Origin of the sequence: Saccharothrix syringae, assembly GCF_009498035.1 — a bacterium.
GTDB lineage: Bacteria > Actinomycetota > Actinomycetes > Mycobacteriales > Pseudonocardiaceae > Actinosynnema > Actinosynnema syringae.
In genome coordinates, this window is sequence record NZ_CP034550.1 from 6358387 (window position 1) to 6589072 (window position 230686).

The following is a 230686-nucleotide window of genomic DNA, read 5'->3' on the forward strand; positions in this document are numbered from 1 at the left end:
CCTTTCATGTGCCGAAAATCGAGCGCACAGGATTCATGGACCCGATTCCCGCGTCTACCGAGGCAAGCGGGTCGGTACCACGTGTTGATAGGCCAACTGGTGAGGTCGACTACCGGTTTTGGTCGCGCCGTTCGAGGGTGCCGTGGGCGGTGATGGCAACGAGTCGCCCGCCGATCCGGTAGCGGCGGCCAACCCGTTGCACGACGCCGCTGCCCTCCAGGACCTGCACGAGACGGTGGACCGTGCTCAACGGCAGATCGCTGCGTTGGCTAATCCGGGCCAGCGTCGACGGCGCCGGTTGCAGAGCAACGGCTTCGAGCACGCGCAGGCAGCGCTCCAGGTAGGAATCACGGTCCGATGCCGCCGGCCGCACCCGGTCACGCTTGTCATCGGTCATCGACTTGCTCCGATGCCAGGTCAGCCTCAGTGCTCTGGGTCGAGGATGCGCCGTAGGTTGCGTCGGTGCTTGGCCAGCACTTGTGAAAAGCTGAAGGTTCCGGTGCGGGCGTAGCACGCCGCCGCGCAGATCCCTGCCGCCGGGCAGGTGACGTAGGGCGTGCCGTCGTCGAACCTGCTGGCCAGCGCCGGGATGGAGAAGGTGAAGATCCCGTGCGGCCGGAGGTAGGCGTTCTGGGTGATCATGCGCTCAGGCTTGGACCTGGCTCTGGTTCGGTCGGTTGCCACGACGTCCTCCTCATGTGGTCATGGGGGGCGTGGTTGAACTCGACCTCGATCACGCCGGCATCGAGCGTGTCGAGCCGCGCCGTCGGAGCGACGCGACGCAGAAGGGCCAGGGCCGCGGTGTTGGCGACGGTCACCTGCGCGCGCAGAGGAAACGGCCCTGCGGTGTCGGCCAGCAGCCGAGTTAGGAGTGCGGTGGCAATCCCTCGGCGTTGCCAGGTGTCCTCGACCAGGACCGCCAGCTCGCTGCCGTTGTCTTCGTGCACGGCCGTGGCCACGCCGACGAGCTGGTGCTCCCGCCACCCGGCCACGGTGGTGTGTCGGTGCCGCTCGAGCAGCGTGCGGAGGTAGAGGCGGGCGGCGTCCGGTGAACCCCCGCCGCACCGTTCCAGCACGGTGCGGTCGGAGCACCGCTCCAGCATCGCCTCGACGCTGCGGTCGACCGCGAGCAGAGGTGCCACGACAAGGTGTTCCACGCGCATCGTGCTCAGCTCCGCTGCGGCGTCCGGCGACTGGCCGCGACCGCGCCATCCACAGGACGACCTGCTCGTTTCGGCGTGTCGCCCACAGCATCGATCGGCGCGCCCGTGCGGCCTGCAGTACCGGGATGCGCAGCGTGTGGGTGTGCAGGCATCGCGTCGAGGTTGGTGGCCACCGTGCTCACCATCCTGTCCGCGCGGCGAAGACCGGCACGGTCTGCGGTCCGGACCGCGGCGGGCGGGCCAGTAGTGCTCGCCAGTACACGGTCTCCTCGGTGAGCACGGCGGGCCTGCCTCCGCTGACCAGCGTCGCCCGCACCCGCAGCGCGGGCTGCTCGGGTTCGGGCTCGGTGTCCAGCACCGTGACGAAGTGGCAGGCACGCACGGCGTCCCCCGCGAGAACCCCGACCGGGGTGGCACCGTGGTGCAGGATCGCGCGTTGTGCCGCACTCAGCCCCAGCCTGCGCAGGTGGACCAGCGAGGTGACTGCGGCCAACGGTTCGTTGTCGTGGCCGAGGGCCGGGATCATGAACCCATCGCGACGCACGACCTCCTGTCCGACGGGCAGGTCGAGCAGCAGTGCCTCATCAGGGTTGAGGGCGTGCACCTGGTCGGGGATCCGCTGCGTACGCCGCAGGCCGTATCCGACCCACCAGGACAGTGTGTCGGTGAAGCGGCCTGCGACCCGCAGGGCACGGGCGAGGAGGTCGGTGCGGGCAAGCAACTCGTCTGTGACGATCGCGGCCTTGGCCGCGGTGGGTCCGGTGTTGGCGTGCGTGTCGGTGTCGGCGCGGGACACGGTGGGACTCCTGCCTGGGGATCGGTGTTGGTGGTAGGGGCATGGCCCGCCCTCCTGGGAAGTGAGGGCGGGCCATGCGCTCAGGGGCGGTCACCCTGTGACCGGGTGCCGGGCGACGACGATCGCCGGTGCCGGTGCCGGTGCCGGCACGACGACCACGCTTGTCGTGGTCGATCCGCTCGGCGGGCTGCTCGGTGCCGGACTGTCCGGCGCTGTCGTCGACGGTGGGGACGTTGACGGGATGCTCGTCGGGCGGGGCGTCGTGGTGGTCGGCGTGGTCGTGGTCGGCTTGGGTGTGGTGGTCGTGGGTTGCGGAGGGAGGGTTGTCGTCGGTTTCGTTGTCGTGGTGGTGGTCGGTGGGATGCTCACGCCCGCCGCTTCGGCGGATGCGCCGGTGGTCAGCAGGGTGGCGGTGCCGGCGATGAGCGCACCGGTGGTCATGCCGGCCAAGGCGAGACGGACGGACTTCGTGGTGGACATCGTTTCTCCTTGTCGGTGTGGAACTTCGGGAACTATGGCCCGGCCCGGCGAACGGCTAGCGGATCATCACGGGTGTGCCTGCGGGCACCGGACTTCCGCTGTAGGCGGTGGTCAGGGTGTGTAGCGCGTCAGCAGGGACCCGGATGCAGCCATCGGAGTCGGCCGTGCCGAAGACGGTCGGGTCGGGCCAGCCGTGGATGCCGACGGTGCCCGGCCCTCCCCCGTACGTGGTGTAGGTCTCGGAGTGCGCACCTACGGCCAACAGCACCGGGGTGTAGGTAGCGGTGGGGTTGTGGACTGCGGCGATCACGAACGTGCGACCTGTGGGGGTGACCGAGTTGCTGCCACCGATTCCGACCGTCCACCGACCGATCTCGTGGCTGTGTCGGTGCAACGTCATCGTGAAGGCATCCCGGTCAACGGTGATCACATAGGGCGTCGTGGCGAGCGTGATCTCCGTTCCCAGGTGCAGCCAGGCCACGCTGTTGTTGGGCCGTGACGGCAGGGCGACCTGAATCCAGCCCGGTCGTCGCTCCAGCACCGGCAGCCAGGTGTCGACGCGGGTGCGCGCCGGTTCGATGCCCAGTGGCTGCGTGCTGGGCACCGTGACGACGGGTTCGCCGCCCGGTGACTCGTACCCTGCGATGGTGCGTGTGGGGTGCGCCACCGTGCCGTCCGGCACCCGCTCGGGAGCCGAATCGAGTGGTGCGCCTATGACTTCGGTGAACGTATCGGCTTGCGGTAGCTCGGCGAGTTGCTCTTCGGATACCGATCGGGGCTGCGGTGAAGCCACATCGCCGACCGGCTCGTCGACGGCCCGCACGGTGTACCGGCCGGCCGAAGGGCCGGGGACGGATTCGCCGTGTCCCCGGTCCTCGGCGACGGTGAGAGTGAACGTGGCCACGGTCAGGACGGACAGCGCGAGCCCGCCGAGAACGATTCCCCGGATGCGGCATGTGGCCGCGTTCCCGGGTTCGCTCGTCCTGTCGTGACGCACGCTAATCACCTCCTCGGTGATAAGTCGACGGTTGGATGGGAGGGAGTGGAGGTGGTGCGCCGGACGCCCCCGACGACGGCGGTGCACGCACGTCCTGTCGCTTCTAAGCGAACGAGACCAAGGCGGTGCATCAGCAGTTCTGGATGCACCAGGCGTTGGTGATCATTCCCGCGCCCTGGAGCTGCCAGTGGGTGGAGAGGTTGGTGACGTAGCGGCCCACCCAGATGTCGCGCGTGCTCCAGCCGTACCAGAAGCTCACCCTGATCTTGATGCTCGACGCCCAGCCACAGTGGTTGTACTTGGCGTAGTAGTGGTCGCTCGGGTCGGTGAAAAAGCCGCACGACGCCGCGGCGGACACATCCTGCGGGCTCACCCCGCCAGCCTGCGGACCGGACTGGATCTGCGAACTCGCGTTGGTGCTGTTCTGGATCTGCGAACCGGGTGCCGAGTAGGGCGCCTGGAAGACGCCACCGGGTCGGGTCTGGATCTGGGACTGCGAGCCGACCTCACCGGTGGGTCCGTAGGGGCCGCCCATGGCGATCTGCGCCGAGGCGCTTCCGGTGGTGACGGCCATCGTCAGCCCGAACGCCAGGCCGACGATGCCGAGCAGGCGCGTGATGAACGTACGTGTCATCGGTTTCCTTTGCTTTCGATGGGGATGGTGTGCCGCGCCGCTCGCCGCGCCCCCAGGGGGGGATGTGGGCCCTGGGCGGCGGCGCGGCACACCCCGCCGGTCGGGAGTGACCGGCAGTCCTGTGCTCACCTGCCAGCCGGCGGTGAGACTCCGACCCGCGTGACGAGCCGGTGGTCTGTGGTTGTCGCCGGGCGGGGCGCGTGGTGCGCAGACCGGCACCCGGCGGAGGTGAAGTTGTTGCCGTGAAACAGGTTTAGCGTTGGCTTGAGGTCAGGCTGTGTGCCCAGAAGGGGCGTACCGGGCCGCAGGAGGTGGCGCCCATGGGCGGGATGTGGCCGGTGGCCTCGATGTCCTGCCTTACAGGGCGGGTACCGGCGCGTGCCTGGCGCTCGCCGTCATCGGCGGCTGTGCCCGTGAGTTGGAAACGCTGCCCGCTGGGCAGCTCCAGCACCACGCACCCGGGCTGACGACCGGCCCACTCGACACGTCCGGCCACGGTGACCACCGATCCGCGAGCCTGCGGCGGCGGGACCACCACCGAGGTCGTCACCCGGGCCTCGGAGTGCTCTGGCCGCACGGACCCTGGCAGGACATTGTCCTGCGCCTGTCGGGTCGCACAGGCGACCGCGACCACCAGGCCGCTCGACACTCCCAGCACGGCACAGGTGCGCCGAGGACGCCTCATCGCAGGTCGCCTTCGTCGACCGGAGCGTGCACGTCCCAGAACATCGACTCCGACAGCGGGACCGTCGGCTCCCGGGACCGCCACAGCGACGCCGAGTGGATGGTTCCCGCGGCCGTGATGAGGCTGTTCGGTTGTCCCATCCGCGGTGCCAGGTCGTCGAGGACGGCGTGGGCGGTCTCGGGCGCGAAGTCCCGGCCGAGCAGCCAGATCCTCGTCGGCAGTCCGGCTCCGCGCAGGACGGCGTAGATCTCGCGGGTGGTGGGCAGGTAGCCCAGGACCCACTGGCCGCACCGATCCGGTTGCAGGGCGGCGGACAGGTCGTCGTCGTCGCCGTCGCGACGCCAGGCCCAGCCCCACTCCTCGACGCCGTCCAGGGCGAACACGCCCAGTCCGGTGGTCGTGGCCCGCCGCGGGTCGAGGGCGAGGAACGTGGTCTCGTCGTCGAAGGTGACCACCTGGGCGGGAACGTCCGGCGAGCGGCGCCACCCCTCGGCCGCCGCCCGCAGTGCGCCGGCTGGCGGGTCGAGACCGATCACGAACTCGCGGAGATCCTCGATCAGGGCCCGCGCGTGTTCCAGGTCCCGCACGGCCTGGGTGTGGTCGGCCACCGCCTGCTCCAGCAGGCCGCCATCAGGCTGCGGTGCGGACCGTGTCGTGGTGATGCGTTGCTGCGCGGAGTCGAGGCGTTGCACCGCCTCGGCCGACTCCTGTCGCAGCGCCGCCTCCAGCAGCAGCAGGTCGTCGGCGGCGTCCGCAGTCAGGGTTTGCCGCGTCCCGTCTCCGATCAGGCGGTCGGTGAGCGCCTGCGGCACCGGGTCGGACCGGTGCCCGAGTAGCACCAGCAGCTGCCCTTCCACGGTGTGCCGCCACCGCGCTCGACGTGTCTCCACTGGTTTTCCCCCTGTCATCCACCCACCGGCAGGCAGCGTTCGACCGCATTGCCCATCCCCTTCGTGCGACAGCCGTCCCCCTGGCAGTCCACGAGCGATCCATCTACCGGGCACATGCAGGTCACCCCGCGGAGGCGTCCCGTGACGAGAACGCATCACACAGATGACGTCAGCACCCTTCGGATTCACCGGCAACAACGAGCACCGCTGCCGACAAAACGATGACACAGACCCACGCGTCACGTCACGAGAAAAACGCAAAACAAGCAAAAAACGCCTTCTACCTGTGGTTACAGCTCACCACTGACAGGTCGACACCTTTCTTTTAATGAAACTTTTCACGACACGGAAGCATGGATTTCACCGAGCGGAAGCATGGTCGCGCCCGACTCCGCAGCCGGGTTTCGACCAGTGGAATAATTCCCAATCTGCTTGGTGTCGGTTATCGTGTCGAGCGCACGACCGGCGTCCCCCTCGCTTGTCGACGTTTCATACGATGAAATCCGAAGGGGACGGCTATGTGTACTACGGCTCCCGAACCGAGTTGTTGGTCCGCTCGATGCGCGGTCGACCCGCATCCGGCGGTCGTCGGGTGGGGCTCGACCGTGCGAGGGCACGCATGACTGCGGCCGATCGGGTTCTCGTCGCGCGCAGCGCCCGGTTGGTTCGTCTGGTCGCGGGAACCGTGCTCATGGGAGCGGGCATCGCGCTGTTGGTACGCGCGCGGCTGGGCCTGCTGCCGCTGGACGTGCTCCACGCCGCGATCAGCCGGCACACCGGGTGGACGATGGGCGGCGCGTTCATCGCCGTCCAGGCTGTCCTGCTATTGACCTACCTGCCGCTGCGGATACGTCCCGGCGTGGGAACGATCGTGGCCGCGACGGTGCCCGCGGTCGTGTGCGATACGACGTTGGCGTTGCTGCCCGAACCTGTCCTGGCATGGCGGTTGGTGCTGCTGCCGGTCGGCGGCGTGGTGTTCGCGCTGGGCATCGCCCTGTACCTCGGTGCCGAGATGGGCGCACTGCCGCGTGACGGCCTGATGCTGGAGCTGCACCGTCGCCGCCCGTGGCTGCGCCCGGCGGTGATCCGCGTCGTCGCCGACACCGGCTGCCTGCTCGCGGGGTGGCTCGCCCTGGGGCCGGTCGCGGCCGTCGTCGACGGGACGGTGGGCCTGGGATCGCTGCTACTGGCCGGCGCGCTCGGACCAACCATCGCAGTTCTGCTGCGCCGGACCAGCCGGTTCAGCACGACACCCGCGCCCGCCGACGCCGGCAGGCCGCTTCGCGATCCCTCCTCGCCTGCCTCCCAGCGGGAGCTGCTCACCGGGTCCGCCCGGCCCACAGGTCCGGACACCACCGACCGGAACCGGCCGCGGCCACACCCGATGCCAATGCCCGGCGTGCCGGGCGCGGATCCCACCGACCACCTCAAGCGCTGACCGTCTGTCGCGCTTTTCCCAACCAGTAAGGACATCCATGTTGCGCGGCTTCTTCCGGGCCGCCCTGCCGCTGTGCGCTGTGGCGCTCGCGGCGGTGGCGTGCACCGGGTCACCATCCGATCAGTCGACCACCACCTCGACGCCGAAGCCGCCCCCGTCCGGACAGGCGGGGATCGCGTCCTCCATTCCGGAGGACCTGCGGCCCGCGGCGTACGCTCGCTACCGCGACATCGACGCCTTGCGGCCTGCACGACCCCGCGGCGGCCGAGCAGGCGTCCGGGGAGGGCAGCAAGGGCGACGAGCTGATGCCTTCCGACGATGGCCTCGACACCTGCGCCCTCAGGCTCCACAAGAGCGAGTTCGACTCCAGCTGGACGTTGTACCTGCGGGTGGCGCAGGAGTACGACACCGTGTTGCGCCGCGAAGCGGCATCCGAGCAGATCGGCGGCCTCGACGTCTACGTCAAGGAGCAAGGCCCTCCACTGTCCTCCTGCGAAGTGGCCCGTCCTCTGGATGACGCCTACGCGATCGTTCTCGACGTCAACCCCGACGACCGCGACGCCCCGGTGCGGCCGGTCTGCGACATGGCCCGCGACTACGTCACCCAGCTCGCCCCACTGTGGCGCGACCCGCCGCGACACGGCCCCGGCCGCGCCGAACCCGCGCTGCCGCTGGCCACCCGCGATCCGTGTCAGGCCGCCGCCGCGGTGGTCGAGGACTTCGGCGAAGGGGCAGAGGTCGATCGCCCGCACCGTCGCCGACAAGATCACCTCGGCTGCGCCGTGACCGAACCACCCGCCCACATCCACACGCTGTCCGGGGACGTCACCGTCGACACGATCGACGTCCCCATCGACACAGCCGACACACCGGGAAACACCACGGGGCCCCTGCCGCGGTCAGCCGCCACGCCAGGGCGGATGACTGCCGTCGCCCGCCACCCGATCGTTCGGCTGACTGGCGCCGTCGTCGCCTTGTCGGTCCCGGTCGTGCTGCTGCGCCACCAGGACCTCCCCTCCTCGTCGTCGACCGAGCACACCGTGGTCACCGCGACGGCGACGGCACTGGTCGACACGGCCCCCACCACCTCCACACCTGCCACGAGCACCGCCGCACCGGACCCGGCCACGATCCCTCCACAGCCGCTCAACCCGGATGAACTCGATCGGCTGCCGCTTGCCGTGGTCGGCCAGGACCTCCCGCACTCCCCCGCCGATCCCAACCCCGCCGGCGACCCCGGCACCGACGTACTGCACCCGACCGCCGACACCGCGGTGTACGACGCACCCGGTGGGCAGCCCTTCGCGCGCCTACCGGTCCGGCAGGTGTTCACCCGGACCTGGGTGCCGATCATCGAACGCCATCCCGGCTGGGTGCGTGTGCTACTGCCCACCCGCCCACTCGACGGTGGCATCGCCCCCACCGGCTGGATCCACCTCAACGACACGCTGCGCCTATCCCGGACCGGCCACCGAATCGACATCGACCACGCCTCGGGCAGCGTGACAGTGTCCGCCCAGCTCGGCCGCATCGCGATCGGCGGCACACCACCGACCGCCCACACACCCGCGGGGAGTCAAGCACGCACGTTCGTCGCGGTCACGGCCCGCACCACGGGAACCGGCTGGCTCGCCCGTATCTGGCTTCCCTTGGTCATCACCGGCGACCGCATCTGCACCAGCCTGCTCGGCGCCACCAGCGTGCCCGGCCTGCCGCCGAACTCACCGCTGGGCCAGCTCGACAGCCAGCACTGCATCACCACCCCCGGGGAGCTACGCCACGCCCTGGCCGAGGTCCCTGCGGGCACGATCGTCCTGCAACGCTGACACGCCCTCACAGGCACCGCGGCACTCAGCGGGCGCGCACGACCTCCGCCCGAGCCCGCCATGCCCGACCTTGGGTGGCCCGCACCGCTGGTGCGGGCCACCCAAGCGACGAGCTGCACCGGCACAATTTTCCAAGACGACGGCAAACACCCCGAAACCAACCGCCGGGATGACAGGCCACAGCACCGCAGCCCACACTGCGAGCAGAACATCGGTGACAGCGACAAGCGTGAAGACAACGGTCAACGTCTGCAACCGCGCCGATACGCCGTACGGCAGGAGGTCCTCGTCGTCCATGCATCGGCTACTGATCTTTGCGTTTCGGGGTGATGGTGGGTCTTGCCTGCGGGTGTATGCCGGTGGCATGCGCTATCCCGATGGTGGTGGTCTGACCGCGAAGCAGCGGGCCCGGCGTGAGCAGGTCCGGTTCGAGGCCGCCGAGCTGTTCGCCCAGGACATCGGCCCGCCGCAGGTCGCGAGGCTGTTACGGGTCTCGCGCAAGTCCGCCTATGCCTGGCACGCCCGCTGGCGGGCCGGCGGGGTGGAGGCGCTGTGCTCGAAAGGGCTGTGCGGGCGGCGGTCGCGGATGCGGCCGCAGTGGCGGGACTGGCCGGCCGCCGAGCTGGACAAGGGCCCGGCGGCGCACGGCTGGGACGAGGAGCGGGGCTGGACCCTGGCCCGGGTCGCGCTGGTGATCGCCCGACGCTTCCACGTCCGGTTCAGCCCCGCCCAGACCTGGCGCATCCTGCGACAGATGGGCTTCACCCCGCAGCTTCCCGCGCACCGGTCGGCCGAACGCGACGAGCACCGGGTGGCCACCTGGACACGCACGACCTGGCCTGAAGTGGGAAAAGAGTGAAAGCCCGGGACGCGTGGTTGTGTTTCGCCGACGAGTCCGGGCAGCTGCTGCGGCCACCGCGGGCGCGCACCTGGGCCCGGCGTGGCCGGACGCCGGTGTTGCGGGTGCGCACCGCGGGCAAGGCGCGCCTGTCCCTGGCCGGTCCGGTCTGCCGCAAACCCGGCCACCGCATCCGCCTGATCTACCGGATGATGGTCCACCGCGGCCGCACGGGCGAGAAGAAGGGCTTCCGCGAAGCGGACTTCGCCGCCCTGCTCGACGCCGCCCACCGGCAACTCGGCGGGAACATCGTGCTGGTGTGGGACAGCCACGTGCACCACGTCGACGCGGCCATGCGCGCACTGATCGACAAGCGGACCTGGTTGACGGTGTTCCGGTTACCGTCCTACGCCCCCGAGTTGAACCCGGCCGAGGGCGTGTGGGCGCACCTCAAACGCAGCCTGGCCAACCTCGCCCCGTTCACCATCGACGGCCTGGCCGCAGCGGTCCGCACCCGTCTCAAACGCCTGCAATACCGGCCCGACCTGCTCAACGGGTTCATCGCACAAACCGGACTCATCACCACCCCACCATGACCTCACCCCGAAACGAAAAGATCAGTCTCTCCCGCTATAACGCACGTCGCGACGACCTACCCGGCCTTGGGTGAAGTCCCTCTCCTGGGCTACGCGTCTGTCCCGTCAGCGAGCGGATGCGGTTCACCCGTCAATGCCGACAGCGCCTCGGCCACCTCGTTGACCGACGCGCGTACGTACGTGGCGGTCACCCCGTACCTGTTCGTCGAGGCCGTCGCGTGGCCCGCGTACGCCCGCGCCACCGCATAGCCGAAGCTGCGCTCCACCCAGGTCAACGTGGTGTGCCGCAACCAGTGCATGGTGATGCCCTGCGTCCGAACCGACTCGATGTGCTCGCCGAGACGCGACCACAGGTGGTCGTACCGCCGGTCGGTCAACGGCTGTCCATCCACGTAGCGAAACACGGCGCTCCCCGGATCACGGGCACCGCGTGTGTACGCGTGCCGCTGCAAGTGCGACATCAACGTCGGCGACACCGGTTGCCAACGATGGACGTTGCCCTTCTCCCGCAACTGCACAAGACACTGCACCGGATCAAGATCCCGAAGCCGCAGCGCCAACGCACCGCCACGCCGCGCCGCTGTCTCAATGTGGAACCGCAGCAGCAACGCATCAAGTTTGGGATCGTTTCCGGTCAACGACGCGACCTCCACGATCTCCTCGACGAGACCGGCGTCCAAGGCCCGACGGTTCGACTTCACGCGCTTGGGCTTTCTCACGTGCTCGGTGGGCACCCTCCATGGGTCGATGAGCCGGTTGCCGACCGCATGCCGGTACAGGCACCGCAACGCCTCGAACGCATGCTCGGCGGCGCTGTGCCCTCCTCGACCGGAACGCCGCTGAACCACCGTGGCCTTCGCGTGTTCGATCAGCCAATTGACGTCGGTGGGCTCGATTTCGTCGATCCTGCGGTCCGCCCACACCGCCAACATCTTGTTCCAGTAGGTCGAATAAAGTTTGCGCGTCCCCTCCGGCACCGCACCGGCAACCCTGGGAATAAATGCCGCGAAGGTGGGAAGCGGTGACCGGACACCGTCTCGCCCGATAAGCTGTTCCGGCGACACACCCAATTTTCCGAGAAGCATCAACGCCATTGCGACGTCGTCACCCACGGCTCGACCCGCCCGCCTGGATGCCGAGCGTGCGCTTGAGTTGTCCTTCGTGGAACTCGCGTACCATCTCTTCGACATTGACAGGCGGGTGCACGATGAGCATGTTGTGCTCCGGTATGCCCACCAGAAATGCCAGGCTTCCGTTCGACAAGTCGCAATAGTGTAGCAGGCTTGCGGGCAGTCGGATCCGAAATTGACTGTCGATTGCCAGACGACCGTCCGGCACCGGCTTCAGAACCACATAGTTCGCCCCGACCGAACTGCCCAGACCCGTATCGGCGGACCAGTCCAACGATCTGAGCACATGGCGCCCCGCGATGCGCCCGCGATCGTCGACCAGGCATGCACCGAAGCTGATCGCAGCACTGTTGATGCGTGAATATAGGTCACCCAGGTCGACCTTGCGCATCTGGCGGCGCTGTCGCCCAGGCAGTACCGTCGGGTAGTTGAGTGCGTCGACAACGGCATCATCGATACCGGAGAAACCGGTACCAGGCGAGATGAGAGACCGAGTCGCAGTCCTTGGGTCGCCGCCCACGATGCCCCCCGAAGAAAGATCGACGCCAGGTGCGCCGCCGAGGGTAGCCCGACCAGATTGCGGCTCGCCAAGTTTTCACCTGCCGAAAACCGGCCCCCATGCGGCACACCCCCTCGGTTTCACGGCCGATCGACGGTGTATCGCGCACAATTTTTCACTGACCGGAAGATCAAGCCCAAACCCGAACCTGACCATGCGACATAAATCACACTGCCATAAGGTTCCGGTCAGATCGGAGATTTCATCAGGCGAGAAAGGTGAAACTGCCGACAGCGGTGGTCGCGCGACCACCCACCCTCCCGATCGGCATTGATTATCGCAGACGCACACTGTTTCCTGTCGAGTCGCGAACCAATCAGGTCGGGCGCGCCAGGGCGAGCGCTCGTGAGCACAGTCCGATATCCGGCATTGTGATCGACCGGAGTCCTTCTGCAGATGGAATTCGGGTCGAACCGATGGCTCGATGGCGGTGTGGGTCTGCGGCACCACCAACGTCACGAAGTCCAGGGCGCAGGAACGCGGTCACGACAGCTCAAAGGACGCGATCGAGCCCCGTCGAATGCCATGCCACACATGCGCAGCCACTCAGACCGCTCTTCCTGCCCGGTGACACGGAGAAGCCCGATCAACCTGTCCGGGCTGTGCCGGCGCAGGCGTGCACTTCGTCCCACAGCGACTCCCGTTCGCCGTGCTCGACCGGCAAACTGAGCTTGACCCGTTTTGACGGACATCTGAGATCAGGGGACGCGTGTCCCCGGAGGGATGTCCCATCATGGAGCCCATGGGCAGGAAGAAGCGGCGGCCCCGGCGGTCGTTCACCCCGGAGTTCAAGGCCGAGATCGTGGAGCTGTGCTCGCGGGGTGACCGCTCGGTGGGTCAGGTCGCGAAGGACTTCGACCTGACCGAGACCGCAGTGCGGCAGTGGGTCGTGCAGGCCGAACGCGACGCCGGCACCCGGAGCGACGGGTTGACCACCGACGAGCGGGAGGAGCTCGCGAGGCTGCGGCGGGAGAACCGCCGTCTGACCGAGGACGTGGAGATCCTCAAGCGCGCCACGGCTTTCTTCGCCAAGGAGATCCGGTGAACGTCTATCCGTTCATCGAGGCGGAGCGAGCGGGCGGCGGCAACGTCCATCGGGCGTGCACGCTGCTGAAGGTCTCCCGGTCCGCCTACTACGCCCACCGCACCGCCGCGCCCACCGCCCGCGCACGACAGGACGCCGACCTGGCCGCTCGGGTCGTCGCGATCCACGACGAGTCCAAGGGCACCTACAGCGCGCCCAGGGTGCACGCGAGTTGCGGACCCAGGGGCACCGGCATTCCTGCAAACGCGTCGCCCGGCTCCTACGGCAGGCCGGACGTGCGGGACGTGCACCGAGGCGGTGGCGCACCACCACCGTCCCCGACCCCGCCGCGACCGTCCCGACGGACCTGATCCGACGTGATTTCTCCTGCGCCGCAAAGGATGTCGACACCCGGTGGTGCGGCGACATCACCTACGTCCACACCTGGGAAGGATGGCTCTACCTGGCCACCGTCATCGACATCGCCTCACGCCGCGTGGTCGGCTGGGCCACCGCCGACCACCTGCGCACCGACCTCGTCGCCCGGGCCCTGGACAACGCCGTCCGACAGCGGCGCCCCGAACCCGGAGTGATCTTCCACGCCGACAGGGGCTGCCAATACACCTCCGCCCGGCTCGCCACCCTCGCCGACGACCTGGGCGTCCGATTGTCGATCGGCTGCAAAGGCCAATGCTGGGACAACGCCGTCGCCGAATCGTTCTTCGCCACCATCAAAACCGAACTGCTCGACCGACAGCCCTGGCCCACCAGAACCATGGCCCACAAGGCGATCTTCGAATACATCGAGGGCTGGTTCAACACCCGCCGCCTGCACTCCAGCCTCGGCTACCTCAGCCCCGCCGCCTACGAAGCAACCCGACACCACCCGGCAGACCAGGTAGCCTGACCACACTCATCGACCCTGTCCGTCAAAACGGGTCAACCCCAAACCGCCAACGCCGCGGCTCCGGGCACCACTCGCATCACCTGATCGAGTTGACTCGATCAGGCCCACGACACACGCGCGGCACGGCATACTCCACGCCCGTGCCCGATGACGTGGTGGAGACCAAGGCCCTGCGCGAATTACGCGCCAACATGGAGTACGCACGCGGACTGGTCCGGGGCGGACAGCACCTCGAACGGCTGCGGGTCGGGGCGTTCGACGTCGCCGACCTGTACCGGTCCGCCTGGGTCCAGGCGGTCTCGGCGCTGGACCACTGGGTGCACAGCGAGTTGTACGACCGCGCGGTGGCGCTCGCGCTCCAGGTCTCCGAGCAGCGGCCCGCCCGGTTCCTGCGCATCGAGGTGCCGATGGGCCTGCTGGAGGACGTGCTGCACCACTCCGGCTCGCTGGAGGAGAGGTTCCGGGACCATCTGAAGGCCCGCTTCGGCTACACGTCGTACCAGAACCCGGAGAAGATCAAGGAAGCGTTCGCGCACGTCAGCGACGCGCAGCTGTGGGACGGCGTGGCCAGGCACCTCAGCCAGGACGGCGTGGCGTGGTCGCACCAGTCGGTGCGGGAACGGGTCAGCCTGATCATGAACCGGCGCAACCTCATCGCCCACGCCGCCGACCTCGACCCCGCGACCGGCAAGCGCACGCCGATCCAGGCCCACGAAGCCACCGAGACCATCGACTGGCTGGAGCGGGTGGCGGTCGCGATCTCGCACGTCATCGGCCCGCCGCCGGCCCTCCCCTCCCAGGCCAAGCACACGTGGACCAGGCAGGAGATCGACAACGCCGTCAAGGCGATCGCCGATCCCGACACCCGCGCCGCGGGCCTGCGCCTGCTCGCCCACGCTGACGAGCACGGCGCACAGCTCAAGGGAGGGAGCGGCGCCGCCCCCTCCGCAGGCGTCTACTACCCGGTCGGCGGCAAGCGGCGGTCGTTGGTGTCGCTGTACGTCTCGCCCGGGAACCCGGCGCTCACCGTCAACCTCAGGTCCATCTGGGACCAGGACGAGGCACTGGCCCTCGGCGTCCTCGCCGAGCTGCGCGACCACCCCGGCCTGGCCGCGCTCCTCCCGGCCGACGACGAGGAGCTGGTCCGCAAGTACCCGTCGTTCGACCTCGCGACGCTCGGCGCCACGCCGGACGCGCTCGGCACCCTGCTGCGCGCACTGGAGCTGGCGACACAAGGCCCTGTGACGTGACCTCCGGCGGCTGATCGGGCCGCGGAGCGCTTCGCGGTCGTCCCGAACCCGGGGGTCCACGCCGTTCGGCGCGGACCCACCCGGGCAGTGGGCCTGTCTGGAGTTGTGATCACGATGTGGGTCGGAGGCTGCGCATCCGGATCACGGCCCCGCGTAGGTGCAGGCCGGCGAGGTAGCTCTCCGGCTTCTTGTCGTAGCGGATGGCGAGCCCTCGCCATGCCTTGATCTCGTTGACGCACCGTTCGACCGTGTTATGTCCTGTGTAGAGCACGGTGTCGTGGAAATGGGGCCGTCCGCCCCGGCGGCCCTTCTTCCTCCGGTTGGCGACCTGTCGGCCTTCACCGGGATGACCCCCTTGATGCCACATCGACGCAGGTGGGCGCGACTGGCGCAACTGGAGTAGGCCTTGTCCCCGGCCACCGCGTCGGGCCGGGTGCGCGCACGGCCGACCGGCCCGCAGCCACTCATCCCGTCCAGAACCGGAACGAACCGGGGACTGTCCGCAGCCTGTCCCTCGGTCAGCACGAAGACCAACGGGCAGGAGCACGGGTCGCAGGCGAGGTGGACCTTGCCGGTCAGGCCGCCGCGCGAGCGTCCCAGCAGCGGTGCGGTCAAACGCGCCCGGCCTCGTCGCCGGACCCGTCGCCGACGTTCCCGCTCGAACCCGTCGGCCTGCGAACCCAGCGGACCGTGTCCGCGGACCTTGGCAAAATCAGCCTGAGGCAGCATCAACCAACCAGTTCAACGCGGTACCAGCGAAACCTGGCAAGAGTAAGCCCTATCACGACCCTCACAGCGCCCTACGCGACACCATGCGACAATGAGCAACAATGTGCTAACCGTCTGTAGCGCAACCCGATCAAAAGCGGGGTTCTCTCCTGCAGGCCACGAGCCCGAAGGTGCCGCACCGAGTGTGACGCCCTCACCTATCTTGACTCCGATCAGGTTCCAGTCCCCTCATTGCGGCGGGCCGCTCGCTGCAGTAGACGCAGCAGCAGGTCGGCGGTCTGCACTACCTCGGCCGCCTCGACCGCATCATCGAAGTGCACCGTGCGGTGGCTGGAAGGGTTCTTGAAAGCTCCGATCGCTCCGGCGAACAGCTCCATGATCGCCACCTGCTCACCCTTGTGGGCGTCAACGTCCGCTAGAGGTCCCGCGTCGGGCCTGAACGCCTGGCGCATCAAGTCCACACCGATGACGGAGTTCTCCAAACCTGCCAGCCGGCGCACCTCGACCTCGACTGTCTTCATCGCGGCGAAACACGCGGTCTCGTAGTCGCCCAGGTTGAAGATGGGGCGCACCCGCTCCTCCAGGATCGGATGCAGAGAGCCCGCCAGGCGGTCACCGGCCCACAACCGGGTCAGGGCAGCGGCATCAGCCTTGGCCTCGTGCCCGGCGCGAGTCAGCCGCTGCCACGCAGAAGTCGTGTTGCGGGCACTCGGCCCGATCAGCCCATGCGCCTCCAACCACGCCCAAGCATCCGAGAGCCAGCCCAGCAACTCGGTCACGTCCGGCTCCTGGTTGTGCTCGAACGCCTGCTCCGCACCCCGCAGGGTGTTGTTCGCGTTCACGTCGCCGGCGCCCAGGCTCGCCAGCAATCGCAGAGCAAGCTCGGGGGTGGCCAGCCGCCTGATCTCGTCAGCCGGCACAGGGCCGGACATACGCATCGTCATGCCCAACGCTAACCTCGCGCCCCGACGTGACCTGGTAGGCCGGGCCGTCTGTATCGCGTTGCGAACCTGACCACAGTGCGCCCGTGGTCAGGTCGGGGCGGCCGGGCCGGCCACTGCGAGCTGCCGAGTTCGGACCTCGCTCGTGTTGCCGGGGTCGGCAGCCTGCCCCAGGTCGGCGGGTCCGGGGTCGCGCACCACACCGATTCCGGCGACGCGCGGTCACCCAGGGCGGTGGAGTGCGGCCATCGAGCACGTCTTGGACGTAGTCGGGTAGCCGATGTCGCAGTCCGCAGAGGATGTGGGCCATGTAGGGCAGGCGGAAGTGGCCGCGGTCGGCGGGCAGGCGAGGGAAGACCGCGTCGTTGACCGGGGGCATCATCTCCGCCGCCGCAGCCGAGAACTTCCCCATGCGGGCGGCGTGGACGTGCTCGAGCATGGCCTTGGCGACTCGGCGTGCCCTGACCTGTGGACGCCACAGGAACTCGACGACGTCCCGGTCCGTCTTCGCGAGCGAGCGCATCCTCGTCTGAGGTCCCTCCGGATCCGCGATGTCCTCCAGTGGTTGTGCGTAGTGGAAGGCCTCGGCCGCGAGGGTGTCGCGGGCCTTAGTGATCAGTTCAAAATGAGCTGGCGTGTCGCCTTTACCTGTGGCGTCGGGCGTTCCAAGATCGCGGCGTGCGTGAGGAGGTCTTGACCGACGAGCTGTGGGCTCGACCGGAACCGCTGATCCCGGTGCGTCCGAGGCGCTTCCGTCACCCGGGTCGCAGGCGTGCCGACGACCGGGCGGCGTTGGAGGGCATCCTGTACGTGGTGCGTACCGGGATCGGGTGGAACCGGCTGCCCACCGCCCTGTTCGGTGCCTCGGGTGCGACGTGTTGGCGTCGGTTGGCCGAGTGGCACGAGGCCGGGGTGTGGCAGCAGCTGCACGAACGTCTGCTCGCCGAGCTGCGCGCTGCCGGGCTGTTGGACCTGTCCGCCATGCTGGTCGACTCCACCCACCTGCGCGCCCTCAAAGGGGGGACCACACGGGGCCGAGTCCGGTCGACCGGAGCAAGCCCGGCTCCAAGCACCACCTGATCACCGACGCCACCGGTGTCCCGCTCGCCGTCACCCTGACCGGCGGCAACCGCAACGACGTCACCCAGCTGATCCCGTTGATCGACGCCGTCCCGCCGATCCGGGGCGTGGTCGGCAAGCCCAGGCGGCGCCCGCGTCGGGTCTACGCCGACCGCGGTTACGACCACGACAAGTACCGCCGCCTGGTCCGCGCCCGCGGCATCACCCCGGTCATCGCCCGACGCGGCGTCGCACACGGTTCCGGCCTGGGCAAGGTCCGCTGGCCGGTGGAACGCACCTTCGCCTGGATCAAGGGCTTCCGTCGACTCCGAGTCCGGACCGAACGACGAGCCGATGTCCACCAGGCCATCCTCAGCCTGGCCTGCTCGATCATCTGCCTACGGAAACTCATTCTGAACTGATCACTAAGCTACCCCGGTAGCTCGGAGGTGCTCCGGCGCGGCGGGTAACGGTGGACGGCCCCACCGGGATACCGACCTTGAGACGAACCCGATCACCCGAGCGAATGGCGGCGGCAGTGGCTGTCGAAGTGCCCGACGAGTCCCGGCGGCTGGTCGACCGGCGGATGGCGCTGGCGCGCGAGTGGGACGAGCTGGTCGGCCGGGTCCGGGACATCCCCGGGTTCGCGGACTTCCTGCGCCCGCCCCGGCCGGCGGGCCTGCTGCCGGCCACGCGCGGCGGGCCGGTGGTGGCGGTCAACGTCAGCGTGACGCGGTGCGACGCGCTGGTGGTGCGCGCCGACGGGGTGTCCGATGTGCCGTTGCCCGACCTGACGGCGGCCGACGTCGAGCACCGGGTGCGGGGTTACCTCGCTGTGTCGGTCGGGGTGGAGGACGCGGCGCGGGCGTTGGCGTCGGCACGCCGCGAGGTCGAGCGGGGCGAGGGCGGCCGGGCCGCCGTGGTCCGCTACGACGCCGCCAAACGCGGGTACCTGGCGGCGCGCGAGGCGATGGAACTCGGCCTGCTGAAGGTCGCCGCCTGGCTGTGGGACGTCGTCGCCGGGCCGGTGCTGGCGGAACTGGGGTTCACCGAGGTCGCGGACGTTCCACCACGGCTGTGGTGGTGCCCGACCGGGCTGCTCAGCCTGCTGCCGCTGCACGCGGCGGGCCACCACGTCGAGGGCCGGGCGGTGCTGGACCGGGTCGTCTCGTCCTACACGCCGACGTTGCGCGCCCTGCTGGACGCGAATCGGCCCGTCGGCGACGTGGACCGGCGGATGCTGGTCGTGGCGCTGCCCGAACGCGAGGGCCAACCGCCGCTGCCCGCCGTGAACCGGGAACGCGACCTGCTCACCCGGCTGTTCGCCGACCGCACCCTGCTGGAGGGCGCGGACGCCACCTGGGACGCGGTGCGCGCCGCCCTGCCCGGCCATGGCTGGGTGCACTTCAGCTGCCATGGCGGCCAGGACCTGGCCCGGCCGTCCAGCGGCGGCCTGCTGCTGCACGACCGGGTGCTCACCGTCGGCGACATCGGCGCGGCCCGCTACCAGGGCGAGTTCGTGTTCCTGTCGGCGTGCAAGACCGCCATGGGCGGCTTCCGGCTCGCCGACGAGGCGATCACGTTGACCGCCGCCCTGCACTACACCGGCTACCGCCACGTCGTCGGCACCCTGTGGTCGGTGTACGACACCACAGCCGCCACCGTCGCCGAGTCCGTCTACACCGAACTGACCGCGAGCGGCCGGTTCGAGCCCGAGAGGTCCGCGCGCGCGTTGCACGACGCGGTGCGCGCGGTGCGCGCCGCAGGCGGGCCGCCGAGCGCGTGGATGCCGTTCACCCACACCGGCCCGTGAGGAGTCAGATGACCGAGCCGATCCCCTACGAGGAGATCACCGAGCAGTCCTACGCCGAGACCGCTGCGGCGTCGTTCACGGTGACCGAGGTGTCCTCGGCGATCCTGCTGCTGCGCGGCGCGTGCCCGAGGTGCGGCGCGGCGCTGGAGGTGCCGTTGGTCGGCGGCGTGTTCAACGGGATGCGCGGCGTGTCCCCGGAGGCGGCCGACACGGACGGGCACGTGGAGCCGATGGCGTGCACGTGCGAGCACGACCATCCGAACCGCCCGGAGGGCATGACGGGCTGTGGCGCGTACTGGAACCTCCGGATCGGCGTGGCCGCGGAATGACGCCCCGGCTTTCCGCTGGCCCGCCCGCGACCCGTTCCGACCTGATGCTGGCGCAGGAGCGGCACCGGCTGCTGCGCAGCGAGCTGACCAGGGTGCGGGGCGCCGCCACCGCGTGGCGCAACGCGCTGGCCGGGCTGCTGGTGGCGTTGATCGGGTTCGGCCTGGTCAAGGGCCGTTCCGACATCGGCCAACTGGACAAGGCGTGGGCGATCGCGGTCGGCGCGCTGCTGCTGGTGTCCTTGCTGGTCGGCGTGGCGGGCGCGTTGTCGCTGGTGCGCGCGGCCAACGGCAGCCCGTCCGTGGTGCCGATGAAAGACGTCGTTTCCCGGCTGGTGGACGACCACAAGGAGGCGCAGGCCGCCGCGAAAGCGCTGCGACGCGGCATCGGCGCGACCCTCGGCTGCGTGTTCCTGCTGGTCGCCGCCGTCGGCCTGACCTGGTACGGCCCGCCCGCCAAACCGCCGGTGCTCCAGGTGAACACGTCGTCGGCGGGCACCGTGTGCGGGCCGGTCGTGCGGGTCGACAAGGGCACGCTGGTGCTCAAGACCGAGGCAGGTGAGGTGGTGCTGGCGCTCGCCGAGGCGACGTCGGTGCAGCCGGTCGCCGCCTGCCCGGTGAAGTAGTGGACCTCCTCGCCGCCGTGCGCGCCCGCGTCACCGCCTACCAGGAGGCCGGCGACCGGTCGCTGCTCGACGACGCGGCGGAGGCCGAGGCCAAGGCGCTGTGGAACGAGCGGCTGGAACCCGGCGGCGCGCTGCCGCTGGAGGTCCTGCACGCCGTCGCGTGGCTGTACTGGTGCCGGTACCTGGCCGCCGAACGCGAAACCGACGTGCTGCTGGCGGTCGACCTGTTCCGCACCCTCGGCCAGGCGCGGCCGGACCTGGTGCCCGAGCCGGTCGCCCGGCACCTGGCCGGCGAACGCGACCCGGCGGAGGCGGTGCGGCGGGCAATCGGCCTGCTCTCCCGGCGCGACCAGGCCGACCGCACCCTGCTGGACCACGCGATCGGCCTGCTCACCGCGTCCGCCGACCGGCTCGCCGACCCGACGCAGCGGTCCGACGCCTACAACGCGCTCGGCGTCGGCCTGAACACCCGATTCGAGCGGTTCGGCAACCCGGCGGACCTGGACCGCGCGATCGACGCGGCCCGCGTCTCGGCACGCCTGGCGCTGGAGGTCGACCACCCGCACACCGCGTCCACGCTGTCCAACCTCGGGGTCCCGCTGCGGATGCGGTTCGCGCGGGCGGGCGACGTGGCGGACCTGGACGAAGCGGTCCGCCACGGCAGGGACGCGATCGAACGGGCGCGCGACCCGTCGGACGCCACCCAGTCCCGTTCGATGCTGGCGCTGAGCCTGCGGGCGCGCGGCGACCACGGGCGTTCGGAGCGGGACCTGACCGAGGCGGTCGAGCTGGTCCGGTCGGTGCTGGCCGGCACGGCGGTGGACGACCCGGCGCTGTCGCTGCGGGTGGCGAACCTGACGTCGCTGCTGGCTTCCCGGTTCGGTCTGACCCGCGATGTCGGCGACCTGGACCTGGCGGTGACGGTCGCCGAGGAGGTGGCGGCGGGCATGCCCGCAGAGAACCCGAACCTGCAGCTGGTCACCGAGGCGCTGGGCGTCGCGCACCTGACCAGGTTCGAGGCGGCGGGTGGCAGGGAGAACCTGGACGCGGCGGTCCGGGCGTCCCGCGAGGCCGTGGTGGGAACCGGGCGCGGCACCCCGGCCCGTGCGACGGCGCTGTCCCGGCTCGGGCGGGTGCTGGGGACTCGTTACCAGTTGCACGGCGAGCCGACGGACCTGGACGACGCGGTGGCGGCGTTGCGGGAAGCGGTGGAAGGCACACCGGGCGAAGCCCCCGACCGCCCGAACCACCTGTCCGACCTGGGTCTGGCGCTGCGACACCGGCACGCCCTGCGCGGCGCGGAACGCGACCTGCACGAGGCGATCCGTGCGGGCCGGGAGTCGGTGGAGCGGGAGTCCGGGCACCACTCCGCCCGCGCGGCGCACCTGTCGAACCTGGCGGGCTCACTCGGCGCGGCCTACGCGGCGTTCGGCGACGAAGCGCACGCCGACGAGGCGATCGACGCCATCCGCCGAGCGGTCGAAGCCACCCCGCCCGATCACCCGGACCTCGCGGGCAGGCTGCACAACCTGGATTTCTCGCTGTACCGGCGCGCGGCTGCGCCGCCGTTCGCCGCAGGACTTGGACGAGGCCGTCAGTGCGGGGGAACAGAGCATCGCCGCAGCCCGCCCGGACGCGTCCGAACTGCCCGAGCTGCGCTTGGGGCACGCGCTGACCCTGCGCGAACGCCACGAGCGCGACGGGTTGGCCGCCGACGCGGAGGCCGTGATCGACACCTGTCGGGACGTGGCGGCGACGGGCCGTACCCTGGGCAACCGCCTCGACGCCGGCGTGACGTGGGCCCGCACCGCCGGCGAGATCGGCAGGTGGGTGGACGCTGTGGAGGGCTACCGGCAGGCGATCGCGGAACTGCCGTCCGTGGCATGGATCGGCTTGCGCCGGGCGGACCGGGAGCGGATCGTCGTGGACCGGGGCCAGGGCTTGGCCCGCGAAGCGGCTGCGGCGGCCGTGTTGGCGGGCGACCCGGAGGCGGCGCTGGAAAGCCTGGAACACGGCCGGGCGATCCTCTGGTCGCAACTGGTGCACCCGGACGACGACCTCGCGCGCCTGACCGCCACCGACCCCGCCCTGGCCGCCGACGTCGACCGCCTGCGCGCCGAGATCGCTGTCTTCGACCAGGGCAACGACATACCGCTGGGGTAACCCCTCCGCCGCAATCACACCGGAGCCGCGATTCGCCGAGCCGGACACCGGCCCGCGCGACGAACGGAACCACCCGCCGAATCCGCCGCCTCTCGGCCGGCGGCGGCTCGGGCAGGAGGCGGGATCTGTGTCGCTCGGGCGAAGGCGGCCGGTGGCGGTGCGTTTCGGGCCGGTGCCGGACTGGTGCGCAGGGCTGGTCAGTCGAAGGCGGCTGCGACCTCGGCCAGGCGGGTGGCGAGTTCGGGGCTTGCCGCATGCAGGTCGTCGGTAGCGGTGTGGTGGGCGAGGTGTTGGGTCCAGAGGACGGAGCGGCCCTGTTCGAGGAGGCTCAGGGCATGGCTCGGGTCCCCTGCGTCGAGTGCGGCCGATGCCGCTTCACCCACCAGACCCGGGTGGGTCCCCAGCATCGTTTCGCGGTCCGCCCGGTCCAAGCCGCGCCACGCGAGACGGTCCAGCAGGGCGATCGCAGTGGCGTAGCAGATCAGCGCCTCCTCCCGGTCGTCCAGCCGGTCCCGTGCCCAGCGGGCGGCGCGGATCGCGGACAGCAGGCGAGTGCGGACCGGGGCCGCGGTGACCGAGATCGACTTCTGCCACGCCATCAGCGCCTTCACCCGGTCGGCCCGCCGACCGTTCCGCTCGGCGACCTGTTCCAGGGCGTTGGCCAGCACCTGCAGCCGCCAACCCAGCCACGGGTGGCCGGCCGGGGTCGCCCGCACCGACTCCACCGCCAGCGCCACGGCGGCACGGGGGTCCTCCGTGCGGCGAATGGTGGCGTGGGCGACGTTCGCGGCCACGGCCGCCCAGTGGTCGTTCGCGCGGTCGGTGGTGGCCAGCGCCTCCCGTTCCAGCTCGTGGGCGCGTTCCGGGTCGGAGCCGAGCACCCTCAGCGCCAGGCCGGTATTCATCGCCAACTGCGGTCGCGCGGGGTGGCCCGGCGGGGTCTCGTCCAGGGCCGCGAGGCCGCGTGAGCACGCCTCCTCCACGTCACCCCTGGTCAGCAGCAGCTCGACCAGGTTCGCGGTCAACGTGCGCCGCCACGGCGAGTCCGCGACGCTGCCCTCGACGGCCGCGCGGACCATCATGATCGCCTCGTCCAGGTCGGCGGGCCTGCCGAACGCCTCGTAACGCTCGCGCAGCGCCCCGGCGAGGGTGTTGCGGGCGGCGTCCAGGTCCTCGGCGGGGGTCGCGTCCAGTACCCGGCGGCCCAGGTCGATCGCCTCGTCCAGCAACGCGGGCGTGCCTCGGTTGCGGTACAGGTCCACCAGGGTCGAGGCGAGGCGGCCCGTGACGCGGGCGGCGGTGCGCTCGTCCACGTCACCGGCCAGGGAGGTGCGCAGCAGGCGCACCGCCTCGTCCAGGTCCGCGACGTCGCCGGTCAGGGCGTACCGGTCGGTGAGCGCGACGGCCAGGTTGCCCCGGTTGTGGACGTCGTCGGGTCCTTCCGACGCCGACGCGATCGCAGTGTGCAGGTCGGCAGGGTCGCGCAGCCGCCTGAACCGGGTATGCAGGGCGACCGCCAGCGAACCCTGCACCACCGCCCGCAACGGCCCTTCGGGCACCCAGGCCCGTTCCCGGCGCAGCATGTCCACGGCGAGGTGCGCGAGGTCCGGGTCGTCGCGGCGGACGGCCTCGGACGCCACCTCCATCGCCCGGTCCAACGTCCGCCGGATATCGCCGCGGTCCTCGGCCAGCAGCCGGCGTACCCGCGGCGGCGCGTGCTCGCCGAGCTTGTCCCAGAACAACAACGCGGTATTGAGGTCCGCGGTGTCCGCGTCGAGCGGCAGCAGCAGGTAGCGCCGCCAGTGCAGGACCGCCAGCGCCACCACGGCCTCCGGCGGCACGTCCTGCGTCCCGCCGCCGACGGCGGCCCACAGATCGTGCCCGAGCCCCTGGACCTCGTCGCCCAGGGCCGCCTCGTCGTCGCCGGCGAGTTCCACGATCCGCTCGACCAACCGCCGCACATCGTCCACCCGCCGATCCAAGCACGCCGGCGGGTCAGACGACGGCTTCCAGCCCGTTCCCGCCGTACCGGCCGGGGTGCGGCCGAACTCCCGCCGGAACGCCATGATGAACCCGTTGGCGCTGGCGAAGCCCACCCGGGACGCCACCACCGACACGGCAGCCCGCAGGACAGCAGCCACGCCGCCACGCGCATCCGGGCGGTGTCGTGCCGGCGGGCGAAGCTCAGCCCGGTCTCGGTACGGAACGCTCGGCGGATCGTCGCCTCGCTCACGAACAGCTCCACCGCCCAGTCGCCGAACATCCGGATTTGAGGCGAGTCGTTGGCCGGGAGGCCGTCGTGTCACGCGGCGCGGACGGTGTGCTGTCGGTGTGACTGACGGCATAGGGAAGGAGCTGCCCGGCGATCTGGATGCGCTCACGGTTGGGCCGGTCGCGGGGCGGGTGGACCAGCAAGCTGCACCTGGCCTGCGACCAGTGCCGTAGCCCGTTGTCGCTGCTGGTCACCGCCGGCCAGCGCGGCGACAGTCCACAGTTCACCCCGGTGATCGAGCAGATCCGGGTGCCGCACGTCGGTGGTGGTCGGCGCGGACCAGGCCCGACCGGGCCGCTGCGGACACGGCCCGCTGTGGTGGAGTTGATCCGGCTGGTCGTCGGGGGTCGTCATGACCGAGCCGGGCGTGGGTTTGTGGTTGCGTCGTCACGGGTTCACCCCGCAGCGCCCGGCCCGACGCGTCCACGAACGGCAACCCGCAGCAATGCGCCTGCTGACGCGGCTGCTGGCTCACCCCAGCCTCGTCTCCAGGCTAGGGCCAGCCTGCCGGTGCCGTTGGGATCCCACCTCCCGGTGCGATTCCAATGGTGCCTACGAACTCGGTTCGGCGGGCGACAGTCGCGCCATGCCGACACGATGACCACCCGCAGTGCCAGTGACGCCGGACCGCTCACTCACGCGACCGATCCACGGCGACAGGGCTGTGCGGCAGCCGGGTCCACTCGGCGAACGCGTCGTCATCTGCCTCCGCCTTGCCCAACCTAGGCAATCGCCAGGCCGGTCGTGCGGTACAGGTCGCGGAAGAACGTCTCGACGACGGTACCTGCCCGCTCCTCGTCGGCGAGTTCGGCGGCGCCGAACCGATAAACCTCGTAACCGCTGAGCTTGAGCTCGCGGTCCCCGCGCACGGTCCTGGCGTAGATGCCAGGGTCCGCTCGCCCGTCTTCGGCGGCGTAGTGGTGCTTGCCGTCGACCTCCAACACAATCCGCTGCCTCTGCGGCAGCAAGAGCAGGAAGTCCATGCGGAACCTCAACAGCGCGTCCTTCCCGCGCACCTCCGCAGTGTGCGGATCCCAGTGCAACCACACCTCGGGCACCAAAGCCGGAAGCTCCTGCACCCTGGAGCTGTGCACGCGGTAGTACTGCTGGAACAGGTAGCGCTGCGGGGGCGAGGTCGCCGGCAGACACGCCAGCAGTCGGTTGTACAGACTCCGCTTGGCCTCCTCGTCGCTGTCCAGACCGCGCGTCTCCCGCCACCACGTTTGGAGGTCCCGCCACCTCAAACCTTCACCTCCGATGGGACGGTCGTAGATCAGGACGCCGTCGGGATTGCCGACGATCTCGACGTCGTTGTCGACTGCATCGCGGAACCGCAGGTCAGGCTTCTTGCCGACCGAAGCGAAGATCAGGTTCTTCGGGCGGCCACGGTGAGAGCGAATCGCAACCAGGTTGAACACCGGATAGCCGTCGCGTTCGCCGGTCTCCCGAAGTTCGACCCCGGCCGTCCGCAGGTGCGGGTTGACCGCCTCGACGAAGGCCCGTTGCGCGGGCTCGTCGCAGCTGAGGTCACCGGAGGCCAGCCGCTCCAGGAAGGCCCCGAACCGGGCGTCGGGTGCGGTGAACGCACCGAGCTGCTCGAACAGCTGCTCGGTCGTCCAGTCCCCGGGGTTGCGGTAGACGTGCCGGTCGATACGCCCGCGCAGGCTCCGCTGACCGTCGCCGAAGACCGCGCCAAGCGGGTCGTCGTCGAGCACCCACAGCTCGTCCAGGACCCGCGTGAAGCGAACGGCGTCGTGAACAAGGTCGGGCAGGTGCAGGTCACGGGCCAACTCTCGCCGAACCCGCGCAGGGATGGGCGACCACGCGCTCAGCGCCCACAGAGCGTTCTCGACGTTGTTGCGCTGCTCGGCAGGCAGCGAACCGGCAGCCAACAGCCTCCGGGCCACACCCGCGAGAGCCGAGTCCGGCAGGGCCGCGAAGCTAGCCAAGGCCCGATGGTACTTCGTTCCCTCTTCCTCCGGCGGAGGCGTCGGCAGGCCGAGGGCCTCACAGGCAGTGGCCAACCGCGCGTGCGTGGCCGACTCGCTCAGGTGCCGCGGCAGAAAGTCGAGAGCATCACGCAGGGCTTCCAGGTTCGACGTGCCAGCCATCGCCCGATTCTGCCAAACACCGCCCGCGCCGCCCCGGCTCACCGACCAGGCGGCGATCACCCGGCGCGGGCACTGCTCGTGGCCGGGCAGGAGCAGTGCCCGTGAGTTTGGACCACCAGCGCGTTGATCCGGCCGGGGTTGGCCGAGAGCGCTTTGGCAGCAACTGCATGCGAGCTGACAGACAGGAGTGGCTGTGCGCGATGTCCAAGGTTATTGAAACGAAAGTGTGCGGTTGCCTTCCTCTCGACAGCGAACCCGCTGGTCGGCGGCTTGATGTACCGGAAAGCGAAAACTTTCGACGCAATATGAGCAGAGCGTGTACGAGTGTCCGGCGGCGTGCGCCCAGCGCTGAACCATTGGTTGCTCATCCATGCACTAGTGGCGCTGCATCCTTCGGGCGCACAAACATCACGCGGTGTCGAGCCCTGGTGATCGCGACTCGGATCACGCGTCTCTGACGGATAATCCTGCTCGCGGGCCACGAAGTATCGAGAAGTTTAGCGTTGTGCAACTCGTCGACGATCACGACGCCATCGAACTCTTTGCCCTTTGATTTGTGCAGGTTCATGAGCGTTACAGGATGGGGTTCGACGGCGGGCCCGGTCACGAGTTCTTCTGCCAGGATGCTTCGCACGACGTCGGCGGCTCCTGGGTATGCGCCTTCGCCGTTCCACGCGTCGCGTAGCCCCCACGCCAGGGAGTCCGAGGCATGCAGCAGTCGGAGCAGCCTTGCTTTACCGAAGATCTCCGCGAGTTGTGGTGAACCTTGGAGTCTGGCCCGTGCGAGCTGCCAGTCGGTGACAGGGTTCCCCGTCAGCTGGATCTCTTCGTCGTATGCCTGGATCATCGCCTTGGCGGTCTTACTCGCTGGCCTGCGGCCCGTGGTGAGCGCTTCGATAGCGCGGACGGTCGTGGCGATCGCCTGTCGTGCACTCTGTGTCTCTTTATCTGCGGTCTTGATCCGATAGAAGTCTGCGATGGCGTGTAGTGTCGCTGTGACGGCTTCGGTACGTGGAAGCGCTGGCCATTCGAGGATGCTCGCCACAACGTAGCCCGCCGCAGCGGCGAGCCCAGGATCCCACACGAGTTCGTGGTCGATCGCCGGAAGCGTCTTGCCAGCCAGGACGCGATCTGTGGATATCGCCTCCGAGATACGGGCGACGAACAAACCGGAGGTACCGAGCACTGCGATGGTAGGTCGATGTCCGAGCTGCGCTGTCAGCTTGTCGTGAAGGAAGTGGATCGCCCAATGTGCAACGTGCTCAGGCTTGTAGCCCGGACGGTACGAAAGGTAGTCGATCGCGTCCGGCACTTCGGCCGGCTGGTTGCGTAGCACTGCGTCGGCGTAGGCGAGAATTCCGTTTCCCTTGCTGCGGTGGTTGTCTACCCCCAGGCTGAACCGCGTCGGCGAGAGTACGTCGACGGCCTGTTGTAGGCGTGCGTCGTCGACCCCCTTGACGAATCCCTCGTAGATGCGCTGGTCCGGGTCGGCTAGGCAGATGATCGCGGATTGCTCCGCCAGGGCTTTGATGGCTCTCCATTGGTCGATGTTAGTGTCCTGGAACTCATCGACGATGATCAGGGGATACCGGTCGCTGTAGAGGTGACGCAAGGCCGTGCTTCGTTCAAACAGGGTGGCTGCTGTGGCGGCGAGTTGGTCGAATACATAGACGCCTTGCTGTGCAAGCACCAGCACTTCGACAGACCAGTCACCGTCGTGGTCGGCCTTGCGTCGTCGTTCCTCGTCGGGAGGCAGAAACGCCGAGGGCCGGCCGGTGAGCAGCGATCCGTGCGCCCGAACGAAGTCCAGGAAGAATGCGTGAAAGGTGCGAACCTCCAGATGATCCCGAACTGAGTAGGCGATGTGTTCGGTGACGCGGTCGGCGATTTGGCGAACGGCCGCACGGGAGAACGACAGGAAGAGCACGTGCTGCTCCGGCTGTAGAGCCTCCAGCACCTGGGCCGCTTTGAGTAGGGCGATGGTCGTCTTACCGCTTCCGGGACCACCCTCGATCAACAGGTGACCGTCGTTGTCGAGGATGCCACGACGAGTGGCGTCGATGTCCATCATGTCGCGCTGTCGCCCGCTTCCGGAGATCGGTCCATTGTGGACTCTCCCATGTCAGACTCGTCGCGGGCAGGCTCAGCAGCCTGGTCCGCCTCAGCGGAAGCAGTGGACAGAACGGTGTGGATGTCCATCAAGAACTTGACCGGTGTCGCGGGCAATTCGTCACGCCCGCACTCGGCGATGAGCAGCGGGCAGTACGACTCCGCACCTTTCTTGGCCTTGAGCACACGTCGTGCCAGGTCGACGGCCGCGTCATCGGCTGCTGGTTCGGCCAGGACTCCGCACTGTTGTGGATAATCGCTGCGGGTACGGACGTTGGTCAGGAACCGACGCAGGACGTCAGGAGAGACCTCGCTGACGAGAAGGTCCTCGATTCCGGCATGGTCTATGACGAGGTGGATGGCGAACGACTGGGCGCAGGCGGCCTGTTGAGGTGTCAGCGGAGCATTGGGGGTGTCATGTGTCCCGAAAACCGTCTTGCCCATCGCCGTGAAGATCGGCCCGTACAAGGGAACCCGGGAATCGCCCCCGGCGTCGAACAGGCACAGCCCTGCCACATCCGGGTGCTGGTAGTCGGTGTCGGGGTCGGCATCCAGAGCGTCCGCGACCGCCAGGTAGGTTGCCACCTCCGTGCCGCCTTCGACAACGAGCACCGCTCGCGCCAAGACAGCCTCCGCGAACTGGCGCCGCTGCTCCCGGTACTTCCTCGGCTTGACGTCATTACCGAGATCGATAGTGCTGCTTGTGAGTAGACCGTCAGCGCGCGTGAGTACAACGATCTTGTTCGGGTCGAACCTCTCGATGACGTAAGGCGAGTGGGACGTCACGATTGTCTGGCCCATCGTCGTGGTGACGAAGTCGACCAAACGTCGCTGAGTGTGCGGCGGCAACGCGATCTCGGGTTCCTCCATCGCAAAAATGACCGAGCCCGGTCCACGTAGGTCGGCGATGTAGGTCAGCAGTGCGAAGACCAGTACGTTGAGCGCACCGGTTGACAGTCGGTTGAACGGGACCGGATAGGTGCCTGGCTGGGTTGCGATGAACATGCGCAGCACTTCGCGCAGATGCTCGCGAGTCAAGTCGGAGGGGCGTACACCTATCGCGTCGCGCTCGTCGGGCACCGCGAGGAACTTCCTGACCCGACTGAGAAGCTGGTCCCTGATCTCGGTGAACCCCGTCGTGGTATCGGCCAGATCGATGTCACCGAGGGTGTCGAGCGCATTCGTCCACAGCGACCCCGCCTGGTCGGACTCCAATCTGACGATGGTGTCTATCAGGGAACCGCGGCCGAAGCTCAGAGCGCGGTTTCCGGTGCGGTTGGGCCGCAGGTACAGAAACCCGCAATACCTCTTGTCGTCTCTCCGGAACACCGCCAAACCGCCACCGAGTTCCCGTTCGTCGTAGGTGCCCTCGACCCGCTGCGGATGCGCGAAGAACGTGTTGCCCTCGAAGTCGTCCTCTGCTTCGTTGAACCGACCGATAAAGACCACGGGTAGACACCACTCGCCGTCGACGAGCTCGGCCACGTCGTCGGCGACCGGCGGCGCGAAGTCATCGTTCGCCGCAGACCAAGGCCGAAGGTTCGACCTGAACCGGCGCCGCGCTTCCTGGGAAAGTTCGGTCAGCACGACCTCGACACGCACCTCGGGAAACGGCTCTGCCCCCTCGGCCGCAGCGCCTGCCCGGTAGCGCGCCTGGTGGAAGTCGTACTCGTCGATCACAGGGCGGCGGTGCAGTCGCTCCATCCCCAGCACGAGATCGAGCGCTTCGCACACGGTCGATTTCCCGACAGCGTTGCCTCCCACGAGCAGACTGTGGGAGTCGAGTAGCACGGTTCCGGACGCAACGCCGCGGAAGTTCTGTATCGATACTCGTCGAACCTTCACCGCTCCACCCAACCCGCCTCGTGTGCCAATCGAGTCGCGCACCAGCGACCGAAGAGTCGTCGGTCCTTTATCGGCAGCAACGGAAGGACGTTTCCCCGAAGGAGGGACTTTACTCCGATCGGGTGAACCGCTTGCGTGGGTGACGTCCCCATGCAGTGTCGTGGCTGTTGTGATCGCGGCCATCAGCCGGGCTGACGGGCCAACGTCCCTGAGCCTGGCGCCCATTGCATCGACATGATCGGCAGATGGTCAGACTCTGCGGACCTGAAGGTGCATCCCAGGCCGTGGGGCGGCCAAGGCCGTAGAGCACCCCGGAGACGATACGGTGCCGCCATGCGATGCCTGCTGGCCACCACCCTCGACGCCCCCCGCGAACGGCTCCGACAGGTTATGGACCGACTCAATATCGACCTCGTCGAGGCCGAGCGTCTAGAAATCGACTGGCTCACCCATCCTCCGAGACTGGCGGTGGACTTCATTTGCGCGGTGCTACGCAAGAGCAATGACCAGGATGCCGAAGCGGCGATTTTTGTTGATATCGGCGTCGCACTTGGCCGCCAAATTCCAGTCTTTCTCATAGTGGAGCCACGACGTGAAGTTCCGCTTGTTGTGGCGGGCCTCACGCGGGTTGAAGCCGACTTGGACAACGAGGAGGCGCTCTCACTCCATTTGGGTCAATTCATTCGCGCATTACATCGAGGTAGGACCGACAGCTCCACAGAGGTGCGGCGACGCCGCGTGCTGTCGCAGTCGGAGGCCGAAATCGCACACGCTCGTCTACGTGAGCTTCAGTCCATCGATGAGCGCAACATAGGGTCGAAGGTGGAGCGATTCGTCCGCCTCGTTACCGATCTTTTGGATACAGGCGACGTTGAAGTGTCGGCGGTACGGATGTTCGAGGACCGCGGATACGACATGGCCCTGTGGTCGAACGATGTGAGCCCCACCCTGGGCGGACCTATACCGATTCAACTGAAATTGTGGAGTCAAGACCGCCCAAATGCCGTACGCAAAGCAGCCGAGGTGTTCGCCCGACAACTGAGCGAGCGACCGTTCCCGTTCGGGATCTTGATCTATGACGCGCCGGGCGAAAACACTTCTACAGGGCCGCGACAGCCTTCTCCCGCGCGAATCGTCACAATTTCCGCCCATCAACTCATCGACAAACTGACCGAGCAGTCATTGACTGAAGTGCTCACCTCTATGCGCAACGCTGTCATGCATGGAGCCTCCTACGGTGGGTGACTTCAACGAGACGGTGAGGGAATATCTGGGTCGGGCTGGCGATCTCAGCAACACAACCCATGTTCGAGGACGCGCATACGAGGACGCTCTCGCGTATGTCTTCAAATCCATCCCAGGGTGCGACATACAACGTAACAGCTTGAACCAGTTCTTATCCGAAGAGATCGACCTGTCGGTCATGAACTTTCAGGACTTGGACGGCCTGCGGGCACTTCCGGAGATATTTCTTGTGGAGTGCAAGAACTGGAGTGAACCCGTGGATTCCGCCACGGTGACCACGTTCGCCAGCAAAATCCGCCATCGTGGCTGCACACTGGGCGTCCTGGTCGCAGCGAACGGTGTTACCGGAGACCCGCACCAACGAACGGCCGCCTACCAATCCGCCGCACTCGCCTTGGCGGAGAAGACGAGAATACTGCTCCTGACCACAGACGATCTACACGGGCTCACATGCGCCAGGGATGTCGTAGTGCTTCTTCATCGCCGTCTACTCGATCTAGTCGCCGCCGGGACTTTCACTCTTGCCTGAGACGCGAATGCCAAGTTGCACACGATTATGATCTTCCCATCGGCTATTGCGTCGCAGTTTAGAGCGGACGACATCGCTGCTGCGCCAGACGGTACGCCATGATTACTGATCTTCAATTCGTGTTGTCGCCGGGTGCTGACAGGTCTTGATCGTTGCGGTATGCCGGTGGGATGCGGTACGCGCAGGGTGGCGGGCTGACCGACGAACGGCGGGAGTTCCGGGAACGACTGCGCCTGCAGGCGGCCGAGCGGTTCGCCGACGGCGAGGCCAATGCGGTGATCGCCAAGGATTTGCGGGTCACTGTGCGATCGGTGCAGCGCTGGCGACGGTCCTGGGTCGCAGGCGGTTCCCGGGCGCTGGCCTCGGCCGGCCCGGCGTCGTCGCCCCGTCTGGATGAGGCGAAGTTCGCGCAATTGGAGCGGGAGCTGCACAAGGGGCCGATGGCGCACGGCTGGCCGGATCAGATCTGGACGCTGTCACGGCTCAAAACCGTGATCGGGCGCCGGTTCCACCTGGCCTACACCGTGCAGGGGGTTCACCTGCTGCTACGGCGGCACGGCTGGACGCGTCAGGTGCCGGTGCGGCGGGCGGTGGAACGCGACGACCAGGCGGTTGCGGGGTGGGTGAAGGACACGTGGCCGCAGGTGGAAGCACCGCGGCGGCGCTCGACGCCTGGGTCGTCTTCGAGGACGAGGCCGGGATGTCGATGACGCCGCCGACCTCCCGCACCTGGGCGCCCCGCGGTCGCACACCGGTGATCCGGGTGCGCGCCGGGGCACGGCGCCGGATGTCGGTCGCGGCGCTGGCCTGCTACAAGCCGGGCGAGCGATCGCGGCTAATCTACCGGCCCCGACTGGACGGAGTCGGTGGGCGCCGCAGCTTCGCCTGGACCGACTACCGCGACCTGCTCGTGGCCGCCCATCACCAGCTCGGCGGGCCGATCGTGCTGGTCTGGGACAACCTTCCCACCCACCGCTCCGAGGACATGCTGTCCTTCATCGACAGCACGGACTGGTTGACCGCCTACCGCCTTCCCTCCTACGCACCGGACCTCAATCCGGTCGAGGGCATCTGGTCGGTACTGCGACGCCGCTGGTTGTCCAACGTCGCGTTCACCACCGTCGACCATCTCGTCCGGACGGTCCGGCAGGGCCTACGCAAGATCCAGTACCGCAACGACCTCATTGACGGCTGCCTCATCGGCACCGGACTCCGACTCCACCCCACCTGACCTCATTCGACACCACGAATTGAAGATCAGTAAGCGGCGTACGCATGAGGTCACCCGGATGCCGCAGCCTCCGACGACACACCTGATGGGCGTGGAACGGCCTTCACCGAAGCTCACCCTGCGACCCAGTAGGGTCACCGCCCGAGCAGTGCGGTGAGGAGCCTGATGAGGGACGGTATCGACTGGGTCGAGGTCGGCAGCGGCGGGCGGTTCGAGAAGATCGTCAGCGTACTGCTGAGCACGCTTCACCCCGACTCCGAACGCATCGACGGCTCAGGCGGTGACGGTGGCCGCGACCACCAGCTGCGCAGCGGCCACCGGTTGGAGCTATGGCAGTCCAAGTACTTCCTGCGGCGCCTGTCTGAGTCCCCCACCCGCAAGAGGCAGATCATCGACAGCCTGGTGACAGCCGCGGCCCTCCAACCGGACTCGTGGACGCTGGTCACACCGATGGTGCCGACCGACGACGAACGCGACTGGTTCGACGGCCTGGCCGACGACTACCCCTTCCCTCTGACGTGGCGGGGCGGCGACTGGTTGGATGCGCGCCTCGTCGAACACCCGGCCATCGTCCGGCACTTTATGAGCGCCAACGACGAGTACGTAGCGCTCATGCGCGAACTTCGAGAAGAGCAGGACGCCCTCGTCGACGGGATGCCCGCGGCGCTGCCTCGGATCGAACGACTCGCCGCGAAGATCAACGACTCGAACCCGTTCTACAAGGTCGATTTCACCGTGCGGGACGGCCGCGTCGTCGACACCCGCCTGCGCCCCGCCTATCGAGGCGCGGAGAAGGACAGCCCGGTGACCATCCGGTTCACCGTGCTGTCCGGGCTGGCGGACGCCGACTTCATCGACCGCCTGAACACCGCACTGGAATACGGCGAGCACGCCGAACTGCCCGACAGCCACGTGCGCGACGTCGTGATCACCGCACCACCGGGCTTCGGCGCCGCATACGACCAGGCCCACGTCACCATCGGACCCGCCCCGCAGGAACCCATCGACCTCACCATGAGACTGGCGATCCGACACCCCGACGGACGACAACTCGCCGCACTGCCCACCCGGTTGACCGCGCGCCGCGCGGGCATCCGCGGCGTGACACTGCACGGCAGCGACCTCACCGGCGTCATCACTGCCCGCCTCCGGGTAGACCCCCACCAAGGCCAGTTCTCCCTGGAAATCAGCTCCGACTGGTCACGACCACAACTGCCCGGCGCCGCCCTCCCGATCCTCCGCTTCCTCCAACATGCCACACCGCCCAACACCATGCTGCTGTCCCTCGGCGACATCGCGACCACACAGCCGACCCAGATCCCCCCGGCGATGGCCGTGTCACCAGGGACCGTGGAAGCGGTCCAAGACCTCGAACGCCTCCAGACCGCCGCAGGCGAACCGTTTCCCGTTCCACGCGAACTGACCCCCGAAGAAGACCGGGAACTCCGCCTCGCCGTCCAACTCCTCGACGGCCACCCCGTCAAAATCCGCCCCAACCCCATAACATTCGACACGACGGATCCCGAACGCTTCATCGACGAAGTCCGGCGTGGAACCAATCCCAGACTGTCGATCACGCCCCCGAATCCCTACGTCGTCCGCATAGCCGGCCACGAAGTGACGCTCGGCGGCTACACGGTGCATATCAATCGACCCCAGATCGTCCGATCGTCCCAGGAACGCGCCGACAGAACCGTTCAGCTTGTTGTCGCGCCCGCCGAGGGGCATGACATGGAGATCGAATTGAACGACATTTCAACCGGTCACTGAATCACGCAGTTCACACCTCCAGTCGACACTGGCAGTGACCATTCCGACGCAGATCATTTCACTGGACGAAAGCTTGAGTGGGGAATTCCCCACTCTTGCACCGAAGGCTCGAAGCGCTGCTAAGCTGGTCTTATGTCGGACACATAATTTGCCCCGCGAGATATTTCCAGGTCAGCTGGGAGTCTCGTGGGGCATTGTGTTCCCGACCTCGCTCCAAGCCTACCTGGTGGTCGCCGCTCGTGGGGTGTCTGCCGGTGCGCGGGGTGTCTGCCGGTGCGCGGGCAGGAGCAGCGGGTGGCGTCCGGCTCGCCCCACGACCTGCCGACCGCGGTCACGGCCGTGCCGGCCCGGCGGCGGGTACTCGGCTCCTCCGGCTCGGGATGCGTCCCGCGAACGGGTGGTGCGGAGGGCGACGTGAAACCCGGTCTGTCGGTGCCGACGCTGGGGTACTGCCGGGCGGATCGGTCGCCGGAGAGGCTGGTGCGGGGAGCGGGTTGTATGAGCCAGTGCATCGACCTGGTCTGCGGGCGCGTCGGGCTGATCCGCCTCCGAGGCCAGCGCGCAGCTCACGGTCAGTAGGAGTTGTTCGCCTGCTTTTCCACCATGTTCGGTCCGGGGCCTGCCATGGATGGGCTGGGGTGCCAGGTGCCTGCGTGGTGTGCGCGCTCGCCCGGTGGTGCTGCGGTCGAGCAGAGCGACCCCGGCGGTGTCGCAGCGGAAGACGAGTCCGAGTTCGTCGACCAGACGTGCGGTCTGGTCCAGGTCTGGGTTGTCGGCGATGCCCGCGGCGGTGAGGTGTGCGGCGATGCGGGCGAGCAGCTGGTCCTCGCGCAGGTAGAGGTTGCCCGGCGCGCCCTCCGGTCGGGTACGGGCGCTGGTGTGACCGTGACGGCAACGGTACGCGGCCCGGCCGTGGGAACGGTGCGAGTCCATCTTCCGCCCACACACCCCACACTGAAGTCGGCCCGCCAACAGGTAAACGCGCTCGCCGTCGTCGGCGTCGGCATGGCGGGTGCTGTTCCTGGTGGCCTGGATGGTCTGGGCGGTGACGAAGTCCTGCTCGGACATCAGCGGAACGTGGGCGATGCGGGTCGAGATCGCCCAGGTGTGCTGTTCGTTGCGCACGCTGGTCCGGCGTCCGCTCGGTGAGCGGGTGGCGCGGTCGGCGCTGGTGCGGTTCCACACCTGGTGGCCGGTGTAGCGCGGATTGCCCAGGATCTCCACCACCGTACGCAGCGACCAACCCTGATCGATCCAACCCCGGCCGCGTTCCGCCTCGGCGCTCGACGGGCTGGGCACGGACTGCTCGTTGAGGTGGCGGGCGATGCCCGCAGCGCTGTGCCCGGCCAGACGCAAGGAGAAGATCAGCTTCACCACGGGTGCCGTGGCCGGGTCAGGTACGAGCCGCTGCCGGCGCACGCCGCGCCGTGCCAACGCCCGGTTCGGGTGCGGGCCCGCGTCGACCAGGCGATAGCCGTAAGGCGGCCTGCCCCCGAGGTAGCGGCCCTGCTCGACGGTCTGCATCCGCATCGCGGTGACGACCCGGTGGCGGGAGCGAATCACCTCCGTCTGCGAGCGCATCGCAAGCAGCGACAGCAACGCCTCGTGCGCGGGGTTGTCGAAGTCCACCGGTCCTTCGGCTTCCGGCAGCCACAGCTGCACCCCGAACTGCTCCAGCACCGCCCGCAGCTCCCGTACCTGGGCTCCGTCGAGGAAGGCGCGCTCGTATTCGCCGACCACCACCGCGTCGACCCGGTCGGCGTTGGCCGCGATGTAGCGCAGCATCGCCGCAGCGCGAGGCCGCAAGTGCCAGGGGACCTGGCGGGAGCACCCGACCTCGAAGTACTCCTCCGTGATCGCGCCGTGCCCTCCGGTCAGCCTACGGGACACATCCAGCTGCCACGCCCGCGACGTGCGCGGGTCCTGGTGCTCACAGGTGGAAGCGCGCCCGTAGAAGAGAAACCGAAGGCTTCCGACTGGAGCGGAATCCAAGGCCGGGATACCAGGCGGGACGGTGACGGCGATCCACTCGGCGAGCGTGGTGGGGCGAGATGGGGCGGACACCGTCATGGAGTGATCCTCGATGTCGGAATGGGCAGACGCCGAGGTGACGAGGTGCCCTCACCGCGATGACAAAGAACCCCGAAGATACGCCCGGTTGGAGTAGTCGAAGCCGCCTGGTTCGTCGTACAACGGCTGCGGCATCCGCATGTCCGAACGTGCTCGGCGACCGGGAGGAGCTGGACAAGTCGCTGCTCGGCAACGTGGACTCGAACCGCTGCCCGCGGCCTTGACGTCTGCTTCGACATCTGGCCACCGATCCGTCTCGACGCCGCCGAACCGGCTCCACGTGGTGTTCCACTCACTGGAACCCCTGCCGTCATCACCGCAGTCGCGGGCGCATCCTCGGTCGAGTCCCGGAGCGGAAGTGAGGAGATGGAGCCCCGAACCCGATACCGCATCCTCGACCACGCCGCCGGACTGTTCGCCAGGCACGGGTTCAGGCGGACATCGCTTGGAGTCGTCGCCGGTGCCGCCGGGATCTCCACCCCTGGTCTCCTGCACCACTTCGGCAGCAAGGAGATGCTCTACCGCGCAGCGGTGGACGAAAGCCGAGAGCAGGGCAACGCGCTTCTCGGCCGGGTGATGCGGGCGCCCGCCGGATCCGCACGTGCCCGGCGGGCGGTGGAGTTGACGATCGACTTCCTGCTGGCCCGACCGGGTCTGGCGCATCTGGCGCTCACCTCGGCCGACACCGGGCAGGGGATTCGGGAACCGGGCTGCGTGCCTGCATTGGTGTACGAACTGTTCGACGTCGCCCCACACCGCGGCGACACCGAGCGCTCGGTCCGGGTCATCGGCACGGTCAGCGTGTTGACGGCGCTCTGCCTGTCCGCCCGCACGCGGGACGACGGGAGCGACTGGCGTGAGTCCGTCATCGCAGCCGGGCTCGACACGCTCGGTTGGACTGACGGCAGCTTCCGCGAGCACTCGGCACGTCCATTCAGCCTTCGCCGGTAGACGTGCACGGCACGAGGTGGACCGCTTTGGCGCCAGTAGGCCGCGAATGTTCTACTAGCGCGCGCTAGCTACTATGGAGGAACGATGACGACACCCGCGTCGACGGCGCACGACACGACCGTGGACCTGCTCGTGGTGGGGTCCGGCACGGGCTTGGCAGCCGCCTTGGGTGGCCGGGAGGCCGGGCTCAGCGTCCTCGTGGTCGAGAAGACCTCCCACGTCGGCGGGTCGACGGCGCGTTCGGGCGGCGCGTTCTGGATTCCCGGTAACTCCGCGCTGCGGGCGGCGGGTTCGGGCGACAGCGTGGAGAGCGCGGCCGAGTACCTGTTCGACCTGGTGGGCGACTCCGTCCCGCAGGAGCGGTGGCGTGCCTTCCTGGAGCACGGTCCCGCCGCCGTGGAGATGTTGCTGCGCACGACGCCGATGCGGTTCTCCTGGGCCGAGGGCTACTCGGACTACCACCCGGAGCGGCCGGGCGGGAGCGCGGCCGGGCGCAGTTGCGAGTGTCGTCCTTTCGACGCCTCGGTGCTCAAGTCGGAACGCCGGCGGTTGCGGCCGGGTGTGCTCTCCGCTCCGGTGCCGATGCCGGTCACCGGAGCGGACTACCGGTGGATGAACCTCGTGGCCCGCGTGCCCCGCCGGGCGGTGCCACGCATCGCGCGCCGCGTCGTGCAGGGTCTGGGCGGTCTCCTGCTGCGCAGGGAGTACCTGGCGGGCGGTCAGGCGTTGGCCGCCGGGCTGTTCGCGGGCGTGCTGCGCGCGGGCGTGCCGGTCTGGACGGAAACCGCCCTGGTGCGCCTGACCACCGTCGGTGACCGGGTCACCGGTGCGGTGCTGCGGCAGGGCGGCCGGGAGGTCACCGTGACCGCGCGGCGTGGTGTCGTGCTCGCCGCGGGCGGTTTCGACCACCGCGCGGACTGGCGGCACCACCACCAGTCGCCGGCGCTGGAGGCGGGGTGGAGCCTGGGCGCCGTGGGCAACACCGGTGACGCCATCAGCGCCGCGCAGGAGGTCGGGGCTGGTACGGCGCTGATGGACCAGGCGTGGTGGTTCCCCGCGGTCGCACCGCTGCCCGGCGGGTCGCCGCAGGTGCTGCTGGCCGAGCGGTCGCTGCCCGGCTCGTTCATGGTGGACTCGACCGGCCGCCGGTTCGTCAACGAGGCCACCGACTACATGTCGTTCGGACAACGGGTGCTCGCCCGCGAGAAGGCCGGCGACCCGGTGGGTGCGATGTGGCTGGTGTTCGACCAGCGCTACCGCAACAGCTACGTGTTCGCGGGCACCGTGTTCCCCCGCATGCCGCTCCCCCGCGCCTGGTACGACGCGGGCATCGCGCACCGCGCCACCACGCCGAGCGACTTGGCGCGTGCCGCCGGGCTGCCTCCCGAGCAGTTCGCGGCGACGTTCAGGCGGTTCTCCGAGCTTGCCGGATCCGGTGTCGACCACGACTTCGGGCGTGGGCGCAGCGCCTACGACCGCTACTACGGCGACCCCACGGTGACGCCCAACCCGAACCTGCGGCCGCTGGACCTGGGACCGCTGCACGGGGTGCGCGTCGTGCTCTCCGACCTGGGCACGTGCGGCGGCATCACGGCGGACGGCTCGGCGCGCGCCCTGCGGCAGGACGGCACCCCGATCGACGGGCTGTACGCCATCGGCAACGCCGCCGCCAACGCGTTCGGCGCCACCTACCCCGGCGCCGGGGCCACCATCGGCCAAGGGCTGGTGTTCGGCCACCTCGCCGCCCGGCACGCCGCCTCGCTCCCCTCGCGGTGACCCGCCGCGAGACCTCCCCGGAAGGAACACCCATGCAGCGATTCGACGGACGCACCGCGCTCGTCACCGGCGGCGCGTCCGGCATCGGCCAGGCCACCGCCCTGCGCCTGCTCGCCGAGGGCGCGACGGTCGTCGCGGCCGACGTCTCCGCCGACGGCCTGGAGAAGACCGCGGCGCAGGCGGCCGAGGCGGGCGCGGGCGGGCGGCTGACGACCGCGGTGCTGGACATCGCCGACGAGCGGGCCGTGCAGGAGGTCGTCACCGGGGCCGTGGCGGCCCTGGGCGGCTTGGACGTGCTGGTCAACGCCACCGGGATGCTGCGCGGCGCACACACCCACGACTGCTCGCTGGAGCTGTGGAACCGGGTCATCGCGGTCAACCTGACCGGTACGTTCCTGGTGACCCGCGCCGCGCTGCCCGCCCTGCTCGCCACCGGCCGGGGCGTGGTGGTGAACTTCAGCTCCACCTCCGCCTCGTTCGCCCACCCGTTCATGGCCGCCTACTCGGCCAGCAAGGGCGGCATCGAGTCGTTCACCCACAGCATCGCCCAGGAGTACTCCAAGCAGGGACTGCGCGCGGTGTCCGTGGCGCCGGGCAGCATCAGCAGCGGCATCACCAACGGCATCGGCGACCTCGTGCCCGCCGACATCGACTGGTCGCTGCTGGGCAAGCTCACCCCGGCGCTGGGGCAGGGCTTCGCCGGGCCGGAGGCGGTGGCCGGTGTGGTGGCGATGCTGGCCTCGGACGACGGGGCGTTCATCACCGGCACCGAGATCCGCATCGACGGCGGCACCCACCAGTGACAGGTTCCTCCCCGCGCCCGCCGGCTAGGCTGGTCGGGCGCGGGGAGGAGGACGGGGTGGGTGAGACGGCGGACCGGGTCGTGCCGATCGATGTCGGCGAGGCCCGGTTGGAGTCGGCGACGGTGGACCTGGTCAACCTGATCGCCTTCGCCGCGCACGGCCGCGCCTTCGCCCGCCGTTTCCGCGACGCGACCGGCGTGGACCTGCCCGCCGCCGAGCTGCGCACCCTGCTGGTCCTGGCTCAGGGCGACGCGCGCAGCGGTGGTGACCTGGCGGTGGCGTTGGCGATCGACCTGGGGCAGACCAGCAGGCAGGTGTCGGCGCTGCAGCGGGCGGGGTTGGTCGAGCGCTCCGCGGACCCGGCCGACCGGCGGCGCAGCCTGGTGGCGCTGTCCGAGCGCGGCGCGGAGGTGGACCGGCGGTGGCGGGCGGCGTGGTTGCGGGACTACCTGCGCCCGGTGGCGCGGTGGCCGGAGGCCGACGTCGCGGATCTGACCCGGTGGCTGCGGCTGGTGGACGCGGCGTTGCGCCGGGGGTTGGGGGCGGGCGCACCGGGTGGTCGGCGGGCCGCCGGGGTGGATGCCGCGCCGCCGCACCTGCGCTCCTACGCCGAGGTCGTCGTGGACTTGGTGGAGCTGGTGGGCACCTCTCACGGGTTCGACGACCTGCTGCGGGAACTGCGGGCGCCGATCCGGCAGGCCGCCTACTTCGCACTGCGCCTGATCGACGTCCACGGCCCGCTGCCCATCACCGAGGTGGGGCAGCGGGCCGGGGTGGACCAGTCGCAGGCGAGCAAGCAGGTGCGCGTGCTGGAGGAGCACGAGCTGGTGGAGCGGGCCGCGGACGGTTTCGACCGGCGCAGCACGCTGGTCAGGGCGTCACGGCGCGGCCGGACCCTGGTGCGGCGGGTCCGCGACTTCCAGCTGGCCGGACTGCGCGGCCTGCTGAGCGGCGCTCCCCGCGGCGACCGGGACCGGTGGGCGGAGCTGGTCGTCGACCTGGTGGCCGAGCTGGGTCGGTGACGGCTCGTCCAGTGCCCGCCCTTCGGCGTCGAGGTGCGGCAGGACGCGGTCCAGCCACCCGGGCAGCCACCAGGCGCGGCGGCCGAGCAGGGTCAGCAGCGCGGGCACGACGATCATGCGCACGACGAACGCGTCGGCGACGACACCGGCGGTCAGCGCCAGGCCGATGGACCCGATCAGCGACGACGGGCTCAGGGCGAACCCGGCGAACACCGCGGTCATGATGGTCGCGGCGGACACGACCACCACGGCGGTGCGCCCGAATCCGTCCATCACCGCCTCGACCGGGTCCAGGCCGCGCACGTGCGCCTCGTGCATGCGGGAGACCAGGAACACCTGGTAGTCCATGGCCAGGCCGAACAGGATGCCAACGATGAGCACGGGCAGCAGGCTCAGCATCGGGTTGCCCTGTGGTGCGGAGAAGACCGGGCCGAGCCAACCCCACTGGAACACCGCGACGGTGACGCCCACGCCCGCGCCGAGCGAGAGCAGGAAGCCGACCGTGGCGATCAGCGGCACGAGCAGGGAGCGGAAGACGACGACCAGCAGCAACAGGGACAGGCCGACGATGACGACCAGGTAGGTGACCAGAGCGGCGGACAGCCGCTCGTCGGTGTCGATGCCGATCGCGGTCTGGCCGGTGACCAGCAGGTCCACTCCGGGCACGTCGTCGGCACGGTCGCGGATGTCGTGCACGAGCCGCTCGGTGCGCTCGTCGACCGGACCGGTGGTGGGCACGACCTGGAGCAGGGCGGTGTCACCGGTGGCGTTGACGCCGGCAGGGGCAACGGAGGCGACGCCGCCGAGGGCGGTGAGCCGGGAGGTCACCTCGTCCAGGCGGGCTTGCACACCGTCGCCTTGCGCGAGCACGATCAGCGGTCCCTGGTAGCCGGCACCGAACGCGTCGGCGATTTGTTCGTAGGCGGCGCGCTGGGTGCTGTCGGGGTCCTCGCCGCCGGGGGTGGTCAGCGAGGTGGCCAGCGACAGCACCGGCACGGCCAGCACGAGCAGGCCCGCCACGGCGCCCGCGAGTACCGTGACCGGCCGGCGGACGACCAGCTTGATCCAGCGGTCCAGGAAACCGATCCGATCGGCGCGGACCGGCGTGCCACCGGCGCGCTCACGACGCGGCAGGGCTCTGCGCCCCATCAGCTTGAGCGCGGCGGGTAGCAGCGTGAGCGACATCAGCACGGCGACCGCCACCCCGACCGCGGCGGCCAGGCCCATCTCGGTGATGAAGCCGATGCCGACCACCGCCAACCCGGCCAGGGCGATGACCACCGTGCCGCCGGCGAACACGACCGCGGACCCGGCGGTGCCGGTGGCACGTCCGATCGCGTCCTCCAACGGGCGGCCCTCGCGCAGCTCGGCCCGGAAGCGGGCCAGGACGAACAGGCAGTAGTCGATGCCCACGGCCAGGCCGAGCATCACCGCCAGGGTCGGGGTCATGCTGCCGATGGGCGAGAACGCGGAGAACGCCAACACGCCGAGCACGCCCACCGCGACGCCGATCAGGGCACCGAGCATGTTGGCCCCGGCGGCGGCCAGCGAGCCGTAGGTCAGCAGCAGCACGGCGAAGGCCAGGACCGCGCCGACGACCTCGGTGGGTCCGAACACCTCGGGCATCGGGTCGCCGATCGAGCCGCCCACCTCCGCGCCCAGGCCGCGGTCGCGGGCCTGCTCGGCCACGGCGACGACGGCGTCGTGGACCGCGTCGCGGTTGTCCTCGGTGATTTCGCGCAGCGACAGGGTGGCGATCGCGGTGGTGCCGTCCGAGGAGACCGCCGGGCGGGCCGGGTCGAACGGGTCGGAGACCTCGGCGACGTGCCCGGTGGCCGCGGCGCGGACGAGCACGTCGGCGACGGTGGTCCGCTGCGCCTCGTCCAGGGGTGTGCCGTCCTCGGTGAACAGCACGAGTTGCAGGGTGCCGGTGCCCGGTTCCCCCGACGGGGACGGGAATTCGCGTTCGACGACTTCCAGTGCGGTGCTCGACTCGGTGTCGTCGATCTCGAACCCGCCGTCCGCGAAGCGCATGCCGCCGATCGCGGCGGCGGCCAGGCCCGCGGCGAGCAGCAGCCAGGCGGTGATGACCAGCAGTGGGCGTCGGGCGCTGCCCACGCCCAGCCGGTAGAGCAGTCGTGCCATGCGGTGATCTCTCCTGCGGTGTCCCGGTAAGGGGCGCGACGCGATGCGCCGCCGACCGTCCCCACCGGGGCACCAGCCTTCCGGCGGGATGCCGTCGCGTCGTCGTCCGCGCACGGCATCCCTGCTGCCGCGCCCGCAGTAGGTCGACGGCGCGTACTGCGCCCGCGGTACGGCTCAGGGAGCGTCGAGCAGCCCCGAGGCGTGCACGGTGACGACCAGGGCGGCCCGGTCCCGCACGCCGAGCTTGGTCATGGAGCGGTTGACGTGGGTCTTGGCCGTGAGCGGCGAGATGACCAGGCGGGCGGCGATCTGGTCGTTGCTCAGGCCACGTGCCACGAGCAGCACGACCTCGCGTTCGCGGTCGGTTAGCGGGTCCAGCGACGATCGCGTTGGCGGTGGGGGCGCGACCGCACGGGTGGCGTGGGCGGCCAAGGTGGTCATGGCGCGCGCGGACAGCAGCGTCTCCCCGCGGGCGACCACGCGCACGGCGTCGATCAGGGCTTCGGGGGGCGAGTCCTTGCCGAGGTAGCCGCGCGCCCCGGCGGCGACGGCGGACAGCACGTGCTCGTCGGTCTCGAAGGTGGTCAGCACCAGCACGGCGACATCGCGCGACGCGCCGGGGTCGGCGGTCAGCCTGCGGGTGGCCGCCACACCGTCCACGCGCGGCATGCGCAGGTCCATGAGGACGACGTCGATCCCGCCCTCGCGGACCCGGCGCACCGCGCCGTCGCCGTCGGCGGCCTCGCCGACCACGGTGATGCCGGGTTCGGACTCCAGCACGCCGCGCAGGCCGGCCCGGATGAGGGCCTGGTCGTCCACCACGAGGACACGCACGTCGCCGGTCACCGCACGTCCTCCCCGTCGGGGTCGGGGCAGCCGGATTCGAGCGGCAGGGTCGCGCGGACCCGGAACACCGCGCCGTCCCGCCCCGCCTCCAGGCACCCGCCGACGGCGTCCACGCGTTCCCGCATCCCCACCAGGCCGTGGCCGCCGGTCCGCGACGGCGCGGCGTCGGCCACCGGGTTGACGACCTCGACCACCACGGTGCCGGGTGCCCGGCGCACGGCCAGTTCGACGCGGCCGGTGCCGTGGCGGGCGGCGTTGGTCAGCGCCTCCTGCGCCACGCGGTAGCCGGTCACCGACACCAGGTCCGGCACCTGCCCCCCGTCGAGCCGCGCGTCGACTTCGACACCGCCCCGGCGGACGGCGTCGACCAGGTTCCCGACCCGCTCCAGACCAGGGGCGGGGGTGTCGGCGTCCACGTCGTCGGCGCGCAGCAGGCGCAGGATGCCGGCCATCTCCCGCAGCACCGCGCGGGCCGCGTTCTCGGTCTCCACCAGGGCGTCCTCCGAGCGGGCGGGGTCGGTGCGCAGGGTGCGGCGGGCCAGTCCGGCGTGGACGGTGATGACCGCGACGTGATGCCCCACCACGTCGTGCAGCTCGCGGGCGATGCGCAGCCGTTCCTCCACGACACGCCGCCGCGCCACCGCCTCCCGCATCTGCTCCGCCCGCCGCGCCCGGTCCTCCACGGCCAGCACGTAGTCGCGACGCGACCGCACGGCGTGACCGACGCCCACCGCCCCCGCGGTCCAGGCGATCATCGCCGCCACGTCGGCCTCCACCGCGATCCCGGGGCCGTTGAGCAGCGGCGGGAGGCAGAACACCAGTGCGGTGACGACGGCCGTGACCGCCCATCCCCGCCGCCTGGCGGTCGACACCAGGTGCAGCAGGGCGAGCTGGCTCAACGCGCCCAGCGACACCCACGCCGGGTCGGCTTGGCCGACCAGCACGACGCCGGCCGTCGTGGCCGCCCACGCCGCCGGCGGGTGCCGGTGCCGCAGCAGCACCGCCGCGCAGCCCGCGACGACGCAGGCGGCCGAGGGCCACGGGCCGCCGGAGGCGGTGATCCGCACCAGGGCGAGCCCCGTCACCAGGACGGCGACCAGGGTGACCAGGGTGTCGACCCGACCGGAACGGCTCACGCCACCAGCTTCTTCAGCGGTACACCGGCGTCGGCCGCCGCGTCGCGGGACACCGTCCTGCCCTGTGCGAGCGCCTTGCGCACGACCATGAAGTCGGCGGGTGCGTTGACGCACTCGGCGGCGGTGAGGCGGTCGCCGCGGTAGCGCAGCGCGGTGAACCGGCCGGGCCGATCGCCGGGGCGGAGGACCACCTCGTCGTCGAGGTGCGCCAGACCGGCGATCTGGATCTTCAGGTCGCCCTGGTCCGACCAGAACCACGGCACGCCGGTGTAGGGGCGCGGGTCGCCCACCAGGGTGGTGGCGGCGGCCTTGGCCTGTTCCACGGCGTTGTCCACGCTCTCCAGCCGCAACCGCCGGTCGGAGCCGGGTGTGGGGTCGGGCAGGTCGGCGCAGTCGCCCACGGCGAGGGTGTGGCCGTCGGAGGCGCGGGAGAAGGCGTCGACGACCACGCCGCCGTCACAGCGCAGCCCGGCGGCGCGCGCCAGGTCGTCGCGCGGGTGGGCACCGACGCCGACCAGCACGAGACCGGCGGGCAGGCTCGTGCCGTCCTCCAGCTCCACGGCGGTCACCGAGCCCCGATCACCGCGGAAGCGCAGCGGGCGCGCCCCGGTGAGCACCCGCACCCCGGCGGCCTGGTGCGCGGCCCGCACCAGCTCGGCCGTCAGCGGGCTGACCACGCGGCCCATCAGCGACGGACCGGCCTCCACCACGGTCACCCGCACGCCCGCCGCAGCCGCGGTGGCGGCGACCTCCAGCCCGATGAACCCGCCGCCGACCACCACCAGGTCGGCCACGTCGAGGCGGCGGGCCAGCACCTCGGCGTCGGCGAGATCACGCAGCACCACGACCCCGTCGAGGTCGGCACCCTCCACTTCCAGGCGGCGTGGTTCGGCGCCGGTGGCCAGCACCAGGCGGTCGAACTCCCAGGACCGCCCGGAGGCGGCCACAGCCGTGCCCGCTCCCGTCCCGGCCAGCTCCAGCCGCGTGACGCGTTCGTCGAGGACGAGGTCCACGCGTTGCTCGCGGTAGAAGGCGGGACTGCGCAGCGCCAACGACCCGACGGTCGCCTCGCCGCGCAGCACCGCCTTGGACAGCGGCGGCCGGGTGTAGGGGGCGTGGGGTTCCTGCCCGACCAGGGTGACCGGGCCGGCCCAGCCGAGTTCGCGGGCGCTGCTCACCAGCTGCGCGCCGGCCTGGCCCGCGCCCACGACGAGCAGGTGCCCGGTGCTCACAGCTGGGTCTCCGGGATGGTGACGCGGACCTCCTGCCCGGCGGCCAGGACGAGCCGGCAGGACAGTCGGGAGTTGTCCTCGCGGTCGGTGGCGGCGACGTCGAGCATGTCGTCCTCGTCCTCGCCGACCGGTGCGAAGTCGTCGGCATGGCGCTCGTCGAGGAAGACGTGGCAGGTCGCGCAGGACAGCGACCCACCGCACTGCCCCAGGATGCCGGGGACGCCGTTGCGGACCGCGGTCTGCATGACCGAGTCGCCGACCTCGGCCTCCACGACCCGTTCGGTGCCGTCGGGCTGGGTGTAGAACACCTTGGGCACGGTCGTGTCCTCCTTCGTCACCAGGTGACCGGCAGGCTGGTCATGGGCTGGGTGAGCACGTCGCGGCTGAACACCGGTTCGCCCGCCAGCCGCAGCTCGGGGATGCGCTTGAACAGCTCGGCCAGGCCGACCTGGAGCTCCATGCGGGCCAGGGGCGCGCCGAGGCAGTGGTGCAGGCCGTGGCTGAGCGTCAGGTGGGGGTTGTCGGGGCGGGCGATGTCGAACCGCGCGGGGTCGGTCACCGCGGCGGGGTCGTGGCCGGCGGCGCTCGGGTCGATGCTGACGGCGTCGCCCTTGGCGATGAGCTGTCCGTCGACGACGACGTCCTCGGTGGCGACGAACGGCACCAGGCCGCCGCCACCGCCGGCGGGACGGCCGGTGGCGAACCCGCCGTGCCGCAGCACCTCCTCGGCGGTGGTCGCCGCGAGGCCGTCCGGGTCGGCCGTGAACCGGGCGCGCTGCTCGTCGTCGCTCAGCAGCGCCAGCACACCGGTGGACAGGAAGGTGGCGGTGTTGTCGAAACCGCCGACGATGAGGATGAACGCGATCGGCAGGATTTCGGCGTCGGTGAGCGTCTCGTCCCGGTCGCGGGCGTGGGCCAGGGCGCTGAGCAGGTCGTCGCGCGGTTCCTCGCGGCGCTCGGCGATGAGGTCGGTCATGTAGGCGGCCAGCTCGGCCATGTCGGCCGCCACCTCGGCCTCGGACTTGCCCGCCACCGCCAGGGTGGACGAGCTCCACCTCTCGAACTTCTCCCGGTCCGACGACGGGACGCCGAGCAGGTTGCTGAGCATCTCGATCGGCAGCGACAGCGAGTACTCGGGCACCAGGTCCCGCACGCCGCCGCGGTCGATCATGCCGTCGATCAGCTCGTTGGCGAAGGCCACGGCGGAGTCGCGCATCTCGCGCACCCGCTTGGGCGAGATGGCCTTCTGCACCAGCTTGCGCAGCTTGGTGTGCTGGGGCGGGTCCTCGAACTGGAGCGTGCCGCGCAGGAAGTCGGGGAAGGGCACGAAGAACGGCACGACGCGCTCGCCGGTGCGGAACGGCTCGCGCACGAACCGGCGGTCGCTCAGGATCTCGCGGGCGGCGGCGTTGCGGTGCACCAGCCACACGTCGCCGCCGTACGGCATGGTCATCTTCGTCATCGGCCGGTCGGCGATGATGCGGCCGAGGTGCTTGACGGCCTCGGTCGGGGGCACCGGTGCGAAGGGGTACTCGGTGCCGGGGGTGGTGGTCATCGGCGTGTCTCCGGGCTCGGCTCAGGCGGTGGGCGGCTGGGGGACGGCGACCAGCTCGGGCCGCGCCTCGGGGGTGAGGTGCATGACCTCGTCGAACCGCTCGGCGACGGTCTCGACGGTCAGGGCGGGGTCGTGGATGCCGGTGGTGGTAACCACGACGGCGCGGTTGACCGTGCCGCCGGCGGCGTTGAACAGCTCGCCGGTCACCGTGCAGGAGGGGTGCACCAGGTAGGCCGCCAGCGGGGCGACATGCTCGGGCAGCAGCTGCGTGCGCAGGTACTCCATGACCTCCGGCGCCAGCGACTCCGCCGAGCTCTCGGCCATCCGGGTGCCCGCGCCGGGCGCGACGGCGTTGACCAGGATGCCGTGCTCGGCGCCCTCGAGGGCGAGGTTGCGGGTCAGGCCGAACACCGCCCCCTTGGAGCTGCCGTAGTGGGTCATCAGCGGGTTGCCGAGCATGGCGGCGGAGACGGTGTTGACCACGCGGCCGCTGCCGGAGGCGATCAGGTGCGGCCAGGCCGCCTTGCAGACGTTGAGCGAGCCGAAGAAGTGCACGTCGAGGTGGCGCTGGTACTCCCGCGTGTCGACCTCGTCGAAGCGGGCGGTGCGCACGATGCCGGCGTTGTTGATCACCGCGTCGAGGCGGCCGAACTCGGTGACCGCGGTGTCGACGACCTCGGCGGCGCCGCTCTCGGTGGAGATGTCGGCGCGACAGGCGACGGCCCGGCCGCCGGCGGCGCGGATCTCGGCCACGACGTCGCCCGCCGGGTCGTCGCCGTCCACGCCACCGCCGTCGACCCGCGCCCCGAGGTCGGCGACGACGACGGACGCGCCGCGGGAGGCCAGCAGCAGGGCGTGGGCGCGGCCGATGCCGCGCCCGGCCCCGGTCACGACCACGGCGCGGTCGGTGAAGGAAAGGGTGTCCACGGGTGTTCCCCTCTGCTCGGCGCGCTCGCCGCCGCACCTGGGCACGACTCCAACGCTACCGAATACATGAGTTTGGTCAAGTAATGTGACGCAGGTCGGTCAGGGACGGTTGGCGCCGCCGCCGACCGCGACGTCGGCGGCCCAGACCGAGCCGCGGCGCTGCCGGCGGGACTCCTCCCAGTCCAGGACGTCCAGGCCGGCGCAGATGTAGAGGGTGCGGCGGTCCTCGCCGCCGAGCACGCAGGCGGGAGGTAGCGCCACCTGCGGGTCGAAGCGCACGACGTCGGTGACGGCCCCGCCTTCGACGATGCGGGCCACGGCGGGCACCGAGGGCATGCCCGTCCACACGCCGCCCTCCTCGTCCAGGCAGATGCCGTCCGGCAACGAGGAGGTGGTGGCGAACACCCGCCGACCGCTCAACCGGCCGTCGGCGTCGCGGTCGAGCACGGTGATGCGGTTGGCGAACGCCTCGGCGGTCACCACGCGGGTGCCGTCGGAGCTGACGGCGATGCCGTTGGCGCCGCCGAAACCGCCCAGCTCGGTCAGCGCCCGGGCGGTGCCGTCCGGTTCGACCACGAGCAGCGCCGAGTCGCGCGGTTCCTCGCCCGCGAACAGCTCGAAGCCCAACTGGGTGACGTAGGCGCGGCCGTCGGCGTCGACGACCATGTCGTTGACCGGCCCGGTGGCCAGTTCGCGCAGGTCGGCGTGCACGGTGACCCGCTCGCCGTCGAAGGCCAGGACCAGGCGCTCGTGCATCGAGGTGACGATCAGTCGGCCGTCGGGCAGCCAGCCGAAGCCGCCCGGGATCACCTCGGTGCCGTTGACCGAGGCGCGGCCGGACAGGTCGAGGGCGGTCTCCGGCGCTCCGGCGGCGTCGAGGCGGACCAGCCGGTGGGCGTACATGTCGCTGAACCACAGCGCACCGTCGTGCCAGCGCGGGCACTCCGCCCAGGTGTAGCCGCGCGACAGCTCACGCGGGACGACTTCGCGCGCGTCGGTCAGGGGATCGGCGTCGGACACGGTTTCTCCAAAGATGAGTTTGGTCAAGTTTTGCGCTCAGAAGGGGAGCGGGTAGGCGAACTTGGCCCGCAGCAGCGCGCCGGTCTCGGCGACCGCGAGCCGGCCGCGCGCCAGGTAGTCGGCTTGGAGCACGAAGCCGTGCGGGACGCCGGGGTAGCGGGTGAGCGTGGTCTGCACGCGCGCCTCGCGCAGGCGCGCGGCGTAGCGCTCGCCCCAGTCGCGGATCGGGTCGCACTCCCCCGTCACCACGATCGCCGGGGGCAGGCCGGACAGGTCGGCGGCGTAGGCCGGGATGCGGTAGGGGCTGTCGGGCGCGCCCTGCCCGGAGTCGGCCAACTCGTTGAGGTAGAGCACGTCGTCGCGGCTCAGGATCGGGGCGTCGGCGTAGCGGGTGATCGACGTGGCGGCCAGGTCGCGGTCCACGCCGGGATAGATCAGCACCTGGCAGGCGATGGCAGGTCCGCCGCGGTCGCGGGCCGCCAGTGCGACGGCCGCAGCCAGGGTGCCGCCCGCGCTGTCGCCGACCACCGCCAGTCGCGCCGGGTCCACGCCCAGGTCGTCGGCGTTCTCGGCGACCCACGCGGTGGCGGTCCAGGCATCGTCGAACTGCGCGGGCGGCGGGGCCTCCGGTGCCAGGCGGTACTCGACCGCCACGACCACCGCGCCGCTGTGGTGGGCCAGGTTGCGGGCCACCGGTTCGAAGGAGTGGTTGGAGCCCATGCACATGCCGCCGCCGTGAAAGTACACGATCACCGGCGCGCCGTTTTCGGTGGTGGGGCGGTGCACGCGCAGCGGGATGTCCCCGTGCGTCCCGGGGACCAGGTGTTCCTCGGTGACGGCCATGGCGGGCAAGTTCGGCGGGTGGGGCGCGGCTTCCAGGGACGCGCGGACGGCCTCGATGCCCCGCTCGCGCATGGGTGGGGCATCGGCCACGGCCGCGGCGATGGCCGCGGCGTCGGGATCCAGCGGGAACGCGGTCACGACCTCGCCCCTCACTCGGCCGGGACGGTGAACTCGCCCTGGAGCAGGACCGGGGCACGGCGGTGGGCCAGGGTGTCGGCACGGGCGGCCATGGCGTCGACGACGAAGGGCTGCGAGGTCAGGTAGAACTCGCCGGCCGCCGCCTGGTCGAAGAACACGCGGGCGGCGTCGAGCGGGTCCATCGCCTGCGCCTTCACCTTGAGCATGGCCTCGCGGTGCTCCTCGGCCGCGGCGATGTCGCCGTCCTCGACCGCGCCCGCGGACTCGAAGATGTCGGAGGCGACCGCGCCGGGCAGCACCGCCTGGACGTGGACGTGACCGGCGTGCCCAGCCAGCTCGACCTCCTGGTGCAGGCACTCGGTGAGCGCGAGCACGGCGTGCTTGCTCATGATGTAGGGAGCTTGCAGGGGTGCGGCGCTGACACCGCCGATCGAGGACAGGTTCCACACCCACGAACGCCCCGCCTCGGCGAGCATGCGCGGCAGGAACGCGCGGATGCCGTGGAAGACGCCGTTGACGTTGATCGAGACCAGGCGCTCCCAGTTGGCGACCGGGGTGTCCCACAGGTAGCCGAACTGCTCGACACCGGCGTTGTTGACCAGGAGCCGGACCGGGCCGACCTCGGTCACGGTGCGTTCGGCGAGCCGTTCGAGCGCCCCGGGGTCGCGCACGTCGCAGGCGACGTCGACCGCGCGGGCACCGGCCGCTTCCAGTTCGGCGCGCAGGGCCGCGATGGCGGCGGTGTCGACGTCGGCGAGCACGACGGTCATGCCCAGCTCCAGCGCGGCGTGGCGGGCCAAGCCCGCACCGATGCCGGCGCCCGCGCCGGTGATGACGGCGACACCGCCGCCGAACAGGGCTTTCGCGTCGCTCATCGGGTGTTCTCCTCGCGTTCGGCGACGATCTCGCGGATCGCGCGGACGACGGGCGCGAACGTCGTCTCCGGATCGGTGATCGCCGGGGTGTCCATGTTGTTGTGGCAGATCGCCACGGCGATGCGGTCGCGCAGGTCGGCCCAGGCGATCGACCCACCCGCACCGGGGCTGTAGACGATCTCGCGGTGCCCACCCACCAGCGGGTCGGACGCCCCCGGCTCGCCGCCGAGCCAGTAGCCGGCCGCGCCGAACCACACCGGGATGGTCAGCACCCGGTCCGGGTCGTGCGCGCCTTGCCGCGGTCGGGTCAGGGACGCGGCCCGTTCACGGGACAGCAGCCGCACGCCGTCGAGTTCGCCGCCTTCCGCCAGCAGGGCGAAGATCCGGGCCGCGGAGGGCGCGGTGGCGATGGCCCCGGCACCGGGGTCGACGGCCTGCCGCACGACGCGCTGGTTGTGCACGTCCGATCCGGGGAACACGGCGGGCGGGCTGATGTTGTGCTCGTCGACGATGGCGAAGGTGTTGCCGCCGTAGAGGGTGGCGACCCGGGGCAGGTCCGCGTCGGGCACGCCGAGGTGGAAGTCGGTGACGCCGAGCGGTGCGCAGATCTCCTCGCGGACGAACGCGTCGAACGGCCGACGGGCGGGGTCGGTGCGGCGCACGACCTCGCCGAGGATCCACCCCCACACCAGCACGTGGTAGGCATTGGCCGTGCCGGGTTCGAACAGCGGGGTGAACGCGGCGATGCGCTCGACCATCCAGTCCCAGTCGGCCATCAGCTCCGGCGTGACCCCGTCGGGCATCTGCGGGATGCCCGCCCGGTGCGACAGCGCCTGTTCGACCGTGGTGGCGCCCTTGCCGTTGACGGCGAACTCCGGCCAGTAGCGGGCGATCGGCGCGTCCAGGTCGAGCAGGCCGCGCTCGGCCTGGAGGTGCACGGCGAGTGCGGTGACGCCCTTGGTCACCGAGAACACCGGGAACAGCGTGCGGTGGTCGGCGGGGATACCGCGCTCGGCGTCGGCGAGCCCGGCGACGGCGTCGACGATCAGCTCGCCGCGGTGGTAGGCGGCGACGGCGATGCCGGTCTCCCCCAGCTCCAGCGCGCGGTCGAGCGCGGCGTGAACGCGTGGGTCGTGCGGGACGGTCATGGGTCTCCTCGTGCGGCGGCGAACGGCGGAGTCGGGCCCGGGGTCGCACGAGACTAGGGAGCCGGCGTCCGTGCGGGTCTTCGGTGTTCCGGTGAGTGGACGGGTCAGGAGGTCACCTGACGACGGGCGAGCAGCCAGCGGCCGTCGGCGCCGCGCCGCAGTTCGTCGGTGTAGGAGCCGACGGCGAGGATGCTCGACGGCGTGCCGCCGGACAGGAGCTGGAAGTAGGAGTGCGCCGCGGCGCGGTCGCCGTCCACGTGGACCTCGTGGTTGGTGATGACGTGCCGGTTGCGGGAGGCAGGACCGGCGTACCCCAGCTCGCGCATCGACTCCAGCCCTTTCAGCACGTCCTCGCGGCCCTGCCAGGTCGCCTCGGGCATCCACCACTCCACGTCCTCGGTGCAGAGCGCGCCGATCTCGGGGACGGTGCTCTCGTCGGCCATCCGGCCGAACTGGTTGAGGAGGGTGACGATGAGCGTCACGTCGTCGGCGGTGCCCTTGCCGTCGGTGCTCAACAGTTCTTCTCCTTACTCTTGTGTCGGGGTGGCGATGGTGACCCCGCGCACGCGGCCCCCGCGGTGCTCCTCCCGGTGAGCGGGACATCGGGCTCACGTGCCACCGCCGTGCGGCAGCCTCCGGGGCGTGACGACATCTGCTGACGACGGCCACCTCGACCTGTCGGTGTCCGTGCGGGACGGCATCGCGCTGCTGGAGATGCGCCGCCCACCCGCCAACCACTTCGACGAACGGCTCGTCGGCGGGATCGTCGATGCGGCTCTCGCCCTCGACGACGACCCCGCCTGCCGGGTGATCGTGCTGGCCTCGCAGGGCAAGCACTTCTGCGCGGGCGCGGACTTCGGCGACGGCGGGGGCTTCGACCGGGACCGGGTGGCGGTGTCCGAACGCCTGTACCGCCGGGCCGCTCGACTGTTCGACGTGCGCACGCCGATCATCGCCGCGGTGCAGGGCGCGGCGGTGGGCGGCGGGCTGGGCCTGGCGTGCGCGGCGGACTTCCGGGTCGCCGAGGCGTCGTCGCGGTTCGTGGCCAACTTCGCGCTGCTGGGCTTCCACCAGGGCTTCGGCCTGAGCGTGACGCTGCCGGACCTGGTGGGCCGCCGGGCCGCGGCCGACCTGCTGCTGACCGGTCGGCGGGTGGGTGGTGAGGAGGCCCTCCGCATCGGACTGGCCGACCGGCTCGCCGAACCCGGCCGGGTGCGTGAGACCGCGCTGGCGTGGGCTCGGGAGATCGCGGCGGCGGCGCCGCTGGCGGTGCGGTCGATCCGGGCGACGCTGCGGGCTGACCTGCCCGACCGAGTCCGTCAGGCGCTGGAGCACGAACTGGTCGAGCAGGCCCGGCTGTGGCGGACCGCCGACTGCGCCGAGGGCATCGCGGCGAGCCTGGAGCGGCGTGCACCGGTGTTCCGCGGCGAGTGAGAACGGGGCGTCGCCGGTGCCCGGCGACGCCCCGGGGCATGTCATGCCCGCACGGTGGGCGTGAACGCGTAGTCCCGCGGCTCGGGGGCGCGCAGCATGGTCCAGTAGTCGACCAGTCGCCACGGGCAGGTCACCCACGCGCGCCCGTTCTTGTTGCGGTAGTAGCCGTTGGCGGTGCCGCCGTGCTGCCACACGGTCTTGTCCAGCGACTCGTCCACGCGGCGGTTGTAGTCGTCGGTGGCCTCGGGGGTCGGCTCCATCGCGGCGAGGTCGTTCTCCACCAGGTACTGCAGGCTCTCCACGACGTAGTGGACGTGCTCTTCGCTGGTGATGTTGTGCCCGCCGCCGTGGTTGGGCGCGGCGTTGGGGCCGGCGGTGACGAAGAGGTTGGGGAAGCCGGGGACGGTGATGCCGAGGTAGGCGCGCGGGTCCTGGTCGGCCCACGCCTCGGACAGCTTCAGCCCGTCGCGGCCGACGACGTCGAGGAAGCCCAGGTACTCCAGCTTGAAGCCGGTGGCCCAGATGATGACGTCGGCCTCGATGAACTCGCCCTCGGTGGTGATCACCCCGTCGGGGCGGATCTCGCGGAACGCGGCGCGGTGCACGGTGACGTGGTCGCGCTTGACCGCCTCGAAGAAGCCGGGGTCCTTGACGATGCGCTTGGCGAACGGCGGGAAGTCCGGGGTCAGCTTCTCCTTGAGGGCCGGGCGGTCGGCGAAGGAGCGCTCCAGGTGGTCCAGGCAGACCTGCATGACCGCGTCGTTGGCCGGGGACGCCGAGACGTGGGTGGCATACCAGTCCTCGTCGATGCGGGCGATCGGCCAGCCCTTGTCGGCGGCCCACCAGTAGGACTTGAGCCGGAACCACTGGTGGTAGTAGGGGATGTTCTCCAGGGCCCACCGCGCGCCCTCGGGGACGTCGGCGGCGACAGCGCGCTCGGGGATGACCCAGTGGGGCTGACGGGCGACGACGTGGAGCGCCTCGACCTGGTCGACCGCGGCGGCCACGACCTGCACGGAGGTGCAGCCGGCACCGAGAACGACGACCTTCTTGCCGGTCAGGTCGACCTCGGACCGCCACTGCGCGGTGTGCATGGTCTGTCCTCGAAAGGTCTCCGCCCCCGGGACGTCGGGGATCGAGGCGGCGTTGAGCACACCGGTGGCGGTGACCACGGCGTTGGCGCGGTGGGTGCGCGTCACGCCGTCCGCCCCGCGCACGGTGAGCGTCCACGCCCGGTCGGCCTCGTCCCAGGTGCAGCCGAGCACTTCGGTGGAGAAGGAGATGTTGCGGTGCAGGTCGTACTTGCGGGCCACGCCGCGCAGGTACTCCAGGTACTCGGGCCCGGTCGGGTAGTACTTCGACCAGGTCGGGTTCAGCTCGAACGAGTACGAGTAGAAGTGGCTGGGGGTGTCGACCGCCGCGCCGGGGTAGGTGTTGCGCGACCAGGTGCCACCGAGGTCGTCGCTCTTCTCGAACACGTGGTAGCGGAAACCGGCCTCGCCGAGTTTGATCGCGGCGTTGAGGCCGATCATGCCGGAGCCGATGACGGCGACGGTGAAGTCCTCCGGCGGGCGGCGGGTGGTGGGCACCACGCGGCGGGCGGGTTCGAACCCGCCCTGCTCGCGCAGGTGGGCCACGTACTCGGCGTCCACCGTGTCGTTGGCGCAGACCCCGGCGAGCCGGCGGAACAGCTCGTCGTCGGGGACGCCCAGGCGCGGCACGAGCGAGGTGCCCAGCAGGCGGCGGGCGCGGTCGCGGACCTCGGCGGCGATCTCCTCCGGGTACTGGCCCAACCACGCCGCGCCGGCGGCGGCGCGGTGCCCGGCGAGCTCGGCTTCGAACTCGTCGACGAGCGCGGTGTCCCCGGTCAGGTGCACCAGGGCGGCGAGCAGGGCTCCCGGCTCGGCGGCGTCGACGGCGGCGGCCAGGGCGTCCGGGTCGACGCCGGTCACGGGCGAGACGACGTAGGTGGGCTGGTCGTGGGTGATCACGGTCATCGGGACACCGGTTCCTCGTGGTGGATCGAAGCGACGGGTGCGCGGTTCAACCGCGGGCGACGGCGGTCAGCGCGTCGGCGAGCGGCAGGGCCGCGTGGACGGGGCGGGTGGGCCGCCCGCGCAGGCGGGTCACGCCGAAGGCGGCGTACCAGATGTCGGTGGCGGCCCGGCGCACGGCGGCGACGGCCCGGTCGACGGGGACGGCGGTCGCGGGTCCGCACAGCGACAGGGCCGCGGACAGCCCGTCCTCGGACGGGCCGATGGCGGCGGCGACCGCCGTGACGCCGGCGGAGCAGCCTTCGGCGTCCACGGCGACGCCGTCGCGGTCGCGGACCCGGTCGATCTCGCGTCGCAGGTCGGCTTCGGTGCGGACCCCGCCGGGCGTGGCGGGCGGGGGGTAGGATAGGGCGGGCCAGTCGGCGTCGTCGAGCTGGGCGAGCAGGGCGCGGCCCGCGGCCGAGTGCACGGCGGGTTGCCGGGCTCCCAGCCGCCAGCCCTCGCCCTTCTCCGGCCAGCCGCCGATGCGCTCCAGGTGCAGCACGTCGCCCGACTGCAGGGCGCTGAGGTGGACGGTCAACCCGGTCGAGCGGTGCAGGGCGTGCATGTGGGGCAGGGCGGCCTGGTGCACGCCGTCGCGGCGCACGACCTGGGACCCCAGCTCGAACATGCGGATGCCCAACGCGTATTCGAAGCCCCGGCGCTCGATCCAACCGAGGTCGACCAGGCGACCCAGGATGCGGTGCGCCGACGAGCGGGGCAGTCCCGCGCGCCGGGAGACCTCGGCCAGGGTGAACCGGTGGCCGCCGTCGAAGACCTGGAGCAGGGAGGCCACCCGGTCGATCATCGCGGTGGGCGCGTCGTTGCTCCGGGCCGTCGTCATCGGCACCTCCCGGCGACATCGCCTTCTTGCACAATCTGCCGATATGGCAGAAACTGACAGGTGTGAGCCTAGCCGCACCTGGTCATCGTGTAAACAAATCGTGTCCAATTTCCGCATACGATCCTGCATCCATTAATGTTTTCGCAGGTACAGGGCTTGTGAAGAGGTGCCGTCGTGGCCAAGGGTGAGCGCCCGACGCTGACCGAGCGGCGTGCCGAGGAGCTGCGCACCGCGATCGCCCGCACCGCGATGGAGATCTTCGTGGCCGACGGCGACACCTCGGCGAAGGTCGAGCGCATCGCCGAGGCCGCCGGCGTCTCCCCGCGCACCTTCCACCGCCACTTCCCCGTCAAGGAGGACGTGGTGCGCCCGCTGTTCCGCGCCACCTCCGAGGCCGTCGCGGACGCCCTGCGGGACGTCCCCGACACCACCGACCCGGTCGAGGCACTCGTCGCGGCCTGGACCGCCGCCATGCCCGGCGGCCGGATCAGCGAGTTCGACCGGCGCTTCCTCACCCTGATGGTGACCACCCCGGAGTACCGACTGCGCTGGCAGGAGGCCGACGAGGAGCTGTGCGAGGTGATCGCCGGGTACCTCGACCGGCGCCTGCCGGCGGGCGGGCACCCGCTGCACCGCACGCTGCCCGCCTACCTGGTCGTGCACGCCACCCGGCACGTCTTCGAGCACTGGATCACGTCCGGCTCCGACGAGGACCTAGACGCGCTGCTGCGCGACGCGCTGCGGATGGTGCTGGCGGGCGCGGCCGTGCGGTGAACCCTCAGCCGAGCGCCCCGCACTCGCGCAGCGCCGCGAGGTCCTCGGCCCGGTAGCCATGGGCGGCCAGGACGCGTTCGGTGTCCGTCCCCCGGGCGGCGGGGGCGCGGGGTGGCACCGAGGCCGAGCGGCCGAGCTTGATCGGCACGCCGATCCCCCGGTAATCGCCGTCGGAGACCACCATCCCCCGGTGCCGCACCTGCGGCGCGGCCAGCGCGGCGGCGACGTCGTTGACCGGGCTCGCGGGAACCCCTCGCGCTCGCAGCGCCTCGGCCAGCTCGCCGGCGTCCCGGGCGCGGAACAGCGGTTCGAGCAGGGCCAGCAGCTCGGCACGGTGCCCGACCCGGTCCCGGTTGCGCAGGAACCGCGCGTCACCGGCCAGGTCGGGCCGACCCAGCACGTCAGTGAGCGCGGCGAAGTGGGCGTCGCTGGCCGCCGCCACGAACAGGCTGCCGCCGCGGGCGGTGTGGAACACCTGGTAGGGCGCGACGGTCGGGTGCGCGGCCCCGGTGCGCACCGGCACGGCCCCGGACGCGAGGTGGGCGGCGGAGTGCGGGTGCATCAGCGACACCACGGCGTCGACCAGCGTGATGTCCACCAGCTGTCCGCGGCCGCTGACCGCCCGCTCGGTCAGGGCCAGCAGGACGCCGGCGAACGCCTGGTGCGCGGCGGTGATGTCCACGATCGGCACGCCGACGCGCAGCGGGTCGCCGTCCGGTTCGCCGTTGACGCTCATCAGCCCGCCGTGGGCCTGGAGCACCGCGTCGTAGCCCGGTTCCCCGCCCAGCGGGCCGTCCACTCCGTAGCCGGTGATGCGGCAGTACACCAGGCGCGGGAACCGCGCGGCCAGCCGCGACTCGTAGCCCAGGCCCCAGCGGTCCATGGTCCCGGCCTTGAAGTTCTCCACGACCACGTCCGCGCCGGCGATGAGGTCGAGCACCACCTCACGGGCCCGCTCGACCTTGAGGTCGAGCACGATGTTGGCCTTGTTGCGGTTGAGCCCCTGGTAGTAGGCGCTGGTGGTCTGCTCCTCGTCCACGAACGGCGGTCCCCAGCGGCGGGTCTCGTCACCCGCCGGGGGTTCGACCTTGACCACCTCGGCACCGTGGTCGGCGAGCATCTGCGTGCACAGCGGCCCGGCCAGCACCCGGCTCAGGTCCAGCACCTTCAGGCCGCGCAGCGCTCCCCCGCTCATCGAGCGCCCCCGCTGACCGTCGACCACCACGAGCCTTGCCCCGCCACGGCGGCGGCCAGCCGGTCCTGCCAGTGGGCCTCGTTGCCGAACTCCTCTCGCCACGACCACAGCCGCGTGGTCGCCGCACCGAGGTGGTGCTCGGCGGAGTAGCCGAGCGCACCGTGCAGTTGGTGGCCGATCGTGGCGACGACGTGCGCTCCGGCCGACGTGGTGGCCTTGGCGGCGGCCACGGCGACCTCGGCCCGGTCGTGCGCCTCGACCGCGAGCAGTGCGGCGTCGGCGCTGATCCGCATGGCGGTGACCTCCGCCGCGAGCGCGGCCAGGTGCTGCTGCACGGCCTGGAAGCGGGCCAGTGGGCGGCCGAACTGCTCGCGTTCGGCGACGTACCGCCGGGCGGACACCAACACCGCGCGTGCCGCGCCCGCCAGCTGCACCGACCGCGCCAGCGCCCCTCTCAGCCGCAGCTCGTCGGCGTCGATCCCGACCGGTGCGGAGGCGACGGCCTCGACGTCGTCGAGCACCGCGGTGTCACGCGGTTCCCCGGCGAGGTTCTCCGCCTGCTCGACCTCGCCGACCGGCAGCACGGCCACGAACAGGTCGTCACCGTCCCGGGCGAGGGTGACGACGTGGTCGGCGTGCCGCGCCCACGGCACGGCCGCCCGACCCGACAGCCGCAGCCTACCGCCGCGCCGGTGCGCCCCGACCTCGTCGACCGCGGCCACGACCAGACCACCGGGCACGTCCAGACCGGCGCGGGCCAGCAGCCACCCGGCCAGGAACGCCGACTCGGCGACCGGCGCCCCGGCGGTGTGGAAGGCGACGAGGTCGACCACGACCGCGAGGTCGCGCAGTCCCCCGCCGCTGCCGCCGAGCTCCTCGGGCACGCCCAGCAGGTGGAAGCCGGTGTCGGCCAGGTCCCTCCACAGCGCGGCGTCGAAACCACCCGTCGCGCGTCCCTGGAGGATCGCGCCCACGGCGGCGCGGATCTCCTCGTGCAGCTCGTCGTTCACCGGACCCCCAGACCGCGGGCCACGACGGACCGCAGGATCTCGTTCGTGCCGCCGCGCAGGGTGAACGCCGGGGTGTGCGGGACCGCCTCGGCGAGCAGCCCCGCGAGTCCGTCCGCACCCGGTCGGGGTTCGACGCCCGCCACCCGTCGCACGGTCTCCACGATGTCACCCTCGAAGCGCGAACCGAGGTCCTTGACCAGGGCCGCGGCCACCTCGGGGGATCGGCCCGCCGCCAGCGCCGCGGCCACGGCCAGCGAGAGCTGCCGCAGCGTCCAGGCGCGGGCGGTAAGCCTTCCGACCTCGCGCGCGGCCACCGGGTCGCTCCCGCGCAGCCCCGACGCCCACGCCTGGAGCAGCGGTGCGGTGCTGAGGAACCGCTCGGGCCCGGAGCGCTCGTGAGCCAGCTCCGCGACGACCTGCCGCCAGCCCGCGCCCCGCTCGCCCAGCAGCGCGCCGGCCGGGACGACGGCGTGGTCCAGGACGACCTCGTTGAAGTGGTGCTCGCCGTCGATCGTCGTGATCGGCCGGACGTGCACCGCGGGGTGCGGCAGGTCGACCACGAACTGCGACAGGCCGGCGTGCCGGTCACCGGGTGCGCCATCGGTGCGGGCGAGCAGCACGATCGCGTGGGCGAAGTGCGCGCCGGTGGTCCACAGCTTGGTGCCGGTGATCTCCCAGCCGCCGTCCACCTCACGGGCGCGGGTGCGCACGGCGGCCAGGTCGGAACCCGCGTCCGGCTCGCTCATGCCGATGGCGAAGAAGCACTCGCCGCGGGCGATGCCCGGCAGGTAGCGCCGCCGCTGCTCCTCGGTGCCGTTGCGCAGGATCGAGGGGGCCATCTGGCGGTCGGCGATCCAGTGCGCGGCGACCGGCGCACCCGCCACCAGCAGTTCCTCGACCACCGCGAAGCGCTCCAGCGGGGAGCGGTCGTGGCCGTCGTAGCGGGCGGGCAGGGTCATGCCCAGCCAGCCGCGCGCGCCGAGCCGCCTGCTGAAGGTCGGGTCGGCGGCGGACATCCAGGCGTCGCTGCGCGGCCGGAACGCCCCGGCGGCGCGCTGGTCGTCGAGGAACTGCCGCACCTCGTCCCGGAGTCGGAGCTCCGCGTCGCCGGGGCGGTGGGCGGCGAGGTCGATCGTGGCTGTCACCCGGACTCCTCTCTCGGGGTCCAGGCCAGACTAGAAAATTGGATCCAATCCTGTATCCGTCGTTCCGCTGAGTGGACGCCTCATCCGGCCGACGGCCGGGGAACCGCGCCCGCCCCGAACATCAACGACAGCTGCGCCTCCGAGCCGGCGCGGTGGGTGTCCATCAACTCGACCAGGCGTTCCAGGTCGCCCGAGCCCAATGCGGCCAGCATGTCCCGGTGCTCGGCGAGGATGCGTGCCCGCGCGGCCTCGTCGTAGAGGTACACCGCGTGGTAGGGCAACGCCCACGTCCAGATGCGGTTGATCTCGGCGACCACCAGGTTCAGCCCGCTCAGCCCGAAGATCGCCTGGTGGAAGGCGCTGTTGGCCTCCCGCATCCGGGGCAGGTCCAGATCGGCGGCGGCCCGTTCGACGTCCTCGGCGAACGACCGGATCCGGTCCAGCTGCCCGGTACCCGGCCGCGGCAGGCTGCGGATCACCTCGGTCTCCAGCAGCCGCCGCATCAGGTACACCTGGTCGAACTCCGGGCGGCTCAACCGCGCCACGGCGAAGCCCACGTTGTGCTCGTGCGCCACCAGCCCGTCGGCGACCAGCTGCCGCAGGCCCTCGCGCACCGGCAGCCGGCTCACCCCGAGCACGGCGGCCATCTGCTCCTGCCGGATCTGCTGACCCGGCAGCAGGTCACCCGAGACGATCATCCGCTTGATGCCGTCGACCACGCGCGACACGGCCTGGTCCGCGGCGTCGGCGCTCCTCTTGGCGGGCATGGGCACTCCTCACGATCCGCACCACCGTACGGTGCGCGGCCGGGTGGGCGGTGACGGCGCACCGGTCCCGCCCACCCGCCGGTCAGGACGTGACGCTGCCGCCGTTGAGGTCGAGGATCTGCCCCGTCAGCCAGGACGCCTCCTGCGAGGCCAGGTAGACCACGGCCGCGCCGACGTCCTCGGGCGTACCCAGTCGCCGGGTGGGGATCTTCTGCGCGAACACCTCGGTGGCCGCCCCGGCGGCGTTGGTCTGCAACCCCAGGGCCAGCGTGTTGACCGTGACACCGGAGGGCGCCAGCTCCTGCGACAGGTGCCGCATGAAGCCCTCCACCCCGCTCTTGCCCGCTCCGTAGAGCGACAGGCCCTGGTCGGAGCCCGTGCGGGCGGCCCCGGAGGAGATCTGCACGATGCGCCCCCACCCGGCCTCGCACATGTCGTCCACGACCGCCGAGACGCAGTTCATCGCGCCGAACAGGTTGATCTCGATCGGCGCGCGCCACCGGCTCGGGTCGAGGGTGCGGAAGTGCCCCTGCCCGAAGTCGGCGGCGATGCCAGCGTTGTGCACCATGATGTTGACGGAACGCCCCAGCCCTTCGCGAGCGCGCGCCACGGCTTCCTTGACCGCCTCGCGGTCGGTGACGTCGAACGGCACCGCCACCGCCACGCCACCGGCCGCCACGATCTCCTCCGCGACCGCCTCGGCCCGCTCGGTGACCAGGTCGTTGACCGCCACCCCCGCGCCCCGTGCCGCCAGGGCGCGGACGATACCCGCGCCCGCGTTCTGACCGGCTCCGGTGACCAGGGCCGCGTGACCCGACAGATCGAACATCGTCGTCCTCTTCCCGTGCGTCGTGGTCGTCGCGACAGCCCTCACGAGCCCTGCACCAGCTCCAGCGCGTGACCCTCCGGATCGGTCACCACGGCCACCCGCATCCCGGTCCCGGGCAGCGTCCTGGGCTCGACGCGCACGGAACCACCGGCCGCCACGGCGGCGCGCACGACCTCGGCGACGTCGGCGACGCCGAAGCCGAGCACGACCTCGCCCGCCGGTGGAACGGCCCGGTCGGGGTAGTGCACCAGCAGCACGGTCGGTCCCGCACCGGCCCCGGCGAGCACGAGCTGCTCGTAGCGGCCCTCGCCCTCACCGCCGGACAGCCGGTGCACGGCCGCCAAGGCGAGGACGAAGCGGTAGAACCCGGCCTGCGCGTCGAGGTCGCCCACGACGACCTTGACGAACGTCAACCGCCCACCGTCGTTCATGGACCCCTCCGGGTAGTGGTGTGTCGCGACGAGTGCAGTAGAGCCGCCGGGTCTCCGGTCCGGTGGCCGGTGTTCCACTGAGCGGGAGTCCGGGTCATCCCGATACCCGGTCGTGCGACGCGTGGGCGGGTTCGAGCTGGGCGAGGAAGGGGTTGCGGTCGGCCTGGCGCGGGTAGCCGGCGACGTCCTTGACGCACTCGGGGCACCAGTGGCCCGCGGTGAGGACCAGGCGGGGACTGCCGGTGAACTCGTGGTCGAACGCGCACCGCCACGACAGCGGGGTGGCGACGTCGCCCTTCGGCACATCGGCGGAGAGTAGCTCTCCCCCGCGGAACGCGGCGGCGTCGCGGTAGTCCGACGCCGTCCACCGGGTGGGGTCCTTGTCCTCGTCGTAGCCGTGGTCCAAGCGGGACGGCGTGCGGTCCGGCTCGACGGGCCGGAAGCTGTCCCAGCCACCGATGGCCTCGAACTCCGCGCGGGAGCCGTAGTAGGCCGCGATCGCCTCCTCGTCCCGGTCGCGGACGTAGGCCATCGTGCCGCGCTGCTTGCGGGTGAGCGGCTTCATGACGAGGTTCTTCACCACCCACGCCGGTACCCGACCCGCCCTCTTCAACGAGGGGTTGGCGCGCAGCGCCCGGTCCAGGGCGGCGTCGAAGCTGTCGCCGCGGAACGGGACCAGCTCCTCCAACCGGTCGGAGTCGGTGTACCACTGGCCGTGGAAGTTGCGGGTGGCGAACCAGTTCCGGTCGTACCAGCGCCTCGGGTCGCCGACACCGAGCGCGCCGGCGATGCACTCCTGGAGCTGCCAGTTGGTCAGCCGCCACGCCTCGCCGCCGCCGATGTTGTAGATCCCGCCCCAGAACTCCTCGGGCACGCCAGGCTCGCAGATGTTGGCCAGCAGGCGGGCGGCGTCCTCGGCCGAGACCCATTCCATGACGCCGCCGAGCGTGGCGTGCGTCATGATCGGGTCGCGGATCTGGAGCATGCCGGGGTGGAAGATGCCGGTCTGGCGCAGCCACGCCCAGCGGGGCAGGCCGGAGTCGACCAATTCCTTCTCGGCGATGACCTTGGTCTGCCCGTACTCGTCGTAGCGGGAGACGCGCAGCGGGTCGCCGACGCGCCCCCAGTGGTGGGGCGGGTTGCGGTCACCGGTCTGCGCGACCGAGCCGATACCGACGACCGCGGTGCGGGCGGGGTCGGGTTGGGCGCGCACGGCACGGACGATGTTGCGGATGCTGCCCACGTTGACCCGGTGGGCCAGTTCGGGGTGGTCGTCGGCGAAGGGCGAGACCACCGCGCCGACGTGCAGCACGAAGTCCGCGCCGCGCACGGAGCGCTCGACCGCGTCGTAGTCGGTCAGGTCGCCGTGGACGACCTGGAGGTTCTGCATGTCCGCGTAGCGGCGGACCACCTCGGCGTCGCGCCCGCCGGGCAGGACCAGGGCCACGACCTCGACGCGGTCGGCGCGTTCGCGGAACTCGTCGAGGACCGCACGGCCCCAGTTGCCCGTGGCACCGGTGAGGAAGACGCGGGTTCGCCTGTTTCGCACGTACGGCCTCACTTCGCCGGGACGGGGGTGGTGCTGAGCGGCATGAGCTGCTCCAGCGTGTCCGGCGCGATGGCGCCGTTGGTGAAGGCGAGGAACTGCCGCATGGGCATGGACTCGACCATCTTGAGCCCGTCGGGGTTCTCGGCGGCCTGCCGCGCGTGCTCCTCGGTCATGCCCGTCCTCATGCGCTCGGTGAGCACGGGCCCGACGGCGGGGTGGGAGAACCAGTCGCCGACGGTCGAGTCCAGGGTGAGCTCCCGGACGACGGGGTCACCGGTCAGGGTGATGGTGGCTTGCGCCGACACCTCGTAGGCGTTGTGGCAGATCTGCACGGCGTACAGGCCTGCCGGTACCACCCATTCCCCGCGTTCGACGTCCCAGTATGCGAAGGCGCGCCGGTCCAGAACGAGCTCGACGGTACGGGTCTCACCGGGTCCGAGCGCCACCTTGGTGAAGGCGCGCAGTTCCCTCAACGGCCGGCGGACGGGACCGGTGTCGGTGGAGACGTAGAGCTGCACGACGTGCTTGCCCGCGCGGTCACCGGTGTTGGCGACCGTCACCCGCACCACAGCCCTGTCGTCGCCGGTCGCCTCGACCTCCAGTCCGGTCGTGGCGAAGCTGGTGTAGGACAGGCCGTGACCGAACGGGTAGCGGACGGGGACGCCGGCGGTGGCGTAGTAGCGGTAGCCGACCAGGACGCCTTCGCCGTAGCGCACGTGCCCCTGCTCGCCGGGGAAGTTCAGCCAGCTGGGGTTGTCCTCCAGCCGCAGCGGGATGGTCTCGGCCAGGTGGCCGGAGGGGTTGACGACCCCGAACAGGACGTCGGCGAGGGCGCCGCCGCCGGCCTGGCCGAGCAGGAAGCCCTCGACCACGGCATCGACGTCGTCGTGCCAGCCCTCCAGCGAGACGACACCGCCGTGGGACAGCACGACGACGGTGCGCGGTGCGACAGCGGCGACCTCGCGGATGACGGCCACCTGGTCGTCGGGCAGCAGGAGGGTGTCGCGGTCGAAGCCCTCCGACTCCTGGCGGTCGCCCAGCCCTGCGAAGACCACGGCGACGTCGGCGTCGCGGGCGGTCCGCACCGCCCCGGCGCGCAGGTCGTCCGCGTCACCCTCGTCGTCGACGGTGAAGCCCTCGGCGTGGGTGACGGTGACGTCCCGCTTCCCCGCCAGGGTTCGGATCTCCTCCAGTGGCAGATCGGTGCGGGTGGTGTTGATGTGCGAGCTGCCGCCGCCCTGGAACCTCGGTGCGGTGGCGAAGGCGCCGATGACGGCCAGGCGGGTACCGGGTCGGACCGGCAGCACCTCCCCGTCGTTCTTCAACAGCACGACCGACTCGGCTGCCAGCTCCCGCGCGAGGGCGTGATGACCCTCGACGTCGAGGTTTCCGGTCGGCTCGTACGGGAGCGCGGTGAGGGCCACGACGCGCCGCACCGACTGGTCCACCAGTGCCTCGTCCAGCCGTCCCGCGCGGACCGCTTCGACGACCTGCGCGTCGGTGGCGCCGCCGCTGCCGGGCATCTCCAGGTCCATGCCCGCGAGGACACCGGCGACGCGGTCGCTGACCGCGCCCCAGTCCGACACCACGGCGCCGCGGAAGCCCCAGTCCTCGCGCAGCACGTCGGTGAGCAGCCACCGGTTGTGCGAGGCGTACACGCCGTTGACCTTGTTGTAGGAGCACATCACCGTGGCCGGGTCGGCGTCGCGGACCACCCGTTCGAAGGCGGGCAGGTAGATCTCGCGCAGCGTGCGCTCGTCCACGTCGGCGCTGACCCGCATCCGCTCGGTCTCCTGGTTGTTCGCCGCGAAGTGCTTCACCGACGCGCCGGGCCCTTCGGCCTGGAGGGCGTTGACGTGGGCCGCGCCGAGCACACCCGACAGCAGCGGGTCCTCGGAGTAGTACTCGAAGTTGCGCCCGCACAGCGGGGAGCGCTTGATGTTCACGCCGGGGCCGAGCACGACCGCGACGCCGAACGCGCGGGCTTCCCGGCCGACGGCGGCGCCGAGGCGGGCGGCCACGTCCGGGTCCCAGCTGGAGCCCACGGCGACGGCGGGCGGGAAGCACGTGGCGGGCCGGCTGCCGTGGATGCCCAGGTGGTCCTGGCCCGCTTCCTGGCAGCGGATGCCGTGCGGGCCGTCGGTCAGCACGATCGACGGGACGCCGGCGTCGTCGATCGGCTTGGTGGTCCAGAAGTCGCGGCCCGACAGCAGGGCCGCTTTCTGCTCCAGCGACAGGGTGGTGGGGTCGATGGTCACGCGGTGGCTCCTTCGGTGGCGGTGGCGAGGGCCTTGGCCAGGTCGTCACGGAGGTCGTCGGAGGCGCCGGGGATGTAGTCGAGCATCGCGCGCACCGTCATGCCGGCGGCTTCCGGGGCGTTGCCGTCGAGCGGGACGCCGGGGAAGTGGACGGCGAACGCCTCGGTGAACAGCCGCCAGGCGACGGGGTTGTCGGCGACCTCGCGCAGCGTCGAGTCCAGGCCGAGGTCGGTCTTGTCGTCGACCGCGACCGCGTACTGCCAGTGGTGCTCGCCCGGGCCGACCTCCTCGGTGACGCGGTCGGGGTGCAGGGGCGGTTCGACCAGGGCGGTCGTGCCCTCGGGCACCTGGACGGCGAGGGTGACCGCGCCGTCGGCGATCTCCCAGGAGACGCGGACCTCGCCGTGGACGGTGTCGTGGCGCAGGGTCGCGGAGGTCAGGCCGCCGCCCGGTCGCGGGGCGACGCGCATCCGCCGGTAGCCGGGTTCGACGGCCGACAGCCCACCGACGACGCGGTGCACCCAGTCCACGACCGCGCCGAGGGCGTAGTGGTTCAGCGAGGTCATGCCGGAGGGGTTGAGCGTGCCGTCGGGACGGATGGAGTCCCACCGCTCCCAGATGGTGGTCGCCCCCTTGGTGACCGGGTAGAGGAACGACGGGCACTGCTGCTCCAGCAGCAGGAGGTAGGCCGCGTCGAGGTGACCCGTGGTCGAGAGCGCGTCGGTGATCAGCGGTGTTCCGGCGAAGCCGGTGGAGATGCGGTAGCCGCCCTGGGCGACCAGTGCGGCGAGCCGGTCGCCCGCTCGGCGCTTCTGCGCCTCGTCGAGGATGTCGAAGCTGATGGCGAGCGCGTAGGCGGTCGCGGACTCGTTGGTGACCCTGCCGTTCGGCGAGACGTGCTCGGCGAGGAAGGCCGCCCGGACGCGGTCGGCGAGCGCGGCGAACTCCGCGGCATCGTCCTCGCGGCCGAGGACGCGGGCCGTCTCCGCCATCCGGTGCGTGGTCCGGCACAGGTAGGCGCTCGCGACCAGGTGCGGGTCGGTCTTGCCGCCGGCGGGGTTGTCGGCCGGGGCGTCCGGGTCCAGCCAGTCGCCGAACTGGAACCCGCTGCTCCACAGGCCGTCGTCGTCGAGGAGTCCGGCGACCTGCCGGGTGAACGCGGCCATCGAGTCGTAGGCGTCGACGAGTATCGACTCCTGGCCGTACTCCCGGTACAGCGTCCAGGGCAGGTTGACCGCGACGTCGCTCCACAGGGCGGTGGGCGAGGACGGGTACGGCAGGATGTCGGGCACGACCCAGGGCACGAAGCCCTTCTCCGCCTGCTCGGCGGCCAGGTCGCGCAGCCACGAACCCAACACGCCGCGCACGTCGTAGAGGAACGCGGCGGTCGGGGCGAAGGCGTTGATGTCGCCGGTCCAGCCCAGCCGCTCGTCGCGCTGCGGGCAGTCGGTGGGCACGCCGACGAAGTTGTCCCGCATCGACCACACCGCGTTGGCGTGCAGACGGTTGAGCAGCGGGTCGGAGGTCTCCAGCCAGCCGGTGCGGCGCATGTCGGAGTGGACGACGACAGCCCGCAGCGAGTCCGGGGCGAGCGCACCGGGCCAGCCGTCGACTTCGACGTAGCGGAAGCCGTGGAAGGTGAAGCGCGGTTGCCAGCTCTCCGGGCCGCCACCACGCAGCGTGCACCGGTCGGTGGCCCGGGCGGTGCGCAGGGTCTTCACGTCGATCTCGCCGTCGGTCATCACCTCGGCATGACGCAGGGTGATCGCGCTACCGGCCTCGCCGGTGACGGTGAACCGGACCCAGCCGGAGACGACCTGACCGAAGTCGACCACCGTCCGGCCGGCCGGGGTGGTGACGACTTCGACCGGGGCCAGTTCCTCGACGCGGCGGATCGGCTCCGCGACCGGCTCGGTGAGCGACTCCAGCGGCCAGTCGAACGCCTCGACCGCCTCCCATCCGGAGTCGTCGAACCCCGGGCGGTCCCAGCCGTCGGGTTCGAGCCGCGCGTCGAACTCCTCGCCGTCGTAGATGCCGTTGGCCCGCACGCCTCCGGTGCCCGCGCGGAAGCCGGTGCCGGTGGTCACCGTCTCGGTGCGGTCGTCGTGCTCCAGCACGAGTTCGAGGTGCAACGCCGGCCGGTCGGCGTAGTGGTTGCGCTTGCCCTCCCAGCCCAGGCGGCCCAGTGCCCAGCCCTGCCCGACGATCGCACCGACCGCGTTGCGCCCGACGACGAGGGCGTCGGTCACGTCGTGGGAGGACACGACGAGCCGGTGCCGGTAGGAGGTCCATCCCGGTGCCAGGACCTCGTCGCCGACGACCGCGCCGTTGAGGTGCGGTTCGACGATGCCCAGGCCGGTCACGCGCAGGGTCGCCCGGGCAGGCCTCTCGGCGAGGTCGAACTCCCGCCGGAAGTACGCCGCCGGTTCGCCTTCGGCGCCGCGGGCGGAGACGGGGGTGATGAAGGCCCCGGTGGTGGGTCGGGTCACGGTGGGACTCCCGGTGGTGCGGTTCAGCGGACGGAACGGATGCGCAGGACGACGAGGCCGCCCAGGACCGTGCAGATCCCGGCGACGACGTAGAGCAGCAGGTAGTTCTGCTCGCCCGCGGCCGAGGCGCCGACGGCGAGGATGAGCGGCGCGAGCAGCGGCGCGACCGCCTGCGGGATGGACGTGGCGAAGGAGATGATCGACATGAAGCGCATGGCCTCGGTGCCGCGCCGCGGGAGCACGTCCAGCAGCAGCGCCTGGTCCACGGCGGAGAAGGTGCCGATGCCGACGGAGGCCAGCAGCGAGCCGACGGCCAGCAGCACGATGCCGTCGGCGAAGGCCATCGTGACGGCCCCCGCGGCGAACACGACCCCGGCGCCCAGCACGAACGCCCGACGACGGCGCAGCCGGTCGGACAGGAAACCCCCACCGATCGCGCCGACGGTGGTCGCCAGGATGCCGAACAGCGAGAGACCGGCGATGACGGGGGCGACCTCCTCCACGCCCACCCCCAGGCGCGAGGCGAAGAAGAACGCGGTGAACGTGGTGTTGAAGGTCAGGCCGAAGTAGAACAGGAAGCGCCCCAGCCAGTTCCAGGCGAAGTCGGTGTGCTCGCGGGGGTCGAAGACCACCTTGGCGAGCAGGCCGCGGGGCGTGAGCCGCTCGCCGCGCGGCACGTGGCGGTTGTCGGGCTCGTGGACGAACACGATGAACGGGACCGTGAGCAGCACGCCGACGGCGCCCGGCACGAGGAACAGCAGCAGGTTGTCACCGGACAGGGCGCCGGAGACCCCGACGCCCAGCACCGGGGCGACCTGGGTGGCGAACCCGGTCAGGCCGGCGACCCTGCCGCGTTGCTCCTCCGGGAGCCGGTCGGCCATCGAGGTCTGCAGGCTGCCGAGGACCAGGCCCCACCCGAGTTGGGCCAGCACCCAGCCGAGCGCGAGCACCACCACGCTGGGCGCGAGGGCCATGACGACGAGGGAGCCGACGCCGATGACCAGGCCGCCGATCATGAAGGGCCGTCGCCGGCCGATCCTGGTCCTGGTGCGGTCGCTCCAGACGCCGACGAAGACGCCGGTCAGCATGGAGGCGGCGGAGCCGGCGCCGGTGACGTAACCGAGGTACTCCTGGTGACCTGGCGCGAGTTGGTCCACGCGGATCGCCAGCGAGATCGCGATCGGCGTGATGAAGGCGACGAAGACGCCGAACTGGCCGAGCACCTGCAACCAGATGTAGCGGGAGCCGACCTTCGCGAGGGGTTCGGCGTCGTCACCCGGCCGCGGGCTGTCCGGCGTCCCGGCGGAGGTCGGTGGGACCGTGGGCAGCGGGGGTGCCGGTGGGGGCGCTGTGTCGCTCATCATGACTCCGTCGTCAGGAACTAGCGCGTGCTAGCAGGTGTGCGCGACGCTACAGTTGGCAACTAGCGCGCGCAAGTAACGGTTGTGGGCACGAGCCGCACCCCGACGGAGGATGATGGTGGCGATGATCGACTCCCGGACACCCGCGAAACGCGTCACCGCCGCCGACGTCGCGCGCTCGCTCGGCCTCTCTCGGGCGACGGTCGGCTTCGTGCTCAACAACACCCCCGGCCAGACGATCTCCGCGCAGACCCGGGAACGGGTGCTCGCCGAGGCCGCCCGCCTGGGGTACCGACCGCACACCGCCGCGCGGGCGCTGGCCAGCGGGCGCAACCGCATCGTGCTGGTCGTGCTGCCCGACTGGCCGCTGGACTTCAGCGTCCGCCGCAACCTGGAGGAGGCGTCGCTCGCGCTGGACGAGGCGGGCTACAGCCTCATCACCTACACCCCGCACCCCACCGGGCAGTCGCGGCCGCTGTGGGAGGTCCTGGAACCCGACGTGGTGCTGTCCTTCACCGGCAGCTTCACCGACGCCCAGGTCGCGTCGATCCGCGCCGCGGGGGTGCGCGCCATGCTCCCCGACCCGGACGCACCGACCGTGGCCCCCTACCCGGAGGAGGGCCCGCTCCTGCAGGTGGGTCACCTCCACGCCCTGGGCCACCGCCGGATCGCCTACGCGGGGTCCTCGGATCCGCGCATCGCCGACCTCGTGGAACTGCGTCGTTCCCGGGCCCGGGAGGCGGCGACGCGGCTGGGCCTGGACCTGGCACCGGGCCACGACCTCCACCCCGGTGACGACGCCGAGGACGCCGTCGCCGGGTGGCGCGCGGCGGGCGTGACAGCCGTGGCCGCCTACAACGACGACGTCGCCGCTACCCTGGTCGGCACGGCGACGCGGATGGGCCTGCTCGTGCCCCGGGACCTGTCGGTCGTCGGCCACGACGACGCGCCGATCGCGTCCATCGTCGAACCCCGGTTGTCGACCGTCCGACTCGACACCGCGGGCCTCGGTCGCTACCTGGCGCGGCTGGCCCTCACCGCGGCCGAGGGTCGGGAACCACCGCAGCAGCCGACGGCCGCCGGCCCCCTGCTCGTGCAGCGGGCCTCCACGGCCGCACCCGGAGCCTGACCGGTCACCGGGCACGCGGGAGGTTCGCCCGGCGTCGAGCCACCGTTCAGGCCCGGCGCCGCAGCAGTGCCCACAGCCCGCGCAGGGTGTGACCGTTCGCGCTGTCGACGAGGAACCGCGCCAGCCGCGGTGTCATCACACCGTCGCTCATCCGGACCATCGCGCGCATCGGCAGGTCCGCGGCGGAGTACATGAGCATCTTGAACCGGACGTCGTCGTAGTCGACCTTGCCGCCGAACCGCTTCGCGACGGTCCGCTCGACGGCGAAGTGCACGACGCGGCAGGCGAGGCTGGAGTCCTTCATCTCCAGGATCGAGCTGTCGAGGTCGAAGGTGCCCTTCCGCGGCGCGTCGAGGACCGGGTACGGGGCGTGGACGGTCAGGAAGTCCTCCGGCGTCGGGGTGCCGGTGAGCGTGTAGTACCAGTCGGCGACCCGCGAGCGTCGGGGCTGCGTGCCCTCGACCTGCACCTCCGCGCGCAGTCGGATGTCCCGGGAGCTCGCCCCGACGCGGATCTCGTACGTACCCGCTTCGACGACCCGGTCGCCCACCTCCGGGTCGTGGATCGCGAAGGCACGCCGGTCGAGGGTCAGCGTGGCGCCGCGGGACTCCCCCGCGGTCAGCGCGAGCTTGGTGAAAGCCTTGAGTTCCTGGACGGGGCGGTAGGCACCGCCGGTGCGGGGCGCGACGTAGAGCTGCGCCACTTCCGCCCCGTCGCACCCGCCGGTGTTGGTGACGGTGAAGGTCACTTCGACGTCATCCCCGCGGCGGACCACGCGCAGGTCGGAGTAGGCGAAGGTCGTGTAGGACAGCCCATGCCCGAACGGGTGGCGCACGGGCTTGTCGGCGGAGTCGAAGTAGCGGTACCCGCAGTACATGCTCTCCAGGTACGGCGTCTGGTGCGGGTCGACACCGAAGTAGCCGGAGCTGACCACGTCGTCGTAGACGAGCGGGTAGGTCTCGGCGAGCTTGCCCGAGGGGTTGGCCGCACCGAAGAGCAGGTCGGCGGCCGCCGCACCACCGGCCTGGCCGGCGAGCTGCACGTGCAGGACGGCCGAGGCGCAGTCCTGCCAGGGCATTTCCACCGCGCTGCCGCCGACGACGACCAGGACCACGCGCTCGGCCAGGTGGGCGATCGACTCCAGCAGCGCGACCTGGTTGGCGGGGATGCGCATGTGCTCCCGGTCGAAGCCCTCGCTCTCGGAGATCTCGGTGAGCCCGACGCACACGACCACCGCCTCCGCCTGCTCGGCCAGCCGCACCGCCTCGTCCAGCAGGGCGGCGTCCGGTTCGTCGACCAGGCGATAACCCGGCGCGCAGTCGACGGCGGCGTACTCCCCCACCCCGTCACGCAGGCTCACCACCCGGGTCGGGTTGACGCGCGAAGAACCCGTGCCCTGGTACCGCGGTTCCCCGGCCAACGCGCCCAGGAGCGCCACCCGCCCGCCGGGCTGCAACGGCAACGCACCGCCGTCGTTCTTGAGCAGCATCGCGCTCTCCACCGCCGCCCGGCGGGCCAACTCGTGGTGCCGGTCGTGGAGATCGGCGGGCACCTCGACGTCCCGCCCGGTCGTGCGCGCGACCAAAGCGAGCAGGCGCTCGACGGACTCGTCGACGACACGCTCGTCCAGCAAGCCCGCCGTCACGGCCCGTCGCACCTCGGCGTCGGTCACGCCGCCGTTGCCGGGCATCTCCAGGTCCGTCCCGGCCAGGTAGGCGGCCGGGCGGTCGTTCATCGCGCCCCAATCGGTGACCACGGCACCCCGGAACCCCCACCGCTCCCGCAGGATCCCGGTGAGCAGCCGGCGGTTGTCACTGCAATAGACGCCCTCGACGCGGTTGTAGGCGCACATGACCGTCGTCGGATCGCCCTCCTCGACCGCGATCTCGAACGCCGGGAGGTAGTACTCGTGCAGCGCCCGCTCGTCGACCCGCACGTCCGTGGACATGCGCTTGAGCTCCTGGTTGTTCAGGGCGAAGTGCTTGAGCGAGGTGCCCGTGCCCGTGGACTGCACACCCCGGATCCAGGCCGCGGCGAGCTTGCCCGACAGGAGCGGGTCTTCGCTGAAGTACTCGAAGTTGCGGCCGCACAACGGGTTGCGCTTCATGTTCACACCCGGACCGAGAACGACGTGCACGCCCTGGTCCACCGCCTCCAGCCCGATCGCCCGCCCCACCTCGGCGACCAGTCCGACGTCCCAAGAGGAGGCGAGCGCACTGGCCGTCGGGAAGCAGGTGGCCGCCGTGCCGTCCGCCAGGCCGAGGTGGTCACCCGACTCCCCCTGCGCGCGCAGCCCGTGCGGCCCGTCGGTGAGGGTGAGCGACGGGATGCCCGCCGCGGGGAACGCCCGCGTCGTCCAGAAGGACGCTCCCGATCCGAGGGCGACCTTGTCCTCCAGGAGGAGGCGCGTGCAGGGGACGCCTTCGGCGATTCCTGGCATGGGGATCCCGTCATCTCATTGCACAGCCGAACCTAGCGCGCGCTAGTAGCCGTGACCGTAACCTTCCGGCACACCGACGCGCAACCACCTGCCCTCGTGGACAACAGCCACGGACGCTCAGCAGCCAGCGCAGGCATCCGACCGAAGCGCTCCCTTCGCCTTCCACAGAGTTGACCGAACCGGACCAAGGAGTTACGTTCCCGCCCTGTTGAAACGTTTCACAACCAGCGGGAGAAGGTCATGGCCACCTTCGGGGACATAGCGGATGACTTGACGAGGCAGGCGATCGAGCTGCCCTCGTGGGCGTTCGGCAACTCGGGCACGCGGTTCAAGGTGTTCGCGCAGCCCGGGGTGCCGCGGACGGTGGCGGAGAAGCTGGCCGACGCGGCGAAGGTGCACGAGCTGACCGGGCTGGCCCCGTCGGTGGCGCTGCACATCCCCTGGGACCGGGTGGACGACTTCGACCGGCTGCGCGCGCACGCCGAAGACCTGGGTGTGCGGCTGGGCACGATCAACACCAACACGTTCCAGGACGACGACTACAAGTTCGGCAGCCTGACGCACGTCGACGAGCGGGTGCGCGCCAAGGCGATCGCGCACATGCACGAGTGCGTGGACATCATGGACGTGACCGGAAGCCGGGACCTGAAGGTGTGGCTGCCGGACGGCACCAACTACCCCGGCCAGGGCGACCTGCGGGACCGGCAGGACCGCCTGGCCGACTCGCTGGCGCAGGTCTACGCCCGGCTGGGCGACCACCAGCGGCTGGTGCTGGAGTACAAGTTCTTCGAGCCGGCGTTCTACGCCACCGACGTGCCGGACTGGGGCACGGCGTACGCGCACTGCGTGGCTTTGGGCGAGCGGGCGGTGGTGTGCCTGGACACCGGGCACCACGCGCCGGGCACCAACATCGAGTTCATCGTGGTGCAGCTGCTGCGGCTGGGGCGGTTGGGCGCGTTCGACTTCAACTCGCGCTTCTACGCCGACGACGACCTGATCGTGGGCGCGGCGGACCCGTTCCAGCTCTTCCGCATCCTGTTCGAGGTGGTGCGCGGCGGCGGGTACGACGAGGGCAGCGGGGTGGCGTTCATGCTCGACCAGTGCCACAACGTGGAGGACAAGATCCCCGGTCAGGTCCGGTCGGTGCTCAACGTGCAGGAGATGACCGCGCGGGCGCTGCTGGTGGACCGCGACGCGCTGGCCGAGGCCGAGCGCGCGGGTGACGTGCTGGGCGCGAACGAGGTGTTCATGGACGCCTTCTACACCGACGTGCGGGCCGACCTGGCCGAGTGGCGGGCGGGTCGCGGCCTGCCCGCGAACCCGATGAAGGCATACCGAGACAGCGGTTACGGACAGCGCATCGTCGCCGACCGAGTCGGCGGAGACCAAGCGGGATGGGGAGCCTGAACGTGAACGAGACCGTGAAGCAGTTGCTGGGCCGGTCGAACCGGTTGGGCGCCGACCCGGCCAACACCAACTACGCGGGCGGCAACACCTCCGCCAAGGGCGTGGGCGTCGACCCGGTCACCGGGCAGGACGTCGGGTTGATGTGGGTGAAGGGTTCCGGTGGGGACCTGGGCACGCTCACCGAGACCGGGTTGGCGGTGCTGCGGCTGGACCGGGTACGGGCGCTGGTGGACGTCTACCCCGGCGTGGACCGCGAGGACGAGATGGTCGCCGCGTTCGACCACTGCCTGCACGGCCGGGGCGGCGCGGCGCCGTCCATCGACACCGCAATGCACGCCTTGGTGGACGCCGCGCACGTGGACCACCTGCACCCCGACAGCGGCATCGCCATCGCCACCGCCGCCGACGGCGAGGAGCTGACCGAAGAGATCTTCGGTGAGCGAGTGGTGTGGGTGCCGTGGAGACGGCCGGGTTTCCAACTCGGTCTGGACATCGCCGCGATCAAGGCGGCCAACCCGCAGGCCGTCGGCACGATCCTCGGCGGTCACGGCATCACCGCCTGGGGTGACACGAGCGACGAAGCGGAGGCCAACTCCCGCTGGATCATCACCACCGCGCAGTCCTACCTGGACACCCATGGCAAGTCCAAGCCGTTCGGCGAGGCCGTCGCGGGGTTCGACGCGCTGCCCCCGACGCAGCGCCGGGCGAAGGCCGCCGCCCTGGCGCCACACCTGCGGGCGATCGCCTCGCACGACAAGCCGGTGGTCGGGCACTTCACCGACTCGGAGATGGTGCTGGACTTCCTGGCGTCGGAGAAACTGGGGCCGCTGGCGCAACTGGGCACCTCCTGCCCGGATCACTTCCTGCGCACCAAGGTCAAGCCGCTCGTGCTGGACCTGCCCGCGTCCGCGTCGGTGGAGGATTGCCTCACCCGGTTGCGTGAGCTGCACCAGGCATACCGAGAGGACTACCGGGCCTACTACGAGCGGCACGCCACCCCGGACTCACCGCCGATGCGCGGCGCGGACCCGGCGATCGTGCTGGTCCCCGGCGTCGGCATGTTCTCCTACGGCAAGGACAAGCAGACCGCGCGCGTGGCCGGCGAGTTCTACGTCAACGCCATCAACGTGATGCGCGGCGCCGAGTCCGTGTCCCGCTACTCCCCCATCTCCGAAGCCGAAAAGTTCCGCATCGAGTACTGGGCATTGGAGGAGGCCAAGCTCCAGCGCATGCCCAAGCCGCGTTCCCACGCCGGACGGATCGCGCTGGTGACCGGGGCCGCAAGCGGCATCGGCAAGGCCATCGCCACCCGGCTGGCCGCCGAGGGCGCCTGCGTGGTCATCGCCGACCTCGACGCCGACAAAGCGCAGGCCACCGCGGCTGAGCTGGGCTCGACGGACGTCGCAGTCGGCGTGCGCGCCGATGTGACCGATGCCGAGCAGGTCCGCGCGGCCGTCGACGCGACGGTGCTGGCGTTCGGCGGGCTCGACCTGGTGGTCAACAACGCGGGCCTGTCGATCTCCAAGCCGCTGCTGGAGACCACCGAGGCCGACTGGGACCTCCAGCACGACGTGATGGCGCGGGGCTCGTTCCTCGTCTCGCAAGCCGCCGCACGCGCCATGATCGCGCAAGGGCTGGGCGGCGACATCGTCTACATCTCCTCGAAGAACTCCGTCTTCGCCGGGCCCAACAACATCGCCTACAGCGCGGCCAAGGCCGACCAGGCCCACCAGGTCCGGCTGCTCGCGGCCGAACTGGGCGAGCACGGCATCCGGGTCAACGGCGTCAACCCCGACGGCGTGGTCCGCGGCTCCGGCATCTTCGCCGGCGGCTGGGGCGCCAAGCGCGCCGCCGTCTACGGCGTGCCGGAAGAGGAACTGGGCGCATTCTACGCCCAACGCACCCTGCTCAAGCGCGAAGTGCTGCCCGAGCACGTCGCCAACGCCGTCACGGCCCTCACCTCCGACGAGTTCAGCCACACCACCGGCCTGCACGTCCCCGTCGACGCCGGCGTGTCGGCCGCCTTCCTGCGATGAGGGTCTTCGGCGCCGTCGACATCGGCGCATCCGGCGGGCGCGTCGTCGCGGGCCTGATCGACGGCGACCGCGTCGAACTGGACGTCGTCCACCGGTTCCGCAACGGCGCAACCGAACGCGACGGTCACCTGCGGTGGAACCTGACCGGCCTGTACGAGCAGGTCCTGACCGGCCTGCGAGCGCTGGCCAGGGCCTACCCGCAGGTGGAGTCCATCGGCATCGACACCTGGGCCGTGGACTACGGTCTGCTCGACACCGACGGCCGCCTGCTCGCCGAACCGGTCTCCTACCGCGACGGACGTACCACCGAGGCAGTCGAACGCGTGCACCGACGCGTGCCGCACGACGTGCTGTACGGGATCAACGGCCTGCAATTCCTGCCGTTCAACACGGTGTACCAGTTGGAAGCCGAGAAACACGGCCCGCTGTGGGAACGGGCGGCGCACGTCGTGCTGCTGCCCGACCTGATCGCCTACCAGCTCACCGGGCAACTCCGCACCGAGGCCACCAACGCCTCCACCACCGGACTGCTGGACCTGCGGACCGGCACGTGGTCGACACACCTGCTCGACCGGCTGGACATCACGCCGACGCTGCTGCCGCCCGTGCAGCAGCCCGGTGAGGTGCGCGGGGCGCTGCGCCCTTCGATCGTCCGCGACACCGGCCTGCCCGCGACGACCACGGTCACCACCGTCGGCTCCCATGACACCGCCTCCGCCGTGGTCGCCCTGCCCGCGGCTTCCCACCGGTTCGCCTACGTCTCCAGCGGCACCTGGTCGCTGGTGGGCGTGGAACTGTCCGCGCCGGTGCTCACCGAAGCGGCAAGGCAGGCGAACTTCACCAACGAGGGCGGTGTCGACGGCCGCACCCGGTTCTTGCGCAACGTCGGCGGCCTGTGGCTGCTCCAGGAGTGCCTGCGGACGTGGGGCGCACGGCTCGATCCGCTGCTGGCCGAAGCGGAGACGCTACCCGCCGGCGGACCGGTGGTGGATGTGGACGACGTGGCGTTCATCCCACCCGGCGACATGCCGGACCGAATCACGGCTGCCGTCACGGCGATGGGACAGGACCCGCCACGCACGCGTGCCGCGACAGTGCGGTGCGTGCTCGACTCCCTGGCCACCGCCTACGCGCGCACCGCCACCCAGGCCGGCGAATTGGCCGAGGTGGACGTGGACGTGATCCACATCGTCGGCGGCGGCTCCCGCAACGACCTGCTGTGCCAGCTCACCGCCGACCTGTCCGGACGACAGGTGACCGCCGGTCCGGTCGAGGCCACCGCCTTGGGCAACGTCCTGATCCAGGCACGAGCACACGGCGCAGTGCCCTCGTCCCTGGAGGAGATCCGGGCCCGGCTCGCCTCGACCCAACCGATCCGCCGGTTCACCCCCTCCCCCGCATGACGGTGACCGTTCGCGAGGTGGCCGCCGCGGCCGGCGTGTCGGTCGGCACCGTGTCCAACGTGCTCAACCGACCGGAGGCGGTCAGCACGGGCGTGCGCACCAGGGTCCGTGAAGCCATGGCCACCCTCGGCTTCGTTCCCAACAGCACCGCACGACAACTGCGGGTGGGACGCAGCCAGATGGTGGCCTACATCGTGGCCGACACCGCCAACCCGTTCTACACCGACGTCGCCAAGGGCATCGAGGAGGAGATCGGCACCCACGACCTGCCTCTCTTCCTGTGCGACAGCAACGGCGACCCCTCCCGTGAGCAGACCTACCTGACCCTGCTCGAACAGCAACGCGTACGGGGCGTGCTGATCACACCGACCAACCCGAGGGCGCCCCTCCTGGAAGAACTCCCCCGACACGGCATCCCCGTGGTCGTCGTGGACCACACCACCGACCCCCGAATGCACTGCTCGGTCGCGGTCGACGACGTCCGCGGCGGCCAACTCGCCGTCGCTCACCTGCTCGACGCCGGACACGAACGCATTGCCTTCATCGGCGGCCCACCGTCGACCAGCCAGGTCCGCGCACGCCGACAAGGCGCGCTGAACGCACTGCACGCGGCGAACATCCCGGCAAGCCACCTGATCGAAATCGAGACGACCGCGCACACCGCCACGGAGGGCCGCGGTGCGGCGGAACGCCTCACCGGGATACCGCCAACCGCCCGACCCACGGCCGCCTTCTGCGCCAACGACCTGCTCGCACTCGGCGTTCTGCAGCACTGCGTCAGCACCGGAGTCCGCGTCCCCGACGACCTAGTGCTGCATCTCGGAACGTTGACCCGGTAATCGGTCCGGTGGGCTTACGGTCCAGGCTGGTCCTCCCATGTCGAGCGGGAGGTGGTCGTGGGTCGTCGTCCGGAGGTGTTCGTCCGGTCGTTGTCGATGGAGGAGGGCCGGAAGTTGGCCCGGATCGGCAGGACGGCCAAGGATCCGGTGCGGTTGCGTCGGGCGATCGTGGTCCTGATGTCCGCCCAGGGGCAGGCGGTGCCGGACATCACGTCGTTGATGCAGGTCAGCGCCGATTACGTGCGTGATGTGATCCACGCGTTCAACGAGCGGGGGTTCGCGGCGCTGGACCCAAAATGGAGCGGGGGACGCCCGAGGGTGATCGGTGAGGCGATCCGTGAGCGGATCTGCCTGATCGCCCGGACGTCCCCCGCATCCCGGGGCATCACGGCGTTCTCGACCTGGTCGCTGTCCAAGCTGCGCGACCATCTGCTCGACCGCGGCACCGTCGCGGCGATCAGCCGGGAGACCCTGCGCCGCATCCTGCACGCCGGCGGCGTGTCCTGGCAGAGCACCTCCACCTGGAAGGCCTCCACCGACCCGGACTTCCTGGTGAAGATGCACCGAATCCTGGACCTCTACGACCACCCTCCCGATAACGGCCGGGTGATCTGCATCGACGAGTTCGGACCGCTGAACCTGATGCCGCGCAAGGGCAAGGCATGGCGGCCGACCGGGGCGCCGCGCCGATTACGCGCCACCTACAACCGCCACCACGGCGTGATGCACATGCTCGCCGCCCTGGACCTGACCACCGGGAAGATCCACTACCGCATCCGCCGCCGCAAGCGGCACGGCGAGCTTCTGGAGCTGCTCAGAAGCCTGCGGACACGGTGGCCGGGCCAACGCCTCCACCTGGTCATGGACAACTTCTCGCCCCACCGTCACCCCGACGTCCACGCCTGGGCCACCGACAACGACGTCGAGTTGGTGTTCCTGCCCACCTACTCCAGCTGGTTGAACTGGATCGAGGCCGAGTTCACCGCCCTGCGCTACTTCACCCTCAACGGCACCGACCACCACAGCCACGCCGAGCAGAACGCCGCGATCGCGGCCTACATCCGCTGGCGCAACGCCCGAGCCCGACCCAAGACCGGCTTCGCCACCGACTCACCCATCCGCACCTGGACCCATTACCCGACCAAGGCTGCGTGACGCAGCACTAGCGATCGTCGGCTACGACGACATCAACTTCGCCGCCGCGGCCGCCGTGCCCCTGTCATCAGTGCGACAGCCACGGCGAAGGCTGGGCCGCACCGCCGCCGGCCTGCTGATGAACGAACTCGAAAACCCCGACCACCAGCACCGGCAAGTGATGTTCACACCGGAACTCGTAGCACGACTCTCCAGCCGACCACCGAAGACCGGTTGAGGGGCACGATCCACCGGAACCAACACCACGGCCAACCCGTCCGCAAGGGGCGTGACCCGGCAGACCTCCAGCACGCCGAAAGGGCCACCCCGTCATGTCCTCAGGCCAGCGGTTCCATAAGAGCTACGACGTGCCGTTTCGCACATCCACTCCGCCAAACCCGCACACGACCACGAGGCCCGCGCATCCCGCAAGTAGTCAGGCAGCCCGCCAGGTGCCACGCGGTGCCCTTCAGGTGAGACCACCAGCGCGTCCACCTCCTCCACGACGTGCTCCTCACGCCGGTACAACGACCTGGCCCCGTCAACCGGACGCGGTCGGGCACTGCTGTAGCCGTGACGACACCGGTAGCCGGGACGTCCGTGCACCCAGTGCGCGTCCATCCGCCGCCCACACACCCCGCACACCACCAGACCCGACAACAGGTACCGACGTTCACCGCCGTCGCCACTGGGGCGTCGGGCGCGCACGTTCTGGACCGCGGTGAAGTCGCGCATGCTCACCAGCGGCCTGTGCACGACCTCCAGGGAGATCGCCCAGTCCTGCGGCAGGTTCGGCACCTGCCCCGACCGACCGGTGCGCAGATCGACCTCGTCACGGTCGTTGGCGACCCTGTTCCAGACCTGGCGGCCGGTGTAGCGCGGGTTCTCCAGGATCGTCTGCACCGACTGCACACTCCACCCCACGCCGAGCGATGCCGGTCGCGCTCCCGATCCGCCGCAGACGGGCACGGCACACCACGCTCGTTCAACTCCCGGGCAATCCCGGCCACCGACACCCCGCTCAACCGGCGCGCGAACATCCACCTCACGTGCCCGCGCTCCGCGGATCCGGTGCCAGCTTCCGCGCCCGCCGCCCCCACCGCGCATCAGCCCGCCGCGGATGCGGCCCGCCGTCGACCAGCATGTACCCGTACGGCGGACGCCCACCCAGATACCGACCCAGCTCGGCCTGCGCCTTCATCGCCGCCAACGCCCGGTTACGGGCCCGGATCACCTCCCGCTCCGACTGCGCACCCAGAAACGTCATCAACCGACGATGGTCGCCGTCATCCAGGTCCACCCGGCCGCCGACCTCCGGCAACCACACCTGCACCCCGGCCGCACGCAGCAACGGCACCAACTCGTCGAACTGACGACCGCAAAACGCCCGCTCGTACTCCCCCACCACGATCGCGTCGAACCCACGGTCCAGATCGGCCAACGCCTCCAGCAACCGGGCCGCCTCCGGGCGGTTGGACCACCGACGCCGCCGCGAGGCGCCCTCGTCGAAGAACTCCACCTCGATCGTGCCGTGCCCGGCGACCAACCGCTCGCATACCTCCCGCTGCCACGTCCGCGAGGAGTACCGGTCCTGGTACTCCGAGGTCGACATCCGCCCGTAGAACGCGAACCGCAACCCCAGGTGCACATGCGGGTCCTGCGAACGCCTCCGCTCGCCCTTGCACTGTTTGGCCCGCAACCAGTCATCGAGCAGGTCCTGGTCGGCTGTAGATGTGATCACTGTGGTCGCCTCCATCGCGGAGCACTGGGACGTTCTGCGTGACCACTTCACCTCGTCGAACTGACGCACAACAGGCGCAATACCGCCCGAACGGAGCAGTACCAACCTCCGGAAGGCCGCACGTCTGCATACCAGTCTGGCCGTTCTCCTCGTCGACATCACATGCGCGGCGACCCGGGCTATTAGGACACCATCGCGATCCGGCACGCCACAACCGGCCAGGCCGCCCCGCCCCGGCCCGCCCCGGCCAATAAGATCTGCAACCGAGGCATTGACCAGGTCCGCTGAATCGGCGAACAAGTCATTGTCGACCCAAAGGAACTCGAAGGCCCTTGCAGCCGTTGACTACCGTGTGTGCCTGACCGAAAGAACCGAACTGATCACCATTATCTGCATCATCACCACCCTGAGGCACTACCGACGCCGCCGATAATCAGTTCCGAATAACGCTCTACTGCTCGTGGATGATCAGCGTGCCGCAACGGCGGTGCCTGTCGCTTAGACCACTGATTGCATCGACGAAGAGAGTGAGCGCTTGGTCGATCGGCTGGTTTTCCGTAAGGATTGCCCATAGTCTTTTCAGCGCGCCATAGGTGATCCGGTCGGCATCGTCGGGCATGGCGAGTCGGAGCGCGTTCATGAAAATGGTGACGCGGCGAGAGGACTGCCCGTCGCGGGCGAGCGCGGCCATCGTCAGGATTGTCACCACTTCGTGCCGATATTCGGGGACGACGGCGTCCCTTGTTCCACAGATCGCCCAATACGACCAGGACAGGAGATCCTCCTCTGGGGCGTTGCGGAACGCGCTCAGGAAGAGTTCGAGTGCAGCCGCTCGGTCGCCCCAGGTAGAGCCGCGTCCCAGGATGATCGAGACCGCGCCTGCCCTCCAGTCCTGTTCGGTCGCGATTTCTCGCAGAACGGTGTGGTCAGTGGGCAGGTCGACGACGTGTTCGCGAATCAGTTGGCGGACGGCTTGGTCCAGTTTTTCGGCGTCGATCCGTTGACGCTCGTGGGCGATTATCAGCAGGGCGTGGGTGCTGAAGGTCTTGATCCCCAGAGAGTGGGCCACCCTCCTCAGGCCGGTGTCGTCAGCCCACAATGGGAGATTGTTGTGTTTGGCCGCGTCGAGGGTCAACGCCCAAACCGGTTGGCGGCCTTCCTGGGCGGGTGGAAGTTCGGTCAGCTCCGGGTGGATGACTCGACGCAGACTGCGGGAGGTGGTCAGCATGGCTTCGATCTGTCGCCTGTGCCGTGCCGTGATCTCGGGGTCGTCCTCGTAGGCGACCACCCTGTTCAGGGTGGTGTCATAGCCGAGCGTCCCGGACGTCGGGAGGCTGAACATGTCTTCGGCATCGGCCAGGTCGTGCACAGCGACGTTGGTGATCTGTGGTTTGGCAACCAGGGCGAGCAGTGTCGGCGCGACGTCGGGCAGCAGGGTGAGCGTATAGAGCGCGCTGGCATCGACCAGGCACCGGCCGTCGATGGCCGAGCGCGCCTGCTCCAGCTCCACCTCCTGGTCCGCCGGATTCGGGAAGACCATGCGGTGATAGCCCAATGGTCGATAAAGGAAGATCGCCGCGTAAGGCTTGCCCACTGCCTGATCGAGCATGCCGAGCGGATAGACCTCGTCACGGACCAGCTTCCGGCGTTCCTGGAACACGGCGTCGTTTCGGCGCAGCATCGGCTCCAACGAGGTCAAGGGGTGCACGTCGCCGTCGACTTGGACTGAACGCATGGCGATGTGCCCGCTACCCGGATGACGGGCGTTCCACGCCTCTCCAGCAGCGATCACCTGCTCGTTGAGGCCATCGGGTAGTTCCGTGCGGTCACTTCGCGTCGCGACGGACCGGATCGCCGCCTCGCACACGTCCGCGTCCTCAGCGAATTCCTGGATCATCGCCAGTGCGGTCCAGGCGACCTCCTCCGACGGTGCGTAACGACGGGCAAGATCCACCAGCAACATCGCCTGGAGCGGGCTCGTGGGCGCTGGCGTCGCAGCCGGCCGTTTGAGACTGCGCCAAGCCTCCTCTCGATCACCGTCGCGGTACTGCGCCCAGGCGAGTCCCCACCTGGCGTTCTGATCATCCGGATCGCTCTCCAGCAAGCTCCGGTACGTCACTGCGGCGCCGACCCAGTCCCAACGGCGGCACTGAATGTCGGCGAGCCTGTGCACGACCGCACGTCGGCCTGCCCACGCTGGGTCGAATTGGGTCAGCGCCCGCCTGGCGATCGGCTCGGCGTCGTCCCACATCCCGGCGTCCTGGTAGCAGTCCAGAGCCAGCAGCAGCAAACGCGGGTATCGCCACCGGTCGGCGGCTTCGAGAAGGATCTCCACCGCCCCTGCCGGATCGTCGTGACGACGCAGTTCCGCTCGCTGGACGGAGGCGAGAGGACTGCGCGTCTCGAACATGCGGAGGCGCTCGTCCGCGTCGGGGCCTGCGATGGACTGGATCGTGGCGATGGTCCTGATCTCGTCGACGGATTCAGGGTGCCGGTTGGCCAGGTCGTCGAGCACGTGGCTGTCGGTGTCGCCCTCCATCGCGAGCCCCCGCGCGGCGAACAGTTTTTCCTCGTCGGATGTCGCTGCGGCCAGCGCCTTGCGCCATGCCTCGGCGACGGTGGAGCCCTCGCCGAGCAGGCTCGGCGAGGCGCTGAGGATCTCCGCCTCGATCCGGCGCCGAAGGTAGCCGTCTTCCGAGGGCATCATTTCGCGCGCTTGGTCTACCCGTCCCAGCAGAGCCGCACCCATCGCCGCGATGGGCAGGACCCTCGGGTCGGCTGCCTCGGCTGCGGTTGCTTGTCCTTCGGGTGCAGCCTGCGTCAAGCCCCAGACCTGATCGGAATCCTCGGCGATCAACGCCGCTTCCGCCGCGGCGCGCACAGCCTCGGCACTGTCGCCCCTCCAGGCACGACGGAGATCACGAGCACGGACGCCCAACTCGATCGCCCGCATGGCATCGGCGAGCCGACTATCCCCGCCGCCGTTGACGGCCCTCGTCCGCAGCAAGTACGACAGCTGGATGAGGAGGAACGCATTGCGGGTGCCGGTCGCATCCTGCTCCAGGACCGCAATGGCGTCATCCAGCCTACCCATACGCATCAGGGCGACGGTTTTGAAATGCGTGCTGGTCTCCTGTTCCTGCAGCGCTGTGGGCTTCCAGTCGTCCAGGTCCCGCAGCATCTGCTCCCATTGTTCATCCTCACTGGAACGCATGGCCTTGACCAGCGGATAGGACGGATCGACGCGTTCGGCTTCTCTCAGCACCTCGTCGACCTGCTGGGAGCGCTCGTGCCCGCTGGGGTCATGTGCCTGGGCTATGCGGACCAACCAGTACGCCCGCGGCGTGGCACCCATGCGTATGGCGACGCGGAATTGATCGATCGCCGCCGCCCTCTGCCGATAGGTCAGAAGCAGTTCCGCGACGACGAGCCGCCCCACAGCGGACAGGTCCGCCAATGCCTCGGGAGGCCCAGCGGCCCACTCCCGCGCCAAAATATGAGGATCAGTCATGTCTTCAGTGAACGAAGCGACCACCCGCCAAATGCGGAGCCGTTCCCGGCCGTCCGTACGCATTAGCAACCCGTGAACGTAGGGCGGAAGCCGCGCGACACGCTCGTCGTCCTCCAGCCGGTGCGGATCTACGGCATCCGCTCCTCGATTCAATTCGTGCGCAGGCCGGGCCGCTCCAGCGGACGCCGTAACCATCATCACGACGGCAACCGCCACGCCCAACGCGAGCGAGGACCACCACGGATGCTGTCGAATCAAATCCAGAGGGCCGGGCCATTTCGAAGTGCCGCTGGCTTCGTTGATCGCCAGACCGAGAACGCCCGTGATGAGTGCACCCACACCCGTGCCGACGACCATGACCACTCGACGCGATCTGGACATCCCGCCACCACCTCACATACCGCAACCGCGTCGTCACCGCCGTCACACAGCTGTCCATCTCGACCGAGGGACATCGGACCACCGTAGAGGGCCGGCACCCATAGCTGATCCCGCCTCGCCGAGTGGCAACTTCATCGCCCACCACCAAGGCGAAGACGCGGCCGAGCCCAACCCAGTCGGGAACTATCGGATCGGCGCACAAGTACCGCTGGTCGGACACAGTCGAGGTCGGCTGCTCGACGGTCACCGGTACCCGCCACCGACCAGAGGTCGCTCAGCTCGTAGGTCATCGACACCGACCCCGCCAGACCGAAACACCACGAGGACCGCGGCAGGAGTGGACAGTAGAGCCCAAAGACACCTGGTGCACCCACGATGGCTTGATAACCATGAGTCCGAGGTCCGTCACCGGCCCTTCGATGGCAGTGCCGTCCAGCAGACGGCCCGATTGGAGACCGTTCGTTGCATGCAGACCGCTTCTTGCATCAACGCGGGGACGGCCCGGCCGGCTTGCGCGACGCCAAATCTGCGCCGTCATACTCGTTCTTGTCGGAGGGTGCCGGCAAGCTACCGAGGATGACGAGTCCGAAGCCTCGCGCCGACCGCGCCGGCGAACCCGGAACCCTGTATCCGGCGATGCTCGCTGCGCTCTCGACCGCCGGCAACGGCCAGTGGATCGCGCCGGGTCGTCCCGTACCAGTCGTGCTTAAGCCCCAGCCTGGCGCCTACAAGAAGAACAACCAGATCGCCCACATCCCCGGTGGCAAGTCGGGCACCGCCCGCTGTCGGCCGGACATGGTGGCATCCGAGCGCGACTGATGAGAGAACACATGTCATCGGAGTTGAAGCAAGTCGCGTCGATGTTGGAGTCGTCTGAGAGTCGGCCGTGTGGACTATGCGGCCAGTTCCGAAAGCCGACCAAGACTCACGTGCCTCCCCGAGTCGCCGGAAATACCTCCGCAGTGCGGAGGGCACCCGATGTTGTCGACTTCGACCGGACCCGCCGCCCAGGACGATGGAAAGACGGTGGCATGCATGTGCGCGGTCTATGCGGTGACTGCAACAGCATGGCCGGCGGCCGGTACGACAGGGCATATGCCGACTTCGCCCAGAACGTCGCGCGCATGACATCGCCTTTTGCTAGACGTATACAGATTTTCCGGAACGAGCCACCAGCGGTCTTCTTCGCCCCTCGCCTGGTTGCAATGAGCGTCCTTTACGGGATGTTCGGAATCTATCCAAGACTGCGGATCATATTCCCAAGTTTGGCCGAGGATCTTGCACAGAACGCGGAGTTCATCCGCTGGCCCGACAAAGTCGAGTTGAAGCTGGGTCTCACAACGCCCCAAGTCGGTAAACGCGGACTGCTCACCAGCGGCGTGACAATGATGAAGGTACTAGACGAACGTCTCGTCTACTTCCCGTTCGCCGACATCGTTTTTCCACCTCTAATATGGACGCTTACGCCGACCGACACCCCACCGGAACTGGGAATGGACATCACCCGAAATCTGACGAACGCCTCCAGCTGGGTTCGATACTCGCAGGACCGGGTGAACGTCGATCTGCGATCCATCACGAAAAATTTACCCTTCTTCGCCCATCCTTTCCTGGGGACAGATCGTGACTCCTGGCCGGAAATGCACGGCGAATCAGTCATAGTCCATGGAATGATCCCTTGAAAGTGAGGATCCGAGGCGAGGCTAGGCTGCTCGAACTGTCGGCCGGGTGAGCAGGGATGACACCGAGGACGAGGATGGAGCGTGATGGTGGTCGACCGTGTCGAACCCGGGATGGATCGCCATGTCCTGCCTGTCGGAGAGCGAGGTCACCGCGATGGCGACCGCGGCTCCGAAGTGGTACTGGACAGGGAGGGGTTCCTGGAGATTCCCTCCGGGCCTGGTTCCTGGTTCCACGACGGTCCGGTTCCCATCTCGGTGGCCGACTTGGTCGGCTCGTCCGGCAGTTTCGTGTTGTTGGCCTCGGGCGGGGTCGGGAAGACCACGGTCCTGGACGCCCTCCGGCTCCAAGAGGACGGCGCCATCGCCGTGGATCTGAGCCTGTTCGACAAGAGCGGTATGCACCACGCGCTCGCCGCAGCGGTCGAGCGGAGTGGACCGGTCTACCTGGACGGTCTTGACGTCGTCGCTGGCGACGTGCGTGAGGTCTTCAGGATCATCGAGCACCACATGACCCGGCCGGAGGCACACCGGGTGCGGTGGCGTCTGGCCTGTCGTCCGGCGGTCTGGGACGCCTCGCTCGCCGATGCTCTTGCCCGGTCGCTGCCGGACTTCCGGGAGTTGCGGTTGCTGCCGCTGACCAGGCACGCGGCGGCGTCGCTGGCGTCCCGGGTCGGGGTTTCCGAGGATTTCCTCGGAGCGGTGGCACGGGCGCGGCTGGGGTTGCTCGCGGCGTCGGCGATGCGCTTGGAAGCTGCCGCGAAGCAGTGGCGCGAGACCGGCAAGTTGCCCGAGAGCCACGTGCAGGCCGTTCAGTACGAGGTTGAGCAACTGCTCACCGAGGCCAACCCTGGTGTTGCACAGACGCTGGCTGTGGATCGACGATTGAGGATCGCGATGCGACTGGCCGCGATGTCGATCTTCGGGAGGATCCACCGGTTCGCCCGCCACCTGCTGCCCGAGTCGCCGGGACGTCGATACCTCGGCAGCCTTCCCTCGGACCCGGAACCCGACGAACCGGGTACGCCGATCAGTCAGGCCGAGCTGGAGGAGGTGATCGGTACCGCGTTGTTCGAGTGGGCGCCGGACCACGCGGTGATGTTCCGACACCAGCAATACGCGGAGTACCTCGCCGCACAGTATGTCGCCACCCGACGGACCAGTCGACGCCAACTGCGGCAGCTCCTCGGCGCCCGGTCGGATGGCCGCGTACCGGGCTTCCTGACGGGAGTGCTTGCGTGGCTGGCGACCTTCGCTCCGGACCTGGTCGACGATCTCATTGCGGCCAACGCCCTGGCTTTGGTGCGAACCGGCGTGGAAATTCCCTCCGACGACGTCCGTGCCGCAGTGGCCGCCGTGCTCCTGGCCCAGGCCGCGGAGAGCGATATCGATCATGATTGGGCTCTGGACCTCGGTGTAGTGGCCCATCCAGGTCTGTCGGGTCAGCTGCGCGGCTATCTCGAAGCGGGCTTGCGGCACGACGTGCAGGTGTGGTGGGTCGGCCGGCTGGCCGAAGACGGCAAGTGCAGCGATCTGGCCGAGGCGTTGCTGGCGGTGGCGCTGGACAAGCGATGGGCACCGCGGGCCCGCAGGCCCATCGTGCTCGCGATCGCCTCATTCGGTATGGACCCGGTGACCCACCGGTTGGCGCCACTGCTGCGGCTGGAGCCGGCAGACGACCCAGACGACGACCTTCTGGCCGGTGGCATCGACGCGTTGTACCCGCGGCTGATGGTCACCGAGGACCTGCTCGACGTGCTGCGTCCTCGGCGCAACAGCGACCTGGTCGGCTCCTACCTGGTACTGCTGGGCCGCCTCGCGGACCGAATCAATCCACACGACCTGCCTACCGTGCTCGACTGGGCGACGCGTCAGGTTCCGGCCGGTGAGTACGCCTACGGCCAGCTGATCCCGCGCCTGGTGCAGGCGGCGTGGCCTCATGTCGAGTCGACTGCGACGATATCCCGGTTGGCGTGCCTTCTCGCGGCCGTCATCAGCGATGGTCGGTGGACGCCGTGGAACCGGCACGAACAGCCGCCATGGCGCGACGGCCCCACCGAACAACGCCGACAGCTGGCAGCGCTGGTCGCCGAGCACCTCGACATGACCTACACCGACAAGCTGTACACCCTGGGCTTGCTCGGCAACGGCGATCTCACCTGGCTCATCACGGCCATGCCAGCGGTATCGCCCAAAGCCCAGAAGGTGCTGGCCTACTGCGTTCCCGAACTGCTCGACTCACCGGACGCACGTACCGCCGATCTCATCCTGTCCCTTCCCACCGACCACCCCGCCTACGAGTCGACGCGGCACCTGCGCGGTCACATCGACCTGGAGTCGCCAGGAGCGCGACGCTTCCGCAAGTCGCAACAGCTGCAAGCGGACATCGACCGTCACCGAGACCAACTACGCGACGATCAACGCCGCCGACTCGTCGAAGCCATCGACACGGCCGTCACCGATCTCAACGCATGGTGGAGGATCGTCGACCTGCTGGCCGCCAACGACGACTCCCATCGCGGCGCGGACGTCCGAGCCGACCTGACCGAACGTCCCGGCTGGGCACTGCTGGAACGGCGACAACAACAAGCGATCCTCGAACTGGGGACCCAGTACGTCCGCACCCGACAGGCACGCCTTCCTGCCGGTCACGGCGTCGAGCGCATCACCCTGCCCGAAGTGATGCCCGATTGGGCCGCCGTCTACCTACTCGCCACCCTCGCCCAGCACCAACCGGGCGCCCTGCAATCGCTGGAAGGTCAGGTGTGGCACTCCTGGGCACCGGCCATCATCGCGGCATGGGGCAGCGGCGATAACGAGGACCGCGCACTGCGCGCCCAGTTGATCGAATCCGCACCGCACAACGCCCGGACCGCCCTGGCGGAGGCGGCTCTGGAGCGGCTCGACGCCTACCAAGCACAGCAGCGTTCCTTCACCCGTCGCGACACCTACGAACACTTGCTCCCCGAACTGGCAGCCGACATCACCCGCCGTCTCGTGTCCGGCCACTATGACGGCAAACTCGCAGCAGACCTGCTCGCTCTACTCATCAACCACTCCCCTGATCTCGCCCGGACGTTGTGCCGCCAACTGCGCTCGCACCACAATCCCGCGATCGCCCGCCTGGCCCGCCGGGGACAGGCCACCCTGGACCCCGACAACGTGGTCGACGAACTGACCACCAGCGACACCAGCTCTGATCAACTCCCTGACCTGCTGCGTCCTCTCGACATCACCGCGCTGGACGACACCCGCCTTCACCACCTGGCGCGGCTCCTACTCGACAGGTACCCCTACGGCCACGATCCCGACTTCCTGTCAGAGCACTATTCACCCGACAGCGTCTACAGCGTCCGAGACCGCGTACTCGTTCAACTGTCTTCGCGAGGCCGCGAGGACGTGCTGGCCTCCCTCCGTCGCGACCGTCCCGACCCGGACCGTGGAGTGTTGTCCGCGCACCTGCGCAGAGCCCGCGACCACGCACCCGGCCTCACCTACACACCGATCGACCCGCGAGAACTCCTCAAGCTGCTGGGGCGAGCCGACGCACGACTGGTACGCACCGCAGACGACCTCCTTGACGTCCTGCTGGAGAACCTGCACGAACTACAGCACCAGATCTCCCACGGAGCTTTCAGGGACCTGTGGAACCTCGGCAAGGACCCTTCTCCCAAGGCCGAGGACGACATCTCCGACTGGATTCAACGCAACCTCGCTCCTCGGCTCACCACCACCCTCATCGAACGCGAACCGCAAGCGCACAGGGTCAAAGCGCGCGGCACCGGAACCAGAATGGATCTCACGGTCGCCACTACGACCACGACCCAGCCGAGCAGCACAGCGCGGATCATCATCGAGGCCAAGCTCGTAAATCACGGGGAACTGCTCACTGCCCTGCCTCAGCAATTGGTCCTGCGCTACCTCATCCCGACCGGAACACGACATGGCGTCTACCTCGTCTACTGGGTCGATCCCGTCTGGCACCCGGCGGGCTGGACAGGTCGAGTTCAACACGACGCAGCCGCCCTGCGGCAGACCCTGAGCGAACAGGCCGCAGAGGTCGCCAGCGACCTCGTAGTGCATCCCTTCATCCTCGACATCACCCCGCCGTATCCGCGGGCACCACGATGACGACTCCGTGTACCAGCTCACGCCTACCCGCCGACTAGAGAGGATCCCCCGTCCCGCACGAAGGCGGTGGTCCTCCACCTCGCATCAAATCGAGTCAAACGAGAGACAGGCGATTGGTGTTGCCGAGTTCGAGAAGCATCACCGGAGGTCCGGATGCAACAGTCCAACGGTAACGAACCGGGCCTGAACGTCGGAGAGGATCAAGCTCCCACGATGTCCGGCGTCGCGTCCGTGATCAACAGCATGAGCGGCACCGCCCATAACGTCATACAGGCCGGATCGATCACGATTGCCAACAGCAAGATTTCCCCGAGTGATGAGGCAGCACTCCTCTCGGCAGCCGTGGCAGCGCACAAGCGACGCAACGAGTCGCTCAGACCGTCGGTGATGGTCGAGGATCCGACAGGGTCGCTACTGGTCGGAAAGCTGACCGCCCCGGATTCGAGGCAAGTCCTGGTTCTCCACGGACAAGCGGGATCCGGCAAGAGCACCGTCGTGGCAGACGCCCTGGACATGCTCGTGGACCTCGGATGGGGCGCCACGGTGATCAGAATGGACGCAGTCCACCATTCCTCCACTTCCGCAGCTCGTCTCGGCAGCACGATCGAGCTGCCGCGATCACCAGTGCCGGCCATGGTCGACCTGGCCGGAGACCGCCCGCAGGTGCTCGTGATCGAGCAGTTGGACGCAGTCAGCATGTACAGCGGTCGTATGCCCGACAGCTACGACGCCGTGATGGAACTGCTCGAGCAAGCCGCGGGGCATCCGCAACTGAAAGTGGTACTGGCCGTCAGGACCGTCGATCTGCGCTCCGACCCGCGGATGAGCTCCCTTTTGCTCGACGAGCAACGAGTCGACCAGCTCCAGGTCGACCGGCTCGGTACCGAGGCGCTGGACACCGCGCTAGCCGCCATGGGAGTGAGAGCAGGCAGCCTTCAGCCGGTCACCTTCGAGCTGCTTCGGGTACCACTGCACTTCAGGGTGTTCTGTCAGCTGTCTCCTGCGTCACGACAGCTGACCTACCGGACTCTGCCCGACCTGTACAAGCAGTTCACCGAGGAGACCCGGCTACGCGTCGAGCACGACCTGGGGCGATTGGACTGGCAGGCCATCACGACGTCACTCGTGACGTACCTGAGCACCCACGAGTCGTTGCAGGCACCGGCCGAAGCGCTGGACGCCTACCAACGACGCGAAGTGGCCGCTTTGGTCTCCGAGGGACTGCTCGTGCAAGACCACACCGGGATCGGTTTCTTCCACGAGACCTACTTCGACTTCCTCTTCGCCCGGTCGTTCGTCACCGAAGGCAGGGACCTGCACGACTTCCTGGTCGACTCGGGCCAGCACCTGTTCCGACGCGCCCAAGCACGCCAAGTGCTGGAGCACCTGGCCGGCACCAACCGGCCCGCCTTCCGCGCTGCCGTCACGCGCCTACTGAGCAGCTCCACCATCAGAACGCACCTGCTAGACGTATGCGTCAGCGTACTGAGCGCCCTCGACGCCACCGGAGAGGACTGGCTGTCGCTCGAACCGCTGGCCTTGGGAGACAGCCGCCGCAGCTCCAGGCTGATCAGCCTGCTGTCACTGGGCAACTGGTTCGACGCCGCTGATCAGGCCGACCGCTGGCCATACCTGATGACCCATGCCGCCGCAGTCCACCAACTGGTCACCGCGGCTCGTGAGCGGCCCGAGCGGGTCGCCGAGCTGGTCCGGCCGCACATCGGCACCACCGAGGAGTGGAACAACCGGCTGCGCATGATCACGCAATGGTCGCTCAACCCCGGCTTGGTCGACCTGACCGTCCAACTCATCGACACCGGCGTGCTCGACGACGTCCGCAGTCCGATCGGTGTCAACGGAGACTTCTGGCTGCTCCTGGTCCCCCTTCGAACCGCCGCACCCGAGGGTGCGGCCCGCATCATCGGCGCCTACCTGCGACGCACCCTGGCCCGCGCTCGCACCGAAGGCGGCTCGGACCCGTTCGGTACCAGGCACCTCCGCGACTACTCGACCTCCGGCGGCAGCAGCACAATCGCCACCATCGCCGCCAACGCTCCAGACGAGTACCTCGCCGCCGTGCTCCCGTTCGTTGTCGAGGTGCTCACCAGCACCGAGGTATCCCGACACGAAGGACTGTCGATCAGCCTCCGCTGGAGCCACCGCTACGTCAGCGACATGCCAGACATCGAATCGGCCCTGTTCACCGGTCTCGACACGGCGCTGTCGACCATCGCATCCACACGACCATCCGCAGTCCAGGACCTAATTCGGTCACTGGCCCACAGCCGGTGGGAGGCCCTCCGGTTCCTCACCTGCCGCGCCTACACCACAGCGGCCGCACACCTGGCCGACGAAGCCGTCGACTGGCTGGTCTCCGACACCGCCAACCTCCGCCTGGGATGGGCCGACAGTCCCCACTGGGCCACACACCAGCTCATCCAGGCCGCAACCGCCCACTGCAGCGAAGAACGCGTGACCGCGCTGTGCACCAAACTGATGGACTACTACCCCGGCTGGGAGACCACAGCCCCAGGACGTGGAGCCCGAGGCCGCAGCCAACACGAACTACTCACCGCCATCCCCAGCGAACGCCTGCCCGAGATCAGCCGAAAGCGCCTGGGAGAGCTACAGCGCAAGTTCCCCGACAGCCACCCCAGCCCGCCCGAGCAGCTCGAACTCCAGGTAGTCGGTTCACCGGTTCCCGAGCAAGCGGCCGGTCACATGACCGATGACCAGTGGCGTCGCGCCATCGTCAAGTACGACCACAGCCCTGGCATCGACGACCCACTGGAGTTCATCGGGGGCGCCGACGAACTGGCCGATCTACTCGGCCGTCAGGCCCGGCAAGAGCCCGAGCGTTTCACCCAGCTCGCACTGAGCTTCACCGCCACCACAGCCGCCGTCTACATCGTCAACGTCATCCAGGCCGTCACGGGACGAATCCCGATCGCGATGCTGTCCCGCCTATGCCTGCACGCCCATCGCACGGCGGCCCCCGACGCGGGTCTGGCCATCTGCCGCGCCGTGGCTGCCGCAGCCCGGGAAGCCGATGACACGATGGTCGGGCTGCTGGAGCACTACGCGCACGACCCGGACCCCGAGCAGGATCCTACGCTGACACTTGACGAACGTGACGATGAGCTACGCCGCACAGGGATGAACTCCACCCGCGGTGTCGCGGCCGAAGCGATCGCCCGTGTGATCGCCGCCCAACCGGACCGCGTACCACGCCTACTGCCCACGATCTCCGATCTGGTCACCGATCCAACCATGGCAGTGCGCTCCCAAGCCGCGATCGCAACCACAGCGCTACTGGAACACCACCCAGAGCAAGCTCTCACGCTCGCCGAAGCACTGTTCAACGACTCCGGGATCGAACTGTTCGCCGCAGCACCGGTCAGCGCCCTGCTCAACCACGCCACCCTCAGCGACCCCGAACGCTTCGCGCCGCACCTCGAACGCTCCCTCAACGGACCTACCATCGTCGCCCGCTACGCAGGACAAATTTGGGCCAACGCCGTCATCCACAACCGACGTCCCCAGTCGATCATCAGCGACATCGCCACTCTGGCGCCCGAGGCGCGACGTGGCGCCGCCGACACCCTCGCCAGAAACCCGCAGGCACAGCCAGACATCCTCTGCCCGCTGTTCAACGACAACGACCCCGCCGTCCGCACAGCCGCCACCCACACCATCAGCAAGCTCCACCAGGTGGACACCGTGACAGCACACAAGATCACCGAAGCGTTCACGAACAGCCCTGGTTTCGACGACCACTTCGAGACGCTGTTCCACGCGCTCCAGGACAACCTCCACCTGATGCCCGAAGCGATCATCACCGCCAGTGAACAAGCCGTCCGCATCGCCGGCACCAAACTCGGAGACATCAGCACACGCCACGCCGCAGCCAGCCGCGACATCGTCACCACAGTCGTCCGCCTCTACAGGCAAGGAAACCAAGACGTTCGCCGCCGTTGCCTCGACATCATCGACTCACTATGCGAGGCCAACGCGTTCGGAATTGCCGAGTTGCTCGATGCCAATCGCACTGCGACGTAAGGAAAGTATCTGAAGGTGGGCTCTGGCCCACCTGGACAGTCGGCAGAAGTTGTTGCTATGCTTGACTTATGTCGGACACATAATTTGCCCCGCGAGGTATTTCCAGGTCACCTGGAAGGCTCGCGGGGCTTTGTGTTTCCCGACGCTGCTTCGACCCTACCTGATGGTCGCTGCTCATAGGGTGTCTGCCGGTGCGAGGGCAGGAGCAGTGGGCGGCGGCTGGCTGGTCGTCCCACGACCTGTCGACCGCGGTCACGGCCGTGTTCGCCCGGCGGCGGGTACCCCGCTCCCCCGGCTCGGAATACGTCCCGCGAGCGGGTGGTGCGGAGGGTGACGTGGAACCCGGTCTTCCGGTGCCGACGCTGGGGCACTGCGGGGCGGATCGGTCGCCGGAGAGGCTGGCGCGTGGGGCGAATTCTGTCAGCCGGTGCATCGACCCGGCCCGCAGGCGGCGCGTCGGGCTGATCCGCCGCCGAGGCCGTCGCACGACTCAAGGCCAGCAGGAGTTGTTCACCTGCCTCTCCACGATCTCCGGTCCCGGTCCCGGTCCCGCCATGGAGAGGCTGCGGTGCCAGGCGCCTGTGTGGTGTGCGTGCTCGCCCGGTGGTGCCGCGGCCGAGCAGAGCGAACCCCTGCGGCGTCGCAGCGCAAGACGAGTCCGAGCTCGTCGACCAGCCGTGCGGTGTGCTCCGGGTCTGGGTTGTCGGCGAGGCCCACAGCGGTGAGGTGTGCGGCGATGCGGCCGAGCAGGTGGTCCTCGCGCAGGTAGAGGTTGCCCGGCGCGCCTTCCGGTCGAGTACGGGCGCTGGTGTGACCGTGACGGCACCGGTACGCGGCACGACCGTGGGAACGATACGAGTCCATCTTCCGCCCGCACACCCCGCACTGCAGCCTGCCCGCCAACAGGTAAACGCGCTCGCCGCCGTCGGCGTCGGCCTGGCGGGTGCTGTTCCTGGTGGCCTGGATGGTCTGGGCGGTGACGAAGTCCTGCTCGGACACCAACGGCGTGTGGGCGATGCGGGCCGAGATCGCCCAGGCGTGCTGCTCGTTGCGGACACTGGCACGTCGCCCGCTCGACGAGCGGGTGGCACGGTCGGCGCTCGTGCGGTTCCACACCTGACGACCGGTGTAGCGCGGATTGCCGAGAATCTCCACCACCGTACGCAGCGACCAACCCTGATCGATCCAACCCCGGCCGCGTTCCGCCTCGGCGCTCGACGGGCTGGGCACGGACTGCTCGTTGAGGTGGCGGGCGATGCCCGCAGCGCTGTGCCCGGCCAGACGCAAGGAGAAGATCAGCTTCACCACGGGTGCCGTGACCGGGTTGGGCACGAGCCGCTGCTGGCGCACCCCGCGCCGCGCCAAGGCCCGGTTCGGATGCGGCCCGGCGTCCACGAGACGGTAGCCGTAGGGCGGCCTGCCACCGAGGTAACGTCCCTGCTCGACGGTCTGCATCCGCATCGCGGTGACGACCCGGTGCCGGGAACGCAGCACCTCGGTGAGCGAGCGCTTCGCGAGCAGCGACAGCAGCGCTTCGTGCGCGGAATTGTCGAAGTCCACCGGCCCCTCGGCCTCCGGCAGCCACAGCTGCACCCCGAACTCCTCCAGCACCGCCCGCAGCTCCCGCACCTGGGCGCCATCGAGGAAGGCGCGCTCGTACTCCCCCACCACCACCGCGTCGACCCGGTCCGCGTTCGCCGCGATGTAGCGCAGCATCGCCGCAGCCCGAGGCCGCAGATGCCACGGCACCTGGCGAGAACACCCGACCTCGAAGTACTCCCCCACGATCGCGCCGTGCCCACCGGTGAGTCTGCGGGAGACATCCAACTGCCACGCCCGCGAGCTACGCGAATCCTGGTGCTCACGGGTCGAAGCGCGACCGTAGAACAGGAAGCGCAGACTTCCGACCGGCGCGGTGTCCAGGGCCGAGATGCCTGGTGGGATGGTCGCGGCGATCCACTCGGCGAGCGTGCTCGGGCGTGGCAGGGCGGACACCGTCATGCTTGGTCCTCGACGTCGGAACGGGGATGGACGCCGGGGTTACGAGGTGCCCTCGCCGCCATGACAGCGAACTACGGAGATACGCCCGATCGGAGCAGTCCGAGCCGCCTGGATCGTCGGTGAACCCGCGACATCCGGTCACTGACGTCGAAGTCCGCCGCGACCTGGGTGACACGGCGGTCGGACGCGACCAGGGCGAGGACCTTGCTTCGGAACTCGGGTAGATACCTCTCCGGCATCGTGGGCCGTCCTCCGGGCTACTGAGACGCGTGATCCTCCAGTGCCCGAGTCCGTACAACCAGGTGAAGACCAGTTCGTTGATCTGAGAGCCCGTTGCCGGGTGTCAGCAGCAGGCGTCACTGCCTGTCAGCACCAGTGTCGTCGAGGTCGTCAAGTTGGCGTTGCACGCGCTCGGTGTCGACTTCGCGGCCTTGTTCCCGGTACAGCTCCAGCGCCTCCCGCCACACCTCGCGGGCCTGCTCGTGGTGGCCGAGCGCGGCGTGGGGGTGGCCCATGCGGTCGAGGGTGTCCGCGACCTGGGAGGCGTTGCCGAGGGTGCGGAACAGGGTGAGGGCCTGGCGGTAGTGGTCGAGGGCTTGACGGTGGTCGTCGGCGCGGTGGGCGATGTAGCCGAGGCTGTCCAGGGTGTTCGCCTCGCCGTTGAGGTTCTGGCGGTTCCGGTGCAGGGCAAGGGCGGCGTGGCAGTGGTCGCGAGCGGTGTCCAACTCGCCCAGCCGCGCGGCGTACCAGCCCACCGCGTTGAGCGCGTCGGCTTCCCACATCGGATCGTCGAGGGTGCGGTGGAGGTCGAGGGAGTGTCGGGCGTGGTCCATGGCCTGCCGGTCATCCCCCCGCTGTGCCCAGGCGAGTGCGAGTGCCCGGTGGGTGTGGGCCTGTTCGGCGGTGTCGTGGTGGCTCATGGCCAGGTCGAGGGCCCGCTGCAGGTGTCCGGTGGCCTGCTCGTGCAGGCCCAGCCGGGAGCAGGCGCGGCCGAGGCGCCGGTGGGTGTGGATGCGGGTGGCGGGGTCGGGCAGGTGCGCTGCGGCGTCGAGGGCGGCCTGCCACGCGGCGAGCGCGTCGCGCAGGTGCCCCCGCCAGTAGTGGAAGGTGTCCAGATTCCAGGCGAGGTGCCAGACGGCGTGGTGGCGGCCGAGCGTGGCGGCGGTGCGCTGGGTGGCCAGCAGGGTGGCGTGCTCGACCTCCAGCCAGGCGCGCGCGGCCGGCGTGCTCGTGGTGTTCGTGCGCTTCGCCCTCCGGCCCAGCGGCGCCGACCTGCTGCCGGACAACGAGTTGCACAGGTCCTTCTTCGAGGCCGGCGACACCTTCCACGAGGGGTCGGCCGGCACCGAGGTCGACCTGCCGGTCGCCGACGGGGACGTGGTCGTGCTCGAGCGCCGCGCCAGTGCGTTCGCCGGCACCGACCTCGACCTGGTGCTGCGCGCCCGCGACGTCGGCGCCATCGCGGGCGCCGGGGTCGCGACCAGCGCGATGGTGGCCGCCACGTGCTACGACGCGGCCGATCGCGGCTACCGGGTGACCGTGCTGCGCGACGGTTGCGCCGACGGCGACCCGGCGGTGCACGACTTCTTCGTCGACACCGTCTTCCCCGGCCGGGGGTTCGAGGTCGTGCCCTGCGCCGACTGGCCCCGGGTGCGCTGATCCGGGTGCCGGTCGGCGCGGCCGGACACCCCGCTACGCGCGCAGCGGTTGCACGTCGTCTACCCCCACGGCTAACTTGTTGTTCGCCGATCTTGTCCGCTCCACCGCCCGGCCCGCGTGCCACGGCCGCGGGAACCGGCCTGGTGGGCGGTGCTGCCGGTGGACTGCCCGACGGCACCGCGGATGCCGGCGACCTCGTTGATCGGAGGGTCGGTCCATGGACCGGGTGCGCGCCGCCACCGACTGGATCGCCCGGGTGCTGCCCGGGTTGCTGGAGCGGCACGAGGTTCCCGGTGCCCAGGTGGCGGTGCTGGCCGACGGCCACGTCGCGGGTGCGGCGGCCGGCGTGCTGAACGTCGCCACGGGAGTGCCGGTCACCGACGACGCGGTGTTCCAGATCGGCTCGATCACCAAGGTGTGGACGGCGACCCTGGTGCAGCAGCTCGTCAACGACGGCCTGCTCGACCTGGACCGGCCCGTGCGCGACCACCTGGCCGACTTCCGGCTCGCCGACCGGTCTGCTGCCGAGACCGTGACCGCCCGGCAGTTGCTCAGCCACACCGCGGGTTTCGAGGGCGACCTGTTCACCGACACGGGCACCGGTGACGACGCCATCGGGAAGTACGTGGCCGGTCTCGCCGACGCGCGTCAGGTGTTCCCGCCCGGCGAGCGGTTCTCGTACTGCAACAGCGGTTACGTGGTGCTCGGTCGCCTGGTGGAGGTGTTGCGGGGCAAGCCGTTCAACGCGGTGCTGCGCGAACGCCTGGTCGACCCGCTCGGACTGGCCGACGTCGCGACGTCACTCGACGAGGCGATCCTGCGACGCCCCGCCGTGGGGCACGTCCGTTCCGCCTCCGACGCGGTCAGGCCGGTCCGGGTGTGGTCGATGGCGCCTTCCACCGCTCCGGCGGGCGCGGTGCTCGCCATGAGCGCGCGTGACCTGCTCGGCTTCGTGCGGATGCATTTGGAGCACACCGATTTCGACGCGATGCGGGAACCCCAGGTCGAGGTCCCCGACCTGGGGATGATCAGCGGCCACTGGGCGCTGGGGTGGGCGCTGCCCGACTACCGGGGGCCGCTCGTGCTCGGGCACACCGGCAGGACGGCCGGGCAGCGCGCGTTCCTGCGCGTGGTGCCCGGCGTGGGCGTGGCGGTGGCGATGCTGACCAACGGCGGGAACGTGTACCCGGTGTTCGCCGAGGTGTTCGGTCACCTGCTCGGGGAACTGGGCGGGGTGGTCCAACCCGGGTTGCCCGTTCCACCGGCGGCTCCGCGGCCCGTCGACGCGGACCGGGTCGCCGGGACGTACCGGTCGCCCGTGGCCGACAACGTGGTGCACGTCGACGCGGACGGACGCACGTGGCTGCGGATCCTGCCCCACGCGGCTCCCGCCGAACCGGACGCCTTCACCGCGAACGCGCACGAACTGGTCGCGTTGGACCCGGACAGGCTGATCATGGTGGCGCAGGACGATGGAGCGCACCCGGTGATAGGTCTGGTCGACGACGTCGGCGACGGCCGCGTCCGCTACCTGCACACCAGCCGCGCGATCCCCCGGGTGCCCGGGTGAGCGCACTGCCCGGCGGCGCGTCACAGGCAGGTGCCGGTCACCTCGTGCGGAGCTCGGCCTCCAGTTCGGCGAGGTCCCGGTTGACCGCGACCATGGTCCGGACCGTGGTGAAGCCCAGCTGCTCGTTGACCCGGATCATGTGCTCGTTGCCGGCGCCGGTGGTCGTGTAGATCCGGTCCAGGTCGGGGCGGTCGGCCAGCAGCCAGTGGATGAGGTGCGCCTTGATGCACCGACCGAGCCCGTGGCCCCGGTGCGGCGCCGACACCGCGGTGTCGCGCTGGAAGCCCCAGAACGGGCGGTGGGGGTGCAGTTCGAGTTCGGTCAGCCCGGCGACCTCACCGGTGCTCTCGTGCACGGCGACGACCGCCCGCAGCTCGATGTTGTTCCGCCGCAGCTCGGCCTCGCGCGCCCGGACCCGCTCGGCCGTCCACTCCGGCTCCTCGTAGCCCAGACCTCCCAGCGGTGCGTCGTGCATGGCATTGCGAGCGGCCGCGAAGGAGGTGACGAGGTCCTCGGGCACGACGCCCGCCCAGCGCCGCAGCCGGTAACCGGCGGGAACGTCGTCCTGCCACAGCGCGCTGTCGGCTCCGGGGATCACCAGCGCTTGCATGAGCACGGTGTGCACGGATCGGAAGTTCAGCGACCGCGCCCACCGCTCACCGTCGCTGCCCTTGGTGATCTGCCAGGTCTCGACCAGGGTGCGGCCACGGGCGCGCAGCTCCGGGACGACGGCCTTCAGGACCGCGGTGCCGATCCCCCGCCGGCGGACCCGCGGGTGGACGATGACCTCCGTCAGGCCGATGTGGCCGCTCTCCTCCTCCAGGAAGTAGACGATCGCGAGCCCCACGACCTCACCGCCCAGGCGCGCGACCCAGTAGACCACCGGCCCGAAGCCGACGAACGGGTTCTCCAAGCGGCCCAGGACGTCCTCGTACGTCAGCCGGGGCTCGTCGGGGCGGTCGATCTCCTGCCTCGCCAGCATCACCCGGTAGTACCCGCGAAGATCGCCCTCGGTGGCGCACGCGGGATCGAACCGCTCGACTTCGAGACCTGCTGTCACGGGCGATTCCTCTCCTCGGACGCGGCGCCGGGCTGACCGGCCCGCCGCTCGGACGTCACGGACGCGGCGCTGATGACCAGCACCGCGATCATGACCATGCCGAAGCTCGGCAAGCTCATGAAGAACATGATGCCCAGGTGGAGGCCGCCCCCGAGCACCAGGGCGACCAGCCGGTGCCTCCGCCGCCCCAGGGTCAACAGCGCCAGCGCCACCTGGACGCCGACCACCGACCACGACAGGAGGGCGACGGACCAGTAGGAGCCCAGCACCGGCGAGAGCAGGTCGCGGACCGGCACGGGGAACCCGTACTGGGGGTGGTGCGCCACGGTGGACAGCGCGGTGCCGTGCCGCCACTGGGGATCCATCAGCTTGGCGGTCACCGCGCCGAGGTAGATCAGGCAGAGCTGCGCGCGCAGACCGAGGTGGGCGGCGAACGCGCTGCCCCGCCACGACGGCGCGAGCGGGCGGAGCACCGGCTGCCAGTGCGACACCCGGTCGTCGCCCAGGCACACGGGGACGAGCAGCATCGTGGCGACCTGCGCGATGGTGTCCCCGCCGTTGGCCATCTCCATCGCGGCCGCGAGGCTGAACGCGACGTACCAGTGCGGGACGCAGGTCCACCGCGGGCTGAACCCGACCAGGACGAGCACCAGCACCACGACCGCGAGGGTCCGGCCGACCGGCAGACCGGATTCGGTCGGTCCCACCAGGCACCACAGCGAGGCCGCGCGCACACCTGTGCACCGCATGCCGTCCGGCAGCTCCGCGGTGCGGATGAACAGCTCCGAATCCGAGCTGAGGAGAACCGTGAGCAGGCTCGCGGCGGCCAACAGGCTGCGGCCGACCGCGAGAGGCGTCCCCCGCGGCTCGGCCCGGTCGATCGCGCGGGCCAGTCGTCCCGCCAATCCGCTCACGTCCGGCACCGGAGGTCCGCGAACGCGATGCGGAAAACCTCCCTGGGCCGAGCCGGGACCTGGCGGGCGACCAACGGGGACGGGCGTTCCACCGTGATGGCGACCTGCCCGCACAACACCGGGTTCTCAGCCCGGTTCTCCGCCCGGTACGGCTCCGCGCCGTTCCACAACCCGCCGCAATCGGCGGCCTCCGATTCGTCGCACGGCAACCAGAACCGGTCCGGTATCCGGCGCGCGATGGCGCGCAATTCCGCCGATTCGGCGTACCCGGCCCGGCTGAGCCCCCAGGACCACTCGTCCCACCGCCGGCGTTCCGTCAACCCACCCAGCCGCGGGCTACCGGGGACGACCCGGTAGCCCACGAGCAGGTCCCTGTCGAGATCCACGAAGAACGTCCAGCGCTGCGGCCAGACTTCGAGGTAGCCGGTGAGCCGATCACGCAGCCCGGCCACGTCCAGCGCGGCGAGCCACGTGATCACGAGGCTGGTTACCAACACCGTCGCCGTCAACGCGAACCCGTGCAACGCACGCGCGGCGCCCTCCTCGGAATGGCCCGTTCGCCCCACTGAAGACACCTTCGCGGCTCAGGTACCCTGGCTGCACACTTCCTGACCGGTGCCCTCGTTCACCACGCTGTTCTCCGCGTACGGCCGGTCCCCCACTTCAGCGGACGAACCACCCGCCGTCACCACCACGACGAACAGGGCCGCGGACAGCGCGAACCCGAACGAAAACGCCTTCTTCATAACAAATTCCCCCGTCAGCGAAGTCGTCGACATAGCCCTTCGGGTCCGGCCGCGTCGGCGGACCCGACCTCCGCGACTATGGCATCATGAGCTACCTGGCCGCTAACGAGTTGCTACTCGCCGTGCACGCCGGTCTCGGTCGATCGAGTCGGACCAGGGGGTCATCGCTTTGGAGTTCCGGATCCTGGGACCTCTGGAAGTCCGCTTCGACGGACAACCCGTTCGCATCGGCGGCGCGCGGCAACAGCGGCTCCTCGCGCTGCTGCTGCTGGCCGCCAACCGGGTGGTCCTGGTCGAGCGCCTGGTCGACGAGCTGTGGAGCAGTCCTCCCCGGTCGGCGCGCCAGCAGATCCACAACGCCATCGCGAGCCTCCGGCGCACGCTGGCCGAACACAGCGCGGACGTGCACATCCGGTGGACCGAGGCCGGCTACCTGCTCGACGTCCCGGAATCGTCGATCGACGTCAACCAGTTCCTGGGGCTCCTCGACGAGGCCAGGCAAGCGGAGACCCGCGGGCGGTTGACCGAGGCGGTGGCCGCGCTGCGCGGCGCGCTCGACATGTGGCGGGGAGACGTGCTGGCCGGGCTCGGCGGCACGGTGGTCGAGAACGCGGTCGCCGGGCTGCACGAGCAACGGCTCGGCGCCGTCGAGACCCTGATGTCCCTGCGCCTGCGCACCGGTGAGACCGGTTCGGTGGTCAGCGAGCTGCGGCAGCTCGTCAACGAGCACCCGCTGCGCGACTCCCTGCGCATCAGCCTGATGCAGGCCCTCTACCGCAGCGGGCGACAGGCCGACGCGCTGGCCGTGTACGACGACGGCAGGAGGATGCTGGCCGACGACCTCGGCCTCGACCCGAGCCCGGAACTCCAGCGGGTGCACGCCGACGTGCTGCGCGGCACGCTGGAGTCCGCGCCCGCGCCGACCGAACCCGGAGCGGACCCGTCCGAGGTGCAGGGTGTCCGGTCCTACCTGCCCCACGACATCAGCGACTTCTCCGGCCGGTCGGCGGAACTCCTGCAGCTGCGCGCCGCCACGCGGGCCACGTCGCCGACCGCGATCACGATCTCCGCGGTCGACGGCATGGGCGGGGTCGGCAAGACGACGCTGGCGGTCCACCTGGCGCACCGGGTCGCGGGTGACTGGGCCTGACCCGTTTTGACGGACATCTGAGATCAGGGGACGCGTGTCCCCGGAAGGATGTTCCATCATGGAGTCCATGGGCAGGAAGAAGCGGCGGCCTCGGCCTTGCCGGACCGCCCGGGGACCGGCGGGGTGCCGGAGCACCGACTCCCCGCCCTGCCCGAGGGCCCGGCGCGCGGAGCGGGGAGAACCACCGGCTGGAGGACCGGGAGGACAGCGGGTGTGCCCCCGCTCTGCCCTCCCGGTCATCCCCGGACGCGCGGCGGAGTGGTTCGTTGGGATCGCGTTCACAGCAGGAACGGGCGAGGGGGACCCATGCACGCTCAAGGGCGCGACACCGGCGGCGCGGAGGCCCGGCAGCACCGCGAGCCGTCACCGGGCGGGCACGACGTCCCGCCTCCGCCGGACCGGGTCCTCGCCCCCGGCGCACCGGTCACCCCCGGCCACCTGCTGGCCCTGCAGCGGGCCGTGGGCAACGACGCCGTGATGCACGCCGTCCAGCGGTCCCACGCCGTTCAGCGGTCGGACACCGGACAGCCGCGGGAGACGGGTGCCGGGGTGGGTGACGTGCTCAAGTCCTCCGGCAGTCCGCTCGCCCCGCACGTGCGCGAGGACATGGAGTCCCGGCTCGGCGCCGACTTCTCCGACGTCCGGGTGCACACCGGCGCGGACGCCCGGCGCTCGGTCCGGGACCTCGGCGCCCACGCCTACACCTCCGGCAACCACGTGGTCCTGGGCGCGGGCGGCGGCGACCGGCACACCCTGGCGCACGAGCTGGTCCACGTCGTCCAGCAGCGCCAGGGCCCGGTGGCGGGCACCGACACCGGCACGGGCGTGAGCGTGAGCGACCCCGGCGACCGCTTCGAGCGGGAGGCTGAGGCCACCGCCCACCGGGTCCTGGCGGGCGCCCCGGCGCACCTGCACGACCACCCGCACCCCCACTCCCCCGCCGCCGGCGAAACCCCCGTGCAGCGCAGGGTCACGACGCAGATCGTGGCGGACGAACCGGCCGAGGGGGCGGAGGTCAAGGTCGACAGTCTCATCACGATCGGCCGTCCCGACTCCCCGCACAGCCAGACCGAGGGGGACCACACCACCGCCTACGTCGTGCTGACCCAGGCCGTGCGCCGGGTGGTCACCGGCCTGACCGCCGCGAAGGCCGCGGAAGCCGTGTGGGCGCTCTACCAGGAGGCCAAGACGCTGCCCGGCGAGAACTTGCGCGGGAACCTCACCCCCGACGGGAAGCACGCCAGGCTCCTCGACGAGGCGGCGGACCGACTGGAGAAGCTGCACGCGCTGCCCGAGGGGAAGCGGTGGGACATGCCCAGGCTGCAAGAACTGATCAGCGCGTACCTCGACTACCGCGGGACGCTGCCCCTGTCCACCCTGAACATCAAGGCGACCGGGAAGGGGCACGGGAAGGGCACCGGTGAGTCCTCGCGCGTCGATCCCCTGAGGCGCTACGAGGCAGGCGACCGGAGCATCTCCGCCGACACCATCAAGAAGGCCGTGTGCGCCCTGCTGGACGACAAGGCCCTCCTGACCTACGCGGTCAACCTCGAAGCACCGAGCCACAAGGTGGCACCCGGCACGAAGGGCGACGAGCCGATCGAGGACCGGCTCAAGCTCGTGATCAAGCAGCACGTCATCTCCGTCAGGCAGGCATTCCCCGCCGCCTTCGAGAAGGCGTGGCCCGGGCCGGCGGAGGCGGAGGCGGAGGCGGAGGCGGAGTTGTTGGGAGAGCTCAAGAAGATCCTGAGGGAGACGAAGGACGAAGCGGTCGAGTACTACCTCAAACGCCTCGGGGCAGTGCGGCAGAAGAGCAGTGACCGGATCCTGGCCGGGCGGTACGAGGAGATCTTGCGCCTCTACGGCGTGGAACCCCCCGAGGAAGAGGAGGTGAAGCGCGGCAGGGGCCAGCGCCTGAAGCACAAGGTGAAGGACAAGGGCAAGGACGCGTTCACCAGCATCGCGAGCAGCCCCGCGAAGATCGGGAGGTCCTTGGGCTCGCTCTTCGACAAGCAGTCGAAGGAGGCTGACCAGAGGTTGGAGGAGGAGGCCGACCAGAGGCTGGAGGAGGAGATCGACCAGGAACCCGAACCCGAGCAGACCGCGCGGATGGCGACGCAAGTGGTGCTCGACGACAAGGGGACGATCACCGAGGTGTGGTCGGCGGGACGCCCCAGGTCACCGTTCTCCGGGACCATGGGCGCCCACACGACCGCCTGGATCGCGCACCTGGACTTCACCCGGGCCCGCCTGGTCGGCAAGGACGTCCCCGCCGCGATCGGAGAGCTCTCCGGGCTGGTCCAGCACGTGCGGGACATGGCGGAGCGGCTGAAGGGCTTCAAGAAGGACGACGCCGCCGAAGGCGGCGACACCGACGAGATCACCGCGCGACTGGCGGGCACGCACATCTCCGGACCGGCCGGCCAAGAGGGCCCCGAGGTGTCCGAGGTCGATCCCACGGCCATCGAGGCCAACATGAACAGGCTGGTGGCGGCGGCGGAGAACGCCGCGGGCAAGTCGTCCGACCTCCAGGTGCCGCTGCTGCAACGAGCCGTGGGAGCGATCCTCGAACGGCTCAACGTCGTGCCGGGCGCGACGCTGGCGAAGGCGAGCACCGCGGGCAAGGGCGAGGGGACCTACCGCGGGATGCTGCGCACGGGGAAGCGGGGCCGCAAGGAGGAGCCCATGAAGCGGAAGGACTACCAGACCGCGATCTTCGGCCTGCTGGACATCGGGGACGGCGTGACCGACGAAGAGCAGACGGCCCTGATGAGGAACCACCTGACCATCATCGACGGGGCGTACCCCGGCGCACTCGGACAAGCCGGCCTCTCGGCGGACAAACCGGCGGAAGCGCTCAAGCTGTGGCACAAGCTGGGCAAGGAAGCCGACAACCCCTTCTTCCGAGCTTGACTCCGTCGGGAATCGGGACTGCAGATCGCTCCTCTGCCAAGGGGCGGTAGGCCGGGTGCTGGTGGCGTCGGTGCGCAGGGCGCGGTAGACGACGTCGGAGAGGTGTCTTCTGAGCACGCGGAAGGCTTCGAGTCCGCCGCCACCGCATCCTCCCGCCCTGACAGGTGCCCGGCGTCACCACCGACTACGGGCCAGAGCCGATGGTTGAATAGTCCCGTGGCATTGACACCGCCGGACTTCGACCGGCTACTCGTCCCCGGCACCAGGGTTGGCGCCGCGTCCGGATCGGGGACCGTCGCCGAACCGCTGCGCACCGAGCTGTCGCTGCCCTCGGGCGAGGTGGTCGCTTCGGAATGGCGCTGGGAGCCGATCGGGTTCACCGAAATCGCACCGCCCGGCCGCTACCCGGTGCTGCTCCACCCGCTGGTCCTCGACGGCGGCGAGACGCGGGCTCCGATTCCGCTGGCGGTGCGGCTGGTCATCCGCGACCGGCCGGTGGCGTCCTGGACCATGGCGCTGCTGCCCGGCCAGGACCCCGCCGAGTTGAGCGAGGAGGGCTTCTACGGTTTTCCGGTGGACGGCGGCGAAGGCAGCTTGATCGACGCGCAGTACCTCCGCGAGCTGCACGAGACCGGCACGTACCACGAATTTGTCGACACCGCCAAGATCGACCTCGGCTTCGGTGAGCTGCTGGAGCCGTCCGAGGACGAGGACGGTCGCCAGACGGTGGGGTTCACCATCGGCTGCGACGGCGTCTACCCGACCTGGATCGGCCACACCGCGGACGGTGACCTCGCCTGTTACGTGATCGATCTGCTGGAACTCGACGAGCGGACCTGAGGAGCCCGGCGCGGTCGCGACTCGGCACCGCACCGGCTCCGGGTCCCCGGAATCCGGTGCCGGTCGACCGGTCACCGGCCGACCCCCCGGCCGCCGCCCTCGGCGACGTCGGCAGCGCGTCCGAGCGGCTGACCGGTTCCGTGGAGCACTTCGCCGACGAACCCACCACAAGGCCGTGGGACAACCGTGCGCTGCCGTTCCGCGACCCTGACGGCAAGCTCGTCGACTTCTTCACCCCGGTCACCCCAGCCGCCGCCGTCGAGGAGTTCACCCGCTCACGCCGGCACGGCAGCCCACGACAGGCGGCGGCGCCGCGCAACGCCGTGCGCGGGGTACCGGGGTCGGGGGTCGCGCCGCTGCGGCGGGTGGTCGCCGCCGTCGGGCGCGGGTCGAGGGAGCACCCGCTGATCAGGGCGGTGCTCGACGAGCTGCGGACGGCGCGTCAGGGCGGCGGGATCGACACCCGCAGCTTCGCGGCGATCCGCGTCAACGCCTGGCGGTCCTCCGCCGTCAGCGGGTCCAGCGCGTACTGCCGGACCGCACGCAGGTGCACCGGCGCGGCCGCCTCCACCACCCCGAACCCCGAGTCGGTCAGCGACGCGATCGTGTACCGGCCGTTGTCCGGGTCCGGGTGGCGCACCACCCAGCCGCGTTGCTCGAAGCGCTTGACCACGTTCGAGAGGCGCGACAGCGAGCCGTTCGCCAGGACGGCGAGCTCGCTCATGCGGATGCTGCGATCGGGGGCCTCCGAGATGTGGCTGAGCACCAGGTAGTCGAAGAGGCTCAGGCCCGACTTCCGCAGGGGTGCCTCCAGCCGGCCCGGCATCAGCAGCAGCAACGAGACCAGGCCGGTCCAGGCTTCCTTCTCCTCCGCGTTCAGCCACTCCACGTCGCGCAGCTTACTTCACGCTTGAAGTGGTGTACGGTTGACTTCAAGCATGAAGTCAGGGGAGGCGCAGATGAGCAAGCCGGAGTTCTTCGCGACACCCGGATACGGCGAGACGCAGTCGGAGAACATGCACTACAGCCAGGCCGTGCGGATCGGCGACCGGGTCGAGACGTCGGGGCAGGGTGGCTGGGACGACGGGTTCGAGTTCCCCGAGACGCTGGAGGAGGAAATCGTCCGGGCCTTCGACAACGTCGAGCGGACGCTCCGGGCCGCGGGCAGCAGCTGGGCCGACGTCGTGCACGTCAACTCGTACCACGTGCTCGGCGACGACTCGTTCGACGACCACAACCGGGTCATGGTCGAGCAGTTCCGCAAGCGCATGGGCGAGCGCAAGCCCATCTGGACCGAGAGCGGGGTCACCGCCCTCGGTCACCCGAAGATGCGCGTCGAGATCCGCGTGACCGCCGTCGACCAAGGGATTGCAGATGATTAGTAGCCGTTTCCGATCTGCTGGGGTTGGGTGAGTCGACGGCTGGTGATGCGGATCATGGACCAGCGGACCATCGCCTCGTGGTGGTGGGGCAGGCGTTCGTAGTCACGCACGCGGCGGCGGTGTCCGGTGATCCGGGCAAGGCTTCGTTCGACCACCCACCTCCTGGGCGGCACGGTGAAGTACGGCACCTGCGGGCGTTGAACGATCTGCACCACCAGGCCGAGTCTTGCGGGCCCGGTCGAGCAGGGGCCCGGTGTAGCCGCCGTCGGCCCACGCCGGCGCGGCCCGTTTCCCGGCGGTGTCGCGCAGACGTCGTAACGGGCTGCGGGCGGCGACTCGGTCCCGCGTCGAGGCCGGGGTCACCGGCACCGCCACCGGCGGGCCCGGGGTGTCGACCACGATGTGGCGCTTGCGGCCCGCGAGCTTCTTCCCGCCGTCCCAGCCGCGGGTGGCACGGCCGACGGTGGCCGCGGCGCGCACCGACCCTCTCCCAGGCGGCGAAACGCTTGTAGAGGCGTCGGCCAGGGCGGGAAGTCCGCCGGCAGGGCCCGCCACTTGATGCCGTTGTCGACCACGTACGGGATCGCGTCCACGATCAGGCGGCGGCAGTGCTTCTCCCACCGCCCACCCCGACACCGGGCCGTCCGCACGGTGGGCTGGTGGGAGGCGGCCAGGCGGCAGCAGAGGCCACCCGCGGTGGACCCGCCCGCGGGCATCGGGCACGACAACAACGGAACTCCTGGCAGAACGGCGCTTCGACAACGTCCGATCTACCAGGAGTTCCCTCGTCTGCGCACCAAAGAGCCGTCACCTGCCCAAGCTCGGAAACGGCCACTGAGGAGGCTGGGGCGCAGCAATGCGCCCCGGCTACCCGACGGACACCCCCGGGAACGCACGGCCGGCGGTCCTCCCGCGACCGGGATCAGGCGTCGTACTCGTAGAGGTAGACGTTCGCGCCGGCGCCCGGCTCGGTCCAGCTGAAGTACTCCCGGTCACCCTTGGGGCCCACGGGCTCGCTGTACTTCCAGTTGCCGCTCTGGTGGAAGTGCACCTTGACCTTCTCGCCGGAGCAGGACAGCTCCCAGAACGCCCGCGCGCCGGAGGTGCGGTGCTCGCGGCCCGGACCGCACGGCGCCATGGGGGCCGCCGGCCACCGTGCCGCCGGTCACCGCCAGGGCGGCCAGCGTGCCGCCCAGGGCCGCCCGACGCCACCGCGTGTACTCGAATCGATCGCTCATGGTCTTCTCCGCCTTCTCACCCGACTCGGGTGTTCTCCGTGGTGCCGAGCAGGTACCTGCCCGGCGCGGACGTGCGCGTGGACGCCCAGGACTCGCGCGTGACCGAGCGGAAGAGGACGTCCCAGTAGCGGTCGGCCAGGAACACGAACGCGGTGGGCCTCGCCTCGGCGACGAGGAATCCGCGGTCGACCGCCGAGGCGAACCGCGGCAGGTTGAACTCCGGCGTTTCCAGGTAGAGCTTGCGGAACGGCCAGCCGCCGAAGAGGTAGTCGAAGAAGAGCGCCAGCCCGGCCAGGAACGAGTTGTCCATCGACCCGTCCAGGGTCAGGCGCGCGCCCGCCACCCGGCAGTGCCCGTTGCGCTGGTCCGCCTGGTAGGCGGACAGGAGTCCGATCGGTGTCGCGTCGCCGGCCTTCTCCACCACGAACATCACCAGCAGCCCGTTCCAGAGCTGGTCGATGAAGTCGTGCGGACTGGGGTGACCGCCGCGCAACCGCCAGCGGAAGGCCGGCAGTTCGTCCGTCTCGGCGGCCCGCAACCAATCCAGGTCGTCCACGCCGAGCGCGCGGAGGCGTACGCGACCGTTGCCCAACACCGGTGTCCCGGTGGATTCCACTGCGCCGTTCCCGGTCATCGCCCTCTCCTCCTCGGCTCTGCACAGAACGTAAGGAGGCGGCCCACAACCGGCCCGCACCACGACCACAGCGGTTGTCCCCGATACCGTTCCCGGTGTAATTCACCGACCTTTTCCCGGCGATGTCCCATTCAGCCCCGCGATGCGCGCGGTCGGAGTCCGACGGCTGGTCCGAGTGGACTGGGTGGCCCCTCGTTTTGCGGCTTGATCCACGACAATGCCCAGTACAGTGGGATTCCGCGCGTTTCCCGCCGGTGCGGCGCTCCTGCCGCCTTCTCGCAATGCCGGCCGGACGCGGAGACGTTCCGAGCGCGGGCGGCACCCCACCTGCCGAAGGTGGGCAACGTCGACCAGAAGGAATTCACCAATGGGTGGGTCATCCGGAGTAAGACGGCTCGCGGAGCCGGTGGAACGGTTGTTCGGCGGAATCATCGGTTCCGTGTGCGCGGTGCGGACCTCCGCGCCGCACGTGGTGCTGACCTACGACGACGGCCCCGAGCCGGGCAGTACCGAGGCGGTGTTGGAGGCGCTCCGCGCTTTCCGGGCGACCGCCACCTTCTTCGTGCTGATGACCCGTGTCCGGCGTTTCCCCGGGCTGCTCGCGGAGGTGGTGGCGGAAGGGCACGAGGTAGGGCTGCACGGGCTGGACCACCGCCGGCTCACCGGTTTCCCGGCGGACGAGGTCGAGCGGCGCACCCGGAGCGGCCGGGCCGAGCTGGAGGACGTGATCGGCCGCGCCGTCACCTGGTTCCGCCCGCCGTACGGCACGCAGTCACCGCGCACCTGGCGCGCGGTGACCCGGGACGGGTTGGTGCCCGTGCTGTGGGGACCGACGCTGCGCGATTGGCAGGACGTGTCGCAGGACGAGCGGGTGGCCGGTGCGCTGCGCGGCAGCCGGGGCGGGGCGATCGTGCTCGGCCACGACGGCTTCGCCGGCCCGGAGGACGGCGTGGACGACGGTCCCGCGCCGTTGGTGGACCGGGGCGACCTGACCCGGCGGCTGCTGCGGGCCTGCGGTGAACGCGGCCTGGTGGGCCGTTCCCTGGGGGACGCGTTGGTCGTGGGAGAGCAGTCGCGGCGCGCCTGGTTCCGCCGCTGACCGCGCGCGACCCGGCCGGTGGTCGCACCCGGCCGGTGATCGCGCCCGTACCCGTCCGGCGCGGTTCCCCTTCGGCGCGGGACCCTGTGACCGGCACCCGTTCGGCCCGGTCAGCCCGGTGCCCACCGGGCGTGCTCGGTGAACGCCCGGAGCCGGTGCGCCAGGTCGGCCGGCTCCCCCTGGGCGGACACGCGCTCGCAGTACCGCAGCAGGGGGAGCAACCGGTCGGCCACCCTGGCGGAGGCGAGCCCGTCCGCGCTGTCGAGGGCCAGGTGGGCGACGCGGATCGCGGTGCCGTGGTCGCGGTCGAGGAGGTGGTTCAGCGCCAGGGCGATCAGGCTGAAGACCTTGCTGCGGCGCATCTTCGGCGGGTAGGCGCCCAGGGCAGGGATCGCCGACCGGGTGTGCCCGAGGTCGCGGCTGCACGCCAGTTCGGTGTGGACGATCCCGGTCATCGCGTGCAGGTCGGTGGCGTCGAAGAACGCCGCCCACGGCGGCGCCGGGATGTCGGTCACCCGGCGAACTCCTCACCGACGCGGTGGAGTCGGCCGACCTGATGTGCGAGCAGATCGACCACCTGTCGCAGATCATGCGAAGACCAAACGTCCAGCTGGGTGTGGTGCCGTGGTCGGTGGACGCGAACATGGTCGCCCCGCACGGGTTCCAGGTCTACGACGAGCGCGTGGTGACGCTGACCGTGCTGACGGGCAACGCGACCATCGCCGACCCGCACGACGTGCGGGACGTCGACCGCCGCGACACGTCCATCGACGCCCTGGTCGATGGCGCCGCCCACGGCGACCAGGCCGCGATCCACGCCCTGATGACCAGAATCCGGCCCCACGTCGTGCGGTACTGCCGGCTACGCGGCCTGGACAGGACACCGATCGGCACCGACGACGTGACACAGGAAGTGTGCCTGGCAGTCCCCAAGGCACTACCGACCTTCCGCGAGCAGGGCCGAACGTTCCTGGCATTCGTCTACGGCATCACCTCCCACAAGGTGACCGACGCACGCCGGGCGATGGCACGCAATGGGGCCGAACCGGTGCCGGAACTCCCCGACCACCCGAGCACCGAACGCGGACCGGAAGAACAGGCACTGGCAGAGGATGCACACACCCGCCTCATGTCCCTCCCGCACCACCTGCCCGACCGGCAGCGGAAAATCCTGGTGCTACGCGTCGGCGCGGGCCTGTCTGCGGAGGAAACCGCGCACCTGCTCGACTCGACCCCCAATGCGGTACGCGTTGCTCAACACCGGGCGTTGAAGCGACTACGCGGGTTGTTCAGGGACGGCTAGTGGGCGACCGTTAGTTCGTCGGGGGTTGGCGCCAGGCGGTGATGTCGTTGAGGTAGAGCCCGCAGGCGCAGTCGAGTGCTTCCTGTGGTGTGCCGGAGGGGTGTCCGCTGGGCAGGATCGAGTTCTCGTAGTCGTCGTGGCTGGCGCGGTAGATGGCGAAGCCCCAGGTGGTGGCTGATCCGTGGTAGCGCAATCGCAGCAGCGGCAGGATGGTGCCGTCGGGGAGTTCGCCGGTGACGTAGGCGAAAGCTCCGTGGTGGCGTACCTTCACGGTGGCCAGTTGCGGCCAGCGTTCCCGGGTGCGGGCCAGCAGGCGTTGGCGCAGCGAGACTTTGGTCGACTCGGGCGGGGAGGCCATGGCCACGATCCTGCCCCCGAGCATCGCCGGGTGCTGCGGGCGCGGATCGTGTTGGCGGCTGCCGACGGGTGGTCCAACGCCGACATCGCCCGCGAACTGCGGATCGTCGAGGACATGGTGTGCAAGTGGCGCAGGCGGTTCCGCCATGAAGGGATGCCGGGGTTGGCCGACCGGTCGCGCAGCGGGCGGCCTCGGGTCTTCCCCGCCGCGGTCGTGGCGGAGGTCAAGGCACTGGCCTGCGAGCTGCCCACGCAGGGCGACGTGCCGTTGGCGCGGTGGAGCTGCCCGGAGTTGGCCCGCGAGGCGGTCGCCCGTGGCGTCTGCGAGCGGGTGTCGGCATCCACAGTGCGCCGCTGGTTGGCCGCCGACGCGATCAAGCCGTGGCAGCACCGGTCGTGGATCGTTCCGCGCGACCCGCACTTCGCGGTCAAGGCGTCCCGGGTGCTCGACCTGTACGCCCGCGTCTGGGAAGGCGAACCGTTGGGAGAGAACGACTTCGTGCTCAGCGCCGACGAGAAACCCGGCGCGCCGCCTACGACGTCCATCATGCCCGTGTGATGGACCGTTGCGAGCCCACCACGGGCATCGTCCCGTTCTCCCGTCTGGTCGACCAGGTCATGACCACCGAGACCTATGCCAGTGCCCGCCACGTGTTCTGGATCGTGGACAACGGGGCGTCGCACCGCAACTGGGCCGCCGCTGTCCGGATGAACGACGCCTTCCCCAACGCCCACATGGTCCACTTACCGGTACACGCCTCGTGGTTGAACCAGGTGGAGATCTACTTCTCCGCCGTGCAGCGCAAAGCGGTCACCCCGGACGACTTCGGCGACCTCGACGAAGTCTCCGAACGGCTGCTGTCCTCCAGGAGCACTACAACGCCACTGCCCAGCCCTTCGACTGGACCTTCACCCGTCACGACCTCAACCTGCTGCTCACGCGGATCGGCCGTCATGATCGTCATGCACCACAACCACTGACAGCATGATCACCCCCGACGAACTAACGGTCGCGACCACCAGTAGGGCTGGTCGGCGGCGATGCGGTCGATGGGCAGCGGGGGTGGCCGTCGAAGATGACGTTGGGCCTCGCGGGTGCAGCGGCAGACGGCGGTCGTGCGGACGACCCATCCGGTGTCGATGGACCTGTTGGCGCGCAGGGGTGTGGCGAAGCCGGTCCGAGGTCGGGGACATGGCCGAAAGACTCTAGTGGTCCGGGTCACAGTCGAGGTATTCATGGGGCGCGCAGGGGGAGGTGCCGCCATGTTGGAAGTCGAATTAGACGTTTTCTCGGGTATGCCCAATCCTCGGTGGGTGCTTTCGGAGGGCGAGGAGCGCGAGCTGCTCGACCGGGTCACCGCCGATCCCGGTCAGCTCTCGCCGGTCGCCACCGAGGACGAGCAGTTCAGCCTCGGCTACCGCGGCCTGCTCGTCCGACAGGTCAAGCCGGACGCGGGGGCGTGGAGCACGACCAGGCTGGCAGGGGGCCGGTCGCTGCCCGGGGAGTTCCGGGTGGGCAGCAAGCCCGCGGACGAGCCGATCGCGCAGTGGCTGCTGGGCACGTCGGAGCAGCGCGAGACCGCGGTGACCGACGAGCTCCGCGAGGTGGCCGCGCAGGGCGTCGTGCTGCTGGAGTCGTCCTGGACGGCGGCGGACCCGCGCCAGGTTCCGCTGCCGACCGACGAGCACGAGCCCCGACTGGAAGGGGAGGGGCCGCACGGTCCGGCGGGCGAGGGGGGTGACATCTCGGCCGCGGGAGCGACGTGGTGGTCGTGCGGGTCGAACTACTTCAGCGCCAACGCCGACCTGTTCAACGACCCCGCCTACGTCACCAGGAACAACTGCTACTGCTTCGCCAGCAACCACCTGGCGAACTCGCGCTACGCGCTGCCCGGGCGCCGCGGGGGCCGCCCGGCGACGTCGATCACCTGCGGCGGCGTGACCGACGGGCTGCGCGCCGACGGGTGGCAGGATGGCTGCCAGACCAACACGCTGACCATCGTGCTGGTGATCTGGCCGGGCGTGGACTACCACTTCTACCGGCTGGTCACCGGCGATCCTTACTGGTGGTGGGGGCACAAGCCCGGTGGCACACCGGCGAAGTACACCGACGACTGCGGCCACAGCATCTACCAGTACCAGGGCAGCGGGTACGCGCCGAACAACTGCTGCCGCGGCAACTACACCGATTTCTGCGGGTACTTCTACCAGAACAACAACACGGCGTTGGTCGCCTAGCGATGGCCCGGCTCCTCCTGGTGCTCGTGCTCGTGCTCGCGGGCTGCGGATCGGCGCCACCCGCACCTGAGGTGGCGCCGGGCACGACGCCGGGAGGAGGTCGCGTGGTGGAAGTGGAGCTGGACGTCTTCTCCGGCAAGCCGAACCCGACCTGGTCACTGTCGCCCGCCGACGCGGACGCCTTCGCGGCCAAGGTGGCCGCGTTGCCCGCCGCTTCGCCGACGGCGCTGGCCAACCCCCTGGGCTACCGGGGCTTCCTGGTGCACGTCCGCGGGGAGGAGCGGAAGTCCGAGGTGGCCGTGCAGGAAGGCTCGGTGCAGTCAACTGCGGGCGGCACGACGACCTACCTCGGTGATCCGGGCCGGGCGCTGGAGCGCTGGTTGCTGGACACCGGCCGGCCGTCCCTGCCGCCGGAGCTGGTCGAGGCGGTGGAACGATCCCTGCGCTGACCACGCCACGAGCCGGACGGGGGTGCAGGCCGGTGCACGGGCCGAGGCTGCGACGCTGATGGCGGCCACGGCGTGACAGTGTTCCCGCTGTCCCCCGCCGGACACGGGTGCACCCGGCACGCCCACCCGCCCAATCCCCGACGACTGGCCGCTCTGGCCGGCACCGCACCAGAGCAGTGGAGCCTGCTCCTGGTCTTCGGTAATCGAGCCGGCAATCACAGCCCCCCGATCGCCGATCACCGATCACGTCCAGGGCGCCTTGACGGGCAGGTCAAGCCTGAGGCGGATGCGCGGTTGTCGGATCGGATCGCGATCGGGTTGTTGACCTGGTCGTTTCCGCCGGAGTTGGTGGATCGGGTGATCGCGGAGACCGGTCGGGAGGGGCAGCGTGACCGGTTGCTGCCGCCGCGGGTGGTGGCGGTGGCCGAGTGCGGCACGCATGCGATCGTCACGGCCGCCCCTGGGGCCGATCGCCAAGGCCGAGGCCACCCTGGCCCGGGAGTTGTTCCCCGGCCTGGGCGGGGGTGAGCTGCTGATCGCCGATCGGGGGTTTACGGGGCTGCCGTTGTGGTGGGCCGCGTCGGCGACCGGGGCGGACCTGTTGTGGCGGGTGCGGTCCAACATCGTGTTGCCGGTGAAGCAAGATCTGCCGGACGGGTCGTACCTGTCGGAGATCGTGGCCACCGGGGACCGTTACCGGCGGGCCGATCCGGTGACGGTGCGGGTGGTCGAGTACACGCTGGGAGATCGAGACCGCGCCGGACGAACTCAAGACCCACCAACGCGGTCCCGGACAGGTGCTGCGGTCCCGCTCGCCCGACGGCGTCGAGCAGGAGGTCTGGGCACACCTGCTGGTACACCACGCGATCCGGTCGCTGATGCACACCACCGCCACCGACGCCGGCCTGGCCCCCGACCGGCTCTCGTTCACCCGCACCCTGCGCCTGGCCCGCCGCCAGACCACCGCGCAGGCCGCATTTTCCCCCTGAGCGATTAACGGATGCGCTGCTCGACGGAGGCCGCGAGATCCTGGCCCGCCTCCTGCCCGGACGGCGACGACGCAGCAACCCCCGCGTGGTCAAACGCAGGATGTCCAACTACAAACTCAAACACACCGAGCACCCGACCCGGCCACAACCCACCCACGACCCTGCCGAGACACTTCGGATCGCACCGCACCACCGCCTCCACCAACGAGCAGCACAACCACTCTGAGTCACCGGCATTGCCCCTAACCCACAAATGGCGGCTCAAAGGAGTCGTCCTCAGGATATTTGAATTCCCTGTACCTCTCGTCCACCAGGGCCAACGAAGCACGTACCGCGCCTATGGCTTTGAAAAAGCCTCGGTGTGCATAGGGTAAATTATCTTCGTAACAAAGTAGATCCCAATCGGTTTCCCGCAGCGCGTCATCCAGCATGGCGATCGACTTGTAGCCAACCGCTGACAACTCCTCCACCAGTTCCGATAGATCCTCCTCGGAGACCTCACTCCAACGATCCGGGTAGCGCCTTTTCAGGTAGGATTTCAGCTCATCCGAAGATATTTTCAACGCATCCCCCACGGAAACATCCATCGATACTTCGCCGCGACTCCGGATCGTGCCCACAATGCGACAGTCGACCTCCGGTCTCATGGGCTGCCACTCCCCGAGGTGATCGGTGCATCCCGCACGCCCATCATCCCGGCCGCGGCAACCAGGCCATACCGCCTGATTGGCGAAGGCTGGGGTCTTGGACCGCTACAGAGGAGTCTGTCCAGTTGTCGACCCTGGCCCGTGGTCGGTGGTAACGCGAAGTAACCGGCCGTGATCATGATCTTGTGATGGATGTGGATTCTCTTGTGGGGACGGTGTTTGCCGGGTTGTCGGCACTGGTCGTCCAGGACGTGGCGGACCGTGGCGGCATGGTGGTGGCCACGGCCCACACTCGGGGTGGCCGTGCCGCGTCCGGCTCTGGCGCACTTTCGGCGGTAACGGTGAGTAGCCGGTCGCGCCTGGGCCTTGCGGTGGAGATCGATCCCCATGGTGGGAATGTGCTTTCGGGCTATCGACGCCTTCGTCATCGCAGCGCCAGCGGCACGGCCACAACCCGGATGCGGACCGCGACCACTGTCCTCCTCCATGCACCCGACGACCGGAACCGACAGTCCGAAATACCGTCCCCGCAAGCGGATCGACATCCATAACAGGATCACGAACCGACTGGCTACCCACCGTCACCACCGGAAGTGCGCCAGAGCCCCGTGTCCGGTGTGCGGGACCGCGACGGCGAAGGTGCACGGGTACCACCCGCGGCAGACCTTCCGGGAACAGGTTCCCGGACTGCTGGAACGCCACCAGCGCCGCACGGTGCGGCTCGTCCGGCGCTGTTCGCGGGGAGTGGATCGCCCCCTGGCGTCGGTGAACGTGGTGGTGCATCGCGTGTCTCAAGCAGAAGGCTCGCCTGTGCCGCGAACAGGTGGTCGGGCAGGGCGATCCAGGCGGTCGTGGAGACTTCCTTCACCTGCACCTCTACTGGTCGGTAGATGGCGGGATCGACCGCTTCGGAGTGGCGGGCTACCTCGCCGAAGATCCGCTTGGACGCGATCAGGGCCACGACGCCGGGCGAGTTGTTGAGCGCGGCTTTCAGGGGAGCGGCGTCCAAGAGGCGGAAAGTAGTGTCGATCGAGGTGGCGGTGGCACCGTGCGCGTCGAAGAGCACTTCATGCGCGTTGACGACCGGCACCACGTCGACGAGCGCCGCCTTGGAGAAGTCCGACGGGACCAGGATGAAGATGCCATACCCCGGTCCTCCACGTGACACTCTCCCCACCGCACTCCTGCTGCGTCGAACGCTTCCCGTACCGCGCGGTACAGGGCATCACGGACCACCTGCTGATGAGGCAGAGTCCTCTGGGGATTGCCAAACTTCTCCACGTCCACCGGGACGATGGTGCGGTGGACTGCCCTTCCCGGATCCTGCACCTTGCTCCTACCTGCCGTTCTAGTGCAGTTCTAGCCCGGATCTTTCACGTGGTTGGTGTCCTGGGTCGCGGCCGTGGCCGGTACCTGTCGGGTGTCCTCCTTCCGGTGTTCGGGGTGGTCGAGGTGGCCCGTTGTCGGTTGGGTGCCGCCGGGTTCGGTGGCCGGTCAGGATCAGTTCCCAGCGGCGGGCTTCGTGGCCGGTCAGGGCGAGCATCTGGGTCCAAGCGGTGAGGTCCAACGCCAAAGCGACGATCGCGACCCAGACCCGGTTGTGGGCGAAGCCGTGCAGGGGCAGGTTGGTCAGTCCGGTGGCCTTCGCGGCGCGGATGCGGTCCTCCGCGCGGGCCCGACGGCGGTGCCGCAACTCCAGATCCGCCAGCTGTCCGCGACCGGTGTTGGTGGCGAACGCGGTCAACCGCAGGCCGTCGGCGTCGGTGAACCGCAGCTGCGCGCCGGGATGCGGGCGCTCCTTGCGGACGATGACCCGCGTGCCCTTCGGCCATCCGGACAGGTCCAGCACGCCGGTGGCCTCGGCGACCCACACCCCCTCGCGCGGGGTGCCCTCGTCGTCGTAGGCCGGTGTCCACACGGCCTTCGGGATTAGGGCGAGGCGTCGCACCGCGTCATCGGGCAGGGTGAACCCGAGCGAGTAGCCCAGTCTTCTGGCTTGTAACCAGTTCACGAACTCGTGGGTGCCGCCGGCGGCGTCGGCGCGGACGAGCACCTTGTGTCCGACCCTGCCGCCTTTGGCGGTGAACGGCAACTGCCGCAACGCCTCCCGCGCGACGGTGATGTGGTCCGCCGCGGTGTTCGAGCCCGCGTTGCCCGGCCGCAACATGATCGACAACGGTTCACCGGTGCCCGCGGCGCCGTGGTCGACGAATGAGCACAACGGATGGAAACCGACGCCACGCTTGAACGTCGGCGCCGCGTTCTGCTTCTCCGAGTGCGCGTCGAGCAGAGTGGCGTCCAGATCGACGATCAACGGATCGCCCGCGTCGATGTCGTGGTCCGGGGCCTTGTCGCAGTCGCGGGCCAGAGTGTCGACCAACCGGGACACCGTCGGGTCCGAGGCCACCGACCCGAACAGGCCCGGCTCGGCCCGTAGCATCACGATGTCGGCCAGGCAGTCACCGCCCAGCGCGAGCGCGATCGCCAGATCGCACACGATCTTCCCGGGGTCGTGGATCGCCGTTGGACGCCGTCACCGACTCAACGCCGCCGACAACGCCCGTCCAGACCGGTCCTGCGCACGGCCTCGACCGGCAACGTCGCACCCGCCTGCGACACGATCCCCGTCCCGGAGGTGTCGACGGTCAACGACGGATGGAACCCGGCAGACTTACCCACCAGAAAGGTGCTCCTGAACTCGTAGCGCGAGGGGTGTGCGCGTCGTTCGCGGGCGTCCGGATTCCCCGCTTGGGCCGCAGCGCCACCACGTACGGCAGCCCCGCGCGTGACAGGTCGGCGCGGAAGTCGTCCTGGTCGCCGTGGGCGGCATCGGCGACCACCGCGCGGAAGGCCACCCCCGCCGCACGGGCGTCGCGGGCCAGCTCGGCGCCGATCCGCAGCTTGGTCCGGAACCCCGGATCGTTCTTCCCCTTCGGGAAATAGGCGGCCGGGGTGTAGGGCACCGCGTGCAGCGGGTAGTACAGGTTCTCGTCGGCCCACAGGGTGGTCACCGTGACGATCCCGCGATCGATCTTCCCGTAGCGCCCCAGGTACCGACTGCCCACGTGCGCGGTCGCACGGCCGTCCTCGCGATCCCCGGAGTCGTCGATCACCAGCGCACCACCGGCATGCGGCGCGGTGGCCGGGTCGGCCAGCAACAACTCCAGGCGCCGGTCGTTGATCCGCTCGTGGTCCCAGGTGGACTCCGACAGGAAGAACTGCAACCGCTGCACCGCCGGATACCGCGCCCCCACCACCGGCTCCGCCCCGGCCAGCGAAGTCAGCGTCTTGCTCCGATCTCGCGGGTCCAACAGACCCGTCAAGTACTCCCGAAAGCCGCGGCGTTGAGCCAGCGTGCCGAACAGATCGTCGAAACGGGCCGCGTAACCCTCCAGCGGACACGGAGCCGGCGGACACGGACGACGTGCGGTCATGACGCACCTCGCACAGGCGCGAAAGCCTTACCTCCACGGCCTACCGCATCCACGCTCCGCCGTCAACGAACTACCGGTAGCGGACCGGCGGAAACCGGGCACGCTCCATCGGATCAGCCGACTCGGTGTCGGCATCGACATCGCAGGGATGGTGACCACGGTGCTCGCCACCAACCGGATCCGTGTCATCCCGCCGACCGTCGCACGGGCGGTCACCCGCCAGTACCGTGTCGCGGGTGACCGATTCCGCGTTGTTATCCCCGGTGTGGGCGGGAAGTGGCGACGGCCTTTCCGATGAAGCTTGGCTCGCCGCGATGCTCGAAGTGGAGGTGGCGCTGGCCCGCGCGCAGGCCGCACTGGGCGTGGTGCCCGAACGGGCAGCCGAAGTGATCGCGGACGTGGCCGGGTCGGCCCGACTGGACGTGGCGGACATCGCGGTGCGCTCCCGCGAGGCGGCCAACCCGGTGGTGGTGCTGGTGCAGCGGCTGACCGCCGCTGTCGCCGAGGTCGACCCGGCCGCCGCTGAGCACGTTCACCGGGGCGGCACCAGCCAGGACGTGCTGGACTCGGCGGCGGTGCTGCTGGCCTCGCGAACGTTGCGGGGGATCGACGGCGACCTGGTGAGGTCGGCTGACGCCTTGGCCCGGCTCGCCGACCGGCACCGGCACACCGTGCTGGCCGGCCGCACGATGGCCCAGCACGCGGTGCCGATCACGTTCGGGCTCAAGGCCGCCGGGTGGCTCGCGGGCGTGCTGGACGCCTCCGACCGGGTTCGGCGCACCACCGCCGACCTGCCTGTGCAGTTGGGCGGTGCGGCGGGCACGTTGGCCTCCTACGAGGCGTACGCCGGCCGGCCCGGCCACGGCGTGCGGCTGGCCCGCGAGTTCGCCACCCGCCTCGGCCTGCGGGAACCGGACCTGCCGTGGCACGCACGGCGCACCCCGCTGCTGGACCTGGGCTGGGCACTGACCGCCGTCACCGGGGCGCTGGGCAAGATCGCGCTGGACGTGCAGGGCATGTCCCGCACCGAGGTCGGCGAGTTGGCCGAGCCCTCGGCGGAGGGCCGGGGCGCGTCCTCGGCGATGCCGCAGAAGCGCAACCCCGTGCTGGCCACGCTGCTGGTGTCGGCCGCCCGCACGGTGCCCGCGCAGGCGCTGGTGCTGGGCCAAGCGCTGCTCGCGGAGGACGAACGCGCGCCCGGCGCGTGGCACTCGGAGTGGCAACCGCTGCGCGAGGCGCTGCGCACGGCGGCCGGTGCGGCGGCCACCGCGGTGACCTTGCTGGAGGGGCTGGAGGTGTTCCCCGGCCGGATGCGCGCCAACCTGGACCTGTCGGGCGGCGCGATCGTTGCCGAGCGGCTGAACGTGGTGCTCGCGCCGCAACTGGGCAAAGCCGGAGCGAAAGCGCTGTTGGGCCGGTTGGCCAGGGAGGCGGCGGCGGGCGAGCGGCCGTTCGCGGACCTGCTTCGGGAGGTGCCGGAACTCGACGCGGACCGAGTACACGATCTGCTGAACCCTGAGCGCTACCTCGGAGCGGCCGCCGACCTGATCGACCGGGTCCTGGCCCGGCACCGCGACCACGGCTGACCCACCCCCGCGCGTTCCGCCACCAAAAGCGGATGCACAGCGCAAACGCCACGGTACTGGAAACACGTCCGGACCTCCACCATCCGGAAGCGCACAGTAGGCGGTTGATTACCGAACGGCTTGACATCCCTTTTCGGTCGACTACCATCCGATTTGAAGGTTCATTCGGGTTCCAGTCTGTTCACGAAAGCGCTGGGTGGTCATGCTCGCTTGGCTGGGGAGCGTCGCACATCGGCGCGCTCGCCTGATTCTGATAGTCGCCGGAATATTCCTGGTAGCCACCGGAATTCTAGCCGTGGGCGCCTTGAACAACGTGCGTCTGGGCGGTTATCTCGACGACAACTCGGAGTCCACTGCCGCGTCGAAGCTGATCAACTCGGAATTCGGCGGCCGCTACAACCTGATCCTCCTGGTGACCTCGGAATCCGGTGACGTGGATCGGCCGGAGGTGGCCGCCGAGGGGGCGCGCCTGAGCCGGGACCTGGCGGGCGAGAACTCGCTGACCAACGTGACGTCGTACTGGGCGACCGGAATCCCGGCGCTCAAGACCGCCGACGGGAAGTCCGCGATCATCGCCGCCCACGTGGAGGGCGACGAGGACGCACAGCTCAGGCACGCCGAGGACCTGCACCAGAAGTACACGTCGTGGGGAGGGCCGTTCCGTGTCGAGTTCGGTGGTCAGGCGGCGGTCAACCGGGACGTGTTCGACGAGCTGATGACCAGCCTGGTCATCGCCGAGGCGATCGCCATCCCGGTCACCCTGCTGCTGCTGATCCTGGCGTTCGGCAGCGTGATCGCGGCGTTGCTGCCACTGGTCATCGGTGTGCTCGCGATCGTCGGCACGATGGCCGAGATCGCCGTGCTGGGCAACGTCACCGACGTGTCGATCTTCGCCACCAACCTGACCACCGGCCTGGGCCTGGGGTTGGGCATCGACTACGCGTTGTTCCTGGTGGCCAGGTTCCGGGAACAACTGGCCGCCGGCGACGACGTGGAGACCGCCGTGGCCACCACGACCCGCACGGCCGGCCGCACCATCCTGTTCTCCGCCATCACGGTCGCCGCCGCGCTGGCCACCATGGCGGTGTTCCCGCTGTACTTCCTGCAATCCCTGGCCTACGCGGGTGTGGGCGTGGTCGCCATCGCGGCCGTGGCCAGTCTGGTAGTCGTCCCGGCGTTGCTGTCCGTGCTGGGGCACAGGGTGAACGCGCTGAAGCTGCCCTGGTCCAAAAACAACCGGGGCTCCGACGCGCCGTTCTGGGGCAGGCTCGCCAGCAGGGTCGGCAAGCGACCTGTGCTGGCGGCGGTGCCGGCCGTGCTGGTGCTGCTGCTGATGGCCTCCCCGGCGCTGCACGCGGCGTTCGGCACGGTCGACGACCGGGTGCTGCACCACGACGTGGAGAGTCGCAGCGTCAACGACAGGCTGCGCCAGGACTTCGGGGCGTTCCCGGCCGCGCCGATCGAGGTGGTCCTACAAGGCGAGGTCGACCAGGCGGCGGTCGCGGACTACGCGCGGGAAGTGTCGTTGCTGCCCGACGTGACCAGTGTGCAGACCAGCGCGGGCATCTTCTCCCGGGGCGCCGTGGTGCTCCAGTTGCCCACGGACGCGATCCGCGGCAAGCCGCACGCGCAGTGGCTCAGCGTCGCCACCGGCGAGCGACCCAAGTCCGAGCCGGCCGTGGACCTGATGAAGCAGTTGCGCGGCCGGGCGGGTCCGAGCGGCACGACCGTGCTCGTGGGTGGCTCCGAGGCGGAGATGATCGACACCCAGCAGGCCATCGTGGACAAGCTCCCGTGGGCGTTCGCGATCATCGTCGTGATCACGTTCCTGGTGCTGTTCCTGTTCACCGGCGGCGTGCTGCAACCGGTGCGGGCCCTGGTGCTCAACGGGTTGAGCCTCGCCGCGACGTTCGGGATCATGGTCTGGGGCTTCCAGGACGGGCACCTGTCCGGTCTGCTGGGCTTCACGCCGCAGCCCACCGACACCGCGATGACGGTGTTCGTGTTCTGCGTCGTATTCGGCCTCTCCATGGACTACGAGGTCTTCCTGATCAGCCGGATCAAGGAGCTGCACGACCTGGGGCACTCCCCGGTGGAGGCGGTCAGCCTGGGGTTGGCCCGCACCGGCCGGATCGTGTCGACCGCCGCCGGCCTGCTGGCCGTGGTGTTCTTCGCCTTCCTGGCCAGCTCCATCAGCTTCCTCCAGCTGTTCGCCCTCGGCGCGGGCGCGGCGATCCTGATCGACGCGATCATCGTGCGCGGTGTGCTGGTGCCCGCCGCGATCGCGCTGCTCGGCCGGGCCGCCTGGTGGTCGCCGCCGCTGCTGCGCCGCGCCTACACCCGGGTGAAGCTCGCCGACTGACCGGCCGGGCCCGCACAGGTCGTGCCCGGGTCCGGCCGCACCCACCGACTCGAAGGGAGACGAGCGCCCCGTGTTCGACAACGACGACCTTGTCCGCATCCTGTTCGGCTCTGCGGCGTTCCAGATGCTCAACGCCGGGTGCCGGCTCGGTCTGTTCCCGCTGCTGTCGGCCGAACCCGGCAGCACCGCCGAGGAGGTCGGCGCGGGCCTGGGCCTCAACCCCCGGCCGACCCAGACCCTGCTGCTGGGCACCACCGCGCTGGGCCTGACCACGCACGAGGGCGGCGGCTACCGCAACGCCGAGCTGATCGAGCAGCGGCTGCGCGACGGGACCTGGGAGATCATCGAGGACCTGGTGGCCTTCGAGGCGGGCATCGTGGTGCCCGCCGACCCGGACTTCACCGAGTCGCTGCGCCAGGACACCAACGTCGGACTGCGCCGGCTGGCCGGCGAGGGCACCGACCTCTACCACCGGCTGACCCACCACCCCGAGCTCAGCGACCTGTTCTACCGCTGCATGCACTCGTGGTCGCGGCTGTCCAACCCGGTGCTGGTGGCCGAGGCCGACCTCAGCGGTGTCACGCGGGTGCTGGACGTGGGCGGCGGCGACGGGGTGAACGCGATCGCGCTGGCCCAGGCGAACCCGGGCGTCGAGTTCACCGTGCTCGACCTGCCCGGCGCGGTGGGGATCGCCCGCCGCAAGGTCGCCGAACGCGGCCTGGCCGACCGGATCTCGGTGGTGGAGGGCGACATCTTCGCCGACGACTACCCCGCGGGCCACGACTGCGTGCTGTTCGCGAACCAGCTGGTGATCTGGTCGCCGGAGGAGAACACCGCGCTGCTGGCCAAGGCGCACCGGGCGCTGCCGGCGGGCGGGCGGGTCCTGGTGTTCAGCGCCGTCTCCGACGAGAGCGGCGACGGCCCGCTGTACGCGGCGCTGGACAACGTCTACTTCACCACGCTGCCCGCCGCGAAGAGCACGATCTACCACTGGGGCCAGTACGAGGAGTGGCTGACCAAGGTCGGCTTCACCGACGTGGCCCGGCACGCCGGGAACACCTGGACCCCGCACGGCGTGGTGAGCGCGCGCAAGCCGTGACGGGGTCCGCGCCCCGGGTCAGGTGATCCGTGCCAGGGCACGGGCGTGCCGCTCGTAGGACCGGCTGTCGAGCACTCCGCACAGCCGGTCCACCGCGTCCCAGAGCTCGGTGAACGTGGTGTAGAGCGGGGACGGCCCGATCCGCAGCCGGTCGGGGGCCCGGTAGTCGCACACCACGCCCGCGTCCTCGGCCAGCGCCCGGCAGATCCGCCACGCGTCGGGGTGGGCCAGCGACACGTGCGCGCCGCGCCGGTCCGGGTCGACCGGCGACGCGAGCCGGAAACCACGCTCCGCCAAGCGTTCCCGGGCCAGGTCGACCACGAACCGGCCCATCCGCACGCTCTTCGCCCGGATGCGCTCCACCCCGGCCTCCTCGACCACGGCCAGCGCCGGATCCACGGCGGCCAGCGACAGCAGCGGCGGCGTACCCACCAGGAACCGGTCCAGGTGCTCCACCGGGTCGTAGTCCGGCCCCATGGCGAACTGGTCGCGCTGCCCGAACCAGCCCTGGATCGGCTGGCGCAGCAGCGGTTGCAGTCCCTTGCGCACGTAGAGGAACGCGGGCGAGCCCGGTCCGCCGTTGAGGTACTTGTAGGTGCAGCCCACGGCCAGGTCCGCACCGGTCGCCGCGAGTTCGACCGGCACCGCGCCGGCGGCGTGGCACAGGTCCCACAGCACCAGCGCGCCGACCTCGTGGGCCATCCGGTTCACCTCGGCCATGTCCGGCATCGCCCCGGAGCGGTAGGACACGGCGGAGAGGACCACCAGGGCCACGTCCTCGTCCAGCGCGGCCCGCAACCGGTCCGGCGACAGGCCGCGGTCGATGTCGGACCGCAGTTCGCGCACGGTCCCGCCGTGGTGCTCGACCAGGCCCTGCACGACGTACCGGTCGGTCGGGAAGTCGTCGGTGTCCACTACGACCACACCGCGGTCCGACGCCGCCAGCGCCGCCGCCGCCAGCTTGTACAGGTTCACCGAGGTCGAGTCGGACAGCACCACCTCGCCGGGCCGCGCGCCCAGCACGTGGTCGGCCAGCCGGTCGCCGAGCCGGGCGGCCCAGTCGATCCAGTCACCCCACGACCGGATCAGGCCCCTCCCCCAGCCCTCGCGCACGACGTGGTCCAGGAACGCCGGGGTGGCGGCGGGCAGTCGGCCGAGCGAGTTGCCGTCCAGGTAGATCAGGTCGGGGTCGGCGACGACGAACCGGGCGCGGAACCGGGCGAGCTCGTCGTGCCCGTCGAGTTCCTCGGCCGCCGTGCGGGAGAGATCACCTGTCATGGGTCTGTTCGCCTTCCTCGGAGGTCACGACGTGGAGCGCACCGCCCACAGTTCGGGGAAGAACCGGTGCGAGCTGATCCGGTCCAGCCAGGCCACGCCCCGCGTGCCCCCGGTGCCGGGTTTGGTGCCGAGCAGCCGCTGGACGGTCACCAGGTGGGTGTACCGCCAGCGGGCGAACAGGTCCGCCGCGTCCACCAGGGCCTCGGCGAGCAGGTGCAGGTCGGGGTGCGCGCGCCGGTCGCGGTACACCTGCGCCCACGCCCGTTCGACCTCCTCGCTGGCCTGGTAGGGCTTCGTCGGGTCCGCGGCGAGGACGTCGGCGGGCACCGGCAGGCCACGCCGGGCCAGCAGCGCGAGGGTCGCGTCGTACACGCTCGGCTCGCGCAGCTGCGCCAGCACGTCCTCGTAGTAGGGCGAGTTGCGGTGCGCATCCACCATCGACGGGTTCTTGTTGCCCAGCACGAACTCCAGCCGCCGGTAGGAGAAGGACTGGAAGCCCGACGCGCTGCCCAGCACGTCCCGGAACTCGGCGAACTCCTGCGGCGTGAGCGCGCCGAGCACGTCCCAGCACACCTGGAGCAGGCCCTGGACGCGGGCCGCGCGGCGCAGCACCCACAGCGCTTCGCCCACCTCGTCCTCGTCGATCCGGTCGCGGACCGCGGTGAACTCGATGCGCAGCAGGTTGAACAGCAGTTCCTTGACCTGGCTGATGATGATGAAGCCGGGTTCGGTCGGCGCGGACGTGCGCGGGTCGAGCAGGTCCAGCAACGCGTCCATCTTCGCGTAGGTGACGAACGGCGTGTGCCCGTGCGGGAAGTCGACGATCGGCTCGCCACCGGACAGCTCCGCGAGCCGCAGTCGTTCGTCGTCCGAGGACAGCGGGCAGCCGTGGTCGCTCGTCACGTCGTCTCCTCCATCGCGGTGAGCACGGCGCCGCCCAGCGCCGTACCGGGGTCGGTCAGGTCGTAGGGCAGGTCGAAGTGGTTGCGGCCGGCCACCACGAACGAGGTCAGCGGGGCGCGCCAGGCCAGCGCGGCCACCAGCAGCGCGTGCTGGCGGTGGTACTCCTCGGTCTCGTTGTCACCGACGGCGGCGATCACCGGGGGCAGCCGCTCGGGCAGCCACCAGATCGGGCTGTTGCGGCGCGCGCCCGCGAAGTCCAGGCCCAGCGCGTCGTTGACGTAGCTGCGGCGGACCGGTTCCAGGTCGTACATGCCGCTGAGCAGCACCAGGCCCGCCAGCGGCGGGCAGGCGGGGTCAACGGCGGTCATCGCGGCCAGGTGCGCGCCCGCCGACGTGCCGCACAGGTGGATGCGCCGGGGGTGGAAGCCGAGCCGTTCCGCGTTGGCGTGCAGCCAGTGGACGCATCGGCGGACCGCGCTGACGATGTCGTCCAGCGCCGCGCCGGGCGCGAGCGGGTAGTCCACGGCGGCGAACGACGCACCGGCGGCCAGTGCGCCGGGCGCGCCGAACGCCGAGTCGGCGCGGCCCAGCGCCTGCCAGTTGCCGCCGTGCACGAACACCAGCAGCGGCCCGCCGGCCGGACCCGGGAACAGGTCGACCAGTTCGTCCGGCCCCGGCCCGTAGCGCGCCACGCGGACCTCGTGCCCGTCCCGCGCGGCGGCGCTGGCCACCGCGTACTCGTCCAGGTACCGCCGGAGGCTCGGCACCCGCGTGCTGGGCGAGTACTGGCGGTCCAGTTCCGCCGTCACGGGGTGATCCGGTGCCGGGCGCACGCCGCCAGGTACGCCTCGTACAGCACCGCGTCGATCCGGTCGGGCTTGCGGAACCTCGCGCCGAACCGGGACAGGTACTCCTCGAACCACTCCCGGCGCTCGCCCAGGAACAGCACGTCGTGCACCGCCATCCGGCGCACCGCCAGCAGCGGCACCGGAGACTTGCTCACCTCGAACTCGGGGTTGCGGGCCGACCGCTCGGTGCACGTCGGGTGGAACTGGCCGATCATCAGCCCGCGCAGCACGCTCTCGGTCTTCACCGCCGCGTGCGCGGCGTCGAAGGTCGACCACCGGTCCTCCGGCAGGTCGGGCAGCACCACCACCAGCGACCGCAGCGGTGACGGGTCGCCGACGGCGTCCATCAGCTCGTACTCGTCCAGGCTGCACCGGACCACCTCGACCAGCAGCGCCGGGCTGGGCGAGGGCCCCACGAGGCGTACCCGCGAGTCGACCACGCCCGCCCGCCGGGCGGGTTCGACGAACGGGCACACCGCGCCGCTCCGCCCGATGTCGCGGTGCGGCCGGCTGATGTAGTCGGTGAGCCAGGCGTCCACCACCTTCAGCGACTCGCCCAGGTCAACGGTCAGCACGCCAGTAGACATTGCCCCCACCAAACCGGAATTCACACGACGGTTACGCGGCCAGCAGCGCGGCCACTAGTCCGAGGCAGCCCAGGTCGACCGTGAGCAGCCCCATGAATCGCGCTTTGCGCAATTCCCTGCGGTACACCCCGTAATAGAGTTGGAACACGTGCAGGACCACCACCGGCACCGCTGTGAAGGCAAGCACCGGGGAGAACCGGGTGGTGGTGAACAGCAGCGCCAACGTTCCGGCGCTGGCCAGGCAGAACAGGTGCAGCACCGCCGCGAACGCCGTCGGCGGCAACGTGACCGCCATGGTCCGGCGGCCCACCTCGGCGTCGCCGGCGCGGTCGGAGGCGTTGCCGTAGGACACCACCAGCAGGAACCACAGCCCGACCAGGAGGCTCATCAGCAGGATCTCCGGTTCGACCCGGCCGGCGGCGATCCAGTACGGCGCGAGCGCGGTGCAGGCGATGGTGAACAGGATCGTGCCCTCCAGGCCCAGCGGCCGGTAGCTGAGCTTGAGGCCCAGCGAGTACTGCACGGCCACGACCTGGGCGACCAGGAGCACGGCCACCGCGAGCGGTGGCGCGGACACCAGCACGGCCGCGGCGATCCCGGCGGCCACGCCCACGATCCACGTCCAGACCGCGAACCGGACCGCTTCGCGTTCCGTGAGCGCCCCGGTGACCAGCGGTTTCTTCACCACGGTCAGCGGCGGACGGCCCGCGTAGTTGCGGGCGTCGCTGCCGTCGCGGTGCCCGCCGATGTCGTCGGCGGCGGCCGCGCTCCACTGCGTGGCCAGCACCATGACCAGCAGCAGGGCCAGCGCGAGGAGCTGCCGGGCGCTCACCGGTCCGTCCCGGACCAGCAGCAGCGCCGCGAGCACCCAGCCGTACACGTGGTGGTAGATCCGCGCCTTGCCGAGCCTGAGGTAGGTGGCGATCCGCGACCCGACCGTGGTCGGTGCCGCCGTCCGCGCGGTGGTCATCGACCCCTCCTTCCGCCGCCGGGCGGACCGGCTAGCTGCCGGCCGCGTAGTAGGTCTCGTTGTCGGAGAACGTGAGGCGGCCGGGCTCGGCGAGCAGTTCCCGCAGCTCGACCCGCTTGACCTTGCCGGTGGCGGTGCGCGGGAAGCGGGCGTCGGGGATGATGATCGGCCGCCGCAGCGCGGCGATGCCCCGGGTCAGCTCGCCCCACTCGCGGGCCCGGAACCTGTTGTCCGGCCGGATCGACGCGATCGGCTGCAACGCGCCGCCGACCTCCAGGACCACCAGCTCCAGCAGCTCGGGCGACCGCTCCAGCAACGCGTCCTCGATGGCGATGCCGCTGGCCGCCGCGGTGATCTTGTCCACCCGGCGGTCGACCAGGGTGAGGAACCCGGTGCGGGACAGCGAGCCCCAGTCGCCGGTGTCCCACCAGCCGCCCTGGAGGTACTTGATCTCCGGGCGGTTGAGGTAGCCGGAGTGCCCGCCGGGGGTGCGCACTACGATCCGGCCCGGCGTGCCGTGCGGCAGGTCGTAGCCCTCCTCGTCGATGATCCGCACCCCGCAGAACGGGAACCTCGGCCCCACCGGGTGGCCGTTGCGGGGTTTGCCCGCTCGGCGCGCGGGCAGCCAGGACGGCCGCCGCGCGTGGGTGCGGATCGCGATCGCGCCGGTCTCGCTCTGCCCGTAGACCTCGACGAACATCGGCAGCCGGCGGCGGGAGCCGCGCAGCATCGCGTCCACCGTGTCCGGGTGGATGACGTCGAAGCCCGCGGCGAAGAACCGCACCGAGGCGAACGCGCCGCGCGGCGCGAGGTGCTGCCACGCCCGGTAGGTGTTCGGGTGGGTCTCGAAGTACACCGGGCGGTGCCGGTTCAGCAGCCGCTCCACCTCGTCCGCCGAGTCGCCCTTGAGCAGCATCAGCGGCGCGTTGCGCTTGAGCGCCACCAGGATCGCCACCACCGTGCGGGAGTGCACCGGGGACAGCGCCAGTGCGCAGTAGCCCTTCAGCCGGGCCAGTCGGTGGATGCGGGCCTGCACGTCGGCGTGGAACTCGATGCCGCGCGCGGCGTACTCGACGAGCTTGGGCACGCCGGTGGTGCCGGAGGTGTGGAACACCGCGTAGGGCGCTTCCGGCGAGGTCGGCCGGGACCGGCGGTGCGGTGCGCAGCCCGCCGCCGCCTCGGCGACCTGCCGCCAGTCCAGCGCGACCAGGTCGCCGAAGTGGCCGTTGCCCGCCGTCAGCCGCTGCTCGTCGCCGATGATCGCGACCACGCCGGGGACGCCCGTGATCATCGCCCGCACCACCTGCGCGGACAGCGTCGGACTGGCCAGCACCGGCACCGCGTCCAGCGCCATGAGGGCGACGTGGGCGACGATCACGTCGGTGGGCGAGTCCAGCCACACCACGCACCGGTCGCCCCTGCCGACCCCGGTGGACGCGAGGTGGGTGGCCACCCGGGCGGCGGCCCGGCCGAGGTCGGCGGGGTGGAGCAGGCCGTCCGGTGCGGCGACCGCGACCGGCTCGTGGTCCACGATCCACGGCCGGGCGTCGCCGGGCAGCTCCAGCAACTTCTCGAAGATCATCTCCGACCTCTCCCGCGCTGGTCGCGCATTTCCTCGCCGGTTCCGGCACGCCTTGGGGAAAGCAGTTCTACGGGAACTCCGGGATTCACCCGCCGGTTGCACCGGCGGATTCCCGGGTGATGACGGATACCGCACCGATCGCACCGTCGACCGCCACTTTATAGCCGCCCGCCAGGTGCTCCAAGGCGTCTTCGCCGACGCCCGTGACGCATGGAATGCCCAATTCCCGGGCCACGATCGCGGTGTGGCAGAGCATTCCGCCGTGCGCGGTCACCAGGGCGGCGGCCTCGGCCAGCACCGGGGTCCAATCCGGGTCGGTGCGCTCGGTGAGCAGCACCAAACCGGGTCGCCACCGGTCGTCGAACGGGTCGTGCGCGCGCAGCGCCGGGGCGACCGCCCGTCCCGGCGCGGCGGCCACACCCCGCACCACCCGCCCGACCGGCGATTCGCCGGCAGCCGGACCCAGGGGGGCGGTCACCGGCCGGAACTGGAGCCACAGCAGGCTGTTCCCGACGACCGCCAGCTCCAGGTCGGCGGCCGCGCCCAGCGCGTGCTGCGCCGCCAGGCAGGCCGCACCGACCGGATCGCCGCCGACCGCGAACACCTCGCCGGAATCGGCGGTGCGGCCGTCCTCCGCCCACTCCTCCCACCGCGGGGTGACCGCGCCGCCGACGAGCCGTTCGCCGCTGCCGTCGGTCCACTCCAGCCGGCCCGCGCCGGGTCGGCGCCCGATCCACAGGCCGCTGCGGGACGGCGGCCGGTACGGCTGGAGCGCCACGGCCATCGCGACGCCGCCCGCGCCCGCGCCGACCCTGTCGCGGTAGGCCGCCACCCGTCCGTCCGCCACCGACGCCCGGACCCGGGCGACCGCGTCCGGAACGGCGTCGGCCGGCACGTCCAGCTCGGTGCGGAACAGCCCGGCGTAGGACAGGCCCGCGTCGTCCTCGACGCTCGCCGAGCTGCGCACCGCCCAGCGCGGCGCGCGCCCGGCCAGGTCGGCGACGTCCGCCGCGTCCAGCTCCGCGCCGACCGGCAGCACCCACGTGTCGGGCACCGCCAGCCCGGCCGCGAGCAGCGCGGCCAGCCCGACCACCTTGCCGCCGAACGACTCCCGGGCGTCGGCGCCCGCGGTCACCCGGACCAGCCCGGTCACGACGCCGACCCCGACGCGTGCTCCAGCGCCTCCTCGGCCTCCCGGGTCGAACCGGTGGACAGCAGCAGGTCGGCGTGCAACTCCATCCACACGTCGTGGTACGACTCGACGCCCACGCCCGTGAACGCCGACCGCTCCCCCGACTCGACCCGGTCCAGCGCGCCGGCCAGCCGGGTCCCGTAGCGCGCGAACCGGTCGCGCACCGCCGCCAGGTCCCCGACCACGGCCTCCGCTTCCCGGTGCAGCGCACCGAGTTCGGCCACCACGTCCCGGTCGTAGCCGGGATCGCCGTGGTCGTTCGCGGCACCGCCACGCAGCTGCCACCGCGTGCACAGATCCTTGAACCGCTGGTTGAGCGGCACGAACGCCCGGTGCACGCCGGACAGCGCGGCCCTGGCCGGCGGTGGGACGTCGGCGGCGAGCAGCCCGGCGTGGTGCCGCATCCCGTCCGCGGTCAGCCGCCACAGCCCACGCCGCTCCATCAGCACGACCACGCCGGCCACGCGCAGCCGGTCCAGCTCGGCGAGCACGTCCCCGGGCGCGTGCCCGGTGGCCGCGACCACCCGTTCCACCGGCCCCATCCGCAGCACCGCCAACGCGTGCGCCACGGGGAAAGCCCCGATACCCACGTGCCCTCCCCGGCTCAGCCGCGCAGCGCGGTGATCAGCTCGACCAGGTCGCCGACCGTCTCGACGTCCGCCGCCCTGGGGTCCTCGACCAGGGAGATCCCGAACCTGTCCTCCAGGGACAGCAGGAGTTCCACGGTGGCCAGGGAGTCGATGCCGAGGTCGGCCACGATCCGGTCGCCGGGCCGCAGCTCGCGGCTGATCCGCTTGATCCGGGTGTAGACCTCTTCCAGGGCGGGCAGGACGTCCGCCGCCGTGGCGCTGGTGTTGTCCGAGACTGTCACTGGACCTTCACCTCTCCGGTGCTGCCGTTGATGGACACGACCGTGCCGGGCGGGAGCGACGCCGCTCCCGGGAAACCCACGACACAGGGGATGTTGGCCTCGCGGGCCAGGATCGCGATGTGCGACAGCTCGCTGCCGCGCTCGCTGAGCACGCCCTCCGCGAACGGGAGCAGCGGCGCGATGTCGGCGTCGGCCGAGGAGCACACCAGGATCACCGGCTCGTCGGGCAGGTCGTCGTCGGGCGAGGCGACCACACCGACGCCGATGCCGGGCGAGACCCCGCGCGGGCGGACCACCGAGCCGGACGCCCAGGGCCGGACCCCGCCGTCGTGGCCGCCGAGGTCCAAGTGCTCGGGCATGGGGGTGGCCAGCGCCGTCCGGCACGCCTCGACCCGGTCGGCCGCCCGCGCGAGCGCACCGGACGCCCGGGTCGCCAGGTCGAGGAATTCCCGGATCGTCAGATAGGGCCAGATCTCCGCCACGCCGAACACGGGCGCGAGTTCGGGCAGCAGCGTGCGGAACACGTGCAGCGCGCGCATGGCCAGCGACTTGGTCTGCTCGCGGTCGGCCATGGTCTCGCCGACCGCGACGGCCAGCGACCGCACGACCCGGCCGCGCCACGCGGGCAGCATCCCGGCCACGGCCTCCGCCGGGTCCAGCACGGCGACCGCCGCGGTGCCGTCCGGGGTGGCGGTCCTCTTGTGCCGCACCGCGTAGTCCCGCCACGGCACGAGGTGGTCGGCCACCTCGTAGAACGACGAGTCGAGGAAGGCACCGGGCCCGGTGCCCGCCGACGCGGCGGTGTGCAGCCGGTCCCACACCAGTTCGCGGGGCTTGGACAGCCAGTCGGCGATCTCCCCGCCGTGCGCGGTCAACCGCCGGTAGACCTTCTTCTGCAACGCCCGCATCGGCACCAGCGCGGACGTGGTGGTCACGTGCGCCGCCCACGCCTCCCGCAGCACGGATTCGGCGTTCTCCAGCACGCGAACCAGCCCGTGCCGGTGCTCGGTGCCCAGCGCCCCGCGCGCGTCCCATTCCAGTTCGGCGACCCGGGCCTCCAGCAGCCGCAGCCGGTGCCCGGTGTCGCGGATCTCGCGGGCGAACCGGGCCGCGCCGCCGTACTGGCGGACCCGGCCCTCCCGCAGGGCGACGTTCTCCGCCGGCCCGTCGACGCCCTCGAAGTAGGCGTCCGTGACGTCCCGGGGAGTCAGGCCCGGCACGCTGTTCGCGAGGTGACACCAGGCGGACAGGTTGTGGTAGGGCCGGCAGCCGAAGTAGCCGACGAACACGTAGTGCGCGCCTTCCGCCCACGGGCGGCGGCCCCACAGCCTGCGGGCCAGCTCACGGGTGCCGCGTTCCATCGGGTCGCCGACCAGCGACCACGACATCGGCGACAGCCGCTGCGGCGCGACCTCACCGAAGTTGCCCGCCGAGTAGACCCGGAAGTACGGGTGCGGGTCGGTGTCCACGGTCCTCGGGCGCGCGCTCATCGTGCCGCCTCCGCGGGTGCGCGGCCGAGCAGCGCGCGGCCCATCGCACCCAGGTAGTCCGGTTCGGGTCGCGGCCACGGCCGGGGGATGTCGTCGAGCACCGCCGGGTCGAGGTCCAGCCACGGCTCGGCGTAGTCGAGCAGTTCCGGGGCCAACCCCAGCCGCGCGCCCACCAGCCGGCTGAGCCGGTCGAACAGGCGCGCCTCGACGATCCTGGGCACCACGCCCCACGGCCGGCACACCTCGGTGAGCACGTCGGCGGTGCTGGGCATCGCGGGGTCGAACCAGGTCCAGGTGGCCCGGCCGATCGGCGCGGTCAGCGCCCTGCGCACGACCTCGCCCGCCGACATGACATCGCTGGCCCAGCTGGGGAACTCGCCCCGCCTGACCAGGTGCACCGGATAGCCCGCGAGCACGTGCGGGATGGCGGCCTGGAGCCCGGTGCGGGTGTCGGGCACGCCGCCGCGCGGGTCGGGCCCGAGCACCGGGCCGAACCGGACCACGCCCACCGGCAGGTCGGTCGCGTCCCGGACGTGCCGCTCGGCGCAGTACTTGCCGTACTCGTACCAGTTGCGGAACGTCTGGCCGACGTAGAGCTCCCGATTGGACACGCGCCCCTCGGCGCGGCCCATGACCAGCAGGGAGGACACGTGCACGGCCTGTTCCAGCGCCGGGAGCCCGCGCAGGAACCCCAGCACCGACCGGGTGGCCGCGTCGTGGGTCTCCAGCGTCTCGCCCGGCCCGCCGCGCCACGACACCGAACCGAAGGCGAGCACCACGTGCGTGACCCGCGCCTTCACCCGGGCCAGGTCGTCGCGGGACAGGCCGAGGCCGGGTGCGCGCACGTCGCCGCGCAGCCCTTCGCCGACCGACGCGGTGCCGCGCCGGGACAGCACCAGAACCTCGTCGCCCGCGTCGCGGCACGCGGTGGCGACGGCGGTGCCGAGGTAACCCGACCCGCCCAGGACGAGCACGCTCATGGCCGGAACCTCGCCAGGTTCGGGTCGCCGGGGGCGACGGGTGGACGCGGTGCGGGCAGGTCGAACGTCAGCCTGGCCAGCACCTCGGGGTCCGCGGCGGGCAGCGGGCCGGCCACCAGGTCGGCCAGCCGACCGCGTTCCCAGATCCGGTCCAGGCCGATGTACCGCAGCCCGATGACCCGGTTGCGCCAGCCCTTGGACAGCGGCAGGAACCGTTGCGCGTTGCCGGAGAGCCACAGGATCCGCTCCGCGCTCGCGGGCACCAGCCGCACCCACTCGCCGAACGCCCCGGGCGCGATGGACCGGGCGGTCTCCAGCAGGTTGCGCAAGGTCGGGGCCCGCTCCCCCGCCGTCACGTGCACGATCACCGGCTCGGCCCGGGGTCCGGCGCGCACCATGCCGTCCAGGGCGTCGAGCAGGCCGCGGGCGGCGACGTCGCGGGGCAGGATGTCGACCCGCGCGCCGGGCATCGCGGGCAGCACCCGACCCGGCAGGTCGCGCCACCGGTCGGACAGCACGTACAGCGAGTTCCGCTTGGCGGTGCGGCCGGTGCGCGAGTCGCCCAGCAGCGCGCCGACGCGGGCGATCAGCACGTCGGGGTCGCCCGGCCGGTGCGCGGCCGCCAGCTCCCGCTCGGCCACCCATTTGCTCTCCTCGTACTGGGTGCGGTGCCGGTCCGGCGGCAGGGGCACCTCCGCGATCGAGCCGAGCGCGCCGCCGGCGACCACGAACGACGAGACGTGGCAGTACAGCAGGCGGCGCCCGGAGCGGCGCTGGAGTTCCCGCGCCACGTCCAGGCCGTGCCGCGCGCCCAGCACGTTGGTGGCGTACAGGTCGCGGGCGGAGGCCGCCCAGTCGGTGTCGCCGGCGAGGTTGAGCACCACGTCGACGGTGGCGGCCAGTTCGTCCAGCGCGGCCTCGGCCAGCCCCCAGGACGGCTGCCGCACGTCGCCGGTGACGATCCCGCCCGCCAGCTGCGGGAACACCCGGTCCACCGGCAGCCGGCCCGGCCGGTGCGCGCGCACCACGGGCGCGAGGTCGAGCCCCCGTTCGGGCGCGAGGTCCACGACGGCGGAGCCCAGTTGGCCCGCGACCCCGGTCAGCAGCAGCTTCATCCGAGGTCCACGCTCTCCGCGTAGCCGACGTGGTCGGGCACCAGACCCTTGGCGACCAGCTCCCACATCATCTCGTCGCTGCCGCCGCCGAGGCGGGCCAGCCGGGAGTCGCGCCACATCCGCGACAGCGGGGTCTCGTCCTCCAGGTAACCCGCGCCGCCGAACAGGTGCATGCACTCGCTCATGACCTCCTCGGCGAACCGCGCGGCGGTCACCTTCACCGCGGCCAAGTCCCGCGTGTCGCACGCGCCGGCGACCGGAACCCCTTGTGCCGCCGCGTACACGGCGTACCGCAGCACGGTCAGCCTGGACGCCAGTTCGGCCAGCCGCAGCCGCAACGCCTGGTGCTCGATCAGCGGCACGCCGAACTGCTCACGGGTGTGCAGGTGCGCGGTGGCCAGGCCGATCGCGGTCGCCGCCCCGCCCACGGTCTGCGCGGCGATGGACAGCCGCTCGTGGTTGAGCCCCCACACGGCGGCGACGAGGCCGAGCCCGGTGCGGCCGACCAGCGCCTGGTCCGGCACCTCGGCGTCGATCGCCATCCAGGTGGTGTCCAGCGCGGACGTGCCCGCCTTGGTGTGCCGCTTGCGCGGGGTGAGCCCGCCGGCGGGCACCGCGAACAGGCCGAGCCTGCCCGCCACCGCGCCGGTGCCCTCGTCCAGTCGGGCCAGCACCAGCGCGAAGTCGCACACCGCGCCCAGCGAGAGGTACTTCTTCTCCCCCGCCACGTGCCAGCCGGTGCCGGTGCGGCGGGCCACCGTGCGCACGCCGTTGAGGTCGGACCCGCCGGTCGGCTCGGACGCGCCGAGGCAGCCGACCAGCCTGCCCGCCAGCATCCCGTTCAGGTAGTCGCGCAACAGCGGGGTGTCCCCGTAGCGGACCAGGATCGACGAGACCGTCTCGCAGTGCAGGCTCAGCCCCACCGACAGCCCGGCCTGCGCCAGCCGTCCGCTCTCCTCGGCGATGATCACGCCCATGCCCGGGTCGCCGTAGGGCCGCTGCTCCCAGCGCTCCCGGAACAGCCCGGCCCCGGCCAGCGGCACCAGCCGCTCGCGCGGGAACAGGCCGGTCCGCTCGGCCTCCCGCGCGACCTCCGGGTCGAACGCCTCCCGCAGCAGGGCCGCGACCCGCTTGCGGTACTGCTCGACGGGCTCGCCGAACGGCCCGTTCGCGAACAGGCCGCCGGGCGGGGCGACGCTGTGCTCTGCCATGTTCGTTCCTCTCGGCATCGGACTCGGTGTGCGGCACGCGGTCACGACGTGGGCCCGCCGGCCGGCGGCAGTTCGCCCGCCAGGTAGGCCAACCAGAGCGCACGTCGGCGTGGTTTGCCGCTGGAGGTCAGCGGGATCGTGCCGCGCGCGACGTGCCGCACCAGGATGCGGGCACCGGGCCCCCCGGACCGCTGGAGCACCGCGAGCAGCGCGTCGAGGTCGTCGCCGGGGTCCTTCTCGGTGACCAGCAGCACGGTCGGCGTGCCCGCCTCGATGCCGGCGACGACCGCCAGGTGCCGGTCCGGGATGCTCGTGGCGGCGCGCAGCTCCTGCTCGACGTCCTCGACGAACACGCTCTGGCCGTTGACCTTCACGCTGTCGCCGAGCCGGCCCACCACGTAGAGCTCGCCGTCGAGCAGGAACCCGGCGTCGCGGGTGTGCAGCCGGCCGCCGCCGAGCCGGGCGGCGTCCTCGGCGGTCGGGTCGAGGTAGCCGTCGGCCACCGACGGGCCCTCGACGTAGATCTCGCCCAGCACGCCCTCGGGCTGGCGCACCCCGTCCTCGTCCAGCACGTGCACGGTCAGGCCGGCCAGCGGAAGCCCGCAGCTGACCTGCCACTGCCACGGCTCGGCGACCGGTTCCACGCCGAGCTCGACCACTTCCAGGATCTCCACGGGCTCGCCGAGCCTGCGGTCCAGGGACTTGGTGTGCACCAGGCGCGGCACGCGGTCCGCCGCGTCGCCGGACACCGCCAGCGTGCCCTCGGCCAGTCCGTAGGCGGGCATCAGGGCGCGCACGTCGAACCCGGTGGGCTCCAGCAGCGCGGCGAACCGGGACAGCACGTCCGGGTCGATCCGCTCCGCGCCGCTGATCACCGTCCTGAGGTGGGACAGGTCCACGCCGACCAGGTCCTCGGGGCGGACCTTCTCCAGCACCTGCCGAAAGCCGAAGTTCGGCATGACCATGGCGTGGTAGGGGGTGCGGCCGTACTCGGCGAGCCAGCCCGCCGGGTCGCGCAGGAAGTGCGCCGGCTGCATCAGCGCGTGCTCCAGCTGCGCGGTCACCGCCGAGAGCAGGCCGCCGACCAGACCCATGTCGTGGTAGAGCGGCAGCCAGCAGACCGCGCCGTAGCGGTCCAGCCGCATCCAGCGCTGGATCATCCGCAGGTTCGCGGCCATGTTCGCCACGCTGATCCGCAGGCCGCGCGGGTCGCCCCGGGAGCCCGAGGTGAATTGCAGGACGGCGGCCTCCCCGCGGGTGAACGGCAGATCGCCACCGTCCAGGTAGGACGGTTCGAGCAGCCGGGCACCGGCCAGGCCGTCCGCGAGCAGGTCCCGGTATTGCGCGGCGACCACGGCGTGCGCGGGTCGGATCACGCCGGTGATGGCCCGCACCTGCCGCAGGTACGCCTCGGTACCGCGCAGCGCCCACGGCAGCGGGAGCACCGACGGCGTCGCGCCCAGCGCCAGCACGCCGAAGAAGTGCGTGACGAAGTCCGGGCCGGCGGGCACCGCCATCGGCACGACGTCCCCGGCGCGCACGCCGGCGTCGGCCAGGGCGTGCCCGGCGCGCACGGCGTCGGCGGCGAGCTCGGCGTAGGTCCACCGCCGCCACGTGCCGTCGTCCCCGCGGAAGCGCACGCCCCGTTCCGCGGTCGGGTCGGCAAGCCAGCCGACCAGCTGGCGGTGGTCCCGAGCGACCTGCCACGACATGGCCACACCTCACCCCGAATCGGTGTGTGGAAATAGCGGAAGAATTTAGGAGACGGCCGCGTGGCGTTACCCCACCATCGCGCGACCGATTCCAAAATAACCGATCGCCGCGCCCCCGGTCCATCGACCGGGCGGCTGCGGCGATTTGATGACGAGCGACCCTCGGATTTTCCGATCAGCCCGAAGAACGCAGATCGGGCCGTTGTTCCAGTTCCACCGCGAACTCCCGCCAGGCGGCCCCGCATTCTCGCGCGGCGGCCACCAGCACGTCCACGTAGCGGGCCGGTATCCGCTCCGGCGAGTACACCCAGTCCTGGGATTCCACGACGCACGTGTAGAGCAGCCGCAGCAGCGTGCGCCCGGACTCGGAGAAGCGCAGCGCCGGGTCCTTGCGCAGCATGTGGATCAGCGCGAACCGGTCCACCGACGGCGGTTTCGCGGGTGCCGCCGCCGGTCGGGCGGGCGGCGGCGGGTCACCGCGGCGCGGCGCGGCCACCGGCTCCTCGGCGCGTTCCAGCCGAGCCCGCACGTCGCGCACGGTGGCCACCGAGATCCGGGTCCGCCGGGCGATCTCGCGCAGCGACACGTCCGGCTGCTCCACCAGCAGCCGCTCCGCCTCGCGCCGCCCTTCCGACACGTCGGCCAGCCGGATCGTGCCGTCCCTGCCGCGCCGGGCGGCCACGTCGACCGCCTCGCCGCCCTCCCGGCGGCGGATCGCGCCCACCGTCTTGTGCGCCAGCCCGGTGATCTCCGCGATCGACCGGTCCGACCAGTGGCCGTGCCGCAGCAGGATGCCCCTGGCCGCGGCCACCCGGTCGGCCAGCGTCAGCGGCAGGCCGTGCGCGGTGTTGAGCTGCACCGAGAGCACGAACGCCTCGTCGTCGTCGCAGTCGACGAACCGGGCGCGGATGTCGGTGTCGCCGCGCAAGCGGGCCGCGACCAGCCGGTGCGCGCCGTCCACCACCTCCCGGTTGCGCCGGTTCACCACGATCGGCGGCAGTTCCGCGTCGAGCTGCGCGAGCAGCCGGGTGTGAGCCGCGTCCACCCCGGCGGAACGGGGCGACGCCGAGGTGCGCAGCGAATCCAGGGGCACCGTTTCCACGGCACCCCCCGATGCCCACGCGGTCAACCGATTCGCCAAGCCGGCGGCGATCTCGACTTTCACCTTGCCCCCCAGATGACTTGCACCTTGACCCCCAATTGATGCGAACGCGTATCGGAACTCGTCGGTTCCCACACGCGCTCCCCACAGGCTGCGAAATCATGCCCGACCCGGGGCCGGCCGAACAGGAATGCGCCGGTCGGTGTCGCCCCCGTGCCGTTCCAGCCGCTCGGCCACGCCGTCCCACACCTCCGCGCACTCGCGGGCGGCCGAGGACACCAGCTCGACCAGGTGTCGGGGGGTGTGCTCGATCATCGGCTGACGCCGGCGCATCGACCGCATGTGCAGGTCGAGCAGGAGCAACAGCCGCTTGATCTCCCCGGAGCGCACCACCGGGTCGCTCAGCAGCGCGATCATGGCGTCCACCGGTACCGGCGGCGGGTCCTCCAGCCGCTTGCGCACCTCCCGCACCGTCGAGGGCGACAGGCCGGTGGCCTTGGCGACCTCCCGCAGGGACGCGGACGGCCGGTCCTCCAGCATCCGCCGCGCCTCCAACCGGCTCACCGAGGTGTCCAGCGGCCACTGCCTGCCGTCCTGGCCGACCCGGTGGGTGTGCGAGTGGGTACTTTCCCCACTCGCACACTTCCGCAGCGCCCCGACGGTCTTGTGCGACAGGCCCGCTATGGTCGAGATGCGCCGGTCGGACCACGTGCCGTGCTCGGCGATCAGCCGGGCGGCCGCGGCCTTGCGGTCGGCCAGCGCCAGCGGCAGGCCATGTGTGGTGTTCGCGGTGACCGCCAGGACGAACGCCTCGGCCGGCGTGCCGTCGAAGAACACCACGTCGATCTCGACGTCGCCCCGGTGCTGTGCGGCGCGCAGCCGGTGCAGCCCGTCGACGACGCTCATGGTGGGGCGGTGCACGACGATCGGCGGCAGGCTCCCGGCCACCTCGGCCAGCGCCCGCACGTGCGCCACGTCGACCCCGGCGGACCGGACCCGCCACCCCACCACGAGCGAGTCCACGGCGACCCTGGTCGGTGCCGAGCACTCCACTCCCGAGCCCGGGGCGACCGCCCCGTCCCGCCCACCCGCGACGGACCCATTGGTGACCGAAGACATATCCCCCCCGCCATCCCGCACGATAGATCGACTGGCTATCCTCGAATACCGGCGGCAACATCTACCCGACAGCCCTGCTGCGAATTCCTGAGCGGTCCGCCGGCCGACCCCGCACAGCTGCGCGGCCGGCCCCTCCGGCCGCCCGGTGGTGCTCGACGGCCCGACTCTCGAACGAACCCGTGAATCGCACGGGTGTTCCCCCATCGGTGCCAACATGCCACGGGGGCCCACCGTTGGGTCAATCGGCCGATGGGGTCAATCGGTGAATGCGGACAACCGCCGCCGGGTTCCCCCGCTTGACATCCGTACCGAGCCGTACGGTTGACGGAACAAGAGCCATCCGACCCGGTCGAATGCGCCATCGGAAACGTCCGGTGGCAGGTTCCCGGCCCCGGTCGGAGCCGGGAAGCACCCCGCGCGGCGCGCACGGCCGGTTAGCCCATTCCCAGGCAGGCCCGCGCGATGGCGTCCGAATCGCCCAGGATCACCGAATCCACCCCGGGTCTGATGCCCGCCGCGGTCGCCCAGTGCACCGACTCGGTCGGCACCCCGTAGGCGAATCGCGCCGGGTGCGGCCTGCCCGCGCGGTCCACCACCCGGTAGGGCCGCGCGGTGACATCCACCGCGCCGGTCTCGTACGCTCCGGCCAGGTCGTCCGGAATGCGATACGGCCGGCACTGCCCGCGCCCGACCATGTCGCCGAGCAGCGGCTCGGTCGCCGTGCGCAGGTCCGGAGCGGGCAGCCGCGCCTCGACCAGCGCGGTGACCAGCACCTGCGAGCCCGCGACGGCGGGCGAGGACACCACGAACCCGCCCCGGCCGGGTCGGACCCGCAGCTCCGGGCCGACCGGCACCACCACCCCGGCCTCCACCAGCGCCACGAGTTCCGCGACCCGGCTCGGCGGCGGTCCGATCGAGGTGAACGCGTTGAGCGGCGTGTACCAGGAGCGCAGCTCGTCCCGGTACGACGCACCCGCGATACCGGCCTGGTCGACCGCCAGTCGCACCTCGTTGCGCAGGTCGCGCAGCACGTCGAGGGCCGCCTTGAGCGGTCCGCGCACGTTGCCGCGCCGGGCCTGCGCCAGGTCGGACCGCAGGTGGTCGAGCATCCAGCGGCGGAACGCCCCGGGACCTGCGAACGCCAAGCCCCGCAACGGCTGCGCCACCGCGTCCCAGTCCCACCGTTCCCCGGTGCCCACGCCGTGCGCGCGCAGCAGCACGTCCACCTCCGCCGGGTCGGTGCGGACGTACTCGGTCAGGAACTCCCCCGCCCGTGGCGCGCCGTCCCGGTCGGCGATCAGCGCGTGGTAGTACACCGCCTCGACCTCCCGGGCGATCAGCGGCCACACGTGCGCGCGGAACTCCGTACGGGGGCGTCGCCGCAGGTCGCGAATGGTGTCCTGGTCGAGGAAGAGCGGCGCGTGCCGCCCGGTCGCGCCCTTCTGGTTCTCCCCGCGCGAGTGGTACGGGACACCGCGCCGCGACCCCGCGTACAGCACGGGCTCCTTCCCGGAGGGCTCGTAGCGCGGGGCGTCGCGGTCGCCGGTGAACCGCCCACCGCGCCCCACCGTGAGCAGTGCCACGTGGTCGAAGAAGTTCAAGCCCAGGCCGCGCACGCCGACCGGTTCGCCGGGGGTGACCCGGTCGTGGTCGGCCTCGGCGGGGTTGCCGGGCGGCAGGTAGGTCAGGCCGTGGCGCGCGGCGAACCCCGCCAACTCGCGCTCGACCCCGGTGGGCGCGGCGTCCACGTGGCCCTGCGCCAGCACCACCGCCTCGACCACCACCCGCGTACCGTCGTCGAGCAGCACGGACTGCCCGCCACCGGGCAGGTCGTCCAGGGACAGCGCGGTCCGCTGGTGGCGCACCACGGTGACGTCGGGCGGCGCGGTGCGCGTGATGTGGTCGAGGAACCAGCACAGGTAGTGGCCGTAGAAGGCGCGCGTGGGGTAGGAGTCCGGGCCGAGCCCGGCGGCTTCCGCGCGCACGAGGGCGGAATACCCGCCCGCCGTGCCGGCGGCGACATCCCGGGCCCAGTCGTACAGGCTCGGGCCGGGTTCCACCGGACCCGCGCACCGCACGCTGTCGTCGGTGAACATGGTGACCTGGGAGGCCACCGTATTCATGACCAAAGAATCCGGTTGTCCGGTGCGCCAGACCCGGCCGCCGAATCCGAGGTAGGGGTCCACGACGTGCACCTCGACCGGTTCCCCGGTGGTCCGGGCGTTCGCGCAGAGTCGTTCCAGCACGGACAGGCCCCGCGGGCCCGCGCCGATTACGCAGATCCTGTTCGCCACGTCGTCACCACGTTCTCTGAAAACCAGCGGAAAGGCCGGGCGACCACGCGCCGAGGTCACCGGCCGAACCACCGGGAATGCGGAGGCGGGGAAGTGGCAGACGGAATCGACAGCGAATGCGATCCGAATGCCGACGACCACAGTGTGGCCATCGCCATCCGGGGGTGCAACCACTCGCGGGGACGCGGCAGGCAATCGTCGGCAGTGGCGCGCGCACGTTCCGGAAATCCGCGCGGTACCCGACCACCGGTCGGCCGCCTGGCCCGACGCGGGCGGCCGAGGGGTGGTTCGCGGTGGGTGGTCCGCGCGCATCAGGACGGCAACAGCGGTCCGGGCAGGCGGGTGAAGGTGAGCGCACTGCGCACGATGCCCTCCTTGAACAGCGCGGCGGCCCGGCCGGTGAGCACCCGGTCGCGCGGCCGGTCGTCGCCGTGCAGGAACTGGATCAGCCCGTCGCGGCGGCCGAGGCTGATGCACTGGAACGCGTAGCTGAACCGCATCGGGCGCGGGGTGCGGCCGGCCAGCCGCGCGGCGATGCTGTCCGCGACCTGCCGCCCGGACGGCAGTGCGGTAGCGCACGCCATGCGCAGCTCACCGCCCAGCGCCCCGCCCATCGCGGCGGCGTCACCCGCGGCGTAGACCTCGGGGTGGGAGTACGAGCGCATGGTGCCGTCGACCCTGACCCGCCCGGACCGGTCGACCTCCAGGCCCGCCCGCGCGGCCAGCGACGGCACGTCGAAGCCCACCGACCACACCACCGCGTCCGATGACAGGACCTGCCCGTCGTCGAGCACCAGCCCGTCCGCCGCGACCTCGACCACCTCGACGTGGTCGCGCACCTGCACGCCAAGCCGCTCCAGTGCGGAGCGCACGTGCGCCCGGCCGCGTGGGGACAGCCAGCCGCCCAGCTCCTCGTCGGTGACCAGCCGCAGCCGCAGACCGGGGTGGGTCTCGGCGAGTTCGGCGGCCACCTCGATGCCGGTCGCGCCGCCACCGACCACGGTGACCCACGCGCCGTCGGTCAAGTCCGCCAACCGGGCGCGGGCGGCAGCGGTGTCGGCCGCGCCGGAGACTGTCAGCGCGTGCTCGGCGACGCCCGGTACGCACCCGGTGCGGGCGGTACTGCCCGCCGTGTAGACCAGAGTGTCGTACTCCAACTCGTGCGACCCGCCCGTGGTCGCCACGGCCACCCGGCGCCCTGCCAAGGCGAGTTCGGTGACCGTACCGCGCAGGAACGCCACCCGTCGGTCGGCCAGCGTCTCCGCCAGCGACAGGTCGACGGCGGGCGCGCCGGCGGCGACCTCGTGCAGCCGGACCCGCTCCACGAACACGTCGGCCGGGTTGACCACCGTGACGGCGACTCGCCCGCCCAGGCCGCGCGCCGCCCGCTTGGCCGCCGACAGGCCCGCATAGCCCGCGCCCACCACCACGATGCGATGTGCCACCGCTCGCCCCTCCCTCGCCCGAACTCCGGGATGTCAGGGTTGAACCGGTCAGCGGACCCCGTTCTGACAGCACCGGGACGTGATGTGCATCACGCAGTCGTGCAGAGCTGGGAATCGGCGAAGGCGAGCTTGTCGGGGTTGACGACCGTGCGCAGGGCGGCTATCCGGCCGGCCATCATCTCCAGCACCATCACGCCCCACAGCCGGCCGGCGGACACCGCCAGGATCGCGGGCTCACCGTTGACCTCGCGGATGGCGATCTCCAGGCCGGGCAGCGATCCGGCCATCCAGCCGGCGAGGTAGCGGGCGACCTCGGGCGCGCCCCGCACCAGCCGCCTGGCGGCGGTGACCTTGCCACCGCCGTCGGCCCAGGACACCACGTCGGCGGCGAGCACGCGCTCCAGTTCGACCAGGTTGCCGGTACGGGCGGCGGAGAAGAACCGGCGGGCGATCAGCGCGCCCTGCGCCGGGTCGGGCTCGAACCGGCGACGCGACCGGTCCAGGTGCGCACGAGCCCGCCGGTAGAGCTGCTGGGAACTCGCCTCGCTGACGTTCAGCACTTCGGCGATGCCCCGGTGCGTGTACCCGAAGGCTTCGCGCAGCACGAACACCGCCCGCTCGGCCGGGGTCAGCCGCTCCAGCAGCACCAGCAGCGCCAGGGACACCGATTCGCGCTGCTCGGCGACCTCCATCGGCCCCAGCGGCGCGGTGTCGGTGAGCACCGGTTCGGGCAGCCACGGCCCGACGTAGCGCTCGCGGAGGTTGCGCGCGGAGGTGAGCCGGTTCAGGCACAAATTGGTCAGCACCTTGGCCAGCCACGCCCCGGGCGTGGCCACGTACTCCCGGTCGACCGCGCTCCACCGCAGATAGGTGTCCTGCACGACGTCCTCGGCCTCCGCGGCGGAGCCCAGCAGCCGATAGGCGAGCGCGAACAGCCGGGGGCGCTGCTGCTCGAACTCGGTCGCCGAATCGGGCGTGTCCGCCATGCTCCCAGGGTACTGAACGGCGAAACACGAACCGCCCGAAGGTCAACGCCATACTCCGGCCGACCCGTTCGCGTGGTTCAGCACGCTCTCGACTGGGCACCGGATCGACGATCGCGCCGATCGGGGTTCGTGCGTGCCGCCGCCGATCGCATAGCGATCAATCGCCTGCTCCGCCCGCGTTGCCGCAGCAGCCGAAATGGGGTCCGCCCGGCATTCGGCTTTGTCCCACTTTCGGAATGCCGGTGGTAATCCCGGGTGTTCGCCCCCTGGAGATCGTCGGTTAGCACTCCAGCCAAAGTTCGTGATCTCGACTGGTCAGGGGCCGTGAAGATGGGTGCGGCCACCGGACGATCATGAACGGTTCGTGAGGACTGTCCAAGATCATGTGGTGGCCGCGGGCCACAGCGTAGACCTCGACCGATGGCGGGATACACTCGACGGGCTCATGGCCCGCGTGGCCCGCCGGTTCACCCGAGTGGAACCGCGTCGACGAGCGCGTGCGTTCGTGCTGGGCCTGTTGTCGGATCTGCCGCGCAAGAACTGTTGGACGATCGCCGGGTATGTCGGCGATTCCGGGCCGGCGGGGATGCAGCACCTGTTGCGCAAGGCGGTGTGGGATGCCGACGCCGTCCGCGACGACATCCGCACGGTCGCCGTGGAGCACCTGGGCGCCGCCGACGCGATCCTGGTCGTGGACGAGACCGGGGACGTGAAGAAGGGCGTTCACACCGTCGGTGTGCGACGGCAGTACACCGGGACCGCAGGCCGGATCGAGAACGCGCAGGTCGGGGTGTTCCTGACCTGCACCACCGCCGTCGGGCACACCCTGATCGACCGGGAGCTGCACCTGCCGGCGTCGTGGACCGACGACACACGGCGCCGCGCGGCGGCGGGAGTGCCCGAGGACACCGTGTTCGCCACGAAGACCGAACTGGCCCGGCGCATGCTCGTTCGCGCGCTGGACGGCGGTGCCACGGCGGCCTGGGTGACCGGCGACGAGGTTCACGGCGCCGCCTCGGCGTTGCGCGCCGCCGGGGCACCGCTGGTTGTCGGTCCGCCGCAACCGCCGTACCGGAGAGTTGGCTTCCTATCGCTGCTACCCGCGGTCGTCGGTGGCGCTGTCGGTCCTGGTGCGGGACGAGCACCAGGTCCGAACCTGGCCCTCGTGGCACCGCTGGACCACGTTACTGATCTTTTCGTTTCGGGGTGATGGTGGGTGCATGCCGGTGGCATGCGGTATTCCGATGGTGGTGGTCTGACCGCGAAGCAGCGAGCCCAGCGGGAGCGGGTCCGGTTCGAGGCCGCCGGGATGTTCGCCCGGGGTGTGGCTCCGCCGCGGGTGGCGCGGCTGTTACGGGTCTCGCGCAAGTCCGCCTACGGCTGGCACACCCGCTGGCGGACCGGCGGGGTGGAGGTGCCGCGGTCGCGGGGCCCGTGCGGGCGGCGGTCGCGCATGCGCCCAGACCTGGTGGATCCTGCGGCAGATGGGCTTCACCCCGCAGCTGCCGGTGCAGCGGGCCGCCGAACGCGACGAGTCCGGCGTGGCCACCTGGGTGCGCACGACCTGGCCGCGTGAAAAACGGTGAGGGCCCGGGACGCGTGGCTGTGCTTCGTCGACGAGGCCGGGCAGCTGCTGCGGCCGCCCCGGACCCGCACCTGGGCCCGCCGTGGCCGGACACCGGCGCTGCCGGTGCGCACCACCCAGGCGGGGCGGGTGTCCCTGGCCGGCACGGTCTGCCGCAAACCCGACTTCGCCGTCCTGCTCGATGCCGCCCACCAGCAGTTGGGCGGGAACATCGTGCTGGTGTGGGACAACTACGTCCACCACGTCAACGCCGCCATGCGCGCACTGATCGCGACACAGCGGTGGTTGACGGTGTTCCGGCTGCCGCCCTACGCCCCGGACCTGAATCCGGCAGAGGGCGTGTGGTCTCACCTGAAACGCAGCCTGGCCAACCTGGCGCCCTTCGACCTCGACGGGTTCATCGCACAAATCGGATTCATCACCACGCCACCACGACGTCACCCTGAGCCGAAAGAGTCGGTAATGTTGTTGGCGCACCTGTTCCAGGCCGTCACGACCGCGGCCGAGCAGGCCGCACCGGCTCCGGCAGGGTTGATTCCGTTGACGCTGAACGAGATCCGACACTTGTCCGTCCGTCTGGTGATCAAGCATGTCGACCGTCCCGTGGACCGCCTGCACTGGTCATGGTGGCGACGACGCCACCAATACCGCGGTCGTGGTGTCGTCGCGAGGGTCAGTCCGGTCTGTGCCAGGCAGCCGTCGAGCACGTCGGGCCGGTACTGGTTGAGCAGCGACCCCCCGGTCAGGTTCAACTCCGGGGCGTAGGAGGGCAGGCGCACCACGTACAGCCAGTCCCGGCTCGCGTCGATGAACTCGACCAGCTCGTGCGCCTTACGGACGTTGAGGTTGTCCCAGATCCACACCATCGGAGCGTGCAGTTGGTTGTGGGTGGCCACGATCAGATCGCGGTACTCGGCCCAGGTGAAGCCGCGCCGTTCGCCCTTGTGGCCGCGCCACAGCCCTAGCCGGTAGACCAGGTGCGGCCTGGCACCGGACTTGAAGCACAGCACGCCGGCCATCGACACCCAACCTCCGCATCCGCCGCGCACCCGGAACACCGGGGTCTGTCCGCGCGGCGCCCAGGTCCGCAGCGAGTCTTCTACCCAGGGCCAGACCTCCCCGTGCCACACCCCGACCGCCCCGTCGTCACGCTCCAATGCGCGGTGCGCCGGGACCTGCAGCGACCAACCATGCCGGCGCAGCAGCCGCCACACCCCTGCACGGTGCAGCCGACGTGGAACAACCGGCCGATCATCGTCCTCACCCGGCCCAGGGTCCAGCCCCCGCCCTGGTCCCAGCCGTGCGCCAACGGACCCTTGGCCAGCTCACGCACCAACCGCTCCCACTGGACGGGCGAGAGGTGCTCCACCGACATCGATCCCACCGAGCGCAACGCCTCGAGCCCCCTCACGTCAGCTGCGACGCCACTTCTCCACCTGACGCACACCCACCCGCAACTCCGCCACCACCGCGGTCTTCCCACCCCGGACGAACCGGGCACCGGCCTCCAGCCGGATGCGCTCCCGCGCCCGCTGCTCGCGAGGCGTCAAGCCACCACCCTGCGCATACCTCGTCCACCCGGCATACCGCGACGATCAAGAAACGTCACGGGGCCAGTTCCACCCGCCAACACGAATTCAACCTCTGCAACTCCTCGATCAGGACCCTGCGAACCGCCCACTGGCCGACCTCCGCACAGGCCGGCCGCACCGGCGCTCAGGGTTCGAGGAGTTGTCCGAACTCCCTCACGTGTGTGCCGTGCCGGGAGTTCGAGCCTTCGATGACGGCCGCCTCCAGGACGTCGATCCGCACATCCGCGGCCTCGCGCGGCGACGTGACGCCGGGCGCCTGCTCGTAGTTCCAGACGATGACGTCGAGGAACACCGGGGCCCTCAGCCGCCACCCCCGCAGCAGGAACACCTGGGAGATGGCCGGGTACGGGGTGGACTCCTTGCTGGCGAGCCAGGACCACACCGACGCTTCGGCGACGCTGAAGTCCACGCCCGCCCAACGCAGTGCCTCCACGACCGCGGGTGCGAGCAGGGGTCCGTTGCGGCCCGGGTCGAGGTCGAGCAGGTCGTCGTAGCGGCGCGCTGCGTCGGCGAGCTTCGCCTGCGCTTCGGTCGCCTTCCCGTCGTGGTGGAGCTTCCGGGCGGCGGCGAAGAGGGCCTGCACGTGCTCGACCGGCTGCGGGGCCGGCGGGGCGGTGACGTCGCCTTGGAGGACGAGTGCCGCGAGCAGCGTGACCAGGACCGCCGGGGCACGTCGGCGGACCGGCATCGGCAGCGGTGGCGGCGGTGGCGGCGGTACGGCGGTCGCGGACACGAGAGCGGGTGCGCGTCGTGGGGGCGCGGACGGAAGTGGCTCGTCCTCCAAGAGCGTCCTGTGCACGGCCCGCAGTTCGGGTCCCGGGTCGGTGCCCAGCTCGTCGGCCAGGTGCCGCCGGACGGCGGTGTAGCGGTCGAGGGCTTCCGCGCCGCGTCCGGTCGCGTGCAGCGCCCGCATGAACAGGGCTTCGAGCGGCTCGGCCAAGGGGTACTCCGCGGCGAGGTCGGGCAGCGTGGTGACCACTGCGGCGGGCCGACCGAGGTCGAGCTCGATCCGCGCCCACCGCACCGCCGCATCCAGCCGCCGGCCGGACCATCCGGACCGGAGCCGCGCGGCCCACTCCCCGTGTACCCCGCCCAGCGGCGTGCCGCGCCACAGGGCCAACGCCTCGGCGAGCGCGGCGGCCCGCTGCTCGTCGTCACCGCCCTGTTCGGACAACCGCCGGAAACGGTGCACGTCGACCGAATCCGGGTCGATGTCGAGCATATAACCGGCGTGTCGCCGCACTATTCGCGCTTCCTCTTCGCCGGAAAACGTCGCCGCCTGCGCCAGCAACCGCCGGATTCGACTCAGATGGGAGTACAGCACCGCGCGCGGATCAGCGGGCGGCGAGCCGTCCCAGACCCGGTCGACGAGCGTGTCGATCGCGACCGGTCTTCGCGCGTCCACGAGCAACGCCACCAGCACCGCCTGCTGTCGAGGTGTGCCGACGGACAGCGACCGGCCTGCCGACCACACCTGAACCTCGCCGAATAATCGGAATTCCACGTGACTCCCCCCGGAGCGCTCGACCGCACGCCGAGCAGTTGGAAGCCGATTTTGGCTGCTGCGCAAGGTCGCCGCAAGGTCGGCGAACAGGGTGCGTCGACACAGTGCAAGCGGCTGAGCCGATCGGCCATTCGATTCGACCGAAACGGAGTTCCTCATGAGTGCGTTGCGGACCTTGTCCGTGTTGTGCGCGGTGGCCGCGTTCGCGGTCTCCGGCACCCTCACCGCCTCGGCCGTGGTCGCCGAGCCCGCGCCGACGGACGTGGCCGGCCAGGCGGGTCCCGACTACATCGCGCCCGACCGGGTGATCACCGCGGCGGAGGCCGTCGAGATGAAGAAGCGCATCGCGGCGTCCGCCGCAGCCCCGCAGTGGCGGTGGGTCGGCAACTTCAACGACCCGGTCGCGTTGGCGAACTTCGCCAACACACCCCCCGTCGCGGGTGCCGGCGGCATCATGGTGGAGGTACTGGACAACGGGCTGATGCCGACCTGGATGTACTTCTGATCAGGTAGTGCCCGCGAGGCCCGGCCCCACCGGCGATGCTGTCGGTGAGTCGATCAACGGCTACGCCCCCAACGTGATCATCCGATCGTGTCGGGGGCGTGGTCGTGTGGGGGCTGTCGGTGTCGTTGCGGTCCGCCGGTCCCCGAAGTACTCGTCTGAGCTGCGGGAACGCGCGGTTCGGTTGGTCTTTGAGTTGCGTGAGCAGGGCGAACGGACAGGTGTGATCGCTCGGGTCGCGGACCGGCTCGGGGTGCGTCGGGAGGCGTTGCGGACGTGGCTTCGGCAGGCCGAGGTCGATGGCGGGAAACGGCCGGGGACATCGACGAGTGATGCCCGGCGCATCGCCGAGCTCGAACGGGAGAATAGTGAGCTGCGGCGGGCGAACGATATCCTGAAGGCGGTGTCGGCGTATTTCATCCGGGAACTCGACCCCGAACCGCCGCGCTGGTCGAGTTCATCGACACCTATCGTGGGCGGTTCGGTGTTGAGCCGGTCTGTGCCGTGCTGGAGGTGTCGCCGTCCACGTATTGGGCGGCCAGATTTCAGGTGGCGTTCATTGATGATGAGCAGTCGGTCAATGACTTCGCGTCTGGTGGTGCCGACGAACCGTTCGGCGTAGCAGTTCGCTCTTGGGCAGCGTGGCGCGTGGCCTGGGCGCGCAGGAACCGCCGCCACGACAGGTCGGTGTCGCGCCTCGGTGCCGGCGGTATCCGTAGGCGCTTGAGCACGCGGCGGACGGTCGACGCGGCTACCCGGTGGCCGAGTTTGAGCAGTTCGCCCTGGACCCGGCGGTAGCCCCAACCAGTGTTCCCCCGCGCCATCTGCTCGATCAACACCGCCACGGTGCCGTCGACCTGCGGACGCCCGGTCCGGCTCGGGTAGGTCCACTTCCTCGCGACCAAGCGCAGGTGCCATCGCAGGATGGTGCCTGGCGTCACCAGTCGGTGCATGCGCAGCACCTGGGAAATCGTCGCACCAATGCGGCGAGCACCGCGCGATCGGCCCAGTCCAGCCGCAGGCGGGGAGTGGCCCGGCGCAGCACGGCAACCGCGTGCCGCAGTACCGGTAACTCGACGTCCTCGGCCGCCGGCGACCGGCCGAGGAGAACCAACCAGTCGACGAGCCGGACGAAGATCGGGTACAGCAGTCGTAACGCCACGCTCCACGATCATGACCTGTGGTCCATGGCGCGCGATCACCGCAGATCAGCGCCCCAGTGCAGGGTTCTGGAAGCCCACAGGCTGGTGTGGGCGAGAAGACGGGTGAGGACGACCATGGTGCCCGGCTCAACATGAGGAAGTCCCTGCGCGGCAAGGGTCTGGAGCGCGCGGTTCACGCCTGGCCCGGGTCATCCGCTCTGCTGAAACGCAGCCGCCGATCGGCACCGGCGGGGTCCTTGTCGGTGTCCATCACGTCGAGGCCAGGGGTCCGCACTGCCTTGTCGGGTGGGTGAGGGAGGGTGCGCTTCACCCGGGAACAGCACCTCCGGGTGAGGCGCGGCCTGGTCACATCATCTCCGTCGACGTGAAGGACATGCCCAGGCACGCGGCCGGCAAGCGCGAGTGGACGATGTGTCGCCGTCCGGTCCGCGAACGCCGGTGCTGGTGAGGCGACATCGCTCCCCGGCCGCGTCGCACGCTTCCTTCACGCGCCGATGTTCCTTCGACGTCAGCGTGCGAACTTCTCGATCGCCGCCGGGGTGACGGGGGTGAAGAAGTTGACGAGGTTGCCGTCGGGGTCGCGGAACAGCAGTGATCGGTTGCCCCAGGGCATCGTGGTCGGCTCGGTGACGAAGTCGGTGATGAAGCCGGTCAGGTCCTGGTGAACGCGGTCCACGTCGTCGACGAGGAACTCGGTGATCACGCTGTGGTTGTCCGCCGGGCGGGCAGAGCCCGGGGCGAACAGCGGGACCGTGCGGGTGCCGGCGATCGCGAGGGTGGCGCCCGCGGTCCTGAGTTCGGCGAAGTCCTCGGTGGCCCACGTCGCATGGACCCCTGTGGCGCGCTCGTAGAACGCGACGAGGCGCGCTACGTCGCTGGTGATGATGCGGATCGAGACGAAGTCCACGGGAGTCTCCTTGGCTGTGCTGTGGGCGTGCACGGCGCAGGCTAGGAGAAATAGTGGACAGAATCGGTCCGGTATTTGCGTTAGGCTGCGAACGTGCCCCGCCCCACGGCCCGCGTGCTGACACTCCTGGAGCTGTTGCAGTCGGGCGGCACGCGGACGGTGGCCGAACTCGCCGACCGGCTCGGCGTCGAAGGGCGCACCGTGCGGCGGTACGTGGACCAGCTGATCGACCTGGACGTGCCCGTGGAATCGGTGCGCGGCCGCTACGGCGGGTACCGGCTCGCCGCCGGCTACCGCTTGCCACCGCTCATGCTCAGCGACGACGAGGCGATGGCCGTGCTGCTCGGCCTGATCGCGGGCCGCCGAGCCGGGTTGACCACGACGGAGCACACGGCGAGCGAGACGGCATCGGCGAAGATCCGGCGGGTGCTGCCCAAGCACATCGCCCGTCGGCTCGACACGCTGCTGGAAGCTCTCGCGTTCACGGATCAGCCCGGCGAGTTCGACGCCCCGGACGCTGAAGTCCTGCTCACGATCGCCGATGCGGTGCGCCACCGCCGACCGGTCTCGATCCGCTACACCGGCCGTGCCGGACAGCGCAGCGAACGCACGCTGCACGCGTACGGGATCGTCGCCCATGCGGGCCGGTGGTACGTCACGGGCAGGGACGCCCGGATCGGCGAAGACCGAACCTTCCGGCTCGATCGCATCGCCGACGCACGGACCCTGCCCGGCTCATTCGAAGCGCCAGCGGGGCCCGGTCCGGCACAGCGCGTGTTGTCGGGGTTCGCCACTGCCGAGTACCGGCATGAGGTGACCTTGCGGATCCACGGGACGGTCGGGCAGATCCGCGCGCACCTTCCCGCCAGTGTCGCGAGCCTGGAGGAGTCCGCGACCGTGGCGGGCGAGGACCACGCGACCGAGCGCTGGCGGCGCGTCGAACTGCGAGCCGAGCGACTCGACTGGTTGCCCCCGGTCCTCGCCTCGCTCAACCGGCCGTTCGCCATCGAGCGCCCAGACGAACTCCGCGACCTCGTCATCGCGCTCGCCGATCGCCTCAGGTCCTGCGCCGCCGCGCAGGACCGTGGCGGAACAACGTCATGATGGCTCATCCAGCGCCGTCCAGACGCGCGATCGCCTTGGCCTGCTCGGCGTTCAGCGACGCCAACTGCTCATGGCGCTCCGCATCCTGCTGATGCTGCTCCAGCAACTGCACTTTCGACATGACTGCCGACAATGGCGCCGTGAAGAAAAGTTTCATTTCTTTTTCCCTGGGGCGGCATGGATACAACGACGGGACCGCAGCCGGGACTTGTCTCGACAGGTTCAATCGTCAAACCGTCGGGAAACGGGAACAGTCGGTTCTCTATGACCTGACGGCAGCGACGGAGGATGCCTCCGTCGCGGCGACGAGGTCACCGCGTTTGATCACGACGGAGTCCGCCCCGTCGTACTGTCGGCGAGCCTCACCGAAGATCCACTCGCAGTCGTTCAGGTATCGGACGGTAGAGACCACGACGAGGAGGGTTCCACACCATCGAGATCGGCAAGCTTGGCGAGCAGGTACGGTAGGGCGATCGAGCCAGGTACCACACCGGCGTACTTCCTGAACAGCACCTGTACGGCGGCAGGCAAGGGATCGAGCTTCTGGTCGCGGCAGGGGAAGACCTCCGCCAGTGCCATCCGGCAAACCTCAAGGTGCAGGCGCGACGCGGATCGGCAAGCGTTGTGAACGCCGCTCCACTCACGCACCAGTACAGCCACCAATGCAGCAGGTCCGGACGATACTGCCGGATCGCACGCATCAGCGACCGCATCCGACGCAGCGATGCCGTCAGGTCCCGCCACGCCGCAGGGCGTCCCAGGGCCACTGCCGCGGCACCATCTGGGTCCCACTCCTCGGCTTGCGCCGTGTCGAGGAACTGTTGGTCGGTGATCTCGAAGTCGCCCACCTTCGCCCGGAACATCGCCTCAATCGCATCCGAGTGCTCTCTCGACGTCAGCAGGTCGTGAGCCGGCAGCACGTCCAGGACCGCAGGAGTCGAAACGGCCGGAATACCGAGACCGCGTGCAAGGATCCGCAAACCAGGGTCGTCGGCCCACACCGGTTGCTGTTGGCGGCGGCCAGGTCGGGCACCGGCGTCCACGGTAGGTAGCGGTTGGTGTCGTCGCGGTCGCCGGCCACGCGGAGGGAAGATCTGGGACGTCGCGCAAGCCGCTCGACAACGGCGACGAGCCGGGCAGATTCCTCTGCCAGCCGATCCGCGTGGCGTTGTGAGGTTCACCCCGAATGGTGGACAGGGGCTTACGAGGTTCAAGCAGTCGCTGGCAGTGACTCGTAGGCGTTGGAACTGAGCACGCCGATCGCGGAGTGCCGACGCCTGCTGTTGTAGAAACGGATCCACTCGTCAACCCTGGTAAACGAGTGCGAGCGAGCCGCGTAAAGCTGCCGGTCAGCGCTGGTGGCCGACTTTTGAAACTCCACAGCAAGGTTTCCGGCGTGTTCCGGCCGTAACCTGTCAGACCTGTTCCAGCTCGGTCTTGACGGAGGTCGCGGCGCGGATGAAGGCGGCGACCTGGCGGGAGGTGGACTCCCGGTGCCAGGCGATCACGAGGGTGGCCTGCTCGGCGTCGATGACAGGACGACTGACCGTGCCGGGTGGCAGGCGATCACGGATCGATTCCGGGAGCACCGCGACCATCCGCCCGAGCCGGACGAGTTGCAGCAGTTGGTCGGTGTCGGTGACGAGGTGGCCGGTCACCTCGGGGCGGGACTCCGGCCAGCGGGGCTGGGTCCCGCCGCGCAGGTCGGCCATCGACACCTCGGTGCGGGCGGTCAGGGGGTGGCCGTCCGGAAGCACCACGACCTGGCCTTCGACGTGGAGGTCCTCGCTGTCCAGGCCGCTCAGGTCGTTCTGCGGCCGGTGCAGCAGTGCGAGGTCGGCGCGGCCGTCGCGGACCATCGCGGCGCGTTCGCCGACGCTGAAGGCGAGATCGACCGGAACGGCGTCGGGGGTGGCGGCGTAGCGGTCCAGGATCGGCTGCAACAGGTCGGCGTCGCTGCCGGGTTTGAGCGCCAGGACCAGCCGCGGAGTGGTTGCCGCCGCCCTTCGCGCACGGCGCACCGCGGCGGCCACGGCATCCAGTGCGACGCGTCCCTCGGCCAGGAACACCTCCCCGGCCGCCGTGAGGTGGACCCCGCGACTGGTGCGGTCCAGCAGGGTGAGGCCCATCCGCTGTTCGAGCAGGCGGATCGCCCGGGACAGGGGTGGCTGGGCGATGCCCAGCCGCTGGGCGGCCCGCCCGAAGTGCAGTTCCTCGGCGACCGCGATGAAGTAGCGCAGTTCCCGGGTCTGGACGTCCATACCAGGAGGGTATCGAGCGAGATCGGACTGGTCCTGGCCCGGGGGAACGACGGGTGGTTCGCTGATCATGTGAGTGATGACGCAACGATCGCCCTGGTGACGGGGGCGAACAAGGGGATCGGGCGGGCCGTCGCGGGCCAGCTCGCGAGGCTCGGGATGACGGTGGTAGTCGGTGCCCGGGACCTGGAGAAGGGCGCCGAGGCGGTGGCCGAGATCAGCGCGGCGGGCGGTGTCGCGCACCCGATCGGCCTCGACGTGACCGACCAACGCGGGGTGAGCGCGGCGGCCGAGCAGATCGCCGAGCGGTTCGGCCGTCTGGACGTCCTGGTCAACAACGCCGGCATCTCCGGCGACCTCGGGGCGCAGGCGCCGGGCTCCGCGCACCTCGACGGGGTGCGGGCGGTGTTCGAGACGAACCTGTTCGGTGTCGTCACCGTGATCGAGGCGATGCTCCCGCTGCTGCGCCGTTCGTCCGCGGCGCGGATCGTGAACGTCTCCAGCGGCACCTCGTCGATGACGTGGACGACCGATGCCACCCACTACCTGAGTCGGATGTCGGGTTCGCTGGGCTATCCGGTGTCGAAGGCGGCACTGAACATGCTCACGGTGCAGTACGCGAAAGCGCTGTCGCGCGAAGGGATCCTGGTGAACGCGGTCGCGCCTGGTGCGTGTGACACGGACTTCGCCAAGGGCCTGCCGTTCCAGCTGACCCGGACCGCGGCCGAGGGCGCCGCGATCGTGGTGCGGCTGGCCACGCTCGGGCGGGAGTGTCCGACGGGCGGCTTCTTCGACGACAACGGCAGGCTGCCTTGGTGAGGGGTCGGCAGGCAGGACGACGGGTGCGCTGAGGGGCAGGGCAGCGCTGGTCACCGGTGGCTCACGCGGAATCGGCGCGGCGGTCGTGCGACGTCTCGCAGTCGACGGGGCAGCGGTGGCCATCGACTACCGGCCCCAGGCCGACGCGGCCGAACGGCTCGCTGCCGAGATCAACACCGCTGGCGGCCACGCCATCACCATGCAGGGCGATGTGGCCGTGGCCGACGAGAGCCACCGGGGCGTCGAGTCGGCCGCCGGGGGACTCGAGCGGGCTCGACAGTCTCGTGAGCAACGCCGGGACCGAGCACTTCGGCGGCCTGGCCGAGCTCACCGCCGAGGACTTCGACCGCGTGTTCCACACCAATGTCCGCGGCCGGCTGCCGACCTCCTCGATCAGCGCCCGCCGCGCCTTTGAGCGGCAGGCCCAATACCCGGCGTCCAAGGCCGCCGTCGAGGCGGTGGTGCTCAACCTCGCCGTGGAACTGGGACGCCGCGGCATCACGATCAAAGTGGTGCTGTCATGGTGTGGTGCCGTGGTCGATCGGTTGGCCTTGCGGTTGGTGCCCGATGAGCCGTGGGTGTCGGTGCAGCCGTTGATTCCGAAGTTCGCGCCGCGTCCGCGGGGTGGCGGAACGGCGCCGGTGGACGACCGGGCGGTGTTCACCGTGATCGTGTTCGTGCTGATCAGCGGGTGTCGGTGGCGAGACCCGCCGCCGTCGCGGGCCTGAGCGCGCGTGGTCCCGCCGGGCCGAGGACCCGGCGGGACCACGCGACGACCGCCCTTGCCTACCGCCAGCCCGTGGCCGCCTCGTTCAGCGCGTCGAGCACCGAGAAGTACGCCGGCTTGCGGCTGTAGTCGGCGTCGATCAGCAGGGGCGTCTTGGCGGCGTTCCAGTAGTACTTGTCCGTCACGCCGCCCACGGCGATCACGGTGCAGCGCGGCACCGCCAGGCACGCGCTGACGGCCACGGCGTACGCCTTGGCCTGCTTCTCACCGGAACCGGTCACGTTCAGCTCGGTCAGGTGCACGTCCACCCCGAGGTCGGCGAAGCGCCGGAGGTTCGCGGCCATGTCCGCGGGCACCCGGTGATCGCTGTTGAAGTACCCCTGGAAGCCGACGCAGTCGATCGGCACGCCGCGCGCGACGAAGTCCCGCACCAGGTCGTACACGGCGTCGGACTTCGGGCCGAACCCGTCGGTGTAGTAGTCGTTGTAGCAGAGCTTCGCGGTGGGGTCGGCGGCCTCGGCCGCGAGGAACGCCTCCTCGACCCAGCCGTCGCCGATGCGCTCCTGGAACACCGAGTTGCGCCGGGCCCCGCTGTCGCCGAACGCCTCGTTGACCACGTCCCAGTAGTCGACCCGACCGCGGAAGTGGCCCGCGACGCCGGCGATGTGCTCGCGCAGCGCGGTCAGCAGCCGGGCGCCCGAGCTGATGTTGACCACCCAGCCGGGCAGCTGGCTGTGCCACGCCAGCACGCTGCCGCGCACCGCCATGCCCCGGCTCTCGGCGTAGTCGACCAGGCGGTCGGCGGCGGCGAAGTCGAACTTGCCCCGGACCCGCTCGACGACGTTCCACTTCATCTCGTTCTCGGGCGTGACCTGACCGAACTCCTGGTCCAGCGTCTTGGTGTAGTCGGCGACGCCGAGCAGGCCGGCCGGGACCACCGCGCCGAAGACCCGGCCGGTGGCCGCCGCCGCGTCCTTGAGCGTGTACGCGGCGGCGTGTGCCTGTGGTGCCGCGAGCAAGGCGGTCACCAGCAGGGCGGTTGCCAGGGGCGCCACGGCCCCGGACGACTTCTTCACGCGTTCCTCCTCGATCCTCGTCGACCAGGCGGCGGAACAGGCACTGCGGGGCAGAAACTTTCGACAGTTTTGCAGATCTGTTTCGGAGGCGGGAGGTGCTGTTCAGGCAAAGACGGGGAAGGGACGTTCGGGCAACACGGTCGGTGGCACCGCGGCGCGACCGACCTCGGCGCGACCGACCTCGGCGTCCGGGCGTGGCGGGCACCCCTCGCACCCGACACCGGCGACATCAACCCCGAACGGTGACGACCACCGGATCGGGACCCGGATGGAGAGGACTCCCGTGGCGCACGACGTGGCAGGGGCGCGGAGGCGGCCGGCACCGGTGTTCCGCAGCGCCCCTTCCTCCTGCTCCGGGCCGGCAGCACCGCCTCGGTGGAGCCGGAGTCACCGTTCCCGCTGATGTCCCTGCCTCCGCAAGGCCCTACAGGCAATCCCTGACCTGGAACGCACGAGCGGACCTGGACCACCGCCTCGGGCGGGCCGGTGTCGGGACGGGCCTGCGGTACTTCTCGCGGCGAATCAAATCGGATTCGCGTACGCGCTCGGTCTCGGGCTCGACGGCCTGGTCGACGGGCAGTGGGGCCGCCGCTACGGCCGACCGGTGCCGATCCACCCCGCCTGCGCGCCGCCACGTCGAGCAGGCACTGGCGCGCTGCGGCAGGCGACTTCCCGCGGTCCGTGACCGTTCCGGAGGTGCGGTGATGCCCGGCCCGGTGTCCGCGTTCGTCCCGCTCTACCGGGAGCTGTGCGTGCGCGATGTCGGTGATCTCGATAACGCGCTGATCGGCAGCGGTCTGCGCCGCGAGTTCGGACAGGAGGTCCGCGCCCGGCCGGGCGGGGGGTCGTGTTGGACGCCCGGACCGGCCTCGCCGCGTTCGTCAAGCTCCTGGAGTGGTGAGCAGGGCGTTCATCCGGCCGTAGTCCACCGCGCCGGACGGGTAGCCCTCGTCGGCCAGCACGCGGCGGGCCGCCTCCAGCGCCACCCCGTACGCGGCCTCCGCGATGCCCTGGCCGACGCTCACCCGGGCCACGCCCAGCGCGGCCAGCTCGGCGATCGACGGCGCACCCGGCCCGGCCATCACGTTGAGCGGGGCGTCCAAGCCTCGAACCAGGGCGGCGATGGTGTCCGGGTCGGTGACGCCGGGCACGAACACGCCGTCCGCGCCGGCCGCCAGGAACGCCTCCGCGCGGCGCAGGACGGTGTCCACCGCGCGGTCGCCGAAGAAGTAGACGTCGACGCGGGCGTTGACGAACAGGTCCACGCCCGCGTCCTGCGCCGCCTGCCGCACCACGCGCAGGCGGGCGGCGTGGTCGGCGACGTCCAGCAGCCGGCCGGCGGCGCTGTCCTCGATGTTGATGCCCACGACCCCGGCGGCCAGCACCTCGCGGACCGTGCGCGCCGGGTCGTCGAACCCGCCCTCGACGTCCGCGGTCACCGGCACCGACACCGCCCGCACCACCCGTTCCACCGCCCGCACCGCCGGCTCGCGGTCCAGGTGACCCCCGTCGGCCGCGCCCAGGCTCCACGACACCCCCGCGCTGGTGGTGGCGACCGCCGCCGCGCCCGCGTGCTCGACCAACCGGGCGGAGGCCGCGTCCCACGCGTTCGGCAGCACCAGCACCGGGCCGGTGTGCAACTCGCGGAACGCCTTCGCCTTGTCCTGCTGAGACATCTTCCCGACTCCCCTTGAACGATCTTCTCCGTCGTGCGGGCACCAGCTTCGCCGGAGGGGCGGGCGTTGTCCGGCCGGATTTGGACATCACCGTCCGCCGAGGTCCGAAACGGTCGCCGAGGTCCGAAAACGGCCGGCGGGGCGGTGGCGGCTCGGCTAGACCTGGAGCGGTGACGACGTACTCGGCCGTGGTGACCACCGGCATCTACTGCCGCCCGGGTTGCGGGGCGAAACCCAAGGCGGAGAACGTCCGCACGTTCACCCTGCCCGCCGCCGCCGAGGCGAACGGCTTCCGCGCCTGCCTGCGCTGCCGCCCCTACCGGGTGGCCGGCCCCCTGCCGGACGCGCCGGAACTGGTGTGCGCGGCGGTCCAGCACATCATCGGAGGCGCGCTGGACGAGGGCACCGAGGTCGAGCTGGCCACCCGGCTGGGGGTCTCCGCCCGGCACCTGCGCAGGCTGTTCCACACCCACCTGGGCGCGACCCCCGACCAGTTCGCCCGGTCCCGGCGGGCGCACTTCGCGCGGCGGCTGCTGGACGACACCGACCTGACCGTCGCGGAGATCGCGTTCGCCTCCGGGTTCGGCAGCCTGCGGCAGTTCAACCGGGCCATGCGCGAGGTCTTCCGGGAAGCGCCGACGGTCCTGCGCGCGCGGCGGCGCAAGGCCGACCGGGTGGTGCTCGACGGCGGGTTGACGGTCCGGGTTCCGGTCGTGCCGGGCTACGACTGGGCGGTGGTGCTGGATCAGTTGCGAAAGAGGGCGATCCCGGGTGTCGAGACCGTTGTGGGCGGTGTCTACCGGCGCACGGTCAGCCTGGACGGCTCGCCCGGCGTGCTGGAGGTGTGGCGGGGCGGGCCGGACCACCTGCTGCTGCGTGCCCACCTGCCGTACTGGGAGGGCGTGATCCACGTGGTCGAGCGGGCCGCGCGAGTCGTCGGCGCGGACACCGGGACGGCCGGGGCCTGGGCACCGTTCGAGGCCGCCGTCGTCGCGACGCACGACGACCCGGGCGCGCTGGTGGCCGAGTACGGCGTGCCGGTGCCGGGCCTGGGGCACGGGCTCACGCACCTGTTCCCGTCCGCCGACGCCGTCCCGGGGTGAGGGCTACTCCTGCTGGTCGCGCAGGTACCGGCCGTGGTCGCTCTGGCGGTGCACGTCCGAGGCGTAGAAGCGCTCGGCCAGCCGGCGGGCCCGGCCCTCCAGCAGTTCCAGCTGGGTGACCAGCTCGTCGGCCGCGCCGCGTTGCGCCGACAGCCACCACGGCAGGTTCAGGTAGGTCTGCACGGACAGCGGCAGGTCCGTGCGGGCCAGGCGGATCAGGTCGTGGCGGACGTCGGGGTCGCCGGCCAGGCGTTGGGGCTTGCCCAGCATGTCGTCCAGCACCTCGGCGACCCGGCGCACGGTGTCCGCGGTGGACGCGGGCATGCGGGAGCCCCGCGCGGTCACGTCGTGGACCAGGGTGGCGAGGTCCCGGCGCACCTCGCCCGCCTCGGTGGTGGCGTCGACCGGCACCAGGTGGACCTTCTCCGGCGGGGCGAGCAGCGCGCCGACCCCGTACAGGCCCGCGACCACCGCGGGCCACCACGAGCCGACCACGCCGGTCAGGTGCAGGGCCACGCCCAGCAGGCCGCCGACGCAGCCGACCAGGTTCTTGGTCGAGCCCAGGTAGCGGATCATTGGTAGCCGCGGATCTCCTTGAACACGTCGGTGAGCTGCGTGGAGCGGGCGTCGAAGACCTTGCCGCCGGTCATGTCCGCGACCCGGCCCAGCTCGTCGCTGCTGCCCTCGCCGAACAGCACGGTGAACACCGGCACCCCCCGGACCCGCGCGGGCACGCGGGAGAAGCCGCTCTGGAACTGGGAGAAGTCGCTGCCGTCGGCGTTCTCGCCGTCGGTCATCAGCACGATCGAGTGGAACCGGTCGGGGTCCGCGGCCTGCAGCGGTTCCAGCACCTCGTACGCGCGGTCGAGGCTGTCGTAGACGGCGGTGCCACCGCCCGCCTGCAGGCCGCCGGCGAAGGTCTTGATCTCGTCCAGCACCGCCTGCGGGTCCTGCTCGGGGACGACGAACGTGCGCGGCTGCTGCGGGGTGGTGTTGAACGGCATGATCGTCACCTCCTCGCGGTTGCGGAAGCCGCGGAAGCGGCCGGTGAGCGAGGAGTCCGCGCCGGTCAGGCCGACCAGGGAGGCGCGCAGCGCTTCGATCCGCTCCCCCGCCATCGAACCGGACGTGTCCACCACGTACAAGGTGCGCGACGGGCGGCGGATCTTGTTGAAGTACGCCGACAACAGGGCGTCCACGGCGTCGCGGGTGGCCGGGAACGGCAGTTCCACCAGGTCCTTGGCGGTGAACTGGGCGCCGGGTTCCACGCCGGGCGCGACCGGGCGGCGGTGGGTGGTCTCGGCGATCCGGCGCTGCACGTCCGGCGTGCGCAGGTGGTCGGTGAGCCGCTGGTGGGCCGCGCGGGCGTCGTCGTCGGCGCCGGTGAGCAGGGTGAGCGGGTAGTCGGCGGTGACCACGCCGTCGCTGGGGTGGATGATCGTCAGCGGCTCGGACAGGCCGCCGGAGGCGTTGAGCGACAGCAGCACGGACTCGTAGTTGATCAGGCCGTCGATCCTCGTTCCGGGGTCCTGCGCGCGCTTCCGGAACGCCTCGGACAGCCAGCCCGACGACCCGGAGGAGAGGGCCTGGGCGCTGAAGAACCCGGTCAGCCTCGGCGTCACGGCGGCGACCTGGTTCGCGTCCACCGCGGTGCCCGCGCCGGCCAGCGCGGAGGCCACGCCGACCAGGGCGGAGAACCCGGAGTTCGACGCGGACGGGTCGGTCATGCCGTAGGTGAACGCCTTCTGCCCGGCCTTCTCGGCGATCTCGGCCCACCCGACCGGGCGGTCCGCGAAGCCGAGCCGCCGCGCGGCGGAGGTGGACAGGCCCAGCACCACGGGCGAGGCCATGATCTTGACCTGGTTGCCCAGGCGCCTGGCGGCCTCGGGGATTGCCGCCGGGTACCGGTTGGAGGAGAACCACACGGCGTCGTAGGCGCCGTCCGCCGCGCCGGAGGCCAGCGACTCCGCACCCTCCAACGTGCCGGTGAAGGTGAACTTCACGCTCACGCCGGTCGCCTCGGCCGCCTCCTCCAACAGGGGCTGCATGTCGGCCAGCTCGCTGCCCGCCAGGACCCGCAGCGTGCCCGGTTCGGCCGGGCCGACCGGCTGTCCGGGGTTCGCGTCGTCGTCCGTGCACGCCGCCAGCAGCCCCGCGGCCAGCAGCAGCACCAGTGCCTTCCTCATCGGTCCCCCTCGTGCGAGCGCCGCAGGTGGTCCTCGGCGCGGCGGATCTCCCCCGACAGCGACTCCACGGTCGCGGCCATCGCCCGCACCGCTTCGGCCCGGTGGCCGTCCACGGCGTCCAGGGCGGCGTAGATCCGGTCGAACGACGCCCGGATGGTCTCCGCGGCCACCGCCGGGTCGCTGGACGCGCGCTGGATCTCCGCGCCCTGCAAGCCGATCAGCTCGGTGGTGGCGCGGATCAGGCCGTCGGTGGTGGCGCGCAGCGCGGCCACCTCGTCCAGCACGTCCCGCTGGTTGGCCAGGGCGGAGGCGATGACCAGCGCGGTGCGCAGCGCGGTCATGGTGGTGGTCACCGCGCGCTCGACGCCCCGGATCAGCTCGTCGTTGTTGCGGCGCACCAGGTCCAGGGCGAGGTAGCCCTGGGCGCTGACGGCCAGCTGGGTGAGCAGGTCCTGGTGGCGCCGGCGGATCGGGTGCAGGGCGTCGGCGCGCAGGGTCCGGGCGCGGCCCGGGTCGGTCAGGTCGAACACGTCGGCCTGCCGCTCGACCGCCGCGTCCACCGCACCGGCGAACGCGGCGGCCTCGGCCAGCCGGGTCATCGCCTGCCACAGCCGCTCCCGCTCGCCCTTCACGGCGGCGTTGTCGCGGCGCAGGGCGTCCTGGCGCTGCCGCAGTTCCAGCACCAGCGCCTGGACGGGTTCGTGGGCGGCGCGGTAGCGGTCCAGTGCCTTCTTCGCCGCCCCGGCCGCCGGGAACACGCCCAGCAGCTTGCGGCCGGTGAGCGGCAGCTTCGCCGGGTCGAGCCCGTCGACCGTGCGGCGCAGGCCGGCGAGGGTGGTGGTGATCGGGTTGCGCGGGGTGGCGTGCTCGGTGACCGCGCGGTCGAGGAGGGTGCGGGCGACGCCGGCGGCCGTGCGCATGTCCGCCTCGCCGACGGCCAGCAGTTCCTCCAGCCGGTCGGCGAAGTGCGGTGACCGGACGTCGAGTGCCTGCAGTTGCTCGGCGAACCCGGCGGCCCGGCGGGCGATGTCGGCCCGGGTCTGCGGGTCGAGCGCGACCAGTCCTGCGGCGTGCTCGGCGGTGACCGGTTCGATGGGCTGCTCGGTCATGTCAGTACTGCTTCTTCACCTCGTCGAGCAGCCGTTCGAGCGTCTCGAACGACGGCGGCTCGACCGCGTCGATCAGGTCCGCCGGCGCCTTGTCCCGCGCGACCTCGGCGAACAGCTTCGGGTCGGTGGTGCGGAACCCGAAGGTCGCGGCGAGACGACCCAGGTCCGGGTCCGTGGCCAGCAGCTGGCCGACGCGGTCACCGTTGGGGGACAACGGGATCAGCGTGTGCTTGGAGTACACGGTCGGGGCCGTGTAGAGCATGCGCATGTCCGGGCGGATCGAGCCGTCGGCCCGGATCAGGCGGTCCACGTACTGCGACTCGTAGACCAGCGCCATCGGGGTCTTGCCCATGCCGGCGGACAGGTAGTCCTCGAACGGGCCCTCGGTGCTGTTCTGGGTGTAGCCCTGGTCGAGGAACAGCTTCGAGATGCGCGGCAGCACCTTCGCCTCCTGCTCGGCGCTGCTGACCACCGCGTTGTCGTTGGCCACGAACGACACGATCGCCAGGTACATGGCGGCCGAGTTGGACTCGCGCGGGTCGGTGGTGGTGATCAGGACGTTCTTGCGGGCCGGGTAGGCGGTGTTGCCCGGCAGCTGGTCCCAGCGCTTGTCCGACAGTTCCAGGTACTTGGCGATGTCGAGCACCTGGTAGCCGCCCGCGCCCTCGCGCACCGCGCCGTCGGCTTCCAGGAGCTGCACGATGGGCTCGAAGGTCGCGACCGCCATCGGCGACTGGAACGGCGTGTGCACCGTGGTGACCTTGCGGTCGCGCTGGATCTTCTGCGCGGCGGGTGAGGAGGAGGGGAAGGCGAACTCGTACTTGCCCAGGTCGACGGTGGTGGCGATCTGGCGGGAGCCGGCGGTGTCGACCTCGACCTTGAGCTTGTGCTTGGCGAATGCCTCGACCACGCGCGGGTCGGTGAAGAACGCCTGCTTCTCGGAGCCGATCACGCCCCGCACGGTGGTGAGCTGGTCCTGGGGCTGGTCGTCGCCACGTCCCCAGACCACCACCGCCACGACGGCGAGCAACAGCACCACGGCCAAGCCGATGGACAACCGGCGCTTCACGGCCTACCCCCTCGTCCCCAGTCGCTCGTGATCTTGCACCCCGTTCGACTCGTTTGACGCTCGAACGGGGCATGGGCGGGTGAACCCTTGGTGAACGGAGGAAGTCGAACCAGATCGCACGCACTGGGGGTGACGTGTCGGCTGCGGGCCGTGTGAGGACGCCGGTGGTCGGCGGCGTCCCCGCCGCGGGGGTCAGCGGTCGGCGGCCTCGGGGCTGCGCAGTCGGGGTCTGATCCAGCCGAGGGTCTGTTTGAGCAGACGGAAGGTGTGTTCGACGTCGAAGCGGCGCAGGAACACCTGCCACCGGCGGTCGACCTCGACGGGGCCGGAGTCGGGATCGGAGCACCACAGCCAGACCGGTTTGTTCACCCCGCCGGAGGGCAGGCGCTCCACCGTCAGGCGGATCACGGTGCCCTCGACGATCGGCAGTGGCGCGGTGTGGTCGATCCAGGCGTTGCCGTAGCCGGCGTCGAGCACCACCAGGATCTCCGGATCGCCCGGGTTCCACTGGCCGGCGGCGACGAGTCGTTCGACCACCCCGCGCAGCTGGGCGACGGTGACCGCGGCGAGGTCCGCGCCGGGCGGGAGACGGATCGCGTCCAGCAGGGCGGTCCACGAGGTGCCGCCGGTCTCCAGCGCGGCCACGAACGAGTACGGCCATCCCGGGATCATGCGGTCCGCGGCGCGCGGCAGCGGCATCCCGGCCAGCGCGACCCGTAACCGGTCGGCCTCGATGCGGCCGTTGTCGACCGCACGGAACTCCTGGCGGAACGGCGCATGGACACCGTCCGATCTACCAGGAGTTCCCCTGCCTGCGCACCAAAGCCTCACCGTCCGGCCAAGCTCGGACACAGGCACTGACCCGCCGCGAAGTCCGCGAAGGAGCCGGCCGGGTGTTCCCCGACCGGTTTCCTCGCACCGCCGGAGGACCTCAGCCGACCACGCCCACGGCCCCGTAGCCGAGGTGGTGGGCCGGGCTGCCCGTGGGGATGTCCGCGTCGGGGCGGGCGCGCCACTCGGGCATCAGGGCCACCCCGGGCTCGACCAGCTCCATCCCCTCGAACAGCGCCTCGACCTCCGCCCGGTCGCGGACGTAGAGCTGCTCGACGACCCCTTTGTACGCCTCGATCATGGCGTGGATCTGGGCCTTCGCCTCCCCCTCGGCCCGCTCGTCGGTGAGGTGGGACAGGGCGACGACGCTGCCCGGCGCGACGCGGTCGCGGTAGCCCTTCACCATGCCCACCGGGTCCTCGTGGGGACCCACGAACACCATCACCCCGGTCATCACCAGGCCCAGCGGCCGGTCGAGGTCGATCAGGTCGAGCACGCGCGGGTCGGCGAGCAGCTCCGCGGGCCGGCGGGCGTCGGCCCCGACCATCGCCGCGTTCGGGTTGCCGTCGAGGATGCGCTCGCCGTGGTGGACCGCGACCGGGTCGTGGTCGACGTAGACGACCCTGGCCTCCGGCGAGCGCGCCTGGGCGACCTCGTGGGTGTTGCCGGCCGTGGGCAGGCCGGAGCCGAGGTCGAGGAACTGCGTGATGCCCCGGTCCAGCATGAACGCCACGGAGCGGCGCAGGAAGCCGCGGTTGAACCGGGCGAGCATCTCCATGCTGGGCAGGGTGGACTGGATGCGGGTCGCGCGGGCGCGGTCGGCGGGCAGGTTGAACGCCCCGCCCAGGTAGTAGTCGTAGATGCGGGCGATGTTGGCGGTGTCGGGGTCGTACACCTCGTGCCTCCTCGAAGAAGGTGGTGCGCTGCCCGCGCCGATCAGCGGCGACCCGCGCGGCTCGCCGGTCGTGCCGCCGCGTCGGGGCGGGCCCGGCCGGCACCACCGTGCCGGCCGGGGCGCCGCGCGGTCACGAGGACGGGATCAACGCTTCGGGGAGCCGGTCCCGCTGCCGCAGGGCCGCCGCGAGGGCGACGAGGAAGGCCAGGCCGCCCAGCACCTGGAGGCTGCCGAGGAACACGATCTCCGCCACCGGCGGGATCACGACGCCCATGCCGATCGGCGTGGGGAACATCAGGGCGGCGGTGGCGACCAGGACCAGCCACGAGACGAGCGCGCCCACCGAGTGCGCCGCGCCGCCGCGCTCCCGCGCCCACCACAGCCACAGGGCCAGGCCCGGCACGACCCAGACCCAGTGCTGGGGCCAAGAGATCGGCGAGATCAGCAGCCCGGTCACCGCGCACGCCAGGACGCCGGCCGCCTCCCTCCCCCGGCGGCTCGCCCACGCCGAGACGATCAGGCCGAACGCGCCGACCACGAGCGCGAGCAGCAGCCACACCCACTGCGCGGCGAGGAACCCGGGCAGCTGGGCCAGGATGCCGCGCATCGACTGGATGAACGGCGCCGCGCCGGGCGGCACCATGCGGTCGGTGTTCATGAAGTGCTCGGTCCAGAAGCTCACCGACGCGCCGGGCAGCGCCACGAACCCGACGACCAGGGTGCCCGCGAACGTGGCGGCGGACACGACCGCGGCCCTCGTGCGGCGGGTGAGCAGGAAGTAGGCGATGAAGATCAGCGGCGTCAGCTTGATGCCCGCGGCGATGCCGAGGGCGACGCCCTGGAAGCGGCCGGGCCGCCGGGCCAGGTCGAGCAGGCACAGGAGCATGAGGAAGACGTTGATCTGGCCGAAGCCCAGCAGGTAGAGCACCGGCGTGGTGGGGATCGCGGCGACCACGACCAGCACGGTGAAGCGGGCGCGCCGCAGTCGCGACCCGGGCGCGAGCAGCCCGAGCGCGAGCCACACCGAGACCTCCAGGGCGATCACGGTGGCGAAGGTCCACAGCGCGAACCCGGTCTCGAAGCCCACCAGCCCGAGCGGGGCGAGCACCAGGGCGGCGAACGGCGGGTAGAGGAACTGGTAGCCGTCGCCCGTCGCGACCTCGAACGGCGAGGCGCCCCGGAGCACGGCCTCGCCGCCCACCCGGAAGGCGGCGAAGTCGTTGGCCATGATCGGGAACGGGATGGTGTTCTCGAAGGCCAGGGCGACCAGCACGACCGCGGTCACGGCGGTGGCGACGGCGAGCGCGGCGCAGGCCGCTCTCGCGGGGAACCGGGCGCGGGTGTCCTGGGCGGGCGCTGGCGCCGCTGTCGTGCTCATGCCGGGACCTCCTGGGGTAGCGGTGCGACGGGCGCGGTTTCCGGGCGCGCCCGGAAGACCCACGAGCTGAGCAGGGCGAAGCGCCCGAGGGTGCCGACGGCGGACGAGCCGACGAGCACGGCCAGCTCGACCCAGCGGGCCGGGGCGGGCACCGTCGCGTGCAGCGCGACCAGCGCGCCGGAGGTGAACCCGCAGTACAGGCCGAACACCACGAGCACCTGGACGTGGACCCGCGGCAGCCGGCTCGACCGGCTGTCGAGGGTGAACCGGAGGTTGGCGCCGGTGTTGAACAGCGCGCTCAGCGTGACCGCGACGAGGTTGGCGGTCAGCGGTGGCCACCACGTCCGGAACACGGTGAACAGTCCCAGGGTCATCAGCGTGGCCACCGAGCCGACCAGGCAGAACGACAGCAGGTTGCGCAGGTAGGGCATCCCGGGCACGGACAGCACCGCGTCGGGGTGGATCGGCCGGGGCTCCGGCCGGAAGGGCAGCTCGGCGATGCGCGCCGCGCCGGACGCCTTGGCGCGGGCGAGCCGGACGAGGCCGCGCAGGTTGGTCGCGACGGTGCCGGTGACGTCGACCCGGCTGTCCACGTCCTCGACCCAGTCCACCGGCACCTCCAGCACGCGCAGCCCGTTGTGCTCGGCCAGCAGCAGCAGTTCGGTGTCGAAGAACCAGGTGTCGTCCTGGGCGCGAGCCAGCAGCGGTCGGATCACCTCGGTGCGGGCGGCCTTGAAGCCGCACTGCGCGTCGCGGAACCGGGTGCGGTGGGTCAGCCGCAGCAGCGCGTTGTAGGCGCGGGACATCAGCTCGCGCTTGGGGCCGCGGACCGTGCGCGCCCCCGGCGCGAGCCGGGAGCCGATGGCGAGGTCGGAGTGGCCCGCGACCAGCGACGCCACCATCGGTGGCAGCGCGTTCAGGCCGGTGGACAGGTCGACGTCCATGTAGACGACCACGTCGGCCCGGCTGCGCGCCCAAGCCGTGCGCACCGCGCGGCCCTTGCCCCGGGCGTCCAGGACCAGCACCCGCACGCCGCGCCACCGCCGCGCGAGTCCTCTCGCGACGCCGGCGGTGCGGTCGGTGCTGGCGTTGTCCACGATGGTGATCAGCCAGTCGAACGGCAGCCGCTCGGCCAGGTACCCGTGCAGCACCGCCACGCAGCCCGGCAGGGCGCGCTCCTCGTTGTGGACCGGGATGACGACCTCGACGGTCGCGGTGGCGCGGGCCCCCTGGCCGCGCACCGGGCGGGTCCGTTTCGAGTGGACCGCCCGTTTCGCCCGCTGTCTCGGCACGACTCCCGCCGCGGCGTTCCCGTTGTCGGGTCGAGGCTGCCCGGAAAGCACCTGGCCACTCATGCGCGCCCCCTTGCCGCCTCAGGATTGACCAGGAGGCTACGACCGCGACCGGGCGGTCGCTTCTTCGAAAGTGCGCTTGACCCCCCTGGTGGAATGAGGTACTTGAGGGGCGGCGCCCACTGCGGGGCTCCGCAGTCGACGGGGTGCGCCGATCGGGGCGGCGTCCACCCGGAGGGCCCGGGCGTCAGCCGGCCGTCGCCGCGAGGGCCTCGACGCGGGCCGCCTCCATCCGGGACCGGACGCTCGGTCCGCCCGCGGCCGGCCGCAACCGCGCGTGCGGCCCGATGTGCTCCTCGCGCAGCTCGTCCATGAACTCGTCCAACAGCGCCGGTCCGCCGCTGTCGAGCACGCGGATGCGGGCGGCGTACTCGTCGGTGACCGGCAGGTGGCGCAGCCCCCAGGAGCCGAGCTGCACGATCAGCGGGACGAGCTGGACCGCCCGCTCGGTCAGCGAGTAGGTGACCTTCTGCTTGTGCCCGGGGTCGCCGGACCGAGCGAGCAGGCCGTGCCCGACGAGCGAGGCGAGCCGGTCGGCCAGGATGTTCGAGGAAATCCGCTCCGGACCCGCCAGCAGCTCGCGGAAGTGCCGGGCGCCGACGAACACGACGTCGCGCAGGACGAGGAGCGTCCAGCGATCGCCCAGGATTTCCAGCGACAGGTTGACCGGGCAGCCCGATCGCACGTCCTTGCGCACGGCGCCCTCCCACGCGGTCACTCGAACCGGCCACGCCGGTTGCATTCCCGAACCAGTCTCTCCTACGGTATGACCGATTGCAATATGAGAGCAGTTGGGAGAAGCGGATGGCGTCGAAGGCGAACCTTCCCGAAGTGGTGTCGCGCGAGGAGTGGCTGGCGGCCCGCAAGGAGCTGCTGGACAGGGAGAAGGAGCTGACCCTGGCGCAGGACCGGGTCAACGCCGACCGGCGGCGGCTGCCGATGGTGCGCGTCGACAAGGACTACGCGTTCGTCGGGCAGCAGGGGAAGGTCGGCCTCGGCGACCTGTTCGAGGGCCGCCCCCAGCTCGTCATGCACCACCTCATGTGGTCCTACGACATCGACGAGGCCGGCGTCGAGCACCCGCGCGACGTCGCCTGCTCCAGCTGCTCCACCATTGCCGACGGCATCCCGAAGCTCACCCAGCTGAACGTCCGCAACACCACGCTCGTGGGCGTGTCGCGCGCGCCCTACGAGAAGATCGAGCCGTTCCGGGAGCGGATGGGCTGGACGTTCCCGTGGTACTCCAGCTGGGACAGCGACTTCAACTACGACTTCCACGCGACCGTCGACGACCGGGTGGCGCCCGTGCTGTTGAACCACCGCACGGAGGAGGAGCTGGCCGCGGCCGGCAAGCCGTGGAGCGAGGACATGCGCGGCGAGTGGCCGGGTATCAGCACGTTCCTGAAGGTGGGCGACGAGGTGTTCCACACGTACTCGACGTTCGGCCGCGGCATCGAGCAGTTCCTCGGCGGCAACCAGTACCTGGACCTGACCGCGCTCGGGCGGCAGGAGGCGTGGGAGAGCCCCCAGGGCCGCGCCCGGCCGCTGGGCCTCCACGCGGGCGGACCGGGCATGCGCCTGCCCGACGAGTACGACCTGTCCCGGCCGCGCCCGATGTGACCGGTGCCCTGCCCGGACCGCACCGGTGCGGCCCGCACCGGCCCGCACCGGCCCGGTCGGCCACCCGGCACGAGCGGTCGCCCGGCGCGGCGGTCACCGAGCACGCCGGTCGCCGAGCACGCGGGGAGAAGCAGCGCGCCGCCGGGACGCGCACGCTGGCGTGGTGCGCATCGCGGAGCTGAGCCGCCGGTCGGGCGTGAGCGTGCCGACGATCAAGTTCTACCTGCGCGAAGGGCTGCTGGCCCCCGGTGACGTCACCGGCCGCAACCAGGCGAGCTACGACGAGGCGCACGAACGCCGGTTGCGCCTGGTGCGAGCCCTGGTCGAGGTGGGCGGCCTGTCGCTCGCCGCGGTCCGCGAGGTGCTGGCCGCCGCGGACGGCGACGGGGTGGCCACCGTGCTGAGCCGGGTGCGGCGACAGGCGGTGGCCGCGACGGCGGGCACGGGTGGTGTCCACCGCGGGTGGGCCGACGACGCCGTGGCGGGGTTGATCGCCCGGCGCGGGTGGGCGGTGGACACCGCGCACCCCGCCGCGCGGGCTCTGGCCCACGTCCTGACGACGGCCGCGCTGCTGGGGCAGGACGACTTCCCGGCGCTGCTGGACCGGTCCGCCGCCGCGTGCGAGGAGCTGGCCGCGGCCGAGGTCGAGTCGCTGGCCGGGCGGTGGACCGGGAGCGACGCCGCCGAGAGCGCGGTGGTCGGCACGGTGCTCGGCGACGCGGCGCTCACCGCGCTGCGCAGGCTGGCCCAGGCCGACGCCACCGGGCGCGCCTTCGGCGCCGCGGGCTGATCGGGCCTCCGGCCCCCGTCCGACCCGCCCCCGAACGCCCCGCCTCTCGACTGCGGCCCCTGACCGCCGCCCTCGACCACGGTCCCCGGCCGCCGTCCCCCGGACCACCGCCCCTGGACCACCGCCCCTGGACCACCGCCCCTGGACCGCCGCCCCCGGACCACCGCCCCTCGACCGCCGCCTCCGGACCACCGCACCCGGACCGCCGCCCCGGTCGAGTGACCCTGACCGGGGCGGACCCGCCCGCTCAGAGGAACTGCGTGTTCGGCTCCAACCCGCAGGCCACTCGACCGAACAGCTCGAAGTTCGTGTTCGGCTGCATGATCGAGTGCAGGCTGGAGGTCTGGATGTCCCGGGCGATGCGCTGGATCGGCACCGTCTGGTACACCGACGAACCACCGCTGGCGTTGGTGAGGATGTCCACGGCCTCCTTCGCCCGCAGGCACGTGGCGCCCATGTCCAGCCGCACGGTGACCCGCTCCCTCACCGACCACGGCGCGCCCGGCGCCTTGCCGTCGACCAGGGCCGCCGCGCGGTGCAGGTGGAAGCCGGCCTCGTCGACGCGCAGCGCGGCCTTGGCCACCTGCATGTGCGTCAGCGGCGCGTCGGCCTGGTGCGCGTAATCCGTGTAGGTGATCTTGCGCGTGGGCAGCCGTTCCATGAACGCCTCGTCGGCGGCGCGGGCCAGGCCGTACGGCGTCGCGGCGACCACCGCGCACGCCCACGGCATGAACGGCACCTGCCACCGGGGCGACGCGGCGTTCAGCACCGACCGGTGCCTGCCCTCGGTGAACAGCGGGACCATCGGCAGGATGCGCGCCTCCGGCACGAACACGTCCTTCGCCACCGTCGACACGCTGCCCGTGCCGCGCATCCCGGAGGAGTACCAGTCGTCGACGATCTCCAGGTCCCCCATCGGCACCAGCACCAGGATCGGCTGCGGCTCCCCGCCCTCGGCGGCGAGGACGGCGGCGTGGGCGTTCCAGGTCGCCTGCCGGGCGCCGGTGTTGAACACCCACCTGCCGTTGAGGACGATGCCGCCGTCCACGGGCACGCCGACCGCGGTGGGGCCGAAGGTACCGCTGATCCGGACGTCGCCGGACCCGAACACCTCGTCCTGCACCTCGTCCGGGAACAGCGAGGTCAGCCAGGTGCTGATGTTCCACACCGTGCTCACCCAGCCGGCCGCGCCGTCGCCCTTGGCGATCTCCGAGAGCACGTCGACCAGGGTGGTCGTGTCGACCTCGTAGCCGCCGTACCGGGTCGGGAGGGTCAGCCGCAGCAGGCCGGCCTCGGTGAGGGCCGCGATGGTGTCGTCGTGCAGGATGCGGTTCTCCTCCTGCCAGATCGCGTTCTTGGCGAACACGGGCGCCAGGTCCGCCGCCCGGCCGATCAGTTCCTCCCGCGAAGGTGCGGCACTGGTGTTCATGAGCGCTCCGTAAGGTGTCCGCCCGGCCTGGGCCGGGACACGGGGTTGTGTGGCGGTCGACCGGGTGGTCGCGAACGGGCGGTCCGGCTCTCGCGGTCGCCCTGGACCGATCCTGGCACCGACGGGTCGCGCGGCGCTTGTCCCAACGTGCCCTGTGCCGGGCACCGTCCACAGTGGTCCCCGCGGGCACGCCGAAGTCCCGGCACGGCCGGGGGACGCCGTGCCGGGACGGTCAGCGCGGCGTCAGGCTTCCACCTTGGTCCAGGTCGACTCCCGGCCGGCCGACCGCTCGACCGCGTCGAGCACCAGCTGGACCTGGAGCGCGTCGGCGAAGGACGGGGTCGGGTCCTCCCCCGCGGCCACGGCGGCGATGAAGTCGCGCAGCTCGTGGGTGAAGCTGTGCTCGTAGCCCAGGGCGCAGCCCGACGGCCACCACGCGGACATGTACGCGTGGTCCGGCTCGGTGGCCAGGATGCGGCGGAAGCCGCCCTCGGACCGGGGCGCGGCGGCGTCGTGGAACTCCAGCTCGTTCAGGCGCTCCAGGTCGAACGCGACCGAGCCGAGCGAGCCGTTGACCTCGACCCGCAGGGCGTTCTTGCGGCCGGTGGCGAAGCGGGTCGCCTCGTAGGTGGCGACCGCGCCGCCGTCCAGCCGGGCGGTGAACAGGACGGCGTCGTCCACGGTGACCGGCCCGAACTCCGGGTTGTCCGGGGTGCTGGTCAGCAGCGGGCGCTCCTTGACGAACGTCTCGGTCAGGGCGCTCACGCCGGTGATCCGCTGCCCGGTCACGTACTGGGTCAGGTCGACGATGTGCGCGCCGATGTCGCCCAGCGCGCCGGAGCCGGCCCGGTCCTTCTCCAGCCGCCACAGCAGCGGGATGCCGGGGTCGGCGACCCAGTCCTGGAGGTAGACCGCGCGCACGTGCCGGATCGTGCCGAGCCGGCCGTCGGCGACGAGCTGCCGCATCAGGGCGACGGCCGGGAACCGGCGGTAGTTGTAGCCGCAGGCCGAGCGGACGCCGGACGCGGCGGCGCGGGCCGCCGCGTCGGCCATGGCGCGGGCCTCGTCGGCGGTGTTGGCGAGCGGCTTCTCGCACAGCACGTGCTTGCCCGCGGCGAGCGCGGCGGTGGAGATCTCGGCGTGCAGGTCGCCGGGCGTGCAGACGTCGATCACGTCGATGTCGTCGCGGGCCACGAGCTCGCGCCAGTCGGTCAGGTGCTCCTCCCAGCCCAGCCGGTCGGCGGCCGCGGCGACGTTGCCCTCGTCGCGACCGCAGATCGCGACGGTGCGGGCGCGCAGCGGGAGGTCGAACACCTTGTTGACCGTCCGCCACGCCAGCGAGTGCGCGGTGCCCATGAACGCGTAGCCGACGAGGCCGACCCGCAGCTCTGCTCTGTCCACAACAGACCCTTTCCCGTGGGAGCCCGGGCGGTCGGTCCGCCCGGGCCCTCGTTGGCAGTGGAATTCGGGGCGTTGGTGGACGACCTCGGCGCCGCGCGACCCGCGGGGGTCGGGCTACGCGGCCGGTGCCGGTTCCGCCGCCCCGTCGGCCGCCGGTCGCCTGAGGAAGCCGGTGGCCCAGGCGATCGGGATCGTGATGACGCCGACGACGATGCCCGCGACCACGGCGCTGGAGACGCCGGAGCCGCCCGCGGCGCCGATGGCCGCGCCGCCGATGACCGAGCCCAGCGCGATGCCCGCGTTGGCGGCCGAGGCGGGCAGCGACGAGGCCAGCCGGCTGCCCGGGCCCGCCAGCTCCAGCACGCGGTACTGGAACGCGGGCACCGCGCCGAGCGCGAACATGCCCCAGACCAGCAGCGCGAGGATCACCACGGCGGCGATCGAGCCGCCGACCAGCAGCACCACCATCGAGGCGGTCGCGCCGACGCACCCGACGAGCATGGCGCGCGGCGCGCCGCCGCTGTCGGCGAACCGGCCGCCGCCGAACGAGCCCACCGCGGTGGACACGCCGTAGGCCAGCAGGAACACGCTGAGCAGCGCCCCGGTGACGCCGGTGACCCCCTCCAGGAACGGCACGATGTAGGTCAGCGCCGAGTACAGCGAGGCGAACATCAGCAGGCCCAGGCCCAGCACGGCCAGCACGCGCGGGGCGAAGGCGTGCCGGGCCTGGTCGCCCGCGCCGGCCTCGCCGGTGGCGGGCAGCGAGGGCACGGTCGCCGCGACCACCGCGCACACGAGCGCGCAGAGCACGACGATCGCGACGAACGAGTCGCGCCAGCTCAGCGCCTGGCCGACCAGGGTGCCCAGCGGCACGCCCGCCGCGGCGGACACGGCGAACCCGGAGAACACCACCGAGATCGCCCGGCCCGCGCGGTCGGGCGGCACGACCGCCATGGCCACCAGGAAGGCGACCGCGACGAACAGGCCGTGCAGCGAGCCGGTGACCGCCCGCACCACGACGAAGGGCACGAAGCTGCCGGTCAGCACCGGGACCAGGTTGCCCAGGGCGAACAGCAGGGCCGAGCCGAGCAGGATGAGCCGCTTGTCGAACCTGATGGTGAGCGCGGTCAGCAGCGGGCCGCCGATGGCCACGCCCAGCGCGTAGGCGGTGACCAGCGTGCCGGCGGTCGGGATGGAGACGTCCAGGTCGTCGGCGATGAGGTTGAGCACGCCGACCATGAGCAGTTCGGCCGAACCCAGCACGAACGAACCCACGAACAGCGTCGCCAGGACGACGTTCGCCCTGCCGCGGCTCAACACCGTCTGCCCGTCACTCATGTGCACCTTCCTTGACTGCCGTCGAGTCTGGGAGGAACCCGCAGCGGGAGCATCTCCCAAAGTGCTCAGCGGAGTTCCGGACAACCGCTTGCATTCAGCAACCGCTTGTACCGTAGCAGGGTGGTGGTAAACTGCAACCAGCTGGAGGTGGTCATGATCGACGAACCACGATCGGGCTGCCCCGTCAACGCCGCGGTCGAGGTCCTGGGCGACCGGTGGACGCTCATCGTGCTGCGCGACATCATGTTCGCGGACCGCCGCCACTTCCGGGCGCTGCAACGGGAGTCCGAAGAGGGCATCGCGTCCAACATCCTCGCGAGCCGCCTGCGCAACCTCGTCGCCGCGGGCCTGCTCACCCACGACGACCCCGGCGCGGGCAGGCGCGCGACCTACAGCCTCACCGAGGCGTCCATCGCGCTGGTGCCCGTGCTGGCCGAGCTGGGCTGGTGGGGGCTGCAGCACCGCCCCACGACCCCGGAGCTGCGCGTGCGGGCCGAGCGGCTGCACGAGGGCGGACCCCCGATGTGGCAGGCCGTCATGGAGGACCTGCGGGAACGCCACCTCGACCGGCCGGCGGGGAAGGCGACCGCCGACAGCGCCTGAGCCCGACCACGCCCGGGCCCGCGCGACCGCTCCCGCTCTGGACGCACCCACCGCCGGGCCCACCCCTCACCACCGGCCCCGGGCGACGCGGGAAGACGGCGCGCCGCCCGCACGACGCGCCGCCGGTGCGGCCGGTCCCCTCAGCCGAGGTCCCGGTAGGACCCGCGCACGACGTCCTCCAGCACCCCCACCTCCCGGGTCCGCCAGCCGAACGCCTCCTCGGCGCGGGTCGGGTCGAGCGTGATGTTGCGCCCCAGCACCCCCGCCAGCGGCCCGAACGCCCGCGCCGCCGCGTCCGCCCCCAGCGGCCCGCGGTCCGCGCCCGTCAGCTCGGCGATCGCCTCTGCCAGGTCCCGCACCCGCGGCAGCGCCCGCGAGGCCGCGTTGAACACGCCGCCGACCGGCCGCTCCAGCGCCGCCACGTACAGCCGGGCCAGGTCGTCGACGTGTACCGGCGACCACAGGTTCTCCCCCGGCTCCACGTACGGCGCGACACCGAGCCGCCGGGACACCGCGATCATCGCCGACACCAGCGCCGACCCGCCCCGACCGTGCACGAGCCCGCCGCGCAGCACCGTCGCGGTCACGTCACCGGCGGCCAGCACCTGCCGCTCCCCGTGCAGCTTGAACACCTGGGGCGAGCCCTCGTCCACGGCGTCGTCCTCGGCGGGCGGCCCGGCCACCGCATCGGGGTAGACCAGCGCGGTGCTCGCGTAGACGAACCCGCGCCCGCCGTCCAGCGCGCCCAGGAGCGCGCCGAGCGCGGGCTCCTCGACCGCGCGCATCGCCGGTTCGGCGTAGTCGACCGCGGCGTGCACCACGGCGTCGGCCCCGGCCGCCGCACCGCGCAGCACGTCCAGGTCGGCCAGCCCGCCGCGCACGACCTCCGCGCCCAGCGCGCCGACCCGCTCCGCCGCCCCCGCCGACCGGGCGAGCGCGGCGACGTGGTGGCCGGCCGCGAGCAGGTGCTCGGCGACCACGCCGCCGATGTAGCCGCTCGCCCCGGTGATGAAGACCTTCATGCCGTGCTCCCCTTCGTCCTCCCGCGCCCGCCGAGCGGACGCGCGCGGGAGGGGTGCCCGGGTCGGGACCCGGGCACCCCTCCCGCGGTCGGCTAGATGTAGACGGTGTTGGGCTCCAGGCCGCACAGGACGCGGCCGTAGGTCTCGGTGTTGGTGTCCGGGTTGATCAGGGCGTGCAGGTTCACCGCGTTCATGTCGTTGACGATCCGGGGCAGCGGGCTCTTCCGGTCGAAGATGGCGCTGCCGCCGCTGGCCGAGAACAGGATGTCCACGGCCTCCTTGGCGAGCTTGGCCGCCTGGCCCCAGTCGACGCGGACCTGGGTCCGCTCCTCCAGCTTCCAGGGCTCGCCGTTGAGGCACTTCTCGTCCACCACGGCGGCGCACCGCTCGGCGTGGAACCGGGCCGCGTCGATCTTCAGCTTGGCCGTGCCGACCTGCACGTGCGTGATCGGCGCCTCGCCCTGCTTCTCGTAGAAGGTGTAGGTGATCTTGCGGTCGGGCAGGCGCTCCAGGAAGACCTCCAGCGCCGCCTCGGCCAGGCCGATCGGGGTGCCCGCGCCGGACGCCGCGGCCACCAGCGAGGTCGGCGTGCGGTACATCGGCGAGTCGGCGTTCGCCCGCGACAGCGACTGCGGGACCATGGCCGCGGCCATCGGGATGACCCGGTGCTGCGGCACGAACACGTCCTTGGCCAGCGTGGTGATGCTGCCGGTGGCCTTCAGGCCGGAGGTGTGCCAGTCGTCGACCAGCTCCAGGTCCGACATCGGCACCAGGGCCATGATCGGCTCGGGCTCGGCGTCCGGGCGGATCAGGATCGCCGCCACCTCCTGCCAGTGCGCGTGCAGCGCGCCGCTGGCGAACTTCGACGGGCCGTTGAGCACGATGCCGCCGTCCACCGGGGCGGCCATGACGCTCGGGGTGCTGGACCCGCACACCCGGACGTCCTCGGTGGCGAACACCTCGTCCTGGGCCTCGTCCGGGAACATGCCGGTGATGTAGGTCGGGGTCCAGTACACGCCGATCGTCCAGGACAGCGACCCGTCCGCGCGGGCGAGCTGGGCGCCGATGTCGACCAGGGTCCTGGTGTCGATCTCGTACCCGCCGTACCGCTTGGGGCGGCGCAGCTTGAACAGGCCGGCCTCGGCGAGCAGGTCGATCGCCTCGGGGTGCAGGCGCCGGTTCTCCTCCATCCAGGCCGCCTTCTCGCGGAGGACCGGCACGAGCTCGGCCACGCGGTTCACCAGTTGCTCTCGCGTAGAACTTTCCACGGTCGGCACCATCGCTTTCTTCGCTCCTTGAGGGCCTAGATGAGGTCGGTGTTGGGCTCCAGGCCGCAGCGGACGCGGCCGTAGAGCTCCAGGTTCGTGTTCGGGTGCAGGACACCGTGCAGGTTGATGGCGAGGACGTCCCGCTCGATCCGCTGGATCGGCACGTGCGAGTAGATCGAGGACCCGCCGCTGGCGGTCTTGAGCACGTCCACGGCCTCCTTGGCCAGCTGGGTGGCCGCCCCCATGTCCATCCGCGACACCGCCCTCTCCTCCGTGCTCCACCCCTCGCCGGCCAGCGTCTTGGCGTCCACGCGCTCGGCCACGCGGTGCACGTGGAACGCGGACTCGTCGATCTTCATCGCCGCCTCCGCCACCTGGAGGTGGGTCAGGGGCGCCTCCTCCTGGCGCTCGTAGCGCGTGAAGGTGATCTTGCGACCGGGCAGGCGCTCGAAGAACAGGTCCCACGCCGCCCGCGCCACGCCCAGCGCCGGCGCGCTGCCCACCGCGGAGGCGGCCGGCGAGAACGGCGCCCGCCAGACCGGCGAACCCGCGTTGAGCCGCGACCGGTGCTCGCCCGCGGTCAGCAGCGGGACCATCCGGATCACCCGCCGGTCGGGGACGAACAGGTCCTCGGCCAGCGTGGTGACGCTGCCCGTGGCCCGCAGACCGGCGGTGTGCCAGTCGTCGACGACGGTCAGCTCCGAGGCGCGGACCAGGACGGTGATCGGCTCCCGCGCGCCGTCCTCGTGCGCCAGCACGGCGGAGTGGGCGAACCAGCCGCCGTGCAGGATGCCCGAGCAGAACGCCCACTTGCCGTTGAGCACCACGCCGCCCCGGGCGGGCACCGCGACGCCGGTGGGGCTGACGCTCAGGCCGATGCCCACCCCGCCCATGTCGGGGTAGATGTCGTCCTGGGCCTCGTCCGGGAGCAGCCCGGCCAGCCAGCAGCCGTTCATCCAGGCGTTGAACACCCAGCCGAGGGAGCCGTCACCGCGGGACAGCTCGGCGATGACGTCGACCACGGTGGCCATGTCCGACTCGTAGCCGCCGTAGCGCACCGGCACCCGCAGCTTCAGCAGGCCGGCACCGTCGACCGCCTCCAGCACCTCCGGGTGCAGGAGGCGGTTCTCCTCCATCCACGCGGCGTGCCCGCGGACCAGGTCCACCAGCTCCGTCGCCCGGCGGACGATGTCCTGCCGCGCCGGCGACTCGGTGATCGTCATCTGCGCTCCTCGGTACGGTGAACTGCACACGTCTCCCGCTCGTCCCGGCGGTCCGCGCCGGGGTTGGCCACCCGTCGCACCCACAACCCTGACGTGAGCCGGCGTCGGGCACATCTCCCAGGTTGCCTACCGGCCCGGCGGCGGTGGACCCGGCAGCGGGCAAGAAAAAGCCCACCGTCCCATGAGGACGGTGGGTCGAGGAGGGCCGCGTTACGACCAGAGGTAACCGTTCGCGACGACGTTGCGCGCGACGCCCTCGTAGGCGGAGGGGTCGTCCGGCCGGATCGTGCCCAGGCCGTCGACGTACCGGTTGTACATGCAGAACGCCGCCGCGATGAGCACGGTGTCGTGGATCTCCAGGTCGGTCGCGCCCGCCGCCCTCGCGGCCTCGACCAGCCCGGCGGTCACCTCGCGGCCGGACCGCCGCACGGCGTCCGCGATGCCCAGCAGCGCCCGCAGCTTGCCGCCGATCGGCGCGGTGGCGGGGTCGGCCCGCACGAGCCCGACCAGGTCCGCTCCCCCGTCCAGCTGGGCGGCGGCGAACGCCGAGTGCGAGTCGCGGCAGAACGAGCACTCGTTGAGGCCGGACACGCGCGCGGCGATCAGCTCGCGCTCGCCCCGCGACAGCGAACTCGGCCCGCGCAGCAGGACCTCGGCCAGCTCGTTGAGCGGCTTGGCGGTCTCCGGCCGGTAGTGCAGCAGGCCCGCGATGCCCGGGTACTCCTCCTCGTCCACGCCCAGGTCGATGTGTGCCACGGCGGTCACACCTCCCCGGGTCGGGCGCCGCCGCTACCGGGCATGGCCGCGCAGGGCGAGCAGCGTGCCGCCGGTAGCCAGGCCGAAGAACACGTGCCCGAACAGGCTGACCCACTGGGCGTCGCCGACGACGAGCACCATCCCGCTCATGGCGGGGTCGGCCGTGACGCCCAACCACAGCGGCATGACCACCAGCGCGCCCACGACCCACCACGCGGCCCCGTAGAGCAGGCTCAGGCCGTAGACGGGCACGACGGCATCGGGCAGCCGGCCGCTCAGCGAGCCGAACAGCGAGCCGGCGAGGGCCGAGATCGCCAGGTGCACGACGAAGCCCACGAGGGCGTTGTCGACCCCGATCAGCAGGCCGACCAGGGGCAGCGTGCCCATCCCGGCCATCAGCAGCCCGAACACGACACCGCCGGCGAGCCCGGCGAGGGCGCCCTGGCGGACGCGCGAGCCGGGTGCGGCGACCGGTGGCGCGGCGGTGGTCGTGGGCGCAGCGGTTGTCGCGGACACGATCAACTCCTTCGTGGGTCGTGGGGCGGTCGGTCAGTTGTAGGGCATGGTGGGGAACCAGCCGAACCCGAACAGGGACGGCACGCGCAGGTCCCAGTACACGAGCAGGAAGACGCCGAGGGCGATGAGCAGCGCGGCGCCGACCGCGGTGGCCCGGCGCGAGCCGCTCGCGAACCAGCGCGGGAACCGCCCCCCGGTCGCCAGGGCCAGCACGACGAACACGACGACGGCCAGCAGGACGTTGCCCAGCGCCTGGAGCACGAACGCACCCGCGCCGTAGAGCGGGTTGCCGGACTCGACCGCCGAGCGGAACAGCTTGACGAACAGCGGGTAGGGCCGGCCGATCAGGAACGCCCCGACCAGCGCGCCGAGCACCGCCACGCGGGCCGCGGGCCGGTCGCGGAACGGGTCGCGCACCACGCCGAGGGAGGCCAGCCCCAGGAGGGTGAAGGCCAGGCCGACGGCGCCGAACACGACGGAGGACTGGAGCAGGCGCACCGGCACCCCGCCGGCGGTGTCCGTCGACAGCTGCGGCAGGTCCGGCCCGACCAGCACGCCGATCGCGCCGTAGAGCGCCGACACGCCCACCACGCCCGCGGTGAACAGCCCCAGCGGGCGCAGCAGCGGCCGCACCGGGCCGGGGGCCGCGCCGGACGCCTGGCCCATCGGCCCGAGGGACGCCGCCACCGCGATGTTGCACGCGGTGAAGGTGCCCGCCAGCCCGGAGACGAACGCGAAGGCCAGGCCCGAGGCGACGCCCGCGATCGACATCGCGGCGGCGTCCTCGCCGAGCAGCGCGCCCGCCACGTTCGCGCCGATCACGTGGTCGACGAACTCGTAGGACCACAGGACCGCGAGCAGCACCCCGGCGGCGGCGCCGGCCGCGATCACCCCGCCCCGTCCGGCGTACCCGCTTCGTCCGGTCGACGGCTCGCCCCCTGTCGCGCTCCGGGCGTGGGCCACGGCGTTCACCTCGCTGCGTTGGTCCGGCGGTTCCGGCGGTCCCACTGTCCCGGGGGCCGCGACCGCGCGGCTACTCCTGCCGTGCGGTCCCGCGGTCACGGCCCCGGTCAGCGCCCGCCGGTCCGCCGGGGCGTCACGGCCCCGGTGTCGACGAGCCACCGCACGGTGTCGGCGACGGTGTCGGCGAACGGCCGGGGCTTGAGGCCGAGCGTGCTCGCCGCCGGGTCGACGCGGACCGCCGCGCCGACCGTGGCGATCGCCTCGTGCTCGGCCGGGATGTGCCACGGCCAGACGGGTTGGACCAGGTCGGTCAACCGGCCCACGGGCCCCATCAGCGCCGCGGGCGGGAAGACCGCGGGCAGCGCCCGCCCCGAGGCCCGCCGCACCGCGTCCACGTACTCCCGGGTGGTCAGGTGGTGGCCGGGGCCGAAGTGCGCCCCGAGCGGGTGCGCGGCGGTGACCTCCGGGTCCAGCAGCGCGGCGTGCAGCACCGCGGTGTCCCGCACGTCGCCGATCTGGAGGCCGCCCGCCGGCCACACCGGCATGATCCCGCGCAGCGTGTCCCGCAGCCGGCGCACCTGGTCGCCGAGCTTCGGGTCGTGCGGCCCGAGCAGGGCCGGCGGTCGGCTGATCACCACCGGCGCGCCCTGCCGCTGGTACCGCCGCGCGACCTCCTCCGACGCGGCCTTGGTGGCCGCGTACGGTTCACGCGAGGCGCCCACCGGCGAGTCGTCGCCGATCACCCGCACGCCGGGACCGAACAGGGCGGCCGTGCTCGACACGTGCACCACCCGGCCCACCCCGGCGCGGCGGGCCGCGTCGAGCACGACCTCCGTGCCGCGGGCGTTGGTGCGCCGCATCTCGGCGCGGCGGCGCCGGTCGAACGAGTAGACCGACGCCGCGTGCACCACCGCGTCCGCGCCGCGCACCGCCGCCGCGACCGACCGCTCGTCGGTCACGTCGCCGAGCACGGCGTCCACCGCGCCGGGCGGCACCTCCAGCGGTCGCAGGGCCGCGCCCACCGCGCTCCCCCCGCGGACCAGCAGGCGGACCCGGTGGCCCGCGCGCACCAGCTCGGCCACCGTGTGCGCCCCGACGAACCCGGTACCCCCGGTCACGGTCACCAGCACCGTCTTTCCCCTCTCCGGCCCGGAACGGCGGTCAGACCTCGTGGAACGCGCTGCCGTAGAACAGCAGCGCCCCGGCGCCCGCACCGCGGCGGCAGTCGAGCACCCGACCGACGAAGATGGTGTGGTCACCACCCTCGTAGCGGTGGACGAGCCAGCACTCCAGCCACGCCAGGGCGCCGTGCAGCAGGGGGGCGCCGCTGTGCGGGCCCGCCAACCAGTCCACCGCGTCGAACTGCGCGGCCCCGAGCGGCCTGCGCTTGTCCGCGAAGTACCGCGCGGTCTCGCGCTGGTCGGCACCCATGATCGACACGGCGAACCGCCCGGTCTCGCTGATCGCGCCGTGCATCACCGCCGACCGGGCCACGCAGCACAGCACCAGCGGCGGGTCCAGCGACACCGAGGTGAAGGCGTTGGCCGTCATGCCGTGCACGTGCTCGCCGCCCACGGTCAGCACCGTGACCCCGGTGGCGAACAGGGACATGGCCTCCCGCAGCGAGGTCCGCTCCATCGTGGACGCGGGTTCCGGCACGGTCATCACCCCAACCCGGCGCGGGCGGGCACCGGGGCCTCGGCGTAGGGCGCGAGCGCCCTGCGCAGCTCCTCGGGCACCCGGGCCGGCACCGTGTCGGTGTTCGGGCCGCGCATGCACGCGATCCGCTGCCGGCCCTTGGCGACCAGCACCTCCTGGCCCCCGGTGACCTTGACGTAGTCGAAGCTGAACTGGACCTGCGTCTGGGTCAGCTCCTCCAACCGCATCCGCACCGACAGCTCGTCGAACGCGGTGATCTCGGCGACGAACTCGCACTCGACCTTGAGGGTGAACAGCTTGAGGTCGTCGCGGACCTCGTCCAGCACGGACGGGGCCTTCTCCTTCAGGAACATCTCGCGGCACCGGCCCTGCCAGCGCAGGTAGTTCACGTAGTACACGTTGCCGACGAGGTTGGTCTCCTCGAACCCGACGGTGTGGCGGATCTCGTAGTAGCCCGGCACGTCAGTCCTCCTTCCCCACGAGCACGGCGAACACCACCGGCTCGGTCCGGCCGTCCACGGTGGTCACCCAGGTGGCGACCCGCGCGTCGCCGGTCGACAGCACCGCCCAGCCGTCCGGGTGGACCCGGTCGACGGTCAGCGCCTGCGTGGTGGACCCGGTCTTGCGCAGGCACTCCAGCGCGCCCCACACCCGGGTGCCCGCCACGTCCGCGGACTCGCCCGCCTCACCGGCGAGCAGGTCCCGCACCGCGAGCAGGTCGCCGCCCAGCAGCCCGGCCCAGTCGTCCGCGCCGCGCGGCGCGGCGGTCTCCACGTCGACGGCGAGCGCGCCGCCGCCGGCCACCGCGGCGAACGTCAGGCCCGCGCCGTGCGAGGCGGACACCGAGGCGCCCTCGACCTCGGGCCGGCCGTCGGGCCGGTAGCGGACCACCACCGGCCGGTCCAGCGCCCGGCTCAGCGCCAGGGCCGTCTGCGCGCGCCGCTCGGGCGCGGCGCCGGTCGGGTCGGGTTCGACGACGACCGCGCGGCTGCCGCCCAGGACCCGCTCCAGGGAGCGCTCCAGGTAGGAGCCGAGCATGGTGGGCGTCCACGGCCCCCCGCCGTCGCGCTTGCGGACGGCCCTCAGCACCAGGCCCTCCCAGCGCTCGACGAGCCGGCCCTCCGGGTCGCGCACGTCGAGGTCGTAGGTGTAGCTGTCGCCGTCCTGCGAGCGCTCGCGGGCGTCCAGGACCACGTACTCGGCGAGCTGGTCGACGGGCGCGGCCGGGTAGAGCCGCTCCACGCTCTCCGGCAGCAGCGTCGCGTCGGGCACGCAGCACTGGATGGCGTGCATCATCACGTCCCGCGTGCCGGGGTCGGCCAGCAGCCGGTCCTGCGGCAGGAACGGGGCGAACCACGACGCGGTGGGCGCGGTGGCGACCTCGGCCACCGCGTGCCGGGCCGAGGCGCGCCGGTAGCCCTGGAGGCGCTGGAACCGCTTGCCCTGGAACAGCACCGAGCCGTACAGCTCGGTGACCGGGTCGACCGGCACCGGGGGCAGGGCGGCGGCGCCGTCGACGCGGTCGCCGGGGATCTCCGGCCGCGGGAACCGCAACCGGGCCCGGAAGTGGTCGGCGGAGAAACCGGTGTCCTCGGCGCGGATGACCACGTCCACCGTCTCCGCGTCGCGGGCCAGCGCCGCGAGCCGCACGGTCAGCGCGCCGCCGGGCCGCACCACCACCGGCCGCAGGAAGCGCACGTCCTCCAGCAGCGGCGGCGCGTCGTGCCCGGTGAGGGCGGTGGCGACCTGGGTCATGGCCTCCATGCCGATGACGGCCGGGAACAGCAGGTCGCCGTCCAGCAGGTGGTCGCCGAGGTACGGGTCGCTGCGGTCGGACAGCTCGGCCTCGGTGACCAGCTCCACGCCCGGGTAGTGCACCACCACGCGGTCCACGAACCGGGTCAGCGGCAGCTCGGCGCGCTCCTGCTCCAGCGTGGGCAGCCCGGCGGCGCGGCCGGACACGACGAGCACCGGGCCCGCCTCCGGGTCCGCCAGCACCTCGCGCAGCACGGCGATGCCCGCGTCGGTGGAGATCGGCGTGATGCCGTCGCGCATCAGCGCCTCCACCACGCCCAGCCGCTCGCCCATGCCGGCGCCGGACCAGACCGACCACTCCAGGGCCAGCACGCGCGCCGCCGGGTGCTCACGCCCGAACCGGGCGGTCAGCTCGGTCATCCAGTCGTTGGCCGTGGCGTAGTGCGCCTCGCCGCGCAGCCCGGCGCGGCCGATGATGCTGCCGAAGGTGATCAGCAGCTTGACCCGGTCGGCGTCCACCGCGGCCAGCACCGCCTCCAGGCCCGCGATCTTCGGCGCGAGGGTGGCGTGGAAGTCCTCCTCGGTCAGGCCGGTCAGCGCGCGGGGCTCGTTGCGGCCCGCGCCGTGCAGCACGGCGGTGACCTCGCCCAGCTCGGCCCGGAACCGCTCGACCGCGGCGGCGACCTGCTCGGCGGAGGTCACGTCGGCGCGCTCGTAGCGGTGGGTGACGCCGGCGGCGGTCATCCGGGCGAGGTTGGCCGCCAGCTCGGCGTCCTGCTCCGGGTCGGCCCGGCCGACCAGGGCCAGGGACGCGCCCGAGTCGGCGGCGATCGCGAGGGCGCACTCGGCCGTGATGCCCTTGCCGCCGCCGGTGACCAGCAGCACGTCGCCGGGTTCCAGCGGCGTCCCGGCCGCTCCCCCGCCGGGCTTGGCGGGCACGGCGGTGAGCACCGGCACGGTGCGCGTGCCGTCGCGGTCGTAGCGGGCCTGGGAGAACCCGGTGGTCGCGGCCACCTCGGCGACGACCAGGGCCACGGCGTCGTGGTCCGGGCCGATCAGCTCGGGGGCGAGGTCGACCGCGGTCACCGGCAGGTGCGGCGCCTCCAGGTGCAGCGTGCGGGCGAGGCCGGAGGCGCCCAGCTCGTGCTGCACGACGGCGAACCGCCGCCCGGAGGCCAGCGCGTCGCGCGCCGCGGCCAGGAACAGGCCGACGTGCGCGTCACCGCCCTCGGGCGGCAGGAGCAGCAGCACGCCGTCGCCGGGCAGCGCGGCCCGCAGCGGCTCGGCCAGCGGGTGACCCCCGGGGGCGTGCACCGACCAGCTGCCCGGCGTGACGGGCGTGACGGGCGCGAGCGGGCGTTCGACGTGCCGGACCAGGAACGGCCGCACCCACGGCGCCACGCCGGGCACCTCGTCGGTGTCGCGCTCGTCCTCGTGCGCGGTGGCGGCCAGCTCGTCGATCAGGTCGGCCAGCTCGCCCAGCCGCACGGTGGCGAAGTTGGGCGCGGCCTCCAGCGCCGGGCGGCCCATGCTGCGGGTCACCTCGTTGACGAGCTGGCCGACCGTGATGGAGCTCAGGTGCAGGTCGTCGAGCGGGTGGGTGGCCGCGGTGACCGCGTCCAGCGGCAGCTCGACGCGCTGCGCGGCCAGCCGCCGCAGCAGGTCCAGGGTGGACTCCGCGGTGGCCGCGCCCGTCGAGGGCTGGGGCTCCTCGACGGGCGCGGCGGGACCCCCCGGCGCGGTCTGCCCGGTCGGGAGCAGCGCGGCATCGAGGGCGGGCGCGGTCTCGCAGGGGCTGGCCAGGAACGTCATGGCGCCGTCGAGCGGCAGGTCGCGCAGGACCCGGTCGCCGAACAGGGCGTCGGTGCGGATCGGCACGCCCAGGACGTGGGCTCCGGCGACGACGGCCAGCAGGGGGGTCAGGGAGGCGCTGTCGGTGTCCACGGCCAGCACGGGCTTGCCGGGCGCGATGTCGGCCAGCAGGCCGGTCAGCACGCGGCCGGGGCCGACCTCGATCACCAGGTCGGCGCCCGCGGCGGCCCGGGCGGCGGCCTCGTGGAACCGGACCGGCAGGGTGATCTGGTCGCGCAGCAGCTCGCGCAGGTCGGTGTCGGCGGCCAGCACGTCGCCGGTGACCGACGAGTGCACGGGCCGGATCAGCCGGCCGAAGTCGAAGTCGACCAGCCGCTCGGCCATCGCCTCGGCGGCCGGTGCGACCAGCGGCGAGTGGAAGGCGTGGGAGACGGCCACGCGGGTGGCGTGCACGCCCGCGGCGCGCGCCGCCGCGCACACCCGGTCCACGGCCTCGGCCGGACCGGACAGCACGGTCTGCGCGGGGCCGTTGTAGCCCGCGACCACGACGTCCTCGCCGGCGGCCAGCTCCCGGGCGCGGTCCGGGTCGGTGGCCAGGCCGGCCATCGCGCCGCCGCCGCGACTCGCGTGCGCCATGACGTGCCCGCGCTCGACGGCCAGCCGGAGCACGCGGCCGGCGTCGAGCGCGCCGCCCCAGTGCACGGCGGTCAGCTCGCCGAGGCTGTGGCCGGCGGCCGTGTCGGCCTCCACGCCCAGCTCGCGCAGCACCCGCAGCGCGGCCAGCGAGCCCGCGACGATGCGCGGCTGCGCGACCTCGGTGGCGACCTGATCGCCGCCGGTGGGCAGGCCCGCGTCGCGGAAGACCTCCTCGGCGACGGCGAAGCGGCGGCGGATGGCCCCGACCGCGCCGCGCCCGGAACCCTGGCCGGGGAACAGGAACGCCACGCGGGGCGCGTCCGGCCGGTGGTCCAGGAACACGCCGTCGGCGACGTCGAACGCGCTCGCGCCCTCGTCGACCGCGGCGATCAGCCGGGCCACCTTGCGCTCGGCCTCCTCGGGGGCGCGGGCCACCACGGCGGCGCGCAGCGGCGCGCCGGTGAGCCGCGCGGCCAGCGCGCCCGCCAGGTCGCCCAGCTCGGCGAAGGACAGCTTGGGCAGCAGCGCGGCGACCTCGGCCAGCCGCGCCTTGAGCGAGGGGCGGTCGACCGCGTCGAACAGCAGCACCTCGGCGTCCTGGCGGCCCGAGACCAGGGCGGTGGTGCGCGCGTCGAGCCGGTCGCGGCGGGACGCGTCCGGTGCGGCCTCCAGGGTGATGTGGGTGTTGATGCCGCCGAAGCCCATCGCGGACACGCCGGCGCGCACCGGGCGGTCCCGCGGCCACAGCTCGGCCTCGCGCGGCACGTACATCACGGCGTCGTCGGCGGTCAGCTTCGGGTGCGGTTCGTACTGGCCGGTGCCCGGCGGGATGACCTGGTGGTGCACCGCCAGCGCGGCCTTGATCAGCCCGGCCACGCCGGCCGCGGCCTTGGTGTGCCCGAAGTTGCCCTTGACGCTGCTCAGCGCGGCCGGGCGGGCCGCCGGGTCGGCGGCGCGGCGGGCGGAGGACAGGGCCTCGATCTCGGTCTCGTCGCCCAGCGCGGTGCCGGTGCCGTGGCCCTCGAAGTAGGACACGGTCTCCACGCCGTACCCGGCGCGGCCGTAGGCGCGGTGCAGCGCCAGGCGGTGGCCCTCGGCCTCCGGGCGGGTGATGCCGCCCTTGCCGTCCGAGGACACACCCCACCCGGCGATGGTCGCGTAGATGCGCAGCCCCCGGGCCAGCGCGTCCTCCTCGCGCAGCAGCACCAGCGCCCCCGCGCCCTCGCCGGGCCAGAAGCCGTTGGAGTCCTTGTCGTAGACCTTCATCTCGCGCTGGGCCAGCGCGCCGGTCTTGGCGAAGCCGATGACCTCGAAGGGGTCGATGGACAGGTCGACGCCGCCCGCGACGGCCACGTCCAGGTCGCCCTCGACGAGGGACTTCGCCGCGGTGGCGACCGACAGCAGCGACGAGGAGCAGGCGCCGTCCACGGTGTAGCCGCCGCCGCGCAGGTCGAAGTGGTTGCAGATGCGGCCGGCGATGGTGTTGGCCAGCCCGCCGGCCAGCGTGTCCTCGTCGATGGGCGGGAACGGCGCCTTGTACTGCACCTCCAGGTCGCGCAGGAAGCCCGCGGTCTCGTCCTCGGGCCAGCCCTTGGCGGTCAGCGCGGCGGCGACCGTGCGCCGCACGTACGGCCAGCGCAGCCGCATCAGGTTGGCGCGGGAGAACTCGCCGGTCAGGCTGTTGCCGAACAGCACGCCGGTGGTTCGCCGGGGCAGGCCCTCGCCCTCGGGGAAGCCCGCGTCGGCCAGCGCCCGCGCGGCGACGTCAAGGGCCAGCCAGTGCGTCATGTCCGTCGAGCGGAACGTGCTGCCCGCGACGCGGTAGCGCACCCGGTCGAACTCGAAATCGCGCAGCACCGCCGCTTTCGCGGAGTAGAAGCGGTCCGGCGCGGTCGGGTCCGGGGAGTAGTAGTCGTCGTGGTTCATCCGCTCGTCGGGCAACCTGCGGAAGGCCCGTCGACCGGCCAGGACGTTCTCCCAGAGCTCCCCGGTGGAACCGGCATCGGGGTAGCGCAGCCCGATGCCGACGATTGCGATCCGCTCACTGCTCATGCTTTCACCGTCTCCGTGGCCATCTGCGATCCAACCCGGACAATGCCGTTGCGCGGAAACGACCCGAACGCACGAACGGCGCTTCCAAGAATGCGCGCAGGACAATCGTGACCGATGCCCCGACGGCTTTGCTTCTCCGGTTGTGCCCTGCCGACCGGCGCTTTTGAATAACAGCGTGATTTATATTTGCGGCGCGCGGGGCCGGCGAATGACCGGCCGGCGTGCGGTTTCCCGAAGCCCGCACCGGCTGCGCAGTCCGGGAGAAGCGCCCCGGCCGCCGCGCGGGGATGCTGTACGCACCCCGCGGCCCGTTCCCGGGCCACCCCTCCCCCGGAGGAGACCGGATGGCGCGCACCGGAACCGACCAGTCCCCGCCCCTGCCCGCCGACGCCGGCACGTCGGTGTTCTCCAACGGCCACGTCCCGCGCCGGCGCGGGCTCGTGCTCCTCGTCAGCTCCGTCGTCGGCTTCCTGCTCACCGTGGTCTGGTCGGCGGAGTTCGTCGACGCCACGATCGGCGACGCCGTGGCCAACACCCTGCTGGGCCACGACGCCAAGGACACGCCGATCGCGGGCGTGGCGGCGGGCATCGCGTTCGCCTTCGCCACCGGCGTGGCGGGCACCTTCACCGCGTGCAACATCGCCGCGTTCGGCGCGGTGGCCCCGCTGCTGGGCTCGTCGTCCTCGCGCTGGACCCGGTTGCGCACCACCCTCAAGCCCCTGGGCCGGCTGGCCGCCGGCATGATCCCTGTGTCGGCGCTGTACGGCGTGCTGGTCGGGCTGGTGGGCACGCGGATGCCGCAGTTCTCCACCGCCGCCGCCCAGCCCGGCGTGCTCAACGCCCGCAGCGTCCAGTCCCTGGTGGTGTTCGGCGTCATCGGCCTGGTGATGGTGTACCTGGGGCTGGCCGCGCTGGGCTACGTGCGCGACCCCTTCCGGCGGATCGCCCGCCGGTTCCCCAACGCGCCCGTGGTGTTCATGGGCGTCCTCATTGGAGGATTCCTCATCGGTCGCCCGTTCGGGTTATTCCGCCAGATGTTCCGTGACGCGGCGGAAAGCCGGAATCCCCTGTACGGGGCAGCGGCGTTCACCCTTCAGTCGATCGGCAACATCGTGATCATGGCGCTAGTGTTCCTCGCACTGGCGTACCTCACCGGCGGCCGTTTGCAGCGGTGGCTCTCGACCGATCCGGCGAGGGTCGCCGCGCTCACGGCCGCCGCGCTGATCGTCGCCGGCGTCTTCACCTTCCTGTACTGGGACGTCAGGCTGCTGGCACGGCGGGAGATCATCCCCTGGTACCCGACGGCGCCCTGGTCCTGACCCGCGTCGAAGGGACACCCATGCCCATACCCACCGAGCCGATCGGCAGCGTGCCCCGGCCGCCGGAGCTGATCCAGGGCTTCCAGGACCACGCGGAGGGCCGCATCGACGACGCCGCGCTGCGGGAGCTGACCGACGCGGCGCTGGCCGACACGGTGAGCCGCATGGCCGCCACCGGTTCCCCGGTGGTCACCGACGGTGAGCAGGACAAGCCGAGCTTCCTCACCTACCCGGTGGCGGGCATCCCGGACCTGGCACCCGGCGGCGCGGTGGTCCCGTTCGCCGACGGCCACACCCGGCAGCTCCCGGTGCTGACCAGCGGCCCGTTCCGGTACGCCGCGCACGCGGTCGACCAGCTCCGCGCCGCCCGGCGGCTCACCGACCTGCCGGTCAAGCAGGCCGTCATCGCGCCCTCGGCGCTGAGCCTGCTCTACCCGCCCGACGGCATCGACGGCTACCCGCGCGAGAGGTTCCTGGCGGACCTGGCGGACGAGGCCGAGGCCGACATCCGGCAGTGCCTGGAGGCCGGCGCCGACTCGGTGCAGCTCGACTTCACCGAGGGCAGGCTGTCGCTCAAGCTCGACCCGTCCGGCGGCCTGCTGCGCGACTTCACCGCGCTGATCACCACCGTGCTGGAGCGGTTCTCCGCCGAGGAGCGCGCCCGGATCGGCGTGCACACCTGCCCCGGCGGCGACCAGGACTCCACGCACAGCGCGGACGTCGACTACGCGGAGCTGCTGCCGACGCTGTTCGCGTTGCCGGCGGGCCGGTTCTACGTGCAGCTCGCGAGCGAGCCCGACCGCGGGCGGGTGCTGGCCGTGATCCGGGACCACCTGCCCGCCGGCGCGCGGGTGTTCGTCGGCGTCGTCGACCCGATCGACCCCCGCGTCGAAACGGCCGAGGAGGTGCGCGACCGCGTGCTGGAGGCGGCGCGGTTCATCCCGCTGGAGCAGCTGGGCACCTGCGACGACTGCGGTTTCTCGCCGTTCGCCGACGACATGTCCACCTCGCGCGACACCGCGTTCGCCAAGATCGCCGCCCGCGTCGAGGGCACGCGGCTCGCCGCCGAGGCGCTGGGCGCCTGACCGGTCCTGTCGGTGCCGCGCGGGCGGCGCCGACAGGGCTCAGGGCATCCGGAGCTTGCGCAGGAAGGCCGGCAGCAGCCACGGGCGGCGGCCCCACACCACCAGCGACCCGCTCATCGCCGCCCGCGCGCGGCCCACCCGCCGGAACAGCACCAGGTTCAGCACCGAGGGCCGGAACCGCAGGTGCACGTCGACGTCCGCGCCGGGCTCCTCCACCCTGGCGACGCCGTCCTCCAGCACCATCACCAGCGGGGCGGTGTGGTTGGAGTGGAACCGCACCGCGATCCGGTCCGGCCGCACGGGCCGGTCGTCCAGCAGCCGGCCGTAGCCGTGCCGGGTGAGGTCGACCAGGAACAGGTCGACGAACAGCGCGGCCTGCTCGTCCGGGACGTGCCAGGGTCGCCGGGACGCGCGGGCGATGTCGTGGCCGTGCACCAGCAGCTCGTTGGCCATGTGCGCGAACACCCCGGCCAGCGAGAGCCGGGAACCGCCGAGCCAGCCGTGCACGCGCTCGGGGTCGGCGTCGGCGGTGGTGTCGAGCATCTCCGCGACCGAGGCGCGCAGCAGGTCGGCCAGCCGCGCCGGGGCGCGCTCGGTGAAGCTCGCGAGCTGCACGGGGTTGACGTCGGTGGCGAGCGTGTCGAGCGTCGCGCCCGCCATGCGCGGGCGCACCTCGGGGATGGGGAAGGGCTTCGCGCCGTCGGCGACGACGGCGGTGTTGTTCCACGCGATGCCGGTCACGTGCGCCGCGGTGTCGGCCACCGTCCAGTCCGCCGTGGCCCTGGCCGCGGGGTCGGGCGCGGAGGCGACCAGGTCGGCGAACCGCTCCCCCGCCTCGCGGACGGCGGCGCGGGCCGCCGCCCACCGCTCGGGCGTGACGCGGCTCGCGGCCGGTGTGCCGGGTCCGGGTGAGTGCCCCACCGCTCCGCCTTCCCGCCCGGGGCGCCGGGCTCCTCGGGATCGTCTCGGACCCGACCCGACCCGACCCGATCGGCTCGGCTCGGGTCGGGTCGGGTCGGTCGTGCCGGATCGGCTCGGATCGCCGACGCCGTCCAGCGTCCCGGTCCCGGTCCCGGCGGCGCATCTCCGACATTGCCCTCTTACGCGCGCCGCCCCCGCTCCCGGCATCGGCAATCCGCGAGAAGTGGAACGCGAGACCTAACGGTGTAATGCTTTATGCGAAGTCCCGCGGAGGACGCGATTCCCGCCCCGGCGCCCGACGCCCGCGGCCGATCGGTCCCGCCCCTCCCCGCCGCCCGCGCGAGCACGGGAGGAGTAGTGGGCCCGCCGTCCGGATCAGGACGATCGAACCGGTGGCGCCACGCCGCCCCGGCCACCTCGACCACAAGGGGGCGATCCCGATGACGATCACCGGTCGCCTGCTCCGGCTGCCCGGCCTCGTGCTGCGCGGGTCGTGGGTGGGCGCGGTCGTGCTGGCACACGCCCTGGCCGTCGCCGCCTCGACCGCCACCGCCCGGCTGCGCGGCGACGCCGCCGGGCGGGGCCTGCGCGACGGCGAGCGGTGGGTCCGCGTGCTGACCCGCCTCGGCCCCTCCTACATCAAGATCGGCCAGCTGCTGAGCACGCGGCGCGACCTGCTGCCCGACGCGGTGACCACGCCCCTGGCCCGGCTCACCGACTCGGCCAGGCCACCGCGCCGCCGCCGCGTCGCGCGGGCCGTGCGGCGCGCCTACCGGGACCGGCCGTGGCCGTTCCGGGAGTTCCGCTGGGAACCGGTGGCCTGCGGCAGCATCGCCACCGTCCACGAGGCGGTCACCCTGGACGGCAGGCACGTCGCGGTCAAGGTGCGCCGCCCCGGGGTCGCGGGCGTCATGTGGCGGGACTTCACGCTGACCGCCGCCGCCATGACCGCGCTGGGCCTGGTGCCCCGGCTGCGCCGGATGCCGTTCAAGCTCATGCACGACCAGGTCGGCGGCGCGATCCTGCGACAGCTGGACTTCCGGGCGGAGGCCGGGGCGCTGGCCTCGCTGCGCGCCAACCTGTCGGGGTTCGGCAACGTCCGCGTCCCGGCGCCGCTGCCCGAGCTGTGCACCGACGAGACCGTGGTCATGGAGTACGTCCCGGACCTGACCCGCTTCGCACCCGGCGACCTCGACGCCGACACGCGCCGCGCGGTGGTGCGGGCGGTGCTGGCCGCCATCTACGAGATGCTGTTCGTCGACGGCGTGGTCCACTGCGACCTGCACCCCGGCAACCTCTACTTCGACCGCCGCGCGCACCTGGTGGTGCTGGACGCGGGCTTCGTCATCCGCCTGCCCGACGCGGTGCGCCGGTCGTTCGCGGACTTCTTCATCAACATGGCGCTGGGCGACGGTTGGATGTGCGGGCAGATCGTCATCGACAGCGCCGCCCAGGTCGCCGAGGACAGCGACCTGGAGGGGTTCCGCACCGGCCTGCGCGAGCTGGTCGCCGAGACCTCCGGGGCGAAGTCCGGCGAGTTCGACCTGGCCCGCTTCGCCGGGCGGCTGTTCGACCTCCAGCGCCGGTTCGGCCTGTTCCCGGCGCCCGAGTTCGCCTTCCCCCTGCTGTCGCTGCTGGTCATCGAGGGGATGATCAAGGGTTTCGACTCCGACGTCGACTTCCAGGCGGAGGCGATGCCGGTCCTGCGCCGGCGCAACACCCCACGTGCCGCCGAATCCACTGCTGAAAGGTGAGTCGAGCATGGACGCAACCACCCACGTCCGGGTGCCGCTGATCGCCGAGGACCAGGCCGAGGGCCGCCTCGCCGAGCTGTACGAGGAGATCAAGCAGGCGACCAACCTGCCGTTCGTGCCGGACATGTTCCGCCTCACGTCCACCCGGCCGGACCTGCTCGAAGCCGTCGTGGCCGGCTACAAGGGCATGTACCTGGGGGGTGTGCTGCCGCGGCAGACGCGCGAGCTGATCTCCGCCTGGACGTCGAAGGTGAACGAGTGCCCGTACTGCGTCGGCACGCACAACTTCTTCTACCGCGCGTTCGGCGGTCCGGAGGAGATCGCCAAGGCGGTCGAGTCCGCGACGACCGCCGACGACCTGCCGGTGGACGAGCGCACGAAGGTGCTGCTGCGCCTGCTGACCAAGCTCAGCCGCGAGGCGTACAAGGTCACCGACGAGGACTGGCGGCACGCCCTGGAGGCGGGCTGGACCGCCGAGGAGCTGCTGGAGGCGTTCTTCACCTCCTCGATGTTCAACTTCATCACCCGCATGGTCGACGGCCTGGGCCTGGGCCTGTCCGTGGCGGCGAGCCGGGTCTCCCGGCAGGAGGTGCCCCGGGCAGCGCCGCCGCAGGAGCTCCCGCGGGAGATCCCGTCGCAGCAGGTCCCGGCCGGGGACGACCGGTGAGCCCGTCGCGCGCGGTCCTGATCACCGGGGTCAACTCCTCCGGTGGGCTGTCCTCGGGCACGGGCCGCGCCACGGCGCTGCGCCTGCACCGCGCCGGTTGGCCGGTGTACGCCACCGGCCGCAACCTCGACGGGTTGAAGGACCTGGCCGAGGAGGGCATCACCACGCTGCGGGTGGACGTCACCGACGAGGAGTCGATGGTGGCCGCGGTGGAGCGGGTCACCGAGGACCACGGCTCGGTCGGCGTGCTGGTCAACAACGCCGCCTACAGCCTCAACGGCACCATCGGCGAGACGCCGCTGGAGCAGGTGCGGCGGCAGTTCGAGACGAACTTCTTCGGCCTGTCGCGGATGACGCAACTGGTGCTGCCGGGGATGCGCGAGCAGCGGTCGGGCCGCGTCGTGATGATGTCGTCGATCTTCGGCCTGTTCGCCACCCCCGGCCGCGGCTACTACCAGGCCACCAAGCACGCCCTGGAGGCCATCGGCGACTCGCTGCGGCTGGAGGTGGCGCCGTGGGGCATCAAGGTGGTGATCATCGAGCCCTCGCCGATCCTGGGGTCGTTCGTGCCCACCACCGTCGGCGACCTCGGCCTGGCCACCGACAGCGACCTGTACGCCGACTTCTGGGAGCGGTTCGTGGCCTGGCACGGCGCCTACCGCGAGGTCGACCACCCCAGGGGCCGGGGGCGGACCTCGGTGCGCTCGGGCAAGGTCGCCGAGGTGATCGAGAAGGCCATCACGGCGCCCAACCCCCGCATCCGCTACCGGATCGGCATCCCGGTGCGGCTGCTGGGCCCGCAGCGGGCGATCTTCGGCGACCGGGCCTGGGAGGCGTTCGTCACCAGGTTCTTCCCGCAGCCGTAGGACCCGCGCGTGACGACAGCGGCTCCGGACCACGTGGTCCGGAGCCGCTGTCGTCACGCGGTGTTCAGCCCTCGCGCAGCCAGTCCGACATCCGCTCGCCGATCATGATGGAGGTCAGGTTGGTGTTGGCGCGCACCGTGCTCGGCATGACGGAGGCGTCGCAGACGTGCAGGGCCTCCAAGCCGTGCACCGCGCCGCGCGGGTCGACGACCGCGTCGGGGTCGCTCGCCGGGCCCATGCGGACCGTGCCGGTCGGGTGGTAGGCGCTCTCCAGGCTCGTCTTGACGTACTGGCGGACCATGTCGTCCTTGTCGATCATGGCGTCGCGCAGCACCACGAACCCCTGTCCCAGGTCGAGGATGTCCGGGTGGTGGGCCAGCTGCCACGCGGTGCGCACGCCGTCGACCAGGACGTCCATCTCGCGCTCGTCGTCGAGGAAGTTGAGCGCGATGACCGGCCGGGCGGCGGGGTCGGTGGAGGGCAGCGTGACCCGGCCGCGCGAGCCGGGCCGCTGCGCCACCACCATCACGCCGAGGATCTCGTCGGTGCCCGAGAGCATCTGGAGCTCCGGGAAGGGCCCCAGGTCGAAGTGGTTGACCATGTAGTACTGGAGGTCGTTGAACTCGCCGGTGACCGGCGAGGTGGTCCGCAGGATCTCCTGGAGGAACGCCCGGGTGCGGTCCACGGCACCGGGCCGCGGCACCAGGAACGCGCCGGTGCGCTGGTGGTCGACCAGGTTCGCGCCGACGCCGGGCAGGTCGGCGCGGACGTCGACGCCGAGCCGGCGCAGGTCCTCGGCCGGGCCGACGCCCGAGCGCAGCAGGATCGCGGGCGAGGCGACCGCGCCCGCGGCGAGCACCACCCGGCGGCCCGCCACCAGCTCGTGGGAGCCGCCGCCGGTGGACGCCAGCACGCCGACCGCCCGGGAGCCCTCGAACACCACGCGGTCGACCACCGTGCCGGAGCGGATCTCCAGGTTCGCCCGGTCGCGGACCAGGCTCAGGTAGGTCGTGGCGGTGGTGGCGCGGTGCACCGCGTCGTGGCGGGTCGAGGGGATCGACCCGATCCCGGTGGCCTCCGGGTGGTTGTGGTCCTTGACCTCCGGAAAACCCGCCCGCAGGCACGACTCCACGAACGCGGTCTGCCCCGGCGCCAGCTCCTCCGGCCGCCAGCGCCGGATCGGCATGGGACCGCCGCCGCCGTGGTACTCGCCCTCGCCGAAGTCCAGGTCGTGCTCCAGCCTGCGGAAGTGGGGCAGCACGTCGGCGTAGGACCAGCCCGGGTTCCCGGCCGCGGCCCAGTCGTCGTAGTCGGCAGGCACGCCGCGCAGCCCGACCGTCGCGCCGACCGCGGAGGACCCGCCGGTGGCCCGGCCGCGCGGGTAGCGGATGCGGCGGCCGTCGTGCACCTCCGCGCGGAAGGCCCAGTCCTGGCCGGTGAACGACATGGTCCGGCCGTAGCGGATCTCCTCCGGGATCTCCTCCGGCGTGACGTGGTCCGGACCGCCCTCCAGCAGCAGCACGCGCCGCGCGGGGTCCTCGCTGAGCCGGACCGCGAGCGCCGCGCCGGCCGATCCGGCACCGACGATGATGTCGTCAAAGTGAGCCGTCATGAGTGTCCTCGGGATTTGTCGGCACTTCGGGCGCAGAGTCTGCGTCCCCCTCCGGCCCGAGCGTCGCACCCGCCCCGGCATCCTGCTACTCACCACTTGCCCGCCGTGATCACCGGTCCGGGAATGCCCGCGACCGGGTGTCGCCGGTGGTGTGCCGAATGGTTCGCACGCTCGAAGTAGGCACCCTGCGCTACCCCGCCGGACGATTTCCGGGAGTCCTCAGTGCCGCGTTCGCGCGCGGCAGGGCGAAGGGAGCGAAAATGGCCGGCCCTTGGCGGGCGCTCAGGCGACGCGTGCTGACTCCCGGCGTGTCGAACACGAAACTCGAAGTACGCGGTTTCCACGAGAAGGACGCGGCGGCGCGCGACCTCCTGGAAACCGTCGGCCGCTCATTCCTGGAGGGGTACGCGTACGCCGCCGAGGCACGCACGCCCGAGGAACCCGAGGAGCGGCTGGAGCAGGTGCCGCGCCGGTTCCGCGGTTTCGCCTACGAGGGCGCGGCGATGGGCTTCGCGGTGCGCGACGGGCTCCCGCTCGGCCGGGGCGGGTGGACCACGCGGTTCCTGGCCGGGCCCGCCGCCCGGCACTCCTACATGGCCTACGTCGGCGTCGGCTGGGCGATGGCCCGGGTGCCCCGGTTCCGCTGGTCGCGGTTGGAGCTGGGCGATCCGCTGCTGCGGTGGCTCGCGCTGGACGGCTACGGCTTCCACCAGGCGTACTTCCGCACCGAGAAGTACGTCCGGGAGCAGTACCGCGAACCGGCCTTCCCCTGGCCCGGCGGCGACCACGCCTGGTACGCCGACCACGCGATCGACCAGGGCGTCGGCCGGGCGATGTGGTTCGTCGGCGGCGCGGACCAGGCCGTCGTGGCGGACCTGGTCGACGCCTTCGCCGCGGAGCGCCGCCCCGACCTCTACAGCGGCGCGGGCCTGGCCGCGACCTACGCGGGGGCCGCGGACGAGGGCGAGCTGCGGGCGTTCCGCGACCGCGTGGGCGAGCACCTGCCGCACGTCGCGCAGGGCAGCGCGTTCGCCGCCACGGCGCGGCTGGAGGCGGGGCTGGCCGACGAGCACACCGCCCTGGCCACCCGGGTGTTCTGCGGGATGTCGCCGGAGGAGGCCCGGGAGCTGTGCGACCGCACGCGGCCCGCGACCGCCGCCGAGGTGCCCGACGAGCCCGGCGTGCCCTCCTACGAGGTGTGGCGCAGGCGCATCACCGCGGCCTTCGTCACCGGCGCCGAGGTGTCGCCGTGACCGCCACCGCGGAACCCGGCGCCCCGTCGGCGCTGCCCGGTCCGCCGCGCGGCGCGACACCGGGCCTGCTGCTGCGCATGGCCCGCGACCGCCTGTCGGTGATGACCTCGGTGTCGCGCCGGTACGGCGACGCGGTGCGGCTGCGGCTGGGCCCCAGGTCGCTGTACTTCTTCAACCACCCCGACCACGTCAAGCACGTGCTGACCGACAACGCCGCCAACTACACCAAGGGCATCGGCCTGGTGCACGCCCGCCGCGCGCTCGGCGACGGCCTGCTCACCAGCGAGGGCGAGGTGTGGAAGGCGCAGCGCAGGACCATCCAGCCGGTGTTCCAGGCCAAGCGCGTCAACGGCAAGGCCGAGGTGATCGCGCAGGAGGCGGCCGGGTTGGTGGCGCGGCTGCGGCGGCGGCAGGGCGGCGGTCCGGTCGACATCAGCGCGGAGATGACCGGCCTGACCCTCGGCGTGCTCGGGCGCACCCTGCTCGACGCGGACCTGGGGGCGTTCGACTCGATCGGCGAGTCGTTCGAGGCGGTCCAGGACCAGGCGATGTTCGAGATGATGTCGCTGAGCGCGGTGCCCACGTGGCTGCCGCTGCCCCGGCAGCGCCGGTTCCGCCGGGCCCGCGCCGACCTGGACCGCATCGTCGCCCGGCTGGCCGCCGAGCGGGCCGCGCACCCGACCCCCGAGGGCGACGACGTGCTGTCCCGGCTCGTCGAGGCCGTGCGCCGGGAGCCCGACGCGCGGACGGGCCGGCTGCGGATGCGCGACGAGATGGTGACCCTGCTGCTGGCCGGGCACGAGACCACGGCCAGCACCCTGAGCTGGACCTTCCACCTGCTCGACCGGCACCCCGAGGTGTGGGAGCGGGTGCGCGCGGAGGTGCTGGAGGTGCTGGGCGACCGGCTGCCCACCGTCGCGGACGTGCACCGGTTGCGGTACACCACCGCGGTGATCCAGGAGGTCATGCGGCTGTACCCGCCGGTGTGGCTGCTGCCGCGGCTGTCCCGGGAGGCCGACGAGATCGGCGGCCACCCCGTGCCCGCGGGCGCCGACGTGGTGCTCTGCCCGTACACCCTGCACCGGCACCCCGCGTTCTGGGAGGAGCCGGACCGGTTCGACCCCGACCGGTTCGAACCGGGCCGGGCGGAGGGCAGGCCGCGCTACGCCTACATCCCGTTCGGCGCGGGGCCCCGGGTGTGCATCGGCAGCGCGCTGGGCATGTTGGAGGCGACGATCGTGACCGCCGCGGTGGTGCGCGAACTGCGGCTGTCCACCGTGCCGGGCTACCGGGTGCGGGCCGAGCCGATGTTGACGCTGCGCGTGCGCGGCGGGCTGCCGATGACGGTGCGGTCGGTCGCGTGAGGCGCGCCGGTCGGGTGGGAAGGCGTGGGAGGAACCGGTTCCGATGCGAGCAACCCTGGTTCAGGTCGGTCTGCGCGGGCTGTCCACCGTCCAGGTCCGGCGGGTCCGGCCGGTGCGGTTCGGCGCGGCGGGTGGTGACGTGGCCCGGGTCTACCGGGAGCTGGAGCGCGATTTCGGCGTGCTCGCGCCGCCCGTGGCGCTGCACTCGCCCGCGCCGGACGTGCTGGCCGCGGCCTGGGTGATGCTGCGGGAGACGCTGCTGGTGCCCGGGACGGTGCCGCGCGCGGTGAAGGAGGCCGTGTCCACGGCGGTCTCCGAGGGCAACGAGTGCCCGTTCTGCGTCACCATGCACTCCTCGATGCTCAACGACCTGGTGGGCGGGCGCGACGGCGCCGACCGGGACCCGGCGGCCCGGGCGGCGGCGGACTGGGCCAGGGCCGGCGCGAGCCCCGACACGGCCGCCGCCCACCCCGTGCCGTTCCCGGCCGACCAGGCGCCGGAGATCGTGGGCACGGCGGTGGTCCTGCACTACCTCAACCGGATGGTGAACCTGTTCCTGGGCGAGCTGCCGCTGCCGCCGGGCGCGCCCGCGGCGTCGATGGTGGTCGTGCGGCGGGTGCTGGTGCACCTGATCAAGTCGGCCGAGCGGCGCGCCCCGCGGCCGGGCGCGTCGCTGGACCTGCTGCCCGACGCGCCGCTGCCCGGGGACCTGGGCTGGGCGCGGGGTCACCCGGCCATCGCGGGCGCGTTCGCCCGGGGCGTGGCCGCGGTGGAGCTGGCGGGCCGCCGCTCGGCGCCGGAGGAGGTGCGCGAGCTGGTGTCGGCGCACCTGTCGCGGTGGGACGGGCGGCCGGTGGGCGTGAGCCGGGCGTGGGTGGAGGACGCGGTGGCCGGGCTGTCCCCCGGGCACCGGGCGACCGGCCGGCTGGCCCTGCTCACGGCGCTGGCGTCCTACCAGGTCGACCAGGGCGTGGTCGACGCCTTCCGCGCGGTCTCGCCGACCGACCGGGCGCTGATCGACGTGACGGCGTGGGCGAGCCTGGCGGCGGCGCGGCGGATCGGCGGCTGGGCGCGGACGAGCTGACCGGCCGGTGTGGACGAGGGGCCCGCTCCACGAGCGGGCCCCTCGTCCACGTCGGGCTTCCCGGCGCCGGTCACCCGACCCGGTCGGCCACGGGCGTGGTGCGGCTGTCCAGTTCGGGCAGCGCCAGCAGGATCGGCAGGTCCAGCAGGCGCAGCAGCCTGGTCTCGACGTCCACCTCGACCGACTGCCCGGCCTGCACCAGGACCGGTTCGGCGTCGCCGACGAACAGCGGCCGGCGCTTCCACGGGCGCGGGTCCAGGGCGTTGACCGCCACCACGGCGACCCGGATGAACCACTCGCCCTCGGGCACGCCGTTGAGCTGGTAGGGGCCCGAGCCGTCGCGGATGTCGCACGCGCTCGGGACGCCCTGGGCGATCGGGTCCCGGAACGCGCCCACGTACACGCGCACCGGCGTGCCCGCGTCGGGCACGCCGACCCAGCCGCACACCGCGCCGCCCTGCGGGCCGCGCGCGGGCCCGGGGAACGACGACAGCGACAGCACGCCCGCGCCGGACAGGGCGCGGTAGCGGGCCGGCGAGACGCCCACGCTGCGGGTGAACCGGCTGGTGAAGGTGCCCAGGCTGTTGTACCCCACCAGGTAGGAGATCTCGGTGACGCTCGCCGAGGTCTCCAGCAGCAGTTCCTTGGCCTTGCTGAGCCGGATCGCGGTGAGGAAGCGACCCGGTGAGGTGCCGGTCATGGCCCGGAAGACCCGGGAGAAGTAGAACTTGCTCAATATCGCGGTGTCCGCCATGTCGGCCAGCGACAGCGGCTCGTGGTATCGGTTCCACATCGTGTCGATCGCGCGCTCTACCGCGTCCTGCACAGCAGTGCCTCCCATTGCGCTGTTCGAGTGGCCACCGGCGGACGAACTCCCGGAAAAATCACTCCCACCCCGGAAACCCCAGCTCTTGTCCCGGTTCGCGGCCGTGCGCGAGGCGCACGGGAGCACCGCCCGAATGGACCCGGTGCCCGTCCACCCGGGCGGCGTCCGCATTACTCCGCGTCGCGCCGCGATTCGCCGGTCGTCGTCCGCGCCGATCGCGCGGATTTCGTCAATTACCTCTTGACGACGTTAGCAGGACAACGGTCCGGTGTGATCGCGCGCGGGACAGCACCGCACGATGCAAGACGGTTGTCCTGCTCCGCGCGGAACCGGTACGCCCGTACGGCAGCGCGCCGCGCCACCCCGCCGGTGCAGGCGGTCAGCCCCGCGGCGGCGCGGGCAGCCACGCGGTGCGGCGGGCGGGGCGCGCTCCGGCCGGCAGGTGCACGACGGCGGCGGGCGGGCCGGCGGGGTCGGCGGCGTCGAGCACGAGCAGCTCGGCGCGCCGCCGCCCCGGCCGCTCCACCGGGACGAGCAGCCGGCCCCGGTCCACGTGCGGCCGGCCGGCGGTCGCGCCCCCGCCCAGCCACCGCACGCCGGTGCGGCCGGTGGCGGTGTCGTACCGGACGAGTTCCGCGCCGGAGGCGGTGTTCCGCGTGCCGTGCAGCACGGGACCGTCGACCGCGGCCGCCGCCACGCCGGGGACGAGGTCGCGCTCGGCCACCTCGCCGGCGACCGGGTCGACCACCCACCGGCGCAGCGCGGCGGGCCGTGCGGCCGACCGCTCGCCGTCGAAGGCCCGGGGGCGTCGCACGGCGTCGACGACGACGCGCCGCCCGTCCTCGTGGGCGCCCGCGATGTCGTGGACGTGCCCGGGTTCGACCGGGAACCACCGCACCGAGGGCTCGCCCGTGCGGTCGAGCAGGCCGAGCCGCGCGGGTCCGCCCGGCCGCCAGGTGCACGGGAACCGCTCCCCCACCAGGGCCGTCGCGCGGCTGTGCGCCACGGGGCCGTCGAAGAACACCACGTGGGAGCCGGTGAGGGCCACGGTGGCCACCAGGGGCGCCCCGGTCAGCGGGAACGGCCTGGCCTCCAGCACCGCGCCGCGCCCGTCGGCCACGAGGTGCTCGGCGTACCCGAGCCCGGGGTAGGTGGCGACGGTGTGCCACCGGCCGTCCTCGTCGGCGACGGGGCGGGCCAGGGTGACCGGACCGCGGCCGTCGGGCCCCTGGTCCCGGTGCCACGCGGGCGCGAGGGCCGGAACGGGCCCCAGGAGCCCCGTGGGGCCGCGTTCGGCGGTGGCGCGGTAGGCGTGGGCCGCGCCGCCCTCCAGGCGCGCACCGGACACCAGGGACGGTCCCGGCAGGACGTCGGGGACGTCCTGCCGGGGCGCGCGCGCCGGGTGCGGGTCGGCCCGCAGGAACAGGCCGTCCAGACCCTCGGGCAGCGTGCCGTCGACCCGGAGCGGCACCGCCGGGAGGGAGGGGACGACCACCGGTTGCCGGACCAGGGGACCCATCGGGGTCACCTCCAGATTCCCGCCCTGTAGCATAACACCGTTAGGTAAACGATAACGGCGTTGTGCAACACTGTCAAGGTGAGCCCGCGCAAGCTCGACCCCGAGATCCGCACCGCCCTGGTGGACATCGCGGCGCGGCTGCTGGCCGAGCACGGCGCCGAGGCGCTGTCCACGCGCAAGATCGCCGCCGAGGCCGGCACCTCGACCATGGCCGTCTACACCTACTTCGGCGGGATGAGCGGTCTGGTCCGGGAGATGGTCCACGAGGGGTTCGCGCGCCTGGAGCGCCAGTTCGCGCGCGTGCGGCGCACCGACGACCCGGTGGCGGACATGCTCGTGTTCGGCCACGCCTACCGGCACAACGCGAAGGCGAACTCCCACCTCTACGCGGTGATGTTCGGCGGCCAGTCGCTGGCCGGCTTCTCGCTCACCGAGGACGACCGCCAGTACGGCCGCTACACCCTCGTGGACGTCGTCGGGTGCGTCACCCGCTGCGTGGAGGCCGGGCGGTTCCGGCAGGCCGACCCGCTGCTGGTGGCCCACCAGATGTGGATCGCCACGCACGGCCTGGTGAACCTGGAGCTGGGCGGCTACCTGGTCGACCCGGTGGGTGCCGACCGCTGCTACGAGAACCTGCTCGGCAGCCTCGTCATCGGGGTCGGCGACACCGCGGAGGCGATGGCGCGGTCCACGGTCGCGGCGAACCGGCGCGTGCGCCGCGAGGTCACCAGCACCCCGGAAGCGGTCGGGCCCCGGCGCTGATCGCGCCGGGGCCCGGGTCCCGCGTCAGAGCGGGATGTTGCCGTGCTTGCGCCGGGGCGGCTCGCCGCGCTTGTCGCGCAGCACCGCCAGCCCCCGGGCCACCACCGCCCGCGTCTCCGCGGGGTCGATCACGTCGTCCACCAGGCCGCGCTCGGCGGCGTACTGCGGGTGCATCAGCGCCTCGGCGTACTCCGCCACCAGCTCGGCCCGCAGCGCGACCGGGTCGGCCGCCGCCGCCAGCTCCCGGCGGAACAGCACGTTCACCGCGCCGTCGGCGCCCATCACGGCCACCTCGTTGGTGGGCCAGGCGAACGACAGGTCCGTGCCGATGGAGCGCGAGTCCATCACGATGTACGCGCCGCCGTACGCCTTGCGCACGATCACCTGCACGCGCGGTACCGTGGCCTCACAGTAGGCGTAGAGCAGCTTCGCGCCGTGCCGGACGATGCCGCCGTACTCCTGCCCGGTGCCCGGCAGGAACCCCGGCACGTCCACCAGGGTCACCAGGGGGATGCCGAAGGCGTCGCAGAAGCGCACGAACCGGGCGGCCTTCTCCGCCGCCGGGATGTCCAGCACCCCGGCCAGCACGCTCGGCTGGTTGCCGACCACGCCGACCGTCTCGCCGTCGACCCGCCCGAACGCGCACACGACGTTGCGCGCCCAGTCCCGGTGCACCTCCAGGAACTCGCCGTCGTCGAGCAGCTCCTCGACCAGCAGCCGCACGTCGTAGGGCCGGTTCGGCTCCACCGGGACGATGCGGGCCAGTTCCGCCCGCAGGTCCTCGGTCGCGCCGCACGGCCCGGTGGACGGCGCGCGGTCGAGGTTGTTGGAGGGCAGCAGCGACAGCAGGAACCGGACCTCCTCCAGGCAGCTCTCCTCGTCGTCGCAGACGAACGCGGCCACGCCGGACCGCTCGCCGTGCACGGCCGCCCCGCCCAGCTCGTCGTGGGTCACCCGCTCGCCGTTGACCGCCTGCACCACGTCCGGCCCGGTCAGGTACATCTGCGCGGTGCCGCGGACCATGAAGGTGAAGTCGGCCAGCGCCGGCGAGTAGGCCGCGCCGCCCGCGCAGGGGCCGAGCACGACGCTGATCTGCGGCACGACGCCCGAGGCGGCGACGATGCGGCGGAAGATGCCCCCGTAGCCGTGCAGGGACATCACCCCCTCCTGGATGCGGGCGCCGCCGCTGTCGTTGAGGGAGATGATCGGGGACCCGGTGGCGAGGGCCAGGTCCATCACCTTGTGGATCTTGGCCGCGTGCGCCTCGCCGAGCGAGCCGCCGAAGACGGTGAAGTCCTGGGCGTAGACGAACACCCGGCGGCCGTCGACCGTGCCGCTGCCCGCGACCACGCCGTCGGTGTGCGGCCGGCCCGACAGGCGCATGCCGGTGCCCAGGTGGCGCCGGTACAGGTCGACCTCCACGAACGAGCCCTCGTCGAGCAGCAGGTCCAGGCGTTCGCGGGCGGTGCGCTTGCCCAGGGCGTGCTGGCGGCGCACGCCCTCCGGCCGGCCGGCCACGATGCCCGCGCGCAGCCTGGCGTGCTCCTCGCGCACCGAGTCCATCGTGCGCGGCGAGGCGGCGCCGGCCGCGGTCGCCCCGCCGTTGCCGTTGGCCCCGCCGTTGCCGTTGGCCGGGCGGGGCACCTCCACCGGCACGAAGTCCACCTCGGCACCGCCCCGGCCCGCGCCGGCGGTCCGCCCCGTCATCGCGCCACCACCCCGTCGGCCGCTCCGGTCGTCATGCGCGCGCACCTCCCGTGACCGGGGCCACCCGGCGGTAGCCGCCGCCGAAGAACAGCAGCGGCCCCGCGCCGGGCGCGGCGCCGGCGGCCAGCACCTCGCCGACGAAGATGGTGTGGTCGCCGCCCTCGTGGGCGTGGGTGAGCCGGCACTCCAGCCACGCCGACGCGCCACCCAGCAGCGGGGCGCCGGTGTGCGGGCCGGGCCGCCAGTCGACGCCGGTGAACTGGCCGGGGCCCCGCGGGCGCCGCCGGTCGGCGAAGTACCGGGCCGTCGACTCCTGGTCGGCGCCGAGGATGGACACCGCGAAGTGCCCGGCCCCGGTGATCGCCGAGTGCATGACGGCGGTGCGCGCCACGCAGCACATCACCAGCGGCGGGTCCAGCGACACCGAGCTGAAGGCGTTCGCCGTCATGCCGTGGGCGAACTCGCCGCCGGTGGTCAGCACGGTGATCCCGGTGGCGAACTCGCGCATCACCTCCCGCAGGCCCGGTGCGTGCCGGGTCGCCACGGGGGTCTCGCCGCGCGGCGCGGAACCGTTCTCGGTCACGATGCCCTCCTCGGGTCACCCGGCGGCGCTCGGGCGCACCGCCGGTCGGCAGCAGCTCTCGACCACGCGCTCCAGCCCGTCGTCGGCACGCGGCAGCCGGGTCCGCACCCGGCTCCACACCCGGCCCGCGAACAGGGCCGCGCCGTCGACGGGCGCGCCGAGCGCGAACGCGGCGGCGACGGCGGTGAGCAGCGGGACCGACGACGGGCCGTCGGTCTCGGTGGCCAGCGCCCTGGCCGCGGGGTCGATCTCGGCGACCAGGTCGGTGAGCGCGCGCCCCGGGCCCGCTTCGAGCACCAGGTCCGCGCCGGCGATCGCGCGGGCGGCGGCCTGGTGGAACCGGACCGGCGCGAGGACCTGGTCCCGCAGCAGGCCGCGCACGTCGGCGGCGCCCCCCACGGGGCGGGCGGTCACGGTGGAGACGACCTCCCGGGTCACCGGTGCGAACGCGACGCCGGCCAGCACCTCGGCCATGGCGTCGGCGGCGGCCCGCACGCGCGGCGTGTGGAAGGCGTGCGGCGCGTTCAGCCGGAACGCCGGCACGCCGTCGTCCAGCGCGGCGGCGCACACCCGGTCCAGGGCGTCGGCGGGGCCGGACAGCACGACCTGGTGCGGGCTGTGGAAGCCCGCGACCACCACGTCCCGCTCACCGCGGGCCAGGGCGGTCGCCCGCTCGGCCCCGGTGAGCAGGACGGCCATGCCGCCCGCGCCGTCGCCCGCGTCGTCCATCGCCCGGTCGCGGGCCGCGGCCAGCGCGAGCACCCGCTCGTCGTCCACCGCGCCGGCCCACGCGAACGCGGTGAACTCGCCCAGGCTGTGCCCGACCGCCACCTCCGCCCGCACGCCCAGGGACTCCAGCGCCCGCGCGGTCGCCAGCGAGGTGGCCACCACGCGGGCCTGGCCGTCCCGCCCGCCGGCGGCGCGCAGCACGTCGGCCGCCGCCGGGAAGCGGCCGACCGCGCCCGCGGACCCGCCGCGCGGGCCCCGCGCCGGGAACAGCAGGGCGATGCGCGGCGGCGTGGCGCGCCGGCCGAGGAACAGCCCCTCCTCCGGCCGGAACGCGTCGGTCTCCCCCGCGTCGACCAGCTCGGCGAGCCGGCGGAGCCGGGCACGGGCCTCCGCCGCCGTGGCGGCGACGACGGCCGCGCGGACCGGGTGGCCGGACAGCTCGGCGGCGAGCGAGCCGGCCAGGTCGGCCAGGCGGGCGCGGCCGGCGCCGGCGAGCAGCTCGGCCGGCCCGGTCAGCGCCGGGCGGAGCGACCCGTGGTCGGGCGCGTCGACCAGCAGCACCTCGGCGTCGGGCAGGTCGGTCGCGCCGGGCCGGTCCGCCGCCCTGGTCCGGGCGCTCATACCCGGACCACCCCGCTGCCGCTGTGCCCGTGCCCGGTGGGCCGGGCCGGGCCGGCGCCCACCCCCGCGCCGGCCGGTTCCCGCACCTGCCGGGACTTGCCGCGCAGGTGCGCCACCCACCAGCCCAGGCCGCGGATGAGGCACACGATCGCGGTGGCGAAGAACAGGGTGTAGACGACGTTGAAGACCATGAGGGTGCCGTAGACGAACGCCACGCCGCTGCCGAACATGAACTGGTTGAGCGGTTTGGTCGGCGTCGTGCCCGGATCGGTGATCATGTAGTTGGTGAACAGGACGAACGCGACGCCGGTCATCACGCCCAGCGCGTTGTACAGCGACACGTCCCAGATCCAGTGCCGGATGAACGCCTGGATGGCGAAGCCGCCCATCCAGCCCACGATCAGCGCGACCCGCTTGGTGAGCATGCCGTTGATCACGGTGCCCGCGGTCGCGATGATGATGGGGATCATCACGCGCCAGAAGTAGTTGGCCTCCTCGGTGAACTCGTAGGGCGGCGCGATGCTGATCCACGAGCCGAAGAACAGCAGCGCCATGGTGATGCCGAAGTTCGACGGGTTCATGTAGTGCCGCATCCGGCCCGCGATCGGGGCCTGGAGGACGTGCTTGGCCGCCACGCCGCAGAACACGCCGAACAGCACCGGCCACAGCTGGTTGTTGGCGTAGAGCAGCATGTTCACCGCGAGCGCGGTGATGTGCGCGGGCAGCAGGAACTCGTAGACGCCGCGGGCGCCGTTGCCGAGGAACCGGGGTGCCCGCCCGTGGGCCCAGGCGCTGACCACCTCCAGGGCGAGCTCGGTGAGGTAGCCGGTGAGCACGGCGACGAAGGGCCACAGCCACGGCTGCTCGAACCCGAGCAGGGTGTAGCCGAAGGTGTTGAAGACGCTGATGGAGATGGCGAAGTTGCGCAGCGCGACGTAGCGGGGGTCCAGCTTGGGCTTCTTCGGCGCGGGGATCGTCGGCGAGGCGGGGGGCGGTGCGCCCGCCCCCGCCCGGTCGGTGTTGGCGGTGACGCTCATCGGCCCGGAACCTCCTGTGCGGTGTCGGTCAGGACGAGGGTGCGGTCACCCTGGTCGAGCTGCGTGGTCTGCTCGTGCAGGGCGCCGTCGAGGTCGCGCCAGCAGAGCTTCGCGGTCACCGGCCCGGTGTAGTCGCCGAAGCCGAAGTGGACGTCGAAGCTGCGCTTGCCGCCGTGGCCACTGCCGCCGTCGAGCTGGGAGACCTGCTTGCGGCCGTCGGGCGTGGAGACCTCGACGGTGGCGCCGTAGACCGGCGTGCCCGGACCGGACAGGCCCGTCTCGGGGCCCTCCACCGGCCGGTACAGGTGCAGCGTCAGGTAACCGCCGCGGTCGGGCGCCTCGTTGGCGTAGAACGAGGGCGGACCCCACTGCCGGGCGATGGCGAGGTCGAGCGCGCCGGTGCGGTTGGTGTCGCCGATGGCGATGCCGCGGCTGGGGTGGTGCACGCCCAGGCCCACCTCGCCGGTGATGTTGACGAAGGTGTCGTGGTGGCGGCCCCGGGCGAAGAACGCGGGCGCCTCGTGGCCGGAGATGTCGTCGCCGGGCTGCATGTTGGGCCACATGGCCGGGTTGGACACCAGCATGTCGTTGGACATCGCCAGCTCCTGGAGCCAGGGCCAGCGGTCGATGTCGCCCTTGACGAAGCCCGTGGTCTGGACGACGTCGAGGTTGCCGGTGTTGGCGAAGTCGGCCATCTTGACGTCCCAGCCCCAGCCGGACCAGGCGGTGTTGAACTCCTGGGCGCGTTGGGTGAAGTCGGCCACGCCGCGGCTCATCGCCTCACCCATGCGATGCGGGCTGTCCGCGTCGTTGATCCACAGGAAGTGGCTCTCCTCCAGGCCCCAGGCGGTGCTGATGTTGCTGACGGCCATGTCGAAGCTGCCGTTGCGGTCCACGTCGCCGAAGTCGACGCCCATGCCCTTGAACGAGTCGTTGCCGACGACGAAGGACTTGGGCGTGGTCGGGGTGCGCTCGCCCTTGACGACGGAGAACTTGATCGCGTCCTCGGTGGAGGTGTTGTGCAGCATGAAGTCGTGGCCGAAGTCGTTGGCGATGTAGACCTCGGGCCGCCCGTCGCCGGTCATGTCGGCGTTGCTCAGGCCCAGGGTCCAGCCGTTCGCGGCCAGGTAGGGGATGGCGTCGGTCTCCGTCGAGTAGCTCGCCGTGGGCTCGTCGCCCGCGGTGCCGGCCTCCCAGCGCAGCACGTGGCTGCCGCCGCCGTTGAGGGCGCGCGAGAGGGAGTCGTTCATCTCCACGTTGTTCTGGCCCTGCGGGTCGAGCACGTCGGAGTCGGGGAAGTAGTTGCCGATGATGATGTCCGGCCGGCCGTTGCCCGCGAGGTCGCCGACGGTGACGGCGTTGGTGTGCCACTTGGGGCCGTGGTAGTCGCCGTCCACGGTCACCTGGGGCACCAGCTCCTGCGGCCGGTAGGAGTCGGGGGCGACCTCCCGGGCGCCGGCCTTGGCCAGGAACAGGACGGGGGTGCGGCCCCAGTAGGTGATCAGCAGGTCCGTGCGGCCGTCCACGTTGTAGTCGCCGGGCGTGCAGCCGGTGGGCGCCATCGCGCGTCCCATGGGCAGCGGCGCGGGGTCGAGCAGGAACGGGTCGAACCGGTCCTCCTGCGGCGCGTTGGGCGCGTAGGTGACGATCACCTCGTCGGTGCGCGGGTCGACGATGCACAGCGAGGTGGGCCGGCCGCTGCCGGTGAGGTCGTTGAGGGCGATGCCCGCGCCGACCGAGGACACCCAGCTGCGGATGCGGAAGTAGGCCGGGTTGACCTCGCGGATGTTCTTCATCTCGCGGTCCTCGTAGCCCGGGGGCAGCGCGATGGGCAGCTCCCGGAACTTGTACTGCGCGGCGATCTCGTCGCCGCCGGGCACCGCGACCGCGTTCTGCGACACCGTGAACAGCAGGGCGGCGACGAGGACCGCCACCACCCCCGGCACAAGCCTGCGCGTTCGTCCTGCGAATTCAGCCATGATCTCCCCGCCGACCGCCGTCGGGATCTTCTCCCGCGAGGCTCACTGGATTGGTAGCGACAAATGGTGTGCCGCGGTCACCGGGCCCGGTGTGTTCCCGTTCGGGCGTCGACCCGGGTCGACGGCGTGCACAGCCGGTCAACTCGGGAACCAGTATGGGAGTGGCCGTCGGCACGCCACTTCTCCCGACTTGCCGGAAAGGGGGTGGTCGGCCGGTCGGGAATTCGCTGGCGGGTCGGGCGGAAAGTCACCGGGGTTCGCGCATTCCGGTCGTCGCCGGGAAATCGGCGTCACGACGAAGGGGCGGGACCTCGTCGGAGGTCCCGCCCCTTCGTCGCGGCGGCGGATCAGGACAGGGCGTGCAGCCCGGTGCCGTTGAGCACGTAGGCGGGCGCAACGTCGACCGCGTCGGCCTGCACGAGGTCCACCACGGCCTTGCCGGTGATCTCCGGGGTGAGCAGCGGCGCGTGGTGGCGCAGGAAGTCGTCCACCTCCAGGCCCGCCCGGGCGGCGTACGCCTCGACCGCGGGCCGGCCGACGCCGGTCGACGGGGCGAACCGGGGCAGCACGGAGGTGAAGGTGATGTCCAGGCCGGCGGCGCGGGACTCGCCCTGGGCGTAGGCGGTGATGTAGCGCTGGGTGGCCTTGGCGCCGGCGTAGCCGCCGCTCAGGGGCGACCCGTCGGCGTTGAGGGCGGCGCCGCTGCTGAACACGACCACCCGGCTGCCCGGGCGCAGCGGCGTGAGCAGCACCTCGCGCAGCCAGTGGAACGCGATGCGCACGTCGCTCTCCCAGTTGGCGGAGAACGTCTCCCACGTCTGCTGCTGGAGGGGGCGCATGTGCGGGACGGAGCCCGCCACCACGACGATCACCTCCGGGGAGTGGCGGTCGAGGAGGTCGGCGGCGACCCTCGGGTCGCCCGCGTCGGCGATCTCGGTGCGCACGGAGCCCACGCCTGCGTCGGGGAACTCCGCCGGGGTCCGCGACACCGCGACCACCGGCGCTCCCGCCTGGGCCAGCGCGGTGGCGATGCCGTGACCCAGGCCGCGGCTCGCGCCGACGACGATCGCCGTCCTGCCGGACAGGTCGCTCATCATGTGTCCTCCAGCTCGTGGTGTTGCCGGTTCACGTGCCCGTCCGCCCGGGTCGGGCACCCCGGCGCGGGGGCAGGCGCCGGGGTGCCCGGGCAGCCCTCGGGGCCGCCGACCGGGGGTCGGTCACGACTGGTACCTGGTGCCGTTCCACCAGTTCTCACCCGGACCGGTCGCGCCCTCGACGTCGTAGCGGTCCTTGAAGCGCCACCAGTCCCAGGGGTGCTCCAACTGGTCCTCCTGGCGGCCGAGGTGCGTGATGTCCAGGTAGTTGTAGAAGTTCTTGAAGATGTCACCGCCCCGGTCGAAGATCGAGTAGGTGAAGTACACGTCGTCGCCCTCGCGGTAGAAGGCGCTGACGCCGGGCGACTCCCCCTGATCGGTGGTGACCTCGTAGTCGTAGTTGAAGTCGCTGCCGTAGGACGAGTACCACGGCATGGTCCAGCCCATCCTGGCCTTGAACGCCTGGAAGTCGGCCAGCGGCGCGCGGGAGACCATGGCGAAGGTGGTGTCCCTGGCCCACATGTGCGCCAGCTCGCCCACGCTGTCGGCCTGCATCGAGCACCCGATGCAGCCCTCCTCGGCGCCCGGGCTGTACATGTAGTGCCGGATGACGAGCTGCCGGCGGCCCTCGAACAGGTCGGGCAGCGTGAGGGTGCCCTGCGGCCCCTCGAAGAGGTACTCCTTCTCGACCTTCACCATCGGCAGGGCGCGCCGCTCGGCCGCGATCATGTCACGCGCCTTGGTGACTTCCTTCTCTTTCTCCAAAAGGGCTTTGCGGGCTTCCAGCCACTCCGCCCTGGAAACGACTCGGTTCATCGGATCTCCTCCTGGGTGCCGACGCGGTCGGCTCCGCCGATACCCGGAACATCGCCTGTGGACCCGGCTTTTCGAGGGCCGGCTTCCCGCCTTCCAGATTCCCCGCGCGCCGGGGTCCCCGCTTCTCCGAGGTTGGCCTCCCGCCCGGGAACGGGGGTTCAGGCGGCGGGGCGTTCTTTCAGGGTGCGGCGTTCGACCTTGCCGACCGGGGTGCGCGGGATGCGGTCGACGAATTCGATCCGCCGGATCTTCTGGTAGGGCGCGACGCGGCCGGCGACGAACGCCATCAGCTCCTCGGGGGTGACGGGCTCGCGGGCCACGACGAAGCCCTTGGGCACCTCGCCGGCCTCCTCGTCGGGCACGCCGACCACGGCGGCGTCGGCGACCTTGGGGTGGGACAGGAGCACGGCCTCCAGCTCGACCGGCGACACCTGCTGGCCGTTGTACTTGATCAGCTCTTTGATGCGGTCGACGAGGAACAGCTCGCCGTCGTCGTCGACGTGGCCCAGGTCGCCGGTGCGCAGGAACCCGTCGGGTTCCAGCACCGCCCGGGTGGCCTCCTCGGCGCCGAGGTAGCCCTTCATCACCTGGGGTCCCCGGATCAGCACCTCGCCGTCGCGGTGGGGCCCCAGTTCCTCGCGGGTGTCGACGTCGACGACCTTGCACTCGACGCCGGGCGCGGGGCGGCCGACCGAGGCGGGCACGGCCGGCACCCGGTCCTGCATGAACGAGACCATGGACTCGGTGAGGCCGTAGCCCTGGGCGATGTCGCAGCCCACGCGCCGCCGGACCAGCTCGGCGATGGCCGGGTCGAGCGCGGCGCCGCCGGAGACGATCGAGCGCAGCGAGGACAGGTCGTAGCGGTCGACCAGCGGGCTGCGGGCCAGCAGGACCGCCATCGTGGGCACGATGTAGAGGTGGGTGATCCGGTGGTCCTGGATCGCCTTGAGGAACGCCTCGGGGTCGAAGCGCCGCATGGTGACCATGGTCGAGCCCTGGACGAGGCCGGCGTTCATCATCATGGTCAGCCCGAAGGCGTGGTGGAACGGCGGCACGGCCAGCACCCGGGCGCCCTCGCCGTGGGGGGCGACGAGGCTGGTCAGGAGCGCCTTGGCGATCATGTTGCGGTGGGTGAGCACGACGGCCTTGGGGTGGCCGGTGCTGCCGCTGGAGTGCAGCAGGGCGGCGGTGTCCTCGGCGGGGTCGACCTCCGGTTCGGGCAGCGGGCCGTCGACCGCCAGCGCGGCGAACGGGGTCGCGCCGGCGGCCTCGCCGAGCACGAGGACCTCCTCGACCGGGGTGCGGCGGGCCAGCTCCAGCGCCTTGTCCACCTCGGCGGGCACGGTCACCACCAGTCGCGCGCCGGCCTCGGTGAGGCGACCGGCGAGGTCGTCGGCGGTGTCGAGCGGGTTGAGCACGACCACGGCGCCGCCGGCCGCGACGGCCGCGTGCACCACGACCGGGTAGTCGGGCACGTTGGGCGCGAGCACGGCGAGCACGTCGCCCTTGCCGAAGCCGCGGGCGCTCAGCCCGGCGGCGGCGCGGCGCACGGCCGTCACCAGTTCGGCGTAGGTGTGACCGCCGCCGTGGTCGACGTCGACGATCGCGACCGCGTCGCCGTGCCGCCGGGCCCGTTCCAGCACGAAGGCGGTCAGCGTGGTGTCGGGGATCTCGACGGGCGGGCCGGTGACGATCACGGCGTCACGTCCGCTTCGGCGCGCTTGTAGGTGCTCAGGCCGGGCTGGTAGCTGCGCTTCTCGAACTGCCTGAGCGCGACGTTGATCCACTCGTTGCCGCTGAGCCGGGACAGCTCCCACAGCTTGGCCTGGTCGTAGTCGATGGCGGCGGGCAGGTCCAGCTCCGTGGTGCGCTCGTAGACCTGCTTGGCCAGGTGCAGCGTGACCGGGTTCTTGTTGACGATCTTGGCGACCAGGCGGTCGGTCTCGGCGTCCAGCTCGGCCGCGGGCACCGCCTTGTTGACCAGGCCGTGCTGCTCCGCCTCGCGGCCGGTCATGGTGTCGCCGGTGAGGATGTAGTAGAGCGCCTGCTTGCGGGCCAGGTTGTGGGTGGCGGCCCAGGTGGCGCCGCCCGCCGGGAAGATGCCGAAGTTGATCTCGGACAGGCCGAACAGCGCGGTCTCGTCCGCGACCGCGAGGTCGCACAGCCCGGTCACCAGGAACCCGCCGCCGAACGCGAAGCCGTTGACCTTGGCGATGGTCACCGCCGGGAACGCCTTGAGGCGCTGGAACCACTTCAGGGCCACCAGGTTGGTCCGGTAGAACAGCTGCGGGTCGTCGAAGGGCCGCAGGAAGCACTCCTCCAGGTCCATGCCGGAGCTGAAGCTGTTGCCGGTGCCGGTGATGACGACGGCCTTGACGCCGCCGTCCTCCTCGATGCGGTCCAGGACGGTGTTCATGTCCCGGTGCATCTGCGGGTTCATCGCGTTCTTCTTGTCCGGGCGATTCAGGTGAACGACGGCTTTCGGGCCCTCGATCTCCAGGTTGACGGTTTCCAATGTGATCATCTTTGCCCCACTTCCGGTCGGACGGAGTGCACGAGCGGCGGCACGAGGATCACATGATCGACAATGGTGCGGCTTCTCACTCCGTGCCTTGCCGGAGCACCGCCGCGGGGGCCCGACCACGGCAAGCCGGGAGTATGCGGGGGGACTCGCGAAGCCGGACAATGCCCCGCTCCGAACCCTTTTGCAAAGGTAACTGATGCCACTTTGAAACCACCCGGGCAGCGCAGGGCAGTACGCCCGTACGTTGGCAGCAGTGCAGTGCCGGCACGACCTCCGGGAAGCGGGGCGCCAATGCCGCAACCACCTTCTGTATCGACGCCGAACAGCGACGACGCCGATTCGAATTACCTGATCGGAGCACCGGTTCACCCCGGTCAATTGCGCCGGCGAGCGTGAGCAAGTCTGGAGTAGCAGCACCCCCGAGCGCTCTGCAAAAATTTTGTCGTTCGCCTGCCGGAGATGGCCGACCGAATCGGGGACGAGGTTGACTGCCCTGCGACTGCCGCGAAGCAGAATCCCGGCGACCACCCGGTCGCAGCCGTAGTCGACCGCACCTTCCCGGTCGAGGCGCGGGTCGACGCCGATCGGGCGGTGTGCCCCGGCGGCGTGGTCGCCGCCATTCACGCCGCGACCGGCCCGCATTTCCGCCTTTCATTCATCGGGTTCTCCCGGGCGCCACCGGAGCGCGCCCGGGAAGCGTGCGCGAACACCGGCCACGGCACCCCGCCGCAGGCGCCCCCGTCCACCAGGAAGGAGTCAGCCCGTGACCTCCACAGCCAGATGGCTGCGCAGGCAGCTGCCCGGCGTCATGGCGCTCGTGCTCGTCGCGGCCACGTTCTTGGTGGCCCGCCTGCCCGAGGTGTCGGCGCAGGAGAAGCAGGCCCTCGCCGCCCGCTTCGGTTTCGCACCGGAGACCGTCGCCCTGCCCGGCGGCCACACCCAGCGGTCCATCCGCGCGGTGAACCAGCGCTACGGTCACATCAACGCCTGGATCTCCTCGGTCGGCTCGGCCGTGGCGCTCAACGACCTCGACGGCGACGGCCTGGCCAACGACCTGTGCTACGTGGACGTGCGCGTCGACCAGGTGATCGTCACCCCGGCCCCGGCCCCGGCGCCCGGCGGGCAGCGGCGCTACGAGCCGTTCGTGCTCGGCCCGGGGTCGCTGCCGGTCAACGACGTGATGGCGCCCATGGGCTGCGTGCCCGGCGACTTCAACGAGGACGGCCGGGTGGACCTGCTGGTCTACCTGTGGGGTCGCACCCCGATCCTGCACCTGGCCAGGGCGAACGCCGAGGGCATGGGCCCGGGGACCTACCTGGCGACCGAGCTGGTGCCCGGCGCCGCGTCGGGCCGCTACGACGGCCCGGAGTGGAACTCGAACTCCGCCACGGTGGCCGATTTCGACGGTGACGGCCACGACGACATCTACATCGGCAACTACTTCCCCGACGGCCCGGTGCTGGACCCGGCGCGGAGCACGGGCGTGGAGATGAACGCCTCCATGTCGGCCGCCCTCAACGGCGGCCCGGACCACCTGCTGCTGTGGGCCGGCGGTGCGGCGGGCGACGAGCCCGCGGCCCGGTTCCGGGCGGCGCCCGGGGCGATCCCCTCCGACGCCTCGCGCGGCTGGACCCTCGCGTCCGGCTCCAACGACGTCGACGGCGACCTGCTGCCCGAGCTGTACGTGGCCAACGACTTCGGCCCCGACCGCCTGCTGCACAACGAGTCCACGCCGGGCAAGCCCGCGTTCCGGGTGGTGGAGGGCTCGCGCGGGCCGTGGGAGCCCCGGTCCAAGAACGTCGGCATCGACTCGTTCAAGGGCATGGGCGTCGACTTCGGCGACCTCAACGGCGACGGGGTGTACGACCTGTACGTCAGCAACATCACCACGTCGTTCGGGATCGAGGAGTCGCACTTCGCGTTCCTGAGCACGGAGCGCGACCGGGCCGCGGTCGCCTCGGCGCTGGCCGCGGGCGAGGCGGTGTGGGAGGACGAGAGCGGCCCGTTGCAGCTGGCCTGGTCGGGCTGGGGCTGGGACGTCAAGCTGGTCGACTTCGACAACGACGGCGGGCTGGAGGTCGCGCAGGCGACCGGGTTCGTCAAGGGCGACGTCAACCGCTGGCCGCAGTTGCAGGAGCTGGCGACGGCGAACGACGCGCTGCTGGCCAACCCGCTGTGGTGGCCGGTGGTCGGCCCCGGCGACGACGTGGCGGGCCACCAGAGGTTCCACCTGTTCGCCCGCAACGAGCGCGGTTTCTACACCGACGTGTCGCCGTCGCTGGGCCTGGACGTGCCGGTGCCCACGCGCGGCATCGCCACCGGCGACGTGGACGGCGACGGCCGGCTGGACATGGCGGTGTCGCGGCAGTGGGAGGACCCGGTCTTCTACCGCAACACCGCCGGGTCGCCGGGCCGGTTCCTGGGCCTTCGCCTGACGCACGAGGCCGGCGTGAGCCCGGGGTCGTTCCCGGGCGCCGGGTCGCCCGTGATCGGCGCGCAGGTCGAGGTGACCACGGCGTCGGGCCGCACGCTGGTCAACCGCGTCGACGGCGGCAGCGGGCACTCCGGCAAGCGAAGTCACGAGGTGCACTTCGGGCTCGGGTCCGAGGACGGGCCGGTGCGGGCGCGCATCACGTGGCGCGACCGGGGCGGCGAGGTGCACGAGCAGGAGATGACGTTGAGGCCGGGTTGGCACGACGTGCGGCTCGGCGACCAGGCCGAGGAGGAGTGACCGACATGGCCGACACCACGACCGCGACCCCGCCGCGGCACGACGCCAAGATCATCACGGCGCTGCGCCGGTTCGCGATCTCCATCAGCGTGTTCAACGTCCTGGGCTACACCGTGCTCGGCTTCGAGCAGCCGTGGTTGTGGCCGTTCATCGCCCTGGCCACCGCCTACGCCGTGGAGACGGGGCTGGAGCTGGTCTCGGCCCGGCAGGAGGGCCGGGTGCCCAGGTTCGCCGGCGGCGGCGCCCGGGGCGTGGTGGAGTTCCTGTACCCGGCGCACATCACCGCGCTCGCGGTGAACATGCTGACCTACGTCAACGACCGGCTGTGGGTGATGGTCTTCGGCGTCACGGTGGCGGTCGGCGCGAAGTGGGTGCTGCGGGCGCCGGTGCGCGGCCGGCTGCGCCACTACATGAACCCGTCGAACTTCGGCATCACGGTGATCCTGCTGGTGTTCCCGTGGGCGTCGATCGCGCCGCCGTACCACTTCACCGAGCACGTCGGCACGTTCTGGGACTGGGTGATCCCGCTGGTCATCCTGGTGGCGGGCTCGATGCTCAACGGGATGCTGACCAACCGGCTGTGGCTGATCATGGCGTGGCTGGTGACCTTCGCGTTGCAGGCGGTGGTGCGCGGGGTGCTGCTGGACGTGTCGATCCCGTCGGGGCTGGGCATGATGACCGGCGTGGCGTTCATCCTGTTCACCAACTACATGGTGACCGACCCGGGCACGTCGCCGTCGCGGCCGGCCTCGCAGGTGGCGTTCGGCGCGGGCGTGGCGGTCGTGTACGGGGCGCTGGTGGGCATGAGCATCCCCTACGGCATCTTCTTCGCCACGGCGATCGTGTGCCTGGTCCGCGGCGGTTTCCTCTGGGCGCTGCACTTCGTGGACCGGAGCCGGGCGCGGCAGGCGGCGGGGCAGGTCGCGGCGGGGCAGGTCGCGGCCGGGCAGGTCGCGGCCGGGCAGGTCGCGGAGCGGTCCGCGACCGACCCGGTGCGCAACGGCGCGGTGACCGGCGGCGAGGTCGTGCGGACCTGAGGCCGCGGCGCGCGCGAGGGCGGCGAGCCGGTCACACCGGACCGGCTCGCCGTCGCGCGTGCCGCGGTGGGGTCGTGGAACCGGACTGCCGGGGACCCGTCGCGGCGGGTCCCCGGGGTTCGGTCCGCCCGGGTCAGCTGGCCGCCTCGGCGGCCAGGGAGGCGGAGCGGAGGTCGAGCAGCGCCATGAGGATCGGCGGGTCGAACGCGCCGATCGGGCGCAACCGCAGGTCGACCTGGTCCACCGGGGTCCCGGCCCGGACCGTGATCGGCCCGGAGCAGGCGACGTTGGGCACCTCGCCGCGGGGGTTGGCGCAGTCGACGCCCGGGTCCCCGTCCGGCGGGACGGAACTGACCATCAGGTACCAGGTGCCGGGTGGCACGTCGGTGAGCAGGTACGGGCCGGGCCGGTGCAACACCGAGCAGCGGACCGGGGCGCCCTGCGGGATGGGATCGGGGAACAGCCCGAGGAAGGTCAGCCCCGACGCGGCGCCCAGGGGCGCGACGATCCGCCCGTGCACCGTCGAGGTGTGCGTCCCCTGGCCGCGCCAGGCCGTCGGCACCGCGGAGGCGAACCCGCCGAGCTGCCGGTACACCGTGGGCGAGACGCCGACGCTGCTGCGGAACCGGGAGCTGAACGTGCCGACGCTGGTGTAGCCGACCCGGTGGCTGATGTCGGTGACCGTCAGCGAGGTGCACACCAGCAGCCTCTTGGCCTCCTGCAACCGGATCGCCGACAGGAACCGCCCCGGCGAGATGCCCGTGACCCGCTGGAACACGCGGGAGAAGTGGAACTTGCTGTACATGGCGGTCCTGGCCATGTCATCGATGGTGAACTGTTCACTCAGGTTTTCGTACATGAATTCGACAACACGCCCTACCGCCCGTTCTACCGTGTCCTCCACTACGACCCCACATCGCAGATCCGACAAGAGTTGGGAATGCAATCGCCGGGGCACCGAACCCGGATTCGCCCCCAGCATCGACCGGACCAACCGAAACACTGGCGAGGAACTCTCGCGAAACCGCACCCGAAGTTCGCCCGACAACCTCCCGGCCAACCCATCAGTGGCCTATTTTTCGGAAGTTACCAGGCTGCCGACAGCCTTTGCAAGCAGCAAAGACGGACCGTTGCAAGCACCTCTCATGATCACCCGGTCAACCTGGCCGCAATCTTTGCATTCGTTCACACCGGCTTTTTCGGAGGGTGACAGCGCAATCATTTACTCGCCCTGCACACGGTGTAAACTAGACCTTCCGAGTGAACGCGCGCTAACACCCTGTCGTCACCGCCCCCGACCTCCCGGGAACGCACCGAATCGCCCGTCCCGGGCATTTCGCAGGCCGTCCGACGGACGAACGGCCCCATCCGCTTGGGCCGATCGCCCGCTTGGGCGCACGGTTTTCTCCACGCCCGCCGAACACCGCACGCACGGAGAAGGCCGGACGGGCCGAGGCCCATACAGTCGGGCGGGTGCGGACGCGGTCACCCCGTCGACGTGCGGGCCGGGCGACCGGGTGCCGTCGCGGCGCCCGCGCAGGAGATCTTCGGAGCATCGGGAAACCGAAGACCGGCACGACTCGGGGGCGAGTCCCAGAGCCGAGTGCAGTAGGAGGTACCGTGGCCCAAACGCAGACCCAGACCCGTGCTCCCGTCGTCGCCGGACCGCTGAACACCCGGTGGCACCGGCCGGCGCTGTACGCGTTCCTCTTCGTCGTCATCGCGCACTGGGCGGAGCACATCGCCCAGGCGGTGCAGATCTACGGCCTGGGATGGCCGACACCGCGGGCCCGGGGCGTGCTCGGCCTGTGGGCGCCGTGGCTGGTCTCCTCGGAGGTCATGCACTACGGCTACGCGCTGGTCATGCTGATCGGCCTGTTCGCCCTCCGCAAGGGGTTCGTCGGCCGGTCGAAGACGTGGTGGACCATCGCGCTGGGCCTCCAGTTCTGGCACCACATCGAGCACCTGCTGCTGATCATCCAGGCGTCGACGGGCGCCAACCTGCTCGGCCGGCCCGTGCCGACGAGCGTGGTCCAGTTGATCGTGCCGCGGGTGGAGCTGCACCTGTTCTACAACTTCGTCGTGTTCGTGCCCATGGTCGTGGCCATGGTGCTGCACCTGCGGCCCACGCGCGAGGAGCGCGCCGGGATGCGGTGCTCCTGCGCGCCGCCGGTCGGCGCCGCGTCCTGAGCCGGTGCACGACCACGCCGCCGTCGGCCTGCCGCTCGGCTTCACCCTGCTGAGGCTGCTCCTGCTCGGCTCGGTGACCGCGGTGGCGGCCTGGGCGCTGGTACGCCCGTTCGTGCCCGCCGCGCCGGGGCTCCCGGCGCGGCGGGCGGTCACCGGCGCCGCGGCGTTGGGCGGGATCGCGGTGCTGCTCGCGGCGCGGGCGTCGTGGATGCCCGGTCCCGCCGCGGTGGCGCTGATCGCGCTGCTGGTGCTGCCCTCGGTGCCGCGGGGCCGGCACCCGGTGCTGGGCCGGTGCGTCGCGGCGGGCGCCGTGCTCGTGACCGCCGCGGCCGGCGCGTGGTTCGCCGGGCCGCCCTCGTCCGTGGCCTACGTCGCGCTGATGGCGGCGTTCACCGGCCTGGCGTGGCTCGCGCTGTGCCCGCCGGCGGCGGACGTGCGACTGGCCGGGGCGGCGCTGGGCCTGGTGCTGCTGACCGGTCTGGGTCACGTCACGATCGCCGGCCGCCTCGACGCGCCGGCGGCCGGCGACCCGCTGCTGACCCGGGTGGCCCTGCGGGGCGGTCCGGTGGACGTCCTGGTGGTGCCGCACATGCCGGGCTGGAACCTCGTGCACACCGGCGAGGCCGACCTGAGGGTGGGCAACGCCCCCACCGCCCTGGTCCCGGCCCGGCGGCTCCCGGCGGCGAGCGGCCGGTGGGCGCTGGTCTGGCTGCCCCGCGGGCGGGGCGACCTGTGGCTGGACCGCGCGGGCGAGCGGACCACCGTCGTGGTCGACACCGGCGACGGCGCGTGGACGGGTCCGGACGTGCGGGGTCCCGAAGGGCCGGACTACGCCTCGGCGGTGCTGGCGGCCAGGCTCACCGGGGCCCGGGGCGACGTGCCGTGGCCGGAGCTGACCGACGCCGACGCGGCGGCGCTGCGGGCCGAGGTGGCCGCCATGGGCGGCCCGTTCGCGATCGCCTCCGCCCCGACCGGCCGCGCGGCGCAGGCGGAGCGGGTCGTGCGGGACGAGGCGGCCCGCCTGGGCGTCGAAATCCTGCCGGCGGCGGACGAAACCCTGGTGCTCGCGGGCGAGGTCGGGGACGGGCGCCCGG

Annotated in this window: 196 protein-coding genes and 15 pseudogenes (1 of these 211 cut by a window edge); 80 read left to right on the forward strand and 131 right to left on the reverse strand. The window is 71.4% G+C overall.

Features of this window, described 5'->3' with window-relative positions; translation table 11 throughout:
* Window positions 1–109: 109 nt before the first annotated feature.
* The 8 genes and pseudogenes from EKG83_RS27105 to EKG83_RS27135 all read right to left on the reverse strand — a co-directional run bounded on the left by EKG83_RS27105 (window position 110) and on the right by EKG83_RS27135 (window position 5645).
* Window positions 110–397 carry a helix-turn-helix domain-containing protein gene (locus tag EKG83_RS27105; protein ID WP_033435547.1) on the reverse strand — a complete coding sequence of 96 codons (288 nt, stop codon included), beginning with the start codon at window positions 395–397 and terminating at the stop codon, window positions 110–112.
* A 38-nt stretch (window positions 398–435) separates the two neighbouring features.
* A pseudogene (locus EKG83_RS27110) lies at window positions 436–642 on the reverse strand (GP88 family protein); the annotation flags it as partial.
* Window positions 639–1163 carry a GNAT family N-acetyltransferase gene (locus tag EKG83_RS27115; protein WP_084717155.1) on the reverse strand — a complete coding sequence of 175 codons (525 nt, stop codon included), beginning with the start codon at window positions 1161–1163 and terminating at the stop codon, window positions 639–641. The pseudogene EKG83_RS27110 and the gene EKG83_RS27115, both read right to left, overlap by 4 nt.
* 178 nt (window positions 1164–1341) lie before the next feature.
* Window positions 1342–1959, reverse strand: coding sequence for a hypothetical protein (locus EKG83_RS27120; RefSeq protein WP_033435550.1), 618 nt, complete (start codon window positions 1957–1959; stop codon window positions 1342–1344).
* 90 nt (window positions 1960–2049) lie between these two features.
* Window positions 2050–2439, reverse strand: coding sequence for a hypothetical protein (locus EKG83_RS47070; protein WP_194282938.1), 390 nt, complete (start codon window positions 2437–2439; stop codon window positions 2050–2052).
* A gap of 55 nt (window positions 2440–2494) precedes the next feature.
* The gene (locus EKG83_RS27125) at window positions 2495–3436 is read right to left on the reverse strand and encodes a L,D-transpeptidase (protein WP_153278460.1); all 942 of its coding nucleotides are present in this window, start codon (window positions 3434–3436) and stop codon (window positions 2495–2497) included.
* A 130-nt stretch (window positions 3437–3566) separates the two neighbouring features.
* Window positions 3567–4070 carry a DUF6355 family natural product biosynthesis protein gene (locus EKG83_RS27130; RefSeq protein ID WP_033435551.1) on the reverse strand — a complete coding sequence of 168 codons (504 nt, stop codon included), beginning with the start codon at window positions 4068–4070 and terminating at the stop codon, window positions 3567–3569.
* A gap of 681 nt (window positions 4071–4751) precedes the next feature.
* Complete coding sequence (locus tag EKG83_RS27135) at window positions 4752–5645, reverse strand: hypothetical protein (protein WP_153278461.1); 894 nt, start codon at window positions 5643–5645, stop codon at window positions 4752–4754.
* 496 nt (window positions 5646–6141) lie between these two features.
* Here EKG83_RS27135 and EKG83_RS27140 point away from each other — a divergent pair, with 496 nt between their 5' ends.
* The 4 genes from EKG83_RS27140 (at window position 6142) to EKG83_RS27155 (ending at window position 10343) form a co-directional block, all read left to right on the forward strand.
* Complete coding sequence (locus EKG83_RS27140) at window positions 6142–7083, forward strand: YczE/YyaS/YitT family protein (RefSeq protein WP_153278462.1); 942 nt, start codon at window positions 6142–6144, stop codon at window positions 7081–7083.
* 305 nt (window positions 7084–7388) lie between these two features.
* Window positions 7389–8909 (forward strand): hypothetical protein, encoded by a 1521-nt coding sequence (locus EKG83_RS27145; protein WP_033435554.1) that lies wholly within the window; start codon window positions 7389–7391, stop codon window positions 8907–8909.
* 364 nt (window positions 8910–9273) lie between these two features.
* Window positions 9274–9768, forward strand: coding sequence for a winged helix-turn-helix domain-containing protein (locus EKG83_RS27150; protein WP_153278463.1), 495 nt, complete (start codon window positions 9274–9276; stop codon window positions 9766–9768).
* A gap of 17 nt (window positions 9769–9785) precedes the next feature.
* On the forward strand, window positions 9786–10343 hold the full coding sequence (locus EKG83_RS27155) for a transposase (RefSeq protein WP_228122223.1): 558 nt from the start codon (window positions 9786–9788) through the stop codon (window positions 10341–10343).
* A gap of 89 nt (window positions 10344–10432) precedes the next feature.
* Here the strand turns inward: EKG83_RS27155 and EKG83_RS27160 are convergent, their stop codons facing one another.
* Together EKG83_RS27160 and EKG83_RS27165 are read right to left on the reverse strand one after the other, a co-directional pair.
* Window positions 10433–11455: a tyrosine-type recombinase/integrase gene (locus EKG83_RS27160; RefSeq protein WP_033435557.1), complete on the reverse strand. Its 1023-nt coding sequence runs from the start codon at window positions 11453–11455 to the stop codon at window positions 10433–10435.
* Entirely contained in the window at window positions 11448–11864 is a 417-nt protein-coding gene (locus tag EKG83_RS27165) for a hypothetical protein (protein ID WP_033435558.1), read from the reverse strand. The genes EKG83_RS27160 and EKG83_RS27165 overlap by 8 nt, the downstream gene beginning before the upstream one ends.
* 910 nt (window positions 11865–12774) lie before the next feature.
* Between EKG83_RS27165 and EKG83_RS27170 the strand changes: the two genes are divergently transcribed.
* From EKG83_RS27170 to EKG83_RS27180, 3 genes are all read left to right on the forward strand, one after another.
* The gene (locus EKG83_RS27170) at window positions 12775–13077 is read left to right on the forward strand and encodes a transposase (protein ID WP_170191977.1); all 303 of its coding nucleotides are present in this window, start codon (window positions 12775–12777) and stop codon (window positions 13075–13077) included.
* 55 nt (window positions 13078–13132) lie between these two features.
* A complete protein-coding gene (locus EKG83_RS27175) occupies window positions 13133–13963 on the forward strand; it encodes an IS3 family transposase (RefSeq protein WP_153278465.1) in 831 nt (276 codons plus the stop codon).
* A gap of 140 nt (window positions 13964–14103) precedes the next feature.
* The gene (locus tag EKG83_RS27180) at window positions 14104–15213 is read left to right on the forward strand and encodes a hypothetical protein (protein WP_153278466.1); all 1110 of its coding nucleotides are present in this window, start codon (window positions 14104–14106) and stop codon (window positions 15211–15213) included.
* Window positions 15214–15354: 141 nt separating this feature from the next.
* Here the strand turns inward: EKG83_RS27180 and EKG83_RS27185 are convergent, their stop codons facing one another.
* The gene (locus EKG83_RS27185) at window positions 15355–15942 is read right to left on the reverse strand and encodes a transposase (RefSeq protein WP_407690790.1); all 588 of its coding nucleotides are present in this window, start codon (window positions 15940–15942) and stop codon (window positions 15355–15357) included.
* Between the two features lie 212 nt (window positions 15943–16154).
* Window positions 16155–16886: a TIGR02391 family protein gene (locus EKG83_RS27190; RefSeq protein ID WP_033435561.1), complete on the reverse strand. Its 732-nt coding sequence runs from the start codon at window positions 16884–16886 to the stop codon at window positions 16155–16157.
* 675 nt (window positions 16887–17561) lie between these two features.
* On the opposite strand from EKG83_RS27190, the gene EKG83_RS27195 reads away from it, so the two are divergent.
* The 5 genes from EKG83_RS27195 to EKG83_RS27220 all read left to right on the forward strand — a co-directional run bounded on the left by EKG83_RS27195 (window position 17562) and on the right by EKG83_RS27220 (window position 22870).
* Window positions 17562–18364 (forward strand): IS5 family transposase gene (locus EKG83_RS27195; RefSeq protein ID WP_407690730.1). Its coding sequence is split into 2 segments (ribosomal slippage): window positions 17562–17907 and window positions 17907–18364, totalling 804 coding nucleotides; the frame shifts between segments, so codons are not numbered across the junction.
* A gap of 116 nt (window positions 18365–18480) precedes the next feature.
* Complete coding sequence (locus EKG83_RS27200) at window positions 18481–19755, forward strand: CHAT domain-containing protein (protein WP_153278469.1); 1275 nt, start codon at window positions 18481–18483, stop codon at window positions 19753–19755.
* An 8-nt stretch (window positions 19756–19763) separates the two neighbouring features.
* Complete coding sequence (locus EKG83_RS27205; RefSeq protein ID WP_033435564.1) at window positions 19764–20084, forward strand: hypothetical protein; 321 nt, start codon at window positions 19764–19766, stop codon at window positions 20082–20084.
* A gap of 44 nt (window positions 20085–20128) precedes the next feature.
* On the forward strand, window positions 20129–20707 hold the full coding sequence (locus EKG83_RS27210; RefSeq protein ID WP_084717158.1) for a hypothetical protein: 579 nt from the start codon (window positions 20129–20131) through the stop codon (window positions 20705–20707).
* A 1581-nt stretch (window positions 20708–22288) separates the two neighbouring features.
* Entirely contained in the window at window positions 22289–22870 is a 582-nt protein-coding gene (locus tag EKG83_RS27220) for a hypothetical protein (protein ID WP_033435567.1), read from the forward strand.
* Between the two features lie 197 nt (window positions 22871–23067).
* Here EKG83_RS27220 and EKG83_RS27225 read toward each other — a convergent pair whose 3' ends face one another.
* Window positions 23068–25011: a helix-turn-helix transcriptional regulator gene (locus EKG83_RS27225; RefSeq protein ID WP_157591572.1), complete on the reverse strand. Its 1944-nt coding sequence runs from the start codon at window positions 25009–25011 to the stop codon at window positions 23068–23070.
* 483 nt (window positions 25012–25494) lie between these two features.
* Here EKG83_RS27225 and EKG83_RS49795 point away from each other — a divergent pair, with 483 nt between their 5' ends.
* Entirely contained in the window at window positions 25495–25743 is a 249-nt protein-coding gene (locus EKG83_RS49795; protein ID WP_084717159.1) for a helix-turn-helix domain-containing protein, read from the forward strand.
* A 121-nt stretch (window positions 25744–25864) separates the two neighbouring features.
* Here EKG83_RS49795 and EKG83_RS27235 read toward each other — a convergent pair whose 3' ends face one another.
* From EKG83_RS27235 to EKG83_RS27245, 3 genes are all read right to left on the reverse strand, one after another.
* Window positions 25865–27049, reverse strand: a complete 1185-nt coding sequence (locus EKG83_RS27235) for an AbiJ-related protein (protein ID WP_407690731.1) — start codon at window positions 27047–27049, stop codon at window positions 25865–25867.
* 568 nt (window positions 27050–27617) lie between these two features.
* Window positions 27618–29324, reverse strand: a complete 1707-nt coding sequence (locus EKG83_RS27240) for a UvrD-helicase domain-containing protein (protein ID WP_228122224.1) — start codon at window positions 29322–29324, stop codon at window positions 27618–27620.
* Window positions 29321–31249 carry an ATP-dependent nuclease gene (locus EKG83_RS27245; protein ID WP_322746603.1) on the reverse strand — a complete coding sequence of 643 codons (1929 nt, stop codon included), beginning with the start codon at window positions 31247–31249 and terminating at the stop codon, window positions 29321–29323. The genes EKG83_RS27240 and EKG83_RS27245 overlap by 4 nt, the downstream gene beginning before the upstream one ends.
* A 291-nt stretch (window positions 31250–31540) precedes the next feature.
* Here EKG83_RS27245 and EKG83_RS27250 point away from each other — a divergent pair, with 291 nt between their 5' ends.
* The 5 genes from EKG83_RS27250 to EKG83_RS27270 all read left to right on the forward strand — a co-directional run bounded on the left by EKG83_RS27250 (window position 31541) and on the right by EKG83_RS27270 (window position 35982).
* Window positions 31541–32452 (forward strand): hypothetical protein, encoded by a 912-nt coding sequence (locus tag EKG83_RS27250; protein WP_153278471.1) that lies wholly within the window; start codon window positions 31541–31543, stop codon window positions 32450–32452.
* Window positions 32445–32981 carry a restriction endonuclease gene (locus EKG83_RS27255; protein ID WP_170191978.1) on the forward strand — a complete coding sequence of 179 codons (537 nt, stop codon included), beginning with the start codon at window positions 32445–32447 and terminating at the stop codon, window positions 32979–32981. The genes EKG83_RS27250 and EKG83_RS27255 overlap by 8 nt, the downstream gene beginning before the upstream one ends.
* Window positions 32982–33151: 170 nt before the next feature.
* Window positions 33152–33691, forward strand: a complete 540-nt coding sequence (locus tag EKG83_RS27260) for a winged helix-turn-helix domain-containing protein (protein WP_033436072.1) — start codon at window positions 33152–33154, stop codon at window positions 33689–33691.
* Window positions 33616–34212, forward strand: a complete 597-nt coding sequence (locus EKG83_RS27265; RefSeq protein ID WP_153278430.1) for an IS630 family transposase — start codon at window positions 33616–33618, stop codon at window positions 34210–34212. The genes EKG83_RS27260 and EKG83_RS27265 overlap by 76 nt, the downstream gene beginning before the upstream one ends.
* A 165-nt stretch (window positions 34213–34377) precedes the next feature.
* Window positions 34378–35982, forward strand: coding sequence for a hypothetical protein (locus tag EKG83_RS27270; protein ID WP_033435264.1), 1605 nt, complete (start codon window positions 34378–34380; stop codon window positions 35980–35982).
* A 219-nt stretch (window positions 35983–36201) separates the two neighbouring features.
* Here the strand turns inward: EKG83_RS27270 and EKG83_RS27275 are convergent, their stop codons facing one another.
* Window positions 36202–38052, reverse strand: coding sequence for a recombinase family protein (locus tag EKG83_RS27275; RefSeq protein ID WP_153278472.1), 1851 nt, complete (start codon window positions 38050–38052; stop codon window positions 36202–36204).
* Window positions 38053–38418: 366 nt separating this feature from the next.
* On the opposite strand from EKG83_RS27275, the gene EKG83_RS27280 reads away from it, so the two are divergent.
* From EKG83_RS27280 to EKG83_RS27295, 4 genes and pseudogenes are all read left to right on the forward strand, one after another.
* Entirely contained in the window at window positions 38419–39003 is a 585-nt protein-coding gene (locus EKG83_RS27280) for a TetR/AcrR family transcriptional regulator (protein WP_051766923.1), read from the forward strand.
* A gap of 84 nt (window positions 39004–39087) precedes the next feature.
* The gene (locus tag EKG83_RS27285) at window positions 39088–40779 is read left to right on the forward strand and encodes a 3-ketosteroid-delta-1-dehydrogenase (RefSeq protein WP_033435263.1); all 1692 of its coding nucleotides are present in this window, start codon (window positions 39088–39090) and stop codon (window positions 40777–40779) included.
* A 32-nt stretch (window positions 40780–40811) separates the two neighbouring features.
* Entirely contained in the window at window positions 40812–41582 is a 771-nt protein-coding gene (locus EKG83_RS27290; protein ID WP_033435262.1) for an SDR family NAD(P)-dependent oxidoreductase, read from the forward strand.
* A gap of 197 nt (window positions 41583–41779) precedes the next feature.
* Window positions 41780–42433 (forward strand): annotated as a pseudogene (locus tag EKG83_RS27295) (MarR family transcriptional regulator); the annotation flags it as partial.
* A 27-nt stretch (window positions 42434–42460) separates the two neighbouring features.
* Here EKG83_RS27295 and EKG83_RS27300 read toward each other — a convergent pair.
* The 12 genes from EKG83_RS27300 to EKG83_RS27355 all read right to left on the reverse strand — a co-directional run bounded on the left by EKG83_RS27300 (window position 42461) and on the right by EKG83_RS27355 (window position 54984).
* Entirely contained in the window at window positions 42461–44749 is a 2289-nt protein-coding gene (locus tag EKG83_RS27300) for an MMPL family transporter (RefSeq protein WP_063741526.1), read from the reverse strand.
* Window positions 44750–44923: 174 nt separating this feature from the next.
* Window positions 44924–45595: a response regulator transcription factor gene (locus EKG83_RS27305; protein ID WP_228122225.1), complete on the reverse strand. Its 672-nt coding sequence runs from the start codon at window positions 45593–45595 to the stop codon at window positions 44924–44926.
* Entirely contained in the window at window positions 45592–46731 is a 1140-nt protein-coding gene (locus tag EKG83_RS27310) for a sensor histidine kinase (protein ID WP_051766922.1), read from the reverse strand. The genes EKG83_RS27305 and EKG83_RS27310 overlap by 4 nt, the downstream gene beginning before the upstream one ends.
* Complete coding sequence (locus EKG83_RS27315) at window positions 46728–47963, reverse strand: NAD(P)/FAD-dependent oxidoreductase (RefSeq protein ID WP_033435261.1); 1236 nt, start codon at window positions 47961–47963, stop codon at window positions 46728–46730. Before EKG83_RS27315 ends, EKG83_RS27310 begins: the two co-directional genes overlap by 4 nt.
* A complete protein-coding gene (locus tag EKG83_RS27320) occupies window positions 47960–48301 on the reverse strand; it encodes a 2Fe-2S iron-sulfur cluster-binding protein (protein WP_228122226.1) in 342 nt (113 codons plus the stop codon). The genes EKG83_RS27315 and EKG83_RS27320 overlap by 4 nt, the downstream gene beginning before the upstream one ends.
* Entirely contained in the window at window positions 48298–49518 is a 1221-nt protein-coding gene (locus EKG83_RS27325; RefSeq protein WP_033435260.1) for a cytochrome P450, read from the reverse strand. The genes EKG83_RS27320 and EKG83_RS27325 overlap by 4 nt, the downstream gene beginning before the upstream one ends.
* A 21-nt stretch (window positions 49519–49539) precedes the next feature.
* Window positions 49540–50445: an SDR family NAD(P)-dependent oxidoreductase gene (locus EKG83_RS27330; protein WP_033435259.1), complete on the reverse strand. Its 906-nt coding sequence runs from the start codon at window positions 50443–50445 to the stop codon at window positions 49540–49542.
* Between the two features lie 99 nt (window positions 50446–50544).
* Window positions 50545–51465: an SMP-30/gluconolactonase/LRE family protein gene (locus EKG83_RS27335; RefSeq protein ID WP_033435258.1), complete on the reverse strand. Its 921-nt coding sequence runs from the start codon at window positions 51463–51465 to the stop codon at window positions 50545–50547.
* 36 nt (window positions 51466–51501) lie between these two features.
* Window positions 51502–52380 carry an alpha/beta hydrolase gene (locus tag EKG83_RS27340; RefSeq protein WP_084717122.1) on the reverse strand — a complete coding sequence of 293 codons (879 nt, stop codon included), beginning with the start codon at window positions 52378–52380 and terminating at the stop codon, window positions 51502–51504.
* Window positions 52381–52457: 77 nt separating this feature from the next.
* Window positions 52458–53321, reverse strand: a complete 864-nt coding sequence (locus EKG83_RS27345) for an SDR family NAD(P)-dependent oxidoreductase (protein WP_033435257.1) — start codon at window positions 53319–53321, stop codon at window positions 52458–52460.
* Window positions 53318–54469, reverse strand: coding sequence for a serine hydrolase domain-containing protein (locus EKG83_RS27350; protein WP_033435256.1), 1152 nt, complete (start codon window positions 54467–54469; stop codon window positions 53318–53320). The genes EKG83_RS27345 and EKG83_RS27350 overlap by 4 nt, the downstream gene beginning before the upstream one ends.
* A gap of 104 nt (window positions 54470–54573) precedes the next feature.
* Window positions 54574–54984 (reverse strand): nuclear transport factor 2 family protein, encoded by a 411-nt coding sequence (locus tag EKG83_RS27355; protein ID WP_228122227.1) that lies wholly within the window; start codon window positions 54982–54984, stop codon window positions 54574–54576.
* Between the two features lie 127 nt (window positions 54985–55111).
* Between EKG83_RS27355 and EKG83_RS27360 the strand changes: the two genes are divergently transcribed.
* The gene (locus tag EKG83_RS27360) at window positions 55112–55903 is read left to right on the forward strand and encodes an enoyl-CoA hydratase/isomerase family protein (protein ID WP_228122228.1); all 792 of its coding nucleotides are present in this window, start codon (window positions 55112–55114) and stop codon (window positions 55901–55903) included.
* A 41-nt stretch (window positions 55904–55944) separates the two neighbouring features.
* On the opposite strand, the gene EKG83_RS27365 is transcribed toward EKG83_RS27360, so the two are convergent.
* Window positions 55945–57900, reverse strand: coding sequence for a flavin-containing monooxygenase (locus tag EKG83_RS27365; protein ID WP_033435254.1), 1956 nt, complete (start codon window positions 57898–57900; stop codon window positions 55945–55947).
* Window positions 57901–57946: 46 nt separating this feature from the next.
* On the reverse strand, window positions 57947–58780 hold the full coding sequence (locus tag EKG83_RS27370) for an IclR family transcriptional regulator (protein WP_033435253.1): 834 nt from the start codon (window positions 58778–58780) through the stop codon (window positions 57947–57949).
* A gap of 174 nt (window positions 58781–58954) precedes the next feature.
* On the opposite strand from EKG83_RS27370, the gene EKG83_RS27375 reads away from it, so the two are divergent.
* A complete protein-coding gene (locus EKG83_RS27375) occupies window positions 58955–59554 on the forward strand; it encodes a TetR/AcrR family transcriptional regulator (protein WP_033435252.1) in 600 nt (199 codons plus the stop codon).
* Window positions 59555–59558: 4 nt separating this feature from the next.
* On the opposite strand, the gene EKG83_RS27380 is transcribed toward EKG83_RS27375, so the two are convergent.
* The 10 genes from EKG83_RS27380 to EKG83_RS27425 all read right to left on the reverse strand — a co-directional run bounded on the left by EKG83_RS27380 (window position 59559) and on the right by EKG83_RS27425 (window position 72588).
* Window positions 59559–60749: a CaiB/BaiF CoA transferase family protein gene (locus EKG83_RS27380; protein ID WP_033435268.1), complete on the reverse strand. Its 1191-nt coding sequence runs from the start codon at window positions 60747–60749 to the stop codon at window positions 59559–59561.
* A complete protein-coding gene (locus EKG83_RS27385; RefSeq protein ID WP_033435251.1) occupies window positions 60746–61759 on the reverse strand; it encodes an acyl-CoA dehydrogenase family protein in 1014 nt (337 codons plus the stop codon). The genes EKG83_RS27380 and EKG83_RS27385 overlap by 4 nt, the downstream gene beginning before the upstream one ends.
* The gene (locus EKG83_RS27390) at window positions 61756–62904 is read right to left on the reverse strand and encodes an acyl-CoA dehydrogenase family protein (RefSeq protein ID WP_051766921.1); all 1149 of its coding nucleotides are present in this window, start codon (window positions 62902–62904) and stop codon (window positions 61756–61758) included. Before EKG83_RS27390 ends, EKG83_RS27385 begins: the two co-directional genes overlap by 4 nt.
* Before the next feature lie 80 nt (window positions 62905–62984).
* Window positions 62985–63671: a GntR family transcriptional regulator gene (locus tag EKG83_RS27395; protein ID WP_033435250.1), complete on the reverse strand. Its 687-nt coding sequence runs from the start codon at window positions 63669–63671 to the stop codon at window positions 62985–62987.
* 82 nt (window positions 63672–63753) lie between these two features.
* Window positions 63754–64500, reverse strand: coding sequence for an SDR family NAD(P)-dependent oxidoreductase (locus EKG83_RS27400; protein WP_033435249.1), 747 nt, complete (start codon window positions 64498–64500; stop codon window positions 63754–63756).
* A 41-nt stretch (window positions 64501–64541) separates the two neighbouring features.
* Window positions 64542–64931 carry a VOC family protein gene (locus tag EKG83_RS27405; RefSeq protein ID WP_033435248.1) on the reverse strand — a complete coding sequence of 130 codons (390 nt, stop codon included), beginning with the start codon at window positions 64929–64931 and terminating at the stop codon, window positions 64542–64544.
* A 94-nt stretch (window positions 64932–65025) separates the two neighbouring features.
* Window positions 65026–66480, reverse strand: coding sequence for an NAD-dependent epimerase/dehydratase family protein (locus tag EKG83_RS27410; RefSeq protein ID WP_153278473.1), 1455 nt, complete (start codon window positions 66478–66480; stop codon window positions 65026–65028).
* Window positions 66481–66488: 8 nt separating this feature from the next.
* Entirely contained in the window at window positions 66489–68738 is a 2250-nt protein-coding gene (locus tag EKG83_RS27415) for a glycoside hydrolase family 3 C-terminal domain-containing protein (RefSeq protein ID WP_033435246.1), read from the reverse strand.
* Entirely contained in the window at window positions 68735–71227 is a 2493-nt protein-coding gene (locus tag EKG83_RS27420; protein WP_033435245.1) for an alpha-L-rhamnosidase, read from the reverse strand. The genes EKG83_RS27415 and EKG83_RS27420 overlap by 4 nt, the downstream gene beginning before the upstream one ends.
* Window positions 71228–71250: 23 nt before the next feature.
* The gene (locus tag EKG83_RS27425; protein ID WP_084717120.1) at window positions 71251–72588 is read right to left on the reverse strand and encodes an MFS transporter; all 1338 of its coding nucleotides are present in this window, start codon (window positions 72586–72588) and stop codon (window positions 71251–71253) included.
* A gap of 124 nt (window positions 72589–72712) precedes the next feature.
* Here EKG83_RS27425 and EKG83_RS27430 point away from each other — a divergent pair, with 124 nt between their 5' ends.
* Window positions 72713–73717, forward strand: coding sequence for a LacI family DNA-binding transcriptional regulator (locus EKG83_RS27430; protein ID WP_033435265.1), 1005 nt, complete (start codon window positions 72713–72715; stop codon window positions 73715–73717).
* A 46-nt stretch (window positions 73718–73763) separates the two neighbouring features.
* On the opposite strand, the gene EKG83_RS27435 is transcribed toward EKG83_RS27430, so the two are convergent.
* Entirely contained in the window at window positions 73764–76157 is a 2394-nt protein-coding gene (locus tag EKG83_RS27435; RefSeq protein ID WP_033435244.1) for a glycoside hydrolase family 3 C-terminal domain-containing protein, read from the reverse strand.
* 240 nt (window positions 76158–76397) lie between these two features.
* Between EKG83_RS27435 and rhaI the strand changes: the two genes are divergently transcribed.
* The 6 genes and pseudogenes from rhaI to EKG83_RS27465 all read left to right on the forward strand — a co-directional run.
* Window positions 76398–77564 carry an L-rhamnose isomerase gene (gene rhaI / locus EKG83_RS27440; protein ID WP_153278474.1) on the forward strand — a complete coding sequence of 389 codons (1167 nt, stop codon included), beginning with the start codon at window positions 76398–76400 and terminating at the stop codon, window positions 77562–77564.
* 2 nt (window positions 77565–77566) lie between these two features.
* Window positions 77567–79600 (forward strand): bifunctional aldolase/short-chain dehydrogenase, encoded by a 2034-nt coding sequence (locus tag EKG83_RS27445; protein WP_407690732.1) that lies wholly within the window; start codon window positions 77567–77569, stop codon window positions 79598–79600.
* Window positions 79597–81003, forward strand: coding sequence for a rhamnulokinase (locus EKG83_RS27450; protein ID WP_033436042.1), 1407 nt, complete (start codon window positions 79597–79599; stop codon window positions 81001–81003). The genes EKG83_RS27445 and EKG83_RS27450 overlap by 4 nt, the downstream gene beginning before the upstream one ends.
* A complete protein-coding gene (locus tag EKG83_RS27455; protein ID WP_084717231.1) occupies window positions 81000–81842 on the forward strand; it encodes a LacI family DNA-binding transcriptional regulator in 843 nt (280 codons plus the stop codon). The genes EKG83_RS27450 and EKG83_RS27455 overlap by 4 nt, the downstream gene beginning before the upstream one ends.
* Window positions 81843–81899: 57 nt before the next feature.
* Window positions 81900–82997, forward strand: a complete 1098-nt coding sequence (locus EKG83_RS27460; RefSeq protein WP_228122229.1) for an IS630 family transposase — start codon at window positions 81900–81902, stop codon at window positions 82995–82997.
* Window positions 82998–83004: 7 nt separating this feature from the next.
* Window positions 83005–83214, forward strand: a pseudogene (locus tag EKG83_RS27465) (substrate-binding domain-containing protein); the annotation flags it as partial.
* A 92-nt stretch (window positions 83215–83306) separates the two neighbouring features.
* On the opposite strand, the gene EKG83_RS49800 reads toward EKG83_RS27465, so the two are convergent.
* The 4 genes and pseudogenes from EKG83_RS49800 to EKG83_RS27480 form a co-directional block, all read right to left on the reverse strand.
* Window positions 83307–83711 carry a zinc ribbon domain-containing protein gene (locus EKG83_RS49800; protein WP_346004619.1) on the reverse strand — a complete coding sequence of 135 codons (405 nt, stop codon included), beginning with the start codon at window positions 83709–83711 and terminating at the stop codon, window positions 83307–83309.
* A gap of 18 nt (window positions 83712–83729) precedes the next feature.
* A pseudogene (locus EKG83_RS49805) lies at window positions 83730–84016 on the reverse strand (recombinase family protein); the annotation flags it as partial.
* 5 nt (window positions 84017–84021) lie between these two features.
* Complete coding sequence (locus EKG83_RS27475) at window positions 84022–84786, reverse strand: recombinase family protein (protein ID WP_051764857.1); 765 nt, start codon at window positions 84784–84786, stop codon at window positions 84022–84024.
* Between the two features lie 382 nt (window positions 84787–85168).
* The gene (locus tag EKG83_RS27480) at window positions 85169–88585 is read right to left on the reverse strand and encodes a PIN domain-containing protein (RefSeq protein WP_153278476.1); all 3417 of its coding nucleotides are present in this window, start codon (window positions 88583–88585) and stop codon (window positions 85169–85171) included.
* Between the two features lie 600 nt (window positions 88586–89185).
* Between EKG83_RS27480 and EKG83_RS27485 the strand changes: the two genes are divergently transcribed.
* From EKG83_RS27485 to EKG83_RS27500, 4 genes are all read left to right on the forward strand, one after another.
* Window positions 89186–89428: a hypothetical protein gene (locus EKG83_RS27485; protein WP_153278477.1), complete on the forward strand. Its 243-nt coding sequence runs from the start codon at window positions 89186–89188 to the stop codon at window positions 89426–89428.
* A gap of 248 nt (window positions 89429–89676) precedes the next feature.
* On the forward strand, window positions 89677–90291 hold the full coding sequence (locus tag EKG83_RS27490) for a hypothetical protein (RefSeq protein WP_157591493.1): 615 nt from the start codon (window positions 89677–89679) through the stop codon (window positions 90289–90291).
* 81 nt (window positions 90292–90372) lie between these two features.
* The gene (locus tag EKG83_RS27495; protein ID WP_033428948.1) at window positions 90373–94419 is read left to right on the forward strand and encodes an NACHT domain-containing protein; all 4047 of its coding nucleotides are present in this window, start codon (window positions 90373–90375) and stop codon (window positions 94417–94419) included.
* Window positions 94420–94572: 153 nt separating this feature from the next.
* Window positions 94573–98478: an NACHT domain-containing protein gene (locus tag EKG83_RS27500; protein WP_153278479.1), complete on the forward strand. Its 3906-nt coding sequence runs from the start codon at window positions 94573–94575 to the stop codon at window positions 98476–98478.
* Between the two features lie 510 nt (window positions 98479–98988).
* Here EKG83_RS27500 and EKG83_RS27505 read toward each other — a convergent pair.
* Complete coding sequence (locus EKG83_RS27505) at window positions 98989–100479, reverse strand: recombinase family protein (RefSeq protein WP_153278480.1); 1491 nt, start codon at window positions 100477–100479, stop codon at window positions 98989–98991.
* 356 nt (window positions 100480–100835) lie between these two features.
* Entirely contained in the window at window positions 100836–101765 is a 930-nt protein-coding gene (locus EKG83_RS50025; protein ID WP_322746604.1) for a tetratricopeptide repeat protein, read from the reverse strand.
* Here EKG83_RS50025 and EKG83_RS27515 point away from each other — a divergent pair.
* On the forward strand, window positions 101719–102138 hold the full coding sequence (locus EKG83_RS27515) for a cysteine hydrolase family protein (RefSeq protein WP_322746605.1): 420 nt from the start codon (window positions 101719–101721) through the stop codon (window positions 102136–102138). The genes EKG83_RS50025 and EKG83_RS27515 overlap by 47 nt on opposite strands.
* 217 nt (window positions 102139–102355) lie before the next feature.
* The gene (locus EKG83_RS27520) at window positions 102356–103708 is read left to right on the forward strand and encodes a serine hydrolase domain-containing protein (RefSeq protein WP_033428946.1); all 1353 of its coding nucleotides are present in this window, start codon (window positions 102356–102358) and stop codon (window positions 103706–103708) included.
* A 37-nt stretch (window positions 103709–103745) separates the two neighbouring features.
* Here EKG83_RS27520 and EKG83_RS27525 read toward each other — a convergent pair whose 3' ends face one another.
* From EKG83_RS27525 to EKG83_RS27540, 4 genes are read right to left on the reverse strand one after another with little or no spacing between them, the layout of a single operon-like run.
* The gene (locus EKG83_RS27525; RefSeq protein ID WP_153278481.1) at window positions 103746–104768 is read right to left on the reverse strand and encodes a GNAT family N-acetyltransferase; all 1023 of its coding nucleotides are present in this window, start codon (window positions 104766–104768) and stop codon (window positions 103746–103748) included.
* On the reverse strand, window positions 104765–105682 hold the full coding sequence (locus tag EKG83_RS27530) for a sporulation-delaying protein SdpB family protein (RefSeq protein WP_170191780.1): 918 nt from the start codon (window positions 105680–105682) through the stop codon (window positions 104765–104767). Before EKG83_RS27530 ends, EKG83_RS27525 begins: the two co-directional genes overlap by 4 nt.
* Entirely contained in the window at window positions 105679–106248 is a 570-nt protein-coding gene (locus EKG83_RS27535; protein WP_153278482.1) for a hypothetical protein, read from the reverse strand. The genes EKG83_RS27530 and EKG83_RS27535 overlap by 4 nt, the downstream gene beginning before the upstream one ends.
* A gap of 18 nt (window positions 106249–106266) precedes the next feature.
* A complete protein-coding gene (locus EKG83_RS27540) occupies window positions 106267–106428 on the reverse strand; it encodes a hypothetical protein (protein ID WP_153278483.1) in 162 nt (53 codons plus the stop codon).
* Window positions 106429–106597: 169 nt separating this feature from the next.
* On the opposite strand from EKG83_RS27540, the gene EKG83_RS27545 reads away from it, so the two are divergent.
* From EKG83_RS27545 to EKG83_RS27555, 3 genes are all read left to right on the forward strand, one after another.
* On the forward strand, window positions 106598–107578 hold the full coding sequence (locus EKG83_RS27545) for an AfsR/SARP family transcriptional regulator (RefSeq protein WP_051764846.1): 981 nt from the start codon (window positions 106598–106600) through the stop codon (window positions 107576–107578).
* A gap of 306 nt (window positions 107579–107884) precedes the next feature.
* On the forward strand, window positions 107885–110491 hold the full coding sequence (locus EKG83_RS48330; RefSeq protein ID WP_051764844.1) for an eCIS core domain-containing protein: 2607 nt from the start codon (window positions 107885–107887) through the stop codon (window positions 110489–110491).
* A gap of 102 nt (window positions 110492–110593) precedes the next feature.
* Window positions 110594–111331 (forward strand): DUF4241 domain-containing protein, encoded by a 738-nt coding sequence (locus tag EKG83_RS27555; RefSeq protein ID WP_194282940.1) that lies wholly within the window; start codon window positions 110594–110596, stop codon window positions 111329–111331.
* 442 nt (window positions 111332–111773) lie between these two features.
* Here the strand turns inward: EKG83_RS27555 and EKG83_RS27565 are convergent, their stop codons facing one another.
* Window positions 111774–112220: a MarR family winged helix-turn-helix transcriptional regulator gene (locus EKG83_RS27565; RefSeq protein WP_228122230.1), complete on the reverse strand. Its 447-nt coding sequence runs from the start codon at window positions 112218–112220 to the stop codon at window positions 111774–111776.
* Between the two features lie 49 nt (window positions 112221–112269).
* On the opposite strand from EKG83_RS27565, the gene EKG83_RS27570 reads away from it, so the two are divergent.
* Complete coding sequence (locus tag EKG83_RS27570; RefSeq protein ID WP_228122231.1) at window positions 112270–112713, forward strand: RidA family protein; 444 nt, start codon at window positions 112270–112272, stop codon at window positions 112711–112713.
* Here EKG83_RS27570 and EKG83_RS27575 read toward each other — a convergent pair.
* From EKG83_RS27575 to EKG83_RS27590, 5 genes and pseudogenes are all read right to left on the reverse strand, one after another.
* Complete coding sequence (locus tag EKG83_RS27575) at window positions 112710–112928, reverse strand: transposase (protein ID WP_051764841.1); 219 nt, start codon at window positions 112926–112928, stop codon at window positions 112710–112712. The two genes, EKG83_RS27570 and EKG83_RS27575, sit on opposite strands and share 4 nt — an antisense overlap.
* 73 nt (window positions 112929–113001) lie before the next feature.
* Window positions 113002–113157: pseudogene (locus tag EKG83_RS49815) on the reverse strand (transposase); the annotation flags it as partial.
* A 59-nt stretch (window positions 113158–113216) separates the two neighbouring features.
* Window positions 113217–113429 (reverse strand): annotated as a pseudogene (locus EKG83_RS49820) (transposase); the annotation flags it as partial.
* A 206-nt stretch (window positions 113430–113635) separates the two neighbouring features.
* On the reverse strand, window positions 113636–113851 hold the full coding sequence (locus EKG83_RS27585) for a hypothetical protein (protein ID WP_033428942.1): 216 nt from the start codon (window positions 113849–113851) through the stop codon (window positions 113636–113638).
* A 116-nt stretch (window positions 113852–113967) separates the two neighbouring features.
* Window positions 113968–114507 (reverse strand): hypothetical protein, encoded by a 540-nt coding sequence (locus EKG83_RS27590; protein ID WP_153278485.1) that lies wholly within the window; start codon window positions 114505–114507, stop codon window positions 113968–113970.
* 517 nt (window positions 114508–115024) lie between these two features.
* Here EKG83_RS27590 and EKG83_RS27595 point away from each other — a divergent pair.
* Window positions 115025–115684, forward strand: a complete 660-nt coding sequence (locus EKG83_RS27595; protein WP_211269013.1) for a polysaccharide deacetylase family protein — start codon at window positions 115025–115027, stop codon at window positions 115682–115684.
* A gap of 110 nt (window positions 115685–115794) precedes the next feature.
* Here EKG83_RS27595 and EKG83_RS27600 read toward each other — a convergent pair whose 3' ends face one another.
* A complete protein-coding gene (locus EKG83_RS27600) occupies window positions 115795–116199 on the reverse strand; it encodes a hypothetical protein (RefSeq protein WP_153278486.1) in 405 nt (134 codons plus the stop codon).
* Window positions 116200–116216: 17 nt separating this feature from the next.
* Here EKG83_RS27600 and EKG83_RS49825 point away from each other — a divergent pair.
* Together EKG83_RS49825 and shbA are read left to right on the forward strand one after the other, a co-directional pair.
* Window positions 116217–116426, forward strand: a pseudogene (locus EKG83_RS49825) (Scr1 family TA system antitoxin-like transcriptional regulator); the annotation flags it as partial.
* Entirely contained in the window at window positions 116421–116987 is a 567-nt protein-coding gene (gene shbA, locus EKG83_RS27605) for an RNA polymerase sigma factor ShbA (protein WP_407690792.1), read from the forward strand. The pseudogene EKG83_RS49825 and the gene shbA, both read left to right, overlap by 6 nt.
* Before the next feature lie 10 nt (window positions 116988–116997).
* Here shbA and EKG83_RS27610 read toward each other — a convergent pair whose 3' ends face one another.
* Window positions 116998–117345 (reverse strand): hypothetical protein, encoded by a 348-nt coding sequence (locus EKG83_RS27610; protein WP_033429017.1) that lies wholly within the window; start codon window positions 117343–117345, stop codon window positions 116998–117000.
* 30 nt (window positions 117346–117375) lie between these two features.
* Here EKG83_RS27610 and EKG83_RS48340 point away from each other — a divergent pair, with 30 nt between their 5' ends.
* The 5 genes and pseudogenes from EKG83_RS48340 to EKG83_RS27630 all read left to right on the forward strand — a co-directional run bounded on the left by EKG83_RS48340 (window position 117376) and on the right by EKG83_RS27630 (window position 121020).
* The gene (locus EKG83_RS48340; RefSeq protein WP_211269011.1) at window positions 117376–117903 is read left to right on the forward strand and encodes a helix-turn-helix domain-containing protein; all 528 of its coding nucleotides are present in this window, start codon (window positions 117376–117378) and stop codon (window positions 117901–117903) included.
* On the forward strand, window positions 117810–118325 hold the full coding sequence (locus EKG83_RS48345) for a transposase (RefSeq protein WP_228122945.1): 516 nt from the start codon (window positions 117810–117812) through the stop codon (window positions 118323–118325). The genes EKG83_RS48340 and EKG83_RS48345 overlap by 94 nt, the downstream gene beginning before the upstream one ends.
* A gap of 333 nt (window positions 118326–118658) precedes the next feature.
* Window positions 118659–119582: a hypothetical protein gene (locus EKG83_RS27620; protein ID WP_228122234.1), complete on the forward strand. Its 924-nt coding sequence runs from the start codon at window positions 118659–118661 to the stop codon at window positions 119580–119582.
* Between the two features lie 104 nt (window positions 119583–119686).
* The gene (locus EKG83_RS27625; RefSeq protein ID WP_051764835.1) at window positions 119687–120031 is read left to right on the forward strand and encodes a hypothetical protein; all 345 of its coding nucleotides are present in this window, start codon (window positions 119687–119689) and stop codon (window positions 120029–120031) included.
* 228 nt (window positions 120032–120259) lie between these two features.
* A pseudogene (locus tag EKG83_RS27630) lies at window positions 120260–121020 on the forward strand (transposase domain-containing protein).
* A 242-nt stretch (window positions 121021–121262) separates the two neighbouring features.
* Here the strand turns inward: EKG83_RS27630 and EKG83_RS27635 are convergent.
* From EKG83_RS27635 to EKG83_RS27650, 4 genes and pseudogenes are all read right to left on the reverse strand, one after another.
* Entirely contained in the window at window positions 121263–121640 is a 378-nt protein-coding gene (locus tag EKG83_RS27635) for a hypothetical protein (protein ID WP_153278487.1), read from the reverse strand.
* Between the two features lie 598 nt (window positions 121641–122238).
* Complete coding sequence (locus tag EKG83_RS47080) at window positions 122239–122835, reverse strand: hypothetical protein (protein ID WP_170191773.1); 597 nt, start codon at window positions 122833–122835, stop codon at window positions 122239–122241.
* Between the two features lie 180 nt (window positions 122836–123015).
* Window positions 123016–124346 (reverse strand): annotated as a pseudogene (locus tag EKG83_RS27645) (IS1380 family transposase).
* Window positions 124313–125101, reverse strand: coding sequence for an IS701 family transposase (locus EKG83_RS27650; protein ID WP_211269010.1), 789 nt, complete (start codon window positions 125099–125101; stop codon window positions 124313–124315). Before EKG83_RS27650 ends, EKG83_RS27645 begins: the two are co-directional and overlap by 34 nt.
* A 227-nt stretch (window positions 125102–125328) precedes the next feature.
* Here EKG83_RS27650 and EKG83_RS27655 point away from each other — a divergent pair, with 227 nt between their 5' ends.
* From EKG83_RS27655 to EKG83_RS27665, 3 genes are all read left to right on the forward strand, one after another.
* Window positions 125329–126687 (forward strand): class-II fumarase/aspartase family protein, encoded by a 1359-nt coding sequence (locus tag EKG83_RS27655; protein ID WP_033428939.1) that lies wholly within the window; start codon window positions 125329–125331, stop codon window positions 126685–126687.
* A 313-nt stretch (window positions 126688–127000) separates the two neighbouring features.
* A complete protein-coding gene (locus EKG83_RS27660) occupies window positions 127001–129049 on the forward strand; it encodes an MMPL family transporter (protein WP_228122946.1) in 2049 nt (682 codons plus the stop codon).
* A gap of 70 nt (window positions 129050–129119) precedes the next feature.
* Window positions 129120–130148 carry a methyltransferase gene (locus tag EKG83_RS27665; RefSeq protein WP_033428938.1) on the forward strand — a complete coding sequence of 343 codons (1029 nt, stop codon included), beginning with the start codon at window positions 129120–129122 and terminating at the stop codon, window positions 130146–130148.
* 18 nt (window positions 130149–130166) lie between these two features.
* Here the strand turns inward: EKG83_RS27665 and kynU are convergent, their stop codons facing one another.
* The 19 genes from kynU to EKG83_RS27760 all read right to left on the reverse strand — a co-directional run bounded on the left by kynU (window position 130167) and on the right by EKG83_RS27760 (window position 151833).
* Complete coding sequence (kynU, locus tag EKG83_RS27670) at window positions 130167–131426, reverse strand: kynureninase (RefSeq protein WP_033428937.1); 1260 nt, start codon at window positions 131424–131426, stop codon at window positions 130167–130169.
* Between the two features lie 24 nt (window positions 131427–131450).
* Complete coding sequence (locus tag EKG83_RS27675) at window positions 131451–132329, reverse strand: tryptophan 2,3-dioxygenase (protein WP_084716113.1); 879 nt, start codon at window positions 132327–132329, stop codon at window positions 131451–131453.
* Window positions 132326–133138, reverse strand: coding sequence for an alpha/beta hydrolase (locus EKG83_RS27680; RefSeq protein ID WP_033428936.1), 813 nt, complete (start codon window positions 133136–133138; stop codon window positions 132326–132328). The genes EKG83_RS27675 and EKG83_RS27680 overlap by 4 nt, the downstream gene beginning before the upstream one ends.
* Window positions 133135–133752, reverse strand: a complete 618-nt coding sequence (locus EKG83_RS27685; protein ID WP_051764827.1) for a DUF6875 domain-containing protein — start codon at window positions 133750–133752, stop codon at window positions 133135–133137. The genes EKG83_RS27680 and EKG83_RS27685 overlap by 4 nt, the downstream gene beginning before the upstream one ends.
* A gap of 43 nt (window positions 133753–133795) precedes the next feature.
* Window positions 133796–134734 (reverse strand): UbiA family prenyltransferase, encoded by a 939-nt coding sequence (locus EKG83_RS27690; protein ID WP_051764825.1) that lies wholly within the window; start codon window positions 134732–134734, stop codon window positions 133796–133798.
* A 31-nt stretch (window positions 134735–134765) separates the two neighbouring features.
* Complete coding sequence (locus EKG83_RS27695; protein WP_051764822.1) at window positions 134766–136316, reverse strand: class I adenylate-forming enzyme family protein; 1551 nt, start codon at window positions 136314–136316, stop codon at window positions 134766–134768.
* A gap of 85 nt (window positions 136317–136401) precedes the next feature.
* A complete protein-coding gene (locus EKG83_RS27700; protein WP_033428935.1) occupies window positions 136402–137469 on the reverse strand; it encodes a PEP-utilizing enzyme in 1068 nt (355 codons plus the stop codon).
* Entirely contained in the window at window positions 137466–138098 is a 633-nt protein-coding gene (locus tag EKG83_RS27705) for a hypothetical protein (protein WP_033428934.1), read from the reverse strand. The genes EKG83_RS27700 and EKG83_RS27705 overlap by 4 nt, the downstream gene beginning before the upstream one ends.
* A 14-nt stretch (window positions 138099–138112) precedes the next feature.
* Window positions 138113–138379 (reverse strand): acyl carrier protein, encoded by a 267-nt coding sequence (locus EKG83_RS47085; protein ID WP_033428933.1) that lies wholly within the window; start codon window positions 138377–138379, stop codon window positions 138113–138115.
* Window positions 138376–139869 carry a PEP-utilizing enzyme gene (locus EKG83_RS27715; protein ID WP_084716111.1) on the reverse strand — a complete coding sequence of 498 codons (1494 nt, stop codon included), beginning with the start codon at window positions 139867–139869 and terminating at the stop codon, window positions 138376–138378. The genes EKG83_RS47085 and EKG83_RS27715 overlap by 4 nt, the downstream gene beginning before the upstream one ends.
* A complete protein-coding gene (locus EKG83_RS27720) occupies window positions 139866–140849 on the reverse strand; it encodes an NAD-dependent epimerase/dehydratase family protein (RefSeq protein ID WP_033428931.1) in 984 nt (327 codons plus the stop codon). Before EKG83_RS27720 ends, EKG83_RS27715 begins: the two co-directional genes overlap by 4 nt.
* A complete protein-coding gene (locus EKG83_RS27725) occupies window positions 140846–141964 on the reverse strand; it encodes an SDR family oxidoreductase (RefSeq protein ID WP_033428930.1) in 1119 nt (372 codons plus the stop codon). The genes EKG83_RS27720 and EKG83_RS27725 overlap by 4 nt, the downstream gene beginning before the upstream one ends.
* Window positions 141961–143175: an acyl-CoA dehydrogenase family protein gene (locus tag EKG83_RS27730; protein ID WP_051764818.1), complete on the reverse strand. Its 1215-nt coding sequence runs from the start codon at window positions 143173–143175 to the stop codon at window positions 141961–141963. The genes EKG83_RS27725 and EKG83_RS27730 overlap by 4 nt, the downstream gene beginning before the upstream one ends.
* Window positions 143176–143216: 41 nt before the next feature.
* Window positions 143217–144887 (reverse strand): AMP-binding protein, encoded by a 1671-nt coding sequence (locus tag EKG83_RS27735; RefSeq protein WP_033428929.1) that lies wholly within the window; start codon window positions 144885–144887, stop codon window positions 143217–143219.
* Window positions 144888–145062: 175 nt separating this feature from the next.
* Complete coding sequence (locus EKG83_RS27740; RefSeq protein WP_153278489.1) at window positions 145063–145980, reverse strand: ParB/RepB/Spo0J family partition protein; 918 nt, start codon at window positions 145978–145980, stop codon at window positions 145063–145065.
* Window positions 145981–146148: 168 nt separating this feature from the next.
* Window positions 146149–147012 carry a ParB and winged helix-turn-helix domain-containing protein gene (locus EKG83_RS27745; protein WP_051764816.1) on the reverse strand — a complete coding sequence of 288 codons (864 nt, stop codon included), beginning with the start codon at window positions 147010–147012 and terminating at the stop codon, window positions 146149–146151.
* 530 nt (window positions 147013–147542) lie between these two features.
* On the reverse strand, window positions 147543–149402 hold the full coding sequence (locus EKG83_RS27750) for an FAD/NAD(P)-binding protein (protein ID WP_033428927.1): 1860 nt from the start codon (window positions 149400–149402) through the stop codon (window positions 147543–147545).
* A gap of 311 nt (window positions 149403–149713) precedes the next feature.
* A complete protein-coding gene (locus tag EKG83_RS27755) occupies window positions 149714–150847 on the reverse strand; it encodes an NAD(P)/FAD-dependent oxidoreductase (protein WP_051764814.1) in 1134 nt (377 codons plus the stop codon).
* An 89-nt stretch (window positions 150848–150936) separates the two neighbouring features.
* Window positions 150937–151833, reverse strand: coding sequence for an RNA polymerase sigma-70 factor (locus EKG83_RS27760; RefSeq protein WP_033428925.1), 897 nt, complete (start codon window positions 151831–151833; stop codon window positions 150937–150939).
* A 445-nt stretch (window positions 151834–152278) separates the two neighbouring features.
* Between EKG83_RS27760 and EKG83_RS27765 the strand changes: the two are divergent.
* The 4 genes and pseudogenes from EKG83_RS27765 to EKG83_RS48350 form a co-directional block, all read left to right on the forward strand.
* Window positions 152279–153032 (forward strand): annotated as a pseudogene (locus tag EKG83_RS27765) (IS701 family transposase); the annotation flags it as partial.
* Window positions 153033–153064: 32 nt separating this feature from the next.
* Window positions 153065–153283: pseudogene (locus EKG83_RS49830) on the forward strand (helix-turn-helix domain-containing protein); the annotation flags it as partial.
* A gap of 25 nt (window positions 153284–153308) precedes the next feature.
* Window positions 153309–153419 (forward strand): winged helix-turn-helix domain-containing protein, encoded by a 111-nt coding sequence (locus tag EKG83_RS49835; protein ID WP_407690793.1) that lies wholly within the window; start codon window positions 153309–153311, stop codon window positions 153417–153419.
* The gene (locus tag EKG83_RS48350) at window positions 153416–154183 is read left to right on the forward strand and encodes a transposase (protein ID WP_063741259.1); all 768 of its coding nucleotides are present in this window, start codon (window positions 153416–153418) and stop codon (window positions 154181–154183) included. Before EKG83_RS49835 ends, EKG83_RS48350 begins: the two co-directional genes overlap by 4 nt.
* Here the strand turns inward: EKG83_RS48350 and EKG83_RS49440 are convergent.
* The 4 genes and pseudogenes from EKG83_RS49440 to EKG83_RS27785 all read right to left on the reverse strand — a co-directional run.
* Window positions 154153–154506, reverse strand: a pseudogene (locus EKG83_RS49440) (transposase); the annotation flags it as partial. The gene EKG83_RS48350 and the pseudogene EKG83_RS49440 sit on opposite strands and share 31 nt — an antisense overlap.
* Window positions 154507–154548: 42 nt before the next feature.
* Window positions 154549–154716, reverse strand: a pseudogene (locus EKG83_RS50030) (helix-turn-helix domain-containing protein); the annotation flags it as partial.
* Between the two features lie 114 nt (window positions 154717–154830).
* Entirely contained in the window at window positions 154831–154968 is a 138-nt protein-coding gene (locus tag EKG83_RS48355) for a hypothetical protein (RefSeq protein WP_170191772.1), read from the reverse strand.
* 166 nt (window positions 154969–155134) lie between these two features.
* Entirely contained in the window at window positions 155135–156514 is a 1380-nt protein-coding gene (locus EKG83_RS27785; RefSeq protein ID WP_153278491.1) for an AfsR/SARP family transcriptional regulator, read from the reverse strand.
* Between the two features lie 157 nt (window positions 156515–156671).
* Here EKG83_RS27785 and EKG83_RS27790 point away from each other — a divergent pair, with 157 nt between their 5' ends.
* Window positions 156672–157019, forward strand: coding sequence for a hypothetical protein (locus tag EKG83_RS27790; RefSeq protein WP_153278492.1), 348 nt, complete (start codon window positions 156672–156674; stop codon window positions 157017–157019).
* Between the two features lie 106 nt (window positions 157020–157125).
* Entirely contained in the window at window positions 157126–157638 is a 513-nt protein-coding gene (locus tag EKG83_RS49840; RefSeq protein WP_084716105.1) for a transposase, read from the forward strand.
* On the opposite strand, the gene EKG83_RS48360 is transcribed toward EKG83_RS49840, so the two are convergent.
* The 3 genes from EKG83_RS48360 to EKG83_RS27805 all read right to left on the reverse strand — a co-directional run bounded on the left by EKG83_RS48360 (window position 157562) and on the right by EKG83_RS27805 (window position 159119).
* Complete coding sequence (locus EKG83_RS48360) at window positions 157562–157978, reverse strand: hypothetical protein (RefSeq protein ID WP_228123001.1); 417 nt, start codon at window positions 157976–157978, stop codon at window positions 157562–157564. The genes EKG83_RS49840 and EKG83_RS48360 overlap by 77 nt on opposite strands.
* On the reverse strand, window positions 157954–158178 hold the full coding sequence (locus EKG83_RS48365; protein ID WP_063741257.1) for a hypothetical protein: 225 nt from the start codon (window positions 158176–158178) through the stop codon (window positions 157954–157956). Before EKG83_RS48365 ends, EKG83_RS48360 begins: the two co-directional genes overlap by 25 nt.
* A 509-nt stretch (window positions 158179–158687) precedes the next feature.
* Window positions 158688–159119 (reverse strand): VOC family protein, encoded by a 432-nt coding sequence (locus EKG83_RS27805; protein ID WP_407690733.1) that lies wholly within the window; start codon window positions 159117–159119, stop codon window positions 158688–158690.
* An 81-nt stretch (window positions 159120–159200) separates the two neighbouring features.
* Here EKG83_RS27805 and EKG83_RS27810 point away from each other — a divergent pair, with 81 nt between their 5' ends.
* The gene (locus tag EKG83_RS27810; protein ID WP_407690734.1) at window positions 159201–160190 is read left to right on the forward strand and encodes a helix-turn-helix transcriptional regulator; all 990 of its coding nucleotides are present in this window, start codon (window positions 159201–159203) and stop codon (window positions 160188–160190) included.
* A 4-nt stretch (window positions 160191–160194) separates the two neighbouring features.
* Here the strand turns inward: EKG83_RS27810 and EKG83_RS27815 are convergent, their stop codons facing one another.
* From EKG83_RS27815 to EKG83_RS27825, 3 genes are all read right to left on the reverse strand, one after another.
* On the reverse strand, window positions 160195–160347 hold the full coding sequence (locus tag EKG83_RS27815) for a hypothetical protein (protein ID WP_153278494.1): 153 nt from the start codon (window positions 160345–160347) through the stop codon (window positions 160195–160197).
* 230 nt (window positions 160348–160577) lie between these two features.
* Window positions 160578–160769 (reverse strand): hypothetical protein, encoded by a 192-nt coding sequence (locus EKG83_RS27820; RefSeq protein WP_153278495.1) that lies wholly within the window; start codon window positions 160767–160769, stop codon window positions 160578–160580.
* 836 nt (window positions 160770–161605) lie between these two features.
* Window positions 161606–162451: a LysR family transcriptional regulator gene (locus EKG83_RS27825; protein WP_033428921.1), complete on the reverse strand. Its 846-nt coding sequence runs from the start codon at window positions 162449–162451 to the stop codon at window positions 161606–161608.
* A 96-nt stretch (window positions 162452–162547) separates the two neighbouring features.
* Between EKG83_RS27825 and EKG83_RS27830 the strand changes: the two genes are divergently transcribed.
* The 4 genes and pseudogenes from EKG83_RS27830 to EKG83_RS48380 all read left to right on the forward strand — a co-directional run.
* Window positions 162548–163267 (forward strand): SDR family NAD(P)-dependent oxidoreductase, encoded by a 720-nt coding sequence (locus EKG83_RS27830; protein ID WP_084716104.1) that lies wholly within the window; start codon window positions 162548–162550, stop codon window positions 163265–163267.
* An 85-nt stretch (window positions 163268–163352) separates the two neighbouring features.
* Entirely contained in the window at window positions 163353–163682 is a 330-nt protein-coding gene (locus tag EKG83_RS48370; RefSeq protein WP_248782349.1) for a hypothetical protein, read from the forward strand.
* Window positions 163618–163773 (forward strand): annotated as a pseudogene (locus tag EKG83_RS48375) (SDR family oxidoreductase); the annotation flags it as partial. The gene EKG83_RS48370 and the pseudogene EKG83_RS48375, both read left to right, overlap by 65 nt.
* A 27-nt stretch (window positions 163774–163800) precedes the next feature.
* Window positions 163801–163986 (forward strand): annotated as a pseudogene (locus tag EKG83_RS48380) (transposase); the annotation flags it as partial.
* Between the two features lie 67 nt (window positions 163987–164053).
* Here the strand turns inward: EKG83_RS48380 and EKG83_RS27845 are convergent.
* Together EKG83_RS27845 and EKG83_RS27850 are read right to left on the reverse strand one after the other, a co-directional pair.
* On the reverse strand, window positions 164054–165070 hold the full coding sequence (locus EKG83_RS27845) for an endo-1,4-beta-xylanase (protein ID WP_051764808.1): 1017 nt from the start codon (window positions 165068–165070) through the stop codon (window positions 164054–164056).
* Window positions 165071–165951: 881 nt separating this feature from the next.
* The gene (locus EKG83_RS27850) at window positions 165952–166746 is read right to left on the reverse strand and encodes an isocitrate lyase/PEP mutase family protein (RefSeq protein ID WP_033428919.1); all 795 of its coding nucleotides are present in this window, start codon (window positions 166744–166746) and stop codon (window positions 165952–165954) included.
* 170 nt (window positions 166747–166916) lie between these two features.
* On the opposite strand from EKG83_RS27850, the gene EKG83_RS27855 reads away from it, so the two are divergent.
* Complete coding sequence (locus EKG83_RS27855; protein ID WP_051764806.1) at window positions 166917–167849, forward strand: helix-turn-helix domain-containing protein; 933 nt, start codon at window positions 166917–166919, stop codon at window positions 167847–167849.
* Window positions 167850–167852: 3 nt separating this feature from the next.
* On the opposite strand, the gene EKG83_RS27860 is transcribed toward EKG83_RS27855, so the two are convergent.
* The 9 genes from EKG83_RS27860 to EKG83_RS27900 form a co-directional block, all read right to left on the reverse strand.
* Window positions 167853–168425, reverse strand: coding sequence for a hypothetical protein (locus EKG83_RS27860; protein ID WP_033428918.1), 573 nt, complete (start codon window positions 168423–168425; stop codon window positions 167853–167855).
* Window positions 168422–170035 (reverse strand): VWA domain-containing protein, encoded by a 1614-nt coding sequence (locus tag EKG83_RS27865; protein WP_033428917.1) that lies wholly within the window; start codon window positions 170033–170035, stop codon window positions 168422–168424. The genes EKG83_RS27860 and EKG83_RS27865 overlap by 4 nt, the downstream gene beginning before the upstream one ends.
* A complete protein-coding gene (locus tag EKG83_RS27870) occupies window positions 170032–171144 on the reverse strand; it encodes a toxic anion resistance protein (RefSeq protein ID WP_033428916.1) in 1113 nt (370 codons plus the stop codon). Before EKG83_RS27870 ends, EKG83_RS27865 begins: the two co-directional genes overlap by 4 nt.
* A 1-nt stretch (window position 171145) precedes the next feature.
* Window positions 171146–172213 (reverse strand): hypothetical protein, encoded by a 1068-nt coding sequence (locus EKG83_RS27875; RefSeq protein WP_033428915.1) that lies wholly within the window; start codon window positions 172211–172213, stop codon window positions 171146–171148.
* A 192-nt stretch (window positions 172214–172405) separates the two neighbouring features.
* Window positions 172406–173065, reverse strand: coding sequence for a transposase (locus EKG83_RS27880; protein ID WP_228122236.1), 660 nt, complete (start codon window positions 173063–173065; stop codon window positions 172406–172408).
* A gap of 79 nt (window positions 173066–173144) precedes the next feature.
* Entirely contained in the window at window positions 173145–173939 is a 795-nt protein-coding gene (locus EKG83_RS27885) for an SAM-dependent methyltransferase (protein WP_033428914.1), read from the reverse strand.
* A gap of 130 nt (window positions 173940–174069) precedes the next feature.
* On the reverse strand, window positions 174070–175317 hold the full coding sequence (locus tag EKG83_RS27890) for a glycosyltransferase 87 family protein (RefSeq protein ID WP_051764804.1): 1248 nt from the start codon (window positions 175315–175317) through the stop codon (window positions 174070–174072).
* The gene (locus EKG83_RS27895) at window positions 175314–176558 is read right to left on the reverse strand and encodes a bifunctional glycosyltransferase family 2/GtrA family protein (RefSeq protein ID WP_051764803.1); all 1245 of its coding nucleotides are present in this window, start codon (window positions 176556–176558) and stop codon (window positions 175314–175316) included. Before EKG83_RS27895 ends, EKG83_RS27890 begins: the two co-directional genes overlap by 4 nt.
* Before the next feature lie 298 nt (window positions 176559–176856).
* Window positions 176857–177366, reverse strand: a complete 510-nt coding sequence (locus tag EKG83_RS27900) for a winged helix-turn-helix transcriptional regulator (RefSeq protein ID WP_033428997.1) — start codon at window positions 177364–177366, stop codon at window positions 176857–176859.
* Between the two features lie 107 nt (window positions 177367–177473).
* Here EKG83_RS27900 and EKG83_RS27905 point away from each other — a divergent pair, with 107 nt between their 5' ends.
* Together EKG83_RS27905 and EKG83_RS27910 are read left to right on the forward strand one after the other, a co-directional pair.
* Complete coding sequence (locus EKG83_RS27905) at window positions 177474–178289, forward strand: DUF899 domain-containing protein (RefSeq protein WP_033428913.1); 816 nt, start codon at window positions 177474–177476, stop codon at window positions 178287–178289.
* 163 nt (window positions 178290–178452) lie between these two features.
* Window positions 178453–179079, forward strand: a complete 627-nt coding sequence (locus tag EKG83_RS27910; RefSeq protein WP_033428996.1) for a MerR family transcriptional regulator — start codon at window positions 178453–178455, stop codon at window positions 179077–179079.
* Between the two features lie 247 nt (window positions 179080–179326).
* Here EKG83_RS27910 and EKG83_RS27915 read toward each other — a convergent pair whose 3' ends face one another.
* From EKG83_RS27915 to EKG83_RS27925, 3 genes are all read right to left on the reverse strand, one after another.
* Window positions 179327–180508 (reverse strand): acyl-CoA dehydrogenase family protein, encoded by a 1182-nt coding sequence (locus tag EKG83_RS27915; RefSeq protein ID WP_033428911.1) that lies wholly within the window; start codon window positions 180506–180508, stop codon window positions 179327–179329.
* Between the two features lie 243 nt (window positions 180509–180751).
* Window positions 180752–181909 (reverse strand): Gfo/Idh/MocA family protein, encoded by a 1158-nt coding sequence (locus EKG83_RS27920; protein ID WP_033428910.1) that lies wholly within the window; start codon window positions 181907–181909, stop codon window positions 180752–180754.
* Between the two features lie 114 nt (window positions 181910–182023).
* Window positions 182024–183247: an MFS transporter gene (locus EKG83_RS27925; protein ID WP_033428909.1), complete on the reverse strand. Its 1224-nt coding sequence runs from the start codon at window positions 183245–183247 to the stop codon at window positions 182024–182026.
* A gap of 120 nt (window positions 183248–183367) precedes the next feature.
* Between EKG83_RS27925 and EKG83_RS27930 the strand changes: the two genes are divergently transcribed.
* Window positions 183368–183850 (forward strand): winged helix-turn-helix transcriptional regulator, encoded by a 483-nt coding sequence (locus EKG83_RS27930; protein ID WP_322746606.1) that lies wholly within the window; start codon window positions 183368–183370, stop codon window positions 183848–183850.
* A 140-nt stretch (window positions 183851–183990) separates the two neighbouring features.
* On the opposite strand, the gene EKG83_RS27935 is transcribed toward EKG83_RS27930, so the two are convergent.
* The 10 genes from EKG83_RS27935 to EKG83_RS27980 all read right to left on the reverse strand — a co-directional run bounded on the left by EKG83_RS27935 (window position 183991) and on the right by EKG83_RS27980 (window position 197512).
* On the reverse strand, window positions 183991–184872 hold the full coding sequence (locus EKG83_RS27935; RefSeq protein WP_033428908.1) for an NAD-dependent epimerase/dehydratase family protein: 882 nt from the start codon (window positions 184870–184872) through the stop codon (window positions 183991–183993).
* Between the two features lie 92 nt (window positions 184873–184964).
* On the reverse strand, window positions 184965–186104 hold the full coding sequence (locus EKG83_RS27940; RefSeq protein WP_322746607.1) for an acyl-CoA dehydrogenase family protein: 1140 nt from the start codon (window positions 186102–186104) through the stop codon (window positions 184965–184967).
* A 71-nt stretch (window positions 186105–186175) separates the two neighbouring features.
* Window positions 186176–187363, reverse strand: coding sequence for an acyl-CoA dehydrogenase family protein (locus EKG83_RS27945; RefSeq protein ID WP_033428906.1), 1188 nt, complete (start codon window positions 187361–187363; stop codon window positions 186176–186178).
* Window positions 187364–187573: 210 nt separating this feature from the next.
* The gene (locus tag EKG83_RS27950) at window positions 187574–188119 is read right to left on the reverse strand and encodes a carboxymuconolactone decarboxylase family protein (protein WP_033428994.1); all 546 of its coding nucleotides are present in this window, start codon (window positions 188117–188119) and stop codon (window positions 187574–187576) included.
* 33 nt (window positions 188120–188152) lie between these two features.
* Complete coding sequence (locus tag EKG83_RS27955; protein ID WP_033428993.1) at window positions 188153–188635, reverse strand: hypothetical protein; 483 nt, start codon at window positions 188633–188635, stop codon at window positions 188153–188155.
* A 33-nt stretch (window positions 188636–188668) separates the two neighbouring features.
* A complete protein-coding gene (locus EKG83_RS27960; protein WP_228122237.1) occupies window positions 188669–189598 on the reverse strand; it encodes a hypothetical protein in 930 nt (309 codons plus the stop codon).
* Between the two features lie 107 nt (window positions 189599–189705).
* Window positions 189706–190728 carry an SDR family NAD(P)-dependent oxidoreductase gene (locus EKG83_RS27965; protein WP_033428905.1) on the reverse strand — a complete coding sequence of 341 codons (1023 nt, stop codon included), beginning with the start codon at window positions 190726–190728 and terminating at the stop codon, window positions 189706–189708.
* A gap of 31 nt (window positions 190729–190759) precedes the next feature.
* Window positions 190760–191263 (reverse strand): flavin reductase family protein, encoded by a 504-nt coding sequence (locus EKG83_RS27970; RefSeq protein ID WP_051764801.1) that lies wholly within the window; start codon window positions 191261–191263, stop codon window positions 190760–190762.
* A complete protein-coding gene (locus tag EKG83_RS27975) occupies window positions 191263–191718 on the reverse strand; it encodes an acyl-CoA thioesterase (protein WP_033428903.1) in 456 nt (151 codons plus the stop codon). The genes EKG83_RS27970 and EKG83_RS27975 overlap by 1 nt, the downstream gene beginning before the upstream one ends.
* Window position 191719: 1 nt before the next feature.
* Entirely contained in the window at window positions 191720–197512 is a 5793-nt protein-coding gene (locus tag EKG83_RS27980; protein ID WP_033428902.1) for a type I polyketide synthase, read from the reverse strand.
* Window positions 197513–197856: 344 nt separating this feature from the next.
* On the opposite strand from EKG83_RS27980, the gene EKG83_RS27985 reads away from it, so the two are divergent.
* Together EKG83_RS27985 and EKG83_RS27990 are read left to right on the forward strand one after the other, a co-directional pair.
* Entirely contained in the window at window positions 197857–198831 is a 975-nt protein-coding gene (locus EKG83_RS27985) for a hypothetical protein (RefSeq protein ID WP_153278497.1), read from the forward strand.
* Between the two features lie 20 nt (window positions 198832–198851).
* Window positions 198852–199916 (forward strand): cobalamin-independent methionine synthase II family protein, encoded by a 1065-nt coding sequence (locus EKG83_RS27990; protein WP_033428901.1) that lies wholly within the window; start codon window positions 198852–198854, stop codon window positions 199914–199916.
* A 39-nt stretch (window positions 199917–199955) separates the two neighbouring features.
* Here EKG83_RS27990 and EKG83_RS27995 read toward each other — a convergent pair whose 3' ends face one another.
* The gene (locus tag EKG83_RS27995; RefSeq protein ID WP_051764800.1) at window positions 199956–200837 is read right to left on the reverse strand and encodes a maleylpyruvate isomerase family mycothiol-dependent enzyme; all 882 of its coding nucleotides are present in this window, start codon (window positions 200835–200837) and stop codon (window positions 199956–199958) included.
* Window positions 200838–201229: 392 nt separating this feature from the next.
* Between EKG83_RS27995 and EKG83_RS28000 the strand changes: the two genes are divergently transcribed.
* The 3 genes from EKG83_RS28000 to EKG83_RS28010 are packed head-to-tail and all read left to right on the forward strand — an operon-like array spanning window position 201230 to window position 204124.
* On the forward strand, window positions 201230–202591 hold the full coding sequence (locus EKG83_RS28000) for an ABC1 kinase family protein (protein ID WP_228122238.1): 1362 nt from the start codon (window positions 201230–201232) through the stop codon (window positions 202589–202591).
* Window positions 202592–202598: 7 nt separating this feature from the next.
* A complete protein-coding gene (locus EKG83_RS28005) occupies window positions 202599–203258 on the forward strand; it encodes a carboxymuconolactone decarboxylase family protein (protein ID WP_084716102.1) in 660 nt (219 codons plus the stop codon).
* Entirely contained in the window at window positions 203255–204124 is an 870-nt protein-coding gene (locus EKG83_RS28010) for an SDR family NAD(P)-dependent oxidoreductase (protein WP_033428900.1), read from the forward strand. Before EKG83_RS28005 ends, EKG83_RS28010 begins: the two co-directional genes overlap by 4 nt.
* A gap of 64 nt (window positions 204125–204188) precedes the next feature.
* On the opposite strand, the gene EKG83_RS28015 is transcribed toward EKG83_RS28010, so the two are convergent.
* Complete coding sequence (locus tag EKG83_RS28015) at window positions 204189–205736, reverse strand: GMC family oxidoreductase (protein WP_033428899.1); 1548 nt, start codon at window positions 205734–205736, stop codon at window positions 204189–204191.
* Between the two features lie 260 nt (window positions 205737–205996).
* Here EKG83_RS28015 and EKG83_RS28020 point away from each other — a divergent pair, with 260 nt between their 5' ends.
* From EKG83_RS28020 to EKG83_RS28030, 3 genes are read left to right on the forward strand one after another with little or no spacing between them, the layout of a single operon-like run.
* Window positions 205997–206989: a DUF1702 family protein gene (locus tag EKG83_RS28020; RefSeq protein WP_033428898.1), complete on the forward strand. Its 993-nt coding sequence runs from the start codon at window positions 205997–205999 to the stop codon at window positions 206987–206989.
* Window positions 206986–208353, forward strand: a complete 1368-nt coding sequence (locus EKG83_RS28025; protein WP_051764799.1) for a cytochrome P450 — start codon at window positions 206986–206988, stop codon at window positions 208351–208353. Before EKG83_RS28020 ends, EKG83_RS28025 begins: the two co-directional genes overlap by 4 nt.
* 43 nt (window positions 208354–208396) lie before the next feature.
* Window positions 208397–209437, forward strand: a complete 1041-nt coding sequence (locus EKG83_RS28030) for a carboxymuconolactone decarboxylase family protein (RefSeq protein WP_033428897.1) — start codon at window positions 208397–208399, stop codon at window positions 209435–209437.
* Window positions 209438–209507: 70 nt separating this feature from the next.
* On the opposite strand, the gene EKG83_RS28035 is transcribed toward EKG83_RS28030, so the two are convergent.
* Both EKG83_RS28035 and EKG83_RS28040 read right to left on the reverse strand, forming a co-directional pair.
* Window positions 209508–210230 (reverse strand): helix-turn-helix transcriptional regulator, encoded by a 723-nt coding sequence (locus tag EKG83_RS28035; RefSeq protein WP_228122239.1) that lies wholly within the window; start codon window positions 210228–210230, stop codon window positions 209508–209510.
* 412 nt (window positions 210231–210642) lie between these two features.
* The gene (locus tag EKG83_RS28040) at window positions 210643–211782 is read right to left on the reverse strand and encodes a carotenoid oxygenase family protein (RefSeq protein WP_033428895.1); all 1140 of its coding nucleotides are present in this window, start codon (window positions 211780–211782) and stop codon (window positions 210643–210645) included.
* A 78-nt stretch (window positions 211783–211860) separates the two neighbouring features.
* Here EKG83_RS28040 and EKG83_RS28045 point away from each other — a divergent pair, with 78 nt between their 5' ends.
* Window positions 211861–212544, forward strand: coding sequence for a TetR/AcrR family transcriptional regulator (locus EKG83_RS28045; RefSeq protein WP_033428894.1), 684 nt, complete (start codon window positions 211861–211863; stop codon window positions 212542–212544).
* 24 nt (window positions 212545–212568) lie between these two features.
* Here EKG83_RS28045 and EKG83_RS28050 read toward each other — a convergent pair whose 3' ends face one another.
* From EKG83_RS28050 to EKG83_RS28090, 9 genes are all read right to left on the reverse strand, one after another.
* A complete protein-coding gene (locus EKG83_RS28050) occupies window positions 212569–214107 on the reverse strand; it encodes an acyl-CoA carboxylase subunit beta (protein ID WP_033428986.1) in 1539 nt (512 codons plus the stop codon).
* A 175-nt stretch (window positions 214108–214282) separates the two neighbouring features.
* Window positions 214283–214759: a flavin reductase family protein gene (locus tag EKG83_RS28055; protein WP_051764878.1), complete on the reverse strand. Its 477-nt coding sequence runs from the start codon at window positions 214757–214759 to the stop codon at window positions 214283–214285.
* 90 nt (window positions 214760–214849) lie between these two features.
* Complete coding sequence (locus EKG83_RS28060; RefSeq protein ID WP_033428893.1) at window positions 214850–216184, reverse strand: ACP S-malonyltransferase; 1335 nt, start codon at window positions 216182–216184, stop codon at window positions 214850–214852.
* A complete protein-coding gene (locus EKG83_RS28065) occupies window positions 216181–217221 on the reverse strand; it encodes a hypothetical protein (protein WP_033428892.1) in 1041 nt (346 codons plus the stop codon). The genes EKG83_RS28060 and EKG83_RS28065 overlap by 4 nt, the downstream gene beginning before the upstream one ends.
* The gene (locus EKG83_RS28070; protein WP_051764791.1) at window positions 217218–219200 is read right to left on the reverse strand and encodes an ASPIC/UnbV domain-containing protein; all 1983 of its coding nucleotides are present in this window, start codon (window positions 219198–219200) and stop codon (window positions 217218–217220) included. Before EKG83_RS28070 ends, EKG83_RS28065 begins: the two co-directional genes overlap by 4 nt.
* Window positions 219201–219547: 347 nt before the next feature.
* The gene (locus EKG83_RS28075) at window positions 219548–220294 is read right to left on the reverse strand and encodes an SDR family NAD(P)-dependent oxidoreductase (protein ID WP_033428983.1); all 747 of its coding nucleotides are present in this window, start codon (window positions 220292–220294) and stop codon (window positions 219548–219550) included.
* Between the two features lie 123 nt (window positions 220295–220417).
* Complete coding sequence (locus tag EKG83_RS28080; protein ID WP_033428891.1) at window positions 220418–221110, reverse strand: DUF899 domain-containing protein; 693 nt, start codon at window positions 221108–221110, stop codon at window positions 220418–220420.
* A 158-nt stretch (window positions 221111–221268) separates the two neighbouring features.
* Entirely contained in the window at window positions 221269–222807 is a 1539-nt protein-coding gene (locus EKG83_RS28085) for an AMP-binding protein (protein WP_033428890.1), read from the reverse strand.
* Complete coding sequence (locus tag EKG83_RS28090) at window positions 222804–223634, reverse strand: p-hydroxycinnamoyl CoA hydratase/lyase (protein WP_033428889.1); 831 nt, start codon at window positions 223632–223634, stop codon at window positions 222804–222806. Before EKG83_RS28090 ends, EKG83_RS28085 begins: the two co-directional genes overlap by 4 nt.
* Before the next feature lie 763 nt (window positions 223635–224397).
* Here EKG83_RS28090 and EKG83_RS28095 point away from each other — a divergent pair.
* On the forward strand, window positions 224398–226365 hold the full coding sequence (locus EKG83_RS28095) for a CRTAC1 family protein (protein WP_033428888.1): 1968 nt from the start codon (window positions 224398–224400) through the stop codon (window positions 226363–226365).
* 5 nt (window positions 226366–226370) lie between these two features.
* Window positions 226371–227402 (forward strand): hypothetical protein, encoded by a 1032-nt coding sequence (locus tag EKG83_RS28100; RefSeq protein ID WP_033428982.1) that lies wholly within the window; start codon window positions 226371–226373, stop codon window positions 227400–227402.
* 133 nt (window positions 227403–227535) lie between these two features.
* Here EKG83_RS28100 and EKG83_RS28105 read toward each other — a convergent pair whose 3' ends face one another.
* Complete coding sequence (locus tag EKG83_RS28105; protein WP_051764789.1) at window positions 227536–228261, reverse strand: helix-turn-helix transcriptional regulator; 726 nt, start codon at window positions 228259–228261, stop codon at window positions 227536–227538.
* Window positions 228262–229022: 761 nt separating this feature from the next.
* Here EKG83_RS28105 and EKG83_RS28110 point away from each other — a divergent pair.
* Together EKG83_RS28110 and EKG83_RS28115 are read left to right on the forward strand one after the other, a co-directional pair.
* Window positions 229023–229592, forward strand: coding sequence for a hypothetical protein (locus tag EKG83_RS28110; protein WP_033428886.1), 570 nt, complete (start codon window positions 229023–229025; stop codon window positions 229590–229592).
* 4 nt (window positions 229593–229596) lie between these two features.
* Window positions 229597–230686, forward strand: the 5' portion of a protein-coding gene (locus EKG83_RS28115) for a DUF6239 family natural product biosynthesis protein (RefSeq protein ID WP_033428885.1). 176 nt of this gene lie beyond the right edge of the window; the window shows 1090 of its 1266 coding nt (coding positions 1–1090); its start codon is at window positions 229597–229599; the stop codon falls past the right edge of the window.

Bases quoted from the DNA above. Each gene is read 5' to 3' on its own strand.
- EKG83_RS27105 (WP_033435547.1), bottom strand. From the start codon at position 397: ATGACCGATGACAAGCGTGACCGGGTGCGGCCGGCGGCATCGGACCGT.
- EKG83_RS27115 (WP_084717155.1), bottom strand. From the start codon at position 1,163: ATGCGCGTGGAACACCTTGTCGTGGCACCTCTGCTCGCGGTCGACCGC.
- EKG83_RS47070 (WP_194282938.1), bottom strand. From the start codon at position 2,439: ATGTCCACCACGAAGTCCGTCCGTCTCGCCTTGGCCGGCATGACCACC.
- EKG83_RS27130 (WP_033435551.1), bottom strand. From the start codon at position 4,070: ATGACACGTACGTTCATCACGCGCCTGCTCGGCATCGTCGGCCTGGCG.
- EKG83_RS27140 (WP_153278462.1), top strand. From the start codon at position 6,142: ATGAAATCCGAAGGGGACGGCTATGTGTACTACGGCTCCCGAACCGAG.
- EKG83_RS27145 (WP_033435554.1), top strand. From the start codon at position 7,389: ATGCCTTCCGACGATGGCCTCGACACCTGCGCCCTCAGGCTCCACAAG.
- EKG83_RS27150 (WP_153278463.1), top strand. From the start codon at position 9,274: ATGCGCTATCCCGATGGTGGTGGTCTGACCGCGAAGCAGCGGGCCCGG.
- EKG83_RS27165 (WP_033435558.1), bottom strand. From the start codon at position 11,864: ATGCGCAAGGTCGACCTGGGTGACCTATATTCACGCATCAACAGTGCT.
- EKG83_RS27170 (WP_170191977.1), top strand. From the start codon at position 12,775: ATGGGCAGGAAGAAGCGGCGGCCCCGGCGGTCGTTCACCCCGGAGTTC.
- EKG83_RS27185 (WP_407690790.1), bottom strand. From the start codon at position 15,942: ATGCTGCCTCAGGCTGATTTTGCCAAGGTCCGCGGACACGGTCCGCTG.
- EKG83_RS27190 (WP_033435561.1), bottom strand. From the start codon at position 16,886: ATGACGATGCGTATGTCCGGCCCTGTGCCGGCTGACGAGATCAGGCGG.
- EKG83_RS27205 (WP_033435564.1), top strand. From the start codon at position 19,764: ATGACCGAGCCGATCCCCTACGAGGAGATCACCGAGCAGTCCTACGCC.
- EKG83_RS27210 (WP_084717158.1), top strand. From the start codon at position 20,129: ATGCTGGCGCAGGAGCGGCACCGGCTGCTGCGCAGCGAGCTGACCAGG.
- EKG83_RS49795 (WP_084717159.1), top strand. From the start codon at position 25,495: ATGACCGAGCCGGGCGTGGGTTTGTGGTTGCGTCGTCACGGGTTCACC.
- EKG83_RS27240 (WP_228122224.1), bottom strand. From the start codon at position 29,324: ATGATGGACATCGACGCCACTCGTCGTGGCATCCTCGACAACGACGGT.
- EKG83_RS27250 (WP_153278471.1), top strand. From the start codon at position 31,541: ATGCGATGCCTGCTGGCCACCACCCTCGACGCCCCCCGCGAACGGCTC.
- EKG83_RS27260 (WP_033436072.1), top strand. From the start codon at position 33,152: ATGCGGTACGCGCAGGGTGGCGGGCTGACCGACGAACGGCGGGAGTTC.
- EKG83_RS27270 (WP_033435264.1), top strand. From the start codon at position 34,378: ATGAGGGACGGTATCGACTGGGTCGAGGTCGGCAGCGGCGGGCGGTTC.
- EKG83_RS27275 (WP_153278472.1), bottom strand. From the start codon at position 38,052: ATGACGGTGTCCGCCCCATCTCGCCCCACCACGCTCGCCGAGTGGATC.
- EKG83_RS27280 (WP_051766923.1), top strand. From the start codon at position 38,419: ATGGAGCCCCGAACCCGATACCGCATCCTCGACCACGCCGCCGGACTG.
- EKG83_RS27285 (WP_033435263.1), top strand. From the start codon at position 39,088: ATGACGACACCCGCGTCGACGGCGCACGACACGACCGTGGACCTGCTC.
- EKG83_RS27290 (WP_033435262.1), top strand. From the start codon at position 40,812: ATGCAGCGATTCGACGGACGCACCGCGCTCGTCACCGGCGGCGCGTCC.
- EKG83_RS27300 (WP_063741526.1), bottom strand. From the start codon at position 44,749: ATGGCACGACTGCTCTACCGGCTGGGCGTGGGCAGCGCCCGACGCCCA.
- EKG83_RS27325 (WP_033435260.1), bottom strand. From the start codon at position 49,518: ATGACCACCACCCCCGGCACCGAGTACCCCTTCGCACCGGTGCCCCCG.
- EKG83_RS27340 (WP_084717122.1), bottom strand. From the start codon at position 52,380: ATGCGCGAGCGGGGCATCGAGGCCGTCCGCGCGTCCCTGGAAGCCGCG.
- EKG83_RS27345 (WP_033435257.1), bottom strand. From the start codon at position 53,321: ATGAGCGACGCGAAAGCCCTGTTCGGCGGCGGTGTCGCCGTCATCACC.
- EKG83_RS27350 (WP_033435256.1), bottom strand. From the start codon at position 54,469: ATGACCGTCCCGCACGACCCACGCGTTCACGCCGCGCTCGACCGCGCG.
- EKG83_RS27365 (WP_033435254.1), bottom strand. From the start codon at position 57,900: ATGACCGTGATCACCCACGACCAGCCCACCTACGTCGTCTCGCCCGTG.
- EKG83_RS27370 (WP_033435253.1), bottom strand. From the start codon at position 58,780: ATGACGACGGCCCGGAGCAACGACGCGCCCACCGCGATGATCGACCGG.
- EKG83_RS27380 (WP_033435268.1), bottom strand. From the start codon at position 60,749: ATGAGCGGGGGAGCGCTGCGCGGCCTGAAGGTGCTGGACCTGAGCCGG.
- EKG83_RS27395 (WP_033435250.1), bottom strand. From the start codon at position 63,671: ATGCCCGCCAAGAGGAGCGCCGACGCCGCGGACCAGGCCGTGTCGCGC.
- EKG83_RS27400 (WP_033435249.1), bottom strand. From the start codon at position 64,500: ATGTTCGATCTGTCGGGTCACGCGGCCCTGGTCACCGGAGCCGGTCAG.
- EKG83_RS27405 (WP_033435248.1), bottom strand. From the start codon at position 64,931: ATGAACGACGGTGGGCGGTTGACGTTCGTCAAGGTCGTCGTGGGCGAC.
- EKG83_RS27425 (WP_084717120.1), bottom strand. From the start codon at position 72,588: ATGAGCGACACAGCGCCCCCACCGGCACCCCCGCTGCCCACGGTCCCA.
- EKG83_RS27430 (WP_033435265.1), top strand. From the start codon at position 72,713: ATGATCGACTCCCGGACACCCGCGAAACGCGTCACCGCCGCCGACGTC.
- EKG83_RS27435 (WP_033435244.1), bottom strand. From the start codon at position 76,157: ATGCCAGGAATCGCCGAAGGCGTCCCCTGCACGCGCCTCCTCCTGGAG.
- rhaI (WP_153278474.1), top strand. From the start codon at position 76,398: ATGGCCACCTTCGGGGACATAGCGGATGACTTGACGAGGCAGGCGATC.
- EKG83_RS27450 (WP_033436042.1), top strand. From the start codon at position 79,597: ATGAGGGTCTTCGGCGCCGTCGACATCGGCGCATCCGGCGGGCGCGTC.
- EKG83_RS27455 (WP_084717231.1), top strand. From the start codon at position 81,000: ATGACGGTGACCGTTCGCGAGGTGGCCGCCGCGGCCGGCGTGTCGGTC.
- EKG83_RS49800 (WP_346004619.1), bottom strand. From the start codon at position 83,711: ATGCGCGACTTCACCGCGGTCCAGAACGTGCGCGCCCGACGCCCCAGT.
- EKG83_RS27480 (WP_153278476.1), bottom strand. From the start codon at position 88,585: ATGGTCGTCGGCACGGGTGTGGGTGCACTCATCACGGGCGTTCTCGGT.
- EKG83_RS27485 (WP_153278477.1), top strand. From the start codon at position 89,186: ATGACGAGTCCGAAGCCTCGCGCCGACCGCGCCGGCGAACCCGGAACC.
- EKG83_RS27490 (WP_157591493.1), top strand. From the start codon at position 89,677: ATGGCCGGCGGCCGGTACGACAGGGCATATGCCGACTTCGCCCAGAAC.
- EKG83_RS27500 (WP_153278479.1), top strand. From the start codon at position 94,573: ATGCAACAGTCCAACGGTAACGAACCGGGCCTGAACGTCGGAGAGGAT.
- EKG83_RS27505 (WP_153278480.1), bottom strand. From the start codon at position 100,479: ATGACGGTGTCCGCCCTGCCACGCCCGAGCACGCTCGCCGAGTGGATC.
- EKG83_RS27520 (WP_033428946.1), top strand. From the start codon at position 102,356: ATGGACCGGGTGCGCGCCGCCACCGACTGGATCGCCCGGGTGCTGCCC.
- EKG83_RS27540 (WP_153278483.1), bottom strand. From the start codon at position 106,428: ATGAAGAAGGCGTTTTCGTTCGGGTTCGCGCTGTCCGCGGCCCTGTTC.
- EKG83_RS48330 (WP_051764844.1), top strand. From the start codon at position 107,885: ATGCACGCTCAAGGGCGCGACACCGGCGGCGCGGAGGCCCGGCAGCAC.
- EKG83_RS27570 (WP_228122231.1), top strand. From the start codon at position 112,270: ATGAAGTCAGGGGAGGCGCAGATGAGCAAGCCGGAGTTCTTCGCGACA.
- EKG83_RS27585 (WP_033428942.1), bottom strand. From the start codon at position 113,851: ATGGCGCCGTGCGGTCCGGGCCGCGAGCACCGCACCTCCGGCGCGCGG.
- EKG83_RS27610 (WP_033429017.1), bottom strand. From the start codon at position 117,345: ATGGCCTCCCCGCCCGAGTCGACCAAAGTCTCGCTGCGCCAACGCCTG.
- EKG83_RS27650 (WP_211269010.1), bottom strand. From the start codon at position 125,101: ATGACCGCACGTCGTCCGTGTCCGCCGGCTCCGTGTCCGCTGGAGGGT.
- kynU (WP_033428937.1), bottom strand. From the start codon at position 131,426: ATGACAGGTGATCTCTCCCGCACGGCGGCCGAGGAACTCGACGGGCAC.
- EKG83_RS27690 (WP_051764825.1), bottom strand. From the start codon at position 134,734: ATGACCACCGCGCGGACGGCGGCACCGACCACGGTCGGGTCGCGGATC.
- EKG83_RS27695 (WP_051764822.1), bottom strand. From the start codon at position 136,316: ATGATCTTCGAGAAGTTGCTGGAGCTGCCCGGCGACGCCCGGCCGTGG.
- EKG83_RS27715 (WP_084716111.1), bottom strand. From the start codon at position 139,869: ATGAGCGCGCGCCCGAGGACCGTGGACACCGACCCGCACCCGTACTTC.
- EKG83_RS27720 (WP_033428931.1), bottom strand. From the start codon at position 140,849: ATGAGCGTGCTCGTCCTGGGCGGGTCGGGTTACCTCGGCACCGCCGTC.
- EKG83_RS27725 (WP_033428930.1), bottom strand. From the start codon at position 141,964: ATGAAGCTGCTGCTGACCGGGGTCGCGGGCCAACTGGGCTCCGCCGTC.
- EKG83_RS27730 (WP_051764818.1), bottom strand. From the start codon at position 143,175: ATGGCAGAGCACAGCGTCGCCCCGCCCGGCGGCCTGTTCGCGAACGGG.
- EKG83_RS27735 (WP_033428929.1), bottom strand. From the start codon at position 144,887: ATGTCGTGGCAGGTCGCTCGGGACCACCGCCAGCTGGTCGGCTGGCTT.
- EKG83_RS27760 (WP_033428925.1), bottom strand. From the start codon at position 151,833: ATGGCGGACACGCCCGATTCGGCGACCGAGTTCGAGCAGCAGCGCCCC.
- EKG83_RS27790 (WP_153278492.1), top strand. From the start codon at position 156,672: ATGAGTGCGTTGCGGACCTTGTCCGTGTTGTGCGCGGTGGCCGCGTTC.
- EKG83_RS27815 (WP_153278494.1), bottom strand. From the start codon at position 160,347: ATGAAACTTTTCTTCACGGCGCCATTGTCGGCAGTCATGTCGAAAGTG.
- EKG83_RS27820 (WP_153278495.1), bottom strand. From the start codon at position 160,769: ATGGCACTGGCGGAGGTCTTCCCCTGCCGCGACCAGAAGCTCGATCCC.
- EKG83_RS27825 (WP_033428921.1), bottom strand. From the start codon at position 162,451: ATGGACGTCCAGACCCGGGAACTGCGCTACTTCATCGCGGTCGCCGAG.
- EKG83_RS27850 (WP_033428919.1), bottom strand. From the start codon at position 166,746: ATGTCTCAGCAGGACAAGGCGAAGGCGTTCCGCGAGTTGCACACCGGC.
- EKG83_RS27860 (WP_033428918.1), bottom strand. From the start codon at position 168,425: ATGATCCGCTACCTGGGCTCGACCAAGAACCTGGTCGGCTGCGTCGGC.
- EKG83_RS27865 (WP_033428917.1), bottom strand. From the start codon at position 170,035: ATGAGGAAGGCACTGGTGCTGCTGCTGGCCGCGGGGCTGCTGGCGGCG.
- EKG83_RS27870 (WP_033428916.1), bottom strand. From the start codon at position 171,144: ATGACCGAGCAGCCCATCGAACCGGTCACCGCCGAGCACGCCGCAGGA.
- EKG83_RS27890 (WP_051764804.1), bottom strand. From the start codon at position 175,317: ATGAGCACGACAGCGGCGCCAGCGCCCGCCCAGGACACCCGCGCCCGG.
- EKG83_RS27905 (WP_033428913.1), top strand. From the start codon at position 177,474: ATGGCGTCGAAGGCGAACCTTCCCGAAGTGGTGTCGCGCGAGGAGTGG.
- EKG83_RS27915 (WP_033428911.1), bottom strand. From the start codon at position 180,508: ATGAACACCAGTGCCGCACCTTCGCGGGAGGAACTGATCGGCCGGGCG.
- EKG83_RS27925 (WP_033428909.1), bottom strand. From the start codon at position 183,247: ATGAGTGACGGGCAGACGGTGTTGAGCCGCGGCAGGGCGAACGTCGTC.
- EKG83_RS27935 (WP_033428908.1), bottom strand. From the start codon at position 184,872: ATGAAGGTCTTCATCACCGGGGCGAGCGGCTACATCGGCGGCGTGGTC.
- EKG83_RS27945 (WP_033428906.1), bottom strand. From the start codon at position 187,363: ATGACGATCACCGAGTCGCCGGCGCGGCAGGACATCGTCCGCCGGGCG.
- EKG83_RS27970 (WP_051764801.1), bottom strand. From the start codon at position 191,263: ATGACCGTGCCGGAACCCGCGTCCACGATGGAGCGGACCTCGCTGCGG.
- EKG83_RS27980 (WP_033428902.1), bottom strand. From the start codon at position 197,512: ATGAGCAGTGAGCGGATCGCAATCGTCGGCATCGGGCTGCGCTACCCC.
- EKG83_RS27985 (WP_153278497.1), top strand. From the start codon at position 197,857: ATGGCGCGCACCGGAACCGACCAGTCCCCGCCCCTGCCCGCCGACGCC.
- EKG83_RS27990 (WP_033428901.1), top strand. From the start codon at position 198,852: ATGCCCATACCCACCGAGCCGATCGGCAGCGTGCCCCGGCCGCCGGAG.
- EKG83_RS28005 (WP_084716102.1), top strand. From the start codon at position 202,599: ATGGACGCAACCACCCACGTCCGGGTGCCGCTGATCGCCGAGGACCAG.
- EKG83_RS28015 (WP_033428899.1), bottom strand. From the start codon at position 205,736: ATGACGGCTCACTTTGACGACATCATCGTCGGTGCCGGATCGGCCGGC.
- EKG83_RS28020 (WP_033428898.1), top strand. From the start codon at position 205,997: ATGGCCGGCCCTTGGCGGGCGCTCAGGCGACGCGTGCTGACTCCCGGC.
- EKG83_RS28030 (WP_033428897.1), top strand. From the start codon at position 208,397: ATGCGAGCAACCCTGGTTCAGGTCGGTCTGCGCGGGCTGTCCACCGTC.
- EKG83_RS28035 (WP_228122239.1), bottom strand. From the start codon at position 210,230: ATGTGGAACCGATACCACGAGCCGCTGTCGCTGGCCGACATGGCGGAC.
- EKG83_RS28040 (WP_033428895.1), bottom strand. From the start codon at position 211,782: ATGGGTCCCCTGGTCCGGCAACCGGTGGTCGTCCCCTCCCTCCCGGCG.
- EKG83_RS28050 (WP_033428986.1), bottom strand. From the start codon at position 214,107: ATGGACTCGGTGCGCGAGGAGCACGCCAGGCTGCGCGCGGGCATCGTG.
- EKG83_RS28055 (WP_051764878.1), bottom strand. From the start codon at position 214,759: ATGCGCGAGTTCGCCACCGGGATCACCGTGCTGACCACCGGCGGCGAG.
- EKG83_RS28060 (WP_033428893.1), bottom strand. From the start codon at position 216,184: ATGAGCGCCCGGACCAGGGCGGCGGACCGGCCCGGCGCGACCGACCTG.
- EKG83_RS28065 (WP_033428892.1), bottom strand. From the start codon at position 217,221: ATGAGCGTCACCGCCAACACCGACCGGGCGGGGGCGGGCGCACCGCCC.
- EKG83_RS28070 (WP_051764791.1), bottom strand. From the start codon at position 219,200: ATGGCTGAATTCGCAGGACGAACGCGCAGGCTTGTGCCGGGGGTGGTG.
- EKG83_RS28075 (WP_033428983.1), bottom strand. From the start codon at position 220,294: ATGAGCGACCTGTCCGGCAGGACGGCGATCGTCGTCGGCGCGAGCCGC.
- EKG83_RS28080 (WP_033428891.1), bottom strand. From the start codon at position 221,110: ATGAACCGAGTCGTTTCCAGGGCGGAGTGGCTGGAAGCCCGCAAAGCC.
- EKG83_RS28090 (WP_033428889.1), bottom strand. From the start codon at position 223,634: ATGATCACATTGGAAACCGTCAACCTGGAGATCGAGGGCCCGAAAGCC.
- EKG83_RS28100 (WP_033428982.1), top strand. From the start codon at position 226,371: ATGGCCGACACCACGACCGCGACCCCGCCGCGGCACGACGCCAAGATC.
- EKG83_RS28105 (WP_051764789.1), bottom strand. From the start codon at position 228,261: ATGTACGAAAACCTGAGTGAACAGTTCACCATCGATGACATGGCCAGG.